Consider the following 165,541-nt stretch of genomic DNA (forward strand, 5'->3'; position numbering starts at 1 on the left):
TACCTTTGCCGCCTCAGCAACTTTTATAGAAGGGGCTAAATGTGTACCTGCCACGATGATGGTTTTATACACATCATCAATATATTTAGCAATTTCAGGTGTTGAACCCGAGGTGACCTTTAAAATTTTAGTAACGGTATGTAATTTATCTCCTGGATTTATCCTTTCAGGAGAATATCCAGCATAAAAATCTTTATTAAAAGTTAAACCAGATACTTTCTCTAAAATAGGAATGCATTCATCTTCAGTAGCCCCTGGAAATACAGTGGATTCGTAAACTACTACATCATCTTTAGACAACACTTTCCCAACGGTTTCACTTGCTTTGTACAAGGGTGTTAAATCTGGTCTGTTACTTTTATCAACAGGAGTCGGTACCGTAACCACGTAAAAATTTGCAAATTCAATATCCGATAAATTATCTGTTAACCAAAGTCCTGTCTTTGATGATTTTAAATTCTCTATAGAAGAAACATTTACGCCTTCTAATTCTTCTGAAGAAGTTTCTAATGTAAAATCGTTATTATCTCTTAATTCTTTAATTCTTTTAGCGTTAATGTCAAATCCTACTACTTGATATTTTTTTGCAAATTCAACGGCTAACGGTAGCCCTACGTAACCCAACCCTATAATTGCTATTTTTGTGTCTCTCATATTATTAATTCTTCATTTAAAACTACTATTGCATAGACATTGAACGATATTATTTTATCAATAATTTTTAAATGCCAGTGACAATCTTATTATTATCGGAATGCTTACTCAAACGACTTCTACCTGAAAAAATTATTTTTTAAACAGTTTTTTTATCCAAGACTGCTTTTCATCGGCATGATAACCATTTCCATATTTACCGTAGCCTCCGTAACCATACCCATATCCGTAACCATACCCATAGGTATCTTTAATACTAAAGTCATTTAATACATAACTAATATTCTTCACCTCCCCATTTGCGTATTTATCATCAATCATTTTGGGCATGCCACGTTGTGTATAATTTTGTCTTATGATATACATCACCGCATCAGAATATTTGAATAATTCAATAGCATCTGCAACCAAACCAACAGGAGGAGTATCTATAACTATATAATCATAATTTTCTTTTAAGAATTCCATCATTTTATTAGCCTGATCACCAATTAACAATTCAGATGGATTTGGTGGTATTGGTCCTGAGGTTATAATATCTAAATTAGGAATCCTTGTTGTCTGGATAACTTCAGTTAACTCTTTTTGACCGATTAAGTAATTAACAACCCCAATATCATTACCTACATCAAAATCGTCATGTAATTTTGGTTTTCTTAAGTCTAAACCAATGAGGATAGTTTTTTTATCGCTCATGGCAAACACAGACGCTATGTTAATGGAACATAGTGTCTTGCCTTCACCACTTACCGAAGAGGTAACTACAATGGTTTTAGATTTACCTCCTTTTTTAAATAAAAATTGAATGTTAGATCGTAAGGCTCTAAATGATTCTGCCAAAGATGACTTTGGTTTGTCAAATACCGCTAAATAACTTTCTATTTTACCACTGCCAACAACACCAAGTACGGGAATTTTATATATTTTTTCAATCTCTTCGACCGATATTATTTTGTTATTTAATGCTTCTTTAATTAGGATATACATAAATGGCAAACCTAAACCTAAAATGGCTCCAATTAAATAGTTAAATAATGTATTTGGACTTATGGGCGGCTGACCTACATCTTTTGCCTTATCTAACACTTTTACATCGGAAACATTGGCTGCAATAGCAGTTCCTGCTTCATATTGTTTTTGTTTTAAATATTCGTAATTCGTGGCAGTCAGATTATAATTACGTTGGTATTTGATTAAACCTTGTTCTTTCTTAGGCAAGGTATTTAAACGTGCATTGAAATTATTTAATCTTCTCTTTATACCGTTTAAATTATTTTGAGTTTCACTTTTTAAATTGTTAATATTTTCTACTAATACGTTACGTGTAATCTCAATTTTATCATTTAAGTTTTTTAATGGAGGATAATCTGGTGTTACATTTTGTTCTAAGTTTTTCTTTTCTTTTGAAAGTTCCACCAATTCAATAATGTTTTTTGCTATATTAGGATCTTCTACACCCATATTTAAAGGGGCTGTTATATCACTACCACTATTAATATAATTTTCTAAATTATTATACCGTTGTAAACGTTCGGTAATTTCTTGTTGTTGGGCATCTAGTTCAGAAACACCATCTAACAATGTTTGACCTTGAGAACTTAAATCATAAACACCACTTTGTTGCTTAAAATTACCTAAATCTTCTTCTATTCTCTTTAAGTTTAAAGCGGCATCATTAAAAACAGTATCAATATATTTTTTAGTTCTTATTGCATATTCAATTTTTTGATCTTGCTGATCCTTATCTAAAACTTCGACGGATGCGTTTATATAATCTTCAATTTTCTTTTTATTGGATCCTGTCAGGGATAGTTCGATAATAGACGTTCCGTCCTTTTTGCTATCCACTTTTAAACTTTGATATCTTTTAACCGTTGCATTAAAATCGGAGAATAATATATAATAAGTAGAATTTGCCAAATCAGAACTTAATCTTTTAGGTTTGATTTTAAATTCAGAAAATGGGGTTTTTATTAAGCTGCTGATTTTAAAAGTTTCTGAAAAAGAGGTCTTATCTGTAATGTATCCTTCTTTAGTATTGGTATGATAATTTATTAAAGTTAAATCACCATCTTCAAAATCAGTAGAAACCAGTACTTCATTATTTTCTAAAAACTCTAATTTTATAGGGCTATTTAACAATTGGTAACTAAGGGAATCAATTGAAATTGTAAATGGTACTTTACCGTATACATCTTCTTTTCTAAACCTACCATCTTTTAAGTAATTAATAAAATATTGTAATTTTTTAACTACCTTTTCATTATGGGTTCTAGATTGTAATATGGTTATAATATTCTCTACTTTGTCACTTGGGCCACCCCAGTTAAATGTAAGGTTGGTACTTGAATTAAATAATGGGTTTTGCTCTTCTTTAACGGTAATAATACTATCTAAACTATAAATACGCTGCTTACGCATGTTCACATAAAAAGCAACTAACAATCCCAATAGCAACATAATTAAAAAGAGCTTCCAATGAGATAACACTTTAAAAATGTATTCTTTTATGTCAAAAGATTTTATATCGTTAACATTAAGATCAAATTTATCTAATTGTTTCATTGCCGATTATAAAGTTTTAACTAATAAAATTGTGGTTGTGACAAACGATAATACGGAAACAATGGTGGTAAAAGTTTGTACACCTGTTGTACCGGTACCCCACGATTTTTGTTTTAAAGGCTCCACATAAACAATATCATTCGATTGAATGTAAAAAGCGTCTGAATTAAACACATTTATATCAGTTAAATCCAGAGTCATTTTTTTTGTACCATCAATATGCTTCCTTACAACAGTTACATTTTTTCTATCCCCAGTTATGGTTATATCACCCGCATTTGCTATAGCTTCTACTATATTTACCTGATTTTGAAATAATGCCAATGTGCCAGGATTTTCAACTTCTCCTAATACGGTAAAACGAATACCTGCTAATTTCACCGAAATAAAAATATCATCAATATCTTTAAAAAACTTAGCTAATTCAATTTCAATTTTTTCTCGTACTTCTTTTTCAGTATAACCCAATACATTTAATTCTCCTACATAGGGTATTCTAATATTGCCATGGCGGTCAATGGTATAGCCGTTCAAGTAAAACTGATCTGCACTATTCTGATTGGCACTACCAACATTCTGGTTTTCCGATCGATTAAATAAAGCTACCAATGTTTCATCATCGGCTTTTATTTTAATATCCAAGATATCATTAACCTGAAGTTTGTAAGGTTCGTTCATAATCTTATAGACCTCTTTGTTAGAAGATGGTACACCTTGGAAATAGGTCAACTCTCTCTTAGGAATACAGGAACTGATAAGTATCCCTATACTTAATGTGATTAAAATTTTACGTAACATTAGCTTTTTTAACTTGTCGGCAAATATAATTGTAAAATCTTTATTATCCTTAATTTTGGACTTTAAAATATAAATATGCTATTTCAGATTAAATCGTATTTGAAATTTTTATTAAAATCAACAAATCAACATGGTGTACATTCGCCATTTGTTTACCAATTGATAACAGAGTGCTTTTATGACACATCAGATAAAAAGTGGTATCAGAAATTGGAACATTACAGAAATACATTGTTGAAAAATGATGTTATAATCGAGATAGAGGATTTTGGTGCAGGTTCAAAGTCGTTACAACAAAGAAAAAGAAAAATATCGGACATTGCTAAAAACGCTGGAATTACATATAAAAGAGCTAAATTATTAGGTCGGATGGTTTCCTATTTTGAGGCTAAAAATATTTTGGAAATAGGAACTTCAATCGGCATTTCAACTACGGCAATGAGCTTTGGAAGCCCAAACGGTTTAATAACAACATTGGAAGGATGCCCCAATACCACCAAATTTGCCAAAGATAGTTTTGAAAAATTTGAATTAAATAATATCAATTCAATTGTTGGAAATTTTGATAAAACTTTATCTTATGAATTACAAAATAAAATCTTTGACTTTATTTATTTTGACGGTAACCATCAAAAACAGGCAACTATAAACTATTTTGAACAATGTTTACCACATATTCATAACCAATCTGTATTTATTTTTGACGATATTTATTGGAGCCGAGGTATGCAAGAAGCATGGCAGTATATAAAAAACCATCCGAAAGTTACGGTTAGCATAGATACTTTTTATTGGGGAATTGTTTTTTTTAGAAAAGAACAAGAGAAAGAACATTTTGTGATTCGTATTTAAGAAGCCTTTGCAGCACCTACCATCGAAGTATCTATTGTATAAATTCACCCTCTTCTTCGTTGTAAAACTTGCCAATATCTAGATATTAGCTTCATTTTTCGCCTCAAATAGGTAAATTTCTGCTAATAAATCTTTTCGCGTTAGGTTCTGCAAAAGGCTTCTTTAAGTCATTAGACGCTGGTCTTAGGTCATTAGTCGAATACAACGCTTCAAAAATTGATTTTTATCAAAAAAAACGTAATTTTAAACTCTCAAGAGACCGTTATTATATTTTTTATGCAGAAAAAACGATCCATAATACCACATTTTTTTTACTATTTTCTAATTTTATTTGTATTTGGAAGTTGTTCTAATCCCGTAAAAACAGTAGATTTTAGTAGAGACATCAAACCTATTCTCAATAAAAATTGTATTTCATGCCACGGCGGTGTTAAAAAAAATGCAGGATTTAGCCTTCTCTTTGAAGAAGAAGCCTTTGCCAATACAGAATCTGGCAGACCGGCAATTATAAAAGGCAGTGCTTCTGCCAGTGAAATGATAAAAAGGCTGCATTCAGAGAATCCTGAACTTAGAATGCCTTATAAAAAACCAAAATTATCTGATAAAGAAATTGATTTACTTACCAAATGGATTGATGAAGGAGCTAAATGGGGCGACCATTGGGCATATTCACTGCCTGAAAAGGTAGAAGTTCCTCAAATTGTAAATAAAGCCGGATTTTCTTTAGAAAAGAATCAAACATTCCTAATAAATGAAATTGATCATTTTATTCTCAATAAACTGGAAAGTAAAAATTTACAAGTCAATACTTTAGCCGAAAAAAATATTATTGCACGCAGGGTAGCCTTTGATCTTATTGGTTTACCGCCATCAGATATTCTTTTCGATCAATTTAACAAAGAAAAAATTTCTTATGAAACTTTAATTGATAGCTTACTTGACAAACCCTCTTTCGGCGAAAAATGGGCAAGTTGGTGGTTGGACATGGCCCGTTTTGCCGACTCCAAAGGTTATGAAAAAGATGATGGTAGAACCATGCACAAGTACAGAGATTGGGTGATTAAAGCCTTAAATGAAGATATGCCTTATAATCAATTTACCATTGAACAATTGGCTGGTGATTTGTTACAAGAGCCATCAACCGATCAGTTGATAGCCACTGCATTTCACAGAAATACCATGAACAATGACGAAGGTGGTACGGAAGATGAAGAGTTCAGGGTAGCTTCAGTTATAGACCGTGTTAATACAACATTTGAAGTTTGGCAAAGTACTACTATGGGTTGTGTGCAATGTCATAGCCATCCGTACGATCCCTTTAAGCATAAAGAGTATTATAATATAATGGCATTTTTTGATAACACAATGGATGCCGATACACCAGGTGAAGAACCTGTATTAAAATTTTATAACAATCAACAGCAACAAGAGATAGATAAAATAATCAAATGGGTTAAAATTCATGGAAGTGATGACTTGGCAAAAACATACAAGAATTTCATTAGCTATAATCAGCCTATCTATCAAGCACATTTGGCAAAAGACTTTAATAATGGTGAATTGGCAAACACCAAATGGTTGGCACTTTGGGATGGTGGCTCATGTAAAATAGATTCTGTATTTACCAATGGAGCAAGTTCGATATATCTGAATTATTGGTCCGGTATTGATGGTACCACCATGCGAATTCGGAAGGATAATAAAAATGGTGAAATATTATCTGAGTTTAAAATTAATAAAACAAATGGTAATATTATTCGGAAAATTCCTTTCAAAAAAATTAATGGAAAAATAAACCTCTATTTTGAAGCAATAAACAACGGAATTGAAAAGCAAGTGAACACAAGTTTTATTAGATGGATGGCATTTATCCCCGATATCCCAGGTGAGAATGCTGCTGGATATAAGTCCATTGAAAATGATTTTTTAGAGATTCTCAATACAAATACGGAATCAATACCAATTACCATTGAGAATCCGGACTACATGAAAAGAACTACGCAAGTTTTTGAAAGGGGAAATTGGTTGTTAAAAGGCGATACAGTTAAAGCCAGTGTTCCTGCTTCCTTAAATCCATGGGACAACAGTTGGGAAAATAACCGATTGGGGTTATCAAAATGGATTGTAGATAAAAAGAATCCATTAACCGCAAGAACATTGGTGAACAGGGTATGGCATCAACTATTTGGAAGAGGATTAGTTTCTACTGTTGAAGATATCGGTTCGCAATCAGAACCGCCAACACATCCCACATTATTAGATTGGCTGGCCTTGCGTTTTATGGACGAGCACAACTGGAGCATAAAATCTCTAATAAAAGAAATCGTATTGTCTGGCACTTATAGACAAAGTTCGGAAACTACTTTAGAAGATTACCAAATAGATCCGCAAAATGAATTCTACGCTCGTGGACCACGACAGCGATTAAGTGCGGAGCAAATTCGAGATCAAGCATTGTTTGTATCTGGTCTATTGAGTCCAAAAATGTACGGACCAAGTGTAATGCCTCCACAACCCGATGGTGTTTGGCAAACTGTCTACAGCGGTCAGACTTGGCAAGAAAGTAAGGGAGAAGACAAGTATCGAAGAGGAGTTTATACCTATATAAAACGTACCAGCCCCTACCCTTCTTTTTTAACTTTTGATGCTGGTAGCCGAGAGGTTTGTACCATAAGAAGAACGGTAACAAATACACCATTACAAGCCTTGGTTACTTTAAATGATCCTGTGTATTTAGAAGCGGCTTATCATTTTGCTAAAATTATGAATCAAAATAATACCATTGAAGAAAATATTGCTATCGGCTATAAAAAAGCAACCTATTCTGAAATTAGCAAGGAAAAACTGGAAACTTTAGTGCAATTATATGAAACTGCATTAAAAGAATTTAAGAATGATGAAAATAACACGAGATTATTTTTAAATTTAGAAGAAAAGCCAACGGCCAGATTAGCGGCATTAACAGTTGTAGCAAATGCAATTATGAACTTAGATGAATTTTTAACCCGAGCATAAAATGGATAAGCTGGAGAGATTAATAAAAGAAAAACTGGAACGTGATATCCAAGCCAAAACACGTAGGCATTTTATTAAACAATGTGCTACAGGTATTGGCGGACTGGCCTTAAGTTCAATTTTTATGGGGTGTGATCCGTTTGTAAGTAAAACTACACAATCAAACTCTGCCTTTACTGAAAGAGATTTGAATCCACTTGCTACCTTGCCGCCTCCTTATGCTCCAAAGGTTAAATCTGTTATTTATTTGCACATGGCGGGTTCTCCATCTCAATTGGAAATGTTCGATTATAAACCTGAACTTTCAAAATTAAACAATGAACTGTGTCCCGATTCATTTTTACGAGGTAAAAAGTTTGCCTTTATTCGTGGTAAACCTAAGTTATTAGGACCACAAGCTAGTTTTAAAAAAGAAGGTGAGTCAGGCAATTGGGTGTCTGATTTTTTACCGCATTTTAAAAATGTTGTGGATGATGTTGCATTTTTAAAAGCTGTACATACCGATCAATTTAATCATGGTCCGGCACAGTTATTTATGCACACAGGTGGTCCACGTTTAGGGAGACCGAGTTTGGGCTCTTGGGTGACTTATGGATTGGGTTCTGAAAATCAGAATTTACCAGGTTTTGTAGTGTTAACCTCTGGAGGAAAACAACCAAGTGCAGGTAAAAGCGTTTGGGGTAGTGGATTTTTACCTTCCGTATATCAGGGTGTTCAGTGTAGGTCTAAAGGTGATCCTGTTTTATATATTGAAGACCCAAAAGGGCTTTCAAGAAACCTTAAAAAGGAAACTATTGATGCTATAAATACTATAAATAAGGAAGAGTATACAAAATATGGAGACCCTGAAATATTGGCTCGTATCAATCAATATGAAATGGCGTACAGAATGCAAATTGCAGTCCCTGAAGTGATGAGTATTGAAAACGAACCTGAAAATATAAAGGAAATGTACGGGGTACAACCTGGAAAAGAATCTTTTGCTAATAATTGTTTATTAGCTAGAAAATTGGTTGAAGATGGGGTTCGTTTTGTCCAATTGTTTGATTGGGGATGGGACAGTCATGGTACTGATCATAGTACAGCAGTTGACTTAGGACTTCGCAACAAGTGTAAGGATATAGATAGACCGATGACGGCTTTAATTCTCGATTTAAAACAACGTGGATTATTAGATGAAACCCTTATAGTTTGGGGCGGGGAATTTGGCAGAACACCTATGCAGGAAAATAGGGAAGGTAAAGAAATGGGCTATAAAGGTAGAGACCATCACGGTGACGCTTTTACTATGTGGATGGCGGGTGGTGGCATTAAAAATGGAGCGGTTCATGGGCAAACCGACGAAATAGGTTTTAATGGAATTGACGGACGTGTATCCGTACATGATGTACATGCTACAATTCTCCATTTATTAGGGTTTAACCATGAAGAATTCACATTCGATTTCCAAGGGAGACCATTTAGACTAACTGATGTGGAAGGAAAAATTATAAATGAAATACTTGCATAAAATAAAGTTTAATCGTTTAGAACCACGTCATGCTGTCCCGAAAGCTTTCAGGATCGTTTCAGCATTGCATTGCAAACTGATTTTAAATGTGACCCTGAAATAAATTCAGGGTGACGAAAGAATAAAATTAAAATATCACATGAAATATTTACTATACATATTCCTTTTTTCGCTTTCAATCCAAAATTTTGCTCAAGAAAAAATATTGTTCTTCCAAATCAATTGGGGCAACACCTTGTCTTGGGATGCTTTTTGCGAAAAAACAAAAGCATCTGGTTATGACGGAATTGAAGTTTGGTTTCCACATGATGCAAAAAATCAAGAGGAATTGAAAGCGGCTTTAAAAAAACACGAATTGGCGGTTATATTTTTAAACGGCACCAACAGATCGTTGCCATTTAATGAGGGATTAGCTGATTTCAAAAAGAATTTAGAAAAAATTATTACTTGGAATCCAGTAGCTATCAATTGTCATACCGGCAACGACTTTTTTACTTTTGAGCAAAATAAAGCGATAATAGATGCTTCAAACGCCGTCAGTAAAAAACACAACATTCCAATTTATCATGAAACGCATCGCGGACGGTTTAGTTATAATCTACCAGATACAAATAACTATTTAAAAGAAATTCCTGAATTAAAATTAACGTTAGATATTAGTCATTGGATGGTTGTACATGAATCCTTGTTGCAAAATCAAGATAAGGAACTGGAAGAAGTAATTACCAAATCACATCATATTCACGCTAGAGTCGGTTATGCCGAAGGCCCACAGGTAAACGACCCAGAAGCACCGGAATGGGCAACCGCTGTAAATAGGCATTTAGACATTTGGGAAAAAGTAATCAAAAAGCAATGGAAAAATAGTGATAAACCTATTACCATAACCACAGAATTCGGTCCAGCTGATTATATGCATACCTTACCTTACACAAGAGTTCCAATAGCTGACCAATGGAAAGCCAATGTGTATATTATGAATGCCATTAAAAAAAGAATGCAAATTAAATAATGGAAATATTAACTCAGTTATTAGGGAGGTTGCATCCCGTTATTGTGCATTTGCCAATCGGCTTTATAATTCTTGGGCTACTGCTCTATTATTTAGGCCAAAAAAAACCGGAATATAAAATCGTTATTCCACTAATTTTTTTACTAGGTGGTATTACCGCCTCATTAGCCTGTGTTTCAGGGTATTTACTATATCAATCAGAAGGGTTTAGTTACGATTCTGTTAAATGGCACTTGTGGTTTGGCATAATCACAGCTATTTTTTGTTTTTTGATGTACTATCGTTTACAAAATAAATCTATGCTAAGAAAATTACCGCTAGTACTTATTGGGATTTTACTGTTCTTTTTAACCTCCTATACAGGACATTTAGGAGGAAGCATTACACATGGCGACGATTATCTAGTTGAACCATTACCTAATAACATTAAAAAAGCTTTGGGCTTCGAAATTTTTGAAGAGAAAAAAATACTTTTAACAGAAAATAATTGGCAAGAAAAGAAGCTTTATGAAGATATTATCCATCCAATACTCAATAATAAATGTGTGAGTTGCCATAATCCTAAAAAATCCAAAGGCGATTTAGCTCTTAATACTTTTGATCATATTTTAGTTGGCGGTGAGAATGGGGAAGTTATCACAGCTAACAATCCCGAAGAAAGCGAATTATATAGTCGTTTAATTTTGCCAGAAGATAACGACGACAGAATGCCCCCAAAAGACAAAACACAATTGACAAATGATGAGATAAAATTGATTGAAACATGGATAGCAATTGGAAATCCAACAGAAAAATCAATTAAAGAACTTGAATTGGAGAAAAATTTATTTCTTTCGTTCTTCCCAAAAATTAACACCAGCTATCCCAATGTCGAAGTTGCTAAAGCTTCTGAGGAAGGAATAAAAAGTGTTGAAGATAAAGGTATTCATGTTGAAAACCTAAGCAAAACCACAAATTTCTTAAGTGTAACCTGTATCAATAAACCAGATTTTACAGATGATGATTTTGAATCTTTATCTAAAATCAGCAATCAAATTGCCGTACTTGACTTAGGCAATACCAAAATAACAGATGCTATTATTGAAAAATTAGCTACTTTAAAACATTTAACAATTTTAAAATTGGACAATACAGCCTTAACAGGGTCAACAATTAAAAAAATATCGAGTTTAGAACACTTAAAGTCGGTAAACTTAACAAATTCAGCTTTTGAGGGCAATTATTTAAAAGATTTTACAAGCTTTAAAAAACTCGAAAAAGTATATATCTACAACACAAATGTCAAATCCGAAACTGTCAAAAGTTTAAACAATGGTAAAATAGTAATTGATTACGGAAATTACGAACTTCCCACCATTGCTAATGACACCATTGTGTATTAAATTCAATACATTTGTCATCTCAAAAATTATCAATGAAATTTTCAAAATCACTATTAATTCTTAGTTTATTATTGTTTCTTAATGCTTGTAAACAAGAAAAAACATCACCAGTAAATAATAATACAAATACTTTAATTAAATATTCAAAAGGATTTGATATACAGATATTTGATAATTACAAAAAATTAATAATCAAATCCCCTTATCCTGATGCAGAAGAGGCATTTGCATATATAATTGTTCCAAAAGGTAATGAAATTCCAGACAGCTTAAAAAATCACAAAATAATAAGAACCCCAGTAGATAAACTAGTGGTAACTTCAACCACACATATACCTATGTTGGAATTATTAGAAGTAGAAAATACATTGGTAGGATTTCCGAATTTAAAATATATTTCATCAGCAAAAACCAGAGCTAGAATCGATAAAGGTCTAATCACCGAATTAGGGAATGAAGAAAGTATAAACACAGAAATTTTGTTAGATGTTTCGCCTGAATTGTTGATCGGGTTTTCAATGAGCAACAACAATAAAATGTTCAACACTATTGAAAAAGCAGGTATTCCTGTAGTTTTGAATGGTGATTGGCTAGAAGAAACGCCTTTGGGGAGAGCGGAATGGATTAAATTTTTCGCTGTGTTTTTTGATAAAGAAAAGGAGGCTGATAGTATTTTTAAGGGTATTGAACAAGAATATATTGAAGCGATAGCAATAGCAAAAAAGGCTACTCGTAAACCGACTGTTTTATCAGGCGTATTGTTCAAAGATATTTGGAATTTACCGGCAGGAGATAGTTTTGTCGCTCAATTTCTAAAAGATGCCAATACCGATTATCTTTGGGCAGATAGCGAAGGGAAAGGAAGTCTTTCATTAAGCTTTGAATCTGTTTATGACAAAGGCCAGAATGCTGAATTTTGGATTGCCCCGGGGCATTACAATAGTTTAGAGCAGTTAGAAAATGCCAACGAGCATTATACAAAGTTCGAGGCATTTCAAAAGAAAAATGTTTTTTCATTTACATTAAAAAAAGGTGAAACCGGAGGAGCTTTGTATTACGAATTAGCTCCTGTTCAACCACATATTGTATTAAAGGACATCATAAAAATTACGCACCCTGAATTACTTGAAGATTATACACCATTTTACTTAGAACTGCTTCAATAAGTGAAAAATCAAGCAACATATTCGTTAAAATTTCTACTATTTTTCGGAATATTACTTGTTGCATTTCTCATCAATATCAGTTTAGGTTCAGTTGATATTCCATTAGAAGATATCGTAAAAATACTTTTTGGTAGTGATTCTATTAAGGAAACTTGGCAAGGTATTATCCTGAATTTTCGTTTACCTAAAGCCATCACAGCCATTTTAGTGGGCATAGGGCTTTCAATAAGCGGGTTATTAATGCAAACTTTGTTTAGAAATCCCTTAGCGGGACCTTTTGTATTGGGTATTAGCTCTGGGGCAAGTTTAGGCGTAGCTTTATTGATTTTAGGAACTTCTGCTTTTGCAGGTGCTTCAGCGATTTTGTCAATATCAAATTTAGGTATTGCCCTAGCAGCGAGTTTGGGTGCATTTTTAGTGTTGGCAGTTGTAATGTTAATCGCCAAAAACATCAAAAATACCATGTCTATACTTATAATCGGATTAATGTTTGGTAGTTTTACGGCTGCTATTATCAGCATTTTAGCTTATTTTAGTAGTGCAGAAAGTTTGCAACAATATGTGTTTTGGACATTTGGCAGCTTGGGTAATCTTACTTGGAGTGAAATAGTCATACTCTTAATAATTACCGTACTTAGTTTAGGTATTGTAATAGTTATCATAAAACCTTTAAACAGTTTATTATTGGGTGAAAATTATGCTGTAAGTTTAGGTGTAAACCTTAAAAAAGCACGTAATTTAACGATGATAGCTACTGGGTTATTAACTGGGGTTATTACAGCATTTTCTGGCCCTATCGCTTTTATAGGTTTGGCGGTTCCTCATTTAACTAAATTGCTTATAAAGACATCTGATCACAAAATACTCATACCAGCGGTTGCAATTATCGGAGCCATTGTTATGCTTTTTAGCGATACCATCGCTCAATTACCGCTAAGCGAATACACTTTACCCATTAACGCAGTAACCTCGTTATTTGGTGCACCGGTTGTTATTTGGTTGCTTATTAGAAAAAGAAATAACTATTGATTGATAAAAGTTCAAATATCGTCTTAAAAACTAATAATCTAAAAATAGGTTATCAGCACAAAAAACAAACGTTTTGTGTAGCTGATAATATCAATATCACCTTGTCAAAAGGTCAATTTGTTTGTTTATTGGGTAAGAATGGCATTGGAAAATCAACCTTATTAAGAACCTTGACCAAAGTTCAATCTGGTTTAGGTGGAAATATCTTGATTGACAATAAATCGTTGGAAACCATTTCTAATATTGACTTGGCAAAAAAAATGAGCTTGGTGTTGACCGAAAAAATTCCAGATAGCAATCTGAATGTTTACGAAATTATCGCATTAGGCAGACAGCCTTATACTAATTGGATAGGTAATTTAACAGATAACGATAAAACCTATGTTGATTTTGCTATAGAACAAACTAATATTAGAGGTATTGTTTATAAAAAATACAATGAACTAAGCGATGGTCAATTACAGAAAGTAATGATAGCCAGGGCATTGGCACAAAATACCGAAATCATAATCTTAGATGAACCCACAGTACATTTAGATATTCAAAATAAAGTGGAAATCTTTAAATTGTTGAAAACCTTGAGCCTTAAACACGAGAAGACAATTTTAATTTCTTCTCATGAAATTCAGTTAGCATTACAATTGGCGAATCAATTATGGTTGATGAACGATGAAGGTATAATTTCAGGACCGACCGAAAATTTAATTGCCAATGGAAGTGTCGCCAATTTATTTTCATCAAATTTGGTTACTTTTGACGCAAAATCTAAGCAATTTATTATTAATCCCGAGTAATTAGTTACATTTGAACGCTAAAATCTTGTTAGCCCAAATAAAAAGGTTTCACGCAAAGTACGCAAAGAAACAAAACGCAAAGGCCGCGGAGAAAGAGAAAAATGCAAATTACAGAAAACGATATCTCATATAACGTAATTGGTGCGGCGATAGAGCTGCATAAGACATTAGGTCCCGGTTTATTGGAATCGGCTTATGAAAGTGCTTTGGCTTACGATTTAATCGAAATGGGCTATAACGTAAAACAACAAGTACCAATGCCTTTTGTTTACAAAAAGGTAAAATAGAATGTAGGCTATAGAGTGGATTTGATTATAAACGATAAAGTTTTAATAGAAATTAAATCCGTAGAAACCTTGGCTCCAGTTCATTTTGCACAAACATTGACCTATTTAAAATTGTCAAACTTAAAATTAGGACTGCTGATGAATTTCAATAACAAATTATTAAAAACCAATATTCATAGAATAGTAAATAATTTATAGAACAATTTCTTTGTGATCTTTGCGTAAAACCTTTGCGAACTTTGCGTGAAATATCACACCAATTAATTATCGTTTTTTTCAAAAATAAAATATCATTTAAAATATGAAAATTAGCCTTATTACAATTATTTTCTCACTATTGCTCTCCTGTGGCAGTTCACAATCCAGTTCAGACCAAAACACAAACCCTCCCACAAAAACAAGAAGTACCAGTATTGATCCTGTTAAAAATAAGGTTAAAGAACCTTCAGAGCTAAATTTAATCAAAGATTATGCGAAGGAATATGCCGAAACCATCACACAAGAAGATTTAAAGAAAGTACTATATACTTTAGCATCCGACGAATATGAAGGCAGGTTTACGGGAGAAGAAGGACAAAAAAAAGCTGCAAAATATATTTCAGATTATTATAAAGGTTTAAACATTGCCGCTGCAAATTCGGATGGTAATTATTTACAGACAATTCCTAAAGATTATTTTCGTGGTAGTGCTAAAAATGATTCTGAAAATGTGGTTGCTTTTATAAAAGGCTCAGAAAAACCCGATGAGTACATTGTACTTTCCGCACATTACGACCATGTTGGCATTAAAGGTGGAAAAATTTATAACGGTGCCGATGATGATGCTTCGGGCAACTCTGCAATATTGGAAATTGCAGAGGCCTTTCAACAGGCTGTAAAAGAAGGTAACGGCCCAAAACGTTCCATTGTGTTTTTACATGTTACGGGTGAGGAAATCGGTTTGTACGGTTCAAAATACTATACGGAGAATCCTATTTTTCCTTTAGAAAATACAGTTGCAAATTTAAATATAGATATGGTGGGGAGAGTTGACAAAAAACATGCCGAAAATCCAGAATTTGTATATTTGATAGGTGCGGATAAATTAAGTACTGAACTTCATGAACTTTCAGAAGCTACCAATAAAAAATACACCAATTTAGAATTGGACTATACCTTTAATGATGAAAACGACCCTAATAGATTCTATTACAGGTCAGATCACTATAACTTTGCCAAGAACAATATTCCCATTATATTTTACTTTAACGGAGTTCATGAAGATTATCACAAACATTCTGACACTCCAGACAAAATAAGGTACGACTTACTTCAAAAAAGGGCTCAATTGGTATTTTATACTGTTTGGGAAATAGCCAATAGAGACAAAAGATTAGTAGTAGATAAAAAATAGTTGTACGCTGTTGTTGACATAGAAACTACTGGCGGTAAGTACAATGAAGAAGGTATTACCGAAATCGCCATCCACAAATTTGACGGCCATCAGATCGTTGATAGTTTTATCAGTTTGGTAAATCCCGAACGTAGTATTCAACCTTTTGTGGTCAATTTAACGGGTATCAACAACCAAATGCTCCGCAATGCTCCTAAATTTTATGAGGTGGCTAAACGGATTATAGAAATTACCAACGAATGCATTATCGTTGCCCATAACTCCAAATTTGATTACAGAATATTACGCACAGAATTTAAACGTCTAGGTTATGAATATGAACGTGAATCGTTATGCACCGTTGAGCTAAGTAAAAAACTGATTCCAGATTTAAATTCTTACAAATTAGGGAAATTGTGCAGAACGCTCGGTATCCCGGTAACGGACAGGCATAGGGCCAATGGTGATGCTATTGCCACCACAAAACTATTTCAATTATTGTTGGATAAAGATCTTGAAAAAGAGATAATCAAAAGTACCGTTAGAAACGAGCCTAAATTACAGCTTGACCCAAAACTGATAGATATTGTAGAAAGTTTGCCCACAAAAACAGGAGTTTATTACATGCACCGCTCAGATGGTGAAATTATTTATATAGGTAAAAGTAAAAACATAAAAAAACGGGTCAATCAGCATTTTACAAATAGCAGTCATAAATCAAAAAAAATACAAGCTCAAGTAGTTAGCGTTACTTATGAAATTACAGGTAGTGAACTTGTAGCGTTACTTAAAGAAAGTGAAGAGATAAAACGAAATAAACCAATATTTAACAGAGCTTTACGTAGAACTATTTTTACCCATGCTTTATACAGATTTAAAGATAAAAAAGGATATATCAATTTGAAAATTGATAAGGTTGATGGCCGCAAAAACCCAATAACCACATTCGCGAATAGGCAAAGTGCCAAAAGCCATTTGTTCAAAATTACCGAAGAATTCAGCCTTTGTCAAAAATTAACGGGACTTTACGAAACCAAGTCAAATTGCTTCAATTACACCATAAAAAACTGTAACGGTGCATGCATATTAGAAGAATTACCCGAAGATTACAATAGGCGTGTTAAACAAGTAATTGATAAACATAGCTTTGAAAATAAAAACATGGTTATTGTTGATAAAGGTAGAGAATATGACGAACATAGTGCCATATTAATTGAAAACGGAGAATTTAAAGGTATAGGCTTTTATAATTTGAATTATCAAATAAATAATATTGAAGTATTAAAATCGTTAATAACATCCATGGAAAATAACAGAGATGTACAGCATATTATAAAAAGTTATTTGCGTAGAAATAGAGTAAAAAATATAGTGAATTTATTATTACCTGAATGAAACATATTACGTCTGTAATACTGATATTGTTGATTGGGTTCAAAGGCTTATCACAAACAAAAGATACTTATACTTTTGGCAAAATATCACAGCAAGATTTCGATCTTAATGTTTATGAAAGAGATTCAACCGCCAACGCTGTTTATCTATATGAAAAAGGCGAGACTACTTTTAAAGAGACTCATACTTCAATAATTATTAGCACGAAGTACTATGCTAAAATTAAGATTTTCAATAAAGAAGCTTTTGATATTGCAACTGTTGAAATACCTATCTATAACAACAAGAACTCTAGTGAAAAAGTCAAAAACATTAGGGCAATTACCCACAATGGTATACAAAAAACGTACCTTTCAAAAGATAATATTTATACTGATAAAATAAATGATAATTGGTCTGAAGTTAAGTTTACAATGCCCAATTTAAAAGAAAACAGTATAATTGAGTACGAATATACCTTAGAATCACCTTTTAAGTTCAATTTTACTGGATGGGAATTCCAAGCCGAGATACCAAAAGTAGAAAGTATGTTTTATGCTTTAATTCCGGGTAACTATATTTACAATAGAAGGTTAGATGGTTTTCAAAAATTATCTCAAAACGAATCTAAAGTCAAGAAAAGGTGTTTTTCCATATCAGGCATAAGAGGCGAGGCAGATTGTGAAGAACTTTTTTATGCCATGGAAAATATTCCTGCCTTTATTGAAGAAGATTATATGACCGCCAAAAAAAATTATCTTTCTGCTATAAAATTTGAGCTATCTGAATATAGGGGGTTTGACGGTGTTAACACTAAGTTTACCAAAACATGGAAAGATGTTGATAGGGAATTTAAAACGGATAAAAACATAGGCAGACAACTCAGAAAAGTAGATTATCTAGAAAAACAACTTCCTGAAGACCTTTTGACGGGAATTAACGACCTAAAAAAAGCAAAAAAAATCTATGCATTTATAAAAAATCATTTTACATGGAATGGAAAAACGAGATTATTTCGCGAAGTAGACGTAAAAGAGGCTTTTTCGAATAAAATTGGAAATTCAACTGAAATCAATATTGCATTGATTAATGCTTTATCCGCAGTTGGTTTTGATGCTGAAATTGTTATGTTGTCAACAAGAGATAATGGTTTGCCCACAAAATTGTATCCCGTTATGACGGATTTTAACTATGCCATTGCAAAACTAAATATAAATGATAAAAGTTATTTATTAGATGCAACAGATAGATTAATGCCATTTGGAAAATTACCGTTCAACACATTAAACACCTACGGAAGGGTAATGAATTTTAAAAAAGGAAGTTATTGGACAGATATAATACCCGATAAAAACAACAGGGTACTAATGTCAATGGATTTAGAAATAGATGAAAACGGGAATTTTCATGGAATTATTAAAAATTTATACTCTGGTTATAGAGCATTAAATAAAAGAAGGGAAATTAAAGAGGTTGCCGAAGAAAATTATTTAGATAAAATTGAAAATGACGATAATATTATCGTAAATTCTTATAAAAATTCTAATCTTGAAGAAACTGATAAAAACCTAAAAGAAGAGTTTGATATTACTATTGAAAGTAATATGAATGAGAAATTGCTATTGATAAATCCTTTTATTTTGTCTAAGACAGGTAAAAATCCTTTTCAATTAAAAGAAAGGTCTTACCCAGTAGACTTTGGATACGCTCGCTCTTTTACCTATACCTTAACCTTAAAAGTGCCTGATAATTATAAAGTGAAATCTTTACCAGAGAATGTTGCTTTTAAACTACCAAACGAGGGTGGTCGGTACATTTTCGGAATTGAACAAAAAGGTGATGAAATTAAAATGATTTATAAATTTTCAGTGGATAGATATTATTTTGTTCCTGAAGAATATCCTTATTTAAAAGAATTCTACGCACAAATTATCAAAACTCAAAATTCTTTGATAACTTTAGAAAAAAATAAATAAAGGTTTTGGAAGATCCGAACGAAAAACATCACAGACATTGGCGTGCAACACTGCACGAAATAATCTACGGTACGCATACGCCTGCTGGTAGATTGTTTGACGTAGTATTGCTAATTGTAATTCTTTACAGCATCATAATCGTAATGCTGGAAAGCATAAAGGAATATGACGTAGAGTATCATGCATTTTTTAACATATCGGAATGGGTAGTGACCATACTTTTTTCCATTGAATATATTTTAAGGATAATCTGTGTTAAACGACCAAAGAAATATATTTTAAGTTTTTACGGTATTATTGATTTACTATCTACAATCCCTAAGTACCTATCGTTTTTTGTCTCTGGATCACAATATTTTGCGGCCTTTAGAGCATTACGACTGCTGAGGGTATTTAGGATTTTGAAATTGGTTCGCTTTTTGGGCGAATCAAATAATCTGATAAAAGCTATAAGAGCCAGCAGAGCCAAAATATTTGTTTTTGTTTTTTCCGTAATGATTATTTCGGTTATTTTAGGTACCGTAATGTATTTGGTGGAAGGTGCTGAACACGGTTTTAACAGCATTCCACATAGTATTTACTGGACAATTGTTACATTGACCACAGTTGGCTATGGCGATATTTCACCACAAACACCCTTGGGCCAATTTATAGCCACTATTATTATGATAATTGGTTATGGAATTATAGCTGTCCCTACGGGAATTGTATCGGCCGAATATACCGCCAGTAAAAAAATTGACCATCATGATGGTAGGGCTTGTGTGTCTTGTGGTGCCGAAATTCACCGTAGTGATGCGGATTTTTGTAGAAAATGCGGACATAAATTACCTGATGACTAATTATTTAATAACCATTGTTGGCCCCACAGCTATTGGTAAAACCGAATTGAGCATCGCTGTTGCCAATCATTTTAACACGGAAATAATCTCTTCGGATTCCAGACAGTTTTATAAAGAAATGAATATCGGCACAGCTGTACCCGATCAAGACGAACTAAAGGCGGTAAAACATCATTGTATTCAACATATTTCCATTCACGATTCGTATAGTGTAGGTCATTTTGAAAAAGATGCCACCTTAAAGTTGGGCGAATTATTTAAACAGCATAAAGTAGTTGTAATGGTTGGTGGAAGTGGTTTATATACCGATGCCGTTTTATATGGTTTGGATAATTTCCCAAAGGTTGACCCACAGATACGGAAAGATTTAAAGCTACAATTTAAAGATAAGGGAATTTCTGCATTACAAAAACAATTAAAGGATTTAGATGCTGAAACCTACCAAAATATTGACTTAGAAAATCATCAACGTGTTATTAGGGCATTGGAAATTTGTATCGGTACAGGTAAACCTTTTTCATCGTTCCAGACCAAAAACAAGGTAAAAAGAAACTTTATACCCATAAAAATAGGATTGACTACGGACAGGAAAATTGTTTATAATAGAATCAATAAACGTGTTGATATAATGATAGAAAATGGTTTGCTTAAAGAAGCGAAAAAATTATTTAAACACAAAGAATTAAATGCTTTACAAACAGTAGGTTATAAAGAATTATTTAAGTATTTTGAAGAAGAGTATACATTAGATTTCGCAATTGAAGAAATCAAAAAAAATACCCGCCGATTTGCCAAAAGGCAGTTGACTTGGTATCGGAAAGATGAAGATATTTTATGGTTCGATTATAAGGAAAAACCTGAGAAAATTGTGGATTCGTTGAATCGTTTAATTGTTTAATTGTTTAATCAATGAACAAGAGTGAGAAAAGTTGTACCACAGAGACACACAGAGCAATCGCAGAGGTTCACAGAGAGAAACGGGGGTTAATTTCCTGCTTTTTTGTCTGAAATTCAGAGAGTTGAATTAAAAAAATCCTCGTATTTTGTACCTCTAACCTCGTACCTTTTTTCATTTTAAAATATCTTTTTATTATAATTTTCAGGATGTTTTCCAGTAATATCTTTATAAAAGTCTTGAATAATGGTCATGTCTTTTTCAAAATCGCCAGATAAATACAATACCTCTCCTACTCCAGCAATTTTCTTTTTAAAATCTACAAAGCACAAACAAACAGGCACATTTGTTTTTATGGCAATATGATAAAATCCTGTTTTCCATCTATCTACTCTTTTTCTAGTACCTTCCGCAGGAACGCCCAAAGCTAATTTATCGGAATTATTAAACAGGTTTACAGCGTAATCCACCATATTGTTGTGTTTACTTCTATCTACACCAATACCACCTAACCATCTAAAAAAATAGCCGTGCAAACCTCTGGTATAAAAATTTTTGATAAAAAATTTAGCTTTAATGTTCGCTTTCCAATAAATGGCCAAACCAAATAGCATATCCCAATTGGAAGTATGTGGTGCCCCGAGCATTACACATTTATCCACCCTAAAATTTGGGTGATAAACCGATTTGTAACCAAAAAGGAAAAGAATAAAACTGCCTAGGAGTTTTTTCATTTAATAACTGTTATAAATCTTCATCAATGCCACTTCCATTTCTTTCTTAACTTTACTTGAAGAGCCAGAATAATGATTGTTCATATAACTAAAAATCAAAAACGTTCCTTTTTTGGTGATTAGATAACCACTTAAACAGTGAACGCCATTTAAAGTTCCAGTCTTGGCCCAAACGAAAGGTGTTCCGTTATTTGCATACCAATTTTTTATGGTTCCCGATTTGCCTCCTACGGGGAAATAATCCAATAATTTTTCCCTTGGAATTTCCCTGTACATTTTTTCCAGTAATTTTACCGTATTTTCTGGGGTAAACTGATTGTACCTTGATAGACCAGAGCCATCTGCCCATCTCACTTCATGAGGCAAGTCCTGTAAATAGTTTTCAATGGCATATTTTATACCTTCGTCCGAACTGTATTTTCCAGACACTTCTTTACCCACTTGCAGCATCAACTGTTCGGCAATAAAATTATCGCTAATGGTCAACATTTGCTTGTAAAGGCTATCGTAACGCTGACTATAAATATAATTAAAATGATGATTCGGTTTTAGCGGAACTAGCTTTATTTTCTTACCAATAGTATCACTTAACAAATCCGCCGTCAACTGGTTTGAGGTTATAAACGGCACTTCGTAAGTGCGTTGACTGTTTTTTGCAATATAAAAATTGTTTTCCCGTAAATCCCTTCGCATCCTAGTCGAATCCAATGGTTTAATCTTGTTTTTTAACAATGTTGGATAACTTTTAATTTCCCCCAAATCCCATTTATAGGTTAGCATATTTCCATAAATAGGAAAAAGACTTCTTTCGGGCTGGTAATAATACGGATAATCTCCCCAAGCCCAGCCTGCACCAAAGGCAGGTCCTTCAATAGTTGCATCTATCATATAGAGACTATCTTTTGAATTTTTTAGAAAATTTAATACTTTATTGCTTTCAAAGGCATATAAAAGGGATGGATCAGCAGTTCCTTTTATTACCAAAGAATCTTGCGACTTATAGTATGCTAAACTCTTAACAGAATCTTTAAATGTACGATAGGCGGCATAAAATGTATAGATTTTTGTATTTGAAGCAGGTGTAAAAAACTTTGCTCCATTATGGTTTACAATCTGTTTTTGAGTAGCGGGGTTGTACAACACAAATCCTTTAAAAAAATTGGAAGATTCATTGTGCTTTTTAAAATTGTTTTTTAGTTGGTGAGTTGTTCCACATGAAGTTATTAAAGTGGTAATAATTAACACTTTAATAAGTTTTATATAAAGTTTATTTTTCAAAATACTCATCTTTAAATCCTATTAGATGTAATTTTTCCTGAGCTCGGGTAACGGCTGTGTACAACCATCTAAAATATGCCAAACTTGGTCCTTCCGCCAAATAGGGCTGTTCTATAAAAACCGTTTTCCATTGTCCTCCTTGCGATTTATGACACGTCATAGCATACGAAAACTTAATTTGCAAGGCATTGAAATAAATGTTCTTTTTTATGGCCAATAATTTTTTATAGCCCGAGAGTTCCTCTTCGTAATCTTTGCCTACCTCTTGATACAATCTGTTAGACTCTTCATGGGTTAACGAAGGACTTTCGCTCGTTAAGGTATCCAATAAAATTACCGTATCAAAAGGCTGTTGATCGGGATAATCTATCATCCTAATAGTAACTTCTGCAAATCTAAATCCATATAAATCCTTATAATCAGAAATTCTTAGTATTTCACAAATATCGCCATTTGCTATAAACCTAGCATCGGAATTATCTTCCAACCAAAAATAGTTATTTTTTACAACCATTACATAATCGCCCGTGGTAATTTCATTTTCCTGTCCGCGGATAATACTTCTAATTTGCTGGTTGTATAAATTGGCACGCTTATTAGAACGCACGATAAAAGCAGTATCTTCCACTCCACAGCTATCGTATGCCCGGGTAATGGCGTCTTGTATATCATATCCGTCGGTTAAGCGGATAACGTCGGGAAAGTTCAGATTGAAAGTAAAATTATCGTAAATACCATTGGATAATAATTCGCGAATTTTTGTTGCATTTTCTAAAATGCCTGAATCTTGATGTTGCCGCATTACTTCATCAAGCTCAATTTCAATTACTTTTTTATGATAATTTACCGCTAACGTTTCCGCTTTCAGGGCAGGGCTCAATTCCAACTTTACAGGTGGTAATTGGGCGGTATCGCCAACAAAAATAAGTTTACAGTTTTTACCGGAATATACATAAGACAAAAGATCATCCAATAAAGAAGCTTGGTCGGAAAATTTTACATTACCAGTATTGTCTGGAATCATTGAAGCTTCATCTACAATAAACAAAGTGTTTGTATGTTTGTTTTGTTGTAAAGTAAAAGCCACTCCCCCATTACTGGACTTACGTGGATGGTAAATTTTTTTATGGATTGTAAATGCCTTTTTGTTTGAATAATTAGAAATAACCTTTGCGGCCCTGCCTGTAGGTGCCAATAAAACTGATTTCATGTTTACCTCTCCCAGATTATTTACCAAGGTGCTCATAGTGGTAGTTTTACCAGTACCAGCAAAGCCTTTTAATAAAAAAATAGTATTTTTATCTATATCGAAAATATAAGCAGATAATTTGTGCAATAAACTATCTTGAACGGTGGTTGGAGTAAACGGAAACTTGCTTTTAAGTTTTTTATAAAAATCTAAAGGGCTAGTAATCATTAAGTTTTTTACTGAAACATCAAAGGTACAAATTGATTTACCATAAAAGTTTTAACTTTAATTTTTTTTTGTAGATTTGCTGTATAACCATTTAAAAATCAAATTTATTTAAAGATGAACACAATTCTAATCATCCTTGCATCAATTGTAGCAGTTGGATTGCTCGCTTATTTAATAGTAAATAAGATTCCAAAAGGGGTAAGACCCATCATTTCTATTTTACTTTGGGTGCTAATAGCATTTTTGGGCTATAACATTTACCAATCTATTATGGCTCCAATCGCTTTTAATAAGGAAAAGGAAAAAAGATATGCTAAAGTTATTGATAATCTAAAAATGATACGTGATGCCCAATTGGCTCATAGAGAAGTGACCGGTAGCTTTACGGACAAACCTACTGACCTTATAAAATTTATTGATACTGCTAAATTTGCTATTACCGAGACAAAAAATATTGTAGTTCAGGAACAAAGGGGTGCACTTACCATAGATGTAGAAAAAAGGGTTGTGGATACTTTAGGATTTAAAGATGTCCGTGCCGATTTTGCAGGCAGGGATTATAAAAATATGTTCGATGTACCTGATACCAATGCAAAATTTGATTTACAAACAAGTACCGTAGAAAAAGTTCAAGGAATTAAAGCTTCGGTATTTGAAGCTAAAGTAGATAAGGCTATTGTTCTTGATGGTTTGGATAAAGATTTGATAAGGCAAGAAAAAGAAGCTTTGGGCGGAGTTGATGTTAGGGGTGAGTATATATCTGTAGGCTCTTTGGAAGATGTTAAAACCGGAGGTAACTGGCCACCTAAATATGATACAGCAGAAGAAAAAGATAAGAACGAATAATATAGATGTCAAACATCTAGAAAACAATCATTTATCCATCCAATTCAGTTTGGGTGGATTTTCTTTTTGTGTCTTAGACAAAGAGAACAATAATTTTATAGCACTTAACGATTATGTTTTTAACGAGCCAAATAATTCCCCACAAAGACTGATTGCTAATATTTCTTCAATTTTTGGAAACGATGGACTGTTAAAACTAAAGTACAGTTCAGTTAATGTAACGCATATCAATGATTTATTTACATTAGTGCCAAAACCACTATTCAACGAAGAAAAATTGCAAGAATACGTTAGTTTCAACACTAAAGTCTATCCGCAAGATTACTTGGTTTTTGATGAAATAAAAAATTTAGATGTCATTAGTATCTTTATACCCTTTGTTAATATCAATAATTTCTTAATAGATCAATTCAGTCGTTTTGAGTATAAGCACAACTCAACCGTATTAATAGAAAACTTATTGTCAATTTATAAGTATAGTTTAGTCCCTAAAGTATTTGCCCATGTTGCCCACGGTCATTTTGAGTTGATTGTTATAGCAAACAAAAAATTACAGTTTTACAATACATTCAAATTTTCTACTAAAGAAGATTTTATCTATTATGTTTTATTTACCGCTGAACAATTAAAATTGAATCCTGAAAAATTTGAATTTATACTTTTAGGTAATATTGACAAAGAAGATGATCTCTATAATATTGCTTATAAATATATAAGAAATGTAAGTCTTTTAGAAAATAGGTCAAAATATAGTTTTGACGAAGCATTTACCGAAAACGATAAACGGACGTATTATTCCATATTAAACCAATACTAATGCTTTTAAATATTTATTATGCGGATAATCTCAGGTAAGTATAAAGGTAAAAGAGTAACTGCTCCAAAAAAATTACCCGCCAGACCCACAACCGATTTTGCCAAAGAATCACTTTTCAATATAATAAATAACAATTACTACTTTGAAGATTTATCGGTATTAGATCTTTTTGCGGGCATAGGCAGTATTAGTTTAGAATTTGCCTCTCGTGGTGCTAAAGATGTAATCAGCGTTGATAATCATTACAATTCAGTTCAATTTATCCAGAAAATATCTGATGAACTTCAATTAAATATCAAAGCCATAAAAAGCGATGCTTTTGCTTATTTAAACAAGAACAAATTGACTTTCGACATTATTTTTGCTGACCCGCCTTATAATTTTACAAAAGAACAATTAGAAAAAATCATATTTTTAGTTTCCGATAAAAAATTACTGAATCAGGATGGCTTGCTAATAATTGAACACTCTAAGCACACTGATATTTCTGACTTATCAAACTTTAGTTATTCAAAAAAATATGGTAGTAGTATGTTTAGTTTTTTTGACATTTAATTTATAATTAGTATACATTGAAATATTACAGTTTAAATAACAAAGCAAAAGAAGTTTCTTTTAAAGATGCCGTAATAAAAGGTTTAGCCGAAGATAAAGGGCTTTATTTTCCAAAAGAAATAAATTCCATTTCAAAGGGAATCATTCAAAATATCAATAATTATTCTAATGAAGAAATTGCTTTTGCTGCAATTCAACAATTTGTTGGTGACGAAATTCCTAAAAGCATATTAAAAGAAATTATTACAGAGACCTTGAGTTTTGATTTTCCATTGGTCAACATTGAAGAAAATATTAAAATTTTAGAATTGTTTCATGGTCCTACCATGGCGTTTAAAGATGTTGGGGCCAGATTTATGGCCCGTTGCCTTGGATATTTTAACAAGGACAATAACAATGAAGTAACTGTTTTGGTTGCCACTTCTGGAGATACCGGGGGAGCAGTTGCAAGTGGTTTTTTAGGTGTAAAAAACGTAAAAGTTGTTATTCTCTACCCCAGTAAAAAAGTAAGCGAAGTCCAAGAAAAACAATTGACAACTTTGGGTCAAAATATTTCAGCCTTGGAAGTTGACGGCACTTTTGACGATTGCCAAGCAATGGTCAAAAAGGCATTTTTGGACAGTTCAATTACCAACTCAAAACAGTTGACATCTGCCAATTCAATAAACGTAGCCCGTTGGCTGCCACAACTATTTTATTTCTTTTTTGCCTATAAACAGCTTAAAAAGAAAAATATGAAACTTGTTTTTTCAGTGCCGAGCGGTAATTTTGGTAATATTTGTGCGGGAATGATGGCAAAAAAATTGGGATTACCCATTCATCAATTTATTGCAGCTACCAATATTAACGATGTGGTTCCCAAATATCTCAAAACCGGCTCTTACAATCCAAAACCATCACATCAAACCATTTCTAATGCTATGGATGTTGGTGATCCCAGTAATTTTATAAGAATCCAAAAGATTTACAATAACGATTTAGAGACGTTAAAACGTGACCTCCACTCCTATTCGTTTACCGATGCAGATACTAAAGAAGCGATGTTGCACATCTATAATAATTGCAATTATATTGCAGACCCACATGGAGCGGTTGGTTATCTAGGTTGTAAAAAATATCAAGAGAAACACCAAGACACACAATGCATATTTTTGGAAACAGCACATCCTGTAAAGTTTTTGGACATTGTTGAGCCAGTAATAGGTAAAACCATTGATTATCCAGAACAAATAAAGACCGTTATTTATAAAACTAAAAAAGCAACATTCATTAAGACGTATGATGAATTAAAATCTTTTTTACTTAGCAATTAATCCTTAGTTTTGTAATGAACATTTTATTTAATTGATTTTTAGATGAAAAATACTGCGTTAACTCATATTCACGAAGCTCTTGGAGCTAAACTTGTCCCTTTTGCAGGATACAATATGCCCGTTCAATATGAAGGTATTAACATAGAACACGAAACCGTTAGAAATGGTGTTGGTGTTTTTGATGTTTCTCATATGGGCGAATTTTTAATTACAGGTCCAAATGCGTTAGAACTCATCCAAAAAGTATGCTCTAATGATGCTTCTAAATTAGTGGATGGCCAAGCTCAATACAGTTGTTTACCTAATGAAGATGGCGGTATTGTGGACGATTTGATTGTTTATAGATTAAACAAAGACAAGTTTCTTTTGGTGGTGAATGCAGCTAATATTGATAAAGATTGGCACTGGATAACCAAACACAATTCCATGAATGCTGATATGAAAAATCTTTCTGAAAATTTTTCTTTATTGGCTGTTCAGGGCCCAAAAGCGGCTAAAGCAATGCAATCCTTAACTTCAGTGGATTTAGAAAATATGAAATATTATACTTTTGAAGTTGCTGATTTTGCCGGAATAGAACATGTGATAATTTCTGCCACGGGCTATACCGGTTCTGGTGGGTTTGAAATTTATTGCAAAAATTCAGAAGTGGAACAAGTATGGAACAAAGTTATGGAAGCGGGTAAAAGTTATGGTATAAAACCTATTGGTTTGGCCGCTAGAGATACGTTACGTTTAGAAATGGGCTTTTGCCTCTATGGAAATGATATTGATGGTAGTACCTCGCCATTGGAAGCAGGGCTAGGTTGGATAACCAAATTCACTAAAGACTTTATAAATTCTGAAAACTTAAAAAAGCAAAAAGAAGAAGGCATAAAACGCAAATTAGTTGGTTTTGAATTGACCGAAAAAGGCATTCCAAGACAGGATTATGATATTGTTGATGATAATCATAAAAAAATTGGTGTGGTTACTTCGGGCACGATGAGTCCCTCGTTAAAAAAAGGGATTGGTCTTGGTTATGTTCCTATTGAATATGCCAAACCTGATACAAAAATCTTTATAGAAATCAGAAAAAAATCTGTTCCAGCAACCGTTGTTAAGTTGCCTTTTTATAAAGGATAATCCCGATAGCTTATCGGGATAAGCTATTAAATCTGAGACATTAGCTGTCCAAATTCAAAAATCGTTAACCTGTCCGTATCGAAAAGGTACTTCCGGGCGGGGTTCCTATTCTCTACTAGTTAATCCTCTAGGTTTTCTGCTTTTTCTTTTTCGCTGCCGGAAACAATACATTATTTAAAATTAATCTATAACCTGGAGAATTCGGGTGCAGGTCCAATTCTGTTTTTGGGTCTCCTACCCTATGTGTATAATCTTCGGGATCGTGTCCGCCATAGAAAGTCCACATTCCTTTTCCTTTTACGCCGTGAATATATTTAGCTTCGTCATTTACCTTGTTTTCACCCATTACCAACACGGTAGATTTAACATTAGCCCTATCATAACTTGTAGTCTGCCCCATAAAACCTTTGACCAGCAAGGTGTGGTTTTGAGTTAACATCGTCGGGACCGGATCCCATTTTGCAGAGTACTCTTGTAATGAAAAATAATCTTCAGTGCGTTGAATACGACGCTTTTGTGTCATATCAATGGATGAGAATTCATATTCCGTAGGACTTCTTACCAATCTAAAATCCGTAAATGCAAAAGTTTTGTCAAAATCAATTTTATCTTGGTAATTGGGTTCTGATGGGTCTCCATCAAACATAGCTTCGCAAATATCTACACCTTCTGCGGCTAAGGCAATGTCAAAACTATCGGTTGCAGAACACATGGCGAACATAAACCCGCCTCCAATAACAAAATCGCGAATTCGCAAAGCTACATCTCGCTTTTCTTCAGAAACTTTATTATACCCTAATTTTTTTGCCAATTTTTCAGCATCCGCTTTTCCTTCGATGTACCATGGTGCCGCCCGGTAAGAACCATAAAATTTTCCGTATTGACCCGTAAAATCTTCGTGATGTAGATGTAACCATTCGTATAATATCAATTTATCGTTCAAAACCTCTTCATCATAAATAACATCGTAAGGTATTTCGGCATAATTGAGCACCATGGTAACGGCATCGTCCCATGGCATTTTATCTTTAGGGGAATACACTGCAATTTTAGGGGCTTTTTCCAATGTAACCGCTTCCATATTTTGTGATGGACTGGCAATTAGTTCCAAAATTTGCATGGCTTCCGTATCGGAAATAACCTCATAAGAAACCCCTCTGATTTTACATTCGTTTCTGAATTCCTGAACATCTTCCAACAAAAACGAACCTCCTTTATAATTGAGCAACCATTTTACATCGTTGCCCTTTTGTAAGGAAAAATAGGTAATGCCATAAGCCTTTAAATGATTTTCTTGGCTAACATCATCCATAGGGATTAAGATAAACGATGCACTAATCGTTTGACCAATCAATAATATTGCAGTAATTATGATATGTTTTAATTTAAAATTCAAACTTTAAAATTTAAGAACGCAATGCGTATATATTATAACATCAAATTTACAATTATTAAAATTAATTTGAATAAATTGCATTATCAATCTTTTTAATCATGACCAAACTCAAAGCTGTTTTCTGTTGTTTCATCCTTTTAGCAACCTGCTCCTGTCAATCTCCACAAAAAAAATCAGGTGATTTTAAATTACTGCCATTACCCCAAAAATTTGAAATTAATGGCAATAGCTTATTAAAATATAATAACATAAAATCCTATTTTTCATTAGATACCGAATTACCTGTACTAGGCAACTTATTAACAACCATTACGGATAATAAAAAACCTGAAGGAGCAGATATTATTTATAATATTGACACGACCTTAGCTATTGGTAATCAAGGTTACAAATTAACTATATCTAAAAATCAGATACAAATTACGGGCAAAGACAAAGCAGGTCTGTTTTACGGATTTAAAACGCTTGAACAATTGCTTCAAGATGCGAAAGAACAAGATGTTTACTTACCTGAATGTTCAATAACCGATTTTCCGTTACTTAGCTATCGCTCTGTACATTTAGACATAAAACACCATCTAGAAAAAACAGATTACTATTATCAATTGATAGATAAGTTGGCCAGCTACAAAGTGAACGGGATTATTGTAGAAATGGAAGATAAACTCAAATACGAAAGACAGCCCGAAATAGCTTCTGCAGATGCGTTGAGTATCGGTGAATGGAAAAAATTATCTGACTATGCCAAAGAACGACATATAGAGATCAGTCCCTTAATTCAAGGACTGGGGCATGCTTCTTTTATCTTAAAGCACGAAAAATACAAACATTTACGTGACGATCCGAAAAGTGATTGGGCCTTTAATCCATTAGATCCTGAAACCTATGAAGTGCAATTTGATTTTTACTTAGATGCCATAGCCGCCACACCGCATGGAAAATACTTGCATATTGGTGGCGATGAAGTACATACAACTGGACGAAATTCTGGTAAATCTTCATTGGAACTACAACTAATGTGGCTTAATAAAGTCTGTAAATTTGCAGAAGAGCACAATCGAATTCCTATTTTTTGGGACGATATGCCATTAAAATTGGCTGATGTTTATAAACCTATGTTCGATGTAAATCTCAACCAACAAGAAGTGGATAGTATCTGGGCTAAAAATGAGCATAAACTATCCCAATTTTTACCGCTTTTCCCTAAAAATTGTATTTATATGCGATGGAATTACAACAACTCTGAAGCACTGGGGAATGCCAAAGCAATGGAATGGTTTCGCAATCACGGCATGGAAGTTATGGGAGCTACCTCAGGACAAACTAGATGGGTATTGATGCCCCAAGAAGAAAGTAATATGGATAATATTAAATCGTTTGCTCTTTCGTCAATAAATAATGACTTAAATGGGTTGCTTTTAACCTTATGGGATGACGACTCTCCGCATTTTGAATTGTACAACCGTGGTATTATTGCCTTTTCAGAATACACCTGGACTGGTGAAAAAAGAACAAAAGAAAATTTAAAATCGGCATACCGTCAAAGGGAGTTCTCTCATGAAGTTGCTGGAGCTGAATTTGCATTTATAGACAGTTTAGAGAAACCCGTTGCTTTTTGGAAAAATGCCTTGTTAAACGGAAACAGACGCAACTACTTAAAAAGTAACAAAAGTGCAATTTCGGAAGACGTGATTGATTTGCCCGACCCAACTAAAAAAGGAGCATGGAGCGATACCCATAAAGTCCGTTTAGATAAGGTTCAAAAAATGTTAACAATAAATGATAGTGTTTCTTCAAAAATTACAGCCTTAAAATCAAAAGCCAATAGAAATACTTATACTTTGGAGGTTTACGAACAGGTGAATAAATTGACCACATATACATCTAAAGCTCTGTTAGCTTTAAAAGCTTATGACAATTCTCAAAATAAGGATCAAGAATTAGAAGCTGTTCAAAACCTTAAACAATTAAAAGAGGAGTTCACTAACTTAAGAAGCGAATTTGAAAGAGTATATGGTAAAACACGAATTCTGAAGAAACCAGATAATTACATTTTAGACCAAGACCACCATGTACATTTAGCCAATCAAAGTATATCGTTCGATTGGCAATTTTATGCGGAACTATTGTTCTTACAAAAATTGGATAAGGAGTTGTTGAAGAATGTAGAAAAGATAGTGGATTAATTAACGTGACTTCGAAGTAAAAAAATTATGTCAGTTTGAGTGTTTTTACGGGAGCAAAAGTGTATCGAAAACAAGTAATTTTTATAAAAAAAACCTAATTTCGATAAAATTTTCTTCAATTCATTGCGAAAAACCACTCAATTTTACGACTTTATATAAACAGAACGTTATATTAAACTCACGTTAACTATAACTACGACCCCATTACGGGCAGTGTATTAAAAGTAGATTATCAAAAGAACAATGCACTGGAACGTTATATACATAGATACGATTATCACAATGCCACGGACCAACTGGTAAAAGTAGAAACTTCTACCAATGGTACCGACTATACCGTACAAGCCGAATATTCCTATTACGAAACCGGAGCTTTACGCCGCACCGTATTGGCGGAAAATTTGCAGGGCATAGATTATATTTATAACTTAGCGGGACAGCTAAAAGCCATTAACGATCCGGATGGTAACGACCCCGGAAATGATGGTAACAATGGCATCAGTACAGATGTATTCAGTATGACCTTAGATTATTATACAGGCGATTATAACCGTGCCAACATCCATACGGCAACCGAGGGCAAGGACCAGTACAATGGCAATATAAAAGCCATGACCTGGAAAACCACGGGTGCTGTTGCCGATGGTATGGAAACCTATTATTACGATTACAACAAAAACAACTGGTTGGCAAGTGCCGGGTTTTCTGCTCCCGTGGATGGTAGCGGTACGGCCTTGACCGATATAACCCGAGATGCCGCGGTAACCGCCAACGAAGATGTAACCGCAAGAAACAGCATAACCCTATTACCGGGTTTTCATGTAGCCTCGGGTGTAATGTTTACCGCTAAAATAGACCCCAATGCCACAGGTGGGTCAAATAGTGGTGATTATAATGTAACCAATTTAACCTACGACCAAAACGGAAATTTGTTATCGTTAAACCGAAACAAAGACACTCAAAACGGCAACAACCGTATGGATGAGCTGACCTACCATTACAAGCCCAACCTAAACCAACTGGACCATGTTACGGATAAGGTCGATGAAGATGGTGTAACCACCAACGCCGATGACATAAAAACCCAAGCTGCCAATAATTATGTTTACAACAGCATTGGGCAATTGGTAAGCAATACGGAAGAAGGTATTAGTTATATATACAATACCAGCGGATTGGTAACCGAAGTGCAAAAGGACAACCAACCGCTTGTGAAATTTTATTATAATGACAAGGGTTACCGTGTACGCAAAGAAGGTTTTGTAAATGGTACGGTAACAAACACCGAACATTATGTTAGGGATGCCTCGGGCAATACCTTGGCTATTTATAACGATAATGTATTAAAAGAAATGCCCATTTATGGAGCAAGCCGTTTAGGGGTCCATTATAAAGATGGCAACAAGGATGTTTATCAGTTGACAGACCACCTCGGTAATGTACGTGCAGTCATTGCAAAAGTTAACAATAGTGCCGCAATCTCTAGCTCTACTGACTATTACCCATTTGGAATGCCAATGCCCGGCAGGCAAACCATTGGCGGTGAGCTGTACCGTTATGCCTACCAAGGGCAAGAGAAAGACCCCGAAACCGGGAAAGAAGCCTTTCAGTTGCGGCTTTGGGACAGCAGGATCGGGAGGTGGTTGACTACCGATCCATATAGTCAATTTCATTCTCCTTATTTAGGAATGGGGAATAATCCGATTAATGGGGTTGATTCTGATGGAGGATGTTGGGATGAGTTCGGAAATCCTTGTCCAGATGGAGCACTTGGAGATGTTTTCACGGATTATGATGGCGTGGAATGGACTTTTGGAGAAAGTGGTTGGGATACAAACGCTTTTGCTTCTTCAGCTGTTTTCTTAACAGATTATTCTAGGTTATTGAACGATTTAGGTACTGGACTAACGATTGGTGGATTTGGTATTGCTAATTTTGAGAGGGCAATTAGTAAGTCTCTCGCTAATAGATCATATGTAATAAATACAGGTAGAACTTTGAATCAAATAGATGATGTTGTTAATTTTAAACCTCAAAATTTTGATGATTATTTAAGAACTGCTTCAAACTATAAAGGAGAATTGAGAATTGTAGATACAGAGTTAAGAGCAACATTAAATGCGTTAAGGGGTGGTGTAAAGTATTTGGGATATGTTGGAAGTGTTGGGGGAGGAATAGTGTCTTATGTTGAATTTTCCGAAGGAATAATTTCTGGAGAACAGTTTGCTGTAGATATCGTTATGACTGGGGTCGGCTTTATTGGCCCTATAGGTGCTGGTGTCTCGGCCTTTTATTTCATTGTTTTAAGAGATAGTAGGAATATGTACTTATTGCCATTCGAAAGATATGATGTTTACAAAGACGACTTTATTAGAAAGGACAATATAAAGGTCAATCTCAATATTCATAAGAATTTAAATATTAAGGTAAAATGAATTTAAATGTTTTTTTTGTTATTATTTCTAAGTTATATATTAAGTTTTCCAAAAGAGAAAATGATTGGTTTTATTTACCAATTCTGATTCTTAGTTTTTTAATAGGCATTAATATATTAACGCTATCAATGTTATTCATTAAAGTACATCCAGCGATTATGATATTTTTCGTATTTCTGTTATTCTTCGTTTTGATTATTTACTATAAAAAATTTAAGGATAATAAATTATTAGTTATAAATTATAAATTATCTAAATGGAATTATATTTTTACATTAATGTTCCTTATTATAGATTTTTTATTCTTATTTTATATATTAAAATATGTTAGAAGTTTGAATATGATAAACTGACTGGGTTTACGACAAACCCCGCTCCCGCTAGCCCGCTCGGCGAAGTGTAAAACAAATATAAATCGGTACGCTGTGCGAATGTCCCCTGACTTCGCACTTTACTTTAAAGGAAAGCATAAATTAACTTCATTAATGTTAGGAAAGTATTTTATAAGATTGTGCCATTTCGTTTCACTACATTCGCAATAACTTTAACATTTAACGCGTAGAGGGAAGTCAAAATAAAACACAATAGGGTTATGTGAATATTCACTGATTTCTCACAATTGTATTAAAAGTATAAAGGAAGTCATTTTACTATCAAAATTGATCAAAACATTGGTTAAACCAATAGTTTTCAATATATTTACCCTAATAAAAAGCTAATGAACTATGAAGAAAATGTTACTCTTATGTATGGTTTTGCTATGGGTATCTTGTAAAACAGTACAAGTAAACCAATTGGCACAAAAAACTACCAAAATAGTGGTAGAATTGGGTACTATTGGTGAGGTAAATAAAAAACTAGAAACTACCGTTTTTCAAACCACCGCGGTGCCTAATTACCAGCAAAAAATTAGAATCTCTGCCAATATTGTTGCTTTTAACAACAACACGTTTAATGCGTATGCCAAAGCAGCCACACAGCAACATCAAAAAATAAAGGTTACGTATATAGATTCTGTTGCCAATAAACCTGGCTATGCCAATTTACAAATTTTAGACAAAGTTCAACTAATCAATGAGCTTAATGCAGCACATAACAAAGGTGTAAATGCCTATTTGCAAAACACTAAAAACAACGTACTAGTTACCAAAGTTTCCGCTTATTTTGACAGTATAGACTTGCAAAATATTTCACAGGCAGAAGAAGTGTATCTAATCAATAACAAACCCCAAAAATATAGTCTGGAATTGGTTAAAAACGGTAAGGTTTTTTCCAATATAGATGTATCCAAAGCAGTACCATTTGCCTATCGCACTTCCGCTTTTTGTTGGAAAAAAGAAAGAGGTCAAATCAGTATTGCCAATTTGGTAAAACAAAATGAGAGTTGTGCCAGAGAAACCTATAGAAATGTAGCCAAGTTGAATAAAAAAATAGATTATTTTAAATATTAGAGCTTTGCTTTGCTAGGCCTTACCGTCTTTGCGAGGAGGCACGACGAAGCAAACTCATAAAGTGTAGTGATGTCATTAATGGGATTGCGTCACTACGCTCGCAATGACAAGTACCCCCGCTCCCGCTAGTCTTTGATTAGTGGAGAATATAGCAAGTAAAAATGTTATAGATAAAATCCACAAGTTATATCCCGATAGCTATCGGGATGGCGGTAGTTCTGAATAATAGGACTATATTAAACCAAAAACATATCTAAAATCTCAAGTCCAACATCTCATATCTAATCATTTAAAACGGCACATCCCCATCATCATCATTTACAACATCGTCAAAAGCATCACTTGGGTTTTGGGGTGTTATAAAATCGTTCATTTTAGATTGAAACTCACTTGAAAAAGATTCTTCTAAATCTGAGAATTCTGCCAAATGACCTGTAAATTTTAATCGGATATTTTCCAAGCCACCATTTCTGTGTTTGGCAACAATAAATTCAGCTTGTCCTTCACACGGGCTACGTTCTTCGTCGTCCCATTCGGTATGTCCATAATACTCTGGTCTAAAAATAAAGGAAACAATATCGGCATCTTGTTCAATAGCACCAGATTCACGTAAATCGGACAACAACGGACGTTTACTCCCTCCACGGGTTTCTACCGCACGAGACAATTGCGATAATGCAATTACGGGAATACTTAATTCTTTGGCCAATGCTTTTAAGTTCCTGGAAATGGTAGAAATTTCTTGTTCTCTATTGCCACCGCCTTTGTTTACATTACCAGCGGTCATTAATTGTAAGTAATCAATAATAATTATTTTAACACCATGTTGCGAAGCCAATCGTCTTGCCTTGGCCCGTAAATCAAAAATGGATAACGATGGTGTATCGTCGATAAAAATAGGTGCTTTGGATAAATTTTTTACTTTAACGTTCAGTTGCTCCCATTCATGGGGTTGTAAATCGCCTTTTCTTAATTTACCAGATGATATTCCCGTTTCACTGGAAATCATCCTCGTTATTAACTGAACAGAGCTCATCTCTAATGAAAAAATGGCAACGGGCGTGTCAAAATCAATGGCTACATTTTTTGCCATGGACATTACAAATGCCGTTTTACCCATACCCGGTCTTGCCGCTAAGATGACCAAATCGGAAGGTTGCCAACCAGAAGTTAAGGCATCTAATTTTGAGAATCCTGACGGAATACCGCTCATCCCTTCTTTATTGGAAATTTCTTCTATCTTTTTAAGAGCTTGGGAAACAAGACCTTCTGCCGCTTCTGAACTTTTCTTTAAATTCCCTTGAGTTACCTCAAATAATTTGGTCTCTGCAGAATCTAACAAATCAAAAACATCTGAAGTTTCGTCATAGGCCTCGTCGATAATTTCGCTTGAAATACTTATCAAACGCCTTTGAATATATTTTTGAATAATGATACGTGCATGGAACTCGATATGTGCCGATGATGCCACTTTTTGGGTAAGTCCGACCAGATAAAAATCACCACCTACGCTGTCCAGTTTGCCTTCTTTGCGAAGTTGGCTTGTTACCGTCAATAAATCTATGGGTTCAGATTCGTTAAACAGGGTAAACATGGCATCGAAAATGAGTTGATGTGCCTGTTTATAGAACGCATCGGCATGTAAAATGTCAATAACATCATCAACACCTTTTTTATCGATCATCATTGCCCCTAATACAGCTTCCTCAAGGTCAACTGCTTGTGGTGGCAATTTGCCTTTTTCTAGGTTAATTAGAGTGCCTTTATTAGGCTTTTGTGTTCTGACAGGTCGTAAATTTTCCATTGGAACAAAAGTAATTTTTTCTTTATCAATTATACCCTAAAGTACAATTATATTTGAACAGAAACTGTTAATAAGTGATATTTTTGTTAATAAGTTTTACACTCTGTTTTTTTGAGTATTTTTGACCAATGAAGGAACTCACCCAATATCAAATACTTAGCCTATTATTACCTGTACAAATACTTTTAGTACAATTTATTTCATATTTTCCGAATGTTGTTGAACGTTATTACTCCAATGGAATTTATCCATTTATTTCCAGCATTTTTAGAATTGTTTTTGGTTGGATACCTTTTTCCATTGGCGATATTTTTTATTTCTTGTTAGGATTATTTTTGCTCATCAGCATAGTAAAATGGATTAGAAGCAAGTTTAAAAATACAATGCAACAGCTTTTTAGATTAGGTGCTTATTTATCCGTTTTTTATTTTTTCTTTCATTTTTTGTGGGGATTGAATTATTACCGAAATTCTCTATACATAAATTTAAAACTAGAACGAAAACCATATACTGTTGAACAGTTGGGCAATTTGACCCAAAAATTGTTGGATAGGCTCGAACATACCCAAAAAATATTGACAAAAAACGATACTTTACCTATAATTGTGCCCTATTCCAACACTGAAATTTTGGAAAGAACACAGTTGGCTTATGACGCTCTTGCCGAAGATTATCCCGAATATAAATACAAAACAGTGTCGTTAAAAAAATCATTGTTTAGTTTGCCATTGAGCTATATGGGGTTTTCTGGGTATTTGAACCCCTTGTCGGGAGAGGCACAAGTAAACAACGACGTTCCAAAAGTAAATTTACCTACAATTAGCTGTCATGAAGTTGCCCATCAATTAGGTATCGGATTTGAAAACGAAGCCAATTTTATCGGTTTTTTAGCGGGAATAAAAAGCCGCGATCCTTATTTTAATTATTCTTCAAATTTAAAAGCATTTCGGTTTTGTGTTGCTGGATTGCATTATCTAGATGAAAAAAAAGCCAATGAATTCATAGAAAAAATACCCAAAGGAATATTTAAGAACATCAAAGAATCAGAAGAATTTTGGACTTCCTATCAAAATAAATTAAAACCGTTTTTCCAACTCTTTTATGATGGTTACCTCAAGGCAAATCAACAAAAAGAGGGATTGAAAACCTATAGCAGAATGGTTGATTTGTTAATTGCTTATGACCAAAAACACGGAATTTAACTTGTTAATTAAATTCTTTAATTATCTCTTATATATATTCTAATAATTCTTATTTTTAGCTTTTTATCATAAAATCTAATTGATTGTCCTTAATTTGACATAATGGGTTCGTCACCCTGTCCCGAAAGCTTTCGGGATTGTTTCAGGGTCTCATTTAATAAATAGTTGAGTGCCAAATAGTAATGAGATGCTGAAATCGAAGATTCATGAATTCAAATAAGAAACAATAGAAAATCTATAAATAAACGAGTTCAGCATGACGTTAATCTATATTATTACTAATTATGGATATTCAAAAATCTAAACTATCAAATGAAAAAACCAAACTTCTCACTCTATTTTAATTTATTCTTATGCTTGACTTTTTTAGGTTTTACCGCAATTTCTGCCCAAGAATATTTTCCTAAAAATGATGGCGTTAAAACCAAAAACAACAATTTTATAGCATTTACAAATGCAACTATAATTGTAAGTCCCAAACAGACCATTAAAAATGGCACCCTGCTTGTTAAGGGTGAAAAAGTAATTGATGTTGGGGGCAATATTACAATCCCCAAAAATACTATTAAAGTTGACCTTGACGGAAAAAGTATCTATCCTTCTTTTATTGATGTTTATTCTGATTTTGGAATCACAAAACCTAAACCACAACGGGGTAGTTTTGGCCAAGCTCCACAATATGACACCAATAGAAAGGGTTATTATTGGAACGAGCATATCAGAGCCGAAACCAATGCATTGAATGTTTTTAAATTTGATTCAAAAAAGGCTGAAGATCTACGTAGTGTGGGATTTGGTATGGTCAACACGCACTTACAAGATGGTATAGTACGCGGTAATGGTGTTTTGGTAGCGTTAAACTCCGAGGGTTCTGATGCAAATAGATTGTTGGATGTGAATTCTTCCCAATATTTATCATTTAATAAAAGTAATGCTTCAAGACAAGTCTATCCTACCTCGTTGATGGGTGCTATGGCCCTGTTACGTCAACTTTATTTGGATGCGGATTGGTATGCCAAAGGAAATGTTGAAACCAAAGATTTAACACTCGAAGCCTTTAACCGCAATAAAAATTTAAAACAAATATTTTATGCCGGCGATAAGCACAATGCCTTGCGAGCGGATAAAATTGGAGATCAATTCGGAATACAATATACCATTGTTGGTAAGGGGAACGAATATCAATTGATTGATGAAATAAAAAATACGAATGCCACTTTTATTATTCCGTTAAATTTTCCAAAGGCTTACGATGTTGCTAACCCTTATCAAGCTGATCATATCAATTTGGAAGATATGAGGTATTGGAATCAAGCACCGACAAACTTAAGCGTATTGGCTAAGAACAATGTGCCTTTTTCAATTACAGCTTCAGAGTTAAAATCTCTAAAAGACTTTACCAAGAACTTGCAAAAGGCCATTGATTACGGATTGGATAAGACCAAAGCATTAGAAGCCCTAACTACAATTCCCGCACAAATTTTAGGAAAAAGCAATCAGATCGGCACATTGAACAAAGGAATGCAAGCCAACTTTTTAATTACTGATGGCGATATTTTTAATTCCAAAACCAAGTTGTACGAAAATTGGGTACAAGGCACAAAAAATGTGATTAAAAATATGTCCGTTAAGGATTTATCGGGTTCTTATACCCTGAGTTTAGAAGGTAAAACCTACGATCTTACTTTTTCTGGAGATGCCGAAAAGCCCAAAGTATCCATAAAACAAGATACTATTAAATTAAAAGGTAGTGTTACTTATAGCGATAATTGGTTGGGATTAGTTATTATGGACAAAGAGAATGTTCATAAACTGAATGCCAGAGTTCATACCAATACAGATAATATCAATGGAGATGCTCATATGGCTAACGGAAAGATGGTAAGTTGGTCGGCAATTAAAAAACCGTCCGAAGAAAAGAAAAAAGAGGAAAAAGAGGATAAAGGGGGTAAAAAGGTTTACGATGTAGTGCCGGTAACCTATCCTAATATCGGTTATGGTTTTTTAGAAAAACCAAAAGAAGAAACCATTTTATTTAAAAATGCAACGGTTTGGACCAACGAAAGTGAAGGCATCCTTAAAAATACAGATGTACTTCTTAAAAATGGTAAAATTGCAAAAATTGGTTCTAATCTATCTGCTGGTTCGGCTAAGGTGGTGGATGCCACTGGAAAGCATTTAACCTCGGGTATTGTTGATGAACATTCCCATGTCGCTGCTCAATCGGTAAATGAGGCTGGACAAAATTCAAGTGCCGAAGTTACCATTGAAGATAATATTGATAGTGAGGACATCAATATTTATAGAAATTTAGGGGGCGGTGTTACTACCATGCAAATCTTACACGGTTCCGCAAATCCAATTGGTGGTCGTTCGGCCATTATAAAATTAAAATGGGGCGAAATTGGTGATGACATGATTTATACCAATACGCCAAAATTTATAAAATTCGCTTTGGGCGAAAATGTAAAACAATCTCGATATCCCACAACAACAAATAGATTTCCTTAATCTCGAATGGGTGTGGAACAGATGATAACCGATTATTTTCAAAGAGCGAAAGAATATGTTGCCCTTAAAAAAAGTGGAAAACCCTATAGAAAAGATATTGAAATGGAGGTTTTGGCCGAAATTTTAAATAAAGAACGCTTTATTACAGCACACTCTTATGTTCAGAGTGAAATTAATATGCTAATGAAAGTAGCGGAAAAATTCGATATTAACGTCAACACATTTACACACATTTTGGAAGGTTATAAAGTAGCCGACAAAATGAAAGAACATAGTGTAGGTGGTTCAACTTTTTCGGATTGGTGGGCTTATAAATATGAAGTAAATGATGCTATACCTTATAATGCTGCCATAATGCACAACGTTGGTGTGGTTACCGCCATCAATTCTGATGACAGGGAAATGTCGCGGCGTTTAAACCAAGAAGCTGCCAAAACCATGAAATATGGTGGTGTTTCAGAAGAAGAAGCCTGGAAGTTTGTTACGTTAAATCCCGCAAAATTATTACACATTGATGATAGGGTCGGTAGTATTAAGGTTGGCAAAGACGCTGATGTAGTACTTTGGTCAGACCATCCGCTTTCCGTTTATGCTAAGGCCGAAAAAACCATAATTGATGGTAAAGTTTATTTTGATCTTGAAACTGATAAACAAAAACGAGAAGCCATTAAAAAAGAACGCAATCAACTGATTAATATGATGTTGCAAGAAAAAAATGGTGGTGCTCCAACGCAAAAACCTGAAAAGAAAGTGAAACCAGAATTGCACTGCGATACTATTAACAATTAAAATAAAACCAATGAAAAATTTTAAAAATATATTTCTAAGTCTGTTGTTGGTAGTTTCCATTCAACTATCAGCACAACAAACTCCAGCTAATGCTCAGTCTGAAACCTTAACTATTGTGGGTGCTACCGCACATATTGGCAATGGTGAGGTAATTGAAAATAGCGTAATCACTTTTGAAAACGGGAAAATTACAGCTATTGAAAAAGCATCCGCCGGTAATGCAAGTGGTAAAATAATAGATGCTAAAGGCAAGCATGTATATCCCGGATTTATAGTGCCAAATTCCACTTTAGGGTTGGGTGAGATTGATGCCGTTAAGGCTTCTGTTGATCAATCAGAAATTGGAGGAATGATTCCACATGTACGTAGTTTAATCGCTTATAATGCAGAATCTAAGGTAGTTGAAAGTATGCGTCCGAACGGTGTATTATTAGCACAAATTACTCCAAAAGGTGGTAGAATTTCTGGAACGTCTTCCATAGTACAGTTAGACGCTTGGAACTGGGAAGATGCCGCAATTAAGGTTGATGATGGTATTCATTTAAATTGGCCAAATAGTTTTTCTAGCGGAAGATGGTGGATGGGTGAAGACCCAGGCGTAAAACCTAATAAAGATTATAGTAAACAGGTTGATGAGATTAAACAATTTTTATTGGGAGCTAAAACCTATAATTTAGGGAATAAATCCCCCAAAAATCTGCCTTTTGAAGCTACTTTGGGCTTATTTGATGGTTCTAAAAAATTATATATTCATGCGAATGACGCTCGGCAAATTATTGATGCCATTACTTTCACTAAAGATATGGATATAAAAAACGTGGTTTTGGTCGGTGGTTACCAAGCCGATAAAACCATTGATATATTGAAAAAACATAATATTCCCGTTTTAATTCAAAGAACCCAAAGTTTGCCAGACAATAATGATGATGACTATGATTTACCCTACAAACTACCAAAATTGTTGGTTGATGCAGGTCTTTTAGTCGGATTAGAAGGAACTGGACGTATGGAACGTATGAACAACCGAAATTTACCTTTTTATGCTGGACAAGTTGTCGGACAGGGTTTGGATAAAGAAAAAGCCCTTCAATTAATTACAGGTAATACCGCAAAGATATTAGGAATTGAAAAAGATTATGGCACCTTAGAAGTTGGTAAAAGTGCCACTTTATTTATAAGTGAAGGTGATGCTTTGGATATGCGAACCAACCAACTAACACACGCCTTTATTGATGGGAGAATGGTAAGTTTAGAGACACATCAAACGGAATTGTGGAAACGGTATTCGGATAAATATGGTAAATAAAGCCCATCCCTAGCCCTTCCCAAAGGGAAGGGAACTAAAACTGCAAAAAATAGCAGAACATAGATAAAAATAAGGGAAGTTCTTATGAGATTCCTGTATCCGCAGGAATAACAGTTTTTAATAATCTTGAATTTTAAATTTTAAATCTAGAATCTTTGGTGCATAAAGAAATAACAAGCACACATAACAGTTTTATAAAAGAAATTGTTCAGCTACAGAGTAAGTCCCGCGTTAGAAAAAACACGGGACACTTTGTTATTGAGGGTAAGCGTGAAATATCTTTGGCTTTAAAAGGAAATTATAAAATATTGCAAGTGTTATATTGTGATGAAATTTATGGTGGAAATAGCATCGACAATTACCAGTCTGAAATTACCCGCCTGCCGGCGAGGCAGGTCAAAATAAGTAAAGAGGTATATCAAAAAATTGCCCAACGTGATTCTACAGAAGGAATCATGGCCATTGCGGAAAGCAAAAATTTTAATTTATCATCGCTACAATTAAGAAACAAAAATCCATTAATTTTGGTAGCGGAAGCACCGGAAAAGCCAGGAAATATTGGAGCATTATTAAGAACTGCAGATGCTGCCAATGTGGATGCGGTATTGATTGCCAACCCAATAACGGACATGTACAATCCGAATATTATCAGGTCTAGTGTGGGTTGTGTTTTTACAAATCAAATAGCAACTGGCACAACTAAAGAAATTATTCAATTTTTAGAATCTAACTCAATTTCAATATTTTGTGCAGCATTAACCGCTTCCAAATCTTACGAAACTGTTGATTATACCAACCCATCTGCTATTGTTGTAGGTACAGAAGCAACAGGATTGAGCGACGAGTGGCTTCAAAAATCCACACAAAATATAATTATACCGATGCAAGGGCAAATAGATTCATTAAATGTTTCTGTTTCGGCTGCAATTCTTATTTTTGAAGCGAAAAGACAACGCAAATTCTTATGATCCATTCAAAATTTCTGTATTTTTTCTTAATTATTTTGCTTTTAACCAGCTGCGGTGCCTCTAAAAAAGCTGCTGCTGTTGCCAAGGTTGAATCCGAATTGGAAAAACAATATCAGCTCTATGAAGGTGTGCCTTATAAATATGGAGGTACAGACAGAAGGGGTTTTGATTGTTCCGGTTTTGTGAGAAAAGTATATAAAGATGGATTAAGAACTCAACTGCCCAGAACCACAAAAGAGATAGCCACCATGGGCAGAAAAGTATCTAAACATAGGTTAAAACCGGGCGATTTGGTATTTTTTAGACCTTCGCGAAAATATAGGCACGTGGGTATTTATGTCGGCGATAATCTTTTCATGCACAGTTCTACATCCAAAGGAATTATGAAATCCAACTTGGACAACTCTTACTGGAAAAAGAAATTCCGATACGCCAAAAGTATTTTAATATACTAATTGAATGACCGCACAAACTGTATTTTACATTATAATTGGCATTTTAACGTTAAATTTTGTTATTGATAAATACTTGGATTATTTAAATGCAAAACATTTTGATGATGAAATTCCGCCTTTGTTAGACGATGTTTACGATAAAAAGGAATACGAAAAATCACAAGCTTATAAAAAGGAAAATTTTAAGTTTTCGAGCCTTACAGGTGCTTTTTCTTTTGTGTTGACTATAGCATTTTTCTTTTTTGAGGGTTTTGCTTATGTTGATCAATGGGCTAGAAGTATTAGCGACAATCAAATTGTAATTACACTTGTCTTTTTTGGAATTATTATGTTTGGTAGCGACATTCTTACCACGCCCCTCTCCTATTATAAAACCTTTGTTATTGAAGAAAAATATGGGTTTAACAAAACCACTAAAAAGTTGTTCTTTATAGATAAAATTAAAGGATGGTTTTTAATGATAATCATAGGCGGTGGAATTTTAGCGTTAATTGTTTGGTTTTATCAACAAACAGGCAAAAATTTTTGGATTTATACTTGGGCTTTCATGGCTGTATTTTCCATATTTATGACCTTGTTTTATTCTACGTTGATTGTTCCATTGTTCAATAAACAAAGTCCACTCGAGGAAGGTGAACTTAAAACGGCGTTAGAAAATTTCGCCCAAAAAGTGGGTTTCAATCTCGATAAAATATTTGTGATAGATGGTTCCAAACGTTCCACAAAAGCCAATGCCTATTTTACAGGATTTGGAAAAAAGAAACGCATCGTACTGTACGACACCTTAATCAATGATCTAGAAACTGACGAGATTGTGGCGGTTTTAGCTCATGAAGTTGGGCATTATAAAAAGAAACATGTTGTTTTCAATATGGTAAGTTCCATTCTTTTAACGGGGTTGACTTTATACATACTTTCCTTTTTTATTGATAGTAAATTATTGGCCAATGCCTTGTCGGTTTCTGAACCCAGTTTTCATATTGGTTTAATTGCGTTTGGTGTACTGTATAGTCCTATTTCTGAAATTACGGGATTGATAATGAACATCTTCTCCAGAAAATTCGAATACCAAGCCGATGATTATGCCAAATCACATTTTGGTGCAAAACCTTTAACGGCCGCATTAAAAAAGTTATCAAAAAACAGTTTAAGCAATTTAACACCTCATAAAGCTTATGTTTTTATGCATTACTCCCACCCTACGCTGTTGCAGCGGGTTAAGGCTATGTTGTAGGATAATTTGATTTATGGTTAAAAAGATTTAAAGTTCCTGATTTAAGTTTCGATGTTTGACCATTTTAAAATTAGTTATATTTGTATAAATAATCTATCAATTATGGTAACTGTATTAAAACAAGGTGCAACAAAACAAAGCATCAGAAAGATTTTAGAAAAACTGGCGAAAGAAATTAGGCCAAAAGGTGTTGATGTTTACAAGTATTGTGGTAAAATTAAATTAGATAAAGACGCTTTAACCATTCAAAGAGGACTTAGGAATGAATGGGAGTAAGTTATTTTTAGACACTAACATTATTCTCTATTTATTGCACGGAGATAAAACATTGGCAGAAGTTTTGGATCAGAAACAATTGTATATATCTGTTATAACTGAGTTAGAATTGTTAGCATAAAAAAACATTACCGCTAAAGACGAAAAATTATTACTGAATTTATATCACAGTGTAAGGTCATTAATCTAAATAGCACAATTAAAAAAGACACAATACGTATAAGAAAATTGTATCAAACTAAACTACCTGATAGCATTATTATAGCAACAGCATTATATTTAGATTTACCGTTAATTACTTCTGATATCGAGTTTAAAAAAATTGACGAACTCACTCTTATACATTACGAGAACAACTAAATTCCGCTGGTTTAGAGCAGTGCAATGACTTATAATTGAGATGAAATCCCAACTAATTGAGTATATTTGTTTATTACGTTTAAGTTGGCAATTATGAAATACTTAATTTTATTTCTGTTTTTTTTATAACCTTAGTTCCGTTGGACAAGAGATTATTATTGGTGACTCTACAGTAGTTAACGAAATACAATTAAACACACCCCAGATATACGAGAATAAGGATAAAACATATTTTTTTCTAACAAAAAACCTTTGCGTAAAATACAAACACATGCTACAAACATCATAGCCCATTCCAACAAAAGTAATATCAATAGGGTAATTGCTACTAGTACTACGTATAAGGGTCAGCTTTCAACAGAATGGTATTTTTTAAATGACAAGTTAATTTTTGCGTTTGAAAGTTTTGAATATTTTAATAAAAGTGATAGCCAAACGGATTGGAATAACTTCAAAGGATTTGAAGCTTGGGAAAGCCGATATTATTTTGTTAATGATTTTATCAAATATCAAAAACATAAAGGTGGAAAAAAACTTAGATGGAAACAAAGAACCTACAACCGTGTTTAAAGATGGAAAAGTATTTTAAAATATGTTAAAGAGAATATAAAAGAATAAAATTTACTGCTAAATTCAGAAGTTTTAACCCTAATAACTACTAACTTCAAAACATCAGAGAATTAATGATTTTTGGTATATTTTCTTGTTCAGGAAACTGCAAAAAACTATAAAAACCAATGAATAAAACAATATTTGAAATCACGAAAATGGACTGTCCATCGGAGGAAAATCTCATCCGAATGAAATTGGACGGAATTTCAAGTATAGCGAATTTAGACTTTGACATCCCAAACCGAAAATTGACAATCTTTCACAACGGAGAAATCGACCAAATCGAAAAGTCGCTTATCGAATTGAATTTAGGCGGTAAGAAAATCTCGACCGAACAGACTGATCAAACGGAATTTAAAGAAAATAAGAACCAAAAAAAGCTACTTTGGTCTGTCCTCGCCATAAATTTCGCCTTTTTCATTATAGAAATGACATCAGGAATTATCTCAAAATCGATGGGATTGGTTGCCGACAGTTTGGATATGCTTGCGGACAGCTTTGTTTATGGTATTAGTTTATTTGTGGTTGGTGGAACGCTGATTAGGAAAAAACGAATTGCAAAACTTGCGGGATATTTTCAAATTACACTTGCAATTATCGGATTTGTAGAAGTTTTAAGACGGTTTTTTGGTGCCGAGAAACTTCCTGATTTTTCGACAATGATTATCGTTTCAATTTTTGCACTTATCGCAAACGGAATATGTCTATACATTTTGCGAAAATCAAAAAGCAAAGAAGAAGCACATATGAAAGCGAGTATGATTTTCACCTCGAATGACGTGATTATCAATTTGGGAGTTATAATAGCAGGTGTTCTAGTTAATTGGCTAAGTTCCAATAAACCTGATTTAATTATAGGAACAATCGTTTTTATTTTAGTGATTCAAGGTGCTTTTCGAATTCTAAAATTAGGCAAGTAAATATAATAACTTGTCTCTAATACCCATACCAAAAAAACTTGCCCAATAAAAATGTTTAGATTACTTTTATTCTATGGCATATACCGTAACCGTAGAGGAAGAAAATAAAGAAATAGCCAAACGCTATAAAGAAATGTTGCATGCTACGTATCAACACCTATCAAAACAAGATAAGGAAATGATACGGAAAGCTTTTGACGTGGCTGTTGATGCCCATAAAGACCAACGCAGAAAAACGGGTGAACCTTATATTTATCATCCTATTGCAGTAGCTTCCATTGTGGCAAATGAGATTGGTTTGGGGGCAACTTCCATTATGTGTGCCTTATTACATGATGTAGTTGAAGATTCCGACGATTATACTTTTGAGGATATTGAAGGGTTGTTTGGCGAAACCGTTGCCAAAATCGTGAATGGTCTTACTAAAATTTCGCGTTTAAATAAAGATCAAGAAGTTTCTATCCAAGCGGAGAATTTTAGAAAAATGCTCTTGACCTTAAATGATGATGTCCGAGTAATTCTGATAAAAATTGCCGATCGTTTGCACAATATGCAAACTATGGATGCCATGCCATACCATAAACAGATAAAAATATCTTCTGAAACGTTGTACATTTATGCACCTTTGGCCCATCGTTTGGGATTGTACAATATTAAGACCGAGCTAGAAGATTTAGGCTTAAAATATACAGAACCAGAAGTTTACAACGATATTCTCACCAAAATAAAAGAAAGTAAAGAGCAACAAGAAGAATATATAAAAGCATTTACCGAAAGTGTTCAAAAAGCTCTGGACAAAGAAAAATTTGATTATGTAATTAAGGGTAGAACCAAGTCCATTTATTCCATCCGAAAGAAAATGTTAAACCAAGGCGTTTCTTTTGATGAAATTTACGACAAGTTTGCCATTAGAATTATCTATAGTTCCGAGTTAGAAGATGAAAAATTCAATGCCTGGAAAATTTATTCTATTATAACCGATAGTTTTAATCCCAACCCAAACCGTTTACGTGATTGGATAACACAGCCAAAATCTACGGGATACGAATCTCTGCACATTACGGTTATGGGCCCAAAAGGTCGTTGGATTGAAGTTCAGATCCGATCTAGAAGAATGGACGAAATTGCCGAAAAAGGTTATGCCGCACATTTTAAATATAAACACGGCAATGAAAAAGAAAGTGGACTTGAAAATTGGTTGAATAAATTAAAAGAAACGTTAGAAAATCCTGATGTAAATGCGGTTGATTTTGTAGAGCAGTTCAAATTGAACTTATACGCTAAAGAAATTTATATTTTCACACCTCAAGGTGATATAAAATCGTTGCCAAAAGGAGCAACTCCATTGGATTTTGCTTTTGCCATCCACACCGATGTTGGTTTAACATGTAGAGGAGCCAAAGTAAACGGCAAATTAGTTCCGCTAAGCCACACCTTAAATAGTGGAGATCAGGTAGAAATTATTACCTCTAACAGCCAAAAACCAAAATTGAGTTGGTTGGATTTCGCTCAAACCGCACGGGCAAAATCGAAAATAAAGAGTGCCTTAAAAGAAGATCAAAAATTGGTAGCAGAGGAAGGTAAAGCAGCTTTAACGCGTAAATTAAGGCATTTAAAAATTCCTTTTAACGAAAAAACAATAAACGAGTTGGTCAGTTATTTTAAATTAAAGACCAGCCACGATCTTTTTTACAGATTTGGTAACGGAGCTATTGACAATCAACAACTCAAAAATTTTGTAAGTCAGAGAAGTAATGCTATTTATAAGTTTTTTAAAAACACCATAAAAAGAGGGGATAAAAAAATAGTTGACGATAAAAATGATGAGTTAACAGACAAATTTGATTTACTTGTTTTCGGTAAGGACGAAGAAAAATTAGCCTATAAATTAGCTCAATGCTGTAATCCAATTCCTGGGGATAAAGTTTTTGGTTTTGTAACCGTTGCTGACGGAATTAAAGTGCATAAACAAAATTGTCCGAACGCAATAAGCATGCAATCGCAATTTGCATATAGGGTTATCACCGCCAAATGGATAGATTCCACACAACAAGAACACAAGGTTATCTTAAAATTAACAGGTATTGATCATATGGGCTTGGTTAATGAAGTTACGCAGGTTATTTCCAGCAATATGCACGTAAATATTTATAATATAAATATTTCTGGTGGTCAAAGTGTCTTTTCGGGTCATATAACCGTTGGTGTTAAAAACAACGATCAGCTGAGGAAATTAATGGAGAAACTAAAGAAAATAGAGGGGATTGATAAAATTCAACGTTTGAATAGTTAATTAAGTTATTAGTTCAATAATTTACTGAATAACACTTGTTTAACAGGGAATAAACAAAATGAGTCCTCCCCTTATTTTCAAGGGGAGGTGTCGATAGGCGGAGGGGTTTCTTTGTTCAAAAGTTGTTAAATTTTTTAGCAGGCGGATAAGAAATACTTGTTTTTTAATTATGAACTGGTATAATCTTTTCTCATTTTGCTAAAAAGAACCTTTTTCACCCACTTATTGTCTTTTTTTCTTTCCTTAGCTCTGCTAAGCAACTTAAAAAAGTCTTCAATTGGGCAAAAAATAATTTATTTTCGCTTAAACGCCAAAAGTTTAAACCAGTTCATTAAATTTGCTTTTTAATCTAAATTAGATATGGATAATTCTAAAAATCAGGAAATTGTAAAAAGTGTTTTTACCAATTTTTTAGAACAAAATAACCATAGAAAAACACCCGAGCGTTACGCTATACTTCAAGAAATCTATGATCACAACGATCATTTTGATATTGAATCACTTTATATTTACATGAAAAATCAAAATTATCGTGTAAGCAGAGCAACGCTTTATAATACCATAGAATTATTGTTAGAATGTGGGTTGGTTAGACGACATCAGTTTGGTCAAAATCAAGCTCATTACGAAAAATCTTATTTTGACAGACAGCACGATCATATTATTCTAACGGATACAGGTGAGGTAATTGAATTTTGCGATCCTAGAATTCAAACGATTAAAAAAACCATAGAAGAAGTTTTTGATATAAAAGTTAACAAACATTCACTTTACTTTTATGGGGAGCGAATCAAGGGTAAAAAGAAAGAGAAGACGACTAAAAAATAATCGTTTTAATAAAGTGGGCGGGTAAGTTTCAAAAGATTTCTCGTGCCTCGAAATGACAGAAAGTAATTAACAATGGGGCTAATGCCTCGAAATGACAACAATAAAAAATAACGAATTACAACATGGTTGATTTATTACTCGGTTTGCAATGGGGCGACGAAGGAAAAGGTAAAATTGTAGATGTACTTACTAAAAATTACGATATAATAGCTCGTTTTCAAGGCGGTCCAAATGCAGGACATACCTTAATTTTTGATGGAAACAAGCACGTTTTACATACAATTCCCTCGGGAATATTTCATGATAAAGCTGTAAATATTGTAGGAAATGGTGTGGTAATCGATCCTGTTATTTTTCAAAAAGAACTGGAGAATCTTTCACCCTATAATATCGATTTTAAATCGAAATTATTAATATCACGTAAAGCCCATTTAATTTTGCCTACACATAGGTTGTTAGATGCCGCTTCTGAAACTTCTAAAGGGAAAGCCAAAATTGGTTCTACCTTAAAGGGCATTGGTCCAACGTATATGGACAAAACCGGAAGAAACGGAATGCGTGTGGGTGATTTAGAATTGGAAGATTGGAAAGACAAATACAAAGCTTTGACCGAAAAGCATTTAAAAATGCTGAATTATTTTGAGGTTGATATTCAATTTGACCTTAAGGAATTGGAAAAACAATTTTGTAAGGCCATTGAGGTTTTAAAAGAACTTACCTTTATCGATAGCGAAGAATATTTATTTGAAGCTATGCGAAATAACAAAACCATTTTAGCAGAAGGTGCTCAAGGTTCATTATTAGATATAGATTTTGGTACCTATCCGTTTGTAACGTCTTCTAATACTACCGCTGCCGGTGCATGTACCGGATTGGGCGTTGCCCCAAATAAAATTGGTGAGGTTTTTGGAATTTTTAAAGCCTATACCACGCGTGTAGGTTCTGGTCCTTTCCCAACTGAATTGTTTGACAAAGATGGCGAAAGAATGGCAAAAGTAGGCCACGAATTTGGAGCTACTACTGGCAGACCACGCCGTTGTGGGTGGCTGGATTTGGTTGCCTTAAAATATGCAGTACAGATTAATGGTGTAACCCAACTCAATATGATGAAGGGTGATGTACTTTCTGGTTTTGACACCTTAAAAGTATGTACTTCTTATAACTATAAAGGTAAAGAGATTACGCATTTACCTTATAATATAGAACCCGAAAATGTGAGTGTAAACTATACCGAGTTTAAAGGATGGCAAGCTGATCTTACAAAAATGGAAAGTGCCGACCAATTGCCAAAAAACCTAATTACCTATATAGATTTTATTGAAAAAGAACTGCAAGTACCAATTAAAATTGTTTCGGTTGGGCCGGATAGGAAGCAGACGATTTTTAGGTAGGGGAAGTTTTAATTTTGACTGCAATGTGATTATAACTATGCTGTAGATAATTGAAAAATAATTAATGGAATTGAAATCACTTTTTGGGTTTATCTTAATGTTCCTTCTAATTTCTTGTGGATATTCGGAACAGAAACGACAAGAGAAATTGAAATTCGATGCTGAAACAAAATCCAACGAGAAAAAGTTCTATTATCCTGAACCTTATGATAATTGGTGGCGAAGCTATCAACCAAATCTTGAGAATAGTGAAGGTTGGATTAAAAACAATTGCGACGAGATATATCCCGACAGCTTAAAGGTTTTAGTACTTAGGCAAAGTATATCTCACAAAAGTTGGGGGTTTTACAAAGGGACATTGGACGTAAGACTTTTAGATAATGGAAAAGAAATTCAAATTAACTTTGATTGTTTTATTCCTGACCTAAAAAAAGGAGAATGGCTGAATAATACACAATAAAAGTTCCAACTTTAGTGATGAGTTAAAAAAACTGAATAACATAACAATTCTCGTAACAAACCAAACAACCAATGATAATACACCCAAAAACCCGCGGATTTATATGTATCACAGCTCACCCCGACGGTTGTGCAAAAAGTGTTCAAAATCAAATTGATTATATAAAGTCTCAAGGTACAGTTGACGGTCCTAAGAAAGTTTTGGTCATTGGGGCTTCTACAGGATTTGGTTTGGCATCGCGAATAACCAGTGCGTTTGGTTCAAATGCCTCTACCATTGGAGTATTTTTTGAAAAACCACCTGCAGAAGGTAGAACGGCATCTTCTGGTTGGTACAATACCGCTGCTTTTGAAAAGCAAGCTCATAAAGAAGGGTTGTATGCAAAAAGTATAAATGGTGATGCTTTTTCACATGAAATTAAGGAACAAACCGCTCAACTCATTAAAAAAGATTTAGGTAAGATTGATTTAGTAATTTATAGTTTGGCATCGCCTGTTAGAACGCATCCTGATACTGGTGTTCGGTATAAATCCGTCTTAAAACCAATTGGAAAATCATACACCAATAAAACTGTCGATTTCCATACTGGTGAGGTAAAAGAAATATCTATTGAAGCTTGTAATGAAGAAGAAATAGAAAATACAATCGTAGTAATGGGTGGGCAAGACTGGGAAATGTGGATTGATAAACTCAAAAAAGAAGAGTTACTTTCTGATGATTTTAAAACCGTTGCGTATTCATACATTGGTCCAAAACTAACTGAACCCGTATATAGAAAAGGTACCATCGGAATGGCAAAAGACCATTTAGAAGCTACGGCTTTTAAAATAACCGATAGTTTAAAAAGTATAAAAGGTAAAGCTTATGTATCGGTGAATAAAGCCTTGGTCACACAATCCAGCTCTGCTATTCCCGTTATTCCGTTATATATTTCCTTACTGTACAAAGTAATGAAAGAGGAAGACGTTCAAGAAGGTTGTATTGAACAAATCTATAGATTATATAAAGAAAGATTATTTCTTGATGAAGTGCCTATAGATAGCGAAGGAAGAATACGAATTGACGATTGGGAAATGCGTGACGATATTCAAGAAAAAGTGGCTAAATTATGGAATGAATCAACCACAGAGTCATTACCAAAAATTGGGGATTTAGAAGGGTATCGTGATGAATTTTTCAATCTTTTCGGTTTCAATTTTGAGGGAATCGATTACGATAAAGATACCGATGAAATGGTTATGATTCCCGGATTACAATAAATTTAAAGGTAATATTCTAACCCATATTAAATACGATTAACAGTCCCAGAGGGACTTAACATGGGTAGAAAAGAAAAGAAATTGGTAATCAACAATATCGTGCCGTCAGGTACGAAACAGAAATACAACATATATTGTACCTCACGGCACAATTTGGATTGGACGCAATATTTGTGCAACCCATATGTAGTTCCTAACGGAACATAAAAAACAATGAAAGTTCATGACTATCGTAACAGAAACAAAAACATAATATGCTAAAAAAAAGTATCCTAACAACCCTCATAATTATAATAACTTTTACAGCTTGTAAAAACAAAAAGGAAACGGACACCAAGGTAGAAGACCTTATTTCAATTAACGATTTTGACAGCATCGCTATTCAAAAATTACCTTATGCATTTGCTTTTGATAAAGATTCTATTTTAGATTATCATTATACGTTAGAAGCTTTTGAGCAAAATGGAAAAATCGACAAGAATGCAAAATTAAATACTTATTTTTCCGATTCTACTGCCTTTTTAAAGGATGAGGATTTAATGATTACAGAAAGTAAAAATTATCCTTATATAGGTGAAGGCTATTTTTATACACGTTTACCCAATATTAATGATATTAAAGTGCTTATTTTTACTTATCACAATACAGAAGAACCAGAAACCCTACCCTATTTTGAACTTCAAACTTTTAATGAAAACAATAAAGTAGTAGATAAATTGATTTTGGCAGGTGGTATTAATTACGACTGTAGTTGGGACAGGCAATTTTCCATTGACAAAGATTATAATATTATTATAATCGATAACGAATCCTGTTTTGATCCTGAAGACGAAAAACAAATCTTGACCAAAACCGTTCAAACTCAATATAAAATTGGAAATGATGGTCAGATTGAGCAATTGATTTCTGAGGAGGCGGTGTAGTTGTGTAAGCTATTACACAGAGATACTGAAAGAAAAAAGAGATTCACAGAGAAATGTCCCATCCTAAATCCTTTCCTAAGGGAAGGACTTCCACACGATAATATTTAGAAAAAATATAATTTTTTCTTCGTAACTTGTATTCCGTACCTCGTACTTTCTTTATTGCAACCCAACTTTATAACCCTTCAACGCTCTTTCTCTAGCAAACTTGTGCTCAACCATAGGTTCAGGATAACCTGAATCAAATTCTGGAATCCATTTTCTGGTATATTCTAAATTTTTATCAAATTTTTTTAATTGTGTTGTCGGATTAAAAATTCTAAAGTATGGAGCGGCATCGCAACCCGTTCCGGCTGCCCATTGCCAATTACCGTTATTGGATGACAATTCGTAATCCAATAATTTCTCGGCAAAGTAGGCTTCTCCCCATTTCCAGTCAATCAACAAATGTTTGCATAAAAAACTAGCAGTTACCATTCGCACCCTGTTGTGCATATAGCCCGTTTCGTTCAATTCACGCATACCGGCATCAACTAAGGGATAGCCAGTCGTACCTTCGCACCAACGTTTAAAATCGGCTTTATTGTCCCGCCACTTTATGCCATCATATTTTGATCTGAAATTATTTGTGACCACTTTTGGAAAGTGGAACAATATCTGCATAAAGAACTCTCTCCAAATCAATTCACTTAAAAAAACCGCATTTTTTTCATTAGCCATTACAACTAATTTTCTAATGCTTATGGTACCAAATCTTAAATGAGGTGATAAATATGAAGTTCCATTTTTAGCAGGAAAATCTCGATTTTTATCATAATCTGAAATAATATTCAAATTAGGAGAATGAACTTTCTGTTTGCTTTTTACAAACCCAATAGTTTCTAATGTTGGGAATAGTGTTTCATATTGACAAAATTGATTCCAATTAAGTATCTCGTTTTTTACACTGTCTAAGTTATCATTTTTAAATTTTTCAAGCCACTTATTTTTATAAGGTGTATAAACTGTATAAGGATCTCCATCTCCTTTTAAAACTTCATCTTTTTCAAATATTACTTGGTCTTTAAAATTAGAAACTTCAATATCATTTGAACTCAATAAATCAGTAATTTCTTGGTCTCGTTTAAGGGCATAGGGTTCATAATCTCTATTATAAAATACGTTTTTTACATTAAACTCAGTAATTAATTCTTTCCATATGTCTGCTATTTTCCCTTTTTTAATCAATAAGGAGCTGTTCTTCTTTTTTAGCTGTAGGTGGATATCTTTGAGTGATTTGTAAATAAAAGAAACCCTTGCATCGTTTTTTGGTAAATCTTCTAAAATATCATTGTCAAAAATAAAAATAGGCAATACCGGTAATCCACTTTTTAGGGCAGCATTTAAACCTACGTTGTCTTCCAGACGCAAGTCGCGTCTAAACCAAAATATGGTAATCTCATTTTTCTTCATACGTTCCAAATTTTTTTTCAATCGCAAGGATTTGATAATCAAATATTTCTTTTAATTTATTCTTTATAATCAAGCTGTTAGCGATGGCTCCAAGAAACCCAAATGGAGGTTGGTAGCTTACAATATCTTTCATTAAAACTCCGTATTCAATAGGCTCAATTATATGTTGATGATGCCATAAAGCATAAGGGCCAATACGTTGTTCATCAACAAAATACCGTTTATCTCTAACATGAGTTATTTCAGTGACCCAAGTTGTTTTTATACCCAACAACGGACTCACCTTGTAAGAAATAATCATTCCTTCATACATTTTATCAGGAAGATTTTTTGAACTGATATCAAAACCCATATAATCGGGAGTTATTTCCTTGAGGTTTGCTGGTGAAGAAATAAAATCCCAAATTTCATCAATCGTACAATTGATTTTTTGTTCTTTATATAACTGATAAAATGCCATTTATTTATTGTTTAAAGCTTCTATCTTTTTCAATACTATATCGGCTTCTGCATATTTAGTATCACTTGCTTTTCGGTTGGTAGTAGATAAACGATGTGATTCTGCTAATAGCTTTTTATACCTATCATTTAACTTTTCCACCTCTGATTTCTTCTTGAATAATCCAAACATATTTTAAATCTTTAAGGTTACTATACCACAGTCCATTTCAAAAATTTGTCCCGATATTGAAGCTGCGTTCTCAGAAATTAAAAATTGAGCCATACCCGCGACTTCATTTGGATCTAGATATTTTTTTAAAGGATGTCTTTCTATCATTTTTTCTTTCATTTTATCGTTTCTTAACAGGTTTTCTGCCAAACCAGTATCGGTTACCGTAGGTGCAATGGCGTTAACTCTGACCGTTGGTGCCAATTCTGCCGCTAATGATTTTACAAGCCCTTCTACCCCACCCTTTGCTGTAGCAATACTGGCGTGATAAGGCATACCTAACTTTACAGCAACCGTACTAAATAACAATATAGAAGGATTGTTACCATTTTTTAAGAGCGGTAAATATTTTTGGATGGCACGGACAGCACCTAACACATTAATATTAAAATCATCTCTAAAATCATTTAAACTTAATCTTGATATTGGTTTTAAATTAATACTTCCAGGACAATAAATTAGAGTATCAATTTCATCCATTTCTGGCAATTCATCTTCCAACACATTGCATTGATACTGATGTAAATTTTTATGATTAATATCAGATGGAGTTCTACTAATATTTGTTATTTTGTTTTCGTCTATTAGTCTTTGCACAATGGAATTGCCAATACCTTTGCTACCTCCTATAATTATTATTTTTTTCACATTCTCCAATTTTAGTTAAACCTTCACTAATTTATTGATCATACCATTAAATATAAACCCATGGAACGGCCAAACACTATACCAATAAAACCGCCCCAACAATCCTTTAGGTCTAAAAACCGCACGTTGATACAATATGTTTTTTATAACGGTAAACTCAAGCCAAGCCTCTCCCGGTAATTTCATTTCTGCATAAAGCAATAATCGCTTTTCCTTTCTATTTGCATATAATACTCGCCAAAAATCTAAAGAATCTCCAGCACTCAATTTAGAGGGGTGGGTTCTACCCCGCCTTAGCCCAATACCACCTAACAATTTATCTAAATAACCTCTTATTCTCCAAAGAATATTTCCATAATACCAACCATTATCACCTCCTATAGACCATATTTTTTCGATGGTTTTTTCCTCATTTTTCACTTCCCTTTTTTTAACATCCTTATAGCAACCAGAATGAGGAACTTCAATATATTGTGATAATTTTTTATTGAACCGACCACTAATAAAAGAATCTTTCCAGCTTGAGACGCTACTGTTCTGCTCAATTTTTATAAATGCCTTTTCTACGGCTTGTTTATAAGATATAGGATCAATATTTAAAATTTTATTAATGTTACTCGATTTGCCTATAACTTCCACTTTCATGCTATCGACTAAACTTATTGCTAATTTGTACGAAGTTGCGGTTATAAAATACAACCAATAAGAAGATAACTTCGGTGTCATTACAGGTACAGAATAAATGTATCGTTTAAACTTCCTTACTTCAGCGAATTGCAAAATCATCTGTTTATAAGTAAGTACCTCCGGGCCAAAAACATCGTAGGAATTATTATATAATTCTGTTTTACCTATTGCTTTTGATAGAAAAGCCAAAACATCTCTTATGGCAATATATTGCGATTTGGTTTTTACCCATTTTGGTACAATCATTAAGGGTAACTTTTCAACCAAATCTCTAATAATTTCAAATGAGGCACTGCCGCTTCCTACAATTATTCCCGCTCTGAAAGTGGTTAGAGCATACTTTTTCGATTGTAATGTGTTTTCTACTTCTTTTCTGGAAGCTAAGTGTTTGGATAAACTACTATCATTGACAATACCACTTAAATAAATAACTTGTTCAGCATTTGTAGATTCGATTGCCTTTTTAAAATTTAAGGCACATTGTTGTTCTAATTTTTTAAAATCTTTTGTGTCAGCGGACATCGAATGAATCAAATAATAGGCTACATCAATATCTTTTGGAATCTCTTTTAATGTATTTTCTTTTAAAAAATCTACCTCTATCAACGAAATGTTTTTATTGTTTTTAACCACCTCTGGTACTCTACCTTTATCTCTTACACAACAAAATAGATTATGGCCTAAATCCAATAATATGGGAATTAACCGTTTGCCAATATAACCAGTAGTACCTGTGAGTAGAATATTCATACAGTTGCTTTATTTTTATTTGTAAACAATGATGATTTTTTGATTTTTTCAATCAAAACAATACTACCAAATAGCATAGTAAATGCATAACCTATATCTTCAATGGGCATGGTTCCTAACCGAATGCCTAAATTTTCTGAATTGTTGTACCAAACAACAGGTTCTTCAATAAAACTACCTGTTAAAATTCCGTTTACAAGAAGCATTGGAATCAGAATAATTAAAAAAGTGATGTAAAATATAGGTAACTGCCTGTTTTTTGTAAAGTAGCTGTACAATAATAATACTGATAAAATTATATAATTATAAAAAGTATAAGCTTTATCATAATTTTTAATAGCAACAATTAGTAACAGAAGAATTAAGCTAATGGTAATAATATTAGTTATTTTTATGGATAATGAAATCGTTGGAAAAAAATATTGAAAAGCATAATGGATAAAAATACTAGCGTAGGGAATACAAATAAAAAACAGCCATTCTTCAATTGGCAGACCTAAAATGCTTAAACCAACCAAATAATTCTCATTAAAACCCCAAATGCCATTTTTAGTGAAGTTAATATCCCAAATTATAAAGAAGACTCCTACAATTATTATAGATAAAAAAACTTCTTTCCACCATTGAATAAAACGCATTTTTTTTTCAAAACTGTACAAAAACGGAATGCTCAGCGAAGCTAAATTTAATATGAGATAGAGTGACATTTATATCTTAAAATATTTAAATGGAACGAACAACATACCAAAGCATTCTCCATCCTCCTTACCCAAATGTTTATGGTGGACTTTATGTGCTTTTCTAAGTCCAATAAGGTATTTGTTTTTTGTGTTTTTAAACCATTTAAATCTTTGATGGATCAGCACATCATGTACTAAAAAATAACAAGTGCCATAAATTAGAAACCCTAGTCCAATAAAAAACAAAGAGTTTAAACCGTTATGAGCCAACCCGAAATAAAACAACAAAATACTGGGAATGGCAAAAATCAAGAAAAACACATCGTTTTTTTCAAATTTATGCGGATATTTAGGCTGGTGATGATCTTCATGAAAATACCACATAATACCATGCATTACGTATTTATGTGTTAACCATGTTACTGCTTCCATACATAAAAATGTAATTATTGTTATTGCTATATATTTTAAAACCAGCATACTATTTTACATTAAATTTAACTTGTAAGTTACAAAAGATTTAGCCAATAGACTTATTTTACGTGGGTTTGAAACCCTGATTCTTGTATTTAAAATTTGTTCTGAGGGCGTTCTTTTTAATTTGTTCAATAAAGTTCTGTAATAGATGTAAGCGGTATAAACACCAAATTTAGCTTCTTTTGGCAAGTTCAAAATTCCTTTATAGGCTATTTTAAAATCATCTTCTATTTCTCTAATAATTTTTTGTTTTGAATCTAAATCTAGATTTTCGAAATGAACTTCAGGAAAGTAAGAACGATTTAATACTTCAAGATCGTCTTTTAAATCTCTTAGAAAATTTACTTTTTGAAATGCCGAACCCAACATCATTGCCGATTCTTTAAGCTCATTGTATTTTTTTGAGTCTCCATTAACAAATACTTTCAAACACATTAATCCTACAACATCGGCCGAACCATAAATATACTCCTCATATTCCTTCTCTGAATAATCGGTCTTTACCAAATCCGATTTCATACTCTTTAAAAAGGATTGAATCAGATGGTCATCAATATTATATTTTTTTACAGTAAGCTGAAAAGCGTTCAATATCGGGTTTAAACTTATACCTTCATGATATGCTTTATAATAATCTTTTTCAAATTCGTCTAACAAATGTGCTTTGTCAAAATTATGGAAAGTATCTACAATTTCATCTGCAAAACGCACAAAACCATATATACCATAAATGGCATTGCGGATAGAGGGTGCAAGCATTTTTACAGCTAACGTAAAAGACGTGCTGTAAGATTTTGTAACCAATTTGCTACAACCCATTGAAACATTTTTAAACAATTGATCCATCTGTTTTTGGTTTTAATATTGGATAGTGTTTTTGTATTGAACTTGCCGCAATTTTTCCAGAGATTAACGATGGCGGTACACCAGGTCCTGGCACCGTTAATTGCCCTGTAAAAAATAAATTCTTTATTTTTTTGCTTTTAATTTTAGGGCGTAAAAAAGCGGTTTGTGTAAGTATATTGGCCAAGCCATAGGCATTTCCTTTATAAGAATTATAATCTTCTATAAAATCCTTTACACAGAAAGATTCTTTGAATAGAATATGTTCTTTCACTTTTTGGCTAGTTAAATTCTCGAACCTTTCAATAATGTGATTAAAATATTTCTCGCGTATTTCAGGCGTATCTACAATACCCGGAGCAATTGGAATTAAAAAAAAGCCCGCTTCTTTATTTTCTGGTGCAAATGAGCCCTCCGTCAAGCTTGGGAAATTACCATAAAACAATGGTTCTTTTGGCCATGATGGCTTATCGTAAATTTCAACGGCATGCTTATCAAAATCTGTATCAAAAAACAATGTATGGTGCGATACATTTTCTATTTTCTTATCAAAACCCACATAAAACAATAACGATGACGGAGCAAAAACTTTTTTGCCCCAATAGCTTTCTGAGTACTGTCTGTATGGTTTATCCAATAATGTTTCTGTATGATGGTAATCTGCACCACTCAATATAATATCTGCTTCCAATAAAGTATCATCCGTTTGAATTCCGACCGCTTTATCGTGTTCAACTACAATTTTTGAAACATTTTTACTTGTTTCAATATTAACTCCTAAACTTGTAGCTAAACTAGTCATAGCCTTGATAACTTCGTACATACCTCCTTTTGGGTGCCATGTGCCCAATCCAAAATCGGCATAGTTCATAAAATTGTAAAATGAAGGCGTATTGCTGGGCTTTGCACCTAAAAACAGTACTGGAAATTCTAATATTTGAACAAGTTTATCGTTTTTTATCTTTTTTCTTACTTGTTTTCTTATACTAGTAAAAAACTGATTTACCCTTTTAATGGTTACAGGAGTGATTAATTCTGCAATTGAATTCCCTGGTTTATAAACCAAATCTTTAATGGCAACATCATAATTAAATTTTGCTGAATCTATAAACTGTTGCAGGTATTTAGAACTTCCCGGTTCTACTTTTTCAAAAGTTTCTTTTATTGCTGTTAAGTTGTCAGCAATTTTTATACTATCAGATTTTCCAAAATAAACCTGATAGGCAGGGCCTAACTTACTTAACTCATAATAATCAGATGATTTTTTGTCAAAGTCGCTAAAGAAACTTTCAAAAACATCGGGCATCCAATACCAAGAAGGTCCCATATCAAACTTAAATCCATCTTTTTTAAAAACTCGTGCTCTACCGCCTATGTTTTCATTTTTTTCAAGTATAGTGACATTGTAACCCGCTTTAGCAAGATAACAAGATGCGGCTAACGAAGAAAAGCCTGAACCGATTATGATTACTTTGTGTTTCATTTTGTTTAACAAATATAATAATTTATTAAACAAAATGAAATTTTTACGCTAAATAATTTCCAAAACTTTTTTGAGCGAAGATATCGCTTGAATTTTTGGGTAGGGAATCTCTTTATCATAATCAGCAGCTCTTTTGCCTAAGAACCAAAAGTTATTATTCGTATTTTTTATTAAATCATCATGTATTTTTTCCAAATAATCGTCTATGGTATTTTCACTTGGTTCTACTGTAAAATAGGAAATAAAATGTATATTATTATACAATAATTTTAAGTCCTCTATAGCCTCTATAGCAATGTTTTGACCTAAATAAATAGAATGGTAACCTCTTAAGGTTAATTCGTAGTGCAAAAATAAAAGACCTAATTCATGTATCTCGTTCATCGGCAAAAACAAGACAAATGTTTTGTCATTTTCTGTAAAATTAGATACTTGATTTCGTTCAATATTTGTATACAATTTCTGCATAATCAAATTTGAAATAAAGTGTTCATGTATTGGCCTTATTGATTTGCTCTGCCATAAAAAACCTATGTGATCTAATAGAGGAATAAAAACTTCTAAAAATATCTCTCTAAAAGATTTATTGGCCAACAATTTATTGTAGGCATCGTTAAACAAAACTACGTTAAAATTAAGCATAGCCAATTTAAAAGAATTAATAGCCCCTTCTTCCATAGCCTTTTCTGCAACAACTTCCTTTGCTTTTAACAACAATGTATCTTCTGAAAATTTTGCGATTTTAGAAATCTTGTAACCATTATTATAAAGTAAATTAATGTTTAAAAGTTTAATGAAGTTATGCTCGTCATAATATCGTATATTAGTTTCGGTTCTGGAAGGTTCGAGCAGATTGTACCTCTTTTCCCAGATTCTAATGGTATGTGGTTTAATACCGGTAAAATTTTCTAGATCCTTGATGGAGAATTTAGTCTTAATATTGTTTAACATAGCTGGTAAATATTTAAACAAATATACATTTTTTTATTTATTTGGGTATTAGCTGATTATTTTTATCCTTAACAAGTGTAACAAAGTTTACTAGAAAACTACTAATTACTTGAAATCATTAACCAGTGAACAAAGCGTTAGAGCATAAATTTATTTCAGATTTAGAAGAAAATCAAAATATAGTGCATAAGGTATGTAGAATCTATACCAATAACAAGGATGCTCATAATGATCTATTTCAAGAGATTAGTATTCAACTCTGGAAAGCATACCCCAAATTTAGGGGCGATTCTAAATTTAGTACCTGGATGTACAGAGTTGCCCTTAACACCGCAATAACCTTGTACCGAAAGTCTAAACGCTCAATTAAAACACAGGATTTTGAGTCGGTTCTGTTTAAAATAGAATCGGTTGATTATGATGATACCGAAGAGGAACAATTGAAGCTATTGTACAAAGCAATATATCAGTTATCTGATATTGACAAGGCTTTAGTGCTTCTTTATTTAGAAGATAAAAATTATAAGGAAATTTCTGAAATGATGGGAATAACCGAAGTAAACGCGAGGGTAAAAATGAACCGTGTAAAAACTAAATTAAAAAATATACTTAATCCTTAAAAACTATGGATCAATTAGAATTATTAAAAAAGGATTGGAAAAAACAAGATGGTGCACTGCCAAAATTATCTAAAGAGGCGTTGTCTAAAATTATTCATAAAAAATCGTCTTCAATCGTAAAATGGATCTTTATAATTAGTGTTTTAGAATTGGTTATTCCGGTTGTTATATCATTATTTACAGGTAATGCTAAATCTTCCGTTACAATTGAGAAATTAGGTTTAACAACATTCATTAATACATTTTATGGTTTTTATTACGTTGTGCTTATATGTTTTGTTTATTTCTTCTACAAAAATTATAGATCAATTTCGGCTGATGAAAATCCTAAAGTTCTAATACAGAACATTTTAAAAACCAGAAAGATTGTTAAATATTATATATGGTTTAATTTAGCCTTGATCCCAATTGTGTGCTCAGTTGTGTTTTATGGTTTCTTTAAATCTGACGTGTTCTTGAGCCAAATTCCAAAAGACACTAATATGATTGTTGTTTGGTTACTATCTTTATTTATAATACTTATTATGGTAGTATTGTTTTGGTTATTTTACCAATTATTATATGGAATATTATTAAAAAAATTGAATAAGAACTATAAGGAATTAATGAGTAACGGAGAAAATTTATAATATATCCAAACTACCTTTTCCTTCTCTTATCACCTCAATTTCATCTTGCGATAAGTCTATAACCGTAGAAGGTTGGTTATCGCCATAGCCTCCATCAATAACAACGTCCACCAATTTTTGCCATTTTTCAAAAATCAGTTCTGGGTCGGTAGTGTATTCTATCACATCGTCATCATCACGTATAGAAGTTGAGACAATTGGGTTACCCAATTCTTTAACAATAGCCAACACAATATTGTTGTCAGGCACTCTAATTCCCACAGTTTTTTTATTCTTAAAAGCTTTTGGCAAATTATTATTGCCTGGCAAAACAAAGGTATAGGGTCCGGGCAATGCCCTCTTCAAAATTTTATAGGTGGGCGTATTAATTTGTTTAACATAATCCGAAAGGTGGCTTAAATCATTGCACACAAAAGATAGGTTTGCCTTGGCTAGTTTAATGCCTTTGATACGTGCAATTTTCTCCATTGCTTTAGCGTTAGTAATGTCACATCCCAAACCGTAAACGGTATCGGTTGGATAAATAATCAAACCTCCTTTTCTAAGCACTTCAACTACTTTGTTGATTTCTTTGGGATTAGGATTGTCGTTATAAATTTTTATAAATTGTGCCATAAAAACTGGATTATGAAAAGTAAAATTAGTCAATTATTATTTTCTCTATCGACAATAATACTTTTGTTTATTTCTTGTACAGATGATTCCTCGTCTCCGGAGACCATTTTGGAAAAATCGCAATCCAAAGATGTTTCCTATGGAGATCATCCACAACAAAAATACGATATTTATCTTCCAAAAGGAAGAACTTCCAAATCTACCAAAGTTTTTATATTGGTGCATGGTGGTGGTTGGATTGAAGGTGATAAAAACGATATGAATGCTTTTATACCAGAGTTACAAAAGGAATCACCAAATCATGCTATTGTCAATATCAATTACAGATTGGCATCAGAAGGCAACAGTCCTTTCCCGATGCAAATTGATGATATTAAAGCTATTATAGCTGATTTAAAATCTAAAAAAGAAGACTATCAAATATCCAATCAATACGCGTTTATTGGTTCAAGTGCTGGTGCACATTTATCTATGCTATACAGTTATGCTTACGATATTAACAATGAAGTTGATATGGTCTGTAGTATAGTAGGCCCGACAAATTTTACTGATGATGCCTACGTAAATGCTACTGAAATTACATATGCTTTGCTGGCACTTCAAATACAAAACATTACTGGAGTATTATTTCAGCAGAATATGCAGTTTTATAGAGATAATAGTCCTTACCATGTGGCCACTACTTCAGCACCACCAACTATTTTATTTTATGGAGATGAAGACCCATTGATACCTTCATCACAAGGTAGAGATATGCACGAAAAACTAGATGAATTGGGCGTGACCAATGAATTTACTATTTATACCGGAGAAGGTCATGGATGGACCGGTGAGAATTTATTGGATACAACTGTTAAATTGAGGGCTTTTATTAAGGTTCACTTTTAAGAGCTAAAAAAAGTATTTATTTTAATTTCTGCTTTGCTTTTTTCAATTCAAAACTTTCACCTAGATAAACCTTTCTGACCATTTCATCTTCAGCCAGTTCTTGAGGTGTACCTTCTTTTAAAATTCCACCTTCAAACATTAGATAGGTCTTGTCGGTTATGGCAAGTGTTTCCTGAACATTATGATCCGTAATTAAAATGCCAATATTTCTATCCTTTAAATGCGAAACTATACTTTGTATATCTTCGACGGCTATAGGGTCAACACCTGCAAAAGGTTCATCCAATAAAATAAAATTTGGGTCAGAAGCCAAAGCCCTAGCAATTTCTGTTCGGCGACGTTCACCTCCAGAAAGCAAATCACCTCTATTTTTTCTTACATGACCAAGACTGAATTCGTCAATTAAAGATTCCAGTTTTTCTTTTTGTTGTTTTTTGGATAGTTCTGTAAATTGCAAAACCGCCATAATATTATCTTCCACGGACAGCTTTCTAAATACCGATGCTTCTTGAGCCAAATACCCTACACCTTTTTGGGCACGTTTGTACATAGAATCGTCGGTTATATCTTCATTGTCTAAAAATATTTTACCTTCATTAGGTTTTATCATTCCCACAATCATATAAAAAGAGGTGGTTTTACCTGCTCCATTTGGACCTAATAAACCAATGATTTCTCCCTGTTCAACTTGTAGGGAAATTCCTTTTACAACTTTTCTGCTACCGTAAGTTTTTTCAATATTTTCTGCTCTTAAAATCATTTGCTCTATTTAGCAATTTTTATATTTATCATTTAAACCAACATTATTCAAAATCATGGGTATAATTTTTTCCAGTCTTTTAATTTTAGTTTCTTGACGTTTTGCACCTGAAATATAATCGGCAAACTCTCTCTTTTTTCCATCTGATAAAGCATCAAATTTGTTAGCCAATTCCTTATTATCATTTAAGAAAGTCGCCAGTTCCTGGGGAATTAGCAATGGTTTCTTTTTAACTGAAACCTTTACTCCTTTCTTTTCAACTTCAATTGCTTCTTTAATATAAGCTTTTATTAATTTTCCATCTAATTTTGAATCCTGTTCAAAACGCCATTGCCGCATTACTGCCGTTTTTCCTTCTTGAGCATTCAACAAGACTTTATTTTTATCTTTCAGTAAAGCTCCTTTAAAAAACCACAATCCATAGTGGGCTTTAAATGCACCAATACCAACCACATTTTTTCCGTTTAATGTATAGGTAGGCATTCCCCATTTAATTGTTTCATTTAAGTCGGTTGACATAATTATTTTTCTAAGAAAGATTATTTCTTCCGAAAAATTTTTATGCTTTATTATATATTGTTCAACCTTTGGGTTCATAACTGTAAAAATAGATAAAAAAAATTAAGCCTTAGCTGCTCTTTTTTTCTCCTTACGTGCAATTACAACAGCAATAAATATACTTACCTCGTACAAAATAGCCATTGGTATGGCCACAATAAACTGACTAATTACATCAGGAGGGGTTATAATGGCAGCCAAAAGTAGCAATACTACAATTGCATACTTTCTATACTTTCTTAAAAACTCAGGAGTTACCAAGCCCATTTTTGCTAAGAAATAGATAATGATGGGCATTTCAAAAATTAAGCCTGCTGCTAAGACCGAAGCTCTTAGCAAACCTATATATGAACTTATATCGATATTATTACTTACTTCTTGGGCAACACGATATGAACCCAAAAAATTTATGGATAAAGGTGTAATTAAATAATAACCGAACAAAACACCAAGAAAGAACAACAGAGAAGAAATAATAATAAAACTCCTAGCATGTTTTCTCTCTTTAGCATAAAGTGCCGGTTTTATAAATTTCCAAATCTCCCACAAAATAAATGGAAAAGCAGCTATAAATCCTACTGTAATAGAAGTCCAAATATGTGCGGAAAATTGCCCCGCCATGGTTCTACTTTGCACTATAAACGGAATGTCATCAATACACAGACCATTGGTGCCAAATTTTTGGGAAAGATTACATAGGGCCTTGTAGGTATAAAATTCAGGATTTTTTGGCAGTAAAATAATCTTCTCGAATATGAAAGTTTTCATTAAAAAAGCAATGGAACTCATTATAAGTATTGCCAGTGTAGAACGTACCAAAGTCCATCTTAACACTTCAAGATGATCTAAAAAGGACATTTCGTTTTGTTCTTTCCCTTTTAATTTTTTAGCCATTTTATATAATTCCTTCTTTTAATAAATCATGCAAATGTACTACTCCTTTATATTCACCCTCATCAGCTACAAGCAGTTGTGTAATATTGTTATTTTCCATAATGTCTAAAGCGGCAATTGCCATAGCATCAGAGGCTATTACTTTAGGGTTTTTTCCCATAATATCTTTAGCGGTTAAGGCAGTGAAATTATCATTATTTTTAAGCATTCGTCTTATATCCCCATCGGTAATTATACCAATTATCATCTTATTTTCGATTACGGCAGTAGCACCTAAACGTTTCTCTGAAATTTCAATAATTACATTGGTTATAGAATCATTAGGCTTTACAGCTGGTTTAGTATTTTTTTCTATCAAATCTGCAACTCTAAGGTATAATCTTTTCCCAAGAGTTCCCCCGGGATGGTATTTTGCAAAATCTTTACTGGTAAAGTCTTTCATTTCCAATAAACAAATCGCTAAAGCATCACCTAAAACTAATTGTGCAGTTGTGCTAGTGGTCGGTGCTAAATTATTTGGACAAGCCTCCTGTTCCACAAAAGCGTTTAAGACAAAATCTGCCTGAGTTGCCAAATAAGATTGTACATTACCGGTAATGGCAATAATTTTATTTTTAGAATCCTTTATTAATGGAAGTAATACTTTAATTTCAGGGGTATTACCACTTTTAGAAATACAGATAACTACATCATCCTTTTGTACTATGCCCAAATCTCCATGAATAGCATCTGCCGCATGCATAAATATAGAAGGTGTACCCGTAGAATTTAATGTGGCCACTATTTTTGAGGCAATATTGGCACTTTTACCAATTCCGGTAACAATTACACGACCTTTTGACTTTAGTATAAATTTAACTGCATTTTCAAAATCTTTATCCAAAAAATTTATTAAATTCGCTATCGCCTTACTTTCAATAGTAATACTTTGTTTGGCAATTTCTAAAATATCTTTTTTAGTGTTCAAATCAGGAATTATTATTATATAAAAATAAAGTGGTATCTTTAGTTGCAAATGTATCTAAAATTATAGAATTGGTTTAAATTTTTTGTATTAAAGCGAAAATTAGTTGTTTTTTGTTTAATTGAAACCTTTTTTGAGTTGCATAGCACCGCTACGGAAGGAAAAAAGTTAAAAAGTAGGCAAAAAAGTGCATTTTTTTAGCTGATGCAAAAAGTTTAAACCAATTCATTGACAAATATATAATAAGAGTGACAAATTTAAACTTACACGACGCCTTAAAACAATATTTTGGCTTCTCCAAATTTAAGGGATTACAAGAACAAGTTATTAGAAGTATTATTAATAAAGAAGATGTCTTTGTTATTATGCCTACAGGTGGTGGAAAATCTTTGTGTTACCAGCTACCCGCATTAATTCAGGAAGGCACTGCTATTGTGGTTTCTCCATTAATCGCCTTAATGAAAAATCAAGTTGATGCCATAAGGGGTATTTCAGAAGATGAAGGCATTGCACACGTACTTAATTCATCATTAAACAAGGGTGATGTGGCCAGGGTTATGAACGATATTAAAACGGGTGTAACCAAACTATTGTATGTGGCTCCGGAATCATTGACCAAAGAGGAATATATAGATTTTTTAAAAACACAGAAAATATCTTTTGTAGCCATTGACGAGGCACATTGTATTTCTGAATGGGGTCATGACTTTAGGCCTGAATATAGAAATCTTAAAAATATTATTGAACGTATTGATAACGTACCCATTATTGGGCTTACGGCTACGGCTACACCCAAAGTGCAAGAAGATATTTTGAAGAATTTGGGCATTACTGATGCCACAACTTATAAAGCCTCCTTTAATAGACCTAATCTATTTTATGAAGTAAGACCTAAGACCAAAGATGTAGAAAAAGATATTATCAGGTTTGTTAGGGGTTTTAAAGATAAATCGGGTATAATATATTGTTTAAGCAGAAAAAAAGTAGAAGAAGTTGCCAATGTTTTAAAAGTGAACGGAATTAAGGCATTGCCTTATCACGCTGGGTTAGATGGAAAAACAAGAGCCAAACATCAAGATATGTTCTTAATGGAAGATGTTGATGTTATTGTTGCTACTATTGCTTTTGGAATGGGTATAGACAAACCTGATGTGCGTTTTGTTATACATCATGACATTCCTAAAAGTTTAGAAAGCTATTATCAAGAAACAGGGAGAGGCGGTAGAGATGGTGGCGAAGGCCATTGCCTTGCTTTTTACGCCTATAAGGATATAGAAAAGTTAGAAAAATTCTTATCTGGCAAACCCGTAGCCGAACAAGAAATTGGTCATGCTCTATTGCAAGAAGTGGTTTCTTATGCCGAAACCTCAATGTCTAGACGAAAATTTTTATTACACTATTTTGGTGAAGAATTTGATGAAGCAAATGGTGAAGGGGCAGATATGGACGATAATGTCAGAAATCCTAAAAAGAAAAAAGAAGCCAAAGATGAGGTTAAAGTATTATTGGAAACCATAAGAGACACAAAAGAAGAATATAAGTCCAAACAAGTTGTAAATACTTTAATTGGAAAATCCAATGCGTTATTAAAATCTAGGAGAACCGATGAACAATCTTATTTTGGTATAGGAAAAGACAAAGATGGTGCGTTTTGGATGGCATTGATTCGACAAGTTTTGGTAGCAGGATACATCAACAAAGAAATTGAACAATACGGTGTGCTGAAAATTTCAAAAAAAGGATTGGATTTTATGAAAAATCCAACCTCTTTTATGATGACCGAAGACCATGTTTACGGGGACGGAGATGATAGCAATATTATTACAAATAATAAATCTTCGGGTGGAGGTGTCGATCAACAATTAATGGCTATGCTAAAAGATTTACGAAAAAAAGTGGGTAAACGTAAAAGTGTACCTCCGTTTGCCGTTTTTCAAGATCCTTCGTTAGAAGACATGACTATAAAGTATCCCGTTACAATAGAAGAACTCTCCAATGTTCATGGTGTTGGTGACGGTAAAGCGAAAAAATTTGGTAAAGATTTTGTAGAATTGATTCAACGCTATGTAGATGAAAATGATATTACAAGGCCGGACGATTTAATCGTAAAAACAACTGGGGTTAACTCTGCTTTAAAATTGTTTATAATCCAAAATACAGATAGAAAACTGCCCCTGATCGATATTGCAAAATCTAAAGGTCTGACTATGCTCGAATTGACCAAAGAAATGGAACGCATAGTTTATTCCGGCACAAAACTAAATATAGATTACAGTTTAAACGATCTATTGGACGAAGAGCAACAAGAGGAAATCCACGATTATTTTATGGAAGCCCAATCAGATAAAATACAAGAAGCTCTTGATGAATTTGATGGGGATTATGATGAAGAAGAATTACGATTGATGCGAATTAAATTTTTAAGTGAAGTGGCTAATTAATAAAGTTCAGCGTTAAGAAAAATTGATAATTTTCGTTAAAGACCCATATAAATTCGAACAGATTATTTCCTTTCCACATAACAATCGGCAATTGTTACTGCTAACAAATTTTTAATGTCCAAGTATTTGCGTCCCCAAAAAAGCTAAAGCAAACCCCATTAATACCGCTATGAATTTTTGAATATTAAACTTATGGTTTTGAGAACTTTCAAAAAGGATAGCTGTGGCAATATGTAAAAAAACACCAACAATTACTCCGGTAATTTCTGTGTGGTAGTTTTCAAATAAAGATGTGCCATTACTGAATAAAAGTCCCAATGGGCTCATCAATGCAAATAAAAGAATAAAAGTGTAGATCAGTTTTTTTGAGAGTGAAGTTTGTAATAAAAACACAAAAAGCACTACTGTAACGGGTATTTTGTGGATAACAATGGCCCATAAAAGCAAATTACCATTGACCATGTTTAACGGTATTCCTTCTAAAAATGCATGAATGCACAGACTAAAAAACAATAACCAAGGTATCTGTTTTACATGAGAATGCTTGTGGTTGTGAATATGTCCATGTTCTGCTCCTTTTGAAAAATATTCAAGTATAGTCTGAATTAGAATTCCTACAAGAATATAAATACCAACGTTTTTTTGATGTGATTCAAAAACTTCGGGCAATAAATGTAAAACCGTAATAGATAGCAGGTACGCACCACTAAAAGATAATAAAAGTTGGATAATTTTAGTGCTAGGTTTTACAGCAAGTACAATAAGTACACCTGTAAAAACGGATAAGATTAAGGCTACAAAGCTCATTCTAAAATCAATATTAACCGGCTAGAATTTTCAATATCAAAACCCTCTAATAAATATGAACCAAAAATATGTTTTAATTCTAAACCTACTGCCTTAAAATATATTTTTAGCGTATCTAACGGTAAAAATTTTATATTTTCTTTATAAAAATGTTCCTTACCATCCGCAAAAAAACGAATATCTTTAATTATTGCATTCCCATCCACGGTTCTGCTTATATGAAAATCAATATCGTTTTTGTTTATGGTTTCATTGTAAACAATAGATTTTTTAACCTGGTTAACATTCATAAAATCAATTACCAATACACCATTCTCTTTTAAACCATTTTTTAAGTTTTCTAAAACCTGAATATTGGTATGTTCGTCATCAAAATAACCAAAACTTGTAAATAAATTAAAAATGGCATCGAATTTAGTTTGAAATGGTTCACGCATATCGTGTACTTCAAAATGCAAGGTCTTATTTTCAAACTGTTTAGCAAAGGCAATACTGTTTTCGGACAAATCAGCACCAATTACATCATAGCCTAGATGGTTTAAAAAAACAGAATGTCGCCCCCTACCACAAGGTAAATCTAAAATTTTGCTGTTTTTTTTAAGTTTAAGAAAAGAAACCAGATGCCGCATAAAGACTTGGGCTTCATCATCATTTCTATCTTGATACAAAATATGATAATACTTTGTATCAAACCAATCTTTAAACCATTCTTGCTTTTTCATTATGGGTTTTAAAAAGGCAAAAGTAGTGAATTGATTTTAGGTTGCAGGTTCAGATTTTGAAAATTACCTACTATGAGTCGTACTTGGAAAATAGCATCTAAATAGAAGTTACTATCAATATCATAAACGAACCTAACCGATAATTTAGAGCTGTATTTTTCTCATCCGAACCTGCCTTTTTACATAACTTTGTAATTTTAAAATTACACCAAAATAGTTGTTCCTTTTGATGTTTTATTATTTTGTTCATCAAAATAAAAATCGACCCTCCCTAAGTTTATTCCATAAGCACCCACTTGATTTACAAGCATATTTTTTCCCGTCCATATTTTTAACAATAGTTGGTTTTGGTAAAAACGTATGCGTATGACCCCCAATAATTAAGTCTATATTTTTAGTAATCTTAGCTAAATTCAAATCAGATATCTTATCTGGGTTATTTCTATAGTAATACCCCAAATGCGATAAACAGATAATCAAATCACATTTTTCTTCATCTTTTAATTTACTGGTGATGTGTTGGGTTATTTCTACAGGGTTTAAGTATCCTGTTTCCTTATACATTTTTTTATTGACTAATCCTTCTAATTTAATGCCTAAACCAAATATTCCTATTTTTACTCGATCTTTAATTATAATTTTATAAGGCTTTACATGGGTATCTAAAACTGTATTTTTAAAATCGTAATTGGCAGAAACAAAATCGAATTTTGCATTTGGTAATTGCTTAAATAAACCATCTATTGAGTTGTCAAAATCATGATTGCCAATAGTTGCTATATCATATTTTAACATACTCATGAGCTTAAATTCAAGTTCACCTTCAAAATAATTGAAATAAGGTGTTCCTTGAAAAATATCTCCAGCGTCTAATAATAATGTATTTTGATTTTCTTTTCGTATTTGTTCAATCAATGTAGCTCTTCTAGCAACTCCCCCTCTATTCGCATTCCTACTGTGATTTGCTTTAAAAGGTTCAATATGGCTATGGGTATCGTTTGTATGTAAAATAGTAATATGGCGTTGCCGTTTTCCGGTAAAAGAGGTTAATGTAAATCCCCCAACCATTGTTAACGCTGAACCTGCTCCTATTTGTTTTATAAACTTTCTTCTTTTCATATTACTTAATTGTTACACGGTTATCAATTGCCGTTATTAAAGTATCTGTTTGCTTAAAATAATCGATAATGGCATCTCTTACCTTGTAGTCTAATTTTGTTAGCTTTTCTGGATTTTTAAAAAAATCCATTTTATCACCGCCACTTTGTAAATAGTCTGATGTTAATATATTGTAGGTTTTGTTTTTGTCGAATTTTATATTGTTAATTTTTAGAGTATAATGATTTTTTTTAATCAGTAATGCTATGTTTTTTGATAAAGGGTGTGCTTTTTTATTTTTAATAAAATAATTAATTCAATTACTTTACTACCTGAAAGGTTTACAACAACAAGTTCATTTTCAAAAGGCATTAATTTAAAAGCGTGTTCTTTTATTATATTTCCAGCTGGAATTGTTGCACGTAATCCCCCATGATTAAACATCGCAAAATCTATAGATGTATTTGTTTTCTCTTTAAAAATTGGATTCGCCATTTTAAAACACATGTCGGCCATTAAATTTCCTAAACTACTCTGCATTTCCATGCTTTCTTTGGTTAAGTCCGTCGGTGTATAGCTCAACACTTTTTCCATTTCGCGTGTCACTTTTTCTTTATAGGGTTTAATAATACTTTTTATCTTTGCAGAAGATTGGATAGTGCTATCTATAGCAATTGTTTTTGCAGTTATTCTAATGAGGTCTATATCTGTTTTTTTGCAAGAAGCCAGTAAAAGAAAAAAGCAAAGAAAATGTAATGATTTCATTTAACTAATATTTGTCGGTAATTTAAAAATTATGGAATTATACCGTTTTATTCGATTAATATTCCTTTACAGTCGGTAAGAATATAATTAAAATGTTCTACATCGTCTTTGTTTAGTTTTAGTGTTCCGGTTATAGCCACTATATTATCGGTTTTAAAACTTGGTTTATTTTTAAATTGAACTTCTATTGCCGTTTCTGGTCCACCTACCCCACAGAAAAAACAGGATGACATAGGCCCTTTCGATAAAACAAATAATTTTTCATTTGGGTCTATATTTAAAAAGTAGCCCTCAATGGTAATTAGTTTTCCCTCTAACGCTTTTACTGAAGAAGAAAACTCTGGATACTTAAAATAATCATCATATTCAGGAAAATATTTAACTGTAAACTTAACTTTTGATAAATCTTGCCAAGTAATTTCTTTTTGACAATAACATATAGAAAACGATAAGAGTATAATCAAGGTTGAAATTTTATTTTTCATTGCATAAAATTGTTGAGATATTCATTTTTATTAAGTGCAATAATCCTTTCTTTCATTTTTATACTGACCTTGTTCAGCAATACTGTCTTTCTAGCTCATAGAAAACCACTAATTACAGTTACAGATAGATTTTTCATTTTATTTTAATATAGATAAAATCTACACTTCTATTTGATTTGATTTAGTTTATTCATTTTTTCGATTAAATCGCCTGTAATCGCAACAACCGCAGGTTTTGGAATATTGTCTTCATCAAAAGGCCATGTACTGGTTGGGTTGTTCAAATCTTTAGTTTGCTCTCCCGGGTGCTGAACACTTAAAAATAATGTTTTTCCATCTGGTGAAAACCAAGGACCGGTAAGTTCTGCATCTTTTGGTGCCGATGCCACCTGAATTACTTTCCCTGCATCTTTACCATGTCGTGGAATTACAAATAGGCCATTATTTTTAAAGGGCATATAGGATTTATCTTCTCTGTTCATAGCACTTCCGGACATATCTGAAGTTATCCAAAGATTTCCTGATAAATCGAACGCTAAATTATCTGGACAAGAAAAACCGCTTTCTTCGCCACCAGCTTTATATGTGGAAGCCTTAAAGGTTAAAGCATCAAAAGCTCCGTTGGTTTCTTCAATTTTCAGAATAGAACCATGAAAATCGTCTTTACCATAGTTATTGGTCAGCGAAACAAATATATTTCCAATGACAGGATCTATTTCAATATCCTCAGGACGATTTAACTCGGTAGCACCCAACAATTTTGCTGCCTCTCTAACTCTAATCAACATCTCGGTTTGATTTTTAAATTTGTTTTTTAATAAAGGCTGGTTTTCCCAATCCAAGGCTAACCATTTTCCATTAACCGCATCTGCTACATATAGTGTTCCTTCTTTTAAAGACCCCGGTTTAGAAGAAATAAACTTGTATAAATGTTCATTATTTTTATCGTCTCCAGTATAAGCAACTACTCGTTTATCTTCAAGTTCATATAACGTACAACACTCATGGGCAAACCTTCCCAAAGCAATATGTTTTTGTGCCGTTCCGTCATTTGGATTCACTTCAACCACCCAACCATAATGTTCTGGCGGATAATTATAAAAGTTTTCCCAACCTTGCCAACTCGATCTGTGACTAGCTACATTATTCTCATCATATTCGGTTTCACCAAAAAAACTATCGTAGTTTTCTTCGCAGGTCAAAAACGTTTTCCAAGGGGTAATGCCACCAGAGCAATTACTATGTGTACCTATTACCGTGGTTTTCCCTTTTATGGGCGTATCCCAATTTAATCGGATTGGTGTTTTTGCGGTTATACGTCTATTAAAAGGGTCATTTTTAACCACTTTCCATTTACCGTTTTCTTCTTTAACCCGAACAATACTTCCACCCACGTTATACATTTCTTTATCTATTTGTTCTATAGTTCGATGCTCAGATGGGTTTTCATAGCTTCTACGATCGAAATCAGAAACAAAAAGCGGATTTACATATTCATGGTTTACCCATAACAAACCATCTTTAGGGTTATTATCATCAAAAGGAATAAAACAGGTAAAATCGTTATTGAATCCAAAAGTATCGGAGTCACTAATCTTATCGCCCCATTTTATGATTACATGATAATCCAGACCATTTGCCAATAGCAAATCATCTTTATCGGAAGGGTCCAAACCTTTTAAAACAAGCTTTTTAAGAGCAATGAGCCTTTTATTAGAAGTTGTGTTAAAATCTCTTGTTGGTGTAGTTGTACTACCACAACCTATTAAAAACGGGGGCATAAGCACAGTACCCAAACTAGCTTTTCCTATAAAGGAAATAAATTTTCTTCTATTGTAATCCATAGTGTTCTTATTTTAAGTAGTCTACACGCGATTAAATTAGTGGTTTTTATTTTTTAATTTAAATGATGCTTTTTTAAACAAACTAAATTAGAATATATAGTAGTGAACACATCCTTATCATTCTCATATATTTTATTGACTATTTTAATAGGCCAGTTTGATAGACTGGTTAATTGCAATTCCATTCCTTTTATTTTTTTATTCAAATAATAGGATAGAATTGTGAATTGACGATTGCCTTTTTGAAATGCTATTTTAGAATGTTCCTTTTGCCTTCTAATTTCGCTATAGAAGTTACTTAATGCCCCAATATTAGAAAATTCTTCATTCCCCAATGCATTCAAAACAATTTTATTCTCCAAAGAAAGTACAAAATAAATTTCTTCGATTTTGTGCTTTCTAATAATTTGTTTTATGGACTCTATTGTCTTGCAATCATAAATAAAGATACACCAAGTGAAGTATAAAAATAATTCTCATACTTAAATGTATTGTTAATGGTATGTTCTAGGTAATCTGTAGAGCAGATAAGGAAAAAATATTTTTGCATTTGGTCTATGCCCTTGGATTATATGGAAATGATGAATGATGTAAATCAATTTTCAACTCTTCATCAATTAATTTATAGCCAAATGTATATTCAACTTTTGCTTCATTACCGTCTAAATCGATAAAAAAGTAATTTCTCATTGCAATGGCACAGTTTTCTTCCAAAATAAGATTGGAATTTTCAAACCTTACTTTTGTCCAAGGTTGAATAGCAAAACCTTTATCCTCTTTACATGCACGGTTTTCTCCCGCAATAAAATAGAACAAGGCCTCTGGTTTTGTAGGCCTAAACTGTTCTATTTCACATTTTGTTGGTTTAAATGAAACCGCCCCAGCTTCAAAAGCATAGGCAGTATCAAGAAACTCATTTGCAAATTTCTCACATTCAGTTCTATTGCCCTTAAGACTACCTATTTTCACTACACCATTGCCCCAGTTGTTTTGAGCCTCTATTACTTGTTCTTTTGTAATCATTGTTCAAATTTTTAATTGCAATTAATATTATTTACTGTTGTATTATTTTTAAGAATTCATTTCGAGTAGATTGTATAGATAAGAACCGCCTTGTCGAGGTTCCATTCTAAAAAAATCTATTATTTCAGGTACGTTTTTCCAAATGGCTTCATCCAGTTTGCCATCTAAAATTATTTTTTCTTGGGTTTCAATAGCTGTTACTACTGGTGCATTCTCAGGTGGTGGAAAATTTTCAGCCTCTTGAGCATTCAAGCAATTTCCAAAGCATAATAATATTAGAATATAATTGTATAGCTTCATATAAAATTATTTAGAACAATATCGTATGTTATAAAAATGTCCAAGAATAATTAATGATGAAAACAAGAACATCCCATATTCAAAAATTTCAGAATGCTCTTCCAGCAATATTGATATTACAAAACCAACAAAAGCTACCCATAAAAAAACACTAGTTCGTTTAAAAAGTTGTCCATTGGTAGCTTTATATATTGAAATAAATGTTATTAAGATAAATAGGTAAGCAATTATCGGATGATGCAAAAAACCTATACCCATTGTTAGCAATGTTGGTACTGTAAGACAATGAATTATACAGAGAAAAGCATTCGCCATTCCTAATTTATCTGCCCAAAGTATCTTTTTCATCGGTGTCATTTACTAAATTTTTTGTTGTATTCTAAATATTTTTCTTTATCTACTTTAACATCATTCCAAATGTCTAAAACCATTGTTTCAATACGTTTATCAACTAAATTTTGAATATCGTCCCTGTAGGTTTTATAGTCATTATAATGGGTATGAGAAAGATGATTTAGCTTATTCTGAAAATAAGTTATAGGATTGAACCAATAGGTTTTTGAAATAAATTCATTTTTAGATTGATTATCTTCTTCTATACTAGCGGTTGCATCTTTCATTGCGACATTGATTAATGCTTCAATTGAATTTCGTCTTGCTCTTTTTATACTAATGGTGTCTTTTGAAATCTCAGTTTGTTTTAAACTTGGGTACATTTTAAAGAGCTGTACATCGATCAATTCGTCTGGTAGATTATAGATTTCTTCTGTTTTGTCCCTTTTGACATCAATTATGTCTATCATTAAATTGGTTGGTTTTTCTATAGCTATCCATTGTTGAATAGCAGCAGGAATGATAAATGCAAAAAGCAACCAAACGCCAATCATTTGTAAGGTGTTTGAAACGGTATTCTTACCATATTTTATAATTAAAAAATAAATAATTACCCAAAATAAAAGATAGATCGATATCCATAAAAAGATATTCCAAAAAGCAGTACCTCCAATAAATACGTTGGTAAGTGAAGCACCATAAAGCATTACCCCAAATAATGTAAATAAAAGTAATATGCTGTAAAATACAGTTCTTGATAGTATCCACCAGTTTTTTGAACCTGTTTGCACAAAAACAAGCGGTAAAAAACCTTGTTCAGCTTCTGAACCTTTGATATTATAAAGTAAGACCAACAACAAAAGCGGTAATAGAAATAGGACTACGAACGAAAAATCTAAAGTACCTGACTGGACACGCTCTGGATTGGCAATTTCTTTTGCCATATCTGTATCGAAAGGACTGCTTGAGGTGCTGATAGCTTTGTAAAACCCGTAGTGTTCTGTCTGTCCGATATTATAAACTATGGCTGGTGAAGGTTTTTTAAAATGATAGGTGGGTGTGTTCCAGATAGCCCAAAATGGTTGTGTATTATCTACCCAAGGTCTATTCTTTGGTCCTTTTTCTCCATTTTTAAAGTAAGACAGTATCGTCTTCTTTTCGGTTTCTGCTTTTTTATTGAGCCTTTCTATTTCTGTATTTTGCCTTTCATATAAATCTGCACCATTGTGCATACCATAAATACTTGCTATTATAAAAAGTAACAGTGCAACAATTTTAAAAGGACTACGGACAAAATGTTTCCACTCGTATAAAAATATGCTTAAATTTCTCATACGATCTGTATTTTTTTAGTTCCAACAGCAATAAGGATAATTACAATAATTGACCATAATACAAGTAAGCCTAAATCCAACATATAATTTGATAAGACGGTGGAAACTTGTATAAGTTTATGATTGAAATCAGGAATAGACTTAAAAAATTCATTATCTTCTTTCCAGCCCCAATTACCGGTTTTTGAACCACCAAAAGTTTGTTTATCGTTTAACATTTTAATAAAAACCCTTCTATAATTTTCCACTTGTAACAAAAACTCTTGATGATGCAAATTATCACTTGCCATAAAACCCATACTTGTATTTTTCAAGGAAATAAAAGGATTAACAAAACCCCCTAATTGAAAGCTCTGTTTCTGTTTTTGCAATAATTTGCGGTTGTTTCCAAAATGTTTGTCCCAAACAATATTTCCATACTCTTCATCGGCTTGCATACGCATACCATCAAAATTTATGGGCAATTGAGATAAACTATCCACACCATAATCTTTTAAAACTTTCTCTTTTAGTGCTAGCCCTCGTTTATCAGCGGGATTGTGCCCATCAATACCTTTTGAGCGGTCTTCTTTCATAGCAGAAGTAAACTCATTTCTACTTGGTAATTTATGCCATTTTTCAGCAGAGCTCATTAAAATATTCGGTAAAAACATGGTCCAGATTATCCAAATACCTAACATAGATGTTAAGGCTAGTGTTGCGTTTTGCCAACGTGCGGAAAAGAAAACCGTGAGTCCACTAATTATAAAATAATATAAAACGTATGATAAAAAGAACAATCCTGTTCTGGTTACTATTTCTGCAGTTAAACTTTGAAAATTTAAAATTCCATATACTGCAATGACAAAAATTAATAACAAAATACCATACAACCAAACGGAAACTGTTTTAGACACAATAATCTGTAGAGGTTTCGCACCTTGCATGACGAGCAATTTAAGCCTTCCGCTTTGTTTTTCGCTACTAACTGAGGTAAAGGCCAAAAAAATCAATAGTAGTGGAATCATGTATTGTAATAAGAGCGAAGGTTTTAGCTTTCCAAATCGAGAGATTGCCTGCATTTGTGAAGCTTCGGAATGTACTATTTCATTTTGCACGTGTCCTTCAACTCTAATCACATTTCCAGTAACACTATTAACACCTTCATCAAGACTACTCAATAAATTAGAAGGTTTAAATATATACGTGCCATAATGTGCAGCACTATGAGGATTCATCTCATCAATACTTACCCATTGCTGACGTACGTGGTCTTTAGCATTTTTGTGTGTTTGCTCTTGCTTTTGTGTTTGATAGTTCCCTAAAGAAACAGCTACAAATAAGATTAAAATAAACGCAACACTTATGCCTAAAAAAATACGACTACGGACTAAAAATCGCCATTCGTTTTTGATGATGTGAAACATAATATTCGTATTAGTTTTTCATAAATTGAAGGTACAATGCTTCAAGTTCATTAGCACTTACATCTTTACTATTAAGTTCTTTTACTAAAATTCCGTTTTTTAAAATCCCGATACGGTTACAAACTTCACGAACACGAAAAATATCATGTGAAGCCATTAAGATAGTTGCACCTTCTGAAGCTAATTTTTTAAGAAGCATAGAAAGTTCGTTGCTCGCCATAGGATCTAAACCACTAGCGGGTTCATCCAATAAATAGACTGTTGCTTTTTTTGCGTAAGCAATAGCAATACCTACTTTCTGTCGCATTCCTTTGGAATAACCACTCACTTTTTTATCGTGTGCCTCATTTTCTAATCCACAAGTTGTTAAATGGTCTTCTAGCTCACTATTAGAATATTTTAATCCAGCCAACTTGCAGAAATAATCTAAATTTTCTAAACCGGATAAATAAGGATAGAGATTTACGTTTTCTGGAATATAGCCAACAAATTTTCTGGTATCTTGGGCATTTTTGCTAGTATCTAAATCATTGATTTGTACCTTACCTGAATCTGGACTTAAAAACCCCAATAACATATTGATTGTTGTAGATTTACCAGCACCATTTGCACCCAAAAGCCCTAAAATTTCCCCTTTTTGAACCTCTAAATTCAAATTTTGAACAGCAAGGTTTCCTTTAAATGATTTGCTAACGTCTAGTAATCGTACCATAAAATTATTATTAATGCAACTGAGTTGCGAAATTATAAAATAAAATTTGTAATTGCAACTTAATTGCATTAATTTTGTATTATGGGAATAATCAGAAAAACAAAAGCTGTAGCTTCGGTACTTCAAATCTTTGAAAGAAATAGCGAAGCTAATTCTGTTGTAAATCTAATTGAACTCTTAAAAGATGAAATGAATAAAACCACTGTCTATCGTATTTTAGATAGACTTGAAAAAGATGGTGTTATTCATTCTTTTAACGGGAAAGATGGTTTAAAATGGTATGCTAAGTGTAAAGGATGTTCTGCTCATCATCATTCTGACAAGCATCCACATTTTCAATGTACAAAATGCAATAGAGTTGAATGCTTGTCTGTAGAAATCAAAATACCATCTATAAAAAATCATAAGGTAGATGCTACAGATATACTTTTAATGGGACAATGTGGAGTTTGTTCTGCTTAAGTATTGGTTATAAAAATTAATTTGATTCTTATTTCGCTAAAACAATTTCATCGCAATCCTTAACTTCTCCATAATAAGTTTCTCTATATTTATGTAAGGTCTTTATTGGAAATCCGAATATATATTTTTTAATATAAGTAACTCTAGCTTTTAGCTGCCCCATATTTTTTGTATATCGCATTTCTGTTTTTGTTTTCCTTCTAACATATAGTAATTTCATCTATTTACATTTTACATTTCAAGGGTATAACCTAAACAAATATCACAGTTTTCCAAATTATGCGTCGATAAATCTTGTAGAATTACCATACTGATAACCTAGAAAGGTTAAACGTAGAATATTATAAAAAACAGGGCAAACAATTTTAATAAATGTATTTTTGAGCCATTATATTGATAAATTATTAAATCGAATATTGAAAATATTTATAAAGCTCTGATAATAAATAATTTATAAATATTTAACATCCTGTAAAATGAACGAAAATTTTAAAATGTTGGCCAAAACCCTTTTTGGTTTTGAAGAAATTTTAGCTAAAGAATTGCGAAATCTTGGTGCAATGGACATCAAAGTTGGGGTAAGAAATGTAACTTTTGTAGGCGATGTAGGTTTTATGTACAAAGCCAATTTAGGCTTAAGAACCGCCGTAAGAATTTTAAAACCCATAAGACAATTCAGAGTTAACAATGAAGATGATCTGTACAAACAAATACAAACCATTAAATGGGACAATTATATTGACGTAAACGGAACTTTTGCCGTTGATGCCGTTGCCAATGCAGAAAATTTTACCAATTCGCATTACGTATCCTTAAAAACGAAAGATGCCATTGTCGATTATTTTAGGGATAAGTTTGGTAAACGACCAAACATAGATTTAGACCATCCCGATTTACAGATAAATATTCACATTCAACATAAAAACTGTACGGTTTCTTTGGATAGTTCTGGAGATTCATTACATAAACGAGGCTATAGAAGTGCAACCAATATTGCTCCAATAAATGAAGTATTAGCTGCGGGATTGGTATTAATGACAGGCTATGATGGCACACAACATTTTATTGACCCCATGTGTGGTAGCGGTACTATTTTAATTGAGGCTGCCATGATTGCCAATAACATTCCAGCCAATATCAACCGACGTGAATTTGGTTTTGAAAAATGGAGCGACTTTGATGCTGACTTATTTGATACCATCAGAAATTCTTTGCTTAAAAAAGCGAGAGAGTCAACTGCAAAAATTATTGGTTATGACAAAGCCCCATCAGCCATATACAAAGCTAAAGACAATATTGAAAATGCCAATTTGCAAGAGTTTATAACCATTGAACAAGAAAACTTCTTTAGAACGGAAAAAGAATTGGAGGGTAAAACCATTATTTTGTTCAATCCGCCTTATGGAGAGCGACTGGAAATTGATGTCCCCGTTTTTTATAAAGAAATAGGCAATACGTTAAAACGCGGTTATCCTGATACGAATGCTTGGTTAATTACTTCCGATTTCGAAAATGGATTAAAAAACGTTGGTCTAAGAACTTCAAAAAGAATAAAGGTTTTTAATGGAAAACTAGAATGTAGATTGGTTAAATACGAAATGTACGAAGGCAGTAAAAAGGGGAAGTATATGAAATAAAAAAACTCAAGCGTTTAAACTTGAGTTTTTGTAGCGAGAGGGGGGCACGATCCCCCGACCTCCGGGTTATGAATCCGACGCTCTAACCAACTGAGCTACCTCGCCATTTTTTAAGGTTGCAAATATAAAAACAAATTTATCAGTCGCAATAGTTCTTTTGTATTATTTTTTATCATAAAAAGTTTTTTTTAAATTAAGATAATATATATATTGCCCAACCAAGCTAAAAATTGACCTATGGCCGATAAAGTTAAATATAGTATAGAGTTTGTAATGCACTCTTCGCCTGCATTTTTATATCAATACCTATCAACCCCTGATGGATTGAGCGAATGGTTTGCAGATAACGTAAATTCAAGAAGCGATGTTTATACCTTTATGTGGGACGGATCAGAAGAGCAAGCAAAAAGATTGTCATATAAGACCAACGAACGTATCAGATACAAATGGCTGACCGATGAAGAAGAAGGTACTTTTTTTGAATTTAAAATAGTTGTTGATGACTTAACTTCTGACGTGTCTTTATTGGTAACCGACTTTGCCGATGATGAAGATGAAGTTGAAGAAGGCAAAATGTTTTGGGAAAACCAAATTTCTGAATTAAAACAAACAATTGGGGCATAAGCCCCACCCGTAATTGCAAAAAGCAATTCCGACCTCCCCCAATGGGAGGTAACCCAAGATTATACTCTTGGGAGCCAATTTTATTGCAATGATAAACTACAACGGTAACCTCACTGAAAACCCACCTACCTTAAGTATAAATAATAGAGCATTTAAGTATGGAGATGGATTATTTGAAAGTATAAAAGTTACGAATGGTAACGTAAACTTTTTAGAAGACCATTATTTTAGGTTAATGGCCTCCATGCGAATGTTACGCATGAATATTTCTATGGAATTCACCTTAGAATTTTTTGAACAAGAAATTTTAAAAACTGCCTCGGCCAATAACTTAACCGATGCAAGGGTTCGCTTTACAGTAAATAGAAAGGATGGTGGATTGTATTTACCAACCACTAACAATACTCATTTTTTAGTAGAAGCAAATCCATTATCCGTTACAGTAAAAACAACTTATCAAGTTGATCTTTTTAAAGATTATTATGTTTTTTCTGGAGTATTATCAACTTTAAAAACCAATAACAAAGTGCTAAATGTTGTTGGTAGTATTTATGCTGAAGAAAATGGATTGGACAATTGCATTTTATTAAATGAAAAAAAACAAGTTGTGGAAGCCTTAAATGCGAATATTTTTCTAGTTAAAGAAAAAAATATAATTACTCCTCCCCTTTCCGAAGGATGTTTAAAAGGGGTTTTTAGAAAAAAATTAATAGAATTCATTTCTAAAGATAAAGAATTTAACGTTGAAGAAAAAGAAATTTCACCTTTTGAGCTTCAAAAAACCGATGAAGTTTTTTTAACGAATACCATAATCGGAATTCAACCGGTCACCAAATACCGAAAGAAAACCTATTCAACTATGGTTTCTGAATATTTGCGAGATAATTTTAGTAAATAGTAAAAACACTATTCTAATTCAAAAACTACTTTTAACTCAAAAAATTCATCATAAGGGTTAAAAGTTGTCCAGTAGTCATTGAGCTGTCTATAATCTACTAAATTTACTATTGCACCCACTTTCTTATCAATTTTTGCCGCAATTTTATTCGCCCTAATTTTTGCATCTTCCAACGCCGCTTCAGTTATCTCATCATAAGATTCATCATCAATAATATACTTACATTCTAATAAATTTATATAAATACCGGGTACCTTAATATCCAACAATTGCGAAATTTCTTTTTGCGATTCACATTCGTATTTTAGCATTGTACCCTCTGCTTGATAGTTGTAAGTTCTGAATTCAAAAGTATCTTCTACAAATTTGTTTACATCAACACCGTTTTCTACCAACGCCAAATAATATTGGTTTTTAATTTCTTCTAAATCTGAAACTTCTTCATCGCCATAGGGGTTTTGATTCACCTCTATACTTATTTTTGCTCTGTATCTAGAAATTTTTCTTTCTAATTTTACTGCTCCACTTACTTCGATTGTTTTATGCATAGTGTTAATTTGGGTTGATTTTTTTAGCTATTGCTCCACTAACTCAATATCTTAAAATAAACGTAGCTTTATTATTAATAGTATTACTAAAGCTAAAAAACCCAACCTGAAATACACAACATATTACAGATTGGGTAACATCAACTAACCTACTTTTATGTTATAATAGTTCAAATACTACATTGATTCTTAAATACTCATCTTTAGGTGAATAATAAACCCAATCTTCGTAGGTATAAGAATTATCAGAAATCATAGCAATTTTCCCAACTTTTCTATTCGCTTTTTTAGCAATTCTGTTTGCTTTGTCCTCGGCCTGTTCTAATGCTTTTTCAATTAAATTATCGTAAAGGGCATCGTCCAATTCCATTCTGTACTCCAATCCGTTATTGGTTACTCCATTAACTCTTGCACTTAAAACTTTCTGAACCTCTTCTTCAGTAGTTGCTTCGTAATAATATACCGTGCCTTCTCTTTGGTAATACATACTGAGGTACTCAATTTTTTGTTCTTTTAATTTGTTTGGATCAATACCTTTTTCTTTAAGCTTGTCGAAATATTTTTCTTTTAACTCATCTAACGTATTACATTCAGTATTTCCATAGCCCATTTGGTCTAAGCCCATAATTAATTTGACTTTATAAGCTTTAACCTCTTTCTTAAACTTTACGCTACTGCTTACACTAATAGTATTTTTAGTGCTTGAATTTCCTTGTGCAAATGTATTTGCCGCTATCAGTAATAAAACTGCAATAATTAATTTTCTCATTTTTTGTAGATTTTAATGTTTATAATAATTTTTTATATGAACATGAATGAAGCTACGATCATCCAAGCTCCAACAATAAGTCCTAATACTCCTAATTCTCCTTGTTTTGGTGCAATTTTCTCACGAATCATTGCTGCCTTTTCTTGTGCTTTAGGATTATTACCTAAAAATAATTTATTGATTTGTCCATAGCCTAGCATAAAGCCTAAACCAGCTTCTACAACACTACCTGCCAACAAGGTTATCCACCAGATTGGTGCAGCCGTTAACCAGTCCATATTTAAAAAGGCAGATATAATTCCCCATACGCCCCAGAAACAAAATACTAGACCGATCCAACCTTGGTAAGGTTCAATTTTTGCCAATAATTCTGCTGCATTTGGCTTTTTTGATAAGATTAATGATGGCACCGCTATGATGCTTAACAATACTAATGAAATTCCGTAGATCATAATTGTAATTTTTTAACTGTTATTATTTATTGGTTATTAATTTGATTACAAAAGTGCACCAGAAAGGCAAGGTGTAAAACACTAGTTAAGGGTAAAATAACACCCCTGAAAATTGGGGGAAGATTAGTGGGAAGAGTTCAATAATCAGTCAAATGAATAAAGATTGGCGATTGATGATTGACGATTTTGAATTTTATTATAAAGGATATAAATAACGAAGTGAGGAGAAGTTATATTTAAAATTTAGAATTTTTCTATAAAAACCTACGATATTTGATGGAAGTTGTTTACTCAATAATGTACATAGAAAGAATCCGTTTCTTCTCCATCATCAATCATTTTTATTTTTATGTCAAATAGTTCGTTTAAGATTTTTTCTTTAGTTTGATTATCGAATTCTGAAAATTCTAATTCCTCAATATGCTCAGAAATTTTATCTCCTGTATGCCATTTATTCGCCACAATTTTTTCAATTAGAACAATCAATTCAGGTGGAGGCACTTCTTGTTCAGATTTATACCAAATGAATTCCTGTCTTTCATCCAAATCAGACTCATCATAAATGGCTAATCCGCTTATTGTGCTTTTTGTTTCATTGAACAATTTAATCTTCTCAACTCCATAAAGTTTAAGATAAGACTTCAAAAAATTCAATCGTTTTGAATGTTCCATTTCAGTTTTTAAAATAATCCATTTTCTAATCCAACAACCCCAACTGTATGCGTATTTCCTTAATCTTCTACTAGTCTAGACTTTTCTTTTTCAGCTTGCTTTTTCTCTTCAGCTTTGGTATCAATTTCTTGGATCAATTTTTTTAATGATGACTTAATTTTATCGGAATTGCTCTTTTTTAACATCAAATTGGCCTTACTCTTCATTCCACCATAATTGGCATCAGGATATAAGGCGATTAATTTCATAAAGTATTTGTCAATTCCTGCCGCTAGTTTATCTTTTCCTTCTTCTGTAAAGGCCTTTTCATCATTTATTCTATCTATATAATTGGTGTAATTACTTATTAAAGTACTTATATTGGAATTAATTCTATTCTTGGTACTATATGAATTTGGGTCATCTGCATTTTCTTTTATTTGTAGGTTCCCTAATTCAAAATAGCTTAATTGAAGACCTAAACCAAAATGCAAGACAGCGATCATTTCTTTATCATATAGGTAATTATCTTTGCGGTCTAATGCATTATAAAGCCGTGTCATTTCTCTCCATTCTTCAAAGAATTTTTCAGCGACAGTATTACGATGTTTTATACCCAATTCATTATCATTAAGCACTACTTTATAATTCTCTTCATCAGTTAATTTTTGTACAATAATTCTTGTTTCTGGATCTTCAAAAGTGGGTAATTTATCATCTCTCTCATAACCAAACTTATATTCACGGACTGCATCGTTATAATCATTCACATCCCAATAGCGTTTATCTACCGGAAAGTTATGTTTATCAGATGAACAATTAGTTAGTGTAAAAAATATTATTGCAATTAGAGTGTAATTAATCTTTTTCATTAAATTTTATTTTTGGGTCCTTGAATTCAATCAACAAATTTAGTAAACTATCAATATCTTTCTCATATCTTTTTTGTTCACTCAAAACATAACTATGAAAGGTGTTATAATCATATTCTTTTTGATAATTTCTTTCTTCATTTCTAGCTCTTTTAATTATTTCTACAATCTCACCTTTATCAAAAACCTTAAGATCTGAAATTCTTTGTTTAGCCTTTCGAGCAAAAAGTTCTGTTATCTTTATATGATATTTCTCATGGCTCAACAATTCTTTGCTATCTGTATTTTTATTATAAACGAAGGAACGCGATGGATAAAAAAAAGATTGAACAGAAACTGAATTATCACCAATTTCACTTTCAATAGATGTAACCACATATGCAAAACGCTCACTACCATAAAATTTCTTTTTGAAAAATTCCAATCCTCTAAAATTTTCAAATGTTATTTTATCGTATTTATCAAAAGTGAGTGGTCTTTCATAATCTAAAAAGTTTGTATGGCTTAAAATTCCAAATCCAAGAATTATTGGTATCAAAATAAGAATACTCAGTTTTAGAACTTTAATAAATTTTTTAAGCGGTATCTTATTCCCTTTTCTTCTTTCTTCAATAACTAAAACCAATTGGTAAAATAAAGGTGAAAAGTAAACTATTAGAATAAGTACTGCAACTAAATTTTCATCCATTGTACTTCAATAAAATTCTTCTTCATCATCTTCATTTTCTAATCCAACAACCCCAACTGTATGGCATACTTCGTCAACCCCGCAAGGTTACGGACTTCTAATTTTGAGATTAGGTTTTTTCTATAACCTTCTATGGTATGTTTACTTAAAAATAATATGTCGGCAATTTCTTGGGTAGTATGCTCTTCAGCTATAAGTTTTAAAACTTCTTTTTCTCTGGTAGTTAAAGTGGTAATTACGTCTTTCTCCTTATTGAACATACTTTCCATATAAGCTTTTTTAATACTTTCAGAAAAGTATTTATCTCCTTTTAAAATGGTTTCAATGGCCTGTATCAATTCTCCTTGGTCGGCATTTTTAGGTACGTAGCCGTCCACTTGATCTTCTGTTAAGGTATGAATGGTTTTGGAATCGTGCCGCATACTTACCACCAAAGTTTTAATATGCGGGAAGTTTTCCTTTATGTATTTGTTGAGCTCAATACCGCTTACATCGGGCATATTAATATCGGTAATTATCAAATCAACGTCTTTGCCCCCACTGTTATCAAGGTATTTAATTACGTTCTGGCCGCTATTTGCCGTCATTGCAATTTCAAAATCCGATTCGTTAGCAATGATGCTCAACAAACCATCCAAAAACATTTTATGATCGTCCGCTACTATTAATTTATACTTTCTTGCTAGTGCCATGTTGTAAAGGTATTTCTATGGTAACAGCTGTACCACGGTTAATTGATGAATCTATATTTAATTGGGCTTTTAATTTATCTAAGCGGCTTTTAATATTTTGCAAGCCTATGCCCGTAGGTGTTTTATTTTGGTCATAACCAACGCCATTATCTTCAAACAACAATTGTAATGAATTATTATGTAGATTCAAATGAATTTCAACATTTTTTGCTTTAGCATATTTTAAGGTATTGGTCAATAATTCCTGAATTATATTAAAAATTTCTACTTGTATGCTTTCTTCAATGGCATTTATTTTTTCAATAGGATGGGGCATAAAAACAATATCTTGGTCTGAAGATTTGTCTAGCTTATTAATATATTCAGAAATTAAGGTTGTAAAAGCGTTTTGACTAAACTTACTGGGTATTAGATTATGTGAAATTTCTCTTACCTGCTGATAGGTATCATCAATTTGGCTGATAATAGCAGTATTAGAGTCGCTTTTATAATTTACATTATTCATTTGTAGTTTTATAGCTGCTAAATTACCACCAATGCTATCATGCAACTCCCTTGCAATTCTGGTACGTTCTTCGTCTTGTGCTTCTACTGATGCTTTTACCAACTTTAATTCCTGTTCTCTAATTAATGAACTTACTTTCTGTTTGTTGAGTTCTTCTTGCTGGGCATTCAATTGACTTTGAGCCTGAAGTTTCTGGTAATACACAATTAATAAGGCAGATATCGGGATTAAAAATATTAAAAAACCGATTAAAAAGGCATACTTTATGGTTTTTTGTCTTTTTATTTCGCTTTCTTTTAGCAATTGTTCTTCTTGTAAACTATTAATTTCATTTTCCTTTTGTAAGGTTTGATATTGAATTTCCAATTCCTTTATTTCTTTGCTTTTTTGTTCTTGGATAATTCTATTTGAAACACCAACATATTGCGTCATTAAGGCATAGGCATTCTTATAATCTTCTTGGTCGCTATATAAATCAACTAAACTTTGTAGTACTTTTTTTTCTAGCTCCATTCTATCCCATTGTACAGAATTTACATGAGCTACAGACAATATCATTTGTGCTGCTTGAAAATTATCAAGACGTTTATAAACATCGCCTATTCTCAACACCGCATCAATATACAGATCGTAATATTTGTTTTCATTAGCCGTGTTCTTAACTTCTTCAAAAAGTTTTAAAGCTGAATCTGTCCTGTTGCTCACGGCATCCATTGTGCCTAAATTTAACTTTATTTCTAGAGCTAATTTTTTATCTGGTGCTAATTCAAGATCAATCAAGGCATCGTTATAATATAAAGTACTCTTCGTTATGTTTCTTTTTTGATAAAAGATATCTCCATAATACTTTTTTGCCAAGCCTGTAAAATAAGTGTTTTTGCTTCCTTCAATAGCATTATCCAACAACGGAGTGGCTTTTTCAAATTCTTCGTTCTTAATATATACCGAAGCCAACCCCAAAGAATGAGCGAAATACAAATAAGGACTGTCCGTGATTTTGGTTATTTCCAAGCCCTTGAGATAATATTTCATGGCTTCCTCGTAAAGCCCTTGTAGCATTTTTCCTTTACCCAAAATGGTGTAAGCTTTTGATAAATGCAAATTGTCTATTATACCATCTTTTTGATTGTTGGTGGCTTCATCTTCAAGGTATTTGCCATAATAATTTACAGAGTCCGTATTGCCTAATTCTATATGAACCTTTGCAATTTCCTCAATAAAAAAAGCTTTATCACTAAATTCTTTAGCTTCTTTTAGTTGTTTATATAGAGAATCTGGAGCTCTGTCATACGTTTTCCCAAAAAAGGTGTACCATTTTTTTTCATCATCGTCTTTTTGGGCAAGGCTCAAAGTTGACGAGAACAAAACAACAAATAAAACTATACTAAAAACTGGCTTAGGCATTTGGCTAAATTAACTCTTAAAACTATATATATTTTTATTTAACTTTTTCCATCTCCGCTTTCAACTCTTCAACTTTTTCAGGAAATTTTTCAGCCAAATTAACCTGCTGTCCCATATCATCTTTAACATTGTACAATTGATAAATAGTATCTCTACCCGTTTCAATATTTGTGAATTTACCTGTGCTTTTTGGACCTTTATGTGGTGGAATTAGAATCCAATCCCCTTTACGGATTGAAACACCGTTATTTCTACCTAAAATCAAACTTTCCCTACCTTTTTCTGATTTACCCAATAAAGCATCTATAACATTTTGACTGTCGTCCGTCGTGTTTTTTTGTCCCGTAAATGCCGCAAACGAAGCCGTCAAATCCATTTGCGAGACCAAAGCGTCAGAAATTCCTGGCTCAATTGTTCCTTTCCACATAACCATAAACGGTACGTGGGTTCCAGCGTCAAAAAGACTGTACTTACCCCCTCTTAAACCACCAGTTGGTGTATGTTCCCCATTTTTTTCAACAGCATCTGTTTGGTACCCGTCGTCCAAAACCGGGCCATTATCACTAGAAAAAATAACGATAGTGTTTTCCGTTAATTTTAGTTCATCCAAATAATCCAACAATTGTCCTACGGCCCAATCGGCTTCTACAATTACATCACCTCTGGGGCCTAAAGTTGTTTTTCCTACAAATCGAGGGTGTGGCACTCTCGGCACATGGGGCTGGTGCAAACTGTAAAACAAAAAGAATGGCTTTTCCTTATTACGGTCAATAAATGCTTTTGATTCCCGTAAAAAATCGTCTGACATATCCTCATCGGTAAACAATGCCGATTTACCGCCACGCATATATCCTATGCGTGAAATACCGTTGTGAATGCTCATATCATGTCCATGACTGGGATGGATTTTTAACAGTTCAGGATTCTCTTTTCCTGTGGGCTCGCCCTCAAAATTTTTGGTGTAGCTGACTTCTATAGGATCGTTAGGATCTAAACCAACAACACGATGGTCTCTCACATAAACCGATGGCACCCTATCATTTGTAGAAGCCATGATAAACGATTCGTCAAAACCAATTTCTAGTGGTCCAGGTTTTATATCACTGTTCCAGTCCATATTTTCATCGCCCAAACCCAAATGCCATTTTCCTACAACACCTGTGGTGTATCCAGCTTCTCTTAACATGGATGGTAGCGTTTGTTTGCTTGTATCAAAAATTAAAGGGGCATTTCCGGGCAGTACCCTTGCATTTCCTTTTTTAAACGGATAATTGCCCGACAATAAAGCATACCTGCTTGGTGTGCAAGTGGGCGAAGCGGCATAGCCATTCATAAATTTGATGCCCTCATTGGCAATTCGGTCAATATTTGGTGTTTGTAAAACGGTACTTCCGTAAGCACTTACATCACCAAAACCCAAATCATCTGCATATATAACTATTATGTTGGGTTGTTGTTTTTCTTCTTTTACTTCTTTCTCTTTACATGAGATTATACTCAAAAACAATAATAAAGAAAGCATTTTTGTAATACTAAATCTTGACATATCTATGCGGATTATTAAACAATGGTTAAATATAATTCAATCTTAACAATTCTAAAATTATTAAAGACATATAACTTAAATTGTTAATTGAATGTTTATATTTATGCAGTTTATCTAAATTTGAAAAGCTCTTGTCTAAAAAACACTTCATTTTTTAAATTTATATTTATTTTAGAAAACATTAAAAAACTAGATTCCCAAAATGCATAAACTAACCTACTATTTTTTACTTTTCTTTCTAGGATGCAATTACTTACAGGCTCAAGATAATGGTAAACCGAATGTAATTGTAATCTATACCGATGACCAAGGTGCGGGCGATTTGGGTTGTTATGGAGCTGATGATATTTATACGCCAAACATAGATAAACTGGCAGAAAATGGTATCCGATTTACCCAAGCCTATGTTGCCGCTCCTGTCTGTGCACCTTCAAGAGCAGCATTGTTAACGGGAAATTATCCGCAAAGGGCTGGTGTTCCAGGCAATACTTCGGCAAGCACAAGTGCTACCGATGGTTTACCAGATGAACAATATACTATGGCAGAATTATTTAAGGACAATGGTTATAAAACGGCACTAGTCGGTAAATGGCATTTAGGAATGAGCAAAGAAAGTAGCCCCAACAACCAAGGCTTTGACTATCTCTTCGGTCATTTACGTGGCTGTATTGATAATTATTCCCATTTTTTCTTTTGGGAAGGCCCTAATATTCATGATTTACATGAGAACGATAAAGAAGTTTACCACAATGGAAAATATTTTCCCGATTTAATGGCTGAAAAAGTAGATGCTTTTATCGATAAAAATCAAAAAGATCCATTCTTTTTATTTTATGCCATTAATATGCCACATTATCCATATCAACCTACAGAAAAATGGCGGAAGTATTATCAGGAAATGGGTGTGCCTTTTCCAAGATCGGATTATGGAGCGTTTATTTCAACTATTGACGAGCGAATTGGAATGCTGATTGATCAACTGGAAAAATTAGGTTTGCGAGACGATACTATTATAGTTTATCAATCGGACAATGGCTATTCCACCGAAGTCCGTGCTTTTAATGGCGGTGGTAGTTCTGGCTCTTATCGTGGTGCTAAAAGCAGTTTGTTCGAGGGCGGAATACGATTACCGACAATTATAAGCTGGAAAAATAATCTACCAGAGAATAAAGTGAACAATGAATTTTTACTGAATACCGATTGGATGCCAACATTGACAAAACTATGTGGATTAAAAAGTAATAAAATACCAATTGACGGAATCGATTTATCTTCTATGTTAATAAATACGGAAGAGAAATCGCCTAGAACTTCTGCGTTTTGGAAATATGGAAACCAATGGGTTGTAAGAGATGGTAAATGGAAATTGATTGGATATCCAAAAGATACCTCTCACAAAGGGGAATTGGATTTAGAACAAGATGCTCTGTTTTTATCTAATTTGGACGAAGATGTTTCCGAAATGACAAATCTGGCATCTAAACACCCAGAAATAGTCGAACGCTTAACCAAACAATTTGTTAATTGGGAATATGGAAATGCAGATGATGTACCTAAAAAGGTAAAGAAATTAGACCATTTAGCTATTGATGCTTCTATAGTAAGTAGTTTACCCTTACATCCCAACTACAAAAATATTGAGGTGTTAACCGATGGAAAAAGAGGGTATCTTGATTTTAGTTCAGGACAATGGATTGGTCAGGAAGGAAAAGATTTGGAATTTATTATCGACCTGAAAAAAGAGCAAAACATAAATAAAATATCTTGTGGCTATCTACAAAACCTAGGCAATTGGATTTTTAAACCAAAACAGGTTTCTGTAAGCGTTTCACCAAACGGCAAAGATTTTAGTAAACCCTATATGATGATAGACGAAAATGAAAAATTAAACGACAACACCTTTAAAGGGAAATTCAGTTTAGAAAAATCATTAACAACCAGATATTTAAAAATTAATATTAAAAATATAGGTGTTTGTCCACCAGACCATGAAGGGGCTGGCAGTAATGCTTGGATGTTTATTGATGAGATAGAGGCCTCCCCCCAGCCCCCTCCGAAGGAAGGGGAGCATTAAACGCATAAAAATTCTTGAAATAAAGTACTTCAAATATGAAACATTTTAGCTCTATTATTGCAATTTTATTAACAGTTTTTCTATTTTCCTGCAACAACAAACAGAAGAACAACAAACCACAAACAGAAAAACCAATCCGCCCCAACATTTTATTTATCATGTCTGACGACCATACCTCTCAGGCATGGGGAATTTATGGTGGCGTTCTCAAAAACCATGTTAAAGCTCCGAATATTTCTCGTTTGGCAGATGAAGGTACGGTACTTAACAATAGTTTTTGTACAAATTCAATCTGTGTGCCTAGTAGAGCTTCCATATTAACAGGTAGCTATAGCAATAAAAACGGCGTTTATACTTTAAGTGATGCCCTAAATCCCGATAGTTTGAACATTGCTAAAATCTTAAGAGAAAACGGTTATCAAACCGCCGTAATCGGTAAATGGCATTTGAAAAAAGAACCCTCAGGATTTGATTATTACAACGTGCTGCATGACCAAGGACGTTATTGGGACCCTATATTAAGAACCAAAGATAATTTTCATAAAAAGCCTGAGGAATGGGACGTACACAAAGGATTTTCTACAGATGTGGTTACTGATTTGTCCATGAAATGGTTAGATACCATTGATAAAAGTAAACCTTTTATGCTGATGACACACTTTAAAGCTACTCATGAACCTTTTGATTTTCCTGAAAGATATGCCGATTTATATAAAAACGAAACCATACCGGAACCTGAATCCCTATTAGATTTTGGAAAGGAAACTACGGGCAGAAGTTTTGAAGGTCAAAGTTTGGACAATTTGGCTTTTCGCTGGAAACAAGCCACAAAAGATCCTGAATCTTGGTGGTGTGAATATCCAGGCTTACCATTCAGTACAGTGGGCATGGACAGCATCGCCGCCAGAAAACATACCTATCAGAAATTAGTAAAAGACTTTATGCGTTCGGGGGCAGCTATTGATGATAATATAGGCAGATTGCTCAATTATTTGGAAAAATCAGGTTTGGCGGAAAACACTATAGTTATTTATACCGCAGATCAAGGTTATTTTTTGGGCGAACATGGCTTTTTTGACAAAAGATTAATATACGAAGAATCTCTTCGTATGCCTTTTGTAATTAGATACCCGAAAGAGATTCCCGCTGGAAAACGCATCGACGATATTATTCTAAACATTGATTTCGCATCACTATTTGCAGATTATGCCAATGTAAAACTGCCTTCGTCTTTTCAAGGAAAAAGCTTTAGGGAAAACCTAAAAGGCAATAGTCCAAAAGATTGGCGTAAAACAGCATATTATAGGTATTGGCAACACTACCCTATAAGGCCAAGCCATTTTGGAATTAGAAATGAGCGTTACAAATTAGCTCTTTTTTATGGTCAGCCTCTTAATATGACGGGAGTTTCAAAAGAAACCACAGAACCTGCATGGGAATTTTACGATCTGGAAAAAGACCCTAAAGAAAACCGAAATGCTTATAATGACGAAGCGTATGCGGAAATTATCGCCGAAATGAAAATAGAACTGCAAAAACAAAGAGAACTTTATGGAGATACGGATGATAATTATCCTGAGGTACAAAAATTACTAAGTTCAAAATAAACTAACGTTTGTCACTTCGAGTATTTTCTTTGAAGCGACAGCGGAGAAGAAAATGTATCGAGAAGCATCACTCAAACTTACAGTAGAATCTTTAATCGTTTAGCTTATCCGCCTTTTTGCGGATATCGAGAAACATCGCCAACGAACATATAAAAAACATTAAATAAACAAAACCATGCCCAACAAAATTTTAGTTATAAATATCCTCATTGCATTTACGTTTATAAGTAGTAAGAGTCCAGATGTTAAGAATGTTTCACAACATATCGATACCCCAAACATTATCGTTCTATTTCCAGATGATATGGGTTATGGTGATGTGAGCGGCAACGGTCATCCCACAATAAAAACACCAAATATTGACAGAATTGCCAATAATGGTATTAAGCTGACCAACTTTTATTCAGGTTCGCCAGCTTGTACTGCAAGCCGTTATTCTTTATTGACTGGAAAATATCCGATAAAGTCCGGATTTGATTGGGTGCTTTACCCAAAATCCGAACGTGGTATTCATCCCAAAGAATTAACTCTAGCTGAAGGGCTTAAGTCCGTGGGTTATAAAACGGCAATGTTCGGTAAGTGGCATTTGGGATCTACAAAAATGGAGTATTTACCAATACAGAATGGGTTTGATGAATATATTGGGCTGCCTTACAGTAATGACATGATTCCTCCAAAATGGCCTGATATTCCCCTATTTCATAATAATGATACGTTAGAATTAAATCCTGACCAAACAAAACTTACTAAATTATACACTAATAAGGCTATTGAGTTCATCGAAAAAAACAAAGAAAATAAGTTCTTTGTCTATTTGCCTTATGCTATGCCACATGTTCCTTTGTATCCTGGAAAAGAATTTAAAAATACCTCAGAACGTGGAGAATATGGTGATGTGATTGAAGAAATTGATTGGAGCGTAGGCCAAATTATCAGTACATTAGAAAAATTAAATTTAGATAAAAATACTGTTGTCTTTTTTGCAAGCGATAATGGCCCTTGGATTATCAAAGGTTTAAAAGGTGGTTCCTCTGGATTGTTTAGAGATGGTAAAGGTAGTACTTGGGAAGGCGGTATGCGAGTACCTGGAATTATATACTGGCCAGGAAAAGCTAAACCAAACCTAAATACCACTATAAGTACGGTGCGAGATATTTACGCAACATCACTAAGTCTGGGAGGCGTTGAGTTGCCCGAAAATCATAACATGGATGGTAATAATCTTATTGAGCTTTTCTCAAATTCAAATACCAAGTTGAATGATGATAAACCTTTCTTTTTTTACGGACTGCAAAATGAATTGTATGCAGTACGTAAAGGGGCATGGAAATTTCATATTAAAACACATAGCCAAACAGGAAAAGATTATTTTGATGGGAAGCTACCGCTGTTATTTAATGTGAATATTGATCCCTCTGAAAACCATGATGTTTCTGATGATAATCCAGAAATTGTAAAAGAATTACAATCGTTAATTGACAAGCAATTAGCAAATGTTACAAAAACTTCAAATTATTTTGACAAATAAGCTTCAATAAAAAAAGAGTTAGACTTCTCTAACCCTTTTTAATACTAATTCAAATTACTCAACTTATTATTTTTGCTATTTCCCTATAAAATATTAAGTTTAGTTGATTTTATAAAAATATATAACTTTAAATACTCTTAATAAAGATTTCGACCAATGACGGTTTTGAAGCATTAAACATCATTTTTTATGATATTTCCTAAAGATATGGCATGTTTTTTAGATAAACATTTTAATATTCTTATATTTTGGCTTAATTTCCTTTGCTCTTAACAAAATAATTATACTTGAAAATATTTAAAGTTGGCTTTTAATTCAAACTATGTTTGATGAGTTTATCTCCTCAAGTATTGCCATTGCATTATTTTACGTTATTGGAGTTTTAGCTTTGGGCTTATGCCGGTAATTTAGATGCCAATTTAAATTTATATCTTGTGTTATATAAAAAGTAGATGATTAAACGCCCTCCAAAAAATTCTTAAAACGAATGATAAAAGCCAATAGAAAGAGCGGTTTGAATGGCGAAGTCTTTTCATTTTATGAAGGATTAAAACTACATCATTGGTTTTTTAGAAAAAAATATCCAAAATTTTAAAATTTTTAGCATCATGAATTTCAGAGCATATCTTAAAAAGACTACTTGCCTTTTACTTTTAACATTAGGTTGCTACTCCATTCAGGCACAAGAAGAAGTTGACATTCTAATTATCGGTGGCGGTGCAGGTGGTACTTCAGCAGCCATTCAGGTTGCTAGGATGGATGTAAAAGTATTAATAATAGAATCAACCCCATGGCTGGGGGGTATGCTTACCTCCGCAGGGGTTTCTGCTATTGATGGTAATCACAATATGCCTTCTGGTATTTGGGGAGAGTTCAGACAAAAATTATATGATTATTACGGTGGTACTGATAAGCTTTCCACAGGATGGGTAAGCCATACCTTGTTTGAGCCTTCTGTTGGGAATAGTATTTTACAAGAAATGGCTCAACTAGAAAACTTGAGTATTGCCTTTAATGCAGAATACAAAGCCATAACCAAAGAAAATGACCATTGGTTGGTTACCTATAAACAAAAAAGAAAATTAAAAACCGTTAAAGCTAAACTGTTAATTGATGCAACAGAAATTGGCGAATTATTGCCATTAGTGGGAGCAGATTTCCGACTGGGAATGGATGCCAAAAGTGATACCAATGAAAAATATGCTCCTGAAAAAGCCAATAATATCGTTCAAGATTTAACCTATGTGGCCATATTGGAAGATGTTGGGAATAGTCGCAATAAAAAAGGCTTGGTTAAAAAACCTGAGGCATATAACCCCAAAGATTTTGAATGTGCATGCAAAAGTGAAGAAGACGAAATGTTTGGTGCAGTTACCGATTGTCAGCAAATGTTGAATTATGCCAAATTACCGACACGGCTAGCCCAGAAAAATGAAGGTAAAAGCGGTCATAAATATATGATTAATTGGCCCAATTGTGGTAATGATTTTTATTTAAATTGGCCAGAATTATCTGTAACCGAAAGAGAAGCCAAACTTAAAGAAGCCAAAAATTTTACCTTAGGATTTGTCTATTATATCCAAAACCAACTGGGTTTTAAAAACTTGAGATTATCCGATGAGTTCGATACAAAGGACATGCTTCCTTTTATACCTTATGACAGAGAAGCGAGACGTGTAAGAGGCGAAGTGTTTTTAACGGTAAACCATTTGGAAAAACCTTATGAATATAATTTATATAAAACAGGTGTTGTTGTGGGCGACTATCCGATTGACCATCATCACAAAAAAAATCTTGATGCCCCTGAAATAGATTTTATAAATATTAGAGTGCCAAGTTACAACATCCCTTTAGGAAGTTTGATTCCAAAAAATATTGACAATTTTATCGTAGCTGAAAAAAACATAAGCGTATCAAACATTGTTAATGGTACTACTAGATTGCAACCTGTGGTTTTGGGTATTGGTCAAGCGGCAGGAGTATTAGCAGCAATTTCGGTAAAAGAAAATAAGAATCCTAATGAAATTTCTGTACGCCAAGTCCAAAATTCTCTGTTAAAAAACGGAGCATATATTATGCCCTTTATAGACACAAAACCATCCGACAAAGCTTTTGCCTCCATGCAACGTATTGGTGCAATGGGAATTTTAAAAGGGGTTGGCGTACCCTACAAATGGGCAAATGAAACATGGTTTTATCCTGAAAGAACTGTTTCTGAAGTTGAATGGATCAATGGGCTTAAACCTTGTTATAATGTAGATAAAATTCCAGCTTCCGGTAAGGGAATTACGTTGAAATTTATACAGGATGTTATTAAAAGGATAAACCCTGATTATTCTATTAATTCTATAAAAACCAATTGGAAAAAGTGGAATATTGAACAAGAACTAGACGGAAACATTTCTCTCAATAGAAGAACAATCAGCATTTTAACGGATAAAATTTTAAATCCATTTGAGATTGAAATTGACTTGCAAGGGTATATTTTAAAGAAGTAATAAACATTCTCTAACAATATAGCCCCCTTCTGAATTAGAAATTAGACATTAAATGTCTTCAACTATTTTAATAAAGCTATTTTCTTATCTTTTTTTGGTTTAGATTTTATAAATTCTATTGCTTGAAGAAAATTATTATTATTCGCTACCAAAATGACGCTTTTGTTACCCACCTTAATTGTTTTCATGTCTTTAGCATCGTATGGTGCATAAAATCCACTTTTAGTTGTAGGAATTGGTAAAAAATTACCTTTTCCATCTCCAGTCAAAAGTAAACCAATACTAGCATCGTTGCGGGGAGTTTCTATCTCCGAAACAAATAAGTTGCCTGAAATAAGTAAATCTTTATGCCCGTCAGAATCAAAATCATCTATTAAAATACTATTTACTGAAGATACTTGTGCTAGTGAAGGTAACGGTTTTAAAGAGTAATTTCCTTTTCCATTGTTCTCTATATATGAAGAAGCGAAGGTTTTTGCTTTTAAATTCAAAGCCTCTGCCAACGAATTTCCATAAATATTTTCTAAATTAGAGCTTCCAAATTCTTCATAAGTAGGGAATTTTTCCTTTAAAGACGGTATTTGTTGTGTAGAACAACTTTTTCCCCTTAACGGAAAAGCAACTCCGTGTTCATAATAGCTCAGCACAATATCCAAACTGCCGTTACTATCAAAATCATAGCTATAGACCTCAAAAGGTTCTTTCTCGTTTGCTTTATATTTATAATTGAGTCCTAGATTACCTACAATAATATCAGAATCCCCATCATTATCCATATCAGCGGTTTTAACTTCGTAATACCAACCTTCGCTATTTGGTATAGTCTCTTTTTTAAATGTCCCTTTTTCTGATTGTAAGAACATGGTTACGGGCATCCACTCTCCTACCACGATCAAATCTTGCAAACCATCATTGTTATAATCTGTCCAGCTTGCGGCGGTAACCATTCCCAAGTTTTTCATTTCGGGAGCTTTTTTATCTGTTGCATCGATAAATTTTCCACCAACATTTTCCAGTAAATGGCTATCGGTGGCATGTGGATATTTTTGTGGGGTCAATCGCCCACCTACAAAAAGATCTAAATCTCCATCTTTGTCATAATCGAAAGGCAGAACGCAAGAACCGCTAGTCAAATATTTTGGTAATCCGTTGCTCTTCGCAAATTTGCCTTTGCCATTATTAATATACAATCTGTCTTGCAAATTGATATCTCCTTCAGAAAATTCATTCCCTCCACTTACCACAAATAAGTCTAAATCTTTATCATTGTCAACATCAATTAAGGCGATTCCCATATCTTCACTTGCTTTATCTTGAGACCAAGCTCCATCCGTAATTTCATCAAAAGTACCGTTGCTATTTTGTAGATAAAGCTTCCCCGAAAAGCCTGCTGCTCCACCTAAAAAGAAATCTTCTTTTTTATCTCCATTTACATCGCCAACGGCAATAGATGGTCCAAACTGTGACATTTTGTGAGGTAATAAGACTTCATGGGCATAATCATCATATTCATTTTCTACGTGCACAACTTGACTTAAATTTAGCAACTGGGCTACATCTCGAAAATAAGCAGGTTTTTCCGTTGTTTTGGCAATTGTTTCTTTCTCCAATGCACTCAACTTTAATTCATGCAATTTGTTAATCTCCAAATTAGAAAGTGTGGAAACTGTTCCATCATTCCATTGAATAACCGCTTTGTCTATTTTATCTTTATTTCCAATACCAAAATGAATTACATCTTCGCTTTTGGACATAAATCCGCGTGAATTTGTCAATTGAGCAATTTGCAATAAGGAATCGTTTTTATATAATGTTATTTTTGTTCCGTAAATGGGATCGTTTTTATCTGAATCAAACTTAAATCGAATATAATTTCCTAATTTCTTTTCAGTGGTTGTATTTTTATAGAGTGATGCCATTTCGTTAATATTATTTACAACCAAGTCTAAATCGCCATCTAAGTCAAAATCGGCATAAGCAGCTCCATTTGAGAGCGTTGCAGCATCCATACCCCAATCTTTCACCTTGTTACTAAAAGTAAGATCTCCATTATTTTTAAATATATAATTAGGTAATTTATCTGTGGGAGCCATATGAACAAAATCCATTACATCAATCAAACTATTCGGATTTATTCCTTTTTGTTGAGCTACTCTATTTAAACTATCAACTCTTTTATCATATTTAGTCGTTAAATCACTATAACGGTTATTACTTACCACTCCGTTTGTAACAAAAAGGTCTTTAAAACCGTCATTATCAAAATCGGCCAATAGAGGTGCCCAACTCCAATCTGTACTGGTAACACCAGCCAATTGCCCCAATTCGCTAAATGTTCCATTGCCATTATTTCTTTGTAAAGTATTAAACATGTATTGGTAATGGCCGCCTTTATTAACAATGGCCCAAAACTGCTCTGGATTCATACCGCTCATATTGGTTTTAATGCGTTTATTATCTTCCGCAACCATATCAACCACCATAACATCTAAATTCCCATCGTTATCGTAATCGGCGATGTCGTTGCCCATACTAAAGTTTGAAATATGCTTTGCGGCTTTATGTACTTCATCTTTAAAAGTTCCATCTTGCTGATTTATATAAATATGATCTGCCACATCAAAATCATTAGAAACATAAATGTCTTGCCATCCATCATTATTAAAATCTCCAGTGGTTGCCGATAATCCGAAGCCAAAATTTCTGAGATTTGCTTTTTCGGTATAATCAAAAAATTTTCCGTTTCCTAAGTTTTTATATAATCTATCGCTAAAAACAATATCTGAAAATTGATTTATATTTAGCTTATCTCCAATATTGGGAATGCTTGGCGGTTGATTAACTATATAGACATCTAACAGACCATCATTGTCAAAATCGAAAAAAGTAGCTTGAATTGAAAAACCTTTATCATCTAACCCAAAGGTAGTAGCTTGCTCAGTAAATCTCTCATCTCCATTATTTATATATAACTGATTTGGACTTTTTTCATTTTCCAGATAGGTAAACCTACAAACATAAATATCTTGGTCACCATCGTTGTCAATATCTACAAAAGTTACCCCAGTTGACCAATTATTATCTTTTGTTATACCCGCTTTATCAGAAATATCTTCAAATTTTAAATTTCCATTGTTTAAAAATAATTTGTCCCTCACTTGATTTCCGGTAAAATAGATATCATCCAATCCGTCATTATTAATATCGCCAACAGCGACGCCACCCCCAGAAATAAATTGAGAATTAATCATGTGATTGTTCTCTCTGGTCTGCGTTACCGTGTTTTCAAAAATTAAATCAGAATCATCAGTAGATACTAATGAAAATAGTGTGTTTCTCTTTTCGCTATCAGATTCAAAAACATTACTGTTATTTTGGTTTTTTTTACAACCTACAAGTAAAATTATGAAAAGGCATGATATAGTAATCTTATATATATGAGTCATTTACTTTTTATTATGGTTTTATCCCGATTATTTTGCAAAATAAAAAAAAGAGTTGTTTTTGAGACCAAAAACAACTCTTTTTTATGTTAAATTAATGATTCAATTAAAAATTTGGTCCTCCAGTATCCCACCAAAGGCGTGTTCCAATTTCATCGGGACCACCAAGAAAACCAGTAGCTTCAGCAACTGAAGCAGCATTATTTTCTCTCTGGCTGGTTAAGAAAACTTGTCTTCTTAAGAAATCATTTGCTGGTATTACACCCCAATCTGCATTACTATCGTTTTTATAATTGTAAGGCAATTTTGGATATCCAGTTCTACGGTGATCTACCCATGGTTCAATTGAGTTTGTATAAGAATCAATCCATTTTTGGGTAATTATTTTTTCCAGTTTAAGTTCATCACTTGCTCCATCATCCCAAGCAACAGTATTTGTAATTCTGCTTACAAAATCATTAACAGGTCCTGGATCGGCTTTAGGATCATTATAATCTAGTGGTAAACTGGTATTGTCCGTCAAATAAGCTGCAGGACTACCAGCTCCCCAATCAGCAAATGATAAATTTACACCAGATTCATAATTCTCTTTTGCATCACCTGCACCAGCCCAACCTCTTAGAGCAGCTTCAGCCTTTAAAAACATTGTTTCTGCTGCCGTAAAAAATCGTCTGTTCGTTACTTCTTTAAAGTCTGAACTGATATTTGAATAGCTCAATCTATCCCCTTTTGCAACCAATAATGCACCATTTCTTATTCCTTTATAAGGATAATCTGGGTGATCAGGATATAAAGTATCATCAGTGGCAGGATCAAAAAACTTAGCAACTCTTGGGTCTTTATAACCTATTAAAATAGATTCCATAGAAGCACTCATTCTAGTATCCCCCCAACCAAAACTAATAGTTACAGGAGGAAAAACAGCTCCATACAATGAAATCATACAATTATCACCATTAGTCTCAATTAAACCTCCTGGTTCACTTAAGGCTTTTTCTCCTTGAGTTTTAGCCAATGCTGGATTTACTTTTGAAATACGTATTGCCAAACGCAAACGCAGACTGTTGATAAATTTATTCCATTGACCAATGTTTCCTTTATAAGTAGCATCAAATTTTGAAAGTCCAACATAATCGGTATTGGCATTAAAAACAGCTTGGATTTCATCTAACTGCGTAAAGAATGCGTTATACAAATCTGGCTCAGAATCGTACTTAGCAGGTTCTTGACCAAATTTTGTAAATATGACCGGACCATGGTATGCTGTTAATCTATGCATTCCCATTATACGAATTAATTTTGCCCACTCCACAAAAACAGGATAACCCTCAGCTTCTGCTACTTTTATAACTTGGGCAGAAGGAGACATAATTTGACCATAAATTCTATTCCAATAGGTGTTCCAACGTATATAATAAGTAGTATTATTTATACCACTAGTAAAAGGGGTTGGAGTTGCTAAATGCCTAACCCAAGAATCATGAGATAAGTTATGCTCAATTTGGTGACCAAATAAGTTCTTTAACATTGGTGGATAAAATGCACCCACATTGTTAAAATCTTGTGTCAATGATTCGTCGGTTATTTGATAAGGATTCTCATTTATCTCCTCAAAATCACCCGTACATGCACCCATATTAAATAAAAGTGCTGTTAAAAATATATATATTATTTTTTTCATATCTTATTTTCTTAAAATGTTAAACTTAAGTTTAAACCATACGTTCTTGTCGATGGTAAATTGTAATTATCCGAGCCAGGTTCGTTTCTACCTGTACTTTGAGATAATTCAGGGTCATATGGTGCATCCTTATGAAAAAAGAAAAGGTTATTTCCTATAAAAGACAAGGAAGCATTTTTAAGCCAATCAACACTTTCTACATTAAAATTGTAAGATAAAGATAATTGAGCTAATCTAATACTTGTTCTGTCATAAATATGAGCCTCATTTATACCATTTCTACCGCCTATGGCATCATAGTACGTAAAAGGATCAATTTGAGTTACAGCTACACCATTTTGTACTGCATTAATGGTTTCGAATCCTCTATCCCTTGCAGCGGCAGATCTTTCTGAAACACCGTTACCATCAAATAGAGCCTCTGTTTGGCTCACTGTATAACCACCGAACTTACCGTTAATCTGCATGTTCAATGCCCAGTTCTTATAGTTAACGGTATTACTCCAACCTATAGCATAGTCAGGTTCAGCATTACCAATAAGTTCTCGTGTTGCCGTTTTTCTTGGTCTTCCGTCGTCGTCGTCTAGAATGATTCTGCCTTCATCATCTCTTAAAAATTTAAAGGCATATAAATCACTAATAGCTCCTCCTTCAATTAATGTATATCTAAAACCTTCGGAACCACCCTGGCCAATTTGTTCAACACTAGGATGTAATTCAACAATTTTATTCTTGTTTTTAGAATAATTAATGGCTGTATTCCAAGATAAATCTTCAGTCGCAATTGGTTTACCTGTTAACGTCAATTCAACCCCTTTATTAGTAATTTCACCTGCATTTACAAAGAAGGAAGTAAAATCTTCTATCGGTTCGTTTATCTGGATAAATTGATCTTGACTATTTATATTGTAATAGGTAAAGTCAATTCCTAACCTACTTTGAAAGAATCGTACATCAAATCCAACCTCTGATGTGGTAATAATTTCCGGTTTAGCATCTGTAAATGGTTTTACAGTATTAAATCCAACCGACCCATCTGCATTAATTGTATGTCTTGGGAAAATTCTGTTATACGGTACTTCATTACCAATTTTAGCATAGGTACCTCTAATCTTTGCAAAACTAATTGCATCTCCCATTTCAAACATTTCGCTTAAAATTGCTGTCAATCCAACCGATGGGTAAAAATAAGAGTCATTACCCGTTAATGCTAATGTCGATGCCCAGTCATTTCTACCAGCAAGGTCTAAAAATAACATTTCTTTGAAGCCAATAGTTGCATTACCAAATACCGATTGTTTTTCAACCTGACTCGTTTTACTGTTATTTAAGTTAGATCTTACTTGAATTACATCCGTTAAATTTTCGAAGTAAAACTCATTTGCGTACAGCAATTGATCTTGAGCCGCACCTGGGTATACTCCCACACCATCACCATAATTAGTATTCTGATAGGTAGCTCCAGCTAAAGCTGTAAGCGAAAAATCACCAAAATTATTGTTGTAACTTAAAATACCATCTAAATAAGTACTGGTGTCACTATACCTTTCATATATCCAGTTTCCATTGGCAGCAACTGTTGTTGTATTACCACCACCATGACGTTTTGTTTCAAATTCTTTTACAGCATAATCAACATTACCTCTAAGTTGAAAAGTTAATTGCTCTGTAATAGTATAGTCTAAATTTAAACTTCCAATAACTCTTTTGGTTTTATCCTCTTGAGATTCTTCATTTAATAACCAATACGGATTTGTTTGATGGTGATCAACTACAAACCAGTTTTGTTCATAAACATTTCTATCGGTATTAAAGATTCTATAATTTTCGCCTCTAAAATCATCAATATTTCTATCTCTAGGAAACCAATATAATCCAGTTAACGGATTATTATAATACCCTGCACGGTTTCTATTATCTGTTTTTTCTTGTGCTAAAATAATATTAGAAGTAACTTTTACTTTATCCTTAAACAATTTAGTGGATTGCTTAAATGAAAGGTTATTCTTACCATAATCATTAAGCGGTGTTATACCTGATGCCGTGGTATTGGCATAAGAGAAATAAGCTTGCGTTTTATCATTACCACCACTTACTGAAACCGAATTAAAATAATTTGCTCCAGTTTCAAACCAGTCATCTACATAACTACTGTCATAATCTCCTCTAGTCGTTGACCAGTTTTCTTTACTACCACCTTCACTACCATATCTGTACTGTAGGTCTGGTAATTCAATAATACTCTCAAAAGTAATACCAGAATTTACTTTAACAACAGTAGTACCTGCTTTACCACTTTTGGTTGTAATTACTACAACCCCGTTGGCACCTTGACTACCATATAGTATTGCTGCATTTGCACCTTTTAGGATACTCATACTTTCAATATCATCCGGGTTTAATTGAGATAAACCATCCCCTTGGTCAACACCATCCCAAATGCCTGGTTGGCTTCCTCTATTGTTTACCATTGGAATACCATCAATTACAAATAAAGGTGAACTGTCTCCACTTAAAGATTTACTACCTCTAATTTGAATTTTGGTAGAACCTCCTGGTCCTGAACTACTTTTTCTAATTTCTACACCTGCAGCTTTACCAGAAATACTATTAACAAAGTTAACATCTCTAGAATTTGTAAGTTCCTCTCCACCTACAGTTTGCTGGGCATAAGCTAACGTTTTTTCCGCTCGTTTTATACCTAAGGCAGTAACTACAACTTCATCTAGTTGTTCTCCTTCCGATAAAGAAACATTAATTGTGGTTTGATTACCCACCACAACTTCTTTTTCGGAATAACCAATCATAGAAAATTGTAAAGTTGCCCCTTCAGAGACCTCTATACTGTATTTTCCATCAAAATCTGTGGTTGTTCCGTTGGTTGTTCCTTTTTCGATGACATTTGCTCCTGGAATTGGAACACCGGCTTCATCTGATACCGTACCAGTAATCGTTTGTGCTATTACCCCTTGTATAAAAAGTAACGCTACTAACGTAAGTAAATACCTAAATTTTTGAATCATAATTTATTAATTTGAGTTTATATGACCGAAATATAATTAAAAATAGTCTTATATTGCTAGAAAATTTCGACTAATGACGAATTTTAGACTACGGGCAACATTATTTAATTGATTCAATTTTTATGCATCAGCCATTTCGGAACGGGGCATCAATTAAATAAAAAAGAGGGCCACTAGCCCTCTTTTATTAATATTTTAATTATCAATTATTATTGTTTAGCATACCACAATTTAGTAGCTTGAACATCTTCACCTTGAGCTGCAACAGCGGCATTATAATTTGCCTCATTACTCGTCTGCTCACCAGTTCCATAACGCAACCTTTGTGGATATTTACCTGCCAAATCTCCATCAGCGAATATTGTTTGGTTGTTAACACCAGTAGCCAATTCTGATGGATAACCAGTGTCACGAACAACAGCCCAACCTTCAAAACCATCAGTATAGGTATTTAACCATCTCTGGATTGCAATTTTCTCTAACTTTTGCTCCATAGTCCCTGAAGAAATATCGGCAATAGCAGATTGTGCAATATATGCATCTGCATCACCGCCAGATATACCCCAGACTTTCATAGCTTCTTTAATTCCTTTTGCCAACATTTCTTGAGCATCACCAGTACCCATTCCTCTTACTGCTGCTTCTGCCTGTAAAAAATAAGCCTCTGCACTAGTTAAAACAATTTCAGGATACATGGAACCTGCATTTTTAGCTCTGATCACCAAATCGGAAGGGGTTGAGAAAAATTTGAAATTGGCAAAAGAAGACATTTCCCCTCTTAATCGTGTGGGTTGACCAATGTACTGACCAGCAGCTACGTTAAAAGTAACTTTATCTGCCGCATCAGTCCTAGTATAAGTCGCACCTGCTGCATCAAAGACACTTGATAAAAAATCTGCACGTACCCAAAAATTATCTGCTGGTTCTCCGCTATCTGGTTTAGTAATAGTCACTTCACCACCTTCAACAGGTTTAGCAAACACCGCCAATCTAGGGTCATTGTAATTTCTTAGGTGATCAATCAAAGTTTTACCCACGGTCCATTTAGAACCTAAACCACCAAAGTTATGCCAGACATCACCATAAGCAGCACTGCCCCATTGGCTAATTTTTTCATCTTTTTTCATCAACACACTGCCTGATGCGTCATCTAATAAATCCGCCCCCAAAGCTTGACTAATGGCATTGGCAGCAAAATCATCTCCAGGAGCACCAAGAGCCCTCATGCCTATTCTTAATTTTAGTGTATTTGCCAGTTTTTTCCATTTTTGCAAATCACCACCACAATAGAGGTCATTTTCTGCCAGGTCATTGATTCCTGTACCTGTTCTCTCGGCATCACCAATTGTTGCCATTGCGGCATCTAAATCAGCAATAATACCCTTATAGATATCTTTTTGTGCATCATATTTTGGCGTTACTATACCTTCAACACCAGCTTCACTGTAGGGGATCATTCCAAAAGTATCAGTAAACATCTGATAATAAAGCGATTTGGTTATAATTCCAACGGCGTACATATACTCGTTATCAAATTCTCCATCAGGTTGGGTAAGTTTTAGAAAATTATCTATACTTCCAAAAGCTCCCGACAACCATCCCCACGAGGCATTTGTGTATCCTGAATTATAACTATAGCCCAATCCATCATTCCACCATGAACCACTATGTCCGAAAGTAAAATGACCTGCATAACGGTCGGTATGAATCAACTGTGCTCTCCAATATGGAAAGCGGTTGGGACCATACAAATTAAATTGTGGCTCTGTGATAAAAAATTTAGCACTCACATCCTCTGCGGTAAACCCATTTGGGTTTTGATTGATCTCATCGAAATCACCGGTACAAGAAATTAATGTACCGACAAAAACAAGCAAACATAATTTAACAATATTCGTTTTCATCTGATAATATTTTATTTGATTTAATTTATAATATGGAATTCGCCAGACATACATCTTATAGGTTTTAAGATTAGTTATGACTCATTTCATATTTTTTAAAATTTAATATTTAAATTTAAACCTATACTTCTCGTTGTTGGTAGGTTGTAAAATAACAAACCTTGTGAGAAGTTACTCGTCGAATAACTTGATTCCGGATCGAAATTATCTATTTTCTTAGAAATAAAGAATAAATTTCTACCTGTTAAACTAATAGAAGCACTTTTTACAAAAGCGTTTTCCAACATTTTATTTGGAATTCTGTATGTCAACGCTACTTCACGCATTCTAAAGTTAGTTTGATCATAAATATAGTTTTCTGCGATACCACTTACAGAACCCCAATATTGTTGACCTGTAATATTTGTAGTGTTTTGTGTGTAACCTGCACTTGGATCGTCAGGATCATTTTGAATAACCCCATCAACAACTACGCCATCTTCTCTATACTTCAAGGTTCTTACTGATGTTCCAGAACCATCTAAAGCTGCATCGGTACCAGAATATACTTGACCTCCAATTCTAAAATCGATTAAAAAACGTAAACCAAAATTTTTATAGTTAATATTATTGGTAATACCACCTACATAATCAGGTTGATAGTTACCTAACTTAGACAGCTCACTTTCTGCTTGAGGTCTTCCTTCACTGTTTAGCAAAATTTTTCCAGCATCTGCACCTCCATCTTCAGGTACTCTCTTCCAAGTTCTACCATAAATATCACCATAGCCTCCGCCTACTGTGGCCCTAACCGCAACATCGCCACCATTGGTACCTGCAAATCCAAAATTTTCAAGGTCATCTATCAAAGATACCAATTTATTGTCATTTTTAGAAATATTAGCAGAAATGTCCCAACTAAAATCATCTGTTTTTACAGGAATACCCCCTAACAATAATTCAAAACCCTTATTCGTTAATTCCCCTACATTTTCCCTAAACCTATCGTAACCAGTTGAAGCGGGTACTGGTACATCAAAAATTAAGTCTTCAATATTAATACTGTAGTAAGAAAAATCTCCGTAGAAACGACTACCAAACATTTTAAATTCCAAACCAACTTCAGCTGAAGTAACAGACTCAGGTTTTAAATCTGGGTTTGCTTTTACCGAAGGTCTAGAAATTTGTACAAGGTCTAAATAACCGTTAGCTGCCAAATTAAAAGTTTCGGTTAATTGATAAACTCCAGTATCGTTACCAACTTGTGCCCAGCTTGTACGGAACTTTAAAAAGTTGACCGATGAATCAGAAAAATCAAATGCTTGACTAGGTATAAAACTTAAACTTGCAGATGGATAAAAATAAGATCTGTTATCAGCTGACAATGTAGAAGACCAGTCATTTCTTCCTGTTTAGTCTAAATATAAAAAGTTATCATAGGCAAACGAAGCCGAACCGTACAAGGAATTAACTTTCTTTTCCTGAAGTGGTGTGTAGGATTGTTGCGGATCCACTAAATTTGATACTGTAACCCTGGTAGGAATTTTAAAATCCCTCCCGTTGATTCCTATATTTTTTCTTGTTCTATACGAATGGTTACCACCAAAATTAGCCGATAAGTTAAATTTATCCGTCAAATCTTTGTTAAATACAAACAAAAAGTCTGCATTGGTTTCGGCAATATTATTTTCACTAATTCCCAAAGATCCTTTCGGTTGGAAATGATGCCCCCATTGGCTTACACCATAGGTATCATGCTTAACAACATCCGTACCTACCCTTGCAAATGCTGAAAGATATTCAGTAAATTCATAATTAACTTTAGCAAAGCCATTAACACGAGTTCTGGTGTCCTCATTAACATCATGGTTTAAAATCCAATATGGGTTACCTCCGGCAGAACTCCAAGTTATCACGTCGTAAGGTCTGTCAGGATTGACTGGATTTTCAATATCTTGAAATTTTTCCAAGTCTTTTATATCAATATTCCTAGGCATACCATACACATAAGCCATAATACCTTCTGTACCTTGAACAGCCCGATTATTGGCATCTTGCTGGAAATATGTAACCTTAGCATCTAAGGTTAATTTATCCGTTAAATTGGAAAAACCTCTTAAATTGAAGTTGTGTCTTCTAACATCTGAATTAGGTAATATAGCACCCGCTTTTGTATGTGTATAAGAAAATAATACAGAAGATTTTTCACCACCTCCACTTAAGGTAATTGAATTCGTTAAAGTTGATCCTGTTCTGAAAAAATCTTTTACGTTGTCAGGTTGTGCAGAATAAGCTCTGGTTTCTCCATTATAATACAATTGCTGAGAGCCGTCAAACTTTGGACCCCAAGATGAATTGCTCTTAACAGCGGCTAATTGTTCTTCTAATGTGCCACCAGGTGGTATTTGAGGAAAATTACCGTTACTACCCCTGCCATATTCATTTTGATATTCTGGCAATAATAATGGGTTTTCAAAAGTAGCACTTGAAGAAATGGTTACGCCTAGCCCTTGATTCATTTTTCCTTTCTTAGTCGTAATAAGTATAACACCATTACTAGCACGTGAACCATAAAGTGCAGCAGCGTTAGGCCCCTTTAAAACCGACATAGTCTCAATATCTTCAGGATTAATATCCGATACTCCCGTACCGTAATCTGATCTTGAAAATTCTCCACCTCCGTTACCAGCGGCAGAACCTATACCTGAATTGTCAATGGGTACACCGTCAACCACATATAATGGCTGGTTATTGCCCGTAATTGAATTGTTACCACGTATTACCACACGTGTACCACCAGCTGGACCAGAAGTAGATTGTGTTAATACAACCCCGGCAACTTTACCCGATAATGAGTTTACCACATTAGGCTCTTTTGCAACATTTAAGTCTTCACTGCTCAATTCGGAAATAGCATAGCCTAAGGCCTTTTTCTCTCTTGAGATGCCCAATGCTGTTACCACAACTTCATCAAGGGCTTCGGCACTTTCCGCTAAAACTACATTAATTGTTGTTTGTCCATTTACCGCAATTTCTTGGGCGGTATAACCAATAAAAGAAAATTGTAATACTGCACCTTCCGAAACTTCTATACTGTAATTACCCTCAAAATCTGAGGTTACACCGTTAGAAGTTCCTTTTTCTATGATGTTTACTCCTGGAAGCGTAGCTCCGTCCGTAGCATCAGTAATAGTTCCTGTTACAGTTGTTTGGGCGAACATAGCTTGAAAACCGAGTACGCAAACAACAAGCAACAGTTTCATTGCTTTTTGAATCATAATTTAATTATTTGAGTTAATATTATACACAAATGTATAAAAAAACCATTAATTCAACTATAATTTCGACGAGCGACATTCTTTAGCTTATGAACTGCTATAATGAAAATAATTTAGAATTTTATTTAATTAGTACTGTTATTTCATAAAAAAGAGCCTGATTGCTCAGACTCTTTCAAGTATTATAGCATTTGATAATTTTGAATATTTATATTAGCAAAATTTAGGTAAATTAATAGTTAATTTCCCCAATTAGGATCACATTCTTCCATGCAGTTTTTAAAAATATTAAGACATAATTCTTCAGTATAGTCAGAAGAAATAAAGGGAGGATTGTACATTAAAACCTCAGTAACATACGTACTACTTATTTCAATATTCCATCTTTCAGGTACAGTATTTGATATAGTCATATGTGACTGGATTGGTTGAAGACAAGCATGGTAATCATAGGCACATTTGTAACAACTAAAAGTGAATACTTTTTTAGAATCAATTACTTCTTCATTCATCATATTTTTGACGTATGTGGCAAGTTTTTTATTGGCTAATAGTTCCCCTTTAACGCGATCATCATTTAGTATCTTTTCCAACTGATACATACGGATTTTCATAAGAAATTCATTCTTTAAATCTTCATCCATTCCACCCAACTTAAATTTTGCTTTAAACCTTTGAGATAATTCTAAGTAATTTGTAAAATCCTGAGAATTTTCAAAACCAAAACTTTCCGCAGAATAAATCGAGTCAGCGTTATCTTCAATATAAGTTTTAGATAGTAGTTGTTTTTGTTTTGGATCTAATTTAAGATTCCAAAGAAACATTTTGAGATGATACTCATACAATTCATTAAAAATTGGACTCTTTATAGCTTTTTTCATAAGTTCGTTTATTTCGTCTTCTGGCGAAAATTTGATTTCCTTGGATTTATTTTCACTATAGTTTTCCAAACTAAATGAGGACTGTGCCCCAAGGCAAAGGACAAATACTAACATAAAATTAGCGAAGATGGTAGATAATTTTGAATTCATTCTTTTTGTTTTCATAATTAACGATTTAAATTTATATATAAGTGAGTTTTAAAAGTATGTTAAAATAATAATAAAAACTACTTTATTTTAATCACATTATAATATTTTTTTTGCTCAAAAATTATAATTACTTGAAATTGCGAAATATTACAAATATAATCTCGAAATTTTGCAAGAAATTATCCAAGTATTTTTGCAAAAAAAAGAGCCTGATTGCTCAGACTCTTTTCTAATACTAACTCAAATAATTCTTAACTTATTCTGTAGATATTTAATTAAAATCAGGTAATAATCCTGTTTTAAAAGTTATATAATCATCTCTATAATATGAACTCGCATCCGTACGCCAAAAAATTGGGGATGTAAAGTTGTTTTGGTCAATTACCTTTAAAAATGCGTCAGCATTTGTAGATAACTCTGACGAAGGATACATTAAACGCTCCGGAACTGGTTTCATAACTTTTCCTTGAAAAGTCATAGGTTCAAGTTTTGGGTGTCTGGTACGTCTTAATTCACTCCATAATTCAATTGGACGCAGCATATTTAAATGTATATACTTTTGTTGCATTAAAATCTCCATTTGGTTATCTATACCACCTACAGCATTAAAAGCATTTTTCACCTTTTCTGCATAAGAAGTAATTACGGCATCACTAGGTTTATCAGGACGAATTAAATCAGCCCAATCTCCAGTAAAGTCTGCACCATACTGACTTAAAGAGTTTAAATAATACCAATAATTTGTAGAATGTACAATGGCGTCTTCAATATGCTCTCCTGCTGTTTTACCTGTAGTAGCTAAGTTTTTGGCAGCTACTTCTGCCAATAATAAATCAATTTCACCTAAGGTGAACATATCTGCAGGTAAATTATTATGCGTTAGGGTAACGTGACTATACATAGATTTAGCATTATTTTCTGATGATGTTTCTAAATCATCAGCCCAAGGATAATATCTTTCTCCACCATTATATATAGGTGTTTGTGCATCTGCATCCATGCTAACCCCTCTATAATCGTTATGTTTAGTAGGTAATGCAATTACGGGCAATCTTGGATCGTCAATATCCTCCTCATATTCTAAATTATGAAAATTCATTCTGTTCAAAATCACATTAGGTATAAATGTTACAAATGGTCTTTCAAATAAACCACGTTGCCAAGTTCCACCTCCAGGTAATGCAGCAGCGGCATCAATATGAGGCAAATCAAAAGATAGATCCTCTGTAGGCAAATTTTGTATTGCTTCAGCAATATGGCTTTTTGCAGTAGCTTCATCGACTCCAGATAGTTTAACAGCAAACCTTAAACGTAACGCATTGGTATATTGAACCCACTTGCTTATATCGCCCTGTAGAGCAATATCTTGTGTTACCAACAGTGCTTGAGCATCAGGACTCATTTTAGAATAAATACCTGGCAATTCACCAGCAATAGTTTTCAAATCTTCTAATACAGAAACATATATCTCTTTCGGATCATCATATTCGGTAAAGAATTCACCTTGGGTCCCTTTGAAGGCATTAAAATATGGAATAGAATTGTATAGATCTACATTTCTAAGTGTAGCCCAATCTTTGATAATAGTTAACAATTTGAAGTAAATAACACTATCATCATAATCTTGACCTTCTAAAGGAGTTAAAACGTCTTGGATTAAACCCCAATTTCGCATTCTTAAATAATAATCGTTGAACCAATTAAAACCACTTTGGCTGAAACCGTTTCCATTTGTCAAATCATCGTAATCAATAAACCAAGAATATCGCGGTGTAATGTACCGGGTTGAAATTTGTGCATAACTTGGCATTCCGTTACCACTCAATTGCCACCATAACTCTCCATAATCCTTAATGTAGAATTTATATTGCAATAACGTATTGGTAAACATACCAGAAGCTAACTGATCAGGGTTAGGCTCATACTGGTGAGGGTTCTTAAATTCTTCTTCCAATACATCTTGACATGATGAAAAGACTAGTATTGAAATTACTAAAATTATTAATTTTTTCATATTTATATTATTTTTTTATTAAAAGCTAACATTAAGTCCAAATCCAATTGAAACTGCCGATGGATAAACTGAATTCTCTACCCATGAATCTGTCCCTAAAGTAGATTCCGGATCTATATTAGGGATAGATTTGTACAAATAAAATAAGTTACGTGCCATTAAAGAGAGTGTCATTTTTTGTATCCCAAATTTATTCATAAAATCTTTTGGCAATGTATAACTGACCGCCAATTCACGTAATTTAATATAATCATTTTTATCTAAGGCATCCGGCCCATAAGGTGTATTAGAGGAATTATCATTCAAATATCTTGAATAATATTCTTGAGCACTTAAAATTTTGTTATTTGTTTCATATACAGGATTATCAGCTGTACCCACATTAATCACACCTGGAACAATTACACCATCATGGTAAACCCTACCTTGATCTGCATCGGCCGGAGCACCTTGATCATGTTGCCAAGGAATTCTATCACCATCTGCATTTACATAATAAGCTAAACCACCATTTTCTTCATCACGATACTTCAACGTTTCTTTGGTAATACCCATTCCTAGATAATAGTTATTAGATCTAGAGAAAATGGTAGCACCGAACTTATAATCTAACCCTACGTGAAAATTAAATCCTTTAAAATACACATCTGTCAAAAATCCTCCAAATACATCAGGTGTAGTATTAGCTACAGCTTTTAATTCACTTTGATCAACAACATAAAAACCGTTACCATCTACAACTCTATTGCCTTCGTCGTCTCTAAGATAGTCAAAAGCATGCAATTCGCCAAATGGTTTACCTTCTTCAGCAATTTGTTGAATACTAAAGCCAACATTACCCGTTGTTTTTTGTGTAATACCTGGATAAAGTTTTTTAACTTCAGATTGTTGCTTAGCAGCAGTAAAAGTCATATCCCATCTAAATTTATCATTAGATATTGGAGCAGCTTTTACTAAGAGCTCATACCCCCAGTTGGCTACATTACCCGCATTAATTCTAATATTAGAAGCCCCTGTTGAAGAAGTTAAAGGAACACCCATAATTTGATTATAAATATTATTATGGTAGAAAGAGAAACTGGTTTCCAAACGACTGTTCTTAAAGAATCTAGCATCAAAACCTATCTCAAATTCACGTTTACGCTCTGGTTTAAGTGCTCCAGAAAATAAATCTCCAGGTGCACCTGCTGTTAAAGCATCTGTGTTGTTCACACCACCTAAACTATAGCCCCTAAAGGCATAATAATCAGTTACACTGCCCGGAGCACCTCTACCAACATCGGCCCAACCTGCTCTGAATTTTCCAAATTCCATGAAAGGAATATCAAAAGTATTGGTGAAGTTCCAACTAAACCCAATACCTGGATAAAAATAAGAATTATTTCCTGGAGGCAAAGTTGACGACCAATCGTTACGAGCTTGTAATTCTAAGTAAAAAGAATCATCCCAAGCTATGGTTGCAGATCCTAAAGCACTATATAACACTTGTGAGCCATAAGTATGTCCTCTTACTCTGCCTCTGCTACCTCCATCTGGCCAATCCTGTTCATTATTCAATGACCAAAAATTTGGAAATCTTAAGTTACCAAAAGTAGCTACGTTTATACTCTTAAACCCTGTTCTTTTATATTCTCCGCCAGCAAAGGCAAAAACTTTTAAACGGTCATCTAATGCACTAAAATCATAATTTATTAAACCTCTATAATTTTCTACCATCGTATTATCACGTCCGTAAGCATATCTACCACCTGCATTTGATGGCACAAATCTTGTAATTGGATTTTCTGTAGTAAAATCAATATCAGTGTAATCTAGACCTGCTTGACCAATAAATGATAAATTATCAGTAAAATTCAGTGTAGCTTTAATAGAACCAATCATGTGAAATTTATCATCTACATCACTATTCTCTAATTGTTCCCATAAAATATCCATTAAATAACTTGGTGCAAACTGTCCGGGCCAACCAGTATCTTCAGCATTAAATTTAGATCCATCATCATTTTTATATAAATCTTTGATTGCATTAAAATCATAATCTCTATTCAAACCCCAAGCTACTATGTTCGTTAAATTTTGACGTCTATTTTTCGTTTTAATTTTATAAAGATTTGTATTTACTTCCACAGTAGCAAAATCAGAAGCATTTAATACTCCGCTAAAATTAAAAACATGTTTTTTCTGAAAGTTATTTGGTGATAATCCTTGATAATCTTGATTGGTATAAGATAATCTCATGTTACCTATATCCCCACCTCCTGATATTGATACGGTATTAATAACATTACTACCTGTTCTAAACAAATCTATGTAATTATCAGGGTATGCTTGATAAGGACTAATGCTACCATCTAAAAACTCAACTGGAGATCCATCAAATTTTGGCCCAAAATTAAAACGATCCCATACCACCTGTCTTTGCCCAGTATCAGCATTTTCTTGATAAGCATATTGATTTCTGCCAGTACCATATTGATTCTGAAAATCGATAAATGATCTGGGCTTTTCAAAAGTGTATTGGCTATTGACAGTAATACCCAAACCTCGAGTACTCTTTCCTTTTTTTGTAGTAATCAACACTACCCCGTTAGCACCTTCACCACCATACAATACAGAAGCTTTTGCACCTTTTAATATTTCTATAGAAGCAATGTCCTCTGGGTTAATATCATTAATACCTGAGCCATAATCAAATGAATTTAAAGGGTCGAAACCTCTATTGCTCATATTTGACCCTGAATCATAAATTGGCATACCATCTACAACAAACAATGGTCTAGTATTAGCAGATGCTTCTAAACCAGCTGCACCTCTAATTTTAATATCAACAGCTCCAGTTGGTCCAGCTGCATTACTAGTAATACCAACACCAGATGCCTTTCCGTATAAGTTAACAACTGGGTTTGTAGATACCCCTGCGACCACAAGATCTTCCGCTTTTACTTTACTAATGGCATAACCAAGCGATTTTTCGTCTCTTTCAATACCTAATGCAGTTACTACTACCTCGTCCATAGCTTCAGCAGACTCAGACATAACAACATCAATATTACTTCTACCATTTATAGCAATTTCTTGAGTGCCATAGCCCACAAAGGAAAATACCAATGTTGCATTATCAGGAACCCTAATAGAATAATTACCATCAAAGTCCGATGATACACCATTTCTTGTTCCCTTTTCTATGATGTTTACACCAGGGAGTGTTGCCCCATCGGTTGCATCGGTAATAGTTCCGGTTACTGTTGTTTGTGCTACCATTGTGTAAGAACACAATACTATAACAGCTAACAGCATTTTAAATAAAATTTGTTTCATATATCTATTTATTTTGAGTTAATGAACAAAACTAAAACAATTAACGTTCTATTTACACAACACAATTTACATAATACAATACTTTTTTTGCCCAAAAATATGGTTTTTAATAAATTAACACAATAATTAACATTTTTTTAAGATATTCATCTATAAGAAGAAGTGCTGTACTTACTATTTTGGGAGTTTTAGCAGAGAAAACGTATTACATACAATATTTACATACAAACAACATGGCTAAGTTTCTTATATTTTATTTGCTCAAAATCCAAATATTTGGCACAACGGTCAGAGTATTATCACCTGCAAAAGAAGGTGGGTTTTAAGGTAAATTAGAGGATATACCGATGCACTTGCGAAAAATGGTACAGAAACTAAAGAAAATATATGTAAAATATTAGAATTCTAATGAGTTGTATAATCATTATATAAAGTTAATAAAAATAAAGGAATAAACTGAATACTCGCTTATGGAAACTGGAAAATATTAAAATAAACATAGAAAAATGCGGAATGATTTTTATGGAACCTCCAAGATTTTTTTTGCTACATCACTTAATGCATATGACATTATATATCTATCATAAAGTACACAAAGCGTATTGCCGATTACTTGGAAATCTTGAAATTTTTTATTTTCGTATTTGGGAATATAGAAACTTGAAATATACTTACCTGAATTATTAAAATACACATCAATAACAGTATTTTCACTAAAGGTACTCGATTCCTCGTTATCCGCTTTAAGTGATAAATTTATAAAAAGATAGTCGTTAGACACACAACTTTTTCGGTTTACGACCAGTGGTTTCTTACTGAGGGTTCGTTGTGTTCCAGATTTAATATTCGACACTTCTATATTAGCAAAACTAACGGTATCAATAGTTTTTGAAGTATATACCTTCCTTAACATGGTGTCTAAAGAGACGATTTGATTTCTATATTTATATATGTGAATTACTCTTTTGGATTTTTCTTTCGTTTGTAATAGTACCCCATCTGTACAGAACAGCCCGTCTATCTGTTTTTTTAAAATAAATTTTAGAAGGTTAGCAGTATCTTTTGTTTTTTTGACAATAATATTCTGTTTTAAGTCATAATCATAGCTCTTAAAAATGGTACTTGTTAAAGAAGGTGTCAATGCAACATATTCTGAAAAATATAAATTTTTAAATGTATTTATTTTACTTTTTTTATCTGATAATGATGCTACAAGTATATTGCCCGAAAAACCATCAGCCATATAAACATACGGTGAATCTATTGACACTTTGGTCCGGCCCCATTTCATCTGGTTTGATGTTTCTTCAGATATAGAAATGTCCAAATTTAAATGAATGGTATCAGAAAGTAAAAAGTTTGACATTACAGTATGCCCTGGAGCTTTAATATGGTTTAAAAATAGATTATGATTGGTATATCCCGAAATGTAATATCCTGGATATTTTAAATCTAATTTGGAAGAAGAAGTGAGTGGAGTCTCAATAAAGAAATTTCGCTCAAAACCATTCTTTTGATTATTTTTTTTAATAAGTAAACCATATAATACCACCGGAGGTAGAATACCAATTATAAGGCTTATTAACAGAAAGAAAGTAGTTTTGCGGTTAAAGTTCACAAGTTTTGGTAGATTTAAAGATAATAAAAAAAAACCAGAGTGGCTATAATTTGCCTCTCTGGTTTTTTCGATTGTGTTTATCTCCGATATAGTGGCTCACAATTTTCATTGTAAACGGGTTCATCAATCCAACCACCGTTTGAATCAGGAAGAGGTACGGTACACAAAAAAGTACTAGGGGTGGTTGTACATCCATATAGTGTGCCTAAAACTTCACATTGCCCTAAATTTTTAACATAAACAACATTTGATGCCATCTCTGTATTTGGAGAAGCATTCTGGTTTGGAACAGATACAAATGCACTTAAAGTAGCAAAAGCGACTACCGCCAATACCAATAGAATTCTTGATTTTTTCATTTTTATTAGATTAAATTATTCCTACTCTTTTGAAGGTTTTCGGATTCCCCTGAAATTATTAATTATATTTTAAAGTCTGACTAATGAGATTTGTTTTACTTTGAGATGTTCCAATAACAATAGCAACTAAATTGATTAATATGAAGAATAAATTAAAGACAAGATGCTCACCCCAACCTAAGTCTTCTAATATTCCGCCACAGGAACACGGGATAAATTCAGAAAAATTCATTATAAGTATTATATACGTTGTAAACATTGTCATAAGACTAAAATATGCATAAAGTCCAAACAATCTATATTTTGGTATTAACAACATTAACGATATAATGATTTCAAGAGTTGGTATAAACCAAACTAACCAGTTTCTAAAATCCGTAAGCATCGGAGATTTTCCAATTTGAACTTTAAAATCTTGATACTCCAAAATTTTGCTTACAGCAGCATATATGAAAAGCATCGCTAATAGCGAACAAATTATTTCTATAAGGATTTTCTTGCCTTTAAAATACATTTTGCATTATATCTTTGCTTTTAATTTTGATTTAAATATATACTAATATTTTCTTGAAAAAAACCTAATTTTATACATAATACAATACTTTTTTTGCCCAAAAATATGGTTTTTAATAAATTAACACAATAATTAACATTTTTTTTAAGAAGTGATTTACAGAGATTATAAATAAGCCCAATATAATTATGGAGTATAAAACTTAGACAATTCGGTTAAGGTTTTAATTTTATGCTCAATAAAATATTTTTTTTCTTTAAGAGGTTATGATAAAATATGGGTAATACAAAAAAATGAGGCTGTCTTGACTTTTCAGACAGCCTCATTTTTTTACCGTATATATTATAAAGCAATGTACTAAATTTCTATTGCTGGAACCAAGTTTTAGTGGTTGATTTGTCCGTATCTCCACCATTGGTGACTGCAGCCCAATTTACTCTATTGGTTTCTCTTTCCGAAGCTGGATATACTAACCTATTAAAATCCAACACCAAACTGGTTGCCGCTAAGGGTTCGCCCGGTGTAGCACCACCTGTTCTTCTTTGCAAATTCCAAGCTTCAAAAGGTTGATGAAAAAAGGCAATCCAGCTTTGTTTATAAATTTGTTCTAATGCTGTTGCAGCATCATTACTATAAGCCACTTCAATATTGTTTAACATACCATTTAATTCAGCAGCAGATGGTGCAGCTGGTGGTTTGTTAACCGTCCAATTAGCAGATTCATTTGCAACTTTATACCAATAATTAACAGATGCCGTAATACCTTCGTTATAAAAAGTTTCGGCCATTGCAGGGTCAGCTGCAACACCTCCTATACCTCTATTGTAGATTTCTGCTTTTAAGAAACTTATTTCAGAACCTGCAATTAATATTTCAGGTATAAATCTATCATTAACATAATACACATTGATACTTGCAAAATTTGAACGCTGAGCTTGATTATCCCAATTATCTGTAGTTCTACCTTCTTGGTAAGGATCACCTGTTACAGTAGCTGTTGTATTATCAGGATTTTGTGGATAAGGTACCCATTCATCGTCTTTGTTAGGTTCAAAAAAGATATTTGTCCTTAAGTCATAAATACCTGATCCGTCAACCGCATTTGTATTTGACATAGCATCCCACATAGTAGAACCCATTCTCATATACGAATTTCCTCTCCAAAATCCCCCTCGGTTTATTTCTTTACCAATATCATCAGGATCTAATACATACGCTTCTTCGGCAGCCAATAAAGGTTTTGTGAGAGCATCAGCAATTATTGGATCGGCAAATGATTCATTCTTATCCCTAATCATCATGGCATATCTCAGTCGTAGCGAATTGGCAAATATTTTCCATTTGTCAACGTCGTTTCCAAAAAGGGTTTCAAACCCTCCTAGCGAAATCTGGTCTGCACTCGTTGACAAACTACCAAGGGCATCGGTCAAATCATTAATGGCGGTTTCCAATACTAGTTGTTGACTTTCATATACTGGTCTAAAATCCGAGGTGCTTATAAAGGCCTTGCCTGCATCCGTATAGGGCATATCTCCGTACAACAATGCGTTTTTTGCAGCCTTATATGCCATTATGGTTTTTGCCATAGCCAATACGTTAGTCATTTTAGCGGCGTCATCACTTTCTTCAACTAATTTTTGCAGTTCGTAATAATTGGCTCTATTTCTATAATAATTTTCCCAAGGTTGAGTAACATGATCTTCCAAACGATATCCAGAAGCTGAATACATTGCTGCTTGTTGTGTCCATTGATACAACCATGCCACCGGTATTCTGTGTTCATGACCCGTTTTTAGCGTAGAAGATACTAATTGGTTGAATAGTCCAGGAATTTCTGCTTTATATAAATTACTGTCCCAGGCATTGTTTATATCACCAAAATCTTTATCACATGAGGTGAAGGTCAACAAACCTACACACAATAACAAGGTGTAGTATTTGATACTCGTTTTTTTTATATTGTTAATTTTCATATTGTTAATTTTTAGATTAAAATCCTGCTTTTAGTGAAAAACCAAATGTTCTCATCTGCGGGAATTGAGACCACTGTAAACCCTGTCCGTTACCCGTACCATTAATGGCTTCTGGATTTAAATTATCTGGTAAACTAGAATAAATATAGAATAAATTTCTACCTACTAAAGATATCGATAAATTATCTATAATCTTTGTTTTTTCCAATAGTGTCTGTGGTACTTGATAAGATAAACTTACTTCTCTCAATTTAACCCAAGTGTTTTCAAATACCGATAAACTTCTGGGTCTATTTAAATGTGACCAGCCTGCATAGGTAATACCATAATAGTAAACAGGGTGTATTACTCTTGTATTTTCTTGATTATCGTCAATATTAAAACCGTCCATAATCATACCTACATTATCCGTTGTACCATCAGGATACGTGTAAGGTAACCCTCCACCGTTTCTTTCTTTAAGAGTGGTAGGTGATAAACCACTACCCATTGAGGTTGCATGATCGACAGAATAAATATCTCCACCAATTTTAAAATCTACCAAAGCTGATAAACGGAAATTTTTATACCTAAAATTGTTACCTACACCACCTCTTAATTTTGGTGCTGCATTACCAATTTTTACCGGATCTTTGGTTACCACATATTGTGTTCCTACAACTTCACCACTACCGTCTTTATTTAAAATATTGGTAACTTGTTTTCTACCTTGTGCATCTCTTTCAAAATCAGTACCGTAAATAGTGCCGTACTCATCTCCAGGACTAACTTTCATAAATGCTCCATTAGCACCAAAAACAGATGCTATTTGCTTTTCTTCTACACCCTCAGATAAGGAAACTACCTTATTGGTGTTCTTGTTTCCGTTTACGCTTAAGTCCCAAGAAAAATCTTCTGTTCTAAACAGGCCAGCATTAATTATAAAATCAAAACCTTTATTTGTTAAAACACCTGAGTTGAATCTTACTTTAGAAGCACCAGATGAAAGTGGAATGGCAGCATCCATAATCTGTTGTTCAGACAAAATATCGTAATAGGTAAAATCGAAATTTAAACGATTATTAAAAAAACCTAAAGCCAATCCAATTTCTTTAGATTCCGATGTTTGAAAGGTCAACTCAGCTGGAGGTACTGTTTCAGGATAAGTTATCGTAGTCGCTCCACCAAAAATACCCGTATTAAAAGTAGCATCTAACTGATAAGGATCCGTTGCGTTCGCACTTTTACCCCAAGCAAAACGCAATTGACCGTAATTTAAAACATCTCCAAAATTACCTAAATCCAATGCTTCAGAAAAAACAAATGAAGCATTCATAGACGGGTAGAACGTAGTATTGTCATCTACAGGTAAGGTAGAGTTGGTGTCCTGTCTTCCTGTTACCTGTAAAAACAGATAATTTTTATAAGAAAGATCCAACAACCCAATATATGAGAATGATTCAACATGATATCTCGTTTCCGGTTTAGATCTATTGGTAGGATCCGTATTGCTTATATCCGCCCAGTTTGATAAAGAATAAATGCCTGGTACTTTAAAGGTGCCAATATTTATACCTTTTACACCAGCATTATTAATGGAAAAATTATTATAGCCCAATGTTAAACTAGCGTTAAAGCCTTCGGTCAAGAAATCATCCTTATGCAATGTTGCCATTACATCTGTATTATACGTTTTATCTTTACTGACCGTTTTCTCAAATTTACCACCACCTAAACCATTAGGGGTTGTAGTCTTGTGGGTGGTTTCAAACTTGGTACCAATTAAATCTACCGAGGTTCTAACAAACGCATTTAACCAAGGTGTAATTTCCGCATTTAACTTAATGGTTGATAAGAATTCATCTCTCCATAAACGGCTATTGTTATTATAGACATCCCAAAATAAATCTCTACTATATTCCGCGTGGGGATAAGATCCAGGGAACTGAAATTTAGATCTGTGCAGATCATCTCTTTCATAAAAATCTTTTTCCAATCCTCTATATTCACGTGACATGCCATAAATATTAAATTTTGACCAAGAATTGTTGTTACCGATTTCAGGAGCATTTAACCTGAAATTCTGATTGTAACTGGCATTGATATCCGCACTTAGTATTTTTGAAATATTTACGTGTGACCCTAATGAGAAACTGGTACTGTTATAGTTGGTGTTTTCTACAATGGCATCACCATCTTTTCTGTTAACACCTAAACGAATGCTTCCAAAGTCATTGGCTGTAGCAAAGGATACATTGTGCATGGTTTCAACACCTTGCTTGTACATGTATTTTCTATTATTAGGTTGTGGAGAATAGGCTCTTGTTTCGCCATCCCACCATAGTGCTTGTGTGCCATCTAGCTTAGGTCCCCAAGAAGAACCCGCACCAAACCAACTAAAAATATCCCAAGTATTGTAACCGCCTGGCACTTCGCCATGCGATGAATCTATACCAGTTGATCCTGGGTAAGGATTTCCACTCCAAGCTTGAGGATATAAAATAGAAGGAAAACTTTGCCCATCGGCAGTTTTTGGTAGTTGAGGGTTAGCGGTAAACAATGAAGTTCTAAAGCCGCCTCCATATTCATTTTGAACATCTTGAAATTGAGATGGATTGGTAAAATTAGAAGATAAGCTATACTCTATTCCTAAACCACTTCTTTTTTCCCCTTTTTTAGAGGTTATCAAAATAACACCATTGGCACCTCTGGCACCATATAATGCAGCTGCATTTGGTCCTTTTAGTACCGTAACATCTTCTACTGTAGTCATATCTAGGTAACTTAGGTAGTTACCCCAGTCTCTATATACATCCGTAGCTTGTCCAACATTACCTTGCACTAATTCATTATTTTCAACAATAGCACCATCTATTACAATTAAAGGTTGGTTTCTACCAAATAAACTGTTGTTACCACGTATAACAATACGAGAAGAAGCATTTGATAAACCATTGGAAGCATCTATATTAAGACCCGCAACTTTCCCCTGTAACCCTTGAGCTATATCTACAGGTACAGAAAGCGTAATAGCGTCTGACTTAATGTTTTGAGCGGCATACCCTAATTCTCTAGGTTGCTTTTTAATACCAAGTGCAGTAGTTACCACAACTTCATTCAATGCTTGTGCATCTTCTTGTAACGCTACATCAATTGTAGTTTTACCACTTACTGAAATTTCTTGTTTTACGTAGCCCACAAAAGAAAACTGCAATATGGCACCATTTTCCACATCAATTGAATACTTACCATCAAAATCTGTAGACACTCCTTTTGATGTACCTTTAATAATAACGTTAACACCGGGCAATGGCGAACCACTTTCGGCGTCAGTAACGGTTCCTGTAATTGTTGATTGTGCTAACACAGCATGCGAACATAATATGCCAACAAAAAACAACATTTTAAATAAAATTTGTTTCATAAAATATTTGTTTTTGAGTTTGGCGTAAAATTATGTTAAGGTTTTACTAAAATATACCTCGTTATACACAAATGTCAATACTTTTTTTGCTTAAAAGTATCCTTTTTTGAAAAAATACTTACTCTATTGACCAATTCAGTTAATTTTCATGTTAAAATTGCAAGTATCAATTATTTATTACGACTAATAAAAGTTTACATTTTTTAGTATAAATTATCCTTTTAAAAGATTCATACATCATTTTAATAAATAAGACACAATATTGGTTATTTTGGAGTTTATTGAATATTAATCTATTCCACAATAACCTCATCCGCAAAAATCCAGGAAGGCAAACCCGCAGCATGGTGCCAGTAAGGGGCATTATTCATATTTTCTGCAATTATTTTTATATACCGGGCAGAAACTTTAGGAAAGTTTAAATCAAAATACTTTATGGCATTAACTTTACTTGTTTTGGTCAAGGGTTCATTATTAACAATTGTACCTATTTTTATATAATTTTCACCGTTATTAGACGAATAATAACTCACGCTAAGTGGATAGAAAACAACATGATTGGTGACTTGTAAAAACGCAGTTGAAATAGAACTAATTTGTTGTGGCTTTTCCAAATCTATTACAGCTTCCAAGTGATTACCTTCAAAACCCAACCAGTTGGCATAGAAATTATTACCGCCCAATGCACCATCGGTTAAAGTTTGAGGGTCTTCATTGGCATATTTTTTAGGTTGGGTAATCAAGGTTACTTTTTTACCTTTAGCAATATTTGGTTTTACGGCAACTTCAATTGTTTTCTTATAGGAATTGTAATACTCTTCAACAGTAAAGCCCATTTCGTTCATCAAAGTAATATCGGAAGCCTTAGCAGTTTTATAGAAATTTTCTAATTTTTCTTGAACAAAAGGATTGGCACTACTTGGGTTATCTTGCGATACCAATGAAAATTGTGATGTCAAATTCTTTTTAGCAGCTTCTAAAATAGCATAATCAGTACTTATCCGAGCTTCTTTTACTCTTTTTAGCACTTCTGGTTTTGAAGCGACAACTTTTTCTGCTTTATCAAAAAACCCTTTGTAGGTTGCTAATAATTCTGGGCTTAAATAAGTGTCAAAAGCCTGAGAAGGATCTCCATAAAGAAACAAAAAGAAATCAGGGTGTTTTTTTAATTCGGCATGGATTAAATCGACATATTTTTTGATATAGATTCCTGCCTCTTCATAATAGCCATAAGTAAACTCAGTAATTAGAGCCTCAACATCCAAATCAGGATTCCATAATAGTTTTGCAGTGATGTACGAACGGAGTTCAAATAATTCACTAGGATGACTACTATGCTGTTCAAAAATCCATTTTGCATTATTATCTCTGAACAATTGAATATTAGGTTGCAACGTCTTAATATTTGGGAATGGTGCTAAAAAATTAGTAAATTGTGTGGTGTAGTCCCAAATACGTATATTATTGGTCAATTTTCCCCAACTTTCTAAATCCTTTGCAAAATCGTTACATTTTTCGGTAATGGGTGCACTCCTATCGCATTCTATTGAGCAAAGTGTTATCAATACATTTTCTTTAGGCTTTGTTTTACAAGGTTTTCTGGTGTGCTGATAGGCTAAGGTTGAGATTTGTTTTTCTGGAAAATTTTCAGCGATTTTATTTACAAAATGTATCATTGACCCTGAGGGGCTTCCCTCGGCTGAATCAATTTTTGCACAATTCTCGCATTGACAGTATTGTGTGTTGTCGTCCTGACTTACAGAGACTACATTTGCAGTTGGATTTTTAGCAAACAAAGAAGCTACCGAGTCTTTAACGATATTATAAACATCGTCATTTGTCAAACATAATTGGGTAGGTAATCTTTTATCGCCTCTTAAAGCAAAATATTCAGGATGTTGTTTGTAAAACTTTTCTTCGGGAATAAATTTATGAAACGTGTGTACTCTTGCATTAGGCACATAGGTAGGAAAAGCCTCTGTAGTTACTTTTAGTTTGTCAGCAAATTCATGATTCTCGTAAAAAAGTCTAGAATGTACCGTTCTTGTTGTAATTTCAGGCTCGTAATTATAGCTAATGTTTTTAGATATTGAAATTGTTCTTTCGGAGGGGATTTTCTCTACAGTCGGAGAATACCATTTAACACCTAAGTAATCTTCTATAAAAATATAGACTGCGTTTTTCAGAGCCTGATCTGAACCTCCATTTATAAAAATATTCTTCTCTTTTGATAGAATAGATAATTCATGGGGCTTTAACTTTTCATCATTAATATTACCTACATAAATTTTATGATTATCAGCACCTTGAGAATTATCATCTACAATTGCTATATCAACTCCACTTATTTTATCTATATATTTTTTAAGTATTTCAGCAGATTTGTATTGCCTTTCGGTTGCTTTCCCTAGAAAAACAATTTCATAATTTGTTTTGCCGTTTTTTGTTATATCCAGTTTGTCATTTGAACAAGAAAGGAAGATCGTTAAGAAAACACTAAGGATGGCAACTAGTTTTAAATACTTCATCTTAAAAATTTAAAGTCAAATACTTGTTGTGCATTTTGATAAAATTCTGTCAGTTCGAGTGGATTTTACGATTGAAATGAGTAAAATTTATATCGAGAATAAGAATTTAAGCCTGTTAATTAGTTCTCGATACAATTTTTCGTACCTCAAAATCACTCGAACCGACACTTTGATACTATTTTGATTCAAAATGCACAATAGGTAGTCAAATATATATTTTAAGATGATTTAAATTGAATCTTATCGACTAACAGCAATTGCGAGCATGTAAATAGCCTGATTATTCTAATAATTCTGTCAGAAATGAAGTTACCTTACTTTTACAATTATTCCAACAAAAACTTTAACCTAAATCCGTTTACCAATTCAGAGTGGTCTATAAAAAAACTTTTATGTTCTTCACCGTTCAGTAAAATTTCTTTAATATTTCCTTTACCTTCTTTTTCAATAACCAATACTCTAGCACTGTAATAGTTGGGGTCTAGCTCAATTTTTATTTTATCAAAAACAGGAGTGCTAAATGTATATATAGGGTCGGCAGGACTGACAGGATAAATACCCATCATACTATAAATAATCCATGCGGACATTGTTCCAGTATCATCGTTACCGGGCAATCCATCGGGTGAATTTTTAAAATATGATTTTCTCAACACATCAACCATATTCTGTGTACGCCATTCTTCCCCTTTAATATAGTTGAACAGATAAGGATAGGCAATATCTGGCTCGTTAGCCATGTCAAAGTGTTTTTTATCAAAAACTTCTTGTAATTGATTGGTAAATGCTCTTTTCCCGCCCATTAATTTTATCAACCCTTCCGTATCATGGCTTACCATAAAAGTATATTGCCAAGAATTACCTTCTATAAAACCAACGTTTTTAGTAAAGTTTGCACCTGCTAAAGGGTCAAACGGACTATACCAAGAACCGTCATCATTTTTAGGGCGTAATAATTTAAAATCTTTGTCATATAAATTTCTGTAAGAAATGGAACGCTCTCTAAATCTCATTTTATCTTCGTTTTTACCAAGAGCTTGTGCTAATTGGGCTATGGCAAAATCCGAAATATTATACTCTTGTGTAGTTGATACCGGGCCAGCATCAGAAGTTGTTAAATATCCTTTTTCAATATAATTTTTTAATCCTGGTCGTAACGGATTATTATTAATTTGATCAGCACTTTTTACCATTGCCTCATAAGCTTTTTCAACATCAAAATTGCGAATGCCCCGAAGGTAGGTATCTGCCAAAACTATCCCAGCAGGATCGCCCACCATAGTTGTCGTTTCAGTTGAGTTTAATTCCCATTTTGGTAACCATCCACTTTCGTCATAGATATCGAGCATGCTGTTGACCATATTTAACTGTTGCTCAGGATATATGAGTGACATCAGAGAGTGCAAATTTCTGTACGTATCCCAAAAGGAAAATACGGTAAATCGCGTACCATTTGTTTTTAACGTCTCTCTGGTTCCCATTTTAGGGTATTCGCCATTACTGTCATTTAAAGTGTTGGGATGAATTAGCGTATGATATAATGCGGTATAGAAGACGGTTTTGTCATCTTTAGTGCCACCTTGAACTTCAATTTTAGAAAGCAAATTGTTCCACTCTAATTCTGTTTGATGATAAATTTCAAGAAAAGATGAGTTGGCCGTTTCTCTTTCTAAATTCTCTCTAGCATTTTCTATACTTACATAGGAAACACCAATTTTCAATTCAACATTTGTTGGTTTTTCAAAATTGTAGGAGAAATAACCACCAATACTATCCCCAACCACCTCTTTATAATAATTTTTATAGAACCTGTCTTTTCCATTATATCCCATCCATTGTGCTTCAACACCAGATTCTTTTCTTGGTTTTTTCCAAACACCGAACTCATCGCTTTTTACATTAACTTTTGCTACAAAGTATACGGGATAAGTTTCTTCTGGTTTGTAATAACAAAAGCTACCTACAGTTCTAAACCCTTCTATTTCAGTAGGTGAAACCGCCTTTATCATTCCGCCTTGTTCATTTGTTAAGCCCAACCCTAAATTGATAAGAACATTCGCTTTTCCAGCCGGGAAATAATACCTACTTATACCCGACCGTGTTGTAGCAGTGGTCTCTACTTTAATTTTGGAATCATCTAATACAGTGCTATAATAACCTGCTTTGGCTATTTCATCTTTATAGGTTGTACCATATTTTAAATGATCTATTTCCAACTCACCCACGGTGGGCATAGAAATAATAACACCCAAATCTGGACAACCAACACCACTTAAATTTACATGAGAAAATCCTGTTAAAAATTCATTCTCGTACACATAAGGGTTAGATAACCATCTACTGTCTTTTTCCAAACTATTTTGTTTACCCGCCACATTAAAAGGCGACACACTCACCATACCTCTGGGTGCAATTGCCCCTGGGTTGGTAGCTCCAAAATTGGAAGTACCTATAAAAGGGTTAACATAATCTACAGGACGTTGGGCAATGGATGAAAAACTAATAAATAGTGTTAGGAAATATAGAAATATTACTTTTTCTTTTACTGAAGTGATAAAGGGCAACATTATTTTTTTATTATCTGCAATAGTGCAGGTTAGCATTTAATTTGCGGTAAAAATATTGAAATAAATCAATCTTTATAGAGAAAATATTGGGCAGTTATCAACAAGTAAATTTATTAAATATACATTTCCTTTCTGTCATCATCTTTAGATTCTTTATTCTTTGCTGACTCTTCTTCTTTTGGCTGAACTATTGGCGGTTCTTTTTTTAATAAATCCATAAAGGCATGGGGCAAACTGGCAATTATGTCAGATGCAACAAAAGTTTCGTAAACGTTGGTTTGCATTGTTAAATCAGCCGTTTTCCCATGAAGATAAACCCCTAATAAAGCAGCTTCAAAAGGGTGGTATTTTTGAGCTATTAATCCGGTAATAATTCCTGTTAATACATCTCCGCTTCCTGCTGTTGCCAGGGCGGGATTTCCAGTTGAATTAAAGTATAGCTCACCATCATGGGCAATTACCGTGAAAGCACCTTTTAAAACGATGATAATTTTATGCTTTTTACTTAATGTCCTTAATTTTTTTAATTTGTCATAATCATCTTTCCATTTGCCCGCTAATCGCTCAAATTCTTTAGGGTGTGGTGTTAAAACCGAGTTTTCTGGCAATGATTTGAGCAGTTCTTTATTTTTTGATAGTAGATTAATTGCATCAGCATCCAACACTAGCGGAATTTTATTGATCTTTAAGAACTTTCCTAAACCCTTTGCAGTTTCGGGCTTTGTGCCCATCCCCATACCTATTCCAATCACGGTTGCTTCAACTTCTGATTTAAAATTTTGTAATTCATTTTCAGCATCAGTTTCTACCATTACTTCGGGAATGGAAGTTTGTAAAACTTGATAACCACATTTAGGAATATAAGCCGTTACCAATCCACTACCTATTACCAATGTTGCTTTTGCGGATAGAGAGACTGCACCTATTTTTCCAAAACTTCCGCCCATAATTAAAGAATGGCCGAAATCGCCTTTGTGCGAAAATTTTTCCCTAAAACGATAAATGGGTTTTATATCTTCTTTAACCAAAAAATAATTATCGGTTTTGGCATTGTAAATATATTCGGCATCCAAACCTATATCCAAAACATCCCAAGTTTTGGAATAATCTTTATTTTCTGGTAGCAAAAATGCTAATTTAGGGGTTTGGAAGGTTAAAGTATGATAGGCCCTTACAACAGCTTCTTTATCGGTTACAGACCTTTCAGCGTATAACCCCGAAGGAAAATCTATGGAAAGCACATAAGCGTTTGAAGCATTGATGTGTTGTATAACTTCTTTAATCAAATCTTCAGGTTTCCTACTTAAACCCAAACCAAAGATAGCATCCACAATCATATCATTTTCAGTAATTTGAGGCAGTTCACTTTCACATGTTATCATTTCTGCCCAAACACCGATTTCCTTTAATCTGTCATAATTTTTTAAGAATACCTCAGAGCGTTCGTTTCCACAATTAACAATATGTGTTTTTACATTATAACCATGTTGTTTTAAATGCCTTGCAATGACCAATCCATCTCCTCCATTATTTCCTGTTCCACAAAAAACCTGAATATTGACTTGGCTACCCTGTAACCGAGCATGAATCCATTGAAAACAGAGCGTTCCCACATGTTCCATCAAGTCGATAAAACTGATTTTCTGTTTTTCAACAGTTGTTTTATCTGCTTCATAAAGTTGTTTTACGGATAAAATTTTAGGCATAGCTTTTGTCTTTTTAATTATCCTTCATAGTTATGAAATTCTGTAATTGTCAAATAGTATCCATCTAAATCTCTAAGTGAAAATTCCTTTTTCTTAGAGTTTGGATTTAGATGAATATCTTCTTCAATGGTACTTCCCATTTTTTTGATGTTTTCTCTTATTTGTTCCATATTATCAGTTCTAAAATAAATAATGAGTCCATTTCCAGGAACAATATTGGGATTTGTCATTGTCGGATGATTGTCTGCTCCCCATTTATGAAGGCAAATCAAAACTTCATTATCTTCAGAAACCAAAACATCGAATTCTTTTCCTCCATGCATGCTTTTACATCCAAATATGGTCTGATACCACTTAGAACTTGCTTCAACATTTTTTACCGCTATAATGGGATCAATTTTCATCATTCAACTGTCCTATTTTGTAATATATATTTTAAGCAAAATACACATAAATAAAAATAACAATAGCAGTAATTGCCAATCCAGCTATTTTAACGTACTTCCAAGGTGTAACTTCCACTTGTTTGGTATAAGCTTGTACATAAGGCTCTTTGGCAGGATAGATTTTGCCGACTATTAGCATAATAATTACATTCAAAACAAACAAAATGGCCATCACATCTAGAAAGTGTGGATATGCTTGAGCCTTTACCAAAGCCAATTCAGTCGCATCCGTGATACCCGAAGCTTCTGCTTTATCTATGGCTTTATCCACAAAATAAGGTTGTAAGAAAAATTGGCTACAGATATAAAGCAAACAACCAGAAAGAAGTGCTACTTTTGCTGCGATTGCAGGTACGTATTTAGTAAGGTACCCTACCACAATTATAGTTAGAATAGGAATACTGTAAATACCGTTAACTTCTTGTAAATAGGCAAATAAACTATCTTTCCCTAAAAGCATTGGGGCAATTAGCATAGAGGCTATTGCCAACACAATTCCGAATAATTTACCATATTTTACGACAGTTTTTTCGCTTGCTGTTTTGTTAAAATGTTGTTTATAAACATCGATTCCAAATAAAGTAACTGAACTGTTTAGAACAGAATTAAACGAACTTAATATGGCTCCAAACAAAACTGCTGCAAAAAACCCAACAAGAGGCAACGGCAATACCTTATTCACTAGCATTGGATAAGCTAAATCTGCACTCTCTAATCCACCTTGAAATATATGGTATGCAATAATACCAGGCAAAACAACAATCAAAGGACCTAGAATTTTAATAAACGAAGCCAATAAAAGTCCTTTTTGCCCTTCCTTTAAATTTTTAGCTGCTAATGCCCGTTGAATAATTTGTTGATTGGTACCCCAATAAAATAACTGAACCAACATCATCCCTGTAAAAATGGTATAAAAAGGTACGGGATCCGTAGGGCCTCCCATTGATTTAAACTTATCGGGATTTTCGGCCATTAATGTCGATATCCCATCTAAAACATTACCATCTCCTATTAAGGATAATCCAAAAAATGGAATTAAAATTCCACCAATTAACAACCCTACGGCATTAATGGAATCTGAAACTGCAACCGCTTTCAAACCACCGAAAACGGCATATATAGAACCAATGATACCTATACCCCAAACACATATCCAAATTGATGTTTCGTACGAAACATTTAACAATTCGGGGATATTGAACATTCCACTAATGGCAACAGAACCTGAATATAAAATAACGGGAAGCAAAACGACAGCGTAACCACTTAAGAACAATACAGATGTTAAAGTTTTGGTAGTTACATCAAATCGTTTAGCCAAAAATTGCGGTATTGTGGTTAAACCATCCTTTAAATACCTAGGTAACAAAAACAAAGCGGTAACAATCATTGCAATAGCAGCCAACGTTTCCCAAACCATTACAGATAAACCACTTGCATATGAAGACCCATTTAGCCCAACAATTTGCTCTGTTGATAAGTTAGTAAGTAATAAAGATCCTGCAATTACCCCGGCAGTTAAACTTCTACCTCCTAAAAAGTAGCCATCTGAAGATGTTTCGTCAGTTTTTCTGGTAGCATAGTATGAAATAACGGCAACTAAAACTGTAAAGCCAACAAATGAAATAATTCCAATCATAATATTAATAGTATTAGGTTAATTGATTTACAAATATTGTTAATTATTGCCAACTATAAGGGTTAAAAATTGTCTCATTATAGGGAACAAATGGTCAAATGTGTTCTTATCTGAACATTACAGGCTGAATCCAAGCCTTTTCATATTCATTTTCATCAAAAAAGTTTTTATTTGTCTTATCGGAAATTACTTTCGCCCTTACAAATAAATAACTGTCCTTAAAATCTAACGATGCTTTTGTGCCATCAATAGACTTAATGATTTTAGATTTTTTATCCGACTTGGAAACACCGATAAATTCAATTTTATAATTCACGTTCGGTTCTGGCTTTACCTCAACGGTCAAATTATTGCTTTCGAATTTGATATCTTCCAAGACAACACCTGTGGATGCATAAAAATTGCCCATTTCCATAGCCGTTATAATGTTTGAAGCATGTAAACTGTCCGCCTGTACCATAACCCATCCCCTGCCGGCATTGCTATATTTTTTTCCGAATTGATGGTATTGGTGGCTATCGTCCGTGGCTATTCCATATAGCAACGGTTTATTTTGTTGGGCATAGGCTGTATTAACAATATCCCAAATTTGCTCTGTACCTAAATGGGTTGAATCCCCTTCGTTAAACACAGCAGGATGACCGTTATACACTTCAAAAAACTGCACATTGTTTAGTTGCACAAAATCATCTGCAGTAAGAGCAAATCCAAAATTAGGATGGTTGATATGTGGCATTATGGGTACCTCGAACTCTTTACGTTGAGCGAGAATAGCATTGATGTTTTTTTGAATAACATCAACTTTTGAAGTACCATCAAGAGGAGTTATTTTCTCTTGAATATTAGTTGCATTAATATGGATGGGTTTGCCTTCAAAGCCTGTTGTCACCTCTTCAGAAGGAATCATTATAAAATTTTCATCCTCAAATAACGATTTATATTCGGCATACGTTTTTAACTTAACTTGAATATTATCAACACTATCTAAACGATGCTCTAACCAATCTTCTCCATATTTCGATAAATAATTCTTAAAACCTTGTTGTAGATATTTTTTATTGGAAATGGTTATCCACTTATCACCTTCATTCAACGTATTATGATCGGAAAGTACCGTAAAGTCGTAATCATTGGCTTTGTACCAATCCATTATCATTTCTGGAAAATCATCACCATCGCTCCAATACGAATGAGCGTGTAAATTGCCTTTATACCATGTTTTCGTTACATCTTGTTGTTCGACACATCCAGTGAGCCCAAGTGAAATCAGGACAAAAAACAAGTTGAGGGTTTTCCAATAGTTGGACATAAATTGATGTTAGTTAATTTTACTGACGCCTAATGTACATAAATATGATTAAAAATCAATCTTAGGTTCTTTTCCCCTCAATCGCTCAAACTGTTTATAAGCACGTTCAACAGCTTTTTCAGGAGCTCTTTTAAAATCGTTATCAGTTACTTTATATGCTTTTTGCAAAGAATCCAGCGTAACCAACAAATTTTCTTTAATTTCTTTATAATCGGGATTGTCGATTTGGTTTTTTTCCTCTGTGGGATCTGTTTTTAAATCGTACAATTCCCAAGTATCAATATCGTCATAAAAATGTATGAGCTTATAGCGATCGGTTCTAACCCCGTACTGCTTGTGTACCATATGAAAGGCTGGAAAATCGTAATAATGATAATAAATAGCATCTCTAAAATCGGCATCCTTCACCTTGCCATCCAACAACGGTTTTAACGACTTTCCTTGCATATCAGTTGGAATCTCAACTTGAGTATAATCTAAAAAAGTTTGGGCAAAATCCAGGTTTTGCGTCAATGCTTCAACAATTGTTCCTTTCGTGATGCCTTTTGGATATTTCATCAACAAAGGCATTCCTAATGATTCTTCGTACATATAGCGTTTATCAAAAAAACCTTTTTCGCCAAGATAAAACCCTTGATCTGAGGTGTAAACCACTATAGTATTATCCGAAAGATTATGTTCGTCTAGATAATCCAAGATTTTGCCAACACCTTCATCTACAGATTTTACGGTGGCCAAGTACTCTTGCATATAACGTTGGTATTTCCATGCCGCCAGTTCCTTGCCACTTAAATTGGCATCGTGAAAAGCATCATTTTTAAGCTGATAGGCTTTGTCCCAAGCCGCTCTTTGTTCGGGAGACATCCTGTCAAAATCGGTTTTCCAAGGATTGTGGGCCAATTCCGGCGAACCCTTTTTCTTTGTCATTTTAAGGTCGTGCCCTTCGTACATATCTTTATAAATGGTCTGTTGTTGTAATTGTGCCGATTTTTGTCCTTCGTGTTTGGAAAAATAACTGTCGGGCATGGGGAATTTTACGGAATCGTACAAATTCATGTGCCGTGGTGCGGGCATCCAGTTTCTGTGCGGAGCCTTGTGGTGAACCATCATAAAAAACGGTTGCTCTTTTTTTGAATTTTCTTCCAACCACTTTATACTCAAATCGGTAATAATATCCGTAGCATAACCGTCTATTACGGTAGTATCTTCGTCATGTATAAAATTGGGATTGTAATAATTGCCCTGATCTTGAATAATGTTCCAATAATCAAAACCTTGCGGATAGCCGTGTAAATGCCATTTACCTACCAACGCGGTTCGATAACCTTCTTTTTGCAATAATTTTGGTAAGGTAACTTGATCTCCATCAAAACGATTTCCGTTCATTTTAAATCCGTTGATATGACTGTGTTTTCCCGTAAGGATTACTGCCCTGCTCGGCCCACAAATGGAATTGGTATTGAAATTATTCTTAAATATGACTCCTTCATCAGCAATTCTATCAATATTAGGGGTTGGTGCCAATTTACTTACAGGATGCCCGTAAGCACTTATGGCCTGTTCGGCATGGTCATCAGCCATAATAAAAACGATATTAGGTCTTTGTAGTTTGTCCGTTTGTGGTTTGTTGTTTTTTTTATCTTTACCACAAGACGAAGTAAATACAATTAAAAACATTAAAATCAACAGGTTACGCATAATTTATTTTTTGATTATTTTTTTGGTTTGCACAACTTTATTGCTCAAAATTGTTTGATTAAAAAATTCGAATACATTGTCTAAATCATAAAAGGGAACACCCGACATTTCGTGTTTTCCGCCTTTTACCGAATAAAAATAATAAGATTCCTCCAACTCATTTAATTTTTCAACAATAGTGGCCGAACCGTCCAGAATTAAATACCCTGGCTTGTCCGAATCACAATAATGATGGGGTGCTGTTGCGTAAGGAACCAAATTATCGTCAGTACCATGAAACAATACCGTGGGAATTGCATTTTCTTTTGTGATATAATCGGCATTTATCATTGCCCCTGCCAACGAAAAAACACCCGCAAATTTTATGGATCTGTATTTGTCCAGATTATCTATAAAATGTTCACGCATAAAGACAGCATTCAGAATACCCTCTGCCCCAGCACTACTGCCTCCAGCTATTATTTTATTGGGATTGATATTCAATTTATCTTTGTTATTTATAACAAATAAAGTAGCATCCATATAGTCCTCAACGGCTGCTTTAAATGTATTTAGTTTCTCTTCTTTGGGGCATTCGCAACCAAATCCGCTAGGTTTTCCTTTACGCATTAAACGATAAGAAAGTGAAATACCAATATAACCGTTTTGAGCAGCATATTCCGCGAGCTTTTGTTCAGCGGGATTATCTCTTGTTCCACCAGCAAATCCACCACCGTGCATCCATAACAGTGATGGTAAGGTGTCAGTAGGTTTGACATTTTTCGGTGTATAAACGTCTAGTTTTAAAGAATCACCATCTTTTATAGCATAAGTATAGGTTGTTTTTGTTTGTGCATTTATTGTACAAACGATTAGGAAAATTATTATTGATATTATTTTTGTCACACTTTTAAATTTTATAGACCTCACAGGTCTCAGAGACCTGTGAGGTCCCATAATATCTAAAATCTATTTCAACACAAAACTATCTTTAAATTCAAAATCAGAAGTACCAGCAATACCAATCTCAAATTCGCCCGGTTCTGCTACATAGTTTAAATCACTATTATAGAATTTTAAATCCTCTACGGACAGGTTAAAAGTTACCGTTTTACTTTCTCCTTTTTTAAGGAATATTTTTTGAAACCCCTTCAATTCCTTTACTGGACGCGTCACACTCCCAACCTTATCACGTATATAAAGCTGTACTACTTCTGAACCATCATAATTTCCTGTATTTGTAACGGTTACACTAGCAGTAAATTTATCGGTAGAAGAAATTTCCTTAGCGGATAATTGCAAATTACCATATTTAAAAGTGGTATAACTTAAACCATAACCGAAAGGGTACAATGGTTCGTTACGAACATCTAGATAATTACTTCTGAATTTTTCGAACTTACCTTCTTTATTACTTATTGGTCGCCCCGTTTTTTTATGGTTGTAGAAAATTGGGACTTGGCCAACATTCATGGGAAAAGTAGCGGTTAATTTTCCGGAAGGATTTACATCACCAAACAAAACATCGGAAATGGCCAAGCCGGCCTCACTTCCAGGAAACCAGACATTTAAAATTGCCGGAACGTTCTTATCCTCTTCTACTATTGCCAACGGTCTTCCAGTAAACAATACCATTACAACTGGTTTACCCGTTTTTAACAAGGCGTTCAACAAATCTTTTTGCACTTGAGATAGCTGCAAATTGGTTACACTGCTGCTCTCACCACTAGATTCGGCTCCTTCCCCTAACGCAGCAATAATCACATCCGATTTTGATGCCACATCCAAGGCTTCTTCCAATAATTCTTTATCGGATCTATTGTCCCGCGGAATGGTTTTACCAAAAGTGGTAACACGTTTTTCGTATTCTAAATCGTAATCTAAATTACTTCCCTTTGCATGAAGAATTTTTGCTTTGTTGCCAATTACAGTCTCTAAGCCTTTCAATAACGGTATGGAATTTTGTTGATCTGTAGCTACGCTCCATGTACCCGCCATATTAACAGCTGTATTAGACAAAGGACCAATCAGTGCTATAGTTCCTGATTTTTTTAGCGGCAAAACGCTGTTTTCATTTTTGAGCAAAACCATGGATTCAGCTGCTGCTTTTCTTGCAAAAGCTCTATTTTCGGTAGTAAAAACTTCCTTTTTTGCACGTTCTGGATCACAATATCTGTAAGGGTCTTCAAACAAACCGAGTTTAAACTTGGCCGTAAGTATGAGTCTTACGGAGCTATCAATATCCTCCATAGTGATCTTACCTTCATCTAATGATTTTTTTAAAGTGGTTAAAAATCCCTCACCGACCATATCCATATCACTACCTGCTTTTAATGCCATGGCAGATACCTCTTGTAAATTTCCCATGCCATGGGCTATCATTTCGTTAATTCCGGTATAATCGGTAACTACAAAACCCTTAAAGCCCCAATCCTTTCTCAATAAATCCGTTAACAACCATTTGTTGCCCGTGGCGGGAACTCCATCAATTTCGTTAAAAGAAGCCATTACGGTACCTACACCGGCATCTACCGCGGCTTTATAAGGTGGTAAATACTCATTGTACATCCTAATTCTACTCATATCAACCGTATTATAGTCCCTTCCAGCTTCCGAGGCACCGTACAGTGCAAAGTGTTTTACACAGGCCATAATGGTATTGTTTAAGGTCAAGTCATTGCCTTGATAGCCTTTTACCATGGCTTCAGCGATTCTGCTACCAATATATACATCTTCGCCGGATCCTTCGGAAATCCTTCCCCATCGCGGATCTCTAGAAACATCCGTCATAGGTGAAAACGTCCAGTTGATACCATCGGCAGATGCTTCTTGTGCGGCGGTTCTCGCGGTTTTTTCAATAAGATCCATATCCCAAGAAGCGGAAAGCCCCAACGGAATAGGAAATGTTGTTTTATAGCCGTGGATTACGTCCATTCCGAAAAGCAACGGGATTTTCAATCGGCTTTTTTCAACTGCAATTTGTTGTATTTCACGAATGCTTTCTGCAGTTTTTATATTAAAAAGTCCACCTACCTGACCTTTTTCTATTTTTCCGCCTATATCGGAATTCGTAGCCTGACCCGTAGTAATTTGACCAGCACTTGGTAAGTTAAGCTGTCCTATTTTTTCTTCCAAGGTCATCAATTTCATCAAAGAATCGACTCTTTGGTCTATTGATAAATTGGTTTTAACAGCAGTAGTTGCTTTTTGACCTTGACAGGACATAAAAAACAAAGAAAAAGTGGTCAGAAATAGAATGTTTCGTAATTTTAATTGATTCATGTTTATTTAGTTTTTTTCCTGCCTTTGCAGGAATGACAAAATTGGTTTTTCTACTAACCTGCCTTAGCGGGAATGATAAAATTGAATGTTAAATTTTGAACTTTTAATTAATTTTTTTTCTTATTTGAAAACAGCCAAGATAATAATTCGGGTTCAGCAAAGGCGGCATCCCAACTGTTATGATTTGTATTTCTGTATAAATTAAAATTTGGTTTTGCACCGTATTTCATTAATGCCGATACCATTTCAACAGATAGTCGCGGATCTACAACATCATCCTCCGCACCGTGAAATATCCACATTGGTGTATTCTTAGCATATTTTTCGGCTAATTCTGTATTTCCCCCTCCACAAATAGCAAATGCTGCGGCGAACATATGGGGTTTTCTACCCAATAATTCAAAAGTACCCATTCCGCCCATGGAGAGCCCACCTAAGTAAATTTGATTTTTATTAACGTAATTATTTTTTACGAGTTCATCTAAATACCTAACAACCAAGTGCATAGATTTTGTAGGTTTACGCTCTTTAGGGAATTGCAACGTAATGGGTTTCGTTGTTCTATCTACTTCAGCATTAGCCCAATAATCATTCTCCTTACATTGCGGAAAAACTACAATGGCCGGGTATTTTTGAATTGAATCAACAAATAATTGACTTCCATGAACCAACTGCTTTTCATTATCATTTCCTCTTTCCCCTGCTCCATGAAGAAAAACAACCAAAGGATAACTTTCGGTTTTTTTGAAATCTTTAGGATACAACACCCTTAATTTCAACGTATCAGTTCCTTCCACTAAATATTCTTTTACAAATGATTGTTTATGTTGGGCATAAAGATTTGCTGTTAGAAACAATATGCTGATTAAAAATAAGTTTTTGATTTTCATAATGTTGTGTTTTTAAATTATAGTTTAAATTTAAAAAAAATTCAATGGATTTTCTACATTTTATTTGATGCATTCTGATAAAACAATCCCAATTTGATCAAAAACATACCCATAAATCCCTGATTTGGGTGAATGTGATACAGGGCGAATGCGATTTGTTTTTGGCCATATCCTGTTGGGCGAATTCGATTCGCCCCTACTACGGGTAATTGAATCCCAATTTGTTTAATCCATTTTTGACATCGGTATTTTGCATAAACAAATTCCATAACAAACCTGTTCTGTAATTTTCTATCATAATGATTTGTGGTCCTTGGTCAATGGCCAAATAGGCTTCCGCTACCCAAAAATCGTATTGTGGACTGAACGCATCATAAAATCCGGCTGGCCCTAATAATTTATCTTTATTTTTATAAAAATAATGCATTGCTTTTAAAGATTCTTGAGGTGTGTAAGGAATAGAACTTATAGCCGCTGTGGGCGAAATAACACCAGTGTCATTATCTGGTTTATGAGCGGAATATCCAATACTTCCATCAGTATTTCTGGTATAACTAGCCGTTAAACCCCAACAATCTTTACCGTAATTTCTAAAATTCTTAGGATTTTCTACGCAATATTGATAATTGATTTTTGAATGATTGACATTTAATGTCCAATAATTGGCATATTGATCTGATAACCCTTTAGGATTCAGCCCCAAGTAAGAATAATGGGCAAAAAATAATGGCCCGCCAAATTGCGGAGCACCAGCATGTTTTAATACCAACGGAAATCCATACTGCGAAGCCGATGATTTTATGGCACCGTTATTTGCCCAACCTTCTTCATAAACTTGTTTAGAAATTGTATAATCTGGCGATGCTGCTGCTAAAATGTATGTAATCATTGTTTCGTTGTGTCCTCTTAATCTTAAATTAATTTCAAAACCAAAGTTAGGACTCCAATGCCAGAGCAATTCATTTTTGCTGTTGGTGTACCAATTCCATTCCACGCCTTTCCATAATTCATCCGCTTTAGTAGCAAGTGCTTTTTCGGTATCGCTTCCATTTTTAAAATACTCTTTCACACAAATTAGACCTTGTACTAAAAACGCAGTTTCCACCAAGTCTCCACCATTATCTTTAGCACTAAATGGTTTTACAGCACCACTATTTCCATCTAACCAATGTGGCCAAGCTCCATGAAATCGATCGGCATTTTCTAAATAAGTGAGAATTTTATCGAAACGTTGAACTCCTTGTGATTTAGTAATGTAACCACGTTCAATACCTACTAAAAGAGCCATAAGCCCAAAACCTGTACCACCTGTAGTCACTGTATTTGCATCGTTAGACGGATTTCCAGGATGATAGCGTTCTCTTGCCGCTCCAGAATTTGAATGGGCAAAATCCCAAAAGTATTTAAAGGTTTCTTTTTGAGTTAGGTCCATTATTTCCTCATCGGTCAGTGTTGGTTCCGGCTCGGGAGGTTTGGGCGGCTCATAGACATAATCGTCATTTTTTCCGCAGGAAAGTATTGTTATGACGAAGGTAAATAATAAAATATTTCTTATGTTTTTCATGTTTTAGTTTTATCTGAGATAGAGTTGGACTTCACGAATGACGACCCGCCGTTTACCTTTCAGCTAAATTTAATATTTGTTTATGGGTACCCCTCCTTGACCCTTCGACTCCGCTCAGGATTACAAAGGAGGGGAATTATTTTCGTTTTCAAAATTGGATTAAAATTTCATGATTACACCCCTAAAGTCCCCTCAAGGGGACAAATTGTTCGCCATAAAATTTTATTGAAAATAAGGACTTGTAAAACCAAGTTTTTTCAATCCATTTTGGAGGTCTTTATTTTTCATAAATAAATTCCATAACAAACCTGATCTGTAATTTTCTATCATTAATGGAATTGGTCCTTGGTCAATAGCCAAATACCGAACGGTTTTCCAATCATGTTCCAACGTTATGGCATCGTAAGGGCCATATTTACCAATATATTCAGGCATATCTTTATATAAATGTCTTAGCATTTGCATACTTTCCTTTGGGGTATATGGAAATGAAGACAGGGCAGCAGTTGGCGAAACCACACCAATATCTTTATCAGGTCTATGACCTGCATAGCCTTTCATAGAATAACTTGAGGTGAAGCCCCAAAAATTCTCTCCGTATCCTTTATAATTATTAGGATTCTCTACGGCATGTCTGTAGTGAATCAACGCATGGTTTCGGTTCAACTTCCAATAATCGGCATAAGTATCCTTTAACCCTTTCGGGTTCATACCAACATAGGAATAATGTGCCCAAAAAAGAGGACCTACTGGAGATTTATCATGTTCGTAATGGTCTAATTCGGTTTCCAATCCATAATAAACGGTGTCTTTGGCAATGTCTCCATTTCTTGCCCAACCTTTATGATATACTTCTGGTTTAATAGGGTGCGTAGGCGAACCTGCCGCTAAAACATACATAATCAAGGCTTCATTATAACCGCCTACAGGAAAATTCATTTCCCATTTATATTCAGGCGACCAATGCCAATACAGCACATTTTCACCCTTAGTGTACCAATCCCATTCCACTTCGTTACACAGTTGCTCAATTTTAGCAACTAATTTTTTTTCCTCTTCATTTCCCTCTCTAAAATATTCTGCTACTGTTAATAAACCCTGAACTAAAAATGCGGTTTCCACTAAATCACCGCCATTATCTTTTTTACTAAATGCCAATACTTTTCCAGTTTCGCCATTTAGCCAATGGGGCCAAGCTCCGTGAAAACGATCTGCTTTTTCAAGGAAATCTACAGCTTTAACATAGCGTTTAAATGCTTGGTCCCGTGAGATAAAGCCACGCTCAACACCAACTAAAATAGCCATGAGCCCAAAACCACTACCGCCAATAGTAACCGTGTTTTTTGGTGAAGTGGGATAGATATCGTCCATATGTATTCTTTCCCTTGCCAAGCCAGAATTAGGCTCTCCTCCTTCCCAAAAATAATTAAAGGTTTGTTTTTGGATAGTATCTAGTAAAACTTCGTCTTCTACGGTCAACTTAAACTCGGTTGTTTGATCCTTGTTTTCTGCTTTTTGATCACTGGCTTCTTCTTTTGGTTTGTCCTTACAGGAAAAAGCTAAAAAGCTGAGTAAGATTAGGGTGTATAGATAGTGTTTTGTTTTCATTGGTTAAGTTTTTTTTAATCGTCTTGGTATTATATTTAAGTATTGCAACAACATAGTATTTCAAGATTGACAACAGTTAAATGCACCCCTAAAGTCCCCTACCATTGACATGTTTATTAAATGTTTGGTATTCAGAGTGTTATTAAAACCCCTTAACCCCTCCGCCCTTAAAAATTCTATAAAAATTAAAATGACGTTAGGGTACCTCCCCTTGAAAAAAGGGGAGGACTTTTCGCTTTCCCATTTCTATTATATTATGTCATTGCCTCCACTTGAGAAAATTTTTGTCTCACTTATCAAGGGGACAATTATTACTATTAAGCTTTTGTTTAACAAAATAGAAATCATCCATTCCACAATCTGGTCAGTTTGGATAGGTTTTTTGCTCAAGTTGATGTTTAATTCATCGGAAATCACTTGTTTATAAGCTCTGAATGTCAAGTAAATTTTAGCTGCACTCAATTAAGAATGCAGCTAAAAGACCATCTCATCTAGGTTTTAGCTTTGATGGTAATTACTAACTCAAAATAATTATTTTTTACATAATTGCTTTTATTTCCTCTTGTGACAAGGCTTTGTTATACAATTTTAAATCATCCATATAACTATTATCAGAGTTATGGTTCCATTGTGTAAAATTCGGTGCACCCGACATGATAGACAATAAATCCACACCCGTCCAATCGATTGGTGATGCCAAATCGCTCTCTTTGGCAATTTCTCCATTTATATAAACAACCGCTTTATCCGAAGCTATTGTAAATGCTACATGAACCCATTCATCAATAGAAGGATCAATTTGGGAAGCGGCCCCGCCGTCAACCCACTGGCCTTGTGCTCCCATACCAACATTTAACTTAATGCCCTGTTTACCGCCCGCATCTTCCCTAAAAATACTAAACCCTTTGGTCAAATCGTGATTTCCACCTGTCATCGGGGGTCTCATCGCTAAAATGCCCGCTCTATTGGGATCAGCATTTACCTTGTACCAAAAAGCGGCACTAAATGATTCACTTTTTATATCCGCTGCCGGGAACGTTAGATATGAATCCGCAGCTCCGGCATAGGCATCAGTACCTACTTTTGCTTCTCCCGAAAAACCAGGGGTGCCTACTTCTGTGGCATCTGTATCGGTAATGTTTTCAGTATAACTACCATCAAAAGACATATTAAATATTTTACTACCATCAGCAACCAGTCTTGTAATTTCATTTTGTGTCAACGCTTTATTGAATAATCGAAGCTCATCCATATAACTATTATCAGAGTTATGGTTCCATTGTGTAAAATTCGGTGCACCCGACATGATGGACAATAAATCCACACCCGTCCAATCGATTGGTGATGCCAAATCGCTCTCTTTGGCAATTTCTCCATTTATATAAACAACCGCTTTATCCGAAGCTATTGTAAATGCTACATGAACCCATTCATCAATAGAAGGATCAATTTGGGAAGCGGCCCCGCCGTCAACCCACTGGCCTTGTGCTCCCATACCAACATTTAACTTAATGCCCTGTTTACCGCCCGCATCTTCCCTAAAAATACTAAACCCTTTGGTCAAATCGTGATTTCCACCTGTCATCGGGGGTCTCATCGCTAAAATGCCCGCTCTATTGGGATCAGCATTTACCTTGTACCAAAAAGCGGCACTAAATGATTCACTTTTTATATCCGCTGCCGGGAACGTTAGATATGAATCCGCAGCTCCGGCATAGGCATCAGTACCTACTTTTGCTTCTCCCGAAAAACCAGGGGTGCCTACTTCTGTGGCACCATTTCCACTTACAGCTTCAGCATAGTCACCGTTAAATGACATATAAAACATTTCTCCATCGTACATAGGCATATAGGGTGGTGTATCAATTTTTTCAAATACAGCAGTTTCTGTAACAACTACATCATTGGTATCCGTAGCTGTAATTGTCAATGTGTGACTTCCCGTACTTACCTCTTGCGTTAGATTATCTACTGTTACAAGTTTGTTATCTGAAAACTCAGTCATATTTGCAATCTCTTGACCATCTAATGTTACGGTAATATTTGCAATTCCAAGATCATCTTCAACTTGAAATTCAATTGTAATTGGTGCAATAGGTTCTGTTGATCGAACAACAGTAGAACCACTACTACTAGGATTTGAGAGAGTGATTACAGGACCATCATAGAGAAAATCACTAAATGCTGGCCGCTCCAAATCTTGGCAACTAAAAGCTAGCATTCCTATGAATGCTAGAACTATATATTTTAACGTTTTATTTTTCATTATTTCTATACTTTATTTATTAATAATCAGGATTTTGAACAATAACCCCGCCCGAATTATCAATGGCCTCTTGAGGAATTGGATATAATGCGTGTTTAGGTTCGTAACCTAAACTACCCAATACTGAAGTAGCATCTCCCCAACGTACCAAATTATAAAATCTATACTCTTCTAAAGCAAGCTCAACTCGTCTTTCTTGCTTAATGGCATCCCTAAGTTCACTTTGGGAAGAAGCACTTGTATTAGGAAGACCCGCTCTAGACCTAATCATATTGATTAAATCAGCGACTTCAGATGGTGAGATAACCCCAGATTCATTACCAGCTTCTGCCGCCATAAGAAGAACATCGGCATATCTAATAATTTTAATGTTCTCCCATCGGTTGCTATTGACTCCCAATGAAGAACGAATATCGTCCATAGTATAGGCCTTTTTATTCCAATACTTTTGTGCCAAAGGAGGTGATTCTGGTAAAGTTCCACTTCCGAAACCTCCATCGTCTTGACCAGATTCCAATATGGTATTTGCTTTTCTCGCATCTCCGGGTTCAAAAGCATCAACAAGGTTTTGTGTTGGTGTATTAAAGCCCCAGCCTAAATTCCAAGCACCTGTTCCTCTTACACCCTGAGAAATATAATATATACTATTAAATTGTTGTCCACCTTCGGTTACAGTTTGTTGAATTTCAAAAATAGATTCGACACCATTATTACCACCTCTCTCAAACAAATTGATCAAACTTGGGTCTAACATATAAACTCCTGAATCAATTACTTCTTGACATTTACTGTAGGCATTTGCCCAATCTTTTTGATAAAGATATAACTTGGCCAATAACGATTTTGCAAATCCCGAAGTAGCCCTTCCAGGAAAACTTGCCCAAGTAAGTGGTAGATTTTGTTCAGCTATCTCTAAATCATCTTTAATAAATTGATCTATATCTGCAACAGAAGATTTTGGTGCGAAAGCATCGGAAGGTACATCAATGGTAACCGTAATTATGGGAACCTCCCCATAATCCCTTCGCAGTTCAAAATACATCAATGCCCTAATGACTCTTGCCTCGGCATCATTAATCAAACTTCCTTCGTCCGTAGCTCCAGACTCCGCTATGTTATTTATGACTTCATTGCATGCAAAAATAACTTCGTAATGAGCGTTCCACCAACCAGTACTTAATCCATTGGTAGCAATATACTCAAAATCGTTAAAGGCAGTTCCATTAGCTGCTGAATCTCCTGATGTGCTTCCTTTTTGTGCATCGTCAGACCTTATGCTCCCAAACCAGTGCCTGTTCCAACTCCCTACATTAGTAGTTCTTAACAATGAATATATTCCAAATACAGCGACCTCTTGACCACCAACCCCTAGTTCTTCGTTGTTTGCAACTTCACCTAACGGTAATTTGTCTAATAAATCATCGTTACAAGACATGGGTATCATTAGTAAACCCGCCAAAAACACTACTCTTAAATTCTTTATAAGTTTTATATAGTCCATAACTTTATTTTTAAAATGTTAAACTAAGTCCTAATGTTGATATTACAGGTACAGGATATCCCCCAGAATCCACACCAAAAGATGTTGGAGAACCTCCTGCTTCAGGCGTAAACCCAGAGGTATCTTTCCAAGTATATAAATTCTGTACGTTAGCATATAGCTTCAATTGTTGTATCTTAAATTTTTCAAGTAATTCAATATCAAACTCATATCCCAATTGAATATTTCGAATTCTAAAATAGCTGCCATCTTCTATCATGTAGGTTGAAGGCTGTCTGTTATAATCTGTATTAAATAGCCTAGGCTCCCAATTCGATGTACCAGACCCATTCCACCTATCAGCTCTTTCAGCCCTAAAGTTAAATTGTGCAAACGAATTGCCATTACCCCAATTACGGTAAATTTCATTACCATAAACACCCTGAAAATCAACGCTTAAAGAAAGGTTCTTATAATTAAAATTCGTATAAAAACCATAGGTAAAGTCTGGGGTTGGATTACCTATTGTAGTTCTGTCATCTGGAGTTATCTCACCGTCTCCATCAACATCCCTATATTTAAAATCACCAGGTGCATAAGTCCCTAAAGAACTCGGAATTGAAGCTGCAATATCTGCATTAGATTGATATAAACCATCTACAATATATCCATAGAAGCTACCGATAGGCTCACCTGTAATAGTTCTTGAAGCAGTACCATTAGCAAAAATAGGTGCATCTTCAAAAGTAGATAAAACCTCGTTTTTGATAGTGGTAATATTACCTCCTATAGAATAGCTAAAATCATCACTGACATTATCATTCCAAGAGGCTTCAAACTCAAAACCTTTATTTTCGATCTCACCAAAATTATCAAAAAATGTTTGCACACCCGTGTCCACAAATACCAATAAATCTTCCGTTTTTCTATTATAGTAATTGGTATTAAAGGTTAATTTATTATCTAACCATCTCGATTCAAAACCAAGTTCCCACATTTTAACCGTTTCCCATTTTAAATCTGGATTTTCCTCAAACTTCTGGATAAAACCAGGAATAACCTGCTCACCAAAAACCGCTGTAGCAGCCTGACTTACACCTGGATAATACGGGTAGTTAGTACCGCCTGGCAAAGCTTGATTTCCCAGTGCCCCAATTGATCCTTTTAATTTTAAATAATTCAATTTACCTGCATCGTTCATAAAGTCCTCATCACTAACTACCCATCCCGCACCAACAGACCAAAAATCCTGTGCTCTATTATCTGGTGCTAATTGTGATGTAGCATCTCTACGGTAAGAAGTATTCAATAAATATTTCCCATCATAACTGTACAATGCTCTTGCCAAAAATGAAGAAGTAGCTCTATCAAATTGACTAGAATTAGATGTTCTTGTAGTTGGATCTCCATAGGGATAGACATTTAAATACCAAAACCTTTCATCATCAGGAATAATACCTACTGTTCCATTAGGGTCATGTTCCACACTACCAGAAATACTTTCGACATAAACCTCTGTGGTTGTATAACCTATGACTGCATTTAAATCATGCTTACCAAATTCTTTTTTAAATGAAAGTAAATAATCTTGTTGAAAGTTAAAACCTGTGCTACTGGATTGATTTACCCTTGTAATTTGATTACCGTTAAAGTTTTCAATTTCATCTGTTTCGGATACATAAATTGCAACAATAGGAGTATATGACCTCGATCTGTAATTATCATAATCCCCATAAACACTCGCTTTAAATGTAAAGTGTTTTAAAAAATCAACCTCTGCAAATAAGCTGCCAACAAAACGATATCTCTGTGCAATACTTTTGTTTTTAGTTACCTCAGCGACTAAGGCAGGATTGCCGATTTGTGGTCCGCCAATTTCTATTGGCAATTGGTTATAAAGACCATTGAACTCGGGCCGAGAATCAAAATGAATTGGATCAACAATTGGAGTAGCATTTAAAGCAGACCCAAACCCACCCGAATTCGGAAGTTTATCTCTTAGACCATTAATAGTTATACCCAATCTAAAACCTTCTGATAACTTATATTCATTATTTAAGTTCAAAGTAATCCTCTTCAACTCTTCATTTTTAACTAAGCCTTCTTCTAAACGATATCCCAAACCAAAAGAAAGTTTATTTTTTTCAGTAGCGTTTTGTATACTTATATTATTGGTTTGGATAACCGCTGAATTATTTGCAATTCGATCAACCCAATCAGTATCTCCAGTAAATACTCCATAGTAAGAAAAAGGTGCTACACCTTCATTAACTAATTGTTCATCATAGAGCTGTTTAAATAAAGAAGCATCCGCCATATTTGGTGCACCTGTTATGTTTTTTACACCTATAGATGAATTAAAGTTAATTGTAAATTCTCCGTTTTTTGCTTTTTTTGTGGTAACAATAATCACACCATTAGCACCTCTTACACCAAAAATTGCCAATGAAGACGCATCTTTTAATACTTCAATCGATTCAATATCGTTTGGGTTAACAAAATTAATATTATCAGCAAATATTCCATCCACCACAAATAATGGAGTAACATTATACCTACTACTTGTACCTCTAATTCTAATATCTGGACTTTGACCAATTTGCCCAGAGTTTACCACTGTTAATCCAGAAACTTTACCCTGTAATGAAGCTACGGGATTGGTAGCTGGCTTATCCGCCACTTCGTCCCCTTTAACGCTTACAATGGAACCGGTTAAATCACGTTTTCTAGCCGTACCATACCCCACAACAACTACTTCGTCAAGGCTTTGTGCATCAACTTGCATAACCACATCAATAGTGGTTTGATCGCCTACAGTTATATTCTGGGTTGCAAAACCAATAAAACTGAATACCAATACATCACCTTTATTTACCGTAATTGAATAATTACCATCAAAATCAGTACTCGTACCTTGTGTTGTGCCTTGCTTAAGAATGGTTACTCCCGGTAACGGCATTCCGTCATCTGCACTTGATACAACCCCGGCAACCGTAACTTCTTGGGCAAAGGCTGCTGAAATTGATAAGGTGAAAAATAACAGTAGTAAATGAATTTTTGAAGTCCTCCAATACCCACTTTTTTCCTTGTGGGTTGAATTGAAATCGTCAAATCCATTTTTACTAAAGTTCGTGCTTTTTAAACATGCTCTTTTCATAAAATTATATATTTGAATGTTAGTATTGTTAAATTTAATATAAGTTTATGTGTATTCAAAAAAAGCAATACATTTTAATTACGTCAAATCATGTTAAAATTCTAAAAATGGCTATTGACGTAGTTTTAACCAGTGTATAAGATATGTTTTTGGGCAAGTATTCTTAAAAATGACGTAGTATTGACGTAGTATTACAGTGCATTAATTCGATTAAAATACTGGTTAAAATTGAATAACGCACCCTAACTCCTTCCAAGAAGAGAACTTTTTACTTTATATAATCAAAATTTACTTATAAAATCCCGTAAATCTTCCTTGTTCAAATTTAGCTTCTTTTTAAGACGATAACGGTGTGTTTCCACTCCTCTTTCAGTAATATTCATCAATGGTGCTATTTCTTTGGTAAGCATGTTCATTTTTATATAAGCACACAATTTTAAATCTTTGTGGGTCAATTTTGGGAATTGTTTTTTTAATCCGTTAAAAAAATCTTCATGGACTTGATTAAAATTATGCTCAAATATTTTCCATTCATCCTTCTGCCCTAAAGATCCATCAATTTTTTTAAGTAACTTATGATAAAGTTGAGCGTCAAAACTATTTCTGTTTAATACAAACTCTCTCTTTAGACCCGTTAAAGTTTCATTCTTTTTAACCAAAGACATGGCGTTATTAGCCAATTGCTTGCTCTTTAACTTTAGCTCGTTTTTTAGAGCTTCATTTCTAATAGATATAAGCTGTTTTTCATTTTCAATCGCTTTCTCTTTTAGGACAATAGCTTGTCTATTTTCCAAGTCAAGTTGTAATAATCGTTGTTCTTTGACTATTTTCCTCTTATGCAAGAAGTAAAATACAACTATAACCAATAATCCTAATAATACATACAATAATAGACCTGTTTTTGCTCTATACCATGGTGGACTAATACTAAAATCTATATCGGTAATCTCTGATGATATCGCAAAGTTATTATTTGATCTAAAATAGATTTTATAATAACCTTCCGTTAAATTGTTTAATTCCAAACTGCTATTTTCTATTCTGGTCCACTCAATTGGTGCAATGGTATCCAATGTATATTCAAAATAATGATTTGTAGTTCCATGGACTGTTAAACCTATTGAAATATTACTTTTATATTTAAAATCTTTTCTATTTACATCATTTAATAAAAGTGTTTGATTGTTAACCTTAAAATTATCTATAATTGGTTTAAGAGGTTTTTTATCTATTGTTTTTTTTGACTTATCCGTAATAAGAAAACCATCGTTTAAACTTAGTGCTATCTGATCGTTATTGAAATTTGAAACGTTTTCATAACCTATAACCAATCTGTTTTTGAAATATTCATCAGTAATAATCATCTGATTATTATTGCCACTCAACGACCTAAACTCAATAGCATTCTCCTTTTTTAAAGTAAGTATATTTTCATTTTCTTCTGAAATAATATAAGCGTCTTTACCAAATTCATCATTTAACAAAGGGGAGTCTATAATACTATCTTTTAGGGCTTCGTACTTTTGCCATCCTTCGTTCGTTTTAAAGCAAATATCATTTTTTATTTTATACACACGTACATTATACTCAGAATTTAAACCCTTGTTGCCATAATTTTGAATATTTACAATACTATCGTAATTATTGTCAAACTGAATTCTATATAATCCTTTATAAGCATGTGCTGCCCATGCGGTTGATTTATTTTCAAAAACTAAAAAACGGAAAGGATTAGTGGTCTCCCCTAAATGCCTTACACGCCAATAATTACCCTCTTTTTATAGGATACCAACCCTACATACGTACCTTGAACGTAAGTGTTTTGGTATTCTGGAACTTTTTTTATTACCCAACCCCCTGCTTGTGCAGATATTAATTTTAACTTTTTATTCTCTACTAAGTAGGTACCGTTATTGTGGCCACAGAACAATTGCCCATCAATTTCCTTTAAGTCCCAAACCTGTCCTTGAGAATTGGCTATAAATTGCAATTTGTCTTTTTTATCCAAATAGTAAAGCCCAGTATTACTGCCTATGTACGTTGTGTTTTTATAATTAATAATATCATAAACCGCACCTAATTTACCTGAACTATCATTGTAAAAAATTAGATTTGAACTTAGGTCAATTTGAGAAATTCCGCTATTTAAGCCCAACCATAACTTACCATCATTGGTTACTATTTGGCCTAATATAGTATTATTGAGTAGTCCGTTTTCCTTATTTATCTGGAATTTAATTTGCCCTTCTCCATTAGTTATGTAAAGGCCGTTTTGGATGGTTCCGAATACGAAATTATTTTCATTTTTTGAAAAATTGTTGAGTTGGTACTTTTTCAATTCGTTGCTTATAGGTGTTTCCCATGGAATCAATTTTCCGTTTTCATAAATAAAACAACCATGTAGGGCAGTTCCTATCAATAATTTATTGTTTTTATATGAAGTTATAAAACTTACTTTCTTTTCGTTTAAAAAGTCTTCAGAAATAAAGGGTACTAATTTATTATCCTCTAAACTGAAAATTCCATTTTTTAGCGTTGCCACATAAAACCGATTATTGACCAAATGGCAAGAAATAGTTGTTGAAGTTGGGTGGATAATCTCTATTTTACCATCTTTATAAATATAAATATTGAAAAATGAACGAAAAATAATGGCATCGTTCCAAGCAATTATTTGCCAAAATTCTTCATCATGAAATGGTTGACCTTTAATAAGGTCGCTTAATGAAGTATATACTAGAACACCTCTATCATCTTTTTGCCAATAGCCAAATTCTTCGTAGGATCCTACATAAATTTTTCCTTCTTTATGCAATACGGAACGAACCGTAGTTTTGTTGGGCATTTCAATAAGGTTCCATTTTATGCCATCATAAGACAATAGCCCTTGGTTATTTGCAACAAACAATTGACTGTTATCGGTTTTTGAAAGCCCCCAGTTTTGATTACCTGCGTTATAATCTGCAATGGAATAATTTTTAAAATACGGGCTGAATTGAGCATTTGATGTTAAGCCTATAATGGAAAGTAAAAAAAAGTAAATGAATTTGTTCATTTTTAATTTAAAAAATGGAACTCAAATATAAAGAAATATAATAACCTCACTTCAGTTGTTCTGTTAATTTAAATTAGGAATTAACAGTAAGGTCGTATTTATTTTTTATGTCGTAATTAAAATTTTCTTATTCCATTTTTCTATATTTGAATCTCAATTTAGTAATTGTGGAATCCGATCTTATCATAAGACAAATCAATAATAATGATCGTGTTGCTTTTAAAGGTGTGTTTCAGTTGCATTATGATGACTTGGTAAGATATGCCAATAATTACCTTTATGATTTAGCAGCTAGCGAAGATATTGTACAAGATGTCTTTATATATATTTGGGAACATTCCTCTAAAATTAAAATAGAAAAGTCCTTAAATTCCTACTTACATATTATGGTACGTAATCGATGCTTAAATTATTTAAAAGCATTAAAAATTACCGACAATTCCAACTTTCTTGAATTAACTGCAAGTTTAATTACCGAAAATACCCTAGACAATTTTTTAGATGATGATAAAAAAATCATTTACAACCAAATTTTAAAGATTGTGGAATCCATGCCAGATAAAATGCAAAAGGTTTTTAAATTAAAATTTTTGAGCGGTTATAAATATGCTGAGATAGCTATTGAATTGGGCGTATCTATTAATACTGTCAAAACACAATTGAAGAGAGCTAAGTTTAAAATTAATGAGTCTATTAGCATAATTTTGATTTTATTGTCAAATCAATAGCAAAATTCAAATCCCAAATTTCATAATTATTAAAATTACAGCAGGAACTCAGGACGAACGATAAATTTTATCATCTAACCACAATCATAAATATTCCGTCGAAAGAATTCTTTGTGCCTTTTACACCAATCTGTAGTTGCAGATTAAACTTTTTTACCACAATGGTCACAAGGGCAGTCCACAACGAACATAAAGCAATTGTACTTTAAAAAATTATTCCTTTATCTTGGTAAACCTGGTGTCACCTTAGTGTTCTTTGTGGTTTTAATTTAATTATCAATGTATGAAGAATTTATGTAAGAGTGAAACTTGTCGTCCATCCATAATTCAACTAATTAAACCTTCAAAAATTAGGCTTTAAACAAAATTTCTTTTTTAATTTTAAAATTTTCTTAATTTTTTGTCACCCATTTTTAATTTTTGATTGTCATAATATATAAGCACATCTAATAACCGAATGGAATTCAAGCTCATCATAAAGAAACTAAACAACACCTTAACTAAGGACGAAGCAATTGTTTTTGATAACTGGTACAACGAATCTAAGGTACATCAAGATTATTTTTTAAACGTTGCAACTAATTATCAGAAAGATATTGAATCTGTCGATAAAGATGTCGCTTGGTCGGCAATAAACAAAAAATTAGTCCCTAAAAATAAAAACAATGGTTGGAAATACGCCGTTGCAGCATCTATTGTTTTATTAATTTCTGTTGGCTATTACTTTTCTACCAAAGAAAATTCAAATGCTGAAACCAATATGATTGTCAATCAAAAATCAACAATAAAAATAGGTACGGATAAAGCCACATTAACATTGGAGGATGGATCAACAATTGCCTTAGAGAAAGGAAAGGGTTACAATGCCGCCAATGCCAAAAGTAACGGTGAAAAAATAGTTTATAAGGCAAAAAAAGCTAGTCCTGAAATTGCTTACAATACTTTAACGATACCAAGAGGCGGACAGTTCTTTATTGAATTGGCAGACGGTACAAAAGTTTGGTTAAATTCCGAATCGCAACTTAAATATCCCGTTACTTTTATTGAGGGCGAAACCCGTATAGTAGAATTGCTTTACGGAGAAGCTTATTTTGAAGTTACACCTAGCACTCAACATCATGGATCTAAATTTAAAGTACTTACCCAAGTACAAGAAGTTGAAGTTTTAGGAACGGAATTTAATATAAAAGCCTACCGAGATGAAGCCTCGATTTATACCACTTTAGTTGAAGGAAAAATCTCTTTAGAAGCAAATAACCAAAAAGAATTTTTAAAACCCCGACAACAATCTACTCTTAACAGTAAAAATATAAGCTTAGCAATGGTCGATGTTTATAACGAAATTGCTTGGAAGGATGGGGTTTTTAGTTTTGACGACATGTCGCTAAAGAATATTATGAAAGTATTATCACGTTGGTACGATATTGACGTGCGTTTTGAAAATAACGAGATAGAAAACACTGCTTTTAACGGTATATTACGAAAGAAACAACCTTTAGAAGATATTTTGAACACTATTAAAAACACAAATAGTATTAACTATGAAATAAAAGATAAAACGATAATTTTTAAATAAACAAGAGGAATCTGGTTCACATCTCTCACAACACAAACCTAGAATTCCCCTCAAAGTAATTAATTAAAACAAAGTTTAACTAACTAATTTACAAATTTATGGAAAATAAGTTTACTAACTATTTTTTCGTTCCGATAGAAATCGGGATCAAAAAAAAGCTATTGCTCATCCTTATGAAATCTTTTATATTCTTGTTCTGTACAACAGTCTTTAGTTTTTCGTCAGGTGAAATTCTTTCGCAAAGTGCGAAAGTCAAAATTGACACCGACAAAATAATTACCGTTGATGAGGTTTTTAAAATTATTAAAAACCAAACGGAATATACCTTTATTTATCGATCCGATTTATTTAAGGGCTACCCCAAAGTAGCAGTTAAAAAAGGGACTATCAGAGCAAATAAATTGTTGGAAAAGAGCTTATCTAGCGTCGATTTTAACTTTGAACTTTCTGAGAACAATACAATTATTATCAAAGAGAAACCTAGCCAACAAACCATTACTGGTAAAGTTACCGATGAAAATGGTGACCCGTTACCTGGGGTAACTGTTTTGGTGAAAGATTCCAATCAAGGTACTAGTACTGATTTTAATGGTAACTATAGTATTAGAGCAAGCACAGAAGATGTTTTAGTATTTAGATTTGTTGGTATGATTACTACTGAGGTTTCGGTGACGGATAAATCAATAATAAACGTTACCCTTAAAGTGGAGAATGAATCTCTCGAAGAAGTTGTTGTTGTAGGTTATGGATCAACTCAGAGAAAAGATTTAACGGGTTCGGTAGGATCGATAAAAACTGCGGAAATTCAACAAATTAAGGCACAAACGATAGATCAGACAATTATTGGTAGAATTCCCGGTGTACATGTATCCTCTCAAACGGGAGGTCCAGGTAGCGGTGCCATAGTGCATATTAGAGGTTTAAGTCAACTTGTAGGAGATAATCAACCTCTCTATGTTGTAGATGGTGTTCCTATAGTAATTAATCCACAATTTAGTGATATTGGTAGTATTGGTGTTTTCGGAGACCGTGAGAACCCGTTGTTGTCCGTTAATCCTGCTGATATAGAGCGTGTTGATATCCTAAAAGACGCTTCTTCAGCCGCCATTTACGGATCTCGTGCAGCAAATGGAGTAGTAATCATCACTACCAAAAGAGGTAAAAGAAACAGAAAGCCTAGTTTAAATTTTTTCTACAATACAACTGTCCAAAATACTTTAAACAAATATGATGTACTCAATGCAAGTCAATACAATCAATTTATAACGGACCAGGGGTTAGGTGGCACTATTAATTTTGGTGATGCCAATACAGATTGGCAAGATGAGATAACAAATAAAAATGCCATATGGAACCAATACGATCTAAGCGTTTCAGGAGGTACCGAAAAAGTCAATTATTTGATTTCTACAAGAGTGTCTGACCAAGAGGGTTTAATGGTCGGAAATAAATTTAAGCGATATAATTTTTCAAGTAGCATTGACGCTGATCTTTCTGATAGGCTAAACGTTGGTGCAAATTTTAGCTATAATTATTCCATCAATAAACAATCTGGATTAACAAGTTTAGCTAGAGGGGCTTTTTTTAGACCAGATTTACCGATTTTTAATGAAGACGGTTCATATTCCACAGCACTAGGCCTATTTGGTTTTACCGTGAGAAACCCTTTAGGTGACGAGGGGAAAATTAAAAACAGTGCAATCTCTCAAAACATTTTAGGTTCAGCTTATGGAGAATATAAACTTATTAAAGGTCTAAAATTCAGGTCGCAACTGAGCCTTAATATAAATAATGATAGAAGCTCTGTATTTAGTCCATCATTTACACTGAATGCTATGTTTGGACAGTTTTTTGGAACTGAGGGTGCGTTGTTAGATGTACAACATACAGCAGGCACAAGTACTTCATGGTCAAATACACTTAATTATAAAAAAACTTTGGCAGAAAAGCATACCATCGACGCAGTATTTGGAATATCATGGGACCATTCAAGACTCGATTTGGAATCACAAGACTACGCTGGTTTTCCAGATGATATAATATTGACCAACATCAACTCAGCTAATGATTTTGTAGGTGCAACAAGTGATGCTAATGAGACGGCTCTAAACTCATTGTTTGGAAGAATAAACTATAATTTTGACGATAGATATCTTGCTACTTTTACAGCACGTTATGATGGTTCTATAAAATTTGGACCAAATAATCAACGCGGTTTCTTCCCATCTGGAGCTTTAGCATGGAATGTTCACAATGAAGATTTTTTAAAAGACAATACTACGCTTAACCAACTTAAGCTCCGTGCAAGTATCGGAAGAACAGGATCCGATAATCTACCGGCATTTACCTATCTGGCAAATTATCAATCTTTGGGCAACGGAGATTCTTTTTATGATGGCATTAACGGTATTTCAATTAATGGTGTTCCTAATTCAGATATTATACCATTTCTGATTTAAAAATACTCAAAAAATGTTTTAGTGTATAATTGATAACTGGTGATAGATTTTATAAGTTCAGGAGTTAGTTGGTTTACCATCTCAGTAATTTTATCTTGTAGCGTT

128 protein-coding genes, 1 tRNA gene and 3 pseudogenes (1 of these 132 cut by a window edge) are annotated in these 165,541 nt (G+C 33.7%); 54 read left to right on the forward strand and 78 right to left on the reverse strand.

Features of this window, described 5'->3' with window-relative positions:
* The 3 genes from UMM65_RS03080 to UMM65_RS03090 all read right to left on the reverse strand — a co-directional run.
* Positions 1 to 654, reverse strand: the 5' portion of a protein-coding gene (locus UMM65_RS03080) for a nucleotide sugar dehydrogenase (RefSeq protein WP_321975004.1). 648 nt of this gene lie to the left of the window's left edge; the window shows 654 of its 1,302 coding nt (coding positions 1–654); the start codon lies at positions 652 to 654; the stop codon falls past the left edge of the window.
* Positions 655 to 786: 132 nt separating this feature from the next.
* Positions 787 to 3,219, reverse strand: coding sequence for a GumC family protein (locus UMM65_RS03085; RefSeq protein WP_321975005.1), 2,433 nt, complete (start codon positions 3,217 to 3,219; stop codon positions 787 to 789).
* A gap of 6 nt (positions 3,220 to 3,225) precedes the next feature.
* Entirely contained in the window at positions 3,226 to 4,017 is a 792-nt protein-coding gene (locus UMM65_RS03090) for a polysaccharide biosynthesis/export family protein (protein WP_321975006.1), read from the reverse strand.
* A 75-nt stretch (positions 4,018 to 4,092) separates the two neighbouring features.
* On the opposite strand from UMM65_RS03090, the gene UMM65_RS03095 reads away from it, so the two are divergent.
* From UMM65_RS03095 to miaA, 14 genes and pseudogenes are all read left to right on the forward strand, one after another.
* The gene (locus UMM65_RS03095) at positions 4,093 to 4,869 is read left to right on the forward strand and encodes an O-methyltransferase (RefSeq protein ID WP_321975007.1); all 777 of its coding nucleotides are present in this window, start codon (positions 4,093 to 4,095) and stop codon (positions 4,867 to 4,869) included.
* 276 nt (positions 4,870 to 5,145) lie between these two features.
* A complete protein-coding gene (locus UMM65_RS03100; protein WP_321975008.1) occupies positions 5,146 to 7,884 on the forward strand; it encodes a DUF1553 domain-containing protein in 2,739 nt (912 codons plus the stop codon).
* A gap of 1 nt (position 7,885) precedes the next feature.
* Positions 7,886 to 9,394 carry a DUF1501 domain-containing protein gene (locus tag UMM65_RS03105; protein WP_321975009.1) on the forward strand — a complete coding sequence of 503 codons (1,509 nt, stop codon included), beginning with the start codon at positions 7,886 to 7,888 and terminating at the stop codon, positions 9,392 to 9,394.
* Between the two features lie 139 nt (positions 9,395 to 9,533).
* Entirely contained in the window at positions 9,534 to 10,406 is an 873-nt protein-coding gene (locus UMM65_RS03110) for a sugar phosphate isomerase/epimerase family protein (RefSeq protein ID WP_321975010.1), read from the forward strand.
* Positions 10,406 to 11,788 carry a c-type cytochrome domain-containing protein gene (locus UMM65_RS03115; protein WP_321975011.1) on the forward strand — a complete coding sequence of 461 codons (1,383 nt, stop codon included), beginning with the start codon at positions 10,406 to 10,408 and terminating at the stop codon, positions 11,786 to 11,788. The genes UMM65_RS03110 and UMM65_RS03115 overlap by 1 nt, the downstream gene beginning before the upstream one ends.
* 32 nt (positions 11,789 to 11,820) lie before the next feature.
* Positions 11,821 to 12,954, forward strand: a complete 1,134-nt coding sequence (locus UMM65_RS03120) for an ABC transporter substrate-binding protein (RefSeq protein ID WP_321975012.1) — start codon at positions 11,821 to 11,823, stop codon at positions 12,952 to 12,954.
* The gene (locus tag UMM65_RS03125) at positions 12,955 to 13,983 is read left to right on the forward strand and encodes a FecCD family ABC transporter permease (protein ID WP_321975013.1); all 1,029 of its coding nucleotides are present in this window, start codon (positions 12,955 to 12,957) and stop codon (positions 13,981 to 13,983) included. It abuts the gene before it with no gap.
* Positions 13,980 to 14,777 (forward strand): ABC transporter ATP-binding protein, encoded by a 798-nt coding sequence (locus UMM65_RS03130; RefSeq protein ID WP_321975014.1) that lies wholly within the window; start codon positions 13,980 to 13,982, stop codon positions 14,775 to 14,777. The genes UMM65_RS03125 and UMM65_RS03130 overlap by 4 nt, the downstream gene beginning before the upstream one ends.
* Before the next feature lie 101 nt (positions 14,778 to 14,878).
* Positions 14,879 to 15,262: pseudogene (locus UMM65_RS03135) on the forward strand (GxxExxY protein).
* Between the two features lie 103 nt (positions 15,263 to 15,365).
* Complete coding sequence (locus UMM65_RS03140) at positions 15,366 to 16,457, forward strand: M28 family metallopeptidase (RefSeq protein ID WP_321975015.1); 1,092 nt, start codon at positions 15,366 to 15,368, stop codon at positions 16,455 to 16,457.
* Positions 16,458 to 17,831 (forward strand): exonuclease domain-containing protein, encoded by a 1,374-nt coding sequence (locus tag UMM65_RS03145; protein ID WP_321975016.1) that lies wholly within the window; start codon positions 16,458 to 16,460, stop codon positions 17,829 to 17,831.
* Positions 17,828 to 19,786 (forward strand): transglutaminase domain-containing protein, encoded by a 1,959-nt coding sequence (locus tag UMM65_RS03150; protein WP_321975017.1) that lies wholly within the window; start codon positions 17,828 to 17,830, stop codon positions 19,784 to 19,786. Before UMM65_RS03145 ends, UMM65_RS03150 begins: the two co-directional genes overlap by 4 nt.
* A gap of 5 nt (positions 19,787 to 19,791) precedes the next feature.
* Positions 19,792 to 20,628: an ion transporter gene (locus tag UMM65_RS03155; RefSeq protein WP_321975018.1), complete on the forward strand. Its 837-nt coding sequence runs from the start codon at positions 19,792 to 19,794 to the stop codon at positions 20,626 to 20,628.
* Complete coding sequence (gene miaA, locus UMM65_RS03160) at positions 20,621 to 21,526, forward strand: tRNA (adenosine(37)-N6)-dimethylallyltransferase MiaA (RefSeq protein WP_321975019.1); 906 nt, start codon at positions 20,621 to 20,623, stop codon at positions 21,524 to 21,526. The genes UMM65_RS03155 and miaA overlap by 8 nt, the downstream gene beginning before the upstream one ends.
* Before the next feature lie 176 nt (positions 21,527 to 21,702).
* Here miaA and UMM65_RS03165 read toward each other — a convergent pair whose 3' ends face one another.
* Genes UMM65_RS03165 through UMM65_RS03175 form a run of 3 tightly spaced genes read right to left on the reverse strand, consistent with a single transcriptional unit; the run spans position 21,703 to position 24,952 of the window.
* The gene (locus UMM65_RS03165) at positions 21,703 to 22,257 is read right to left on the reverse strand and encodes a 1-acyl-sn-glycerol-3-phosphate acyltransferase (protein WP_321975020.1); all 555 of its coding nucleotides are present in this window, start codon (positions 22,255 to 22,257) and stop codon (positions 21,703 to 21,705) included.
* A complete protein-coding gene (locus UMM65_RS03170) occupies positions 22,258 to 23,535 on the reverse strand; it encodes a D-alanyl-D-alanine carboxypeptidase/D-alanyl-D-alanine-endopeptidase (protein ID WP_321975021.1) in 1,278 nt (425 codons plus the stop codon).
* Entirely contained in the window at positions 23,525 to 24,952 is a 1,428-nt protein-coding gene (locus tag UMM65_RS03175) for an ATP-dependent DNA helicase (protein WP_321975022.1), read from the reverse strand. Before UMM65_RS03175 ends, UMM65_RS03170 begins: the two co-directional genes overlap by 11 nt.
* A gap of 114 nt (positions 24,953 to 25,066) precedes the next feature.
* On the opposite strand from UMM65_RS03175, the gene UMM65_RS03180 reads away from it, so the two are divergent.
* Genes UMM65_RS03180 through gcvT form a run of 5 tightly spaced genes read left to right on the forward strand, consistent with a single transcriptional unit; the run spans position 25,067 to position 29,608 of the window.
* A complete protein-coding gene (locus UMM65_RS03180) occupies positions 25,067 to 25,798 on the forward strand; it encodes a hypothetical protein (RefSeq protein WP_321975023.1) in 732 nt (243 codons plus the stop codon).
* Positions 25,764 to 26,615: a DUF3822 family protein gene (locus UMM65_RS03185; RefSeq protein ID WP_321975024.1), complete on the forward strand. Its 852-nt coding sequence runs from the start codon at positions 25,764 to 25,766 to the stop codon at positions 26,613 to 26,615. Before UMM65_RS03180 ends, UMM65_RS03185 begins: the two co-directional genes overlap by 35 nt.
* A gap of 18 nt (positions 26,616 to 26,633) precedes the next feature.
* Positions 26,634 to 27,170, forward strand: coding sequence for a 16S rRNA (guanine(966)-N(2))-methyltransferase RsmD (gene rsmD, locus UMM65_RS03190; protein ID WP_321975025.1), 537 nt, complete (start codon positions 26,634 to 26,636; stop codon positions 27,168 to 27,170).
* Positions 27,171 to 27,187: 17 nt separating this feature from the next.
* Positions 27,188 to 28,483: a threonine synthase gene (gene thrC, locus UMM65_RS03195; RefSeq protein WP_321975027.1), complete on the forward strand. Its 1,296-nt coding sequence runs from the start codon at positions 27,188 to 27,190 to the stop codon at positions 28,481 to 28,483.
* Positions 28,484 to 28,525: 42 nt separating this feature from the next.
* Positions 28,526 to 29,608 carry a glycine cleavage system aminomethyltransferase GcvT gene (gene gcvT, locus UMM65_RS03200; RefSeq protein WP_321975028.1) on the forward strand — a complete coding sequence of 361 codons (1,083 nt, stop codon included), beginning with the start codon at positions 28,526 to 28,528 and terminating at the stop codon, positions 29,606 to 29,608.
* Between the two features lie 127 nt (positions 29,609 to 29,735).
* Here gcvT and UMM65_RS03205 read toward each other — a convergent pair whose 3' ends face one another.
* Positions 29,736 to 30,920: an asparagine synthetase B gene (locus UMM65_RS03205; RefSeq protein ID WP_415859549.1), complete on the reverse strand. Its 1,185-nt coding sequence runs from the start codon at positions 30,918 to 30,920 to the stop codon at positions 29,736 to 29,738.
* A gap of 182 nt (positions 30,921 to 31,102) precedes the next feature.
* Between UMM65_RS03205 and UMM65_RS03210 the strand changes: the two genes are divergently transcribed.
* From UMM65_RS03210 to UMM65_RS03220, 3 genes are all read left to right on the forward strand, one after another.
* A complete protein-coding gene (locus tag UMM65_RS03210) occupies positions 31,103 to 33,190 on the forward strand; it encodes a glycoside hydrolase family 20 zincin-like fold domain-containing protein (RefSeq protein WP_321975030.1) in 2,088 nt (695 codons plus the stop codon).
* 389 nt (positions 33,191 to 33,579) lie between these two features.
* Positions 33,580 to 35,625, forward strand: a complete 2,046-nt coding sequence (locus UMM65_RS03215) for an RHS repeat domain-containing protein (RefSeq protein ID WP_321975031.1) — start codon at positions 33,580 to 33,582, stop codon at positions 35,623 to 35,625.
* Positions 35,626 to 36,350: 725 nt separating this feature from the next.
* Positions 36,351 to 37,076: a hypothetical protein gene (locus UMM65_RS03220; protein ID WP_321975032.1), complete on the forward strand. Its 726-nt coding sequence runs from the start codon at positions 36,351 to 36,353 to the stop codon at positions 37,074 to 37,076.
* Between the two features lie 289 nt (positions 37,077 to 37,365).
* On the opposite strand, the gene dnaB is transcribed toward UMM65_RS03220, so the two are convergent.
* Positions 37,366 to 38,880 carry a replicative DNA helicase gene (dnaB, locus tag UMM65_RS03225; protein WP_321975033.1) on the reverse strand — a complete coding sequence of 505 codons (1,515 nt, stop codon included), beginning with the start codon at positions 38,878 to 38,880 and terminating at the stop codon, positions 37,366 to 37,368.
* Between the two features lie 128 nt (positions 38,881 to 39,008).
* Between dnaB and UMM65_RS03230 the strand changes: the two genes are divergently transcribed.
* The 17 genes from UMM65_RS03230 to UMM65_RS03300 all read left to right on the forward strand — a co-directional run bounded on the left by UMM65_RS03230 (position 39,009) and on the right by UMM65_RS03300 (position 56,667).
* Positions 39,009 to 40,082 carry a DUF3810 domain-containing protein gene (locus tag UMM65_RS03230; protein ID WP_321975034.1) on the forward strand — a complete coding sequence of 358 codons (1,074 nt, stop codon included), beginning with the start codon at positions 39,009 to 39,011 and terminating at the stop codon, positions 40,080 to 40,082.
* Positions 40,083 to 40,394: 312 nt separating this feature from the next.
* The gene (locus UMM65_RS03235; protein ID WP_415859543.1) at positions 40,395 to 42,593 is read left to right on the forward strand and encodes an amidohydrolase family protein; all 2,199 of its coding nucleotides are present in this window, start codon (positions 40,395 to 40,397) and stop codon (positions 42,591 to 42,593) included.
* Between the two features lie 6 nt (positions 42,594 to 42,599).
* A complete protein-coding gene (locus tag UMM65_RS17610; protein WP_415859544.1) occupies positions 42,600 to 43,382 on the forward strand; it encodes an amidohydrolase family protein in 783 nt (260 codons plus the stop codon).
* Between the two features lie 10 nt (positions 43,383 to 43,392).
* Positions 43,393 to 44,688 carry an amidohydrolase family protein gene (locus UMM65_RS03240; protein WP_321975035.1) on the forward strand — a complete coding sequence of 432 codons (1,296 nt, stop codon included), beginning with the start codon at positions 43,393 to 43,395 and terminating at the stop codon, positions 44,686 to 44,688.
* A 158-nt stretch (positions 44,689 to 44,846) separates the two neighbouring features.
* On the forward strand, positions 44,847 to 45,656 hold the full coding sequence (locus UMM65_RS03245; protein WP_321975036.1) for a TrmH family RNA methyltransferase: 810 nt from the start codon (positions 44,847 to 44,849) through the stop codon (positions 45,654 to 45,656).
* Complete coding sequence (locus UMM65_RS03250; protein WP_321975037.1) at positions 45,653 to 46,111, forward strand: C40 family peptidase; 459 nt, start codon at positions 45,653 to 45,655, stop codon at positions 46,109 to 46,111. Before UMM65_RS03245 ends, UMM65_RS03250 begins: the two co-directional genes overlap by 4 nt.
* A gap of 4 nt (positions 46,112 to 46,115) precedes the next feature.
* Positions 46,116 to 47,345 (forward strand): M48 family metallopeptidase, encoded by a 1,230-nt coding sequence (locus UMM65_RS03255; protein ID WP_321975038.1) that lies wholly within the window; start codon positions 46,116 to 46,118, stop codon positions 47,343 to 47,345.
* A 102-nt stretch (positions 47,346 to 47,447) separates the two neighbouring features.
* A complete protein-coding gene (locus UMM65_RS03260) occupies positions 47,448 to 47,621 on the forward strand; it encodes a hypothetical protein (protein WP_321975039.1) in 174 nt (57 codons plus the stop codon).
* Between the two features lie 198 nt (positions 47,622 to 47,819).
* Positions 47,820 to 47,981, forward strand: coding sequence for a PIN domain-containing protein (locus UMM65_RS17615; protein WP_415859550.1), 162 nt, complete (start codon positions 47,820 to 47,822; stop codon positions 47,979 to 47,981).
* Between the two features lie 252 nt (positions 47,982 to 48,233).
* Complete coding sequence (locus UMM65_RS03265; protein ID WP_321975040.1) at positions 48,234 to 48,551, forward strand: hypothetical protein; 318 nt, start codon at positions 48,234 to 48,236, stop codon at positions 48,549 to 48,551.
* Positions 48,552 to 48,718: 167 nt separating this feature from the next.
* A complete protein-coding gene (locus UMM65_RS03270) occupies positions 48,719 to 49,513 on the forward strand; it encodes a cation efflux transmembrane domain-containing protein (protein ID WP_321975041.1) in 795 nt (264 codons plus the stop codon).
* A gap of 73 nt (positions 49,514 to 49,586) precedes the next feature.
* A complete protein-coding gene (locus tag UMM65_RS03275; protein WP_321975042.1) occupies positions 49,587 to 51,806 on the forward strand; it encodes a RelA/SpoT family protein in 2,220 nt (739 codons plus the stop codon).
* Positions 51,807 to 52,166: 360 nt separating this feature from the next.
* Positions 52,167 to 52,634, forward strand: coding sequence for a Fur family transcriptional regulator (locus tag UMM65_RS03280; protein ID WP_321975043.1), 468 nt, complete (start codon positions 52,167 to 52,169; stop codon positions 52,632 to 52,634).
* A 122-nt stretch (positions 52,635 to 52,756) separates the two neighbouring features.
* Positions 52,757 to 54,025, forward strand: coding sequence for an adenylosuccinate synthase (locus UMM65_RS03285; protein WP_321975044.1), 1,269 nt, complete (start codon positions 52,757 to 52,759; stop codon positions 54,023 to 54,025).
* Between the two features lie 64 nt (positions 54,026 to 54,089).
* On the forward strand, positions 54,090 to 54,485 hold the full coding sequence (locus UMM65_RS03290; protein ID WP_321975045.1) for a hypothetical protein: 396 nt from the start codon (positions 54,090 to 54,092) through the stop codon (positions 54,483 to 54,485).
* A 71-nt stretch (positions 54,486 to 54,556) separates the two neighbouring features.
* Positions 54,557 to 55,744, forward strand: coding sequence for an enoyl-ACP reductase FabV (fabV, locus tag UMM65_RS03295; RefSeq protein ID WP_321975046.1), 1,188 nt, complete (start codon positions 54,557 to 54,559; stop codon positions 55,742 to 55,744).
* Positions 55,745 to 55,998: 254 nt separating this feature from the next.
* Complete coding sequence (locus tag UMM65_RS03300) at positions 55,999 to 56,667, forward strand: hypothetical protein (protein ID WP_321975047.1); 669 nt, start codon at positions 55,999 to 56,001, stop codon at positions 56,665 to 56,667.
* Positions 56,668 to 56,826: 159 nt separating this feature from the next.
* On the opposite strand, the gene UMM65_RS03305 is transcribed toward UMM65_RS03300, so the two are convergent.
* The 10 genes from UMM65_RS03305 to UMM65_RS03350 are packed head-to-tail and all read right to left on the reverse strand — an operon-like array spanning position 56,827 to position 65,308.
* On the reverse strand, positions 56,827 to 58,119 hold the full coding sequence (locus tag UMM65_RS03305) for a cryptochrome/photolyase family protein (protein ID WP_321975136.1): 1,293 nt from the start codon (positions 58,117 to 58,119) through the stop codon (positions 56,827 to 56,829).
* Positions 58,106 to 58,579, reverse strand: a complete 474-nt coding sequence (locus UMM65_RS03310; protein ID WP_321975048.1) for an SRPBCC family protein — start codon at positions 58,577 to 58,579, stop codon at positions 58,106 to 58,108. Before UMM65_RS03310 ends, UMM65_RS03305 begins: the two co-directional genes overlap by 14 nt.
* Entirely contained in the window at positions 58,580 to 58,750 is a 171-nt protein-coding gene (locus UMM65_RS03315; RefSeq protein WP_321975049.1) for a Lacal_2735 family protein, read from the reverse strand.
* Between the two features lie 3 nt (positions 58,751 to 58,753).
* A complete protein-coding gene (locus UMM65_RS03320; RefSeq protein WP_321975050.1) occupies positions 58,754 to 59,437 on the reverse strand; it encodes an SDR family NAD(P)-dependent oxidoreductase in 684 nt (227 codons plus the stop codon).
* 15 nt (positions 59,438 to 59,452) lie between these two features.
* Positions 59,453 to 60,874 (reverse strand): SDR family oxidoreductase, encoded by a 1,422-nt coding sequence (locus UMM65_RS03325; RefSeq protein ID WP_321975051.1) that lies wholly within the window; start codon positions 60,872 to 60,874, stop codon positions 59,453 to 59,455.
* On the reverse strand, positions 60,871 to 61,581 hold the full coding sequence (locus tag UMM65_RS03330) for a lycopene cyclase domain-containing protein (protein WP_321975052.1): 711 nt from the start codon (positions 61,579 to 61,581) through the stop codon (positions 60,871 to 60,873). The genes UMM65_RS03325 and UMM65_RS03330 overlap by 4 nt, the downstream gene beginning before the upstream one ends.
* Positions 61,582 to 61,986, reverse strand: coding sequence for a sterol desaturase family protein (locus UMM65_RS03335; protein WP_415859545.1), 405 nt, complete (start codon positions 61,984 to 61,986; stop codon positions 61,582 to 61,584).
* 54 nt (positions 61,987 to 62,040) lie between these two features.
* Positions 62,041 to 62,877: a phytoene/squalene synthase family protein gene (locus UMM65_RS03340; RefSeq protein ID WP_321975054.1), complete on the reverse strand. Its 837-nt coding sequence runs from the start codon at positions 62,875 to 62,877 to the stop codon at positions 62,041 to 62,043.
* Positions 62,861 to 64,357, reverse strand: coding sequence for a phytoene desaturase family protein (locus UMM65_RS03345; protein ID WP_321975055.1), 1,497 nt, complete (start codon positions 64,355 to 64,357; stop codon positions 62,861 to 62,863). The genes UMM65_RS03340 and UMM65_RS03345 overlap by 17 nt, the downstream gene beginning before the upstream one ends.
* A gap of 48 nt (positions 64,358 to 64,405) precedes the next feature.
* Positions 64,406 to 65,308, reverse strand: a complete 903-nt coding sequence (locus UMM65_RS03350) for a MerR family transcriptional regulator (RefSeq protein WP_321975056.1) — start codon at positions 65,306 to 65,308, stop codon at positions 64,406 to 64,408.
* A gap of 125 nt (positions 65,309 to 65,433) precedes the next feature.
* Between UMM65_RS03350 and UMM65_RS03355 the strand changes: the two genes are divergently transcribed.
* Both UMM65_RS03355 and UMM65_RS03360 read left to right on the forward strand, forming a co-directional pair.
* The gene (locus UMM65_RS03355; RefSeq protein ID WP_321975058.1) at positions 65,434 to 65,928 is read left to right on the forward strand and encodes an RNA polymerase sigma factor; all 495 of its coding nucleotides are present in this window, start codon (positions 65,434 to 65,436) and stop codon (positions 65,926 to 65,928) included.
* Between the two features lie 5 nt (positions 65,929 to 65,933).
* The gene (locus UMM65_RS03360; protein ID WP_321975059.1) at positions 65,934 to 66,557 is read left to right on the forward strand and encodes a hypothetical protein; all 624 of its coding nucleotides are present in this window, start codon (positions 65,934 to 65,936) and stop codon (positions 66,555 to 66,557) included.
* Here UMM65_RS03360 and UMM65_RS03365 read toward each other — a convergent pair.
* Complete coding sequence (locus UMM65_RS03365) at positions 66,552 to 67,172, reverse strand: L-threonylcarbamoyladenylate synthase (protein ID WP_321975060.1); 621 nt, start codon at positions 67,170 to 67,172, stop codon at positions 66,552 to 66,554. The two genes, UMM65_RS03360 and UMM65_RS03365, sit on opposite strands and share 6 nt — an antisense overlap.
* 12 nt (positions 67,173 to 67,184) lie before the next feature.
* Here UMM65_RS03365 and UMM65_RS03370 point away from each other — a divergent pair, with 12 nt between their 5' ends.
* Positions 67,185 to 68,060, forward strand: coding sequence for an alpha/beta hydrolase (locus UMM65_RS03370; protein WP_321975061.1), 876 nt, complete (start codon positions 67,185 to 67,187; stop codon positions 68,058 to 68,060).
* Between the two features lie 16 nt (positions 68,061 to 68,076).
* On the opposite strand, the gene lptB is transcribed toward UMM65_RS03370, so the two are convergent.
* The 4 genes from lptB to UMM65_RS03390 are packed head-to-tail and all read right to left on the reverse strand — an operon-like array spanning position 68,077 to position 71,239.
* Positions 68,077 to 68,820: an LPS export ABC transporter ATP-binding protein gene (lptB, locus tag UMM65_RS03375; RefSeq protein WP_321975062.1), complete on the reverse strand. Its 744-nt coding sequence runs from the start codon at positions 68,818 to 68,820 to the stop codon at positions 68,077 to 68,079.
* Positions 68,821 to 68,829: 9 nt separating this feature from the next.
* Complete coding sequence (locus tag UMM65_RS03380; protein ID WP_321975064.1) at positions 68,830 to 69,417, reverse strand: YdeI/OmpD-associated family protein; 588 nt, start codon at positions 69,415 to 69,417, stop codon at positions 68,830 to 68,832.
* Between the two features lie 24 nt (positions 69,418 to 69,441).
* Positions 69,442 to 70,272 (reverse strand): twin-arginine translocase subunit TatC, encoded by an 831-nt coding sequence (gene tatC, locus UMM65_RS03385; RefSeq protein ID WP_321975065.1) that lies wholly within the window; start codon positions 70,270 to 70,272, stop codon positions 69,442 to 69,444.
* Between the two features lies 1 nt (position 70,273).
* A complete protein-coding gene (locus UMM65_RS03390; protein ID WP_321975067.1) occupies positions 70,274 to 71,239 on the reverse strand; it encodes a KpsF/GutQ family sugar-phosphate isomerase in 966 nt (321 codons plus the stop codon).
* Positions 71,240 to 71,478: 239 nt separating this feature from the next.
* Here UMM65_RS03390 and UMM65_RS03395 point away from each other — a divergent pair, with 239 nt between their 5' ends.
* Positions 71,479 to 73,677 carry a RecQ family ATP-dependent DNA helicase gene (locus UMM65_RS03395; RefSeq protein WP_321975137.1) on the forward strand — a complete coding sequence of 733 codons (2,199 nt, stop codon included), beginning with the start codon at positions 71,479 to 71,481 and terminating at the stop codon, positions 73,675 to 73,677.
* A 111-nt stretch (positions 73,678 to 73,788) separates the two neighbouring features.
* On the opposite strand, the gene UMM65_RS03400 is transcribed toward UMM65_RS03395, so the two are convergent.
* The 13 genes and pseudogenes from UMM65_RS03400 to UMM65_RS03460 all read right to left on the reverse strand — a co-directional run bounded on the left by UMM65_RS03400 (position 73,789) and on the right by UMM65_RS03460 (position 84,506).
* On the reverse strand, positions 73,789 to 74,484 hold the full coding sequence (locus UMM65_RS03400) for a ZIP family metal transporter (protein ID WP_321975068.1): 696 nt from the start codon (positions 74,482 to 74,484) through the stop codon (positions 73,789 to 73,791).
* Positions 74,481 to 75,206, reverse strand: a complete 726-nt coding sequence (locus tag UMM65_RS03405; protein ID WP_321975069.1) for an SAM-dependent methyltransferase — start codon at positions 75,204 to 75,206, stop codon at positions 74,481 to 74,483. The genes UMM65_RS03400 and UMM65_RS03405 overlap by 4 nt, the downstream gene beginning before the upstream one ends.
* Before the next feature lie 203 nt (positions 75,207 to 75,409).
* A pseudogene (locus tag UMM65_RS03410) lies at positions 75,410 to 76,325 on the reverse strand (bifunctional metallophosphatase/5'-nucleotidase).
* A 243-nt stretch (positions 76,326 to 76,568) separates the two neighbouring features.
* A complete protein-coding gene (locus tag UMM65_RS03415; protein ID WP_321975070.1) occupies positions 76,569 to 77,069 on the reverse strand; it encodes a 5'-nucleotidase C-terminal domain-containing protein in 501 nt (166 codons plus the stop codon).
* A gap of 47 nt (positions 77,070 to 77,116) precedes the next feature.
* Positions 77,117 to 77,554, reverse strand: a complete 438-nt coding sequence (locus UMM65_RS03420; RefSeq protein ID WP_321975071.1) for a hypothetical protein — start codon at positions 77,552 to 77,554, stop codon at positions 77,117 to 77,119.
* A 167-nt stretch (positions 77,555 to 77,721) separates the two neighbouring features.
* Positions 77,722 to 79,398 (reverse strand): PhoX family protein, encoded by a 1,677-nt coding sequence (locus UMM65_RS03425; protein WP_321975072.1) that lies wholly within the window; start codon positions 79,396 to 79,398, stop codon positions 77,722 to 77,724.
* 53 nt (positions 79,399 to 79,451) lie between these two features.
* Positions 79,452 to 79,760: a hypothetical protein gene (locus UMM65_RS03430; RefSeq protein WP_321975073.1), complete on the reverse strand. Its 309-nt coding sequence runs from the start codon at positions 79,758 to 79,760 to the stop codon at positions 79,452 to 79,454.
* A gap of 193 nt (positions 79,761 to 79,953) precedes the next feature.
* A complete protein-coding gene (locus UMM65_RS03435; protein ID WP_321975074.1) occupies positions 79,954 to 80,421 on the reverse strand; it encodes a hypothetical protein in 468 nt (155 codons plus the stop codon).
* Positions 80,422 to 80,469: 48 nt separating this feature from the next.
* Positions 80,470 to 80,721 (reverse strand): DOMON domain-containing protein, encoded by a 252-nt coding sequence (locus tag UMM65_RS03440; RefSeq protein ID WP_321975075.1) that lies wholly within the window; start codon positions 80,719 to 80,721, stop codon positions 80,470 to 80,472.
* Positions 80,722 to 80,727: 6 nt separating this feature from the next.
* Complete coding sequence (locus UMM65_RS03445) at positions 80,728 to 81,078, reverse strand: MerC domain-containing protein (protein ID WP_321975076.1); 351 nt, start codon at positions 81,076 to 81,078, stop codon at positions 80,728 to 80,730.
* Positions 81,075 to 82,388 (reverse strand): MFS transporter, encoded by a 1,314-nt coding sequence (locus tag UMM65_RS03450; RefSeq protein ID WP_321975077.1) that lies wholly within the window; start codon positions 82,386 to 82,388, stop codon positions 81,075 to 81,077. The genes UMM65_RS03445 and UMM65_RS03450 overlap by 4 nt, the downstream gene beginning before the upstream one ends.
* Positions 82,385 to 83,794 (reverse strand): DUF3526 domain-containing protein, encoded by a 1,410-nt coding sequence (locus tag UMM65_RS03455; protein WP_321975078.1) that lies wholly within the window; start codon positions 83,792 to 83,794, stop codon positions 82,385 to 82,387. The genes UMM65_RS03450 and UMM65_RS03455 overlap by 4 nt, the downstream gene beginning before the upstream one ends.
* Before the next feature lie 10 nt (positions 83,795 to 83,804).
* Positions 83,805 to 84,506: an ABC transporter ATP-binding protein gene (locus tag UMM65_RS03460; RefSeq protein ID WP_321975079.1), complete on the reverse strand. Its 702-nt coding sequence runs from the start codon at positions 84,504 to 84,506 to the stop codon at positions 83,805 to 83,807.
* A gap of 81 nt (positions 84,507 to 84,587) precedes the next feature.
* Here UMM65_RS03460 and UMM65_RS03465 point away from each other — a divergent pair, with 81 nt between their 5' ends.
* Positions 84,588 to 84,968, forward strand: coding sequence for a Fur family transcriptional regulator (locus UMM65_RS03465; RefSeq protein ID WP_321975080.1), 381 nt, complete (start codon positions 84,588 to 84,590; stop codon positions 84,966 to 84,968).
* Between the two features lie 28 nt (positions 84,969 to 84,996).
* On the opposite strand, the gene UMM65_RS03470 is transcribed toward UMM65_RS03465, so the two are convergent.
* Positions 84,997 to 85,188, reverse strand: coding sequence for a hypothetical protein (locus tag UMM65_RS03470; protein WP_321975081.1), 192 nt, complete (start codon positions 85,186 to 85,188; stop codon positions 84,997 to 84,999).
* Positions 85,189 to 85,444: 256 nt separating this feature from the next.
* On the opposite strand from UMM65_RS03470, the gene UMM65_RS03475 reads away from it, so the two are divergent.
* Positions 85,445 to 86,605 (forward strand): THUMP domain-containing class I SAM-dependent RNA methyltransferase, encoded by a 1,161-nt coding sequence (locus UMM65_RS03475; RefSeq protein WP_321975082.1) that lies wholly within the window; start codon positions 85,445 to 85,447, stop codon positions 86,603 to 86,605.
* Positions 86,606 to 86,636: 31 nt separating this feature from the next.
* Here the strand turns inward: UMM65_RS03475 and UMM65_RS03480 are convergent.
* Positions 86,637 to 86,710 (reverse strand) — tRNA-Met (locus tag UMM65_RS03480).
* A 132-nt stretch (positions 86,711 to 86,842) separates the two neighbouring features.
* On the opposite strand from UMM65_RS03480, the gene UMM65_RS03485 reads away from it, so the two are divergent.
* Together UMM65_RS03485 and UMM65_RS03490 are read left to right on the forward strand one after the other, a co-directional pair.
* Positions 86,843 to 87,229: an START-like domain-containing protein gene (locus UMM65_RS03485; RefSeq protein ID WP_321975083.1), complete on the forward strand. Its 387-nt coding sequence runs from the start codon at positions 86,843 to 86,845 to the stop codon at positions 87,227 to 87,229.
* An 88-nt stretch (positions 87,230 to 87,317) separates the two neighbouring features.
* Entirely contained in the window at positions 87,318 to 88,127 is an 810-nt protein-coding gene (locus UMM65_RS03490; protein ID WP_321975084.1) for an aminotransferase class IV, read from the forward strand.
* Positions 88,128 to 88,135: 8 nt separating this feature from the next.
* On the opposite strand, the gene UMM65_RS03495 is transcribed toward UMM65_RS03490, so the two are convergent.
* The 9 genes from UMM65_RS03495 to UMM65_RS03535 form a co-directional block, all read right to left on the reverse strand.
* On the reverse strand, positions 88,136 to 88,675 hold the full coding sequence (locus UMM65_RS03495) for an SIMPL domain-containing protein (RefSeq protein ID WP_321975085.1): 540 nt from the start codon (positions 88,673 to 88,675) through the stop codon (positions 88,136 to 88,138).
* Between the two features lie 160 nt (positions 88,676 to 88,835).
* Positions 88,836 to 89,444, reverse strand: a complete 609-nt coding sequence (locus UMM65_RS03500) for an SIMPL domain-containing protein (RefSeq protein ID WP_321975086.1) — start codon at positions 89,442 to 89,444, stop codon at positions 88,836 to 88,838.
* A gap of 32 nt (positions 89,445 to 89,476) precedes the next feature.
* On the reverse strand, positions 89,477 to 89,896 hold the full coding sequence (locus tag UMM65_RS03505) for a hypothetical protein (RefSeq protein WP_321975087.1): 420 nt from the start codon (positions 89,894 to 89,896) through the stop codon (positions 89,477 to 89,479).
* Between the two features lie 291 nt (positions 89,897 to 90,187).
* A complete protein-coding gene (locus UMM65_RS03510) occupies positions 90,188 to 90,568 on the reverse strand; it encodes a hypothetical protein (protein ID WP_321975088.1) in 381 nt (126 codons plus the stop codon).
* 59 nt (positions 90,569 to 90,627) lie between these two features.
* A complete protein-coding gene (locus tag UMM65_RS03515) occupies positions 90,628 to 91,419 on the reverse strand; it encodes a hypothetical protein (protein ID WP_321975089.1) in 792 nt (263 codons plus the stop codon).
* The gene (locus tag UMM65_RS03520; RefSeq protein WP_321975090.1) at positions 91,406 to 92,107 is read right to left on the reverse strand and encodes a hypothetical protein; all 702 of its coding nucleotides are present in this window, start codon (positions 92,105 to 92,107) and stop codon (positions 91,406 to 91,408) included. Before UMM65_RS03520 ends, UMM65_RS03515 begins: the two co-directional genes overlap by 14 nt.
* A 38-nt stretch (positions 92,108 to 92,145) precedes the next feature.
* A complete protein-coding gene (locus tag UMM65_RS03525) occupies positions 92,146 to 92,799 on the reverse strand; it encodes a response regulator transcription factor (RefSeq protein ID WP_321975091.1) in 654 nt (217 codons plus the stop codon).
* Complete coding sequence (locus UMM65_RS03530; RefSeq protein ID WP_321975092.1) at positions 92,777 to 94,708, reverse strand: tetratricopeptide repeat-containing sensor histidine kinase; 1,932 nt, start codon at positions 94,706 to 94,708, stop codon at positions 92,777 to 92,779. The genes UMM65_RS03525 and UMM65_RS03530 overlap by 23 nt, the downstream gene beginning before the upstream one ends.
* A 34-nt stretch (positions 94,709 to 94,742) precedes the next feature.
* Positions 94,743 to 96,254: a sulfatase family protein gene (locus UMM65_RS03535; protein WP_321975093.1), complete on the reverse strand. Its 1,512-nt coding sequence runs from the start codon at positions 96,252 to 96,254 to the stop codon at positions 94,743 to 94,745.
* 202 nt (positions 96,255 to 96,456) lie between these two features.
* On the opposite strand from UMM65_RS03535, the gene UMM65_RS03540 reads away from it, so the two are divergent.
* The 4 genes from UMM65_RS03540 to UMM65_RS03555 all read left to right on the forward strand — a co-directional run bounded on the left by UMM65_RS03540 (position 96,457) and on the right by UMM65_RS03555 (position 103,961).
* Positions 96,457 to 98,328 carry a sulfatase-like hydrolase/transferase gene (locus UMM65_RS03540; RefSeq protein ID WP_321975094.1) on the forward strand — a complete coding sequence of 624 codons (1,872 nt, stop codon included), beginning with the start codon at positions 96,457 to 96,459 and terminating at the stop codon, positions 98,326 to 98,328.
* Positions 98,329 to 98,363: 35 nt separating this feature from the next.
* A complete protein-coding gene (locus UMM65_RS03545; RefSeq protein ID WP_321975095.1) occupies positions 98,364 to 99,935 on the forward strand; it encodes a sulfatase family protein in 1,572 nt (523 codons plus the stop codon).
* Positions 99,936 to 100,110: 175 nt separating this feature from the next.
* Positions 100,111 to 101,463, forward strand: a complete 1,353-nt coding sequence (locus UMM65_RS03550) for a sulfatase family protein (RefSeq protein ID WP_321975096.1) — start codon at positions 100,111 to 100,113, stop codon at positions 101,461 to 101,463.
* Between the two features lie 608 nt (positions 101,464 to 102,071).
* Positions 102,072 to 103,961, forward strand: a complete 1,890-nt coding sequence (locus UMM65_RS03555) for an FAD-dependent oxidoreductase (protein ID WP_321975097.1) — start codon at positions 102,072 to 102,074, stop codon at positions 103,959 to 103,961.
* 62 nt (positions 103,962 to 104,023) lie between these two features.
* Here UMM65_RS03555 and UMM65_RS03560 read toward each other — a convergent pair whose 3' ends face one another.
* From UMM65_RS03560 to UMM65_RS03710, 31 genes and pseudogenes are all read right to left on the reverse strand, one after another.
* Positions 104,024 to 107,407, reverse strand: a complete 3,384-nt coding sequence (locus tag UMM65_RS03560) for a VCBS repeat-containing protein (protein ID WP_321975098.1) — start codon at positions 107,405 to 107,407, stop codon at positions 104,024 to 104,026.
* Positions 107,408 to 107,510: 103 nt separating this feature from the next.
* Positions 107,511 to 109,085, reverse strand: coding sequence for a SusD/RagB family nutrient-binding outer membrane lipoprotein (locus tag UMM65_RS03565; protein WP_321975099.1), 1,575 nt, complete (start codon positions 109,083 to 109,085; stop codon positions 107,511 to 107,513).
* A gap of 11 nt (positions 109,086 to 109,096) precedes the next feature.
* Positions 109,097 to 112,108, reverse strand: coding sequence for a SusC/RagA family TonB-linked outer membrane protein (locus UMM65_RS03570; protein ID WP_321975100.1), 3,012 nt, complete (start codon positions 112,106 to 112,108; stop codon positions 109,097 to 109,099).
* Between the two features lie 209 nt (positions 112,109 to 112,317).
* A complete protein-coding gene (locus UMM65_RS03575; protein ID WP_321975101.1) occupies positions 112,318 to 114,012 on the reverse strand; it encodes a SusD/RagB family nutrient-binding outer membrane lipoprotein in 1,695 nt (564 codons plus the stop codon).
* Positions 114,013 to 114,107: 95 nt separating this feature from the next.
* A pseudogene (locus UMM65_RS03580) lies at positions 114,108 to 115,388 on the reverse strand (TonB-dependent receptor domain-containing protein); the annotation flags it as partial.
* A 15-nt stretch (positions 115,389 to 115,403) separates the two neighbouring features.
* Positions 115,404 to 117,269, reverse strand: a complete 1,866-nt coding sequence (locus UMM65_RS03585) for a SusC/RagA family TonB-linked outer membrane protein (protein ID WP_321975103.1) — start codon at positions 117,267 to 117,269, stop codon at positions 115,404 to 115,406.
* Between the two features lie 239 nt (positions 117,270 to 117,508).
* Positions 117,509 to 118,315: a hypothetical protein gene (locus tag UMM65_RS03590; RefSeq protein WP_321975104.1), complete on the reverse strand. Its 807-nt coding sequence runs from the start codon at positions 118,313 to 118,315 to the stop codon at positions 117,509 to 117,511.
* A gap of 256 nt (positions 118,316 to 118,571) precedes the next feature.
* On the reverse strand, positions 118,572 to 120,314 hold the full coding sequence (locus UMM65_RS03595; RefSeq protein ID WP_321975105.1) for a SusD/RagB family nutrient-binding outer membrane lipoprotein: 1,743 nt from the start codon (positions 120,312 to 120,314) through the stop codon (positions 118,572 to 118,574).
* Positions 120,315 to 120,332: 18 nt separating this feature from the next.
* Positions 120,333 to 123,632: a SusC/RagA family TonB-linked outer membrane protein gene (locus tag UMM65_RS03600; protein WP_321975106.1), complete on the reverse strand. Its 3,300-nt coding sequence runs from the start codon at positions 123,630 to 123,632 to the stop codon at positions 120,333 to 120,335.
* A gap of 520 nt (positions 123,633 to 124,152) precedes the next feature.
* Complete coding sequence (locus UMM65_RS03605; RefSeq protein WP_321975107.1) at positions 124,153 to 125,250, reverse strand: hypothetical protein; 1,098 nt, start codon at positions 125,248 to 125,250, stop codon at positions 124,153 to 124,155.
* Positions 125,251 to 125,327: 77 nt separating this feature from the next.
* Complete coding sequence (locus tag UMM65_RS03610) at positions 125,328 to 125,609, reverse strand: hypothetical protein (protein WP_321975108.1); 282 nt, start codon at positions 125,607 to 125,609, stop codon at positions 125,328 to 125,330.
* A 58-nt stretch (positions 125,610 to 125,667) separates the two neighbouring features.
* Positions 125,668 to 126,123 (reverse strand): MauE/DoxX family redox-associated membrane protein, encoded by a 456-nt coding sequence (locus tag UMM65_RS03615; protein ID WP_321975109.1) that lies wholly within the window; start codon positions 126,121 to 126,123, stop codon positions 125,668 to 125,670.
* 365 nt (positions 126,124 to 126,488) lie between these two features.
* The gene (locus tag UMM65_RS03620) at positions 126,489 to 128,096 is read right to left on the reverse strand and encodes a SusD/RagB family nutrient-binding outer membrane lipoprotein (RefSeq protein ID WP_321975110.1); all 1,608 of its coding nucleotides are present in this window, start codon (positions 128,094 to 128,096) and stop codon (positions 126,489 to 126,491) included.
* 16 nt (positions 128,097 to 128,112) lie between these two features.
* Positions 128,113 to 131,499 (reverse strand): SusC/RagA family TonB-linked outer membrane protein, encoded by a 3,387-nt coding sequence (locus UMM65_RS03625; protein WP_321975111.1) that lies wholly within the window; start codon positions 131,497 to 131,499, stop codon positions 128,113 to 128,115.
* Between the two features lie 293 nt (positions 131,500 to 131,792).
* Positions 131,793 to 134,027 carry a DUF4838 domain-containing protein gene (locus UMM65_RS03630; RefSeq protein WP_321975112.1) on the reverse strand — a complete coding sequence of 745 codons (2,235 nt, stop codon included), beginning with the start codon at positions 134,025 to 134,027 and terminating at the stop codon, positions 131,793 to 131,795.
* A gap of 326 nt (positions 134,028 to 134,353) precedes the next feature.
* On the reverse strand, positions 134,354 to 136,594 hold the full coding sequence (locus UMM65_RS03635; protein ID WP_415859551.1) for a GH92 family glycosyl hydrolase: 2,241 nt from the start codon (positions 136,592 to 136,594) through the stop codon (positions 134,354 to 134,356).
* A gap of 113 nt (positions 136,595 to 136,707) precedes the next feature.
* Complete coding sequence (locus UMM65_RS03640; protein ID WP_321975114.1) at positions 136,708 to 138,300, reverse strand: NAD(P)H-hydrate dehydratase; 1,593 nt, start codon at positions 138,298 to 138,300, stop codon at positions 136,708 to 136,710.
* Positions 138,301 to 138,317: 17 nt separating this feature from the next.
* Positions 138,318 to 138,707: a VOC family protein gene (locus tag UMM65_RS03645; RefSeq protein ID WP_321975115.1), complete on the reverse strand. Its 390-nt coding sequence runs from the start codon at positions 138,705 to 138,707 to the stop codon at positions 138,318 to 138,320.
* A 28-nt stretch (positions 138,708 to 138,735) separates the two neighbouring features.
* Positions 138,736 to 140,385, reverse strand: coding sequence for a solute:sodium symporter family transporter (locus tag UMM65_RS03650; RefSeq protein ID WP_321975116.1), 1,650 nt, complete (start codon positions 140,383 to 140,385; stop codon positions 138,736 to 138,738).
* A gap of 106 nt (positions 140,386 to 140,491) precedes the next feature.
* Complete coding sequence (locus UMM65_RS03655; RefSeq protein WP_321975117.1) at positions 140,492 to 141,694, reverse strand: PHP domain-containing protein; 1,203 nt, start codon at positions 141,692 to 141,694, stop codon at positions 140,492 to 140,494.
* Positions 141,695 to 141,742: 48 nt separating this feature from the next.
* On the reverse strand, positions 141,743 to 143,392 hold the full coding sequence (locus UMM65_RS03660) for a sulfatase family protein (RefSeq protein ID WP_321975118.1): 1,650 nt from the start codon (positions 143,390 to 143,392) through the stop codon (positions 141,743 to 141,745).
* Between the two features lie 3 nt (positions 143,393 to 143,395).
* Entirely contained in the window at positions 143,396 to 144,277 is an 882-nt protein-coding gene (locus UMM65_RS03665) for an alpha/beta hydrolase (RefSeq protein WP_321975119.1), read from the reverse strand.
* A gap of 63 nt (positions 144,278 to 144,340) precedes the next feature.
* Complete coding sequence (bglX, locus tag UMM65_RS03670) at positions 144,341 to 146,653, reverse strand: beta-glucosidase BglX (RefSeq protein ID WP_321975120.1); 2,313 nt, start codon at positions 146,651 to 146,653, stop codon at positions 144,341 to 144,343.
* A 107-nt stretch (positions 146,654 to 146,760) separates the two neighbouring features.
* Positions 146,761 to 147,543 (reverse strand): carboxylesterase family protein, encoded by a 783-nt coding sequence (locus UMM65_RS03675; protein ID WP_321975121.1) that lies wholly within the window; start codon positions 147,541 to 147,543, stop codon positions 146,761 to 146,763.
* A 199-nt stretch (positions 147,544 to 147,742) separates the two neighbouring features.
* Positions 147,743 to 149,107, reverse strand: coding sequence for a glucoamylase family protein (locus UMM65_RS03680; RefSeq protein ID WP_321975122.1), 1,365 nt, complete (start codon positions 149,105 to 149,107; stop codon positions 147,743 to 147,745).
* Between the two features lie 222 nt (positions 149,108 to 149,329).
* Entirely contained in the window at positions 149,330 to 150,715 is a 1,386-nt protein-coding gene (locus tag UMM65_RS03685; protein ID WP_321975123.1) for a glucoamylase family protein, read from the reverse strand.
* A gap of 538 nt (positions 150,716 to 151,253) precedes the next feature.
* Positions 151,254 to 152,981 carry a LamG-like jellyroll fold domain-containing protein gene (locus UMM65_RS03690; protein ID WP_321975124.1) on the reverse strand — a complete coding sequence of 576 codons (1,728 nt, stop codon included), beginning with the start codon at positions 152,979 to 152,981 and terminating at the stop codon, positions 151,254 to 151,256.
* A gap of 19 nt (positions 152,982 to 153,000) precedes the next feature.
* Positions 153,001 to 154,482 (reverse strand): RagB/SusD family nutrient uptake outer membrane protein, encoded by a 1,482-nt coding sequence (locus UMM65_RS03695; protein ID WP_321975125.1) that lies wholly within the window; start codon positions 154,480 to 154,482, stop codon positions 153,001 to 153,003.
* Between the two features lie 10 nt (positions 154,483 to 154,492).
* Entirely contained in the window at positions 154,493 to 157,618 is a 3,126-nt protein-coding gene (locus UMM65_RS03700) for a SusC/RagA family TonB-linked outer membrane protein (RefSeq protein ID WP_321975126.1), read from the reverse strand.
* A gap of 281 nt (positions 157,619 to 157,899) precedes the next feature.
* A complete protein-coding gene (locus UMM65_RS03705) occupies positions 157,900 to 159,192 on the reverse strand; it encodes a helix-turn-helix transcriptional regulator (RefSeq protein ID WP_321975127.1) in 1,293 nt (430 codons plus the stop codon).
* 179 nt (positions 159,193 to 159,371) lie between these two features.
* On the reverse strand, positions 159,372 to 160,673 hold the full coding sequence (locus tag UMM65_RS03710; protein ID WP_321975128.1) for a ligand-binding sensor domain-containing protein: 1,302 nt from the start codon (positions 160,671 to 160,673) through the stop codon (positions 159,372 to 159,374).
* A gap of 167 nt (positions 160,674 to 160,840) precedes the next feature.
* Between UMM65_RS03710 and UMM65_RS03715 the strand changes: the two genes are divergently transcribed.
* The 3 genes from UMM65_RS03715 (at position 160,841) to UMM65_RS03725 (ending at position 165,436) form a co-directional block, all read left to right on the forward strand.
* Positions 160,841 to 161,401, forward strand: coding sequence for an RNA polymerase sigma-70 factor (locus UMM65_RS03715; RefSeq protein ID WP_321975129.1), 561 nt, complete (start codon positions 160,841 to 160,843; stop codon positions 161,399 to 161,401).
* Positions 161,402 to 161,858: 457 nt separating this feature from the next.
* Positions 161,859 to 162,977 (forward strand): FecR family protein, encoded by a 1,119-nt coding sequence (locus UMM65_RS03720; protein WP_321975130.1) that lies wholly within the window; start codon positions 161,859 to 161,861, stop codon positions 162,975 to 162,977.
* 173 nt (positions 162,978 to 163,150) lie between these two features.
* Positions 163,151 to 165,436: a SusC/RagA family TonB-linked outer membrane protein gene (locus tag UMM65_RS03725; protein ID WP_321975131.1), complete on the forward strand. Its 2,286-nt coding sequence runs from the start codon at positions 163,151 to 163,153 to the stop codon at positions 165,434 to 165,436.
* The last annotated feature ends 105 nt before the right edge of the window (positions 165,437 to 165,541 follow it).

The sequence above is a fragment of the Aureibaculum koreense genome (genome assembly GCF_034296135.1).
Taxonomy (GTDB): domain Bacteria; phylum Bacteroidota; class Bacteroidia; order Flavobacteriales; family Flavobacteriaceae; genus Aureibaculum.

What these genes read in the sequence shown, in the direction of transcription:
- UMM65_RS03085 (WP_321975005.1), bottom strand. Translation starts at nt 3,219, where the DNA reads ATGAAACAATTAGATAAATTTGATCTTAATGTTAACGATATAAAATCT.
- UMM65_RS03090 (WP_321975006.1), bottom strand. Translation starts at nt 4,017, where the DNA reads ATGTTACGTAAAATTTTAATCACATTAAGTATAGGGATACTTATCAGT.
- UMM65_RS03095 (WP_321975007.1), top strand. Translation starts at nt 4,093, where the DNA reads ATGCTATTTCAGATTAAATCGTATTTGAAATTTTTATTAAAATCAACA.
- UMM65_RS03100 (WP_321975008.1), top strand. Translation starts at nt 5,146, where the DNA reads ATGCAGAAAAAACGATCCATAATACCACATTTTTTTTACTATTTTCTA.
- UMM65_RS03105 (WP_321975009.1), top strand. Translation starts at nt 7,886, where the DNA reads ATGGATAAGCTGGAGAGATTAATAAAAGAAAAACTGGAACGTGATATC.
- UMM65_RS03110 (WP_321975010.1), top strand. Translation starts at nt 9,534, where the DNA reads ATGAAATATTTACTATACATATTCCTTTTTTCGCTTTCAATCCAAAAT.
- UMM65_RS03115 (WP_321975011.1), top strand. Translation starts at nt 10,406, where the DNA reads ATGGAAATATTAACTCAGTTATTAGGGAGGTTGCATCCCGTTATTGTG.
- UMM65_RS03120 (WP_321975012.1), top strand. Translation starts at nt 11,821, where the DNA reads ATGAAATTTTCAAAATCACTATTAATTCTTAGTTTATTATTGTTTCTT.
- UMM65_RS03140 (WP_321975015.1), top strand. Translation starts at nt 15,366, where the DNA reads ATGAAAATTAGCCTTATTACAATTATTTTCTCACTATTGCTCTCCTGT.
- UMM65_RS03150 (WP_321975017.1), top strand. Translation starts at nt 17,828, where the DNA reads ATGAAACATATTACGTCTGTAATACTGATATTGTTGATTGGGTTCAAA.
- miaA (WP_321975019.1), top strand. Translation starts at nt 20,621, where the DNA reads ATGACTAATTATTTAATAACCATTGTTGGCCCCACAGCTATTGGTAAA.
- UMM65_RS03165 (WP_321975020.1), bottom strand. Translation starts at nt 22,257, where the DNA reads ATGAAAAAACTCCTAGGCAGTTTTATTCTTTTCCTTTTTGGTTACAAA.
- UMM65_RS03175 (WP_321975022.1), bottom strand. Translation starts at nt 24,952, where the DNA reads ATGATTACTAGCCCTTTAGATTTTTATAAAAAACTTAAAAGCAAGTTT.
- UMM65_RS03180 (WP_321975023.1), top strand. Translation starts at nt 25,067, where the DNA reads ATGAACACAATTCTAATCATCCTTGCATCAATTGTAGCAGTTGGATTG.
- UMM65_RS03185 (WP_321975024.1), top strand. Translation starts at nt 25,764, where the DNA reads ATGATACAGCAGAAGAAAAAGATAAGAACGAATAATATAGATGTCAAA.
- rsmD (WP_321975025.1), top strand. Translation starts at nt 26,634, where the DNA reads ATGCGGATAATCTCAGGTAAGTATAAAGGTAAAAGAGTAACTGCTCCA.
- gcvT (WP_321975028.1), top strand. Translation starts at nt 28,526, where the DNA reads ATGAAAAATACTGCGTTAACTCATATTCACGAAGCTCTTGGAGCTAAA.
- UMM65_RS03205 (WP_415859549.1), bottom strand. Translation starts at nt 30,920, where the DNA reads ATGGATGATGTTAGCCAAGAAAATCATTTAAAGGCTTATGGCATTACC.
- UMM65_RS03210 (WP_321975030.1), top strand. Translation starts at nt 31,103, where the DNA reads ATGACCAAACTCAAAGCTGTTTTCTGTTGTTTCATCCTTTTAGCAACC.
- UMM65_RS03220 (WP_321975032.1), top strand. Translation starts at nt 36,351, where the DNA reads ATGAAGAAAATGTTACTCTTATGTATGGTTTTGCTATGGGTATCTTGT.
- dnaB (WP_321975033.1), bottom strand. Translation starts at nt 38,880, where the DNA reads ATGGAAAATTTACGACCTGTCAGAACACAAAAGCCTAATAAAGGCACT.
- UMM65_RS03230 (WP_321975034.1), top strand. Translation starts at nt 39,009, where the DNA reads ATGAAGGAACTCACCCAATATCAAATACTTAGCCTATTATTACCTGTA.
- UMM65_RS03235 (WP_415859543.1), top strand. Translation starts at nt 40,395, where the DNA reads ATGAAAAAACCAAACTTCTCACTCTATTTTAATTTATTCTTATGCTTG.
- UMM65_RS17610 (WP_415859544.1), top strand. Translation starts at nt 42,600, where the DNA reads ATGGGTGTGGAACAGATGATAACCGATTATTTTCAAAGAGCGAAAGAA.
- UMM65_RS03240 (WP_321975035.1), top strand. Translation starts at nt 43,393, where the DNA reads ATGAAAAATTTTAAAAATATATTTCTAAGTCTGTTGTTGGTAGTTTCC.
- UMM65_RS03250 (WP_321975037.1), top strand. Translation starts at nt 45,653, where the DNA reads ATGATCCATTCAAAATTTCTGTATTTTTTCTTAATTATTTTGCTTTTA.
- UMM65_RS03255 (WP_321975038.1), top strand. Translation starts at nt 46,116, where the DNA reads ATGACCGCACAAACTGTATTTTACATTATAATTGGCATTTTAACGTTA.
- UMM65_RS03260 (WP_321975039.1), top strand. Translation starts at nt 47,448, where the DNA reads ATGGTAACTGTATTAAAACAAGGTGCAACAAAACAAAGCATCAGAAAG.
- UMM65_RS03270 (WP_321975041.1), top strand. Translation starts at nt 48,719, where the DNA reads ATGAATAAAACAATATTTGAAATCACGAAAATGGACTGTCCATCGGAG.
- UMM65_RS03275 (WP_321975042.1), top strand. Translation starts at nt 49,587, where the DNA reads ATGGCATATACCGTAACCGTAGAGGAAGAAAATAAAGAAATAGCCAAA.
- UMM65_RS03280 (WP_321975043.1), top strand. Translation starts at nt 52,167, where the DNA reads ATGGATAATTCTAAAAATCAGGAAATTGTAAAAAGTGTTTTTACCAAT.
- UMM65_RS03285 (WP_321975044.1), top strand. Translation starts at nt 52,757, where the DNA reads ATGGTTGATTTATTACTCGGTTTGCAATGGGGCGACGAAGGAAAAGGT.
- UMM65_RS03290 (WP_321975045.1), top strand. Translation starts at nt 54,090, where the DNA reads ATGGAATTGAAATCACTTTTTGGGTTTATCTTAATGTTCCTTCTAATT.
- fabV (WP_321975046.1), top strand. Translation starts at nt 54,557, where the DNA reads ATGATAATACACCCAAAAACCCGCGGATTTATATGTATCACAGCTCAC.
- UMM65_RS03300 (WP_321975047.1), top strand. Translation starts at nt 55,999, where the DNA reads ATGCTAAAAAAAAGTATCCTAACAACCCTCATAATTATAATAACTTTT.
- UMM65_RS03305 (WP_321975136.1), bottom strand. Translation starts at nt 58,119, where the DNA reads ATGAAGAAAAATGAGATTACCATATTTTGGTTTAGACGCGACTTGCGT.
- UMM65_RS03310 (WP_321975048.1), bottom strand. Translation starts at nt 58,579, where the DNA reads ATGGCATTTTATCAGTTATATAAAGAACAAAAAATCAATTGTACGATT.
- UMM65_RS03315 (WP_321975049.1), bottom strand. Translation starts at nt 58,750, where the DNA reads ATGTTTGGATTATTCAAGAAGAAATCAGAGGTGGAAAAGTTAAATGAT.
- UMM65_RS03325 (WP_321975051.1), bottom strand. Translation starts at nt 60,874, where the DNA reads ATGAATATTCTACTCACAGGTACTACTGGTTATATTGGCAAACGGTTA.
- UMM65_RS03330 (WP_321975052.1), bottom strand. Translation starts at nt 61,581, where the DNA reads ATGTCACTCTATCTCATATTAAATTTAGCTTCGCTGAGCATTCCGTTT.
- UMM65_RS03335 (WP_415859545.1), bottom strand. Translation starts at nt 61,986, where the DNA reads ATGGAAGCAGTAACATGGTTAACACATAAATACGTAATGCATGGTATT.
- UMM65_RS03340 (WP_321975054.1), bottom strand. Translation starts at nt 62,877, where the DNA reads ATGGATCAATTGTTTAAAAATGTTTCAATGGGTTGTAGCAAATTGGTT.
- UMM65_RS03345 (WP_321975055.1), bottom strand. Translation starts at nt 64,357, where the DNA reads ATGAAACACAAAGTAATCATAATCGGTTCAGGCTTTTCTTCGTTAGCC.
- UMM65_RS03350 (WP_321975056.1), bottom strand. Translation starts at nt 65,308, where the DNA reads ATGTTAAACAATATTAAGACTAAATTCTCCATCAAGGATCTAGAAAAT.
- UMM65_RS03360 (WP_321975059.1), top strand. Translation starts at nt 65,934, where the DNA reads ATGGATCAATTAGAATTATTAAAAAAGGATTGGAAAAAACAAGATGGT.
- UMM65_RS03365 (WP_321975060.1), bottom strand. Translation starts at nt 67,172, where the DNA reads ATGGCACAATTTATAAAAATTTATAACGACAATCCTAATCCCAAAGAA.
- UMM65_RS03370 (WP_321975061.1), top strand. Translation starts at nt 67,185, where the DNA reads ATGAAAAGTAAAATTAGTCAATTATTATTTTCTCTATCGACAATAATA.
- lptB (WP_321975062.1), bottom strand. Translation starts at nt 68,820, where the DNA reads ATGATTTTAAGAGCAGAAAATATTGAAAAAACTTACGGTAGCAGAAAA.
- UMM65_RS03380 (WP_321975064.1), bottom strand. Translation starts at nt 69,417, where the DNA reads ATGAACCCAAAGGTTGAACAATATATAATAAAGCATAAAAATTTTTCG.
- tatC (WP_321975065.1), bottom strand. Translation starts at nt 70,272, where the DNA reads ATGGCTAAAAAATTAAAAGGGAAAGAACAAAACGAAATGTCCTTTTTA.
- UMM65_RS03400 (WP_321975068.1), bottom strand. Translation starts at nt 74,484, where the DNA reads ATGAGCTTTGTAGCCTTAATCTTATCCGTTTTTACAGGTGTACTTATT.
- UMM65_RS03405 (WP_321975069.1), bottom strand. Translation starts at nt 75,206, where the DNA reads ATGAAAAAGCAAGAATGGTTTAAAGATTGGTTTGATACAAAGTATTAT.
- UMM65_RS03415 (WP_321975070.1), bottom strand. Translation starts at nt 77,069, where the DNA reads ATGAAATCATTACATTTTCTTTGCTTTTTTCTTTTACTGGCTTCTTGC.
- UMM65_RS03420 (WP_321975071.1), bottom strand. Translation starts at nt 77,554, where the DNA reads ATGAAAAATAAAATTTCAACCTTGATTATACTCTTATCGTTTTCTATA.
- UMM65_RS03425 (WP_321975072.1), bottom strand. Translation starts at nt 79,398, where the DNA reads ATGGATTACAATAGAAGAAAATTTATTTCCTTTATAGGAAAAGCTAGT.
- UMM65_RS03435 (WP_321975074.1), bottom strand. Translation starts at nt 80,421, where the DNA reads ATGATTACAAAAGAACAAGTAATAGAGGCTCAAAACAACTGGGGCAAT.
- UMM65_RS03440 (WP_321975075.1), bottom strand. Translation starts at nt 80,721, where the DNA reads ATGAAGCTATACAATTATATTCTAATATTATTATGCTTTGGAAATTGC.
- UMM65_RS03445 (WP_321975076.1), bottom strand. Translation starts at nt 81,078, where the DNA reads ATGACACCGATGAAAAAGATACTTTGGGCAGATAAATTAGGAATGGCG.
- UMM65_RS03450 (WP_321975077.1), bottom strand. Translation starts at nt 82,388, where the DNA reads ATGAGAAATTTAAGCATATTTTTATACGAGTGGAAACATTTTGTCCGT.
- UMM65_RS03455 (WP_321975078.1), bottom strand. Translation starts at nt 83,794, where the DNA reads ATGTTTCACATCATCAAAAACGAATGGCGATTTTTAGTCCGTAGTCGT.
- UMM65_RS03460 (WP_321975079.1), bottom strand. Translation starts at nt 84,506, where the DNA reads ATGGTACGATTACTAGACGTTAGCAAATCATTTAAAGGAAACCTTGCT.
- UMM65_RS03465 (WP_321975080.1), top strand. Translation starts at nt 84,588, where the DNA reads ATGGGAATAATCAGAAAAACAAAAGCTGTAGCTTCGGTACTTCAAATC.
- UMM65_RS03470 (WP_321975081.1), bottom strand. Translation starts at nt 85,188, where the DNA reads ATGAAATTACTATATGTTAGAAGGAAAACAAAAACAGAAATGCGATAT.
- UMM65_RS03475 (WP_321975082.1), top strand. Translation starts at nt 85,445, where the DNA reads ATGAACGAAAATTTTAAAATGTTGGCCAAAACCCTTTTTGGTTTTGAA.
- UMM65_RS03485 (WP_321975083.1), top strand. Translation starts at nt 86,843, where the DNA reads ATGGCCGATAAAGTTAAATATAGTATAGAGTTTGTAATGCACTCTTCG.
- UMM65_RS03490 (WP_321975084.1), top strand. Translation starts at nt 87,318, where the DNA reads ATGATAAACTACAACGGTAACCTCACTGAAAACCCACCTACCTTAAGT.
- UMM65_RS03495 (WP_321975085.1), bottom strand. Translation starts at nt 88,675, where the DNA reads ATGCATAAAACAATCGAAGTAAGTGGAGCAGTAAAATTAGAAAGAAAA.
- UMM65_RS03500 (WP_321975086.1), bottom strand. Translation starts at nt 89,444, where the DNA reads ATGAGAAAATTAATTATTGCAGTTTTATTACTGATAGCGGCAAATACA.
- UMM65_RS03505 (WP_321975087.1), bottom strand. Translation starts at nt 89,896, where the DNA reads ATGATCTACGGAATTTCATTAGTATTGTTAAGCATCATAGCGGTGCCA.
- UMM65_RS03510 (WP_321975088.1), bottom strand. Translation starts at nt 90,568, where the DNA reads ATGGAACATTCAAAACGATTGAATTTTTTGAAGTCTTATCTTAAACTT.
- UMM65_RS03515 (WP_321975089.1), bottom strand. Translation starts at nt 91,419, where the DNA reads ATGAAAAAGATTAATTACACTCTAATTGCAATAATATTTTTTACACTA.
- UMM65_RS03520 (WP_321975090.1), bottom strand. Translation starts at nt 92,107, where the DNA reads ATGGATGAAAATTTAGTTGCAGTACTTATTCTAATAGTTTACTTTTCA.
- UMM65_RS03525 (WP_321975091.1), bottom strand. Translation starts at nt 92,799, where the DNA reads ATGGCACTAGCAAGAAAGTATAAATTAATAGTAGCGGACGATCATAAA.
- UMM65_RS03530 (WP_321975092.1), bottom strand. Translation starts at nt 94,708, where the DNA reads ATGCCTAAGCCAGTTTTTAGTATAGTTTTATTTGTTGTTTTGTTCTCG.
- UMM65_RS03535 (WP_321975093.1), bottom strand. Translation starts at nt 96,254, where the DNA reads ATGTCAAGATTTAGTATTACAAAAATGCTTTCTTTATTATTGTTTTTG.
- UMM65_RS03540 (WP_321975094.1), top strand. Translation starts at nt 96,457, where the DNA reads ATGCATAAACTAACCTACTATTTTTTACTTTTCTTTCTAGGATGCAAT.
- UMM65_RS03545 (WP_321975095.1), top strand. Translation starts at nt 98,364, where the DNA reads ATGAAACATTTTAGCTCTATTATTGCAATTTTATTAACAGTTTTTCTA.
- UMM65_RS03550 (WP_321975096.1), top strand. Translation starts at nt 100,111, where the DNA reads ATGCCCAACAAAATTTTAGTTATAAATATCCTCATTGCATTTACGTTT.
- UMM65_RS03555 (WP_321975097.1), top strand. Translation starts at nt 102,072, where the DNA reads ATGAATTTCAGAGCATATCTTAAAAAGACTACTTGCCTTTTACTTTTA.
- UMM65_RS03560 (WP_321975098.1), bottom strand. Translation starts at nt 107,407, where the DNA reads ATGACTCATATATATAAGATTACTATATCATGCCTTTTCATAATTTTA.
- UMM65_RS03565 (WP_321975099.1), bottom strand. Translation starts at nt 109,085, where the DNA reads ATGAAAAAAATAATATATATATTTTTAACAGCACTTTTATTTAATATG.
- UMM65_RS03570 (WP_321975100.1), bottom strand. Translation starts at nt 112,108, where the DNA reads ATGATTCAAAAATTTAGGTATTTACTTACGTTAGTAGCGTTACTTTTT.
- UMM65_RS03575 (WP_321975101.1), bottom strand. Translation starts at nt 114,012, where the DNA reads ATGAAAACGAATATTGTTAAATTATGTTTGCTTGTTTTTGTCGGTACA.
- UMM65_RS03585 (WP_321975103.1), bottom strand. Translation starts at nt 117,269, where the DNA reads ATGATTCAAAAAGCAATGAAACTGTTGCTTGTTGTTTGCGTACTCGGT.
- UMM65_RS03590 (WP_321975104.1), bottom strand. Translation starts at nt 118,315, where the DNA reads ATGAAAACAAAAAGAATGAATTCAAAATTATCTACCATCTTCGCTAAT.
- UMM65_RS03595 (WP_321975105.1), bottom strand. Translation starts at nt 120,314, where the DNA reads ATGAAAAAATTAATAATTTTAGTAATTTCAATACTAGTCTTTTCATCA.
- UMM65_RS03600 (WP_321975106.1), bottom strand. Translation starts at nt 123,632, where the DNA reads ATGAAACAAATTTTATTTAAAATGCTGTTAGCTGTTATAGTATTGTGT.
- UMM65_RS03610 (WP_321975108.1), bottom strand. Translation starts at nt 125,609, where the DNA reads ATGAAAAAATCAAGAATTCTATTGGTATTGGCGGTAGTCGCTTTTGCT.
- UMM65_RS03615 (WP_321975109.1), bottom strand. Translation starts at nt 126,123, where the DNA reads ATGTATTTTAAAGGCAAGAAAATCCTTATAGAAATAATTTGTTCGCTA.
- UMM65_RS03620 (WP_321975110.1), bottom strand. Translation starts at nt 128,096, where the DNA reads ATGAAAATTAACAATATAAAAAAAACGAGTATCAAATACTACACCTTG.
- UMM65_RS03625 (WP_321975111.1), bottom strand. Translation starts at nt 131,499, where the DNA reads ATGAAACAAATTTTATTTAAAATGTTGTTTTTTGTTGGCATATTATGT.
- UMM65_RS03630 (WP_321975112.1), bottom strand. Translation starts at nt 134,027, where the DNA reads ATGAAGTATTTAAAACTAGTTGCCATCCTTAGTGTTTTCTTAACGATC.
- UMM65_RS03635 (WP_415859551.1), bottom strand. Translation starts at nt 136,594, where the DNA reads ATGTTGCCCTTTATCACTTCAGTAAAAGAAAAAGTAATATTTCTATAT.
- UMM65_RS03640 (WP_321975114.1), bottom strand. Translation starts at nt 138,300, where the DNA reads ATGCCTAAAATTTTATCCGTAAAACAACTTTATGAAGCAGATAAAACA.
- UMM65_RS03645 (WP_321975115.1), bottom strand. Translation starts at nt 138,707, where the DNA reads ATGATGAAAATTGATCCCATTATAGCGGTAAAAAATGTTGAAGCAAGT.
- UMM65_RS03650 (WP_321975116.1), bottom strand. Translation starts at nt 140,385, where the DNA reads ATGATTGGAATTATTTCATTTGTTGGCTTTACAGTTTTAGTTGCCGTT.
- UMM65_RS03655 (WP_321975117.1), bottom strand. Translation starts at nt 141,694, where the DNA reads ATGTCCAACTATTGGAAAACCCTCAACTTGTTTTTTGTCCTGATTTCA.
- UMM65_RS03660 (WP_321975118.1), bottom strand. Translation starts at nt 143,392, where the DNA reads ATGCGTAACCTGTTGATTTTAATGTTTTTAATTGTATTTACTTCGTCT.
- bglX (WP_321975120.1), bottom strand. Translation starts at nt 146,653, where the DNA reads ATGAATCAATTAAAATTACGAAACATTCTATTTCTGACCACTTTTTCT.
- UMM65_RS03675 (WP_321975121.1), bottom strand. Translation starts at nt 147,543, where the DNA reads ATGAAAATCAAAAACTTATTTTTAATCAGCATATTGTTTCTAACAGCA.
- UMM65_RS03680 (WP_321975122.1), bottom strand. Translation starts at nt 149,107, where the DNA reads ATGAAAAACATAAGAAATATTTTATTATTTACCTTCGTCATAACAATA.
- UMM65_RS03685 (WP_321975123.1), bottom strand. Translation starts at nt 150,715, where the DNA reads ATGAAAACAAAACACTATCTATACACCCTAATCTTACTCAGCTTTTTA.
- UMM65_RS03690 (WP_321975124.1), bottom strand. Translation starts at nt 152,981, where the DNA reads ATGAAAAATAAAACGTTAAAATATATAGTTCTAGCATTCATAGGAATG.
- UMM65_RS03695 (WP_321975125.1), bottom strand. Translation starts at nt 154,482, where the DNA reads ATGGACTATATAAAACTTATAAAGAATTTAAGAGTAGTGTTTTTGGCG.
- UMM65_RS03700 (WP_321975126.1), bottom strand. Translation starts at nt 157,618, where the DNA reads ATGAAAAGAGCATGTTTAAAAAGCACGAACTTTAGTAAAAATGGATTT.
- UMM65_RS03710 (WP_321975128.1), bottom strand. Translation starts at nt 160,673, where the DNA reads ATGAACAAATTCATTTACTTTTTTTTACTTTCCATTATAGGCTTAACA.
- UMM65_RS03720 (WP_321975130.1), top strand. Translation starts at nt 161,859, where the DNA reads ATGGAATTCAAGCTCATCATAAAGAAACTAAACAACACCTTAACTAAG.
- UMM65_RS03725 (WP_321975131.1), top strand. Translation starts at nt 163,151, where the DNA reads ATGAAATCTTTTATATTCTTGTTCTGTACAACAGTCTTTAGTTTTTCG.